We start from the raw sequence: 228,872 nt of genomic DNA, 5'->3' as shown, positions 1-228,872 counted from the left end.
ACCACCATGGCGCTGTCGAAGCTCTGTGGCACCGCCGGATTGCGGTGCGCGCAGTGCAGCACCAGTGCCCGGCCCAGCTCTCCACCGTCGAGCAGCGCCTTCAGTTGGGCGTACTCGCGGTCGAAGCGGCGCATGAAACCCACCTGGATCAGCCGACGGTGGTGCTCGGCTTCGCGCTTGACCACCTCCAGCGACGTCGCGACGTCGGTGGTGAGCGGCTTCTCGCACAGCACCGGCTTGTCGTTCTCGATGCATGCCAGGAGTTGCTTCTCGTGCGTGGGGCCGGGCGTGGCGAGCACGACGGCGTCCACGTCCGGATCGGCGATGGCGTCGAGCGGATCCGAGATCGACCGGCACCCGGGGATGGTGGCGGCGAGCGCATCGGCCTTCTCCGTCAGATAGTCGTTGACCACCGTGACCCTGGCGCCGGAGATGCGGGACGTCAGCCGGGCGACGTGGTCGGCGCCCATGATGCCGACGCCGAGGACGGCGATTCTCAAGTCGGACATGTCGTGGTGCTCCTAGCTGAATCGGACGGAGGGAATGCCGCAGGACCCCAGGTACTTTCGGGTGCGCTGCGCGATGGGCAGGGGAGCGTCGACGGCGCAGGGATACATGTCCTGCTCGACGATCGCGAACACGTCGATGCCGAGCCGCTCGATCGCGGCCAGCAGCGGCGGCATGTCCGGAATGCCCAGTGGGGGTTCGGTCATCGCGCCGAGTTTGACGGCCTCCCCGAACGGGAGGTCCTCGGCCTCGACCTTCGCGCGCACCGCTTCGTCGACCTGCTTGAGGTGCAGGTAGCCGATGCGGTCCGGCGCGCGCTCGATGATGGCGAGGTTGTCACCGCCGCAGTAGGAGATGTGGCCGGTGTCCAAACAGAGGTTGACGAACTCGCCGTCGGTGCCGTCGAGGAAGCGGTAGACGTTGTCCTGCGTGTCCACGTGGCTGTCGGCGTGCGGATGGTATTGCGCACGGACACCGTACTTCTCGAACATCGCCTTGCCGAGCTCGTTCATGCCCTCGGTCTTCTTGCGCCACTGCTCGGTGCTCAGATGGCGATCCTCGAGGACGGCGCCGGTGGACGGGTCGCGCCACATCTCGGGGATGACGACGACGTGCTTGCCACCCACGGCCGCGGTCAGCTTGGCGACGTCCTCGATCTGCTTCCAGACGGCGTCCCACGAATCATCTTGGTGCAGGTGTTCGAACACCGTGCCCGCCGACAGCTTCAGGTTGCGGGCCGCGAGCTCGTCGGCCAGCTGCTGTGGGTCGGTCGGCAGATACCCGTAGGGGCCCAGCTCGATCCACTCATAGCCGGAGGCGGACACCTCGTCGAGGAAGCGGGTGTAGGGGGTCTGGTTCGGGTCGTCGGGAAACCACACGCCCCAGGAGTCGGGGGCCGATCCGACCACGATGGTGCTCACGTACTGATTCCTAACTGTCGGAGGGTCGGATGAGGGGACGCTGGATCTTCTTCCAGTCCGCGTAGGTCTGGTACGCGGTCTGGGTGGACTCCAGGGTGGACGTCTCGGATACCGGGACGTCCCACCAGGATTCACTGTCGGGGGCGAAGATCAGCGGGTCGGTCTCGACGTGGATGACCGTCGTGCGGTCACTGGCCTTGGCGACCTTGACGGCATCGGTGAACTCCGCGGCCGTCACCACGCGGATGACGTCCGCGCCGAGGCTGGCGGCGTTGGCCGCCAGGTCGACGGGCAGCGTGTCACCGTCGAGGCGGCCGTCGTCGCTGCGATATCGGTAGGCCGTCCCGAACCGCTGGGAGCCCAACGCCTCCGACAGTCCACCGATCGACGCGAACCCGTGGTTCTGCACCAGGACGACGATGACCTTGACGTTCTCCTGCACCGCGGTGACCAGTTCGGTCGCCATCATCAGATAGGAGCCGTCACCGACCATGACGAACACGTCGCGGTCGGGTTCGGCCATCTTGGCGCCAATGCCGCCGGCGATCTCGTAACCCATGCAGGAGTAGCCGTATTCGACGTGGTAGCCCTTGCGGTCCCGGGTGCGCCACAGCTTGTGCAGGTCACCGGGCATCGAACCGGCCGCGCAGACCACGACGTCGCGCGGATCCGACAGCGTGTTGACCAGGCCGATCACCTGGTTCTGGTTGAGTGCGGCACCGTCGTCGGTCGCATAGGCTGCCGACACGACGTCGTCCCACTCCGCGGCGAGTGCCGCCGTGCGGGAACGGTATTCGTCGCTCACCGAGTAGTCGCCGAGCGCGGCGCCCAGGGCCTCGATCGCCTCGCGCGCATCGGAGACGACGCTGACGCCGCCCTGCTTGACCGAGTCGATCGACGCCACGTTCAGGTTGACGAATCGAACGTCCGGATCGTTGAACGCCGTCCGCGACGCACTGGTGAAATCGCTGTAGCGCGTGCCGATCCCGATGACGACGTCGGCCTCGGTCGCGAGTGCGTTGGCCGCGGTGGTGCCGGTCGAGCCGATGGCGCCGACGGACTGCGGGTGATCGTAGGGCAGGGCGCCCTTGCCGGCCTGGCTCTGTCCGACGGGGATGCCGGTCCGCTCGCAGAACGCGGCGAGCGCGTCGGTCGCGCCGGAGTAGATGACGCCACCGCCCGCGACGATGAGCGGCCTGCGCGCGGAGCGGATGACTTCGGCCGCACGGGCGATGACCGAACGCTCCGGCATGGGCCGCGCCACGTGCCACGTGCGTTCGGCGAACAGCGATTCCGGCCAGTCATGCGCCTCGGCCTGCACGTCCTGCGGGATCGCGACGGTGGCCGCGCCCGTCTCGACGGGGTCGGTCAGGACGCGCATCGCCCCGAGCAGTGCGGCGGGCAGCTGCTCGGGCCGCCAGACGCGGTCGAAGTAGCGCGACAGCGGTTTGAAGGCGTCGTTGACCGTCACGTCACCAGAGGACGGCAGCTCCAACTCCTGCAGCACCGGCGAGCTCACCCGCGTCGCGAACGTGTCGGCGGGTAACAGCAGTACGGGCAGCCGGTTGATGGTCGCGAGCGCGGCGCCGGTCAGCATGTTGGTCGAGCCCGGTCCGACGCTGGCGGTGACGGCCCACGTCTGCAGCCGATCCTTCTGCCGCGCATAGGCGACGGCGCTGTGCACCATGGCCTGCTCGTTGCGGCCGAGCACGTACCGCAACGACGGTTCGGTGCCTGCCTCGACGGCGGCGATCTCGTCCTGCAGCAGCGCCTGGCCGAGCCCCGCCACATTGCCGTGGCCGAAGATGCCGAAGGCGCCCGCGAAGAACTTCGTCCGCACGCCGTCGTGTTCGACGTACTGGCTGGCGAGGAATCGAATCGTGGCCTGCGCCACGGTGAGTCGCACGGTGGCCTCGGAGTCGGCGACCTTCTCGGCGCGCTTGGGTGCGGTGGACACCATGGGTCAGGCTCCTCGTGGGTCGTGTAGCGGCAGGCGGGGATCGACGGGTTGGTCGTCCCAGGTGCCGCGTAGCCAGGCGTGCTCGGGATCGTCGACGATCTTCCAGGCGCGCTCCACGCCCGGTCCGGCCATGACGTTCAGGTAGTACATGTGATAGCCCGGCGCGGCGACCGACGGGCCGTGATAGCCGTGCGGCACCAGCACCACGTCGCCCGTGCGCACCTCTTCGAGGACCTCGATCGGACGGTCGGGGGTGCCGTAGACCCGGTGGTAGCCGAAGCCCCTCGAGTGGTCTGGCCCAGGCGCGATCTCGAAGTAGTAGATCTCCTCGAGTTCGGACTCGGTCGGCGTGTTCTCGTCGTGCTTGTGGGCGGGGTAGCTCGACCAGTTGCCGCCCGGCGTGATGACCTCGCAGGCGATCAGCGAGTCGGCCTCGAAGACGCCCGCGGTGCCGAAGTTGTGCACCTGCCTGCTGCAGTTGCCCGCACCCCGCAGTTCGACCGGCACGTCGGCGGCCGCCACCCGGCGGTTCGGAAACGAATTCCGCGCACGCGCACCGCAGATCGCGAAGCGGCCCTCACCGGTGATCGCGTAGGTCTGGTCGATGCCGAGGTACACCATGTCCGACGGCCCGTCGAACACCGAATCACGTTGCGCCAGTTCGAAGGTCGTCCCGTCGCATTCGACGGTCCCGCCGCCGGCCAGCGGCAGGATCATCACCTCGGTGTCACCGGTACGAAGTTCGGCGGTTTGGGTGTCATCGAGTTCGAGTACCCGAAGCGAGGATTCGGACCACCCGGCCGACTCCGGCGTCACGTCCACCGTGAACGGGAGTTCGGCGCTGCGGGCCGGGATGTACAGCTTGCTATGCACGATTCACCTCACCATCGAGACCGCGGTGGCGACCGCGGAGCTGACGTCGTCGTCGGCGGGGTAGAGCAGCGTTCGCCCGACGATCAGACCGCGCACCGACGGCAGGCCCAACGCCTTCTCCCACGCGGCGAAGGCCTCGTCGGGATCGGCGGGATCACCCCCGAGCAGCAGGGTGGGCAGGGTGGTGGCCTCCATGACGCGGTCCATTTCGGGGACCACGGGCAGCTTCATCCAGGTGTAGGCCGACGTCGAGCCCAGGCCCTGGCCGATGTGCACCGACTTGATGACGGCGTCGGGACTCAGGTCGTTGCCCACCTTGCCGTCGACGCGGCGGGACATGAACGGCTCGACCATCGCGATGAGACCGCGGGCGGCCAGCTCGTCGACGGCCCTGGCGCACGCCGTCATCGTGGCCACCGTGCCCGGATCGTCGAGGGCGATGCGGCACAACATCTTTCCGCCGTTCATCTTCGCGGCCGCGGTCGACGCCGCGGTGGCGGCGGTCATCCGGTCGTCGAACTCGAAGGCCGCGCCGGCGAGGCCGCCACGGTTGAACGACGAGAAGACCACCTTGTCCTCGAGCGCGCCGAGCAGCACCAGGTCGTCGAGGATGTCGGAGGTGGCGAGCACGCCGTCGACGCCGGGATCGGCGAGCGCGGCGCGCAACCGGTCGAGGAGGTCGGTGCGGCTGTTCATGGCGGTCGGACGGTTGCCGACCGCGAGCGCACCCCGCGCGGAGTGGTCGGCGGCCACGATCATCAGGCGACCGTCGCCCCGCAGGGTGGGCCGCGTCGTGCGGGCCTCCCACGCGCGGGCGATCGCGCCGGGATCGGTGGCGCGCAGATCGGTGACGGCGGCGTAGTCCGCGCACACCGCGGGACGGGCCAGCAGGTCAGACATTGACGGCCTCCACGGCGGTACGTTCGGCGAGTTCGGCCACTTCCGCGGCGGTGGGCATGGCGGTCGAGCATTCGAGACGCGACGCCACGATGGCGCCCGCCGCGTTGGCGTAGCGCAGCGTCTTCTCCAGCGGCCAGCCGTGCAGGAGACCGTGAATCAGGCTGCCGCCGAAGCTGTCTCCGGCCCCCAGACCGTTGACGACGTCGACGTCGTTGGGCGGCACGGTGACCGAGCTGTGCCTGGTCTTGCCGAGCACGCCGCGCGGCCCCTGCTTGACGATGGCGAGTTCCACGCCGAGGTCCAGCAGGGCGTCGGCGGCCTTGCGCGGGTTGGTCTCGCCGACGGCGATCTCGCACTCCTCGCGGTTGCCGACGGCGACGGTGACGTGCCGAAGGGCGCGCTGCACCTGTTCGGTCGCCGCGGCGGGGGAGTCCCAGAACATCGGTCGGTAGTCGAGGTCGAGCACCGTCAGGGGCGCCCTGCCCGTCCCCGTCGGTCCGCTCGCCCCGCGCGACTCCCACGCGGCGAAGTGCGCGCTGCGGCTCGGCTCCTCGGACAGCCCGGTCACCGTCGCCCAGAACAGGCGGGCCGACGCGACGGCGTCGGTGTCGATCTCGTCGGGGGTGATCTGCAGATCCGGCGCCGACGGCTGGCGGTAGAAGTAGAGCGGGAAGTCGTCGGGCGGGAAGATCTCGCAGAACGTGACGGGCGTCGGGTATGCGTCATGGGTTGCGACGTAACGGTTGTCGACGCCGAGCCGGGCGAGTTCGGCGCGGACGAAGCGGCCGAACGGATCGTCGCCGGCGCCGGAGATGAGGGCCACGCGGTTGCCGAGTCGGGCGGCGGCCACGGCGACGTTCGCGGCGCTTCCGCCCAGGAACTTCCCGAAGGACGTCACGTCCTCGAGGCCGACACCGATCTGCAGGGGATAGACGTCGACGCCGCTGCGGCCGATGGCCAGCACGTCGAACGACTCAGTGGTGGACAAGTCAGCTCCCGGGGCGGTGGATGATGGGCTCGCTCATGACTGTGCCCCCCGTCACTCCGTCCTGTCAAGAGTTTGTCCTGACATTCTGACTTGCGATCATGCAGGGTGTTACCCTAGGGCCCAGTTTGTCTGGTCACCGGATACGGGAGGCGACGTGCCGCTGGAGGTAGAGCTCGACCGGTCGAGTCCCGTCCCGCTGTATTACCAACTCGCACAGGCCATCGAAGCGGCCATCCGCGACGGTCACCTCGTCCCCGGCGACCGGTTCGAGAACGAACTGGATCTGGCGAAGCGACTGACGCTCTCCCGTCCGACCACGCGCCGGGCGATCCAGGAGATCGTCGACAAGGGCCTGCTGGTGCGCAAGCGCGGCGTTGGGACCCAGGTCGTCCAGAATCCCGTGCACCGTCGCGTCGAGCTCACCAGCCTGTTCGACGACCTCGCCCGAGCCGGCCAGGACCCGACGACCGAGCTGCTCGAGTACGAGATCGGCAAGGCCGACGACGACGTGGCGGCCCAGCTCAACGTGAGCAGCGGCCACGAGATCGTGACGATCCGGCGGCTGCGCCGCGCCAACGGCGAGCCGCTGGCGGTGATGGTCAACTACCTGCCGGTCGAGCTGGCGCCGGAGGCGCGCGAACTCGAACGCAGTGGGCTGTACCAAGCACTTCGGGCCCGCGGCGTCCACATCAGGCTGGCGCGGCAGCGGATCGGCGCCAGGCCGGCCACCCGTACCGAAGCCAAGTTGCTGACCGAGAAGGTAGGGGCGCCGCTATTGTCGATGAGCCGCACGGCGTTCGACGATTCCGGCAAGGCCGTCGAATACGGCGACCATTGCTACCGGGCGTCGCGGTACTACTTCGAGACCACGCTGGTCGATCGCTAGCCGGCCCCGGATCGCATGTTTGCCATATGACATGCAGTCCTAATGTCCGAACAAAGTGTTGACTTTCCGCTGTGACCCGTATTACATCGTGGGCAGGCCGTGTCGTACGGCACACGCAGACGGGAGAGACCATGAAGTTCAGTCGGCTGGCAGCCACCGCTGGAGCCGGGGTGATCGCACTCGGGCTGGTGTCGTGCTCGAGCACCGGGGGAAAGCCTGCCGAGACCGGCGGCGCGGGCGGTACGGGTGGCGGCGTGAACACCCCCCGCGCGGTCGTCGCGATGATCACCCACGAGGTGCCCGGTGACTCCTTCTGGGACCTGATTCGCAAGGGCGCCCAAGCCGCCGCGGACAAGGACAACATCGAGTTGCGCTACTCGTCGGACCCCGAAGCGCCGAGCCAGGCCAACCTGGTGCAGAGCGCGCTCGACAGCAAGGTCAACGGCATCGCCGTGACGCTCGCCAAGCCCGACGCCATGGCCCCCGCGGTCAAGGCCGCGCTGGCGGCGGGCATCCCGGTCACGGCGTTCAACTCCGGGTTCGACGACTACAAGAAGATGGGCGTGCAGGAGTACTTCGGCCAGGACGAGAAGCTTGCGGGCATCGCCGCCGGAGAGAAGCTCAACGGCGACGGCGCCAAGAAGATCATCTGCGTCATCCAGGAGCAGGGCCAGGTCGCCCTCGAATCCCGTTGTGCCGGTGTGACACAGGGCTTCAAGGGGTCCACCGAGATCCTGAACGTCAACAGCAAGGACATGCCCTCGGTCGAGTCCACCATCACCGCCAAGCTGCAGCAGGACCCGACGGTCGACCACGTCGTGGCGCTCGGCGCCCCGATCGCCCTGACCGCCATCCAGTCGGTCACCAACGCAGGCAGCAAAGCGAAGATCGTCACGTTCGACACCAACGCCGCACTGGTGGACGCCATCAAGAACGGGCAGGTCGACTGGGCCGTCGACCAGCAGCCGTACCTGCAGGGGTACCTCGCCATCGACGCCCTGTGGCTCTACATCAACAACAAGAACCTGATCGGCGGCGGTGCGCCGACGCTGACCGGACCGTCGTTCATCGACAAGGGCAACATCGACGCCGTCGCCTCGCTCGCCAAAGCCGGCACGCGGTAAAGCCTCCAGCCGAAGAGAGAAATCATGACTACACAGGCAGATCTCGACCGCGAGACGCATCAGGTCGTGCACGACGAACGCGTCAAGGAACAGAACAAGCTGCAGCGCATCCTCATTCGTCCTGAGATGGGCGCGGGCGTGGGGGCCATCGGCATCTTCGTCTTCTTCCTCGTCCTGGCGCCGCCCTTCCGCTCACCGGAGTCGCTGGCGACGGTGTTGTATGCCAGTTCGACGATCGGCATCATGGCCGTCGGCGTCGGACTGCTGATGATCGGCGGTGAGTTCGACCTCTCCTCGGGTGTCGCGGTCACCACGGCTTCCCTTGCGGCCTCGATGATCTCGTACAACCTGCATCTGAACCTGTGGGTCGGTGCCGCGCTGTCGCTGGTGGTGGCACTGGCGGTCGGATTCTTCAACGGCTTCATGGTGATGAAGACGAAGATCCCCTCGTTCCTCATCACCCTCAGCACGTTCTTCATGCTCACCGGCGTCAACCTCGCCGTGACGAAGCTGGTCGCCGGTCAGGTCGCCACGCCGAGCGTCTCGGACATGGCCGGCTTCCCGTCGGGCAAGCTGATCTTCGCCTCGTCGATCCAGCTCGGTCCCGTAGCGGTGCGCATCACGGTGCTGTGGTGGATCCTCTTCACGGCGGTCGCCACCTACGTCCTGTTCAAGACCCGCATCGGCAACTGGATCTTCGCGGTCGGCGGCAATCAGGACAGCGCCCGTGCGGTCGGCGTGCCCGTCACCAAGGTCAAGATCGGCCTCTTCATGACGGTCGGCTTCTGCGCCTGGTTCGTGGGGATGCATCTGCTGTTCTCGTTCAACACGATTCAGTCCGGGCAGGGCATCGGCAACGAGTTCTTCTACATCATCGCCGCGGTGATCGGTGGCTGCCTGCTCACCGGTGGCTACGGCACGGCGATCGGCACGCTCATCGGTGCGTTCATCTTCGGCATGACGAATCAGGGCATCGTCTACGCGGGCTGGAACCCGGACTGGTTCAAGTTCTTCCTCGGCGCCATGCTGCTGTTCGCGGTGATCGCCAACAATGTCTTCCGCAACTACGCAGCGAAAAGGTAGGACCATGACCACGACTGCCGAAGTGCCGATCGCCGAGTCTCCGTCGGGTGGTGGCGTGCCACTCATCGAACTCAAGGGCGTCGGGAAGAGCTACGGAAACATCATCGCGCTCAAGGACATCAACCTGCGGGTGGGTGCCGGGCAGGTCACCGGCGTCCTCGGTGACAACGGCGCGGGCAAGTCGACGTTGATCAAGATCATCGCCGGCCTGCACAAGCAGACCGAGGGCGAGCTGCTCGTCGACGGCACCGCAATGGAGTTCGAGTCGCCGAAGGACGCTCTGGCCAACGGCATCTCGACCGTGTACCAGGATCTCGCGGTCGTCTCGCTGATGCCGGTGTGGCGCAACTTCTTCCTGGGTCAGGAGCTCCGCAAGAAGGGCTTCCTGAAGTCCCTCGACATCAACGCGATGCGCGCGACCACGATCTCCGAACTGCACAAGATGGGGATCGACCTGCCCGACGTCGACGCCCCGATAGGGTCGCTGTCGGGCGGTCAGCGCCAGTGCGTCGCGATCGCCAGGGCGGTGTTCTTCGGCGCGCGGGTGCTCATCCTCGACGAACCGACCGCGGCGCTCGGCGTCAAGCAGTCGGGCATGGTGCTGCGCTACATCACCGCGGCCAAGGAGCAGGGCTTCGGGGTCATCTTCATCACCCACAACCCGCATCACGCTCACATGGTGGGCGACCACTTCGTACTGCTCAACCGCGGACGGCAGAAGCTGGACTGCAGCTACGACGAGATCTCGCTGGAACATCTCACCCAGCAGATGGCCGGTGGTGACGAACTCGAGGCGCTCAGCCACGAACTCGCCCGCAAGTAACCCGCGAGACTACGGAAGTTGCGCGAAATCGGCTGATTCTGCGCAACTTCCGTAGTGTCGGCGGCGATCAGTAGTAGTGCCGGCGACCACCGACGGCACGGCCCGCCGATCCCAGGATCGCCAGGATGACGCCGACGACGAGCAGGATGACGCCGACCACGAGGATGAGGTGGGCGAAGGCGAACGTGGGAACCAGGGTGGGGAGCAGGAATCCAAGGATGACGAGGATGACTCCGAGAACGATCATGGCGGGGCCCTTCTGACGGTGCGCCCGTGGGGGGCGCTGAATGTCGGTCGAGCGGTCGCTCGGCACCTCTTCAGTTGACACCCCTAGGGAGGTCTTCGGTACACCCCTAGGGCTGTACGTCGTGGCGCTGTTCGTCAGCAGACCGGGTCACCGAGCGAGGTGGGGGAGTCCGGGGCGCCCTCGGTGCTGTACACCGTGGCGGGCATGCCGCGGAATCGGATGTTGGTGGGCCCACCCGCGGCATCGGGCACGCCCTGCGGGAACGCGATCACCAGATTGGCGTAGAGCTGCGTGTCCGCCGGGCACCCGGAGCCGGCCAGCGGCCCGTCGGCGTGCACCACGGCCGGGAACGACACCCGATGTCCCGCAGCGCAATTCGGCTCGCACACCTGGTAGCTGTACGTTCCGGTGCCCTCGGCGCCCGCGGGTCCCCAGGCCGTCCAGACGAGATCGGTCAACTCCTTCGACCCGTCGGCGCACGTCTGGAACTGCGCTTGGCGGGGCCGCTCGACGGGCGGGCTGCCCTGGCCGTAGCACGCGGGCAGGGCGTACGTGGCCGGCGCCGCGACGGCGGCACCTGCGCCCACACCGATTGCGGCACAGAGCAATCCCGCGACGGAGGTCGCGACGGCGGCACCGGCCGCGAGCCTGCGGTGGGCCGTCACGGGCTCGTCCGTCGACCGCCGGCGACCGGGTGGCCGCGCCGTCACCGCGTCGACCGCCTGCCGTGGGTTGATCGCTGCGTCATGCGGTTCTCCTTCGCGGTGGGCGTCTGCACGAAGATTAACGGAGCGGTCAAAAACGTGGACCCGGTTTGCTCGGAAGAGCCGTCATCGGCCCGACCCGCCCGCGGGGGACGACTGGCGCCCCAGCGGTGAGCCGTCGATGCCCTCCCCGACGAACTCCGAGGAGCGTTGCTGCAGTCGCACGAAGTCTCCGATGCCGAGATCGTCGGCCCGGCGCGCGGGGTTGATGCTGGCCGTCAGCAGCCGCTTGGCCGACTCGTGGCCGGAGCCCGCCCACGCGGCGAACGCGGAGCGTGCGGAGTTGCGACGGTGCGCGAAGGCGATGTCGACGAGTCCGAAGACCTGACCCCGTGACTCGGCATCGGCGGGCCGCGACTGCCGCGGGTCGCGGTGCACCCCGAACAGCCCGTAGTGGCACCGGGGGATGGGCCACAGCGCCGACGGCGTCACCGCACCGTGTCGGCGAACGGCCCCGAAGTAGCGCAGTTTCGCCCCGAACGGGTGGTACTTGGGTCCACCCGGTTCGGCGCACACCCGGTCGGCCAGGACGAACTCGGTGAGGACCAACACCGTACGCAGAGCACGGAATTCGTTCAGCAGGTGCAGCAGCGTCGACTCGACGAGCGGCGCGGGCAGGTTCGCCACCGCGATCGTCGGCTCGGCGGGGAGGTCCGCCGGCAGCACGGACGTGACGTCGCCATGTAGCACCGAGAGGCGCTCGATCTCACTGTGGGAGTGTTGGGCGACCGTGTGCGGCAGTTGGCGGGCCAGGGCGGCGTCGGGCTCGACCGCGGTCACCCGGGCCCCCTTGTCCAGGAGGGCCAGCGTCACCGACCCGAGGCCCGCGCCGAGTTCGAGCACCTCGTCGGCGCGGTGGGCTCCGCAGGCCGCCGTCACGCGGCGGACGGTGGCGGAATCATGTGGGTAGAACTGTCCGCGTTTGGCGCTGGGGCGGAAGTTGGCGGCCTTGGCGATGTGGCGTAACTCAGACCGATCGAGTTGTCGGATGGTCATGAATACTCCTCCTCTATCCCTACCGAGTACCCAGCATTTCCTCGACGCATGCGTCAATTCACGCGAGACTCGTGACATCGCTGGGAATGCGGCTGCCTCCGATGAAACACCGCAGGGGAGGGGCCGTGATACACCCCTAGGGCGGGGGTTCGCCCACCGGTGCTCACCCCGCCTTGGGCAGCCACCTGCGCACCGCGGCGGCGCCGACGGCACCGACGACGATCAGCACGGTGCCGACGGTGGTGGACAACGAATCGGTGGCCAGACCGATGACGCCCGTGACCAACACGAACGTGGGAACCCAATCGAGGACACCCCACATCGACGGGGCCGGATCGGTCGACTCACCCTGCTGGCCCCGCACGTGGGAGGGATAGCGGTCGGTGAAGGACACCGCGAACAGCAGTGCCGCCAACTGCAGGATCCAGCCGGTCCAAAACTCGTCGGGATCGTGCAGTACGGCGTCCCCGTAGCAACCGACCGCCGCCGAGCAGAAGAAGGCGCCCGCCCACACCGCGCTGATCACGTAGTTCACCCGCCTGAACGTCTGTGAGCCCCAAACCTCTTGCGGCGTCGAGTCCTTCGCGTACGCCAGAGTGAAGGGCCGTCCGATGAGCAGGGTGACGGTGGCGAAGAGCGCGAGGGCCACGTTCGTCAGTTCACCCGCCCACACCTCCAGCCAGTGGATGGTTCCGGGGGAGGCGAACGCCGCCAACGCCGTCAGGACGCCGAAGAACACCATGCCGAACACCTCGAGCAGGTGCACGGCGATGCCGCGGCGGTGCCCGATCCACGTCAGCAGCACCGACATGCCGAAGGCCGCGGCGGCGGCCTCTTCGAAGCGGCCGGGACCCGACAGCACGGCCAGCAGCACCCACGGCGCAATGCCGGACAGCGGTGAGCGGAGGAACCCGTCGACGACACTTGGCACACGCGGTGGCGGCGAGGGCTGGTGGGGGACGGCGGTCATGGGCGCAATGGTGTTCGCGCGGTGCGGTTATCGCTCGACGGAGGCGTCGTAGATCGCCTGAATCGAGGCGTCCAGTGTCGCGTCGAACTCCGCGTCGGACTGGTCGACCGTCAGTCCTTCCGTCAGCGCCCGGCTGAAACTGGCGATCAGACCGGTGTTCTGGGCCAATAGCTCGTCGGCCTCGTCGCGCGAGTAGCCGCCGGACAACGCGACCACCCGCAGCACCTTGGGATGCGTGATCAGTCGGCGATATTCGTTGGGCGTGCTCGGTAGCGACAGCTTGAGCATCACCCTGCGATCCTCGGGAACGTCGCCGAGACGTTCGAGAATGGCGTCCAGAAGCAGCGATTCGGCCTCGGCCTTGTCGGGGATCGAGATGGTGATCTCGGGCTCGAGGATGGGAACCAGTCCGTGCGCCAGCACCTGGTGCGCCAACTCGAACTGCTGGTCGACGACCGCGGCGATGCCGGTCGCGTCGGCGGCGCCGATCACCGAACGCTCCTTGGTGCCGAACACGCCCTTGGCGACGGCGTGTTCGAGCATGTCGTCCAGGCCGCTGATCGGCTTCATGAGCTGCACGCCGTTGGTGGCGTCCGCGAGACCCTGATCGATCTTGAGGAACGGCACGATGCCCTTGCGTTCCCAGAGGTAGGTTGCCGACGGCGTGCCCTCGATGTCGCGGTCGAGGGTCTGCTGGAACAGGATGGCCGCGAGGATGCGGTCACCGCCGAACGCCGACGAGGTGATGATGCGGGTGCGCATCTGGTGGATGAGATCGAACATCTCGGTGTCGCCCGAGTACTGGCTCTCGTCGATTCCATACAGCTTGAGCGCCTTGGGCGTCGATCCGCCGCTCTGGTCGAGCGCGGCGATGAAACCTCTGCCGGAGCGCATCCGTTCGGTTTCGTGCTGAGTGGGATCGGACACGGCATCACCTCTGCGGTCGACGTTGAACGCTTCCTGCATACCCTAACCGGTGGCCCGTGGCACCCGACGGCGTTGCCAGACGTGTCCGCGACGGTCACCGAACGGCAGGACCGCGCCGTCGTCCAGTGGCAGCATCGTCCTCGGTCACGAGTGGCGGTGGGACGTCGCTGCGGCGGCGTCACCGTCATCGAGGTCGTCGAGGACGGCACCGCCACGCGGCCGATCATGATCACCGCGTTCGGCGGTGAGCACCGACCGAATGCCCTCAGCTGAACGCCGCCCGAAACGCCTCGAGCGCGTCGACGTCGTCACCGGCGGCATAGCCCTCGAGGCCGACGGTGCCCTGATATCCGTTGTCGCGCAACGTCTTCGCCACCGCGGGATAGTAGATCTCACCCGTGCCCGGCTGGCATCTGCCCGGCACGTCGGCGACCTGGACCTCACCGATGGCGGCGCCACACCGCCGGACCAGCTCGATGAGGTTGCCCTCGCCGATTTGAGCGTGATACAGATCGAGCATCATCTTGACGTGGGGATGGCCGACCCCCTCGACGAGCGCGAGGACGTCCTTGGCGCGTGCCAGCGGCACCCCCGGATGGTCGACGATCGTGTTGAGGTTCTCGACGCAAAAGGTCACGCCCGCAGCCGAACCCAGCTCTCCGAGCTTCTCCAGGGTGCGCATCGCGGTCGTCCACATGGCGCCGGTGGCGCGCAGCCGCGGCCGGACCGGTAGCCCGTCCAGCAGCTCGGCGGTGTGCAGATTGAGCCGCGTGACACCGAGCGTCGCCGCGGCCTCGATGCTCTCGGCGGCCGTGCGCACCACGTCGTCGGCGGTCTGCGGGTCGATGAGATCGCCGTGCAGGTAACCGGTCATCGACGTGAACGTGGCCCCGGTCGCCGCGAGCGCGTCGAGATCCTTGTCGTGCCAGCTCCATATCTCGGCGGCGAAGCCCAGGTCGTGGATTCGTCGCACCCGCTCGACGATGGGCAGGTCGGTGAACACCATCTCGGCGCTCACCGCCAACTCGAAGTCGCTCGTGCGCACACCGCGTCCAGCGGTCATGTGGTCCTCCTCCGACTAGAACGATCTAGGCTCTCAAAAATTCTGACGCGCATCGCCGGTTCGGCGATCGTTCACCCACGCGACGCGCGCCGGTGACGCGCGCCACCACCCACGATCAGCCGGCAGACGGCACAATCGTGGGCGTGGACATCGATCACCAACGACCGGCGCGGTCGTCGGCCTGGCGTGACCCGTTGAGCCTGTCGTTCCGCGCGCACCGCCGGGTACTGCTGCTTCGGCTGCGGTGGCACGAGCGCGCCGCGACCCGCCCGCGCACCAGGCGCCACTGAGTCAGCGCGGCTGCAGGCCTGCCGCACGGTAGGCGGCGTCGACGAGCGCCATGTTCGCCACCGCGTCGGCAGTGCCGAACGGCAGGGCGGCGCCGTGCTCCACGTGGGCGGCGAAGGCCTCCAGCTGATACGTGTAGGACGCCCTGGTGCCGAGCCGTTCCACCGTGCTCCCGCCCGCCCCGGTGACCGTCACGCGGTCATCGCTGTTGGGCTTGATGAAGTCGTGGACGAGCACCTCACCCGCGGTTCCCCCGATCCGCAGCGTGAACGAGAAGTCGTCGGCCACCATCGAGTGCGTCGCGATACCCGTTGCCCCGTCCGGGAATTCGAGGTCGACGTCGCAGCGGGCATCCACCCCGGGGGTGCGCTCGTCGGCCCGGGCGCCCGTGATCGATGGCGGCCCGCCGATGCCGGGGACCCCGAGTCGGCCCAGTGAGCGCATCACGTGCAGGCCGTAACAGCCCAGGTCCATCAGGGCGCCGCCGGCCAGGTCGAGTGACCACCGCGGATCGTCGTCCCCGGGAGCGGGCATCGCCATCCGCACCTCCACATGGGTCACCGTGCCCAGCGTTCCGTCCCCGGCCAACGCGAACGCCCGCCGGGTGACGGGATGGAAGAAGTAGTGAAAGCCCTCCAGCACCGGCACGTTCGCCGCCTCTGCCGCCTCCGCGACCCGGATGGCCTCGGATTCGTCTCGCGCGAACGGCTTTTCGCTCAACACCGGCTTGCCCGCGGCGATCGCCGCCAGATTCCACGGCGCGTGTAGCGCGTTGGCCAGCGGGTTGTAGACGACGTCGACCTCGGCGTCGTCGATCACGGCCTGATAGTCGTCGACGACGCGCTCGACGCCGTACTTCTCGGCGAACGCCTCGGCCCGCGACCGGTCCCGCGCCGCCACCGCCACCAGTCGGTGGCCCAGTTCGGCGGCGGGGCCGACGATGGCCTGCTCGGCGATCCGGGACGCCCCGAGCACGCCGATGCGCAGACTCATGACGTGACCTGCTGCAGGTAGCGCACGCTCGCCAGCACGTCGCGCACCGGGCCCTCGTCGCTTGGCTCCGCATCGAGGATGGTGTCCTGCTCCAGTACGAACCACCCGTCGAAACCGTTGTCGCGCAACACCGAGACGATCCCGGCGATGTCGACGTCCCCGGTGCCCAGGGGCGTGTACATGCCGGCCCGCACCGCATCGGTGTAGGTCCATTCACCCGACTGGACCTTCGCCGCCAGAGCCGCGTCGACGTCCTTGAGGTGGGTGTGGGCGATGCGGTGTGGCACCGCCTTGGCCAACTCGAGCGGATCCGTGCCGCCGATCAGCAGGTGCCCGGTGTCCAGGCAGAGCGGGATCGACGATCCCGCCAACACCCGGTCGACGTCGTCCTTGGTCTCGACGATCGTGCCGACGTGGGGATGCAGGACTGCCAGCAGGCCCCGCTCGGCGACGATGCCCGCCAGCCGGTCCAGGTTGGCGAACAGCGTCGCCCACTGGTCGTCGTCGAGCACGGGACGGGAGTCGTACCCGTCGGCCCCGGTGGCCGCCGCCAGCACCACCACGCCCGCGCCCGCGGCGACGAGCGACTCCAGCGGACCCGCGAGATCGTCGGCGGGATCATGGCCGGCGTCGAAGAGGACGACCGGCACGAAGCCCCCCACGCACGCCAGATCATGGCCGCGTAGAACGTCTTTCAGCTGTCCGGTGTCTGCCGGCAGGAAGCCCTCGGGCCCCAGCTCGGTGGCCGACAGTCCCGCGCCGCGCATCTCGGTCAGCACCCGGTCGGGCGTCAACTGGAAACCCCAGCCGGGCACCTCGCAGACACCCCACGAAATCGGGGCTCCGGCGATCTTGATTTCCCGGTCGCTCACGCGTTCCTCATCTCCTCGATCGTGACCGGCGCGCCGCGGCGCAGGGATTCGGTGGCGGCCTCGGCCAGCCACGCCACCTCGACGGCGTCGTTCACCGAGGCGCCGAGGACCGGCCCGCCCTTGGCGACCTGAACGAAGGCGGCCAGTTCCGTGCGGAACGCCTCGGTGAAGCGGTCCATGAAGAACCCGTGCGCCGGTCCGGTGGGAAAGTCGTTGTGCGGGTCGGTGTTTCGTACGGGAACGCCCTGGTCCCACCCGGCGACGACGCTGTCGTCGAAACCGTGCACCTCGAGACGGCAGTCATACCCGCGGGCGTTGTACCGGGCGTTGGACACCACGCCGAGGGCGCCGCCGTCGAACGTGACGATCACGGCCGCGGTGTCGACGTCGCCGTACTCGGCGAACAACGGGTTGCCCTGGACGATGCCCGTGGCATACACCTGCACGGCGCGCTGCCCGGTGATCCAGTTGACGATGTCGAAGTCGTGCACGGCACAGTCGCGGAAGATGCCGCCCGAACCCTTGATGTAGTCCATCGGCGGGGAGCGGGATCCATGGTCGTGCTGCGCACGGTGTGGATGGTGCCCACCGAACCGTCGTCGACGGCCCGCTTGGCGGCGGCGAACGCCGCGTCGTAGCGGCGCTGGTAACCGACCTGGACCGGCACGCCCGAGGCGAGGATGGCCTGTGCGACCCGGGCACTCTCGACGGCGGTCGACGCGATCGGCTTCTCGCAGAACGTGGGGATGCCGCGCTCGACGGCGGCAAGGACCAGCTCGGCGTGGGCGGGCGTGGCGGCCGCGACGACGACGCCGTCGACACCCGAGGACAGCAGTTCGGCAACGGTGTCGACGGACGTGGCGCCGTACTTGGCGGCCACGGCGCGCGCGACGTCGGTGCGTTCGTCGGTGATCACCAGGCCGTCGAGACCGTCGAGATTGCTGAGGGTTTCGGTGTGGAACGCGCCGATGCGTCCCAGTCCGATGACGCCGAGGGTGGTCATGGAATTCTCCTTGTCGTGTGCTGTGCGAGGACGTCGTCGAGGGCCTCGGGGTCGAGTCCCTCGGTGAGGGCCGCCAGGACGGTGTCGACCTGGCTGGCCGGTGCCAGGCTGCCGATGGGCTGGTCCTGGTCGAGGTTGGTCGGGAAGGCGTAGCCCTCGGCGGTCGCGTTGACCGCATTCGCGAGCTCGCGGTCACTGCGGCCCGCCGCCTTCATCGCCAGCAGCGACGGAAAGACGGCGCGCACCATCGCGGTGCGGTCCATCGCCTCCATGGCCCGCCCGAACGGCGAGGACACCTGCAGCAGGTTGGCCATCCGACGGATGTCGGTCGACGTGTTCGCCCCCGCCCCGTGCATGAGGGCGGGGTTGAAGAACACCGCGTCGCCCTTGCGCAGCGGCACCTGCACCTGCACGGTGGCGAAGAAGTCGATGAAGTCTTGGCGGTAGAACGCGACGTAGCCGCCGAGGAACTTCTGGGAGTGCGGCAGCAGCATGGTCGGGCCGGACTCCAGCGGCATGTCGCAATGCGCGACCGCACCCTGCAGCGTCAGGGCCGGCGACATGCGGTGCAGGTGCGCGGGGTAGGCGGTCAGCTGGTCCTCGTCGACGAAGCCGAGGTGGTAGTCGCGATGCGGAACCTGCGGTGCGCCACCGGGATTGACGACGTTGACCTGTGAGGTGACCTGGTAGCGCGGGCCCAGCCAGGCCTGGCACACCAGGGCGATGGCGTCGTTGGCGTAGTAGTCGGCGAACACCGCGGGGGAGTGCAGTGCGAGCTTCTGCGCGGCGTTCCAGACGCGGTCGTTGACGCCGGCCTTGCCGAAGTGGTCGCCGACGGCCCCGCCCGCGGCGCGCTGGGCCTCGATCAGCGACGTGAACGCGGCGCTGGCCCGGTCGACGACGTCGTGGTCGACGGCGCCTTCGACGACGACGACGCCGGGCCCGTCGGCCAGGGCGTGGATCACCTCCGTCTGCAGCGCGCGGCGCTCGGCCCGTGCCATCGCGGCGGCGGAGTACACCAGGACGCCCTGTCGCACGTCGGTCGCCAACGGGTAGTCGCGTAGGTCGGTTTCGGTGGACACCAGAGTCCGGAAGTCGTCGAGGTCGCAGTCCGACGCCTCGATCCACGCCCGCGGTGCAGCGGTGGTTGATGCGGTCATGCCGTTAGTCTCGGGGTGACGCGCGTCGCAATCAACACCAAAAACCCATCAAAAAGACCTCAGCTCATCAGCGCGAACAGCCGCACATGCGTCGCACTTGCGGCGTGTCGCGACATGTTTGCGGCTGCTCGCGAGGGAGGAGGAGCCGTGCCCCACCGGTACAAGGTGCGCGAGATCGCGCAGCAGGCCGGGCTGAGCGAGGCGACGGTCGACCGCGTGCTCAACGACCGTCCGGGCGTGCGGGAGAACACCCGCGCCGAGGTGGCCCAGGCGATCGCGGACCTCGACAAGCAGCGCGCCCAGCTACGGCTCAACGGGCGGCGCTTCCTGCTCGACGTGGTGATGCAGACCCCGCAGCGCTTCTCGGACGCCTTTCGCGCGGCCGTCGAGGCGGAACTGCCCGCGTTCGCGCCCGCGATGCTGCGGGCCCGGTTCCACCTGTGGGAGTCCGGATCGACCGAACGCATGGCCGACGGGTTGGCGCGCATCCGCGGCAGCCACGGCGTGATCCTCAAGGCCCAGGACGCACCCGAGGTGGTCGAGGCCGTCGACCGCCTCGTCGGTGCGGGCGTTCCGGTGGTGACCTATGCGACGGACGTGCCGACGAGCGCCCGCTGCGGCTACGTCGGCATCGACAATCACGGCGCCGGGGTGACCGCCGCCTACCTGATGAGCCAGTGGCTCGGCACCGCACCCTCGGGTGTGCTGATCACGTTGAGCGGCACGGTCTTTCGCGGCGAGGGCGAGCGCGAGGTGGGCTTTCGCACCGCGTTGCGCGGTTCTGGTCGCGACATCGTGGAGGTCAGTGACAGCGACGGCATCGACGACGTCAACGAGCGACTGGTGCTCGACGCGCTGGAGCGTCATCCCGGTGTGGAGGCGGTCTACTCGGCCGGGGGCGGCAACACCGCGACCGTCGCCGCATTCGACAGGATCGGCAGGGCATGCCGCGTGTTCATCGCCCACGACCTGGACGCCGACAATCGCAGGCTGCTGCGCGACGGACGGATCTCGGTGGTGCTGCACAACGACCTGCGGGCCGACGCCCGGCTCGCGATGCGACTGATCCTGCAAAGCCACGGCGCGCTGCCGCCCGAGCCGGTGCGGCCGGCGCCGATTCAGGTCGTCACCCCCTACAACCTGCCTGGCTGAGGATCCCGGCCGAGGATGTCGATGATGAGGTCGTCGGTTGTCAGCGATCCCGGATACCATTTCGCCTCACGGCGTCTCCGGCGCGCCGACGACGGCAGGAGACTCGATCGGTGCGGCCACAGCTCGTCAACGGTGTGACCGTCCTCGGCAACCTCGCCATCGACGTCATCGACGGCGCGGCGCCCAGCCCGGGTGGCTGCGCGTCCTTCGCCGGGGTGGCGCTCGAACACGCCGGGGGTGCGAGCCAGATCGTGGCGATGGGCGCCCCCGAGGATCACCCGTTGTTCGCCGGCGTCCTCGACCGCTTCGGGTCGCTGGTGCGCATCATCGACTCCGACCGGACGGCGGGTTTCCGGCTCGACTACGTCGACGTCGATCACCGCGAGATGTCCGTTGCCGCGCTGGGGCCCACGTGGGGCCGTGCCGAAGTCGAGGCCGCCGACCCGACGACCACCTGGGTGCACCTCGCGCCGCTGCTGCGGGCGGACTTCCCGGCCAGCACGCTGGCGCTGCTGGTGGAACGCGGGCATCGGGTCGCCTATGACGGTCAGGGCCTGGTGCGCGCCGATCGGGTGGGACCGCTGTCGGTCGACAACGACTATCCGCCCGGTCTGCTGCGCGACATCAGCGTGCTCAAGCTCGCCGAGGACGAGGCCGTCATCGTGGCCGACGGAGAATTCGACGCGGCGACGGCGCAACGGCTGGGCGTGCCCGAGATCCTGGTGACCCTCGGCTCGGAGGGCTGCGACATCTACACCGAGGGTGACGTCGTCCGGGTGCCCGCCGCCTGGCGCGTCACCGGCGTGCAGGCCACGGGCGCCGGCGACATGTTCACCGCCTGCTACGTCGCCAACCGGGCGGCCGGTGCGAACCCCGTCGCCGCGGCCGAACGGGCCAGCGAACTCGTCGCGCGCGAGCTCGAGAAGCGGCTCGACGTCCCGTCGTCGGACCGGGTGTAGCGGCAGGTCCGCCGCGCCGTCAGTCGACACGTGTCAAGTGGAGGAATCCGCTGCTAGCCCTTCGGCTACTGACGGGTAGCCATGTTCTTAGGAATTGCGCCCCCTTGGACGTGACCAAGACCACAAAATTGCCGACCCGTGGTGTCGGGCGCGTCGGTGATCAGCGGCTTTGCGGGCCGACGAATTGCAGGACACGCGACGTGCCGGTAAAGGCCAGCCTAAGAGAAGTGCAATAATCGGTACTGCTGGTGACACATAAGGACGGGGTGGCCGTCTGCCGGCGATTCACGCGCGACGGCGGGTCTGATCGCGACGCGGAGACGACACCACCTCACGACGCGGAAAGGTAGTGGGTCGTGACTTTGAGCGGCAGCGACGCCGGCACGGACTCCACCCCTCGGCAGAAGCTCGAGAAGGTCGTCATTCGCTTCGCGGGTGACTCCGGTGACGGCATGCAGTTGACGGGTGACCGCTTCACCACCGAGGCCGCCCTGTTCGGCAACGACCTTGCCACGCAACCGAACTACCCCGCCGAGATCCGCGCGCCCCAGGGCACGCTGCCCGGCGTGTCGTCGTTCCAGATCCAGATCGCCGACTTCGACATCCTCACCGCAGGCGACCGCCCGGACGTGCTCGTCGCCATGAACCCGGCGGCCCTCAAGGCCAACGTCGGCGACCTGCCCCGCGGTGGTCTGGTGATCGCGAACTCCGATGAGTTCACCAAGCGCAACCTGGCCAAGGTCGGGTACGAGGCCAACCCGTTGGAGACCGACGAGCTGGCGGACTACGTCGTGCAGGCCGTCGCGATGACGACGCTGACGCTCGGAGCGGTCGAGGCCATCGGGGCCTCCAAGAAGGACGGGTCGCGGGCGAAGAACATGTTCGCGCTCGGCCTGCTGTCGTGGATGTACGGCCGCGAGTTGGCGCACAGCGAGGCCTTCATTCGCGAGAAGTTCGCCCGCAAGCCCGAGATCGCCGAGGCCAACGTCCTCGCGCTGAAGGCGGGCTGGAACTACGGCGAGACCACCGAGGCGTTCGGCACGACCTACGAGGTGTCCCCGGCGAAGCTCAAGTCCGGTGAGTACCGCCAGGTCTCGGGCAACACCGCGTTGGCGTACGGCATCGTCGTCGCGGGCCAGCTGGCCGACACCCAGGTGATGCTGGGCAGCTACCCCATCACCCCGGCGTCGGACATCCTGCACGAGCTGTCCAAGCACAAGAACTTCAACGTGCTGACGTTCCAGGCCGAGGACGAGATCGCCGGAATCGGCGCCGCCCTCGGGGCGTCCTACGGCGGCGCCCTGGGAGTGACCAGCACCTCGGGCCCCGGCGTCGCGCTGAAGTCCGAGGCAATCGGTCTCGGCGTGATGGCCGAGCTTCCGCTGCTGGTGGTCGACGTCCAGCGCGGTGGCCCGTCGACCGGGCTGCCCACCAAGACCGAGCAGGCCGACCTGCTGCAGGCGCTCTACGGCCGCAACGGCGAATCGCCGGTGCCCGTGCTGGCGCCACAGTCGCCGTCGGACTGCTTCGAGATCGCGGTCGACGCGGCGCGCATCGCCCTGACCTACCGCACGCCGGTCATCCTGCTGTCCGACGGCGCCATCGCGAACGGCTCGGAGCCCTGGCGGATCCCCGACGTCACGACGTTCGAGCGCATCGATCACACCTTCGCCAAGGCCGGTGAGCCGTTCCAGCCCTACGCCCGCGACCCCGAGACGCTCGCGCGCCAGTTCGCGGTCCCCGGCACGCCCGGGCTGGAGCACCGCATCGGTGGACTCGAGTCGGCCAACGGGTCGGGCAACATCTCCTACGAACCCAAGAACCACGATCTGATGGTCCGGCTCCGGCAGGCCAAGGTCGACGGCATCACCGTCCCGGACCTGGTGGTGGACGACCCGAGCGGCGAGGCCGAGCTGCTGATCGTCGGGTGGGGCAGCTCGTACGGTCCGATCGGCGAGGCGTGCCGACGGGCGCGGCGCCGGGGCGTCAAGGTCGCCCACGCGCAACTGCGCTACCTCAACCCGCTGCCCGCCAACGTGGGCGAGGTGCTGCGCGCCTACCCGAACGTGGTGCTGCCCGAGATGAACATGGGACAGCTCGCCCTGCTGCTGCGGGGCAAGTTCCTGGTCGACGTGCAGTCGGTGACCAAGGTCGAGGGCATGGCGTTCCTGGCCGAGGAAGTCGACGGCATCATCGACGCCGCGCTGGATGGCACGCTGCGCGACAAGGAGACCGACAAGGCAAAGTTCGCCCGGTTGGCTGCAGCCACCGTGGAGCCAGCCGTAGGAGCAGACGCATGACCGACTTGATTGGTACCGACCTGGGTCTGACGAAGATCAGCGGGGTGCCGAGGACCGACGAGCCGCAGAAGTCGAAGGACTTCGCGAGCGACCAGGAGGTCCGCTGGTGCCCCGGCTGTGGCGACTACGTCATCCTGAACACGATCCGCAGCTTCCTGCCGGAGCTCGGCCTCAAGCGCGAGAACATGGTGTTCGTCAGCGGCATCGGCTGCTCGAGCCGGTTCCCGTACTACCTGCAGACCTACGGTCTGCACTCGATCCACGGCCGCGCCCCGACCTTCGCCACCGGCCTCGCGCTCGCCCGTGACGACCTGTCGGTGTGGGTCGTCACCGGTGACGGCGACGCGCTGTCCATCGGCGGCAACCATCTGATCCACGCGCTGCGACGCAACGTCAACGTGACGATCCTGCTGTTCAACAACCGCATCTACGGGCTGACCAAGGGCCAGTACTCGCCCACCTCAGAGGTCGGCAAGGTCACCAAGTCCACGCCGATGGGTTCGCTGGACTACCCGTTCAATCCGGTGTCGCTCGCGCTCGGCGCGGAGGCGTCGTTCGTCGGGCGCGCGCTGGACTCCGACAAGAAGGGCCTGACCGAGGTGCTGCGGGCCGCCGCATCGCATCGCGGTGCGGCCCTGGTCGAGATCATGCAGGACTGCCCGATCTTCAACGACGGGTCCTTCGACGCGCTGCGCAAGGAGGGCGCCGAGGAGCGGCTGATCAACGTCACCCACGGCCAACCCATCACCTTCGGCGCCGACGGCGAGTACTGCGTGGTCAAGTCGGGGTACGGCCTCGAGGTGGCCAAGACGGCCGACGTCCCGGTGGCCGAGATCGTCGTGCACGACGCGACGCTCGACGATCCCGCGTACGCGTTCGCGCTGTCGCGGTTGTCCGAGCAGAACCTCGAGCACACCGTGATGGGGATCTTCCGACAGGTCAGTCGGCCCACGTACGACGAGATGGCACGCAATCAGGTGGCCTCTGCCATCGAAAGCAAGCCGCACGACACCGCCGCTCTGCAATCCTTGCTTCGTGGCAAGGACACCTGGAACGTCGAATAGCAGCGGGGTCCTCGAGACCCCGACCGCCCCACTGGCCGCCGTCGTGCTGGCCGGCGGAGCGTCCCGACGCATGGGCCGCGACAAGGCGACCATGGAGTTCGGTGGCAGCACGTTCGTCGAACGGACGGTGACGACCGTGGGCGCCCGGTGTGCGCCCGTCTTCGTGGTGGCCGCACCGGGTCAGCCCTTGCCCGCACTCGCCGCCGACGTGGTGCGCGACGACGTGCGCGGCGTCGGTCCCCTCCTGGCGACCGCCAGGGGCCTGCGGGCCGCGGCCGACGCCGGGATGGAGCGCGCGTTCGTCTGCGCCGTCGACATGCCCTACCTCACGGCCGACCTCATCGACGTGCTGCTCGGGCCGTCGCTGCGGTTGGGGGTCGACGTGGTGCTGCCGTGGGACGGCCGCGACCACTACCTCGCGGGCGTCTACCGAACCGACCTGGCGGGGCGCGCCGAGGCACTGGTGGCCACGGGCGAGCGCAGCATGCGCGCGCTGATGAACGTCGCCGACACCCAGCGCATCGTGCTGCCCGAGCAGCGCGGCCTCGCGAACGTGAACGCGCCAAGCGACGTCGTCTGACATCTGGAGCAAACACCGAGCGCGGCGGCGGGGCCGCTGCGACCGGGGGTCGCGGCCCGTCGGCGCGCCCGCGGGGTCGATCCTTGGCGTCGTATGCGTCGTCCCGATCCCGTCGAGGGCGACCGGTTCATCGCGGCCGGTAGTCGTCGAAGTGACTGTGCCACAGAGCGTTTCGCGCGACGCCCGGCGAAACGACCTGTGAATCGCGGATTCGCGACGACTGACCGGCGCGCCGGGTGTGATCGTCGCCGGCGGTGGCGAGACCCGACCCGAGCTGGCGGCGAAGGCGGGGGATGGGTGGGCAAGCGTCGAAAGTCATTGTCAGACAACGCCAAAGGCTGCAGCCTGCTGGTCCGATGGTTGATCCACCGAGCCCAAAGCGGCTTTCCAGCAATGACTTTCGAGACACGCGGTGAAATCCGCCAATGGCATTGCAGCAACTACAATTTTGGCGTCTATTGACGGCACTGTCGGTCAAAGTCGGTGCGAGCTGGCCGTTCTCGACGTTCCCGCGGTCCGGCGTCGCGAAAACCACAGTGCGAGAGGTCACACGAACACCGTGAGATGGCTCACCTCGAGCCGTTAGCACACGGTGGCGTGCGAACCGGCAAAACGCCGCCGCGACCTGCAACGACGCCCCGAGACCCGTCGTAACCGGTTCGTTATCAACCCGTGACACGGGCTGGAGCGGATATGACTTTCCCGCGGCGGCTTTGTACGTTCCAAGAGTTCCTCACCGGAGCAAATAATTTCAAACCACGAACCTGCGTGTGAGTGGAGCGGCCGACGGTCCCGGACGATCCGGTGCCATGGCCGCCGCCGGACGGTCCCGTCCGGTGCGGCCCGTCTGGCCGCCCACTGTCGTGCCCGACCGAGACGGCGCGACCCAAATCCTTGCTGCCTGCCCTGCAGGCAATTCACGCCCGCCTGCCGGCGGGTGTCCTTGGCGCGCGCTTGGCGAAAGGATCGATGTTGAAGAAAATCCGCACCACGTGTGGTCTGGCCACCATCACCGGGGCGCTTGCCGTTGCCCCGATCGCTTCCATGCTGATGGGCGCCGGCACCGCACATGCGGACGGTGGCGTGAACTGGGATGCCGTCGCGGCCTGCGAGTCGGGCGGCAACTGGGGAACCGCCACGGGTAACGGGTACTACGGCGGACTGCAGTTCACCATGAGCACGTGGCGGGCCAACGGGGGCACCGGTTCGCCCCACCAGGCCAGCCGTGACGAGCAGATCCGCGTGGCCAACAACGTGCTGAAGACCCAGGGCATCGGCGCCTGGCCGGTCTGCGGCCGACGGGGATAGCCGTACGACGCGATCGCGAGAGCGGCGCTGGGCGACACGCCCGGCGCCGCTTTCTCGTTTCATCCCTCCTACCTCACCGTTCTCCGGTTTCCATCACGTCTCGGTAAAGAACTTTCGTCTCTTGTGTAACAGCCGTGATCTAGCGCACGAAGAAACTGGAGACCGCGTCAATAACGCTCGCATCGGCGGTCCTCGGAGCACACGGTCGGGGAAGGACCGCAGGGATGAAGGTTCACGCAATCGCCAGCACGGTGGTCCTCAGCGCCCGGCGGGTCGTGCTCGCCTGCGCCTTCGCCGTCGCGGCCGCGGCCGCCGCCATGGCGCTGTCGGCAGGCACCGCCCACGCCGACTCCATGAACTGGGATGCCGTCGCGCAGTGCGAGTCGGGTGGCAACTGGGCGGCCGACACCGGTAACGGCGTGTACGGCGGACTGCAGTTCAAGCCGGCGACCTGGGCCGCCAACGGCGGTGTCGGGTCGCCCGCGAGCGCCTCGCGCGCCGAGCAGATCCGCGTCGCCGAGAACGTCCTGGCAAGCCAGGGCCCCGGCGCGTGGCCGAAGTGCGGGGCGCAGGGCGGCAGTCCGGCGATCTGGAACGTCTCCTCGGTCACGCCTGCGCCGGCCACCGGCTGCCGGGCCATGCCGACCCGGGGGCTGCTCGGCTTCATCAACCCCCGCCAGATGTGCACGGCGCTGCTGGGTCCGCTCGGCTGACGAATCGGTCCGGCGGCACTAGGGGAGGACGAACGCACGGCGGCCGGCGATCGATGCCAGGTGCCGCGTCACGACGGCCTCGGGCAGCAGTGCCGAGGCGCGCATCGCCGCGGCGCCGAGCAGCGCGGGCCTGACGTTGACGACCCGGCCCACCAGCCGGGACTGCGCCGCGAGCGCCCGTGTCCGCGGTCGGCGGAACGCGGCGTAGCGCGCGAACGCCGCGGGCAGGTCGGCGCCGTGGCCGACGCAGTGCGCCAGCGTGGCCGCGTCCTCCAGGCCCTGGCAGCCGCCCTGGCCGAGATGGGGTCGCATCGGATGGGCGGCGTCGCCGACCAGGACGACGGGACCGCGGGCCCACTGCCGCGCGGCGTCGCGGTCATGGAGGTCATTGCGCAGCACGTCGTGCGGTGCGGTGGCGGCGAGGATGTCGGGAATGGGAGCGGCCCAGGTGCGGTACTTCTCCCGCACGTGCGCCAGTTCGCCGCCGGGGGAGGCGGTGCCCTCGGGCCGCCGTTCGGCGCCGAACCAGTAGGTGTGGTCCGGTCCGAGGGGGACGTGGCCGAATTCGGTGCCGACGCCGAGGGTCTCGCCGGCCAGCTCGGGGTCCAGGGCGTACGCGGCGACGCCACGCCACGCGGTGTATCCGGTGTACCGGTGGCGCAGTGGCCCGTTGAGATGGCGGGCGACCAGGGATCCGACGCCGTCCGCGCCGACGATGGCCTCGGCCTCGCGCACCGAGCCGTCGGACAGTCCGACCCGGACGCCGGTCGCGGTGTAGGTGAGTTCGCTTACGGCCGAGCCGAATTCGACGGTTCCCGCGTCCAGCGCGTCGGTGAGGAGGCGGGCCAGCTCGGCGCGGCGGACGACGACCAACGGTTCGCCGAGGGCGATGACCATGCGGTCCGGCGTCGGGCGGCGCAGCCACGATCCGTCGGACCATCGCACCGCGCCGCCGGTGACCCGACCTCCCGCTGCGCGGACGGCGTCACCGAGGCCGATCACGTCGAGCGCGGCCAAGGCGTTGGGCCAGAGGCTGATTCCCGCCCCCGACGACGTGTCGGTGCGCGCTTCGAGGACGGTGACCCGATGGCCGCGGCGCTGCAGCGCGACCGCGGTGGCGAGTCCGGCGATGCCTGCGCCGACGACGAGGAAGCGTGGGGTCACGTCCCGACGCTATCGCCGACCGGTCAGAGGTCGAATACCAGTAGCGTGCTCGACGCGGTCGCGACCACCGCGCCCGCCTCGTTGGTGACGACGCCTTCGGTGAATCCGACGCGTGCGCCCGCCTTGATCACCGTGCCCGTGGCGGTGAGCACGCCGCCCGACGCGCGCACCCCCTTGAGGTAGGAGACCTTGATCTCGATGGAGGTGTAGCCCTTGCCCTGGGGCAGCGTGCTGTGCAGCGCGCACCCCGCGACCGAGTCGAGCAGCGTGCAGATGAGCCCGCCGTGCACCGCGCCGATGGGGTTGTAGGCCGAATCGTCGGGCTGGCACGTGAACACCACGCGGCCGGGCTCGACGCTCGCCATCGTGAAGTCCATCAGCCCCGCGATCGGCGGCGGCGGCAGCGTGCCGTGGAGCATGGCGCGCAGGTAGTCGATGCCCGGCATGGCCAGGCCGGCCGCGGTCGTCGGCGCGGGGTCGTGCCAGGTGACGACCTTGGAGCGCTGCTCGCCCCAGCCCTTCTGCGTTGCGGCGCTCTGGTCAGTCTCGGTGCTCACGGATTCTCCTCGGGTGTCTCGGTGCGGCGGTATCGGCGGGGACGCAGGGGGTCGTCGGGGGCGACGGCGTGGCGGCTGCCCCACTCGAGCAGGGCGTCGAGGACCGGGACGAGATCGCGGCCGGCGTCGGTCAACCGGTAGGCGTCGCGGCGCGGACGGTCCTGGTACGGGGCGCGCGTGACGATGCCGGCGGCCTCGAGGGACTTCAGGCGCGCGGCGATGCGATCGCGAGGCGCACCGGTGCCCGCCACGATCTGGCCGAATCTGTCTGAGCCGAGGGCGATCTCGCGCACGGTCAGCAGCGCCCACCGCTCGCCGACCACCTCCAGGGCGGCGGCGATGGGGCACGGCCGGCCCGGGAGGTCGGCGAGCGGCACGACGGACACGGTGTCAGCGTGCCAGCACAAAGTTTGAAAATCAAACCGACCGCCTCGTTCGCGTGGCGGTGCGCGACACCCGCGCCGCCCTTCGGTGCGCGCTCGCCGTCGCCGCTGTGCTACCCAGGGGGTATGACGGCCCATTCCCCGCTGCCCGAGAGCCCGTTCGCCGACCTCGACGCCTTCCTCGACCTGCCCAGGGTGTCGGGCCTGGCCGTCTCACCCGACGGGTCCCGCGCGGTCACGACGATCGGCGAGCTCGACGCCAAGCGCACGGGTTTCGTGACGGCGGTGTGGGAGCTCGACGTGACGGGGCAACGGCCGGCCCGGCGTCTCACCCGCGGCGTGAAGGGTGAGTCGTCACCGGTGTTCACCTCGCGCGGGGACCTCCTGTTCCTCGCCACCCGCGAGACCCCCGGCGCCGACGGCGACGACGAGCCGACCGCATCGCTGTGGCGGCTGCCCGCCGACGGCGGCGAGGCGCAGGCCGTCCTCGACCTGCCCGGCGGGATCGACGCCGTGCACACCGCCCGCGACGCCGACGTCACGCTGGTCACCGCGGCGCGGTTGCCGTCGGCCCGCGACGCCGACGACGACAGGAGGCTGCGCGCCGTCCGCCGGGACGCCAAGGTGACGGCCATCCTGCACACGGGTTATCCCGTGCGGCACTGGGATCACGACATCGGACCCGCGCAGCCGCACCTGTTCGACGTGGACGGGGTCCGCGACCTCGTGCCCCAGCCCGGCCAGGGTCTGCGCGAGGCGGCCGTCGACGTCAGCGCGGACGGCACCTTCGTCGTCGCGTCGTGGTCGGTACCGGCGCCCGGCGCCTCCCTGCGCCAGACTCTGGTGCGCATCGACGTGGCCACCGGCGAGCGGACCACGATCGCCGACGACCCGGGGGCCGACCTCGGCGCGCCGGCCATCTCACCCGACGGCACGGCCGTCGCCTTCGTCCGCGAAACCCACTCCACCCCAGAGCAGGCGCCACGAATCACGCTGTGCCACATGGTCTTCGGCGAGACCGTCACCGAGATCGCCGGCGACTGGGACCGCTGGCCCGCCGAGCTCGCGTGGGCTCGGGACGGCTCCGGGCTGCTCGTCACCGCCGACGACGCCGGGCGCCGTCCGATCTTCCACGTCGACCCGGCGACGTCGTCGGTGCGGCGACTCACTCACGACGACTTCGGCTACACCGACGTCCGGCCGGCGACCGACGGCGTGGTCTTCGCCGTGCGGAGCTCGTATCGCGCCGCGCCGCATCCCGTGCGCATCGACCGCGACGGCGCCGTCACGGTGCTGCCGTGCGCCGAACCGGTCGAACTGCCCGGCGACGTCACCGAGGTGACCGCCACCGCCGCCGACGGCGTCCCCGTCCGGTCCTGGCTGGTGCTGCCCGAGGGGGACGCTCCCGCACCCCTGGTGCTGTGGATCCACGGCGGTCCGCTGGGCAGTTGGAACACCTGGCACTGGCGCTGGAACCCGTGGCTGCTCGCCGCGCGGGGCTACGCCGTGCTGCTGCCCGACCCGGCGCTCTCGACGGGCTACGGCCAGGACTTCATCCAACGCGGCTGGGGCGCTTGGGGATTCGCGCCCTACACCGATCTGCTGGCGGCCACCGACGCCGCGTGCGAGCATCCGCGGGTGGACGAGACGCGGACCGCGGCGATGGGCGGGTCGTTCGGCGGATACATGGCCAACTGGATCGCCGGCCACACCGACCGCTTCGATGCGATCGTCACGCACGCCAGCCTGTGGGCGCTGGATCAGTTCGGTCCGACCACCGACGGTGCGTACTGGTGGGCGCGGGAGATGACGACGCAGATGGCGGAGGCGAACTCGCCGCATCGGCACGTCGCGAAGATCACCACGCCGACCCTGGTCATCCACGGCGACAAGGACTATCGCGTGCCGATCGGCGACGGCCTGCGGCTGTGGTTCGAGTTGCTCACCGCATCGGGCCTGCCCGCCGCCGACGACGGCAGCAGCCCGCACCAGTTCCTGTACTTCCCGACCGAGGGTCACTGGGTGCTCGCGCCTCAGCACGCCAAGATCTGGTATCAGGTGGTCCTGGCATTCCTGGGTCGCCACCTGCTCGGCGAGGAGGCCCCACTTCCCGAAACGCTGGGGTGACGCCCCGGTAACTTGGACCCATGACCGCACCTGATCGTGAATTCGACGTCGTGCTCTACGGAGCGACGGGTTTCGTCGGCAAGCTGACCGCCCAGTACCTCGCGACGGCGGGCGGGCAGGCGCGCATCGCGCTGGCGGGCCGCTCGTCGCAGAAGCTGCTGGCCGTGCGCGAGTCGCTGGGCGCCGCGGCGCAGTCCTGGCCGCTGATCGAGGCCGACTCCTCGAAGCCGTCGACGCTCAACGACCTGGCCGCGCGCACCCGCGTCGTCGTCACCACCGTCGGCCCCTACCTCAAGCACGGTCTGCCGCTGGTGTCGGCGTGTGCGGCGGCGGGCACCGACTACGCCGACCTCACCGGTGAGACACCCTTCATCCGCGAGAGCATCGACCTGTACCACAAGGAGGCCGCCGACAACGGCGCCCGCATCGTGCATTCGTGCGGATTCGATTCCGTGCCTTCGGATCTCACGGTGTACGCGCTCCATCGGCGAGTGTCCGCCGACGACGCGGGCGAGCTCACCGACACCGACTTCGTCGTCCGCAGCTTCGCGGGCGGGGTCTCGGGCGGCACCATCGCCTCGATGCTCGAACTCATGAACAGCGCCTCGACCGATCCCGAGGTGCGGCGTCAGCTCGAGGACCCCTACACGCTGAGCACCGACCGCGGCGCCGAACCCGAGCTCGGCCACCAGTCCGACACGCCGTGGCGGCGGGGACGCGACATCGCGCCCGAGCTGAACGGAGTGTGGACGGGCGCCTTCCCGATGGCCGCGCCCAATACCCGCACCGTGCGGCGCAGCAACGCGCTGCTGGACTGGAGCTACGGCCGGCGGTTCCGGTACTCGGAGCAGATGAGCATGGGCTCCTCGTTCGTCGCTCCGGTCGCCGCCGCGCTGGACACCGCGGTGAACGCCGCCATGCTGGGCCTGGGCACTCGGTACTTCGACAAGCTGCCACGCCCGCTGCTGGACCGGGTGCTGCCGAAGTCGGGCAGCGGTCCCAGCGAGAAGGCCCGCGAGAACGGCCATTACCGCGTGGAGACCTACACGACGACGTCGACCGGCGCCCGCTACCGCGCGACGATGTCCCAACAGGGCGACCCCGGCTACAAGGCGACGTCGGTCCTGCTCGGGGAGTGCGCGCTCGCGCTGGCCTTCGACCGCGACGAGCTCTCGGATCTGCGCGGGGTGCTGACGCCCGCGGCCGCCATGGGCGACGCGCTGCTGGCGCGCTTCCCGCACTCGGGCGTGACGTTGCAGACCGAGCGGCTCTAATCTGCACCCCCCGGCGACCAGACGCAAACGGCCCTGAAATGCCCCGATCGAGGGCCTTTCGTGACTGCTCGTTGGGTGGTTCCTAGACTGTTCAGGTGACCGCCAGCCCGAAATCCGCAGAAAGCCCAGGGGCGCAGTCGCTGCCCACGTCGTGGGATCCGGCTGCGGTAGAGACCGAGCTGTACCAGGGCTGGGTCGACGCGGGCTACTTCACCGCCGACGCCACCAGCGACAAGCCCCCGTACTCGATCGTGCTTCCGCCGCCCAACGTGACCGGCAGCCTGCACATGGGCCATGCGCTCGACCACACGCTGATGGACGCGCTGACCCGCCGCAAGCGCATGCAGGGATACGAGGTGCTGTGGCTGCCCGGCATGGACCACGCGGGCATCGCCACCCAGAGCGTCGTGGAGAAGCAGCTCGCCGCCGACGGCAAGACCAAGGAGGACTTCGGTCGCGAGCTGTTCGTCGACAAGGTGTGGGACTGGAAGCGCGAGTCCGGTGGCACCATCGGCGGGCAGATGCGCCGTCTCGGTGACGGTGTCGACTGGAGCCGCGACCGCTTCACCATGGACGACGGGCTGTCGCGCGCCGTGCGGACCATCTTCAAGCGGCTCTACGACGCCGGGCTGATCTATCAGGCCGAGCGGCTGGTCAACTGGTCCCCGGTGCTGCAGACGGCGATCTCGGACCTCGAGGTGAAGTACGAGGACGTCGAGGGCGAGCTGGTGTCCTTCCGCTACGGCTCGATGGACGACGCGCAACCGCACCTCGTGGTGGCCACGACCCGCGTCGAGACGATGCTCGGCGACACCGCGATCGCCGTGCATCCCGACGACGAACGCTACCGCCACCTCGTCGGGCAGAAGCTGCCCCACCCGTTCCTGGACACCGAGATCGTGGTGGTCGCCGACGCCCACGTCGACCCCGAATTCGGAACGGGCGCAGTCAAGGTCACGCCCGCGCACGATCCGAACGACTTCGAGATCGGCCTGCGGCACGACCTGCCGATGCCGTCGATCATGGACACCCGCGGCCGGATCGCGGGCACCGGCACCCGGTTCGACGGCATGGATCGCTTCGAGGCGCGGGTCGCGGTGCGGGAGGCGCTGGCCGCCGAGGGTCGCATCGTCGAGGAGAAGCGGCCCTACCTGCACAGCGTCGGGCACTCCGAGCGCAGTGGCGAGCCCATCGAACCCCGGCTGTCGCTGCAGTGGTGGGTGAAGGTCGACTCGCTGGCCAAGGCGGCCGGTGACGCAGTTCGCAACGGCGACACCGTGATTCACCCCAAGAGTCTGGAGCCGCGCTGGTTCGGCTGGGTGGACGACATGCACGACTGGTGCATCTCGCGCCAGCTGTGGTGGGGCCATCGGATTCCGATCTGGCACGGCCCGAACGGCGAGAAGGTCTGCGTCGGACCCGACGAGACCCCGCCGCAGGGTTGGGAACAGGACCCCGACGTGCTGGACACGTGGTTCTCCTCGGCGCTGTGGCCGTTCTCGACGATGGGGTGGCCCGACCGCACGCCCGACCTCGAGAAGTTCTATCCCACCAGCGTTCTCGTCACCGGATACGACATCATCTTCTTCTGGGTGGCCAGGATGATGATGTTCGGCACCTTCGTCGGCGACGACGACGCGATCACCGCCGGTGGCACCCGGGGCCCGCAGGTGCCGTTCGAGAACGTCTTCCTGCACGGCCTGATCCGTGACGAGTTCGGCCGAAAGATGAGCAAGTCCAAGGGCAACGGCATCGATCCGCTGGACTGGGTCGAGGCCTTCGGGGCGGACGCGCTGCGCTTCACCCTCGCCCGCGGCGCCAACCCCGGCGGCGACATGTCGATCGGCGAGGACCACGCCCGCGCGTCGCGCAACTTCGCCACCAAGCTGTTCAACGCCACCCGGTTCGCGCTCATGAACGGGGCGGCCCCGGCACCGCTGCCCGCGGCGCAGGAGCTGACCGACGCCGACCGGTGGATCCTCGGCAGGATGGAAGACGTTCGCGCCGAAGTCGATTCGGCGTTCGAGGCCTACGAGTTCAGCAAAGCGTGCGAGTCGCTCTACCACTTCGCGTGGGACGAGTTCTGCGACTGGTACCTGGAGTTAGCCAAGGTACAGCTCGCCGACCGGCCCGACGGGCCGACCAACGCGGTCCTGGCGGCCGTGCTCGACACCCTGCTCACCCTGTTGCACCCGGTCATGCCCTTCGTCACCGAGACGCTGTGGAAGGCACTGACCGGCCGCGAGTCCCTGGTGATCGCGGACTGGCCGCAGCCGTCGCAACTGACCTTCGACGGCCTCGCCGGCGAGCGCATCGCCGACATGCAGAAGCTCGTCACCGAGGTCCGCCGGTTCCGCAGTGACCAGGGCCTCAACGACAGGCAGCGGGTGCCCGCGCGGTTGGTCGGCGTCGCCGAGGCCGATCTGAGCAGCCAGGTCGCGGCCGTCACCTCGCTGGCCTGGCTGACCGCACCGGCCGACCGCTTCACCCCGTCGGCCGCGGTCGAGGTGCGGCTCTCGCGCGGCACGGTGCTGGTCGAGCTCGACACCTCGGGCACGGTCGACGTCGCGGCCGAGCGCAGGCGACTCGAGAAGGATCTGGCCGCCGCGCAGAAGGAACTGGCGCAGACCGCGGGCAAGCTCGGCAATGCCGAGTTCCTCGCCAAGGCGCCCGACGCCGTCGTCGCCAAGATTCGGGGCCGCCAGCAGGTCGCCGGGGAAGAGGTGGAGCGCATCACGGCGCGCCTCGCCAGCCTGTCATGAGCAACCCGGAGCCAACGCCCGACGAGATCGCCTCGCTGCTGCAGGTCGAGCATCTGCTGGACCAGCGGTGGCCGGAGACCAAGCTCGAGCCGAGCACCGCGCGCATCGTCGCTCTCATGGAGCTGCTCGGGTCGCCGCAGCGGGCCTACCCGAGCATCCACGTCGCGGGCACGAACGGAAAGACGTCGGTGACGCGCATCATCGACGCGCTGCTGACCGCCCTGCACCGGCGCACGGGCCGCGCGACCAGCCCGCACCTGCAGTCCGCGGTCGAGCGCATCGCCATCGACAACGAGCCGATCACACCGGCGCGCTACGTCGAGACCTACCGCGAGATCGAGCCGTTCGTCGAGCTGGTCGACGAGCAGTCCGAGGCGGCCGGCGGTCCGCGGATGAGCAAGTTCGAGGTCGTCACAGCGATGGCGTTCGCGGCCTTCGCCGACGCGCCGGTGGACGTGGCCGTGATCGAGGTCGGCATGGGCGGCCGGTGGGACGCCACGAACGTCGTCGACGCTCCCGTCGCGGTCATCACGCCGATCGGCATCGACCACACCGAGTACCTCGGCGACACGCTCGCCGAGATCGCGGGCGAGAAGGCGGGCATCATCGTCCAGCGCGACGCCGAGGGGCCGGGCACCGACACCGTCGTCATCATTGGTCAGCAGCAGCCCGAGGCGATGGAAGTCATTCTCGCGCAAGCGGTTCGCGCCGACGCCGCCGTGGCCCGCGAGGGCTCGGAATTCGCCGTGCTGCGCCGCCAGGTGGCCGTCGGCGGACAGCTCCTGGAACTGCAGGGGCTCGGCGGCGTCTACCCCGAGGTGTTCCTGCCCCTGCACGGCGAGCATCAGGCCCACAATGCGCTCATCGCGCTCGCCGCGGTCGAGGCCTTCTTCGGCGCCGGGGCCGACCGCCAGCTCGACGTCGACGCGGTGCGGGAGGGCTTCGCGGCGGCCACCAGCCCCGGTCGATTGGAGCGGATGCGCAGTGCCCCAACGGTATTCGTCGACGCGGCCCACAACCCGGCGGGAGCTGCCGCGCTCGCCGACGCGCTCGCCGCGGAGTTCGACTTCCGCCACCTCGTCGGCGTCGTGTCGGTGATGGGGGACAAGGACGTCGACGGCATCCTCGCGGCGCTGGAGCCCGCCTTCGACCAACTGGTGGTGACCCACAACGGATCCCCGCGCGCCCTCGACGTGGAGAGCCTGGCGATCCGGGCCGAGGAGCACTTCGGCCAGGACCGGGTGATCATCGCGCAGACGCTGCCCGACGCCATCGAGACGGCGATCGCCCTCGCCGAGGACGGCGGCAACGACGCGGACGCCCCGGGCGCGTTCTCGGGCACCGGCGTGGTCATCACCGGGTCGGTCGTGACCGCGGGCGCGGCCCGCACCCTGTTCGGACGTGATCCGGCATGACCGAGCCCGTCGAGCAGACACCCGCCCCGCCGGACCCGTGGAAGAGCTTCCGCGGCGTCATGGCGGGCACGCTCGTCCTGGAGGCCATCGTGGTGCTCCTCGCGCTGCCGGTGGTGTCGTTCGCGCGCGATGGCCTGACGTGGACCAGCGGCGGCTTCCTCGTCGGGATCGCCGGCGTCCTCGTCCTGCTGGCGGGCGTGCAGGGCAGGCCGTGGGCGCTCAAGGTGGACCTCGCCGTGCAGGTGGTGCTGATCGCGGGCGTCGTGATCCACCCGGCCGTCGGCTTCATCGGCGTGGTCTTCGCGGCGGTCTGGTTGCTGATCGCGTACCTGCGGGCCGAGGTCAAGCGGCGTCAGGACCGCGGCCTGCTGCCCGGTCAGCAGCCACCGCCTACCGACGGGTAGGCTCCGTCCCCGTGATTGAGCGGACGCTGGTTTTGGTCAAGCCCGACGGCGTGCAGCGCCTCCTCGTCGGCGAGATTCTCGGCAGGATCGAACGCAAGGGTCTGACGATCGCTGCCCTCGAGCTGAAGAACGTCACCGAGGAGCTGGCCCGCAAGCACTACGCCGAGCACGAGGGCAAGCCCTTCTTCCCGTCGCTGCTGGAGTTCATCACCTCGGGCCCCGTGGTCGCGGCCGTCGTCGAGGGTCCGCGGGCCGTTGCGGCGTTCCGGCAGATCGCCGGTGGGACCGATCCCGTGGAGAAGGCCGCACCCGGCACGATCCGCGGTGACCTGGCCCTCGTCACCCAGGACAACCTGGTGCACGGGTCCGATTCGCCCGATTCGGCGGCCCGCGAAATCGAGCTCTGGTTCCCCGGCAGTTAGCTGCCCGAGGTACGGCCGATGGCACCTCGTCGGATTCCTCGGCGCGATGTGGGATACTGGCCGAGGGTGACCTGCTTCATAACGTCGCAGGACGCCCGGATGAAGACTTGGACGAGCGCGACCCTCTAGGACGTTTCCGAGTGCGGCGCGGAGTTCCAGTCGTCATTCAGCCAGGCACCGAGGGTTCTGCACGAGCCGCTCGGAGCGAGACCATGACAAGCCCGGGAAGAGTTCCACGGGTCCATAGCGGAAGCCCTCGCGTGGCCGCGTCATCACGACGCGCCCGGGGGCTTGAGGAGAGTACGTGGCCGACGATGATTTTGCCGCCCCATTCGACCTTCCGGAAGCGCCTCGGCGCGACGAGGGCCTGCCAGCGCCGCTGAGCCAGGACTACGTCGCCGACGTGTTCGCGGTGCCCGTCGCCGAGTCGGCACAGGCACTGGAGGTCGAACCGGAGCCGCCGCCCGTGCCGGAACCGCTGCCGCCCACCACGGCGCCGGCGGCCTACATGCCGCTGTTCGTCGCGCCCCAGCCGGTCGCCTTCGTCGCGCCCCGCGTGGTGGAGGACGTCGAGGACGCCGACGACGACGAGGACGACGACGAGGACGATTCGGACGCCGACGACGACCAGGGCGATCGGCCGGCCAACCGCCGCCGCCGCCGGGGCCGCCGGGGTCGCGGACGTGGACGCGGCGAGCAGAGCTCCGACGACGAGGGCGACGGCGACGGCGACGACTCCGAGCAGGCCACGTCCGAGGACGGCTCGGACGACGACGGTGACGACGAGGACGGGCCCGACGACGAGAGTGCGGGCGGTGACGGCGCGACCCGTCGGCGCCGGCGGCGCAGGCGGCGCAAGACCGGTGGGGGCGACGGTGACGGCGACGACGCGGCGTCGCCCGACGACCCGCCCAACACGGTCGTCCACGAGCGTCAGCCGCGGGAGAAGAAGCCCGCCAAGGAGAACAACGAGATCCAGGGCATCGCCGGGTCCACGCGGCTGGAGGCCAAGCGCCAGCGTCGCCGCGACGGACGCGACGCGGGCCGACGCCGTCCGCCCATCCTGAGCGAGGCCGAGTTCCTGGCCAGGCGCGAGGCCGTCGAGCGCGTCATGGTCGTGCGCGACAGGATCCGCACCGAGCCGCCGCACGAGGGCTCCCGGTACACCCAGATCGCCGTCCTCGAAGACGGCGTCGTCGTCGAGCACTTCGTCACCAGCGCGTCGTCGGCGTCCCTCGTCGGCAACGTCTACCTCGGCATCGTGCAGAACGTGCTGCCGTCGATGGAGGCGGCCTTCGTCGACATCGGCCGCGGCCGCAACGGCGTGCTCTACGCCGGTGAGGTGAACTGGGAGGCGGCGGGCCTCGGCGGCGCGCAGCGCAAGATCGAGCAGGCGCTCAAGCCGGGCGACTACGTCATCGTCCAGGTCAGCAAGGATCCCGTCGGCCACAAGGGGGCCCGGCTCACCACGCAGGTGTCCCTCGCCGGGCGGTACCTGGTCTACGTGCCCGGCGCGTCCTCGACCGGTATCAGCCGCAAGCTGCCCGACACCGAGCGGCAGCGTCTGAAGGAGATCCTGCGCGAAGTCGTGCCGAACGATGCGGGCGTCATCATCCGCACCGCGTCGGAGGGCGTGAAGGAAGAGGACATCCGCAGTGACGTCACCCGGCTGCAGGAGCGGTGGAACCAGATCGAGGCCAAGGGCGCGGAGATCACGGCCAAGGCCGCCGGTGCCGCGGTGCCGCTCTACGAAGAGCCCGACGTGCTGGTCAAGGTCATCCGCGATCTGTTCAACGAGGACTTCAGCGGCCTGATCGTGTCCGGTGACGAGGCGTGGAACACCATCAACGACTACGTGACGTCGGTGGCTCCGGAGCTCCTCCCGCGGATGACGAAGTACGAGCCCGCTGCCAAGAACGGACCGGACGTGTTCGCGGTGCACCGCATCGACGAGCAGCTGACCAAGGCGATGGACCGCAAGGTGTGGCTGCCCTCGGGCGGCACGCTGGTCATCGACCGCACCGAGGCGATGACGGTCGTCGACGTCAACACCGGCAAGTTCACCGGCTCCGGCGGCAACCTCGAGCAGACCGTCACCCGCAACAACCTGGAGGCCGCCGAGGAGACCGTGCGCCAACTCCGGTTGCGCGACATCGGCGGCATAATCGTCATCGACTTCATCGACATGGTGCTGGAGTCCAACCGCGATCTGGTCCTGCGCCGCCTGACCGAGGCGCTCGCGCGGGACCGCACCCGTCACCAGGTCTCCGAGGTGACGTCGCTGGGACTGGTCCAGCTGACCCGGAAGAAGCTCGGCACGGGTCTCATCGAGGCCTTCTCGACCACGTGTCCGCATTGCGCGGGCCGCGGTCTGGTGCTGCACGGTGACCCGGTGGACTCCAACTCCACCGCGGGCCGCCGGAGCGAACCCGGCACGGGGCGTCGCAGCAAGCGCGGCAAGAAGGGTGGCCGCACCGAGGACGAGGTTCAGGTGGCCAAGGTGCCCGTGCACGCGGCGGGTGAGCACCCGATGTTCCGCGCGATGGCCGCGGCCACCGGGCGCGACGAGGACGCCGACGACACCGAGGACGCCGAAGGCACCGACGCGGCCGACGACGCCGTCGTCGGGGGTTCGGAGGACCTGGCGTCCGCCGAATCGGCCGAGGAGGTGCTGGCCGAGGACGACCTCGACGACGAGGACGATTCGGACGAGGACGACGACGACTCGGACGAGGACGACGACGACTCGGACGATGACGACGAGGACATCGAAGTCATCGACGACGACGACCTCGACGACGAGGACGACTCGGACGACGAAGATTCGGACGAGGACTCCGACGAGGAAGATTCGGACGAGGACTCCGACGACGAAGACGACTCGGACGAGGACGAGGACGACGAGCCGATGGTCGCCGCGGTGGGACGCCCGCGCCGGCGGCGCGCCGCCGCACGTCCGGCGGGTCCGCCAGTTTGATCTTCTACCCGCTGGTCACGTAACCTTGCACAGTTGTTTGCAGGCTTTCGTAACGACTGAGCCCGTGACACGCGGGGCGGCTGTCCCCGCACCCCAGACCCGCGCACGCCACCCTCGGGTGGTGCGCGCCCGCAAGCAAAGCAGAGGAAGACGCACACGATGGCGACTTACGCAATCGTCAAGACCGGCGGCAAGCAGTACAAGGTCGCGGTCGGAGACATAGTCAAGGTCGAGAAGCTGGAGCTCGAGGCCGGTGACTCGGTGTCGCTTCCGGTCGCGCTGGTCGTCGACGGTGCGAACGTCACCACCGCTGCGAACGATCTGGAGAAGGTCGCGGTGACCGCCGAGGTCCTCGAGCACACCAAGGGCCCGAAGATCCGCATCCACAAGTTCAAGAACAAGACCGGATACCACAAGCGCCAGGGCCACCGTCAGAAGCTGACGGTCGTCAAGGTCACGGGCATTTCCTAAGTAGAGGAGCGAACCATGGCACACAAGAAGGGCGCATCCAGCTCACGCAACGGTCGCGACTCCAACTCTCAGCGCCTCGGCGTGAAGCGGTTCGGCGGTCAGGTCGTCAAGGCGGGCGAGATCATCGTCCGTCAGCGCGGCACGCACTTCCACCCGGGCATCAACGTCGGCCGCGGCGGCGACGACACCCTCTTCGCCACCGCCCCCGGTGCCGTCGAGTTCGGCGAGAAGCGCGGTCGCAAGACGGTCAACATCGTCCGCACCGCACGCATCGAGTCCTAGTAGTTCGAGGACAGCTCCCGCGAGTGTGAAGCAGCCGCGAGTTCTCGACTCGTCCTGGCCAGCTTCACATTCGACGGAGAGGAAGTCCGATGGCTCGTTTCGTCGATCGCGTCGTCATCCACGCCCGCGCAGGCAGCGGGGGCCGGGGCTGTGCCTCGGTGCACCGTGAGAAGTTCAAGCCGCTGGGCGGTCCCGACGGCGGTAACGGTGGTCGCGGCGGCAGCATCGTGCTGGTCGTCGATCCGCAGGTGCACACGCTGCTCGACTTCCACTTCCACCCCCACGTCGACGCGCCGTCCGGCAAGCAGGGGATGGGCAACAACCGCGACGGCGCCTTCGGGGAAGACCTCGAACTCAAGGTGCCCGACGGCACCGTCGTCCTCGACGAGAACGGTCGTCTGCTCGCCGACTTGACCGGTGCGGGAACGCGTTTCGAGGCCGCGGCGGGTGGCCGGGGCGGTCTGGGCAACGCCTCGTTGGCCTCCCGGGCGCGCAAAGCTCCGGGGTTCGCGCTCCTCGGCGAGCCGGGCGAAGCTCGTGACCTCACCCTGGAACTGAAGACCGTCGCCGACGTCGGCCTCGTCGGATTCCCGTCGGCGGGCAAGTCCTCGCTGGTGTCGGTCATCTCGGCCGCCAAGCCGAAGATCGCCGACTATCCGTTCACGACCCTGGCGCCCAACCTCGGCGTGGTCGCGGCGGGGGAGCACACGTTCACCGTCGCCGACGTGCCCGGTCTGATTCCCGGTGCCTCCGCCGGCAGGGGTCTGGGTCTGGACTTCCTGCGTCACATCGAACGCTGCGCGGTGCTGGTGCACGTCGTCGACTGCGCGACGATGGAACCCGGGCGCGATCCGATCTCCGACATCGACGCGCTGGAGGCCGAGTTGGCGGCGTACGTGCCGACGCTGCAAGGTGATTCGTCGCTGGGGGATCTCGCCGACCGGCCGCGGGCGGTCGTGCTGAACAAGATCGACGTGCCCGACGCGCGCGAGCTCGCCGACTTCGTCCGCGAGGAAGTGGCCGCCAAGTACGGCTGGCCGGTGTTCGAAGTGTCCACCGTCAGTCGAGATGGCTTGCGTCCGTTGACCTTTGCGCTGTGGGACATGGTCGCGGCGTACCGTGCGGCGCAGCCCGTCGTCGCGCCGCGTCGCCCGGTGATCCGGCCCATCCCGGTCGACGAGAGCGGCTTCTCGGTGACCTCTGACGGCGAGGGCGGCTTCATCGTGCGCGGGCGACGCCCGGAACGGTGGATCGGTCAGACGGACTTCACCAACGACGAGGCGGTCGGCTACCTCGGTGACCGGCTCGCGCGCCTCGGCGTGGAGGACGAGTTGCTCAAGCTCGGCGCGAAGCCCGGATGCGCCGTGACGATCGGGGCGATGACGTTCGACTGGGAGCCGCAGACGCCCGCGGGTGTCGACGTGACGATGTCGGGGCGCGGCACCGATCTGCGGCTCGAACAGGATCAGCGGGTCCGGGCCGACGAGCGCAAGATCGCACGCAAGCAGCGGCGGGAGAGTCGCGACTACTCCGACTCCGATGAGTAGCGCGCCCAGTCCGCACCGGGAGGGCGTCCGGACGGCCCGCAGCGTGGTCGTCAAGATCGGCACCACCGCGCTGACCGACGCGAAGGGCATGTTCGATGCGACGCGCGTCGCGGCGCTGGCCGAGGCCATCGAGGCGCGGATGAGGGCGGGCTCGGACGTCGTCATCGTGTCCTCGGGCGCGATCGCCGCAGGCATCGAACCGCTCGGCCTGTCGCGGCGACCGACCGATCTGGCGACCAAGCAGGCCGCCGCGAGCGTGGGCCAGGTGGCGCTGGTGAACGCGTGGACCGCGGCATTCGACCGGTTCGACCGCACTGTCGGGCAGGTGCTGCTGACCGCGCACGACATCTCGATGCGGGTGCAGCACACCAACGCTCAGCGCACCCTGGACCGGTTGCGTGCGCTGCACGCGGTGGCGATCGTCAACGAGAACGACACCGTCGCCACCAACGAGATCCGGTTCGGCGACAACGATCGGCTCTCGGCGCTCGTCGCGCACCTCGTCGGTGCCGATGCCCTCGTGCTGCTCTCCGACATCGACGGGCTGTATGACTCCGATCCCCGAAAAGGCAACGCGCACTTCATCTCCGAGGTGGCCGGCACCGACGATCTGGACGGCGTGATCGCCGGGGGCGGCAGCAGGCTGGGCACCGGGGGCATGGCGTCCAAGCTGTCGTCGGCGCTGCTCGCCGCCGATGCGGGCGTGCCGGTGCTCCTGGCCGCCGCGGCCGACGCGGGTGCCGCGCTCGCCGACGCGTCGGTCGGCACGGTGTTCGCCCCACGGCCGGAACGGATGTCGTCGCGCCGGTTCTGGGTCCGCTACGCGGCCGAGTCGACGGGCGCGCTGATGCTCGACGACGGGGCCGTGCACGCGGTGGTGAAGCGGCGCCGATCGCTGCTGCCCGCCGGCATCACCGAGGTGTCGGGCCGGTTCCACGGCGGCGACGTCGTCGAGCTGCGCGGCCTCGACGGGACGGTGGTCGCCAGGGGCGTGGTGGCCTACGACGCGGCGGAGCTGGCCGCCGTGGTCGGTCGGTCGCGCGAGGACCTGCCGGCCGAGATGCGGCGTCCCGCCGTGCACGCCGACGACCTGGTCGCGGTCTAGGGCGCTTCCAGATACAGTGCGCCCCAGACGATCTGGGTCAGGGTGGCGGCCAATTCGGCGTCATAGGACTCGGGCCGCCCCGGCAGATTCTGCTGACAGGTCCGCTCGGCCATCCACGTGAGCGTGCTCGCCGCGGTCGCCGCCGACAGTTCGGGCCGGATGACGCCGTCGCTCTGGCCCTCCTCGATGACCGCGGCCAACCGGTCCGAGATCGCGGTGAGGATGTCGCGGTAGGTGGCGCCGACCGCCGCGTCGTAGGCCGACATCTCGTTGAGCGCGACGAGCAGCGGCTGATGGCGTCGGTAGCTGGCGACGAGTCCGGTCATGGCGGCGTTGACGTCGGCCGGGTCGCGGCGCCGGGACACGTTCCACCACTGCCCGGCGGCGTCGGCGAGGTCGGCGAACACCTGACCGGCGAGGCGCCGCAGCAGATCACCCTTGTCCTCGAAGTAGACGTAGAAGCTCGCCCGCGAGATGCCCGCCTCGGTCGCCAGGCGGTCGACGCTGAGCTCGGTGAACGATGCGCCGGTGGCCATCAGCCGCTCGGTCGCGTCCAGCAGGCGACGCTCGAACTGCTGGCGCCGCTCCTGCCGCTTGGCCTGCGGCTTCCTCGTCACCGACGGCATGGGGGCAGCCTAGCGGCATCGACGCGACCTTGACTAGACACACTGTCTAGTCATATCGTCAGGCCATGACTGTGTCGCCGCTCACACGTCCCTACGACGCGATCGACCTGTCGTCGCGGGCGTTCTGCTCCGCCACCGCCGCCGAACGCGAGGCGTCGTTCGCCGTCCTGCGCGCCGAGCGCCCGATCTCGTGGCAACCACCCGTCGAGGACTCCCTGATGCACGACCCCACCGACCCCGGTCACTGGGGCGTGACGCGCCACGCGGACATCGTCACCGTCAGCCGCGACAGCGACACGTTCCTCTCCGGCCGGGGCGTGCTGTTCGAGAACGTGCCCGAGGAGTTGCTGGAGGCGTCGCAATCCTTCCTGGCGATGGATGCCCCGCGGCACACCCTGATTCGCAAGGTCGTGCACGCGGCGTTCACGCCACGCCAGGTCCGCCGCATCGAGGACTCGATCAAGTCGAACGCCAGAACCATCGTCGCCGAACTGCGCGAGGCGGGCAGCGGCGCGGACTTCGTCGAGCACTGTTCCAAGGAGCTGCCGCTGCGCACGCTGTCGGACATGGTCGGCATCCCCGAGGCCGACCGCGTCCAGGTGGCCGAGGCCGCCGACGCCATGGTGTCACTGGGCGACCCGGTGTTCCTCGCGGGACGAAACCCGTTGGAGGTCTTGGTCGGAAGTCAGATGTACCTGCACCAGGTGGCCGGCGCGCTGGCCGCCGATCGCCGCCAGCACCCCGGCGACGACCTCATCAGCAGCCTCGTCCACGCCGAGGTGGACGGCGACCGGCTGACCGACTTCGAGGTGGCCGCCTTCTTCGTGCTCCTCGCCGTCGCGGGCAACGACACCACCCGGCAGACGACGAGCCATGCGGCCAAGGCGCTCACCGACTTCGGCGATCAGCGGGCCTGGCTGGCCGCCGACTTCGACGACCGGATCGGCAGTGCCGTGGAGGAATTCGTCCGCTGGGCGACACCGGTCATGACGTTTCGCCGCACGGCGGCGGTCGACACCCGGCTCGGCGACCAGGACATCGCCGCGGGGGACAAGGTCGTGATGTTCTATTCGTCGGGCAACTTCGACGACGCGGCCTTCGACGCACCGGAGCGCTTCGACCTGGCGCGCAAGCCCAACCCCCACCTCGGCTTCGGCGGCGGCGGACGGCACTTCTGTCTCGGCGCGCACGTGGCGCGCGCCCAGCTGCGGGCCGTCTTCGGCGAGCTGCTGACCCAGTTGCCGGGGTTCGAGACCGGTGACCCGGTGTACCTGGCGGGCAACTTCATTCACGGCATCAGGTCGATGCCGATCACGTTCTAGCGGCGCGCGTCGTTCAATGACGTTGCGGGCGTGAGGGTTCCAACGTCAGCTCGTCGGCGAGCAGGACCAGCAGTTCCGAACAGCCCGCGTGGACCTTCACCGTGGCCAGACCGTCGCCGCGCGTCGGGCCGCGGTTGACGATCGCCACCGGCAGGCCCGCGGCCGCCGCGTGCCTGACGAACCGCAGACCGGAGAACACCGTGAGGGACGACCCGGCGACGAGCAGGGCGTCGGCGTCGTCGACCATCGAATAGGCTTGCGCGACGCGCTCTTTGGGGACGCTCTCGCCGAAGTACACGATGTCGGGTTTGAGCATGCCGCCGCAGCGCGGGCAGTCCAGGTAGCGGAACGACGACGTCTCGGTGACCATCGCGTCGGCGTCCGGCGCGACGGCGATGCCACCGACCGCATCGGCCCGCTCGAGGAACCCGGGGTTCAGCGCCTCCAGCTCGTCGGCCAGCGTCTGCCTGCTGAGCGTGAAACCGCACTCCAGGCAGATCACCTGCGCGTAGGTGCCGTGCAGGTTCACCACGGCCTCGCTGCCCGCCTTGGTGTGCAGCAGGTCGACGTTCTGGGTGATGAGACCGGTCACCACGCCTGCCCGCTCCAACTGCGCGAGCGCGCGGTGCCCGGCATTGGGCAGCGTCGCGTGCATGTGCCGCCAGCCGACGTGGTTGCGGGCCCAGTACCGCTGCCGGAACGCCGGGTCGGACGTGAACTGGCGAATCGTCATGGGATTGCTGGGCGGTGAGTCCGGCCCGCGGTAGTCGGGGATGCCCGAATCGGTCGACAGGCCTGCGCCGGTCAGCACGGCCAGGCGTCGACCGTTCAGCAGGTTGACCAGTTCGGGGGCCTCGGGGACGTTCATCCCCATCCAGGATAGGCGGGCCCCCGGTCGGCGAACGGGTGTCGGCGACGGCCAACCGCGTTATGGTCCCCCCATGGACCTCACCACGAGGAAGTTGCGCTACTTCGTCGTGGTCGCCGAGGAGCGTCACTTCACCAGGGCGGCGGCCCGATTGTTCGTCGCGCAGCAGTCGCTGTCCCGTCAGATCCGCGACCTCGAGGACGAGGTCGGCGCGCAGCTGTTCTACCGAACCACCAGGTCGGTGGCACTGACCCCGGCGGGCGAGGCCTTCCTGGCCGGCGTCCGGTCGGCCTTGGCGAGCCTCGACGCGGGCATCGAGGAGGCCCGCAGGCACGACGCCGGCGAGGTTGGCCAGCTACGGATCGGCTTCGGCCTCGGCGCGGCGCTGGAGCTGACGCCCTTCATCGTCGAGGAGTTCTCCCGGCACTATCCGAACGTCGAGATCGAGATGCGCGAGTTCGGGCTGCCGGACCAGAGCGCGGGGCTGTCCGAGCACTGGGCCGACGTCGCCATCATCCGGCCACCGCTGGCCGATCCGGACATCGTCGCGCACGTGCTCTTCGAGGAGCCGCGCGTGCTGACCGTCTCGATTCGCCACCCGCTCGCCCGGCGCGACACCGTCTCGGTGGCCGACATCCTCGACGTGCCACTGGCGGTCGGGCGTTCCACCGACGAGGAGTACCGCCGCTTCTGGAGCCTGCAGGACTTCCGGTCGGGGATGACCGAACCGCTGCTGACGCCGTCGACGAGCAACACCGAGGAGATCGAGATGATCGCGGCGGGCCTCGCCTGCACGGTCAATCCCGCCGCGATCATGCGCTACATCCCGCACGCCGGGGTGCGCTACATCCCGATCGTCGACGTCCCCGGCTCGACCGTGGCGATCGCCTGGCGCCGGGACCGGGTGTCACCGCTGGCGGTCGCGTTCAACCGCCTCGCCCAGGAGGTGCGCGACCGCGAGGTCGCGACGGTCGAGGCGATCGAAAACCCGTTCAGCGGTGTGCGATTCACCGTCCAGTCGACGAGTCGGTGAACCGCGCGACCCCGGCCTCACCGCGCGCGATGCGGCCCCGCAGCACCAGCACGTGCCACAGCACCGCGAGCACCGCGGCGCCCGCCACGACCTTCACCGCTCCGTGGAAGTCGGGCGGAATGGTCAGGATCAGCAGGGCGGTCACGATCCAGACCAGCCCGACGACCATCAGCGGAACGCCCCACCAGCCGAGGTTGAACGCCCCCGGGGCGGCGGCCAGCGTCGGTCGCCTGCGCATGTAGGACCCGACGATCAGCAGGTACACCAGATACGGCGCGATGGACGTGGCGCCGACGAGCGTGGTGAACGAATCCGTCTGCAGGAAGCCGTAGATCATGAACGCCACACTGACGATGCCGCCGATCACCAGGGCGCGCAGCGGGGTCTGCGTACGGGGGTTGACGAGCCGGAAGTGGCGCGAGAACGGCAGCATGTCATCGCGGCCCATCGAGTACAGCAGTCGCGCTTGGGCGGCCTGGTTGGCGACGACGAGCGCGATCATCGAGAACGCCACGACGACGATGAAGACCTTGACCACGGCGGTCGGCAGATAGAACTCGGCGATGGTGACGATCGGCGCCGACGACGCCTGGGCCGCGCCAAGATCCGGCATGGCGACGGTGAAGCAGATCAGCGCCAGCATGCCGAGCACCGCCGAGCCGATCACCCCGACGAGAACCCCACGGGGAACGGCTGTTTGGGAGTCGACGGCCTCCTCGGTCAGATCGGCCGAGAGCTCGAACCCCACCATCGTGTAGATGCCGAGCAGGCCGGCCAGGACGAAGTGGCCGATTCCTGAGCCCGCCGTGCCGGTGCCGTTGGTCAGGTTGGCGACCGACCCGCCGCCCGTGCCGGTGTAGAGGCCGAAGGCGACGATGACGGTCACCGCCAGCAGGACGGTACCGATGATCTCGGCGACCACCGCGGTGTTGTTGACCCGCGCCGCCAATTGCACGCCAACGATGTTCACGACGATGGTGAACAGCAGGATGACGATGGCGACCGTCAGCACCACGCCGCTGGGCGGGGTCAGGCCCATCGCCTCGAACAGCAGCGGGGTCGCACCGAGCAGGATGATCGCGCCGCCGGTGATGCTCATGTACAGCAGGCCGAAGAAGCCGGTGTACCAACCGTATCCGGAGCCGACCAGGCGCGCGCCCCACTGGTAGGCGTAGCCCGCGAGCGGGATCTTGGTGCTCAACTCGGCGATGAGCAGCGCCATGACGATCTGTCCCACGGCCGCGATGGGCCACGTCCAGATCGACGCACCGCCGAACTGGTTGATGGCGAAGCCGTAGTTGAGGAAGATGCCGGTCGAGATCGAGACGATCGAGAACGAGATGGCGAACAGCGAGAAGAAGCGCAGGGTCCGCTTGAGTTCCTGCGGATAGCCGAACGACGCCACCGTCGCGTCGTTGGGGTTCGGTGCAGGCGGCGCTCCCGCACGCTCGCCGGCGGGTTGGTCGACCGTCATGGAGTTCTCCTCGGCGAGTGGGTGGACGGGCTCACGGGGTACCGAAGTGCCGTCGCACCGCGGCGAACGCGATCTCGGTGCCGCGCAGGGCCCGGTCGACGACGGAATCGTCCATCGCACAGGACATGAACCAGTTGTGCTTGGGGTGCAGGTAGACCCCGGCTGCGAGGGCGGCTTCGGCGAAGCACGTCATCCGACTGCGGTCGTCGTCGCCGGCGAACGTCAGATACGGCATCACGTCGGGCCCCGTGTACCGGATGGCGAGTCCGCAGTCGGCAGCCTGCGCCTCGATGCCGGCCCGCAGCCGGGCGCCCGCCCGCTGCATCAGGGCCACCCCGTCGATCTCGGCGAGGCGGCGCACTGTCGCCAGCGCCGCCACCATGGGCGTGGAGTTCATCCAGAACGAGCCGGTGAGGAACACCGTCGACGCGGTGTCGCGCAGCGCCTCGCGACCGGTGACGGCCGCCAGGGGGTAACCGTTCGCGATCGCCTTGCTCCAGGCGCTGAGGTCCACGGGCACCCCGAGCGCCTCCCAACTGCCGCCGTAGGCGAGCCGGAAGCCGCAGCGCACGTCGTCCAGGATCAGCAACGCGTCCGAATCGTCGCACCGCTGCCTGACGTGCCGGGCGAAGTCCTCGTCGACGAGTTGCTGATCCTCGCCCTCGACGTGGCGGAACGGCGTCAGCAGCACACCGGCGAGGTCGGGCCCGGCGGCCTGCACGGCGCGGTCGAAGTCGTCGACGTCGTTGTAGTCGAAGTAGCCCATCGCGGCCCGGTCGGAGGCCAGCGTTCCGGTGGGAACGGGCGTGCACCAGGGCGCCGCACCGTGATAGACGCCGCGCGCCGCCAGGATCACCGACCGCGACGTGTGGGCCCGCGCGATGGTGAGGCATGCGGTGGTGGCGTCGGTTCCGTTCTTGCCGAACAGGATCCAGTCGGCGTCGGCGATGGCGTCGACCATGGTCTCGGCGAGGTCCACCAGCACCGGGCCCGGCCCGTCGAGGCAGTCGCCGAGGTCCATCTGGGCGCGCGCCGCCGCAGTGACGACGGGGTCGCGGTGGCCGAGGACGATGGGACCCCAGCTGCACATCAGGTCGACGTACTCCCTGCCGTCGACGTCGGTGATCAGCGCGCCCTCACCGCCGGCGAAGAACTGCGGGTAGGCGGGCGACAGGTGGCGGACGGCTTGGTGTCCGTACATGCCGCCCGGAATGACCCGGGCGGCGCGGTGGCTCAAGGCGACGTCGGCACTGTGGACCGCGGCGGCTGTCGTCACGTCGACCTCCTTCGAAGGATCGTCCTGCCGTCATGATGAGGCGTGCGGGGCCCCCGGGGGAAACACCCGTTGCGTCCACATTCACATCGACGGCGTTGTGAATGCCGGCGCAGCGACGCCATTTGCGAGAATGACTGCGTGGACTTCTACTCCGCCTACCGGCACGACTACGTGCGGGTGGCTGCGTGCACGCACCACGCGACCCTGGCCGACCCCGCGGCGAACGCCGAGTCGGTGCTGCGGATGGCCCGCGACTGCCACGACGCGGGCGTCGCACTCGCGGTCTTCCCCGAGCTGACGCTCTGCGGCTACTCGCTCGAGGACATCCTGCTGCAGGAGACGCTGCTCGACGCCGTCGAGGCCGCCCTCGACGACCTGGTGCTCGCCTCCGCCGACCTGTTGCCGATGCTGGTGGTGGGGGCGCCGCTGCGCCACCGGCACCGCATCTACAACACCGCGGTCGTCATCCATCGCGGCACGGTGCTCGGCGTCGTGCCGAAGTCCTACCTGCCGACCTACCGCGAGTTCTACGAGCGCCGCCAGGTGGCGCCCGGCGACGACCAGGGCGGTTGCCTGCGCCTCGGGGGCGCCGAGGTGCCGTTCGGCCCGGACCTGCTGTTCACCGCGACCGACCTGCCCGGTTTCGTCCTGCACGTGGAGATCTGCGAGGACATGTGGGTGCCGGTGCCACCCAGTGCCGAGGCCGCGCTGGCGGGTGCGACGGTGCTGGCCAACCTGTCGGGCAGCCCCATCACGATCGGCCGCGCCGACGACCGCAAGCTGCTGGCGCGCTCGGCGTCCTCGCGGTGTCTGGCCGCCTACGTGTACGCGGCGGCGGGGGAGGGCGAATCGACCACCGACCTGGCCTGGGACGGCCAGACCATGATCTACGAGAACGGGGTGCTGCTCGCCGAATCCGAGCGCTTCCCCAAGGGCGAGCGGATGTCGATCGCCGACGTCGACACCGGACTGCTGCGCGCCGAGCGACTGCGCATGGGCACGTTCGACGACAACCGCCGCCACCACCGCGAGCTGACCGACCGCTTTCGTCGCGTCGAGTTCGTCGTCGATCCGCCCGCGGGCGACATCGGGCTGCGGCGCGCGGTCGAACGGTTTCCCTTCGTGCCGTCGGATCCGCAACGGCTGCAACAGGATTGCTATGAGGCCTACAGCATCCAGGTGGCAGGCCTCGAGCAGCGGCTGCGGGCGCTGAGCTATCCGACGGTCGTGATCGGCGTCTCGGGCGGACTCGACTCGACGCACGCGCTCATCGTCGCGGCCCGCGCGATGGACCGCGAGCAGCGCCCACGCAGCGACATCCTCGCCTTCACGCTGCCGGGCTTCGCGACCAGCGACCACACCAAGGGCAACGCCGTCGCACTCGGCAAGGCGCTCGGAGTCACGTTCGAGGAACTCGACATTCGCGACACCGCATCGCTGATGCTCGCGGAGATGGACCACCCGTTCGGCCGCGGTGAGAAGGTCTACGACGTCACGTTCGAGAACGTGCAGGCCGGGCTGCGCACCGACTACCTGTTCCGGCTCGCCAACCAGCGCGGCGGCATCGTGCTCGGCACCGGTGACCTCTCCGAGCTGGCACTGGGATGGTCGACCTACGGTGTCGGCGACCAGATGTCGCACTACAACGTCAACGGCGGCGTGCCGAAGACGTTGATCCAACACTTGATTCGCTGGGTGATCTCCTCGGGTCAGTTCACCGACGACGTCAACGCCATCCTGCAGTCGGTGCTCGACACCGAGATCACCCCCGAGTTGGTGCCCACCGGTGAGGACGAGGAGATCCAGAGCAGCGAGGCCAAGGTGGGTCCCTATGTGCTGCAAGACTTCTCGCTGTTCCAGGTGCTCCGCTACGGCTTCCGGCCGTCGAAGGTCGCGTTCCTGGCCTGGCACGCATGGAGTGACGCCTCACGCGGCGACTGGCCCGCCGGCTACCCCGTCGACGAGCGACCGGTCTACTCGCTGACGGAAATCCGGCACTGGTTGCAGGTGTTCGTGCAGCGGTTCTACTCGTTCAGCCAGTTCAAGCGCTCGGCGCTGCCGAACGGGCCCAAGGTGTCCGCGGGCGGCGCGCTGTCCCCGCGCGGCGACTGGCGGGCGCCGTCGGACATGTCGGCGCGGGTGTGGCTCGACGAGATCGAGCGCGAGGTCCCCGACGCGTGATTCGTGTCGGTTTGGGAGCGGTCGGCGCTCCTGAAACGACACGAATCGCTCAGCGTTCGTAGGTGCCCGTGAGGGTGCCGCGGGCCAGCACGTGACCGGCGGCGGCCGCGAGCACGGCCTTCACCGAGGTGGCCGCCGACGGGACCGGTCGGTCGAGGGCCAGCACGTGGAAGCGGTAGTGATGGGCGCCGTGTCCGGGGATCGGCCGGGGGCCGCTGTAGCCGTGCCGGCCGAGCATGGTCGGGACGATGCGGACGCCCGGCGTCCCCGTGGTGAATCCGCCCTCGGCGAGACCACTCAGACCGGGATCGAGCACGGCGGCGCTGTGCCACAGCGGGCGTGGCAGCGGCACGTCGACGTCGTCGAGGAGTACGACCAGCGCGGCGGCGCTCGGCGGCACGCCCTCCCATGACAATTCGGGGGACACGTCGTCTCCGACGCCCCTACCGGCATGCCTGCGCGGGATCGGTGCGCCGTCCTCGAACGCCGGGCTGGTGACGACGATGGTCCCGGGTGCCTCGAATTCCGTTCTGGCCAAGGGGCTTCGAGCCCCGGAGGAGCGAATGCCCTTCAGCAGACCGCCGATGCCGGTCACGCTCCGCTCCCGGCGCCGCGCATGGCCACCGCACTGGACCGCAGGGTGTCGGCGAGTTCGGCGGGCAGGTAGCCCTGGGCGGCGAGCCGCGGCATCACGCCACCGGAGGCGACGATGTCGAGGATGAGGTCGGGCAGGGTGGGCACCTCGCCCGACGCCCCGGTCGTCTCGTTGCGCCAGGTCCCGTCGGACAGGTCGAACGTCGCGGTGTCCCCGTCGGTGAAGATCGACGTGGCGCGGGGCAGCGTCAGGGCGGGCAGGCCGGCGTTGACCGCATTGCGGAAGAACAGGGAGTTGAACTCCTCGGCGATGAGGCCCGCGACGCCCAGTTCGACGAACAGCGCCGCGACGGGCCGTGACGAGCCGACGCCGAAGTTGCGGCCCGCCACCACGACGTCCCCGGGGGACACCTCGTCGGTCCAACCGGGGCGGACCTCGTAGAAGACGTGGCGCGCCGCCTCCGGCGGATCCATCTTCATCGCGAACGCGGGGTACATGTCGTCGGTGTTGAGGCCGTCGCCGAACACCCACGCCCTGCCGCTGACGCTGAGACTCACGCGGTCACGCTCCTCGCCTCGGTGATGTATCCGGCGACCGCGGACGCGGCCACCGTGGCGGGGGAGGCCATGAAGATCTCGGCCTCGGTGCTCCCCATCCGCCCGGTGAAGTTCCGCGTGCTCGACGTGATGCACACCTCGCCGGGGCCGAGCACGCCCATGTGGTAGCCGAAGCAGGCGCCGCACGTCGAATTGGTGACCACGCCCCCCGCGTCGGCGATGTCCTGCAGGTATCCGAGCCGCATGGCCTCGCGGTAGACGGCCTGCGACGCCGGGGTCACCAGCAGCCGCACCCCTGGTGCCACGACGTTGCCGCGCAACACCTTTGCCGCGATCTCGAGGTCTTCGAGCTGGCCGTTGGCACACGATCCGATGAAGGCCTGGTCGATCTTCTGCCTGCCGAGTCGGGAGACGGGGACCCGTTGTGGCTGACGGTGCCCGGCTTGGCGACGTAGGACTCCAGCGCGTCGAGATCGACCCGCCGGACGTCGCGGTACCGGGCGTCGGCGTCGGGGGCCGCGCTCGCGTATCCCGTGACACCGCGCGCGGCGAGATGGGCGTCGAGGACGTCGTCGGGCTCGAAGATGCTGAAGTCCGCCGAGACCTCGGCGCCCTGGGTGGCGATGGTGCGGCGGTCGTGCATGGGGATGCTGGCCAACCCGGGGCCGCCGTATTCGAGGTTGAGGTTGGCCGTGTCGCCGTAGGCGTCGGCGACGTGCAGGAAGACGTCCTTGCCGCTGATGCCGTCGGGCTTGATGCCCACCAGTTCGTAGCGGATCGTGGGGGATACCTGGAACCAGGTGCTGCCGGTGCACATGATGGAGTACACCTCGGCGGGGCCGAGTCCGCGGGCCGCGGTGTTGAACGCCCCGCCTGCGCAGGTGTGGGAGTCGGTGCACGCCAACACTTCTCCCGGCCGGGCGAGGCCGTTCTCGGCGATGACCTGGTGGCAGATCCCGTGGCGTCCCACGTCGTAGAAGCGTTCGATGCCGAACTCGGCGGCGAATTGGCGGGCGCGTGGTCCGCCCGCCGCGTCCCTGATCGTGGGGGCGGGCACGGCGTGGTCCATCACGATCGCCAGCTTGTCGGCGTCGTGAATTCTCAAGGGCTGCAGCCACATCGTCGCGAACTGCAGATCGATCAGCACCGTCATGTCGACGTCGACGACGACGGTGTCACCGGGTGCGACCGACTCCAGACCGGCCTTGCGCGCGAAGATCTTCTCGACGATGGTCATGCCCATGGCTGGTCCCTAGGTCGTGGCGAGTTTGGTGTCGAGTGCGGACCACTCGGCCATGCCGACGAGGTCGAAGAACTCGGCGGGCGAGGTGGGCAGGAAGTCGGCGACGTCGGTGCCGTTGAGCGCGCAGAGGCCCTCGAGCATCGCGAACGTCGCGCGTCCCAGCGGGTCGCTGGGGTGAATGGCGATGGCGTACCCCAATTCCTGCAGCCGCCGCGCCGACTCGATGGGGGTCAGACCGCCCTGCACCAGGTTGATCAGCAGCGGGGCCTCGACGTCGCGGGCGATGCGCTCGATCTCGTCGACACCCTGCGGCGCCTCGACGAAGATGACGTCGGCACCGGCGGCGGCGTAGCGGTGGGCCCGCTCGATGGCGGCGTCGAGTCCGTGCGACGCGCGGGCGTCGGTCCTGGCCACCACCAGCAGGCCGGCATCGGACCTGGCGTCCAGCGCGGCGGCCAGGGTCTGCTCGAAGACGTCGGCGTCGACGACCTGCTTGTCGGGCAGGTGTCCGCAGCGCTTCGGAAAGGCCTGATCCTCCAACTGAATTGCGGCCACCCCCGCCGCCTCGTACTGGCGGACGGTGCGCACCACGTTGATCGGCGCACCGTAGCCGGTGTCGGCGTCCGCGATCAGGGGGACCTCGCCGAGCGCGTCGGCCAGTACCCGGGCGCGCTCGGCCATCTCGCTGCCGGTCACCAGTCCGATGTCGGGCAGCCCGAAACCCGACGCCGCGACACCGGCTCCGGTCAGGTAGGCCGCGACGTGACCGGTGCGCTTGGTCAGGTGAGCGGAGATGCCGTCGTAGACGCCGGGGGCGACGATGAGTTCGCCCGAGTCGAGCAGGGTGCGCAGCGCACGTCGCTGCGGTGTGGTGGGCACGTCGATTCTCCCGTCAGTCCAAAGCGCCCGCGACGGCTGGCGCGAGCAGGTCGATCAGTGAGGCGACGTCGTCGAGGTCGGCCAGCCCGAGGACGGCCGACTCGATCGCCGCGGCGCGACTCCTGGTGGTGACGCGGTCGGCGAGGGCGTGGAACTTGGCGACGATGTCGTCGTTGGTGACGGGATCGCCTGGGGCGCCATGGGGTTGGTCGACGCGCTCGTGGTGCACGGTCCCGTCGGCCATGGTCACGACGAGGTCGGTGCGGAAGCGCTCGGTGACCGGCGCGGTGGCCAGGGCCCCGTCGAGGTGCACGTCGGTGGCGTCGACGAGGCGCCACACGTCGTCGGCGTCGAGCCGCTGCGGCGTGAACTGCTCGGGGAGGACGTTGCCGTCGAGGAGCGCGGCCGCGGTGACGTAGCCGATGTTCATCTGGGCGCCGATCGGGGTGAGCGGTCGCTGCGGCCGCCACCAGCCGTGCTTGTAGACGGTTTCGCCGACGGTGATGTCGACGTGCGAGATGGCTTGGGGGACAAGCATTCCGCGCAGCCGACGCGCGCCGTCGATGGCACCGTGCAGGCCGCCCATCGCAGCGTAGGACTTCACCATGATGGTCGAGGTCTCCCATCGCTCACCGAGCTGACCGGTGAGCAGCGCGGCGTCGGGGTCGTGGCCTTCGCCGAACACGCTGAGGTAGCCGCCGTAGTCGCGCTCGAAGACGCGCTTGATGCCGGTGTATCCGGCTGCGGCCAGCCCGGCGGCGTAGAAGCCGTTGCGCGAGGCCAGGCCGTGGTGCATCCGCTTGCTCATCGCCTCGAACTGCGCGGCCATCAGGCCCGCCGACTGCGTGCCCGCGAGACCGAGTGCATCCTCCAGCTGGGCCGGCGTCAGGCCGCGCAGCTTGCCGGCCGCCATGGCGGCGCTGTGCGTGCCGAACACCGACCCCGAATGCCAACCGCGATCCAGCATTTGGGACCCGTGCAGGGTGTAGCCGACGCGCGGGCCGACCTCGAATCCCGCGACGGCGGCCAGCAGGAGGTCCGCACCCGTGGTCGCCCCCGGGCGCACCGAGACGGTCGACAGCAGTGCGGGGATGAGGAGCGAGCAGCTGTGCAACGGCGCCAGCGGGTGGAAGTCGTCGAGTTCGAAACCCTGGATGAAGGTTCCGTTCAGGACGGCGGCCGCGGGGGCGGCGGTGGTGCGGCCGGTGCCGATCACGACCGTGTCCCCGTCGCCCTCCATGGCGAGCACCGCCTCTGTCGCCGTGCGCGACCACGGCAGGCCCGCGCCGATCAGCACGCATCCGATGCCGTCGAGCAGCAGGTGGGCGGCGCGGTCGAGGACCATTTGCGGGACGTCGGCGGTGACGAGGTCGGACACCCACTGCGCGAGAAGGCCCGTCGGGCCGTGCGGATCGGTCGGGGCTTCGGTCGACATCGTCACCTCCGTAGTTGTCATATGTATATAACAACACCATCCCGTCGAGCGCAAGGCTCCGCTGTGGGAGGCTCGTCGACGTGGAGGATCCTCGCGACGGCGCCGCGCTGGTGAGCGCGGACGCCGGCGTGCCCCTGCACCGCCAGCTCTACCTCGTCCTGCACGACGAGATCGGCCGCGGCGCGCTCGGCCCCGGCGACGCGCTGCCGACCGAGCAGTCCCTCTGCGAACAGTTCGGCGTCTCGCGCATCACGGTCCGGCGCGCGCTGGCCGATCTCGCCGAGGCCGGGCTGATCGAACGGCGCCACGGCGTCGGCTCGTTCGTCACCGAACGTCCGCCGGCCGGCCGGACGGTCGCGGGTGGCACGTATCTCGACGAGCTGCGGCAGGTCCAGTTCGAGACCGAGGTCGACGTCGTCGAGTTCGGCGTCCGACCGCTGCCGGTGACGGTCGGCGCGCGGTGGGACGGTCGCGACGTCGCGCTGTACGTGCTGCGGGTGCGACGCGAACGGCGCACCGGCGAGCCACTGATGATCACCGAGGCCTGGTTGCCCGCCGAACTCGCCGACGCGGTCACCGAGTCCGCGCTGGCGCACGCCCCGCTCTACCGGCTGCTGGCCGATGCCGGCGTGCACCTGGACCGCGTCGACCACGAGATGACCGCCGAGATCGCCGGTCCCCGAACGGCATCCCTACTCGCCACCACCATCGGCGCCCCGCTGATCCGCGTCAACCGCGTGGCCTTCGCCGGTGGCGCTGCGCACCACGTGCTGTCGACGGCCTTGTCGCCCAACCGAAGTCGCGTCGTGCTGCACCAGACGTCGATGGCCGCCGATGCGGGCGGCAGCATGACGATCGCCCACGACGTGCGCAGGCCGACGAGCTAGAGCCGTCCGTCGAGCCTCAGGTCGGGGTGGACCCAGTTCGGCGAACGCCGTTCCTTGAACGCCAGGAAGCCCTCGATCGCCTCCGGCCCGCCGAGGCTCGACGTCATCCCGATCCGGTCGAACAGACCCAGGTAGCCGTCGAGGCTGGACTTCACGACGGCCCGCGCGGCGGGCGCGGTGCGGCAGCACTGCGCGAGGATCTCGAGCGCACTGGCCATCAACACCTCGTGGGGGACGACCCGGGCGACGATGCCCCAGTCGGCGGCCTCCTGAGCGGTCAGCGTCCGCCCGGTGAACATCAGGTCGCGGGTTCGCACGGGTCCGATCGACCGCGCGAGCACGTGGCTGTAATAGGTGTCGGCGATGCCGCGGTACAGCTCGGGCACCCGGAACGTTGCGCGATCGCTGACGACCGCCATGTCGCTGCACATCGCGATCTGCAGGCCGCCGCCCTGGGCCAACCCGTTGACCGCCGCCACGACGGGCTTGCTCGACGTGCGCAGCGCGTCGAAGGGGAGCAGCGCCTCCATCGACAGCGACGAGAAGTCCATCCAGGCGTCACCGCCCGCGCCGCCGAGGTCGCCTCCCGGGGCGAACACGTCGCCGGTGCCGGTGATGAGCAGCCCGGCGAGGTCGTCGTCGGCGGCGACGTGCTTGACCGCGTAGCCGATGCCGAAGTACATCGCGGGCGACATCGCGTTGCGCGCCTGCGGGCGGTCCAGCGTCACCACGCCGAAGGGGCCCTGGCGCTCGAAACGCAGGAACGGCGTGCCCAGCCAGTCGCCGTCCGGGGGGCGCGGTGCGGGAGCGGTCACGTGGTCTCCTCGATCGTGGCGGCGTGCGGTGCATCTCCGCCGCGCGCGCTACCGTAACCCCGAGGGCGCCCGATCCGGGATAAGTCGATACGCTGGCCCGATGAGCGTTGAGGCTCGCCCCATCAGTGATGTGCGCGAACGGGTGCACGACGACGCCCGGCGGGCGCGCGTCGCGGCCCGCATCCTCGCCACGTGCAGCACCGAGACGAAGAACCGGGCCCTGCACGCCGCGGCCGACTCGGTCCTGGCGCGGGTCCACGACGTGCTGGCGGCCAACGCCGCCGACCTCGACGCGGCCAGGGCCGCAGGCACTCCCGACGCCATGCTCGACCGGTTGGCGCTCGACCCGCAGCGGGTCGACGGCATCGCCGCAGGTCTGCGGCAGGTGGCGAGCCTGCCCGATCCGGTGGGCGAGGTGCTGCGCGGACGCACCCTGCCCAATGGGCTGCGCCTTCGCCAGCAGCGGGTCCCGCTCGGCGTGGTCGGCATGGTGTACGAGGGTCGGCCCAACGTCACCGTCGACGCCTTCGGCCTGACGCTGAAGTCCGGCAACGCCGCGCTGCTGCGGGGGAGTTCGTCGGCGCGGCGGTCCAACGAGGCGCTGGTGCTCGCGCTGCGGGCCGCGTTGCTCGCCGAGGGCCTGCCCGAGGACGCCGTGCAGTTGCTGCCCAGCGCCGACCGCGCCAGCGTCACGCACCTGATCCAGGCGCGGGGCCTCGTCGACGTCGTCATCCCGCGCGGTGGGGCCGGGCTCATCGACGCGGTCGTGCGCGACGCCACCGTGCCCACCATCGAGACCGGTGTCGGCAACTGTCACGTCTTCGTGCATGCGGCCGCCGATCTCGACGTCGCCGAGCGAATCGTGCTGAACGCCAAGGTCCGTCGGCCCAGCGTCTGCAACGCCGCCGAGACCCTGCTGGTGGACGCCGCCATCGCCGATCACGCGCTGCCGCGGCTGGTGGCCGCGCTGCAGGACGCGGGGGTGACGGTGCACCTCGACCCCAGCGAGGACGACCTGCGCGCCGAATTCCTGTCGATGGACATCGCGGTCGCGGTGGTCGACGGGGTGGACGGCGCCATCGCCCACGTCGACGAGTACGGCACCGGTCACACCGAGGCCATCGTCACGACCGATCTTGCTGCGGCCCAACGCTTCACGGAACGCGTCGATGCGGCGGCCGTGATGGTCAACGCGTCGACGGCGTTCACCGACGGCGAGCAGTTCGGCTTCGGCGCCGAGATCGGCATCTCCACGCAGAAGCTCCATGCCAGAGGCCCGATGGGCCTGCCGGAATTGACCTCCACCAAGTGGATCGTGTGGGGAGACGGCCAGATTCGGCCGTCCTGACCTAGGAGAAGCACCCCGAGTGAGCGTTCCCGCCCGCCCAGCCCCACTCTTCACCGACATCGACGACGTCGCCCAGCGCCTCGCCGAGACCGGGTATCTGCCCGACACCGCGACGGCCACGGCGGTGTTCCTGGCCGACCGCCTCGGCAAGCCGCTGCTCGTCGAAGGGCCCGCCGGCGTCGGCAAGACCGAATTGGCCCGCGCCATCGCCCAATCCACCGGATCGGGTCTGGTGCGCCTGCAGTGCTACGAGGGCGTCGACGAGGCCCGTGCGCTCTACGAGTGGAACCATGCCAAGCAGATCCTGCGCATCCAGACCGGAAGCCAAGGCGGACAGGGTGATTGGGATCAGACCAAGACCGACGTCTTCAGCGAGGAGTTCCTGCTGCAGCGGCCGCTGCTGACCGCGATCCGGCGCACCGACCCCACCGTCCTGCTGATCGACGAGACCGACAAGGCCGACATCGAGATCGAGGGTCTGCTGCTGGAGGTGCTGTCCGACTTCGCGGTCACCGTGCCCGAACTGGGCACCATCACCGCGACCAGGACGCCCTTCGTCCTGCTGACGTCCAACGCCACCCGCGAGCTGTCCGAGGCGCTCAAGCGTCGCTGCCTGTTCCTGCACATCGACTTTCCCGACCCCGACCTCGAGCGGCGCATCCTGCTGTCCCGGGTGCCGGAACTGCCCGAGAAGCTGGCCGAGGAACTCGTCCGCATCGTCGGGGTGCTGCGCGGCATGGCGCTCAAGAAGGTCCCGTCGGTGGCCGAGACGATCGACTGGGGCCGCACCGTGCTGGCGCTCGGCATGGACACCATCGACGACGAGCTGATCGCCGCCACGCTGGGCGTGGTGCTCAAGCATCAGTCCGATCAGGTGAAGGCGAGCGGGGAGCTGAGGCTCAACTGATGCCCGCCCGCCGTACGTCAGCACCGCAACCCCTTGCGCCGCACGGGATTCCAGGACATCTGGTCGAATTCGTCGAGGCGCTGCGCGGGGTGGGGATTGCCGTCGGGCCATCGGAGACGGTCGACGCGGGCCGGGTGCTGACGGTGCTCGGCCTCGGTGACCGCGAGGTGCTCCGCGAGGGGTTGGCGTGCGCGGTGCTGCGGCGCGCGGACCACCGCGACACCTACGACGCGATGTTCGACCTGTGGTTCCCCGCGGCGCTCGGCGCGCGCACCGTGGTGTCCGACGACGACGATCCCGACGCGGCCCAGGACCGGTTGCCGAGCCAGGACGTCGAGGGCCTGCGCGACGCCCTCGTTCAGTTGCTGTCCAACAACGAGGACATGGCCAGACTCGATGACCGGCTGGCCGCGATGATCGCCCAGATCGTCGAGGCCTACGGCCGGTACGACTCCAGCCGCGGCCCGTCCTACTCGTCGTATCAGGCGCTCAAGGCCATGGCGCTCGACGAGCTGGAGGGCAGGCTGCTGGCCGGGCTGCTCGCCCCGTACGGCGAGGAGCCGACGCCGACGCAGGAGCAGATCGCCAAGGCCATCGCCGGCAAGCGCATCGCGCAGCTGCGCCAGCTGGTCGAGGCGGAGACCAAGCGCCGGACCGCCGAGCGGCTGGGCCGCCAGCACGTGCAGACCTACTCGATCCCGCAGCTCGCCGAGAACGTGGAGTTCCTGCGGGCCTCGGGGGAACAGCTCCGGCAGATGCGCCGCGTGGTCGCCCCGCTGGCCAGGACGCTGGCCACGCGACTGGCGGCGCGGCGACGGCGTTCGCGCGCCGGCGAGATCGACCTGCGCAAGACGCTGCGCAAGTCGATGTCCACCGGCGGGGTGCCGATCGACGTCGTGCTGAAGAAGCCCCATCCGGCCCGCCCCGAACTCGTCGTGCTGTGCGACGTGTCGGGGTCGGTCGCCGGGTTCAGCCACTTCACGCTGCTGCTGGTGCACGCGCTGCGCCAACAGTTCAGCCGCGTGCGCGTGTTCGCCTTCATCGACACCACCGACGAGGTCACCGAGATGTTCGGCGCCGACGCCGACCTCGCCGTGGCCGTGCAACGGATCACCAGGGAGGCGGCCGTCTACACCCGCGACGGTCACTCCGACTACGGCCACGCGTTCGTGTCGTTCCTCGACAAGTACCCGACCGCCCTGTCGCCGCGCAGCTCGCTGCTGGTGCTCGGCGACGCCCGCAACAACTACCGCAATCCCGAGGTCGGGCTGCTGACGCACATGGTCGACGCCAGCCGCCACGCGCACTGGCTCAACCCCGAGCCCAAGCACCTGTGGGGTAGCGGCGACTCGGCGGTGCCGCGCTACACCGACGTCATCCCCATGCACGAATGCCGGTCGGCCAAGCAGCTGGCCGCGGTCATCGACCAGTTGCTGCCCGTCTGAGCTCTTGCGTTCGCTCCCGTAAGCTGCCTATTCGTGACTCGACGCAGGCTGGGGGTGATGGGCGGGACGTTCGATCCCATCCACCACGGCCACCTGGTGGCCGCCAGCGAAGTCGCCGACCGATTCGACCTCGACGAAGTGGTATTCGTGCCGACGGGTCAGCCGTGGCAGAAGCGGGGGCGCGCCGTCACCGCCGCCGAGGACCGCTACCTCATGACGGTCATCGCCACGGCGGCCAACCCGCGCTTCTCGGTCAGTCGCGTCGACATCGACCGCGGCGGTGCGACCTACACCAAGGACACCCTGCGCGATCTCGGTGCCCTCAACCCCGACGCCGACCTGTACTTCATCACCGGCGCGGACGCCCTCGGCTCGATCCTGTCCTGGCAGAACTGGGAGGACCTGTTCTCCATGGCCCGCTTCATCGGCGTGAGCCGCCCGGGTTACGAGCTCGACGGCGAGCACATCGCCGCGGCGATGAAGGAGTTGCCCGACGAGGCGCTCCAGCTCGTCGAGGTGCCCGCCCTGGCGATCTCCTCGAGCGACTGCCGCTGGCGGGCCGCCCAGGGCAGACCCATCTGGTATCTGGTGCCCGACGGGGTCGTCCAGTACGTGACCAAGCGTGGACTGTATCCCGCATCCGTCCTCTCGACAGGGGAGCGCACACCGTGAGTGCCACAGCCGAGGCCATCGAGATGGCCACCATCGCCGCGCGGGCGGCCGCCGACAAGCTCGCCGACGACGTCGTCGTGATCGACGTGTCCGGCGAACTCGTCATCACCGACTGCTTCGTCATCGCCTCGGCGAACAACGACCGCCAGGTCAACGCGATCGTCGACGAGGTCGAGGAGCAGATGCGCCGGGCCGGCTACAAGCCCGCCCGCCGCGAGGGCACCCGTGAGGGTCGCTGGGTCCTGCTCGACTACGTCGACATCGTCGCCCACATCCAGCACCAGGACGAGCGCAACTTCTACGCCCTCGACCGGCTGTGGCGGGACTGCCCGCTGGTCCCCATCGACCTGGACGGTCCGTCGTGAGGGTCCGTCGCCTGGTGCTGCTGCGGCACGGCCAAACGGAGTACAACGCCGAGAGCCGGATGCAGGGCCAGCTCGACACCGATCTCAGCGAACTGGGCCGCCAGCAGGCCGAGGCCGCGGCCGAGGTGCTGGCCAAGCGGCAGCCGCTGGTGATCGTGTCCTCCGACCTGCGCCGCGCGCTCGACACGGCCACGGCGCTGGCCGAGCGGTGCGGCGAGCCGGTCGCCGTGGACACCCGGCTGCGCGAGACCCACCTCGGCGACTGGCAGGGCCTGACGCACCTCGACGTCGACGCCATCGCGCCGGGCGCCCGGCTGGCATGGCGCGACGATGCGCGCTGGGCACCGCACGGCGGGGAGAGCCGCGTCGACGTTGCCGAGCGCAGCGTTCCGCTGGTCCACGAGTTGCTCGCCCGGCTCGACGAGTGGGGCACCGACGGTGCGGGTGACGCCTCGGACCGCCCGGTGGTGCTGGTGGCGCACGGCGGGCTCATCGCCGCGCTGACCGCCGCCCTGCTCGACCTGCCCGTGGACAACTGGCCCGTGCTGGGCGGGATGGGCAATGCGAGTTGGGTGCAGCTGTCCGGGCACTCCGCCGACGACGCGGCGCCGGGGGACGTCCGGTGGCGCCTCGACGTGTGGAACGCCTCGGCACAGGTCGCCAACGATGTCCTCTGACGAGTCCCGCCGCATCGATTCCCCGGGTCGCTCCGCTCCTGCCCGCCGGACCCTGCTCGTCTTCTGCGACTCCCTGTCCTACTACGGTCCGACGGGCGGCCTGCCGGCCGACGATGCGCGCATCTGGCCCAATCTCGTTGCTGCGCAACTTGATTGGGATCTGGAACTGATCGGACGCATCGGCTGGACGTGTCGCGACGTCTGGTGGGCGGCCATCCAGGACCCGCGGTCGTGGGCGGCGCTGCCGCGGGCGGGCGCGGTCGTGTTCGCGACGTCGGGCATGGACTCCCTGCCCTCGCCGTTGCCGACGGCGCTGCGCGAGCTCATCCGCTACGTCCGGCCGCCGCTGCTGCGGCGGTGGGCGCGCGACGGTTACGGTTGGGTGCAGCCGCGACTGGCCTCGATCGCCCGCCCCGCCCTGCCCGCTCACCTCAGCGTCGAGTATCTCGAAATGACCCGTGCCGCCATCGATTACAACCGTCCGGGCATCCCCTTCGTCGCGTCGATCCCATCGGTGCACCGGGCCGAGACCTACGGGAACTCACACCGCTGGCGCGATGCCACGGCCGCGGCCATCACGGCGTGGGGCGCCGCGCACGACGTGCCGATCGTCGATCTCAAGGCCGCCGTCGGCGACGAGGTGCTCAGCGGGCGCGGCAACCCCGATGGCATCCACTGGAACTTCGAGGCGCACCGCGCGGTGGCCGAGCTGATGATGAAGGGGCTCGCCGAGGCGGGCGTCACGGTCGCGGGCCCGGGCGGCTGAGGGTGGCCGTCACGGTGGTGACCGACTCGTCGGCGCGGTTGGAACCGGAAGTGTTGGCGCGGTGGGGAATTCAGCAGGTGCCCCTGCACGTCCTGGTCGACGGTCTCGATCTGCTCGACGAGGTGGACCAGGTGCCCTCCGACGTGTACGCGCACGCCCACGTCACCACCGCGGGCGCCACGCCCGCCGACCTCGCGGAGTGCTACCGGCGGGCACTCGCCGTCAGCGGTGGTGACGGCGTCGTCGCCGTGCACCTGTCGGCGGCGCTGTCGAGCACGTTCAGCTCCGCCGTCGGCGCGGCGCGCGAGTTCGGCGCGGCGGTGCGGGTGGTCAACTCACGGTCCGCGGCGGCCGGGGTCGGGTTCGTCGCGCAGGCCGCGGCGCGGGCGGCAGCCGACGGCGCGGATCTCGACGCCGTCGAGGCCGCGGCGCGCGCCGCGGTGCCGCGCGGGCACGCCTTCATCGTCGTGCACCGCCTCGACAACCTGCGGCGCAGCGGCCGAATCGGCACTGCCGCTTCGTGGTTGGGGACGGCGCTGTCCCTCAAGCCGCTCCTGCGACTCGACGTCGACGGTCGCCTCGTCCTGTCCCAGCGCATCCGCACGGCGTCCAAGGCGCACGCCGCCCTGGTGGACGCGGTGGCCGAGGTCGTCGGCGATGCGCCCGCGACGCTGGCCGTGCACCACGTCGACAACCATGACGGCGCAGCGGAGATCGGCGCCGCGCTCGGCGAACGCCTGCCGCACGTGGACGCGATGTCGATCAGCGACATGGGGCCGGTGTTGTCCGTGCACGTCGGTGGTGGCGCCGTCGGCGTCTGCGTGACGGTGGACGCGCCGTGACGTACGTCGAACTGGCCCGCGCCGAACGGGAGGACTTCGCCGACGTGCTGGCCGGCCTGACTGCGGAGCAGTGGCAGCGGCCGTCGCTGTGTGCCGGGTGGTCCGTGCGCGACGTCGCCGCGCACTGCGTCAGCTTCGAGGGGTTGTCCGCGACCGAACTGGCCGCGCGGTTCCTGCGGGGACGGCTGCAGACCGACCGCACCAACGCGATCGCCGTCGCGGCCCTGGCCGACCGATCCACCGACGCGTTGATCGCCCTGCTGCGCGACAACGCCACCCCGCATGGTCTCGGTGCGGGGTTCGGTGGTCGAGTGGCATTGACCGACAACATGATCCACCAACAGGACATCCGCCGTCCGCTGGGACTGCAGCGCCGCATCCCCGCCGAGCGGTTGACGGTGGCACTGGACTTCGCGCGGTACGCCCCCACCCTGCGGGGCGCGTGGCTCGCACGCGGGGTCCGGCTCGCCGCGACCGACGTGGACTGGTCCTTCGGCACGGGCCCCGACGTTCGCGGCCCGGGGGAGGCGCTGTTGCTGGTGATGGCGGGCCGGCGCGCGGCCCTGGCCGATCTCGACGGGCCCGGCGTCGGGAAGCTCGCCGCCCGGCTCTGAACGCGGAAATGTTTTGGCGGCGCGTGGTGTTCAATGGGTTCGTGAGCGAAGAAGCCGAACTGAGTCCGACCGACTGGGTACGAGACCAGACCAAGCGCATCCTGGAGCAGGGCACCACCGACGGCGTCGAGGTCCTCGACCGGCCGATCGTGCTCTTCACGACGACGGGCGCGCAGTCCGGCAAGAAGCGGTACGTGCCGCTCATGCGCGTCGAGGAGAACGGCCACTATGCGATGGTGGCCTCCAAGGGCGGCGACCCCAAGCACCCCAGCTGGTACTTCAACGTGCTGGCCAACGACGAGGTGACGGTCCAGGACGGCGAGAAGGTCTTCACCGGCCACGCCCGCGAGGTCAGCGGTGACGAGCGCGAGCACTGGTGGAAGCTGGCCGTCGAGGCGTACCCGCCCTACGCCGAGTACCAGACCAAGACCACCCGCCAGATTCCGGTCTTCGTCGTCGAATAGCCCTCAGGCGCCGATGCCCCGCAGGTGGTCGACGGCGAGGCGGGCGGCCTGCCCGATCGCGGCGTCGATGCGGGGCTGAATCGGCGTCGCCCGTGCCGACTGGGTGAATACCGCGACCGCGTAGGGTCTCTCGCCGTCGAATCGCACGACCCCGACGTCGTGACGCAGCGCGCCCATCGTGCCGGTCTTGCCCGCCACCGACACCCCCGCGAACGCGAAGCCGCTGGCGATGCGGTTGCTTCGCACCTGCAGGCTCATCAGGCGCCGGATCGTCGCGCAACTCGCGGGACTGGCGGCGACGTCGGTCCAGATGGTGCGCAGCAGCGTCGTCATCTCCCGCGCGGTGGCCGAGCTGGACTGCAGCGGATCATAGGCGCGGGGGTCCGGCGGCCGGTCGGCGTCGGCGAGTGCGTCGAGCGCGGCCGCCAGATTCGTGGTGCCGGTGTCGACGTGCAGAAGGCGGTAGGCGTCCGCGGTGCCCCCGAGGATGCGACTGCGGGTCAGCCCGAGGGCACTCAACGCGTCGGCGACCTCGTCGACGCCGACGCGCTGCAGGATCGCGTCGGCGGCGGCGTTGTCCGACACGCTCATCATCATCGCGGCGAGATCACGCCACGACATCGTGACGTCGTCGAGCAGCGCCGAGATTCCGCTCGGGCCCGCGGTGCGGTCGGTGGGACGCAGCGTCACCCTCTCGGTGAGATCGAGACGCCCGCCGTCGACCATGCGCATCATCGCGACCAGTAGCGGCAGCTTGTAGACCGACGCCAGCGCCACCGGCCGATCGCCATCGACGTTCACCTCCCCGGTGCTCGAACCGTCGACGGCCACGGCGTGCAGCCAGCCCGTCGCACCGGCGTCGGCGAACACCGCCGCGATGCGGTCACCGACGTCGGTCACCGTCCGCCCGCCAACGCGCTCTGGACGGCGTCGACGACCGCCGGCTCGATCGGTCGGTCGGGGCTCGTCGCCCGAACGAGCCTCAGCCGCAACGGAAATGGGTCTGTGGTGATGGCCAGGTTGGCCACGCTCGCCGAGCGGAGGTCGGGATCGGCGGTCAGCGCCGCCACGGTCCCCGACGCCGCGGCGAGCATCGCGGCCCTGTCGTCCTCGGCGTGGCGGGTGCTGACGCGGAGCCCGAACCGTGCCGAGGCGTCGAGGAGGTCGTCGTGCGCGGCGGGATGGTGTCGACGCGGCGGCAGCGCCAACGGCAGCGACGTCACCAGCTCCCGCACCGAGACACTCGTCGAACGGCGTTGCGCCAGAGGGTGATCGGCGGCGATCAAGGCGTGCCGCGCCATCCGGGTGACGGGCCCGGCGTGCAGACCCGCCACCGGCGCGGGATGGACGACGACGGCGACGTCGAGGCCACCCCGGACGACCATCTGCAGCAGCGCCGTGGTCGGCGCGGTGGTCTGCTCGACGCGCTGGCCCGGCAGTACCCGCCGCGCGCTCGTGAGCAGGGCCGCCACCGCGCTCACCGGCAGCTGGGGCGGCACGCCGAGACGCAGGCCCACCGGTTCGCGCCGAGCGTCGTCGGCAGCCGCCAGCAGTAATGCCGCGTCACCGAGCAGGCGGCGGGCGCGCGGGAGCAGTGCGGCACCCGCCTCGGTGAGCGTGACGCCCTTGGCGCCGCGCTCGAACAGGGCCGAGCCGAGTTTGCGTTCCAGTCGGCGCAGTCCCTGCGACAGCGGCGGCTGGCGCACGCCAACCGCTTCGGCGGCGCGGCCGAAGTGCAGTTCGTCGGCCACGGCAACGAAGAACTCCAGGTGTCTGAGCAGGTCGATACGCTGCTGAGCACCGGTCATATCGCCATGGTATCGACCGTTCGGCGATTCAATCTTGGACACCCGTCGGCCCGGGATGGTCTAGTCGTCGCCATGACGAACTCGATCAACCGGCGCACGCTGTTGGGCGTCGCCATGGCCGGTGTCGGCGCCGTAGTTACGGGTTCACCCGCCGCCGCGCAGGGCCCCCGGGCGCAGGATGCGCTGGCCCAACTCGAGGCGCGCGCCCGGGTCCGACTCGGCGTGTTCGCCCTCGACACCGCCACGCAGGCGAGCACCGGTTACCGCGCCGACGAACGCTTCCTGCTCTGCTCGACGGGCAAGGTGCTCGACGTCGCTGCCATCCTCAAGCGCAGTGAGACCGATCCCGGTCTGCTCGACCGCGTGATCACCTACGGGCCGTCCGACGTCCTGGCCTACGCGCCGGTCACGTCGCAGCACGTGACCGATGGCATGACCGTGGCGGCGCTGTGCGACGCCGCGATCACCGTCAGCGACAACACGGCCGCCAACCTGCTCGTCGAACTCCTGGGTGGCCCGCCCGCGGTGACGGCGTTCGCCCGCGGGATCGGCGACGGCGTCACGCGCGTCGACCGGCTCGAGCCGGATCTCAACGTCACCACCCCCGGCGACCCCCGCGATACCTCCACCCCGCGGCAGATGGCGCTCGACCTGCAGACGCTGGTCCTCGGCGACGGGCTCGCGGACGACTCGCGGCAGCGGCTGACCGATCTGCTGAAGGCGAATACCACGGGGGCGCAGACGATTCGGGCCGGGCTGCCATCGGACTGGGTCGTCGGTGACAAGACCGGCAGCGGCGCGCAGGGCGAGGGCAACGACGTCGCCGTCGCCTGGCCGCCGAACCGGCCCCCGCTGCTCATCGCGATCTACGTCGCGCCCGTCGACCCGCACCTCGCGGCGGACGACGTGCACCGCGTCATCGCCGAGGCGGCCAGGATCGCCTCGGGGTCCTAACCCGCGAAGCGTCCCGCGACCGGCGGCAGGTCCTTGAGCGTGACGATCCCCGGCGCCGCGGCGACCACGGCGGGTACGGCGTTGGTGACCGGCATGGCGGTGTAGATCATGCCGAGGCCCATGAAACCCGGCTCCGCCCAACCCTTCGGCGGCAGGCAGTGCAGGACCGTGCGCATGTTCGGCGTGCCGAAGACCTGGATGACGTGCCCGTGTTCGAGGGGCTTGGGCGGTGTGACGTGGTCGCCCATCGTCCAGTTGAAGCCCACGCTGACGACGTTGCGGTCACCGACCCATCCACGGTGGTAGCCGTACACGCCGCCGACGCTGCCCGCGGGGATCCGCATGAAGCCCAGATCGCTGTCGCCCGTCGCGGCGGTGAATTCGACGTCGAAGGTCATCCGGTCCAGCGGCGCCCCGATCGCGTCGGCCATCATCGCCGCCGACTCGGCGAACACCTCGCTCTCGCGCCGCACGCTCTCGGCCAGGTCGGGGGTGGCCGGGTCCCGGCCGAAGCCCATCGCGGCCTGCGTGCCCGCCGACTCGTAGGTCGAACAGTCCACCGACTCGGTGATCCGGATCTCGGTGACGTCCTCGCACGCGCCGGAGAGCACCATGCCCACCATGTTCGTCATGCCGGGGTGGGCGCCGCTGCCGAAGATGGTGGAATTGCCTGTCGCACAGGCCTTCTGGATGCGGTCGCGATCTTCGGGGGTCTGCTTGCCGCCAGTGATCCAGGCGGCGCTGGAGCACACGTTGACACCGGCCTCGAGCAGCCTGACGAGGTCGTCGACGTCGGGCCACAGCGGGTTGTAGCAGCACGCGTCGGGCGCCACCGCGAGCAGCCTGTCGACGTCGTCGGTGGCGGTGACGCCCGTGGGTTCGGTCAGGCCGGCCAGTTCGGCCGCGTCGACGCCGACCTTGTCCGCACCGTGGGCGTAGACCCCGACGAGTTCCATGTCGTCGCGGCCGATGATCGCGTGCAGGGACCGTCGCCCGATGTTGCCGGTGGTCCACTGAATCACCCGAAGGGGTCTGGAGGAAGTCACGGGTGAACACTATTGGTGAAAGTGTCGACTGTGCGGCATCTCGTCGAGAATCCCGGCGATCGTCGACGGCAGGGCGCACAGTCGGCAACGCTGGCATGATCGCCGGATGCACCACTTCCTCCCCGCCACGTCGTCGACGGTGCACTGGGGCTTCTTCGACCCGCGGCTGTCGCCGGTGCTCACCGTCGCCTCGGGTGACCTGGTGCAGATCGAGACGCTCACCCACCACGCCGGCGATGCCCCCGATCTGCTGATGGACGCCGGCATCACCGAGGTGTTCGACAGCGTGACCGATCGTGGGCCGGGGCCGCATCTGCTCACCGGTCCCATCGCCGTCGAGGGCGCCCAGCCCGGAGACGTCCTGCAGGTGGACATCCTGACGGCCGTCCCGCGGCTGCCCTACGGGTCCAACCTCGCCGCGCACTGGGGGCACCTCTACGGCGAGATCCCCGGCGAGCGCGTCACCATCTACGAGTTCGACGCCGACGCCCAGCTGGGCCGCGCCGTGTTCGGCTACGACTGGACCGCCACCGCGCTGGCCGATCAGCCCGGCACCGTCGTGGCGCCCGACCCGGCGGCCCGCGAGCCCGCACTGCCCGGCGTGGTGGTCCCGCTGCGGCCGCACTTCGGCACGACGGGGGTCGCGCCCGCGGAGCCGGAGCGGGTCTCGTCGGTCCCGCCGGGTGACCACGGTGGCAACGTCGACAACTGGCGCATCGGCGCGGGCGGGCGGATGTACTACCCGGTGCAGGTGCCCGGCGCGCTGCTCTCGGTGGGCGACCCGCACGTGTCGCAGGGCGACGGCGAGATCAGCGGCACGGCCCTGGAGTCATCGTTGAACGGCATGCTGCGCTTGACCATTCGGCGCGATCTGCCGTTCACCGTTCCCGTCCTGGAGACCGCGACGGAGCTCCTGGTGCACGGGTTCGGCGACACCCTCGACGCGGCGATGAAGGCCGCCGCGCTGCGCACCCTGGACGTGCTGGTGCGCTGTTTCGGGCTGAGCAGCAAGGACGCGTACTCGTTCATGTCGGTCGCCGTGGACTTCACGGTCACGCAGGTCGTCGACCAGCGCCAGGGCGTCCACGGCCGCATCGACAAGCGTTGCTTCCCGCGCTGGCCGCTCGCCGCATGACGGGCATCACGGCGTACCGCTTCACCCCCGAGGACGGCGTGCCGCCCGCGGTGGCGCCGTTCGCGCACGCCACCGCCGCGGGCCAGACGCTCTACGTCACGGGCCAGATGCCCACCGACGTCGACGGCTCCGTGGTGGGCACCGACGTCGCCACCCAGACCGACCAGGTGATGCGAAACCTGTTGCGCGTCACCGAACTCTGCGGCGGCGCGCTGGCCGACGTGGTGGCGGTGCGCGCCTATCTCATCGACTGGGCCGACTATGAGGCCTTCAATGTCGCCTACGCCGCCTGGTTCCCCGACCGGCTGCCCTCGCGGACCTGCGTCGGCGTGACGGGTCTGGCCGTCGGTGCGCTGGTCGAGATCGATTGGGTGGCTTGGCGTTTCGATGGCTGGACATAGGTTCATCCACAGGGGGAGATTCATCCACAGGTCGTGATCGGAGGCCGGTGCGGGGGCGGGGTGGCGTCGAGGGCCGGGCCTACCGTCGCGGCATGAACACCGAACGACTGGCCGACCGGGTGGAGCGCCGCCTGGCCGGGCCGCGCAGTGCCGGGGACGACGTCGACGAGGGGGAGGAGTCCGACACCACGCTGTCGCGCTGGCTGCCCGAGGCCACCGCGGGCGGGCCGTCCGGCTGGCTGGCCTCGCTGCGGGCCGACCCGGGCCGGGCCGGAGTGCTCGGCCTGGGCATCGTCGGCGCGATCGCGGTCCTGGTGACGGTCTTCACCCTGATGTGCGACGACGGGCCCGCCGTGTCCTCGGCGAAACTGCCTCCCGTGCAGAGGGTTACGTCGTCTGCCCCGGCGGCCGGTCCCGGCGCGCCGCCGCCCGCCGGGCCGGTGATCGTCAGCGTCGTCGGGTTGGTGCATCAGCCCGGCCTGGTGACGCTGGATCCCGGGGCGCGCATCGCCGATGCGCTGCGCACGGCCGGGGGCGCCCTACCGGGGGCCGACGTGGTCGGGCTCAACATGGCGCGCCGCGTCGAGGACGGCGAGCAGATCGTCGTCGGAATCGCCTCTCCGCCGGGCGCGCCACCGGCCATGGGCAGCTCCGTCACCTCCGCGCCGGGCGCCTCGCCTGCGAAGCGGGCACCGGGTGTGACGCCGACGGCGTCGACGGGCGCGGTGAACCTCAACACCGCGACGCTCGAACAGCTCGACGCCCTGCCCGGCGTCGGGCCGGTCACCGCCGCGGCGATCGTCGCCTTCCGCGACGCCAACGGGCGGTTCGCCGGGGTCGACCAACTCGGCGACGTCGACGGCATCGGCCCCGCCCGGCTGGAGAAGCTGCGTGCCCTGGTCACGGTGTGACGACGGTGTCGGCACCGACGTCAGCACCAGCAGCGGCACCGACGGACGCCGTCGCCCCGGACGTCCGCCTGGTACCGGCGGCGGTGACCGGTTGGGCCGTCACCGCGGCGGGCATCGTGTGGGGCTCCTCGGGCGCGATCGTCGTGACCGTCGCGGCGGTGGTCGTGGCGGCCGTCGTGGCCTGGCGGCTACCGGCGGGGTCGACGAGCGCCGTGCTCGCCGTCGCGGTGATCGGCATCGGCTTCGCAGTCGCCGTGGCGCTGCGGGTGGACCGTGTCCACCACCATCCGATCGCGTCGCGCCACGGTGCGACGGTGACGGTGGCGCCGACCGAGTCCCCCCGCTACGTCAACGGCCGAATGATGTTCCGCGCCAACCTGATCGACGTCGACGGGGAGCGCAGCGACGGCCGCGTCGTGGTGTTCGCGCCCGCATTCGACTTCGCCGACGTGACCGCGGGACGCCCCGCGACGTTTCGCGCCCGAGTGTCGCGGCCCACCCGGCGGGACCTGTCGGTGGCGGTGCTGACCGCAACGGGCCGACCGAGACTCGGGACGGCCAGCACGGCGCAGCGGGCGGCGCAGGCCGTCCGTACGCGGTTCGCCGAGGCGGCGCGGGCGGTGCTGCCCGCCGACGAGGCGGCGATGCTGCCCGCGCTGGTGCTCGGTGACACGTCGGCCGTCGACCAGGACACGTCGGCGCAGTTTCGCAGCGCCGGGTTGACGCATCTGACGGCCGTCTCGGGGGCCAACGTCACGATCGTGTGCGGGGCGGTGCTGCTGACGGCAGGCCTGCTCGGTCCGCGGATCGCGGTGGCCCTGGCCGCGGTGGTGCTCGTCGCCTTCGTGGTGGTAGTGCAACCGTCGGCGAGCGTGCTCCGCGCCGCCGCCATGGGGGCCATCGCGCTCCTCGCGGTGATCGTGCGGCGCAGGCGGCGACCGATTCCCGCACTGTCGGCGTGCGTCCTGCTGCTCCTGGCCGCGGCCCCGGAGCTGGCGGTGGACGCCGGGTTCGCGCTGTCGGTGTCGGCGACGGCCGCGATCGTCGTCGTCGCACCGGCGTGGACGCACCGCCTACGGGACCGCGGCTGGCCGGCCCCGCTCGCGGCCGCCGTGAGCGTGACCGGTGCCGCGCAACTGGTCACCGCACCGCTGGTCGCGGGACTGTCGGGCTCCGTCAGCTTGGTGTCGGTGGTCACCAACGTCGCGGTGTCGGTCGTGGTCGCGCCGATCACGGTGATCGGCACCGCGGCGGCGACGCTGGCCGTGCCGTGGCCGTGGGCGGCGGAGCTGGCGATCAGGTTCACCGGGCCCGAGCTGTGGTGGCTGCTGCACGTCGCGCGCTGGGCGGCGGCGGTGCCGGGCGCCACGGTGTCGGTGCCGTCGGGGTGGCCCGGCGTCGCGATCGTGGCGGCCGTGGGCGTCGCCGGGGTGGGGCTGTGGCGCGTGCGGCGAGGACGGATCGTCGTGCTCGCGGCCGTCGCCTGCCTGGTCGCGTGGGCGCTGACGTCGTCCGGCCGGGACGAGGTGTGAATCGGTCGGTGGGTCGTGACACCATCGGGGCGTGAGTCAATTGCACCTCGTGCTCGGTGATGAGGAACTGCTCGTCGAGCGCGCGATCGCCGGTGTCCTGCGGGCCGCGCGCAAGCAGTCCGGTACCCACGACGTGCCCGTGGACCGCATGCGCGCCGGCGAGGTCAGCACCAACGAACTGGCCGAGCTGCTCAGCCCCTCGCTGTTCGCCGACGAACGCGTCCTTGTGCTGGAGGCCGCGGCCGAGGCGGGCAAGGACGCCGTGGCGCTGATCGCCGACGCGGCCGGTGACCTACAACCGGGAACGGTGCTCGTCGTCGTGCACTCCGGCGCGGGTCGCGCCAAGGCCCTGGCCGATCAGCTGAAGACCCTCGGTGCCGAGGTCCACCCCTGCGCCAAGATCGCGAAGGCCGGCGAGCGGGCCGACTTCGTCCGGCGCGAGTTCCGCGCGCTCAAGGTCAAGGTCGGCGACGACGTCGTGACCGCGGTGCTCGACGCCGTGGGGTCCGACATCCGTGAATTGGCCGCCGCCTGCTCGCAGCTCGTCGCCGACACCGGCGGCGAGGTCGACGCGGCCGCCGTGCGGCGCTACCACAGCGGCAAGGCGGAGGTGAAGGGCTTCGACATCGCCGACAAGGCGGTCACCGGGGACGTCGCCGGGGCGGCAGAGGCGTTGCGCTGGGCGATGATCGGCGGGGAACCGCACGTCGTACTCGCCGACGCACTGGCCGAGGCCGTGCACACGATCGCCAGGGTGGGGCCGATCTCCGGTGATCCGTACCGGTTGGCGGGAGAGCTGGGCATGCCGCCATGGCGGATCCAGAAGGCGCAGAAGCAGTCCAGGCGCTGGACGCGCGATTCAGTGGCCGAGGCGATGCGATTGGTGGCGGCGCTCAACGCCGACGTCAAGGGCGCCGCGGCGGACGCGGACTACGCCCTGGAGTCGGCGGTGCGCAGGGTGGCCGAGCTGGCCGGGGGCTAGCGGATCAGAGCTTGTTCAGCGCGCTGGCCAGAGCCGACTTCTTGTTGGCGGCCTGATTCTTGTGGATGACACCCTTGCTGGCGGCCTTGTCGAGCTTGCGGCTCGTGGTGGCCAGCAACTCAGCGGCCTTGTCCTTCTCGCCGGCGTCGATCGCCTCGCGGAAACCGCGGACGGCCGTGCGCAGGGCGGACTTCACCGACTGATTGCGCAGCCGGGCGCGCTCGTTGGTGAGGATTCGCTTCTGCTGCGACTTGATGTTGGCCACGCGTCAGTTCCTTCTACATGTCAGCTTGGGTGATAACCAAAGGTTTCGGGGGCGCCCGACACCGGGCAGCGAGAATTCAGGTTACCAGCGCGCCGGGTAAATACCCAAAGCAGCGGGTCGTGGCCTGCCGAAATTCGACACGTGCGGCAGCATGTCACGGGTGAGCCTTCGAACACTGCCCGCGGACGGCGCCCGATCGGGGCGCAAGGCCGCGTCCTCCTCAAAACGTCACGACGGCATCTTCGGCGGGTACAACGACGTCGGCAATTACGCCAAGGCGTTCGACGAGATGTTCGACGCCCAGGGCAACGTCCGGGGACCGTACAAGGGCATCTTCGCCGAGTTGGCCCCCTCGGACGCCTCCGAGCTCGCGGCGCGATCCGAGGCGCTGGGCCGCGCGTTCATCGACCAGGGCATCACCTTCTCGCTGTCCGGCCAGGAGCGGCCGTTCCCGCTGGACCTGGTGCCCAGGGTGATCTCGGCGGCGGAGTGGTCGCGGCTCGAGCGCGGCATCAAGCAGCGCGTCAAGGCCCTCGAGATGTTCCTCGACGACATCTACGGCGAGCAGGAGATCCTGCGCGACGGGGTCATCCCGCGCCGGCTGATCACCTCGTGTGAGCACTTCCACCGCGAGGCCGCGGGCATCATCCCTCCCAACGGCGTGCGGATTCACGTCGCGGGAATCGATCTGGTGCGCGACGGCCAGGGCACGTTCCGGGTGCTCGAGGACAACCTGCGCTCGCCGTCGGGGGTGTCCTACGTCATGGAGAACCGCCGCACGATGGCGAGGGTCTTCCCGAATCTGTTCGCGACGCACCGCGTCCGCTCGGTCGGTGACTACTCCTCGCATCTGCTGCGCGCGCTGCGCAACGCGGCGGCCTCGAACGAGGCCGATCCGACGGTCGTCGTGCTCACGCCCGGCGTCTACAACTCGGCCTACTTCGAGCATTCGCTGCTGGCCCGTCAGATGGGCGTCGAACTCGTCGAGGGGCGCGACCTGTTCTGCCGCGACAACACCGTCTACATGCGGACCACCGAGGGGGAGCGGCAGGTCGACGTCATCTACCGCCGCATCGACGACGAATTCCTCGACCCCATGCACTTCAAGCCCGACTCGGTGCTCGGCGTGGCGGGCATCCTCAACGCGGCCCGCGCGGGCAACGTCGTGATCTCCAGCGCCGTCGGCAACGGCGTCGGCGACGACAAGCTCGTCTACTGCTACGTCCCGACGATCGTCGAGTACTACCTGGGCGAGAAGCTGTCGCTCGCCAACGTCGACACGTTCCGGTGCTGGCTCGACGACGAGCGCGAAGAGGTGCTCGACCGGATCGACGAACTCGTCATCAAGCCCGTCGAGGGCTCCGGCGGGTACGGCATCGTGTTCGGGCCCGACGCGTCGGAGAAGGAACTGGCCGCCATCACCAAGAAGGTCCGCAGTGATCCGCGCGGCTGGATCGCGCAGCCGGTCGTCCAATTGTCCACCGTGCCAACGCAAATCGACGATGCGCTCGCACCGCGCCACGTCGATCTGCGACCCTTCGCGGTCAACGACGGCGACGACGTGTGGGTGCTGCCGGGCGGCCTGACCCGCGTCGCGCTGCCCGAGGGATCGCTGGTGGTGAACTCCAGCCAGGGCGGCGGGTCCAAGGACACCTGGGTGCTGGCGTCGCGCGCGTCGGTCGCCGATCGCGAGCTCGGCGCGGCCGAGGTCGTCCGCGCGCTGCCCAAGCTCGGCAAGAACGGCAAGTCTGCCGACCGCAACGGAGACTCCCAGCAGCAACAGTCCCAGGCGATGGGCCCGCAGGAACAGCAGCAACAGCAGCAGCAGTCCCAGTCGATGGGCCAGCAGCAACAGCAGCAGCAACAACGCTCGATGGGCCAGCAGCAACTACAGCAGCAGCGGCAGGTGGTGCGCTGATGCTCGCGCGCAACGCGGAATCGCTGTACTGGATCGGTCGCTACGTCGAACGCGCCGACGACACCGCCCGCATCCTCGACGTCACCGTGCACCAGCTGCTGGAGGACTCCAGCGTCGACCCCGACCATGCGTCGCGCACGCTGCTGCGGGTGCTCGGCATCGAACCGCCGGACACCGAACTCGACCTGTGGTCGCTGACCGACCTGGTCGCGTTCAGCCGCGACACCCAGGGCGGCTGCTCGATCGTCGACTCCATCTCCGCGGCGCGCGAAAACGCCCGCGGCGCACGCGAAGTCACCTCGACCGAGATCTGGGAGTGCCTCAACACCACCTACAACGCCCTGCCCGAGCGCGAACGGGCAGCCAAGCGCCTCGGCCCGCACGAGTTCCTGTCCTACATCGAGGGGCGCGCCGCGCAGTTCGCCGGCCTCGCGGACTCGACGCTGTCGCGCGACGACGGCTACCGCTTCATGGTGCTGGGCCGGGCCGTCGAACGCGTCGACATGATCGTACGGCTGCTGCTGTCGCGCGTCGGTGACAGCGCGTCGTCGCCGGCCTGGGTGACGGTGCTGCGCTCGGCGGGCGCCCATGACACCTACCTGCGCACCTACCGCGGCGTGCTCGACGCGGGCCGCGTCGTGGAGTTCATGATGCTCGACCGGCTGTTCCCGCGGTCGGTGATGTACTCGCTGCGGTTGGCCGAGCACAGCCTCGACGAATTGCACCACCGCAGGCTCAACCGGGTGGGTGCGACCGCCGAGGCGCAGCGTCTACTCGGCCGTGCCAGAAGCGAATTGGAGTTCCTGCGACCGGGTGTGCTGCTGGAGTCCCTCGAGGAGACCCTTGGCGCGCTGCAGACCACGTGCGCGGACGTCGGTGAGGCGCTGGCGGTGGAGTACTTCTACTCCGCGCCGTGGGTGGCCTGGACTGATGCCGGCCGGGCCGGGTCGCTGGTGATCGAGGAAGGCGAGGTCTGAGCCGATGAGCGCTCGCGCGAAGGGAAGCAACTGATGTGGCGCATGCGGGTCATCCATGCGACCGGGTACGCCTACAAGTCGCCGGTCACCGCGTCGTTCAACGAGGCGCGGTTGACGCCGCGGTCGGACTCGCGGCAAAACGTCGTGCTCAACCGGGTCGAGACGGTCCCCGCGACGCGGTCCTACCGCTACGTCGACTACTGGGGCACGGCCGTCACGGCGTTCGACCTGCACGCTCCGCACACCGAACTCGAGGTGACGGCGTCCTCGGTCGTCGAGACCGACCGGGACGAGGAGCCCACGGAGAAGCTGACGTGGGACGAGCTCGCCAGCGAGGCGGTCAAGGACCAGTTCGACGAGTACCTGGCGTCCTCGGACTACGCGCCGAGCAGCAGACGCATGCACCGGGTGGGCCAGCGCATCGCCAAGTACCACGATCCGCAGGCGGCGATCGTCGAGGCGGCCCAGTGGGTGCACACCGAACTGGCGTACGTGCCGGGGACCACGGGCGTGCACTCCTCGGGACTCGACGCGCTGCGCGAGGGCAAGGGCGTCTGCCAGGACTTCGCCCACCTCACGCTGATCCTGTTGCGCAGCATGGGAATTCCCGCCCGGTACGTGTCGGGCTACCTGCATCCGAACGCCAAGGCCAAGGTCGGCGACACCATCGACGGTCAGAGCCACGCGTGGATCCAGGCGTGGACGGGCGGCTGGTGGAACTACGACCCCACCAACGACAAGGCGATCAACGAGCAGTACATCAGCGTCGGCGTCGGCCGTGACTACCACGACGTGACGCCGCTGAAGGGCATCTACTCGGGGGAGGGGTCGACCGACCTCGACGTCGTCGTGGAGATCACCCGGCTGGCGTAGCCGTTCAACCGTTCAGCCGCCTGCGTCACTCGCGGCCGGCCGACACCCACGCCAGGTTCGCGATCCGGGTGCCCGACACCGTGGCGGCCGCAGCGTCCAGGCGGGCCAGCTGGGCATCGCTCAGCGCGACGTCCAGGGAATCGAAGTTCTCCTGTACGCGGGCGGCGCGTCGGGTGCCGGGGATGGGCGCCGACGCCACCCCGAAGTCGTCGGCCCGGTAGCGCAGCCAGGCCAGGGCGACCTGGGCCGCGGTGGCCTCCCGTTCCTCGGCGACGGAGCGGATCACCTCCACGACGGCGAGGTTCTTCGCCAGCGCCTCGTCGGAGAACCGCGGCATGTTGCGCCGGAAGTCCGACGACTCGGTGAAGTCCGAGACCGACGTGAGCGTGCCCGTCAGGAAGCCGCGGCCCAGCGGCGAGTAGGGCACGAAGCCGATGCCCAGTTCGGCCGCCGTCGGCACCACCTGGTTCTCGACGTCACGACTCCAGATCGACCATTCGCTCTGCACGGCGGCGATCGGGTGGACCGCGACGGCGGCGCGCAGCTCGTCGCCCGTCACCTCGGACAGGCCGAGATGGCGGACCTTGCCCGCGGCGACGAGTTCGGCCATCGCCCCGACGGTCTCCTCGATCGGCACGGTCAGGTCGCGCCGGTGCATGTAGTAGAGGTCGACGACGTCGGTCTGCAGCCGTTGCAGGCTCTCGTCGATGCACTGCCGGACGTAGGCGGCGTCGCCGCGCGCGGTCGGCGTGGCGTCGGGGGCGCGGTCGGCGGGGTTGCCGACGATGCCGAACTTGGTGGCCAGCGTTACCTCGTCGCGCCGGTCGGCGAGCACGTGCGCGATGAGTCGCTCGTTCGCGCCGCCACCGTAGACGTTCGCGGTGTCGATGAACGTGACGCCCAGGTCGAGCGCCCGGTGCAGCGTCTGCAGGGACTCTGCGTCGTCGACGCCGCCGTAGACCGGCGTCAGCGCCATGGCGCCGAACCCCACCGCGCTGACCGTCAGGTCGTCGCCGAGCGTGACGGTTTCGGTCATGGTGCTCCCCTCGTGTCGTTCGGATCTTCGGCTACCAACCGGCGCCCGCGCTTCAGTGTTCCCCTGCCGACGCCTCCGCCGTGAGAGCATCGTGGGCGTGCAGGTCAGACCCGCGACCCGGACCGACGTCCCCGCGCTGTCGACGACGCTGGGCCGGGCCTTCTTCGACGATCCCGTGATGTGCTGGATGCTGCCCGACGCCCGGGTGCGCCGTCGCAGGCTGCACCGGCTCTTCGAGTCGCTGACCCGCCATCACCATCTGTCGCGCGGCGGGGTGGAGGTGGCGACCGCAAGCGACGGGATCGGCGCCGCCGCGCTATGGGACCCGCCCGGCCAGTGGCGTCAGACCCGCGCCGAGGAGTGGCGCGCCCTGCCGTCGCTGCTGTGGTCGTTCGGAGCGTCCCTGCGCCGCGGCAGCATCGTCGAGGAGCTCATGAAGGCCGCCCACCCCGAGGAGCCGCACTGGTACCTGGCGGTCATCGGCAGCGATCCCGACGTCCGTGGCACGGGCTTCGGACAGGCGCTGATGCGGTCCCGGCTGGACCGCTGCGACGACGAGCACGCCCCGGCCTATCTGGAGTCGAGCAACCCCGTCAACGTGCCCTACTACCAGCGTTTCGGCTTCGAGATCACCGGGGAGATTCCGCTGCCCGGCGGTGGGCCCAGCCTGGTGCCGATGTGGCGTCGGCCGCGGTAGGGCCGGCGAGCAGACGCCAATGTGCGCTCGACGCGGCGTGTCGCGACGGATTTGCGGCTGCTCGCGGGGGTCAGCTCCAGGAGTACTGGGTGCGCAACCGTTGCGCGACGACCTCGAACGTCTCGCGGGCGAGGATGGCGCCCTCGCGGCGAATGCCCTCCTCCGGCACGTCGAGCACGCGGTCGAGCCGCACCCAGCTCGCTCGCCCCTCGTAATCCCAACTGCCGCTACCGATTCCGACCCAACTGCGGTCGGACACGTGGCGCTCCTGGCTGGACAGCATCAGACCCAGCAGCGTCGACCCGTCGCGGCCGACGACGAGCACGGGCCGGTCCTTGCCGCGCGAGGGGTCCTCCTCGTAGACGACCCACGTCCACACGATCTCGCCGGGGTCGGCCCGCCCGTCGAGGTTCGGCGCATAGGACACCCGGCGAGCCCGGTGGGCGGTGGGCACGCTGTCCTTGGTGATCGGCCGGCCGGCCGCGATGGCACGCTGCGGCTCGGCGGGTGCGCCGGCGAGCACGCTGCGGCCGACGTTGATCCCGACGTTCAGGCCCAGCTTGAGGCCCTCCTGCAGGGTGCGCGGCCGGGTCTCGGGTCTCTGCAGCTGACGGATGATCTTGGGCGCCTCTTGGAACACCAACTGCTCCGCCACGCGCTGAAAGGTCTTCCACTGCGCAGCCATGAGGACGAGCATAGGTGAGCTTTCGCGCTCGCGATTGTGTCGTGGCGACGGTCAGTCGATACGCTGGAGAGGCACGACCGAGCCCCCACCAGGAGATTCCCATCAGCAGCTTCGCCGACAAGACCTTCACTGCGCCGGCGCAGATTCGGAACTTCTGCATCATCGCCCACATCGACCACGGCAAGTCGACGTTGGCCGACCGGATGCTGGGCATCACCGGCGTCGTCGCCGACCGGGACATGCGGGCGCAGTACCTCGACCGCATGGACATCGAGCGCGAACGCGGCATCACCATCAAGGCGCAGAACGTGCGCCTGCCCTGGGAGGCCGACGGTCAGCAGTACGTGCTGCACCTGATCGACACGCCCGGCCACGTCGACTTCACCTACGAGGTGTCCCGCGCGCTGGAGGCCTGCGAGGGTGCGGTGCTGCTCGTCGACGCCGCGCAGGGCATCGAGGCCCAGACCCTGGCGAACCTGTACCTGGCGCTGGACCGCGATCTGACGATCATCCCGGTGCTCAACAAGATCGACCTGCCCGCCGCCGACCCCGACCGCTATGCCTCCGAGATCGCCCACATCATCGGCTGCGAGCCCGACGACGTGCTGCGGGTCTCCGGCAAGACCGGCGCCGGCGTGCGCGAGTTGCTCGACGAGGTGGTCCGCCAGATCCCCGCGCCCGTCGGGGACGCCGATGCGCCCGCCCGGGCGATGATCTTCGACTCGGTCTACGACATCTACCGCGGCGTCGTGACGTACGTCCGCGTAGTCGACGGCACGCTGCGGCCGCGCGAGAAGATCAAGATGATGTCCACCGGCACCACGCACGAGCTGCTGGAAGTGGGTATCGTCTCACCGGAGCCGAAGGCATCCGACGGCCTCGGCGTCGGTGAGGTGGGCTACCTCATCACCGGGGTGAAGGACGTCCGCCAGTCCAAGGTCGGTGACACCGTGACCTCGGCCCGCAACGGGGCCACCGAGGCGCTGACCGGCTACCGCGAGCCCAAGCCGATGGTCTACTCGGGGCTCTACCCGGTCGACGGCTCCGACTACCCGAATCTGCGCGACGCGCTGGAGCGGTTGCAGCTCAACGATGCGGCGCTGACGTGGGAGCCCGAGACCTCGGTGGCGCTGGGATTCGGTTTCCGCTGCGGGTTCCTCGGCCTGCTGCACATGGAGATCACCCGCGAGCGTCTCGAGCGCGAGTTCGACCTCGACCTGATCTCTACGTCGCCCAACGTGGTGTACCGGGTGGTCAAGGACGACGGTTCCGAACTCATCGTGACCAACCCGTCCGACTGGCCCGACGGCAAGGTCGGCGCCGTCTACGAACCCATCGTCAAGACGACGATCATCGCCCCGAGTGAGTTCATCGGCACCATCATGGAGCTGTGCCAGTCGCGGCGCGGCGAGCTCGGCGGCATGGACTACCTGTCGCCCGAGCGCGTCGAGCTGCGCTACACGATGCCGTTGGGCGAGATCATCTTCGACTTCTTCGACTCGTTGAAGTCGCGCACCCGCGGCTACGCCAGCCTGGACTACGAGGAGGCCGGCGAGCAGGAGGCCGATCTCGTCAAGGTCGACATCCTGCTGCAGGGTGAGGCGGTGGACGCGTTCTCGGCCATCGTGCACAAGGACGGTGCTGCCGCCTACGGCAACAAGATGACCACCAAGCTCAAGGAACTCATTCCGCGCCAGCAGTTCGAGGTCCCCGTTCAGGCCGCCATCGGCGCGAGAATCATTGCGCGCGAGAACATTCGGGCCATCCGCAAGGACGTGCTGAGCAAGTGCTACGGCGGTGACATCACCCGCAAGCGCAAGCTGCTCGAGAAGCAGAAGGAAGGCAAGAAGCGGATGAAGACCATCGGCCGGGTCGAGGTCCCGCAGGAGGCCTTCGTCGCGGCGCTGTCCTCGGACGCCGCCAGCGACAAGCCGAAGAAGTAGCCATGGCGCGATGGCTGGCGTGCTGCGCCGTGTCGGCCATCCTGTTGAGCGGCTGCGCCAGTACCGTGCACGGCGTCGCCGTGCCCGCCACGTCGGCGCTGGAGATCCTGCCCACCGACGACGAGATCAGCGCGGTGGCGGGTAATACCCTGAGCACGTTCGGTTTTCGACCGTTCGTCGGCGGTGCGGAGATCCTTCCCGACGGCTTCCGCACCGACGCCGACGCGTCGCCCATCGGCTGTGCCGCCGTCACCGACACCGCGCCGCGGATCGTCTACGAGCGCCTGCCGGTCCTCGAGGCCGCCAGGGAGAGCTACTTCAACTGGGATGAGGGCGTGGACACCTCGGGCGCGGACGCGGCGGTGATCCGACTGTCCACCGCGAGCGCCACCGGGGACGCGTTTGAATCCTTCGCGCGACAGTGGCAGCAGTGCGCGGGCACCACCGTGGTCAAGCACGTGCTGGGGACGGTCGTCGACGCCGCGATCTCCGACGTCGCCCGCAGGGACGGCGTGGTGGCCGCGACGGTGCGCACCCAACGGCAGCCGGGTACGGCCACCTCGCGCTACGAACGCGCCATCGGGATGCGGGGAAACACCATCGTCGAAGTGTCCCTTGCCATTACGCCCAAGGGTGAACGCCAACCGGATCCGCAGGCGGCGGCGGTGCGCATCGCCAAGGACATGCTGGACAGGAGCGCGGCGCCGGCTAGGCCCTGACGGGTGTGAAGGCTCCCCGGTAGGCCGCGGCCGGATGACGTTCGGGCAGTAGATCGCTCCCGAAGAGCTTCTTGCGCGTCGTGCCGGGGGAGTACTCGCGTTGCGCCAGACCGCGATCCTGTAGGACGGGGATCACGTGGTACACGAATTCCGCGTAACTGCCGGGGATGGTTGCGTTGACGACGTTGATGCCGTCGACACCCGCAGCGCGCCACTGCTCCAACCGGTCGGCGATGGTCTCCGGGGTGCCGACCACCCTCGAGTTGCGGCCCTGCAGGAGACCAAGATCGCGGATCGTGGCCGCCCGCCCCGAGACCGACTGCTGTACCCAGTCGACGATGCTGCGGACGCCGTCGGTGTGGCCGATGTCGCCCAGTGGGGTGTCCAGTGGGTAGCCACCGAAGTCGACCCCCACCGCGCCCGACAGATGGGCCACCATGGCGTCGAGGTCGATGGCGTCGTCGAGCTCGCCGGCCTTGCGCTGCGCTTCGGCCTCGGTGCTGCCGACGACGAAGTGCAGTCCTTGAAAGAACTTCAGGTCGCCGGGTTCGCGCCCGGCGGCCACGACCCGGCGGCGGGTGTCGTCGATGAGGACGCGCGCCTGCTCCGGTCCCGGGGTGATGATGAACTGTGCTTCGGCGTTGCGAGCCGCGAAATCCCGTCCAGCAGGCGATGATCCGGCCTGAAAAAGCACCGGGGTGCGTTGCGGTGACGGGGCCACCAGGTGCGGACCCTCGACGCGGTAGCGCGTGCCGACGTGGTTGATCTTGTGAATCTTCGCGTAGTCGCCGTGCAGTCCGCGCTCCCGGTCCTGCAGTAGTGCGCCGTCGTCCCACGAGCCCTCCCACAGCTTGTAGGCCACGTCGACGTACTCGTCGGCCCAGCGGTAGCGCTCGTCGTGTTCCTCCAGCTCGTCGTAGCCAAAGTTGCGGGCGCCGTTGGCAAGTGCGTTGGTGACGATGTTCCAGGCGATCCGCCCATGGGACGCGTGATCCAGTGTCGAGATCTTGCGGGCGAAGTTGAACGGATGCTCCTGAATCACCGAGCTGGTGATCGCGATGCCGAGATCGGTCGTGTTGTAGGCGATCGCCGAGGCGATGACACTGGGGTCGTTGCTGGGGATCTGCAGCCCGGAGTGCACGTACTTCTCGTAGGAGCCGCCGTAGTCGCCGTACAGACCGATGACGTCGGCGAAGAAGATGACGTCGAAACGCCCGCGCTCGAGGATCTTCGCCAACTCCACCCAGTGGTCCAGGGAGTTGAAGTTGGTCTGGCCCGCCTCGGGTCGACGCCACACGCCCTGCAGGATGTGCGAGGTCGTATTCATCACGAACGCCGAGAAGTGCAGCGGTCTGATCGACATTCGACCAGAGTTGGCTCGAACCATGGCTGCTGCCAAGGGTTTCGATCACGGTGCAGCCGAAGGGGCATTCGCTCAGCACGAGCGAGAGGGTCGGCCACTCGACCGGGTCGCACTACGGTCGAGCCGCAATGGACATGGAAGGGGGTGCAGGCGGTGACCTCGGATGGAAGCGGTGACGAACGCCGCGTGGTCGACTCGTTGCTCGAGCGCCTCGACACCTACGGGCTCGGGCGGCGGCAGTTCGTCAAGCTGTTGGCGGGGGCCGGCGTCGCGGTCGCCGCGGGCGGCACCCTGGCCGCGGTCGGCGGGCACAAGCGGGCCGCGAACGGTGCCGTCGCCTACACCGACGGCCAATTCGCCCTGCTGAATTGGTCCTCGACGGGGGACTACCAGGTGCAGTGGGCCAAGGCGTGGAAGGACGCCGCGAGCCAACTGGGTTACAAGAGCGTGGTTCTGGACGGCAAGAACGACGCGGCCGTGCAGTCCAACCAGTTCAATCAGCTGCTCACGCAGAAGACGACGGCGATCTTCGTCGGGCTCAACGACCCCGGTGCCCTACCGACGATGGCGCACGACTCCAACGACAACGGTGTCCTCTTCCAGGCGGCCTGGAATTCACCGGCCTGGTACACCCCATGGCACAGCGACGCCGAGGGGGACAAGTACAACACCTTCCTCATGCCCGACGAGTACGAGTCGGTCAGCAAGGCGACCGACGTGCTGGCCAAGCAGATCGGTGAAGAGGGCACCATCGTTCGCGTGGGCGGGTACTACCCGTCGATCGACGGGTGCGAGACCCAACGCCGGGTCGCGGTCTACGACACGCTGAAGAAATACCCGAAGATCACGTTCGCCGGCGAGCTGCACGCCAAGTACGACGCCGACCTCTCGGCCAAGGCCGCAGCCACACTGCTGGCGCGCTACCCGGATACCAGGGGCATCGTCGCGGTCAACGACGACGCCGCCACCGGTGTGATCGCGGGCATCGAGGCGGCGGGCAAGGTACCCGGCAAGGACGTCTTCGTCACCGGCTCCAACGGGTCGACCGCGGGCATCGAACGCGTGCTGTCCGGCAAGCAGTTGGCCACCACCGGAAACGTGCCCGCCTACCCGTCGTTCGTCACCCTAGCGCAGTTCCACGACCGCCTGCGCGGATGGAGACCCGAACCCGCCGAACGGTTCTACGGCTGGCACGCCGAGATCATCACCCGCGCCAACGTCGAGGCGTTCAAGGCCCGCTACGTGGACCGACCGATCGGCGAGTCGTTCGACGTCGCGCTGCTGTCGCGCACCGAACACCCCGACGACTTCGACCTACAGTTCGACGGGTATCCCGTCGAGAATCTGGATCTCATCTGGCCGGGTGTGCCCAAGCCCAAGGGATTTCAGTTTCCCGAGGCGTATCTCAAGGCTCGGCGCAATGGTGACTTCGATCGGATTCGCGCGCTCTACCGGGAGCACTACCGCACGCCTGTCCTCGGTCCGTCCCCCTACGGGCGGGTGTGATGAGCACTCCCACGACGGAACCGCGCCTGCAGGCGACGGGCATCGTCAAGACGTTCGGCAACAACCGCGCCCTGAAGGGTGTCGACCTCGTGGTCGGCGACGGCGAGGTCCTCGGCTTGATCGGGGAGAACGGCGCAGGCAAGAGCACGATCCTGAACATCGTGTCGGGAGTGCTGCCGTATGACTCCGGTTCGTTGCGACTGGACGGCAGGGAGATCGCGCCCAAGACCTACCAGGACGCCAACCGGCTCGGCATCTTCCGGGTGTTCCAGGACGCGGCGCTGATCGACTCGCTGGCCGTCTACGAGAACGCGTTCTTCGGCTGGGAGCACCTCTTCCGTTCGCGCACTGGCGGTCTGGACCGTCGGCGCCTCAAGCGGATCACGGAGGAGGCGTTGCACACCGCCGGCGTGGACGGCATCGACGTCACGCTGTCGACCGGTGCGCTCACCCCGGGGCAGAAGCAGAGCGTCGACATCGCCCGGGTGACCGCGCTGGCAGAACTGCTCGAGGTCGAACGTCCCGTAGTGCTGTTCGACGAGCCGACCACGGCCCTGGACCAGGAGCACGAGGACAACTTCCTGCGGCTGCTGCAGCGGTTGCGCGGAGTGGCCGCCGTGGTGTTCGTGTCACACCGGTTGCCGGAGATCCTGCAGACGACCGATCGGATCACCGTCTTCAAAGACGGTGAGTCAGTGGGACATCGACCGACTGCAGGCACTGACGAGGGAGAACTGCACCGCCTGATGGTGGGCCGCGTGCGGACGCAGAACTACTACCGCGAACAGGCCCAGCGCGACGTCGCGGCCGACACGCCGCCGCGCCTGGTGGTCGACCGGGTGGCGGGCGCGGGGGTGCTCGCGGACGCGTCGCTCGAGGTGGCACCCGGCGAGATCGTCGGGCTGGCGGGTACCGAGGGATCGGGCAAGCGCGTGCTTGGCGAGATCATCGCCGGGGTCGTGAGACCCACCGAGGGCAGGGTGCTCGTCAACGGCGAAGAGGTGTCCGGTTCCGTCGGCGACCACGTGCGGGCAGGCATCGCCTACGTGCCGCCGGACCGCTCCGAGAAGGGCCTCATCACGTCGGCGTCACTCGTCGAGAACGTCCAATTGGCCTCGCTGCACGACAGATTCGCCACCAAGCGGGTGGGTCTGTGGGCCGTCGGGCTGGCCAGGAAGGCGACCGAGCGCTACGTCACCGAACTCGGCATCGTCGCCGAGGGCATCGACGCCCCCGTGTCATCGCTCTCGGGTGGCAACGCGCAGAAGGTCCTCATCGCCAAGTGGTTGTTGCGTCAACCCCAGGTGCTGATCCTCGACGAACCCACCCAGGGCGTCGACACCGGTGCGCGCGAGGGCATCTACGACCTACTGCGGCAGGTCGCGGCGGCGGGCACCGCAGTGATCCTGGTCAGTGACGACCTGCCGGAGTTGATCGGGCTGTCCAACCGCATCGTGGTCATCACGAACGGACGGATCTCCGCCACCGTCGACGCCCCACCCGGCGCGAAACCGGACGAGCACGACCTCGTCGCCAGGATGATTCCCGGCGCCACTCGACCCACCGTTCCCACCACCGTCGGATGAGGCCATGACCACCGAACTCACCACTGCTGCCCCCACCCTCGACGCACCCGCGGACCAGGACGCCGGTCTGCGATCGCCGGTGGGAATCCGCAAGCGGATCAACGTCGTTCGCGACGTACTTCCGTTGATCGCGCTGCTCGCCCTCTTCGCCTACTTCTCCGTCCGCGCCGATGCGTTCCTCAGCGCGGCCAACCTGACACTGATCAGCGGTCAGGCGGGCATCCTGCTGCTCGCCTCGCTCGGCGCCACGCTCGTCATCGTCGCGGGCAGCGTCGACCTCTCGGTCGGATCCATCGCACTGCTCACCGGAGCCGTCCTCGCCTCGTCGATCAACGCCGGCGTCGGCAATCCAATCCTGGTGTTGCTCATCGCCATTGGGGTCGGCGCGGCCATCGGGTTACTGAACGGGGTGGTGTTCGCCTACGGTAGGGTGCCGTCGTTCATCGCGACCCTCGGCACTCTCTCGTTGTTCGCCGGCATCGGTCTGACCATCCTGCAGGGCAGCACGATCAACTTCACCGACGAGGGCATCCGCGACCTTGCGATCGGGCAGCTGATCCCCAACGTGCAGAACGCGGCACTGATCGCCATCGTGGCCTTCCTCGTCGTGTGGTTCTTCGCCCGCCGCACCAGGTTCGGCCTCTACGTGTATGCGGTCGGCGGTAACGAACGGGTCGTCGAACTCGCCGGCGTGAGCACCCGGAGGGTCAAGGTCGTGATCCTCGTCGTCTCCGGCATCACCGCGGGCCTGGCCGGCCTGCTGCTCACGGCGCAACTGGGTGCGGCGGGTCCGACGACGGGATCGACGATCCTGCTCGACTCCGTCGCCGCGATCGTCATCGGAGGCACGGCGCTCTCCGGTGGCGTCGGTGGCGTCGGACGGACCGTCCTCGGCGTGCTCATCCTCACCGTGTTGTCGAACGGGCTCAACCAGATTGGGGCCGCCGACTACACGCAGACCATCATCAAGGGTCTGGTGATCATCGTCGCCGCGGTGTTCACGATGGCCTCGCAACGGAAGCTGATCGTGAAATGACCGCAGTCGCGTCTCCGGTCACCGTAGGATCGGTTCGACTGGCCGACCTCATCACCGCCATCGGGTCGGGTGCCCTCGAGCGGGAGCGCTCCGGTGAACGTCCCCATGCGGCAATCGATCTGGTTCGACGAGCGCGACTGGGTGCGCTACGCGTTCCTGCCGAGGACGGGGGTGGGGGAGCCACCCTGCGTGAGCTGTTCGCGACGGTCGTCGCGTTGGCGAGGGTCGACGTGAACGTCGCGCACATCCTGCGCGGGCACTTCGCGCACGTGGAGGAGCGGCTGCGCCTCGATCCCGCCGAGCGCAGGCGCGCCATCGACCTCGCGCTCAGCGGCAAGATCGTCGGCAATGCCTCGACCGAGCTCGGCACGACCACGGTCGGTGAGTTCGCCTGGCAGACCAGGCTGCTGCCCTACGGCGACGGCTTTCGCTTGAACGGTAGGAAGTACTTCACCACGGGCACGCTGTACGCCGACTACGCCGAGGTGATGGCCAGCGACCCGGACGGAGTCACGGTGCTGGCGCTGGTGCCGACCGACCGCACGGGCGTGACGGTGCTCGACGACTGGGACGGCATGGGGCAGCGGGCCACGGGTACCGGCACCGCGATCTTCGAGGACGTCGCGGTGGCCGCCGACGAGGTGCTGCGCGTGGAGTCGACCGCCGGCGGCACCGAACCCGCCCCGATGTACCTGTCGGGAGCCTTCTTTCAGCTGTACGTGACGGCATTGGTGGCCGGTGTGCTACACGCCTTGCGTGACGATGCGGTGGCCCACGTCCACCAGCGGTCGCGGAGCTTCGCGTGGGCGCCGACGCCGTCGGCGCCGGACGACCCCCTGCTGCAGCGCGAGATCGGTGAGATCGCCGCCGCGGCGTTCGCCGCCGAGGCGACGGTGCTCGCGGCGGCCGACACGCTGGCCGTCGCGTTCGACGCCGCTGCCCGCGGTGCCGACCCGGAGCTCGAGTGGGCGCACGCGGCGTCCCTTCACGCGGCCAACGCCAAGGTCGTCGTCGACGCACTCGGGCAGAAGGCGGCCACGCAGATCTTCGACGTCGGCGGCGCCTCGGTCGTGCGCACCGCCCATCTGCTGGACCGACATTGGCGAAACATCCGCACGCTGGCGTCGCACAACCCCGCGTCGTACAAGGCGCAGGCCATCGGCGCCTACCACGTACGGGGTACGAAACTGCCGGGCAGCGGCTACTTCTGACCGTACGTCGCGACGTAGGGCGGCCAGCGATCACGACGATTCGATCTCTTGTGGCCAGCTGGGCTCGGGACCGAACATTCACTGACGATCAACCGTGAGAGGAGCGTCCGGTGAGCCAGCCCGCCCGCGAACCGACTTCCGAGCCCTGGTACGCGCGCGTCGGCGTCGACTGGTGGGCCACCATCATCGCCGGCGCCGTGGCCGCGCTCGCCGTCGTCGACCTCCTACCGAAGATTCCGTGGTGAACCGATGAGCACGACGTCCGTTGCGCCCGAGGAGGACTACTCCGAGGCGACCTTCACCACCACCAACCTGCTGGCCTACGTGCCGGGGGTGCTCCTGCTGATCGTCGTGGGACTGCTCGGCAAGTACGCCCAGATCGGCTGGAATGCGTTGGCCAAGCACGAGCACTGGACCGTGCCCGACATCGAATACGTGCTGTGGGCGATTCTGATTGGGCTGCTGATCACGAATACCGTTGGCCTGCATCGCATCTTCCGCCCCGGTGTGCAGACCTACGAGTTCTGGCTGAAGATCGGGATCGTGGCCCTCGGGTCGCGGTTCATCCTCGGCGACGTGCTCAAGCTGGGCGGTACCAGTCTGATTCAGATCCTCGTCGACATGACGGTGGCCGGTGCGATCATCCTCGGCGCGGCCCGGCTCTTCGGGCTGTCCGGCAAGCTGGGGTCGCTGCTCGCCATCGGCACGTCGATCTGCGGGGTGTCGGCCATCATCGCGTCCAAGGGCGCCATCCGGGCGCGCAACTCCGACGTCGGCTACGCCATCGCCGCGATCCTCGCGCTGGGGGCCGTGGCGCTGTTTACCCTCCCGCCGCTCGGGCACCTCATCGGGTTGAGCGACCACGAGTTCGGGCTGTGGGCGGGTCTCGCCGTCGACAACACCGCCGAGACCACCGCGACGGGGTTCCTGTTCTCCGACGAGGCGGGCAAGGTCGCCGTCCTGGTGAAGTCGGTCCGCAACGCCCTCATAGGGTTCGTGGTCCTCGGCTTCGCGCTCTACTGGGCGGCCCGCGGCGAGGCCGACCAGGTCGCCCCGGGAGTCGCTGCCAAGGCCCGGTTCGTGTGGACCAAATTCCCGAAGTTCGTGCTCGGCTTCCTCGCGGTGTCCGCGATCGCGACGGCGGGCTGGCTGTCGAAGGGGCAGGTGGCCAATTTGGCGAACGTGTCGAAGTGGGCCTTCCTGCTGACCTTCGCCGGCGTCGGCCTCAACACCAACATCCGCGAGCTGGCCCGGACGGGGTGGCGTCCGCTGGTGGTGGCCGTCATCGGTCTGGTCGTCGTCGCCGTCGTCTCGCTGGGGCTGGTCCTACTAACCTCGCGGGTGTTCGGCTGGGGAGTGCACGCGTGAGCGCGCCGACGTGGTGGCCCTGGCTCGCGCTGTCGTTCGCCGTGGTCGTCATCGTCGTGGGCGGCGCGCTGTTCTCGACCATCTGACCCCCACCCAGCAACACTCCCGTCGAAGGAGCTTCGTGCCCAAGCCCGCGCAGGACCGTCCGCTCTACTTCTCGGCGTTCGTGATGAACACGCCGTCGCACGTCATCCACGGACTGTGGCGCGATCCGCAGGCGGACAACCACGAGATCAACTCCTTGAAGCACTGGGTCGACCTCGCCAGGTTCCTGGACCAGGCGGGTTACGACCAGATGTTCTTCGCCGACGTCACCGGTCTGCGGTCGCCCTGGAACGGGTCCTACCGGTTGGTCGCCGAGCAGGGCATGCAGATCCCCACCAACGATCCGTCGGTGCTCATCTCGGCCCTGGCCACCGCGACCCAGCACCTGGGCCTGGTGTACACCAGCTCGATCGCCCAGAGCCTGCCGTTCGACTTCGCCCGCCGCATCTCGTCGCTGGACCACTACACCGACGGCCGGGTCGGCTGGAACATCGTGACCAGCTTCTCCGACAACACCTATCGCAACTTCGGCCACGACAGGCTCGTCGAACACGACCTGCGCTACGAGATCGCCCAGGAGTACGTCGACGTGGCGTACAAGCTGTGGGAGGGCTCCTGGGACGACGACGCCCTGCGGGCCGACAAGGAGGCAGGCGTCTACGCCGATCCCACCAAGATTCACAAGATCAACCACGTCGGCACCCACTACTCGGTGGAGGGTCCGCACTTCGTCACGCCGTCGCCGCAGCGGACGCCGGTGCTGTTCCAGGCGGGCGCTTCTCCTGTGGGACAACGGTTCTCGGCGCGCAACGCCGAGGGCGTCTTCATCTCGAGCCCGAACCCGGAGTCGGCCAGGGGCCTGATCGGCGAGACCCGTGCGCTCGCAGCCGAATACGGCCGCGACCCGTATGACGTGAAGTTCTTCCAGGGGCTGTCACTCATCGTGGGTCGCACCAGCGAGGAGGCCAGGGAGAAGGAAGCGCGGATGGAGGAACTGGTCTCGCTGGAGGGGGTGTTGTGCCACATCCTCGGTGATGCGGGCGTGGACGCCGGTGCCCTGCCGCTCGACACTCGACTGTCGGATCTCGGCGAGGTGCAGGGGGTGCAGGGGTGGGCCCGGTTCGCGGGAGAGGCAGCGGGAACCACCGATCCCACGATCGCCGATCTCGGCCGCGCGTTCGAACGCAGCAGCCGCATCGTGGGCTCGCCCGAGGAGGTCGCGGACAAGCTCGAGGAATGGCGCGACGCGGGCATCGACGGCGTCAACGTGTTCCACGCCGTCCGGCCGGGGACGTTCTCCGACATCGCCGAGAACCTGTTTCCCGAGCTGCGCAAGCGCGGGCTGCTGACCGTCGACAAGTCAGGAACGCTGCGGCACAAGCTCTCCGGTGGCGGAGCCGACCGACTGCCTGCCACCCATCCCGCCGCACAGTACCGCGGCGCGTTCACCGACACCTCGCTCGCCGACGAGATCTCCCAGCCCCTGTCGGTGCCCGCGCGCGTGTAGTGGCGCTCCTCTGTGTAGTGGCGCCTCTCTGAAAGGACCATGCCCCCTGCGGGCGTCAACGATTGATGACGATCGTCAACCAATGATGACGCCTGCGGACGGGATGATGCCTTCAGACCCGCCCCGGCGTCATTCCCTCGGGCTGAACGCACGTCTCTGCGCGTAGGCGCATGACGCCGGCGCCTCTCTGAAAGGGTCATGCCCCCTGCGGGCGTCAACGATTGATGACGATCGTCAACCAATGATGACGCCTGCGGACGGGATCATGCCTTCAGACCCGCCCCGGCGTCATTCCTTCGGGCTGATCGCAAGTCTCTACGCGCGGGCGCATGACGGCCTATGTTTCGTCAATCCACCCGAGAAGAGGCGCAATGACCGACCTTGCCATCGAGGCTCCCATCATCATCGAGCGAACCGTCGCTCCGCCGGCTACCCCGACGGAGGGCAAGCCCGGGCTACTGGCGCTGCCACTGGTGATCGCCGGCGGATTCGGCCTCGGCCTGACCAACACCGGCATCGTGGACGTGGCCGCCGCGGCGGTGCCGATACTGTTGTCTGCCACGGCCATTGGACTCCTGCTGGCCACCATCTGGGCGGCGGCGCTGAACCAGAACGTCAACGCCACGGTCTACGGGGTGTTCTTCGGCTTCTACGCAAGCTACGCGGCGCTGTCGCTGGGCCTCGTGCACGGCTGGTTCGGCATCGCCGCGGCCGACGTGGGCCAGACGACGGCACTGTGGCTCGGCAGTTGGTTGCTGACGATAGGCCTGCTGACGGTGCTGGTCCTCCGCCTACCGTGGACCTACCCGCTGCTGTTGGCCATCGTCGACGTGGCGTTGGTGCTGCTGCTAATCGGAAACCTCACGGGCACTACGGCATTGACGAAGGCCGGCGGGTGGTTCGTCTTCGCCTTCGTCGGTCTCGTCGCCTACTACTACGTCGCGGCGCTGTGGGAGGAGACCGGCGGTCGGGCACTTCCCCTGGGCAAGCCGCTCGTCGGGTAGGGCCGAGACCTACATTGGCGCGTTGGCGGGCTGGAAGACGCCGGTGCTGTCGGCTTCCTCCTCGGCCCGGATCACGTGCACGACGGCGTTGATCAGCGCCAGGTGGGTGAACGCCTGGGGGAAGTTGCCCAGATGCCGTCCGGTGCGCGGTTCGATCTCCTCGGCGTAGAGGTGCAGCGGGCTGGCGAAGGAGAGCAGTCGCTCGCACAGGTGCTTGGCACGGCTGATCTCGCCGATCTCCACCAGGGCCGACACCAGCCAGAACGAGCAGATGGTGAACGAGCCCTCCTCGCCGGTCAGTCCGTCGTCGGTCTCCTCGGTGCGGTAGCGCAGCACCAGGCCGTTCTCGGTCAGCTCGTCGGCGATGGCCAACACGGTCGCCCGCACCCGCGGATCGTCGGACGGTAGGAACCGCACCAGGGGGACGAGCAGCAGGGAGGCGTCCAGCGCGTCGTCGCCGTAGCGCTGCGTCAGCGCCCCGCGGTGATCGACGCCGTGGGCCAGGATGTCGTTCTTGATCTCTTCGGCGATCGCCCGCCACTGCTGGGCATAGCTCTTCTCGCCCTGCAGGTCGGCGAGTTTCGAGCCCCGGTCCAGCGCCACCCAGCACATGACCTTGCTCGACGTGAAGTGCTGCGGTTCGCCGCGCACCTCCCAGATCCCGCGATCGGGCTCGCGCCAGTGGGCGATGGCCTCCTCGACCTGAAGTTTCAGCACCGGCCACAGCATCTCGGGGATCTGCTCGCGCGACTTGGCATGCAGGTACACCGAATCCAGCATGGTGCCCCAAATGTCGTGCTGCATCTGATCGAACGCACCGTTGCCGATGCGCACCGGACGCGAATTGTCATAGCCGGAGAGGTGATTGAGCTCTTCTTCGACGAGATAGCGTTCGCCTCCGACGGCGTACATCACCTGAAGAGGATGGCGCTCGCCGTTGTTGGCGCCCGAGACGTCGGCGATGAACGAGAAGAAGTCGTCGGCCTCGCGGTCGAGGCCCAGTGTGTACAGGCCCCACAGCGCGAACGTCGAATCGCGCACCCACGCGTAGCGGTAATCCCAATTGCGTTCGCCCTGAGGAGTTTCCGGTAGCGACGTGGTGCTCGCCGCGAGTAGCGCACCGGTCGGGGAGTAGGTCAGGCCCTTCAGCGTCAACGCGCTGCGCTGGAGGTAGGAGCGCCACGGATGGTCGGGGAAGTCGCCGATGTTGATCCACTGCCGCCAGGACTCGCTGGTCTTCCACATCTTGTCGGCGGCCTCGTCGAAGGTCTGCGGTGCGGGGTGGCCCGACCAGCTGAGCGCGACGAAGACGTTGTCGCCCTCGGTGAGCCGGGTCCGCGCCCGCGCCTCGTGCCCCTCGAGTCCGATGCGCAGGTTGGTGGTGAGCCGCAGCGTCGGATGGGCCTCGGGGTTCTTGCTGGCGCGCGCGATCGCCTCGCCGTACGCGGCCGCCGAGTACTCCCACGTGGCGGGTTCGCGGTGGTAGTCGAACGACGGCTCGCAACTCATCACCAGCTCGACCACCCCGCTGACGCACCGCACGGTGCGCAGCAGGATGTGCTCGGCGTCCCAGTCCATCGGCGTGCGGCGGTGGGTCCGCGAACGGGTATCCAGGTCGTGCCACGGGCCCATCACCAGGGCGTCCCTGACGATGAGCCAGCCGGTGTGGGTCTGCCACGTGGTCTCCATGATGAGGCTGCCGGGCAGATAGCGGCGGGCCGACGGCACCGTCACCCCGTACGGCCCGAGCCGGAAGTGGCCGGCGCCGCGGTCGAGGATCGCGCCGAAGACGCTGGGGGAGTCGGGCCTCGGCACGCACAGCCACTCCACCGATCCGGCCGACGACACCAGGCACGTGTTCTCGCAATCGGAGAGGAAGCCGTAGTCGGCGATCGGCGGGAACGGGTTGCGCAGCGGTCCGCCGGGCGCATAGGGCACGGGCGCGGTGACGGTATAGGCCGCCTCCTGCACGTGTTCGGTCTCGCTGGCCGCGTCGTCGGGCTCGGTGTGCTGTAGCATCACGACATCATCGACCGCGCGGGCACCCGTCGTCTACTCGTGGCAACGGGGGGTCCACTGCGCGCAGAAGTCGCTGCGAGCAGGACGATGTGGCTGGCCGTGGGTGCCGTGCTCGTAGGGTGGAGCCATGAGCGGCATCCTCAATTGGTGGGACGGCGTCGAACTGTGGCTCTCGGGGCTCGGGTTCGTCGCCCAGACGGTGGTCGTCATGCCCGTCGTCCTGCTGCTGGCCTACGCGGTCGCCGTCGTGCTCGACGGAGCGCTCGGCAACGGCATCCGCGCGATCCAGCGGGCCCGCCACACCGACGAGGACCCGTCGTGACCGGAATGCCCCGCTCGCGGGTCACCCTGGTGCTGGTCGCGCTGCTGTTGCTCGTCGTCGTGATGTGGCTGCTCGCGCGCTGAGGTGCGGTCGTGGCGGTCTGTTAGGATTCGGCCCGTGTATGCAGCGTCCGGCACTACCGAGAGCCATGTCCTGGCCCTCATTGCCGTGGGTAATTGCGCTGTAGCCGATGTGCACTGTTGTCGCTGACTCCATCCCGTTGAGCGGTGTGGTGTCGGTGACAGCGGTCCTCGTACCCGGCGACTGATACGTCCCTTTCCGCGCGACGGATTTTCCACCCCATTCCGTCGTCGCTAGGAAAGGCCCCACCACATGTCCATCACGAAGCCGTCGAAGCGGTCGCTTACCGCCGTCGGTGCCCTCGCCGTCACCGCCACCCTCATCGCCGGGTGCAACGGCGGGTCCAGTGACGTCGCGGGGGGCAGTAGCCAGCCCGCCGCCGCCACCACGCTGACCCTGGTCGCCTACTCGGTACCCGAGCCCGGCTGGAGCAAGATCCTGCCGGCGTTCTCGGCGACCCCGGAGGGCAAGGGCATCGCGGTGACGGCGTCCTACGGCGCGTCGGGGGACCAGTCCCGCGGCGTGGTCGACGGCAAGCCCGCCGACATCGTCAACTTCTCCGTCGAGCCCGACGTGGCCCGTCTGGTCAAGGCCAACAAGGTGGCCAAGGACTGGAACACCGACGCCACTAAGGGAATCCCGTTCACCTCGGTCGTCTCCCTGGTCGTCCGCAAGGGCAACCCGAAGGGCATCAAGGATTGGGACGACCTGCTCAAGCCGGGCATCGAGGTGGTCACCCCGAGCCCGCTCAGTTCGGGGTCGGCCAAGTGGAACCTGTTGGCGCCGTACGCCGCGAAGAGCAACGGGGGCAAGGATCCGGCCGCCGGGCTGGACTTCGTCGACAAGCTGGTGACCCAGCACGTCAAGACCCGGCCGGGTTCCGGACGCGAGGCCACCGACCTGTTCGTCCAAGGCACCGGTGACGTCTTGATCAGCTATGAGAACGAGGCCATCAACACCGAGCGGCAGGGCAAGCCGGTCGAGCACGTCAACCCGCCGACGACGTTCAAGATCGAGAACCCCGTCGCGGTGGTGTCGACCACCACGCACCCCGATCAGGCCAACGCGCTGAAGAACTACCTCTACACCGCCGACGCTCAAAAGATCTGGGCCCAAGCCGGTTTCCGGCCCGTCGATCCCGCGGTGGCCGCCGACTTCACCAACGACTTCCCGATGCCCACGACGCTGTACACCATCCAGGATCTCGGCGGCTGGAGCACGGTCGACCCGTCGCTGTTCGACAAGGACAACGGCTCGATCACCAAGATCTACAAGCAGGCCACCGGATGACGACGGGGCTCGCGCCGATTCCGGACGCGGCGCGGCCCCCGTCGGGTGGGGGTCCGGCCGCGACCCTTCCGCGCCGCCGCTTCGGCACGACGTCGCTGCGGGTGGGGATGGCGACGCTGTGGCTCAGCGTCATCGTGCTGCTGCCACTCGCGGCCATCCTGTGGCAGTCGGTCAGTGGCGGGTGGAGCGCGTTCTGGAACGCGGTGACCTCCAACTCGGCGCTGGCGTCGTTCGAGGTCACGCTGTCGGTGTCGGCGGCCGTCACCGTGGTCAACCTGGTGTTCGGCCTGCTGGTGGCCTGGGTGCTGACCAGGGACGAGTTCCCGGGCAAGCGCCTCGTCGACGCGGTGATCGACCTGCCGTTCGCCCTGCCGACGATCGTCGCGAGCCTGGTCATGCTGGCGCTCTACGGTCCGTACAGCCCCGTCGGACTGCACCTGCAGCACACCAAGCTCGGCATCGGCGTCGCCCTGCTGTTCGTCACGTTGCCGTTCGTGGTGCGCTCGGTCCAACCCGTGCTGCTCGAACTCGACCGCGAGGTGGAGGAGGCAGCCGCGTCGCTCGGGGCCAACGGGCCGACGATCTTCCTGCGGGTCGTGCTGCCCGCGCTCCTGCCGTCGTTGCTGTCGGGCGCCGGGTTGGCCTTCTCCCGCGCGATCGGCGAGTTCGGTTCGGTCGTGCTGATCGGCGGCGCGGTGCCCGGCACCACCGAGGTGTCCTCGCAGTGGATCCGCACGCTGATCGAGAACGACGACCCGATCGGCGCCGCGGCCATCTCGATCGTCCTGCTCGTCGTGTCGTTCCTGGTGCTGTTCGTCCTGCGCCTCGTCGGCTCGCGGGCAGCCAAGCGCGAGGAGCAGGCGCGATGACACCGTCACGTCCGGTGAAGTACCTGCTGCGGTACCTGGCGCTGGCCTACGTGGTGGCGCTCGTCGTCGTGCCGGTGGGGCTGATCCTGTGGCGGACCTTCGCGCCGGGCCTCGGCGTCTTCTTCGCCTCCATCACCACACCCGCCGCGCAGTCGGCACTGCAGCTGTCGCTACTGGTGCTCGCGATCGTCGTCCCGCTCAACGTGCTGTTCGGCGTTCCCACCGCATTGGTGTTGGCGCGCAGTCGTTTTCGTGGCAAGAGCATTCTGCAGGCGGTCATCGACCTGCCGTTCGCCGTGTCCCCGGTCGTCGTGGGCGTCGCGCTGATTCTGCTGTGGGGTTCGGCGGGGCTGCTGGGGTTCGTCGAGCAGAACCTCGGCTTCAAGATCATCTTCGGGCTGCCGGGCATCGTGCTCGCCAGCATCTTCGTGACGGTGCCGTTCGTCATCCGCGAGGTCGAACCGCTGCTCTACGAGCTCGGCACCGACCAGGAGGAAGCGGCGTCGACGCTGGGCTCGCAGTGGTGGCAGACGTTCTGGCGCATCACGTTGCCCTCGATCCGGTGGGGTCTCACCTACGGGATCGTGCTGACCGTCGCCCGCACACTGGGCGAGTACGGCGCCGTCATCATGGTGTCGTCGAACCTGCCCGGCACGTCGCAGACCCTGACCCTGCTGGTGTCCGACCGCTACAGCCGGGCCGACGAATACGGCGCCTACGCGGTGTCGACCCTGCTGATGACGGTGGCGGTGTTCGTGCTGGTCGTCCAGGTGGTCCTCGACGCCCGACGTCAACGCGCGGCAAAATAGGCTTCAACGAGAAGGATTTGCTATGACCACCAACGCCATCACGGTGCGCGGCGCCAACAAGCGCTACGGCGACTTCGTCGCGCTCGACGACGTCGACTTCGACGTGCCGGAGGGCTCGCTGACGGCGCTACTGGGTCCCAGCGGCTCGGGTAAGTCGACGTTGCTGCGCGCCATCGCCGGGCTCGACCAGCCCGACACCGGCGCCATCACCATCAAGGGCCAGGACGTCACCGGGGTGCCCCCGCAGCGCCGCGGCATCGGGTTCGTGTTCCAGCACTACGCCGCCTTCAAGCACCTCACGGTGCGCGACAACGTCGCCTTCGGGCTCAAGATCCGCAAGCGCCCCAAGGCGGAGATCAAGGACAAGGTCGACAGCCTGCTGGAGACGGTCGGGCTGGCCGGCTTCCAGACCCGCTATCCGGCTCAGCTGTCGGGCGGTCAGCGTCAGCGCATGGCGCTGGCCCGGGCGCTCGCCGTGGACCCCCAGGTGTTGCTCCTCGACGAGCCGTTCGGCGCGCTCGACGCCAAGGTGCGCGAGGATCTGCGCGCCTGGCTGCGCCGCTTGCACGACGAGGTGCACGTCACGACCGTCCTGGTCACGCACGACCAGGCCGAGGCGTTGGACGTCGCCGACCGCATCGCCGTGTTGAACAAGGGACGCATCGAGCAGGTGGGGTCGCCGACCGACGTCTACGACAACCCCGCCAACGGTTTCGTCATGTCGTTCCTCGGCGCCGTGTCGTCGTTGAACGGATCGCTGGTGCGCCCGCACGACATTCGCGTCGGCCGCAACCCCGACATGGCGATCGCCCAGGCCGACGGCACCGTCTCCTCGACCGGCGTCATTCGCGCCACGATCGATCGAATCGCGGTGTTGGGCTTCGAAGTTCGCGTCGAGCTCACCGGGGCTGCGGACCACGCGCCGTTCACGGCGCAGATCACCCGCGGCGACGCCGAGGCGCTCGGATTGAAGGCCGGTGACACCGTCTACGTCCGCGCCACCCGGGTGCCGTCCATCCCCGGGGGCGCGTCGTTCCCGCCGGTGGACCAGGTCGGCGACGTCACGGCGCTGACCAAGGCCTGACGGCGTTCGTGCCGTCGGTCGTCAGGCCGCGATCCGCGCGGACAGCGCCTCGTCGTACCGGTCGAGCAGCGTGCCCGCGACCAGGTTGTGCGCGCCCAGGGGTGCGGACATCGGAATGCCAAGGCCGCCAGCCACTTTCGCCACGCGGTCGGTGATCCGGCCGGGGGCCAGGAACCACGGCGCGACCACGAGTCGATGGGCGCCGCGGCTGCGCAACCTCTCGGCGGCCTCGCCGACCGTCGGATGCGGCCCCGTGGCGAACGCGACCTCGACGGCCCAGCGGGTCCTGGCTTCGAGCAGGGGACCGAGTGTGGCCGTGCGCGCGTTGGCCGCCGCACTCGACGAGCCGACGGCGACCACGACGACGCCGACGTCGGATCGGTCCGCCGATACCCCCGCTTCGGCCAACCGGTGTCCCAGCAGGCTGATGAGCGCCGGATCTTCGCCGAGCACGGCCGCCTGGTCGACGACGGCACCTGAGCGTTCGATGACCGAGGGCAGGTCGACGCCGGCGTGGTGCGCGGAGGCCAGCAGCATGGGCACCGCCACGGCGGAGCCACCGGTCGCCGCCACCTCGGCGAGGACGTCACCGACGAACGGCGCCGACTTCTCGAGGAAGGCGGCCCGCACGTCGAGGCCGGGCCGCAGGCGGCGGATCCGCCCGGCCAGGGCCTCGGCGACGGCCGTTGAGCGCGGATCCACGCTGCCGTGCGCGGCGAGGATCAGGCTCGGTGCCGGCGTCACGACGCGTGCAGCCCGCACTCCGTCTTCGACTGACCCGCCCAGCGTCCGCTGCGGGGGTCTTCGCCGGCGAGCGGCTTGGCCGTGCACGGCGCACACCCGATGGAGGGGTAGCCCTCGAAGACCAGGGGATTGACGAGGATGTCGTTGGCGTCGATGTAGGCCTGCATGTCGTCGTCGGACCACGCGGCGATCGGGTTGATCTTCACCAGGCCGAAGGCCTTGTCGAAGCTGATCAGCGGTGCGTTCGCGCGGGTCGGCGCTTCGATGCGGCGAATGCCGGTCACCCACGCCGAGTAGCCCTGCAACGCCCGGCCGAGCGGTTCGACCTTGCGCATGCGGCAGCACGCCGATGGGTCACGGGCGAACAGGTCTTTTCCGAGCAGCCGATCCTGTTCGGCGACGCTGTGCTCGGGCGTGACGTTGACCACGTTGACCCCGTAGACGGCCTCGACGGCGTCGCGGGTGCCGATGGTCTCCGCGAAGTGGTAGCCCGTGTCGAGGAACAGCACGTCGACCCCGGGGCGCACCTTGGCGGCCATCGCGACCAGCACGGCGTCCTGCATGTTCGAGGCCACGACGTACTCGCCGCCGAAGTTCTCGTCGGTCCATCGCAGCAGGTCCTCGGCGCTGGCACCGTCGAGCTCGGCCGCCCCGCGCTCGGCCAGTTGGACCAGGTCGCGTTCGGTCATCGTCACGTCAGTCATTCACTCACTCCGCTCGTCGCGTACGGGCTCATCGCAAATCCGCCTCGTCTGCTCTCAATGCCCACTCTGCGAAACGCTCTCCGCCCTCGCGTTGTTTCACGAAGTTGCGCACGACCCTGTCGATGTAGTCACCCAGCTCCGCGCTCGTCACCTTGTGTTGACGCAGTTTCCGGCCGAACCCGCTGTCGAGACCGAGGCTGCCACCGAGGTGGACCTGGAAGCCCTCGACGGGTCCGTCCCCGTCGTCGACCATCTGGCCCTTGAAGCCGATGTCGGCGACCTGGATGCGCGCGCACGAGTTGGGGCAGCCGTTGATGTTGACCGTCACGGGCACGTCGAGTTGGGCGTTGACGTCCTCGAGGCGCTGCTCGAGCTCGGGGACCAGTGTCTGGCTGCGCTTGCGCGTCTCGGCGAACGACAGCTTGCAGAACTCGATTCCCGTGCAGGCCATCAGGTTTCGCCGCCAGTGCGACGGACGCGACGGCAGGCCGAGGGCGTCGAGGCCGACGGTCAGCTCGCTGATCTTGTCGTCGGGCACGTCGAGGATGACCAGCTTCTGATACGGCGTGAAGCGGATGCGGTCCGACCCGACCGACTCGGCGAGGTCGGCCACCTTCGTCAGGATCGTGCCCGACACGCGGCCGGCGATCGGCGCGACGCCGACGGCGTTGAGGCCGTTCTTCAGCTTCTGCACGCCGACGTGGTCGATGGGCCGGGTGACCGGCTCGGGCGCCGGTCCATCGATGAGCGGCCGCTTCAGGTACTCGGTCTCGAGAACCTGGCGGAACTTCTCCACGCCCCAGTCCTTGATGAGGAACTTCAGCCGGGCCTTGGAGCGCAGGCGGCGGTAGCCGTAGTCGCGGAACACCGAGACCACGCCCTCCCAGACGTCGGGCACCTCGTCGAGCGGGACCCACGCCCCGACGCGCTGGCCCAGCATCGGGTTGGTGGACAGGCCGCCGCCGACCCAGAGGTCGAAGCCGGGGCCGTGCTCGGGATGGTTGACGCCGATGAACGCGACGTCGTTGACCTCGTGCACGACGTCCTGCAGACCGGAGATCGCGCTCTTGAACTTGCGGGGCAGGTTCGAGTACTCGGGCTTGCCGATGTAGCGCTTGACGATCTCGTCGATCGCGGGCGTCCCGTCGATCACCTCGTCGAGCGATTCACCGGCGAGGGGCGACCCCAGCACCACGCGGGGGCAGTCCCCGCAGGCCTCGGTCGTGTACAGGCCCACCTCGTCGAGGCGGCGCCAGATCTCCGGCATGTCCTCCACGCGGATCCAGTGGTACTGCACGTTCTCGCGGTCGGAGATGTCGGCGGTGTCGCGGGCGAACTCGGTCGAGATGCCGCCGAGGGTGCGCAGTGCCGCGGCGGTCAGGGCGCCGCCGTCGCAACGCACCCGCAGCATGAAGTACTCGTCTTCGAGCATGTCTGTGTTGTCGTCACCGGTCCACGTGCCGTCGTAGCCGGGCTTGCGCTGGGTGTAGAGACCCCACCAGCGGAACCGGCCGCGCAGGTCGCCCTTGTCGATGCTCTCGAAACCGCCCTTGGCGTAGATGTCCTCGATGCGGGCACGCACGTTGAGCGGGTTGTCGTCCTTCTTCGCCTGCTCGTTGGCGTTCAGCGGCTCGCGGTAGCCGAGCGCCCACTGGCCCTCGCCCTTCGGGCGCTTGGCGGGCTTGGGGGTGGCCTGGGTCATGTGATGGCCCCTTCGTCAGGGAGCCGGCGTGTGGATCGCACTGTGGTCACCGGTGGCTGTCCGGCGGCGCAGATCCGGCGGCCAGCTGAAAGTACAGGTGGACAGGTCTACGGCGTTAGGGCAGACAGCGACAGCTACACACGCGCTTGAAGTCGACGTGCCGACGAACCACCAGCGCGACGCGGGTGGCGGGGGTGCGGGCGGCAGTCACGTCGGCCATTGTGCCACGACGGGCCCAATCGGCTCCAACCGGCCCGTTCTTCGGCTCGTGCTGAGCGAAAGTCGACTCTGCCAGACTGGAACGATGACTGGCGCGTTCGGAATCTACGTCCACGTGCCGTTCTGCGCGACCCGCTGCGGCTACTGCGACTTCAACACCTACACCCCGGCCGAGCTGGGCGGGGCCAACCCCGACGGCTGGTTGGCGGCGCTGCGGACCGAGCTGGAGTTGGCGGCCGGCCGCGTCGGGGCGCGACCGGTGGACACGGTGTTCGTCGGCGGCGGCACCCCGTCGATGCTGGGCGGGCAACGACTGGCCGCGGTGCTCGAGGCGATCCGAGCGAACTTCCCGTTGGCCGCGGGCGCTGAGGTGACCACCGAGGCCAACCCCGAGTCGACCTCGCCCGAACTATTGGCCGAATTGCGAACGGCAGGCTTCACCCGGCTGTCGCTGGGCATGCAGTCGACCGCCCCGCACGTGCTGGCCGCCCTGGACCGCGTGCACTCCCCGGGCCGGGCGCTCGCCGCGGCCGCCGACGCGCGCGCCGCCGGCTTCGAGCACGTCAACCTCGACCTCATCTACGGCACGCCGGGGGAGACCGACGACGACCTGCGCCGCTCCGTCGACGCCGCGATCGGCGCCGGCGTCGACCACGTATCGGCCTACGCGCTGGTAGTCGAGGACGGCACGGCGCTGGCCCGCCGCGTCCGTCGCGGTGAACTCCCCGCTCCCGACGACGACGTCCTCGCCGCGCGCTACGAACTGCTCGACGAGCGGCTCTCGGCGGCGGGGTTCGAGTGGTACGAGGTGTCCAACTGGAGCCGTCCCGGCGGGGAGTGCAGGCACAACCTCGGGTACTGGGATGGCGGGCAATGGTGGGGCGCGGGACCTGGCGCGCACGGTTACGTCGACGGCGTGCGGTGGTGGAACGTCAAGCACCCCAACGCCTATGCGCAGGCGCTCGCCGAGGGCCGGCTACCGGTCGCGGACTCCGAGGGCCTCGACGACGCGGCGCGCCACGTCGAGGACGTCATGCTGCGGCTGCGGCTGCGGCAGGGGCTGCCCGTCGCGGCGCTGTCCGCAGCCGAGGCCGCCCGCGCCGACGTCGCGGTCACCGACGGCCTGGTGGCGCGCCGCGCCGATCGGCTGGTGCTGACCGACCACGGTCGGCTGCTCGCCGACGCCGTCGTGCGCGATCTGCTGGATTAGCTTGCGGCGCAACGCCTTACGTCTGGTCGGACAGCGGAAGGTCCATGTCGTACACCCGCGCGTGCAGCACGGCACGGTTGCGCAGCGCCGCCCTGACCGCCTGGTGCACGCCGTCCTCGAGGTAGATCACGCCCTCCCATCGCACGGCGTGGGGGAACAGGTCGCCGTAGAACGTGGAGTCCTCGGACAGCAGCCGGTCGAGCGCCAGGACGGTGGTCGTGGTGACCAACTCGTCGAGGCGGATCTGGCGCGGAGGGATCTGCGCCCACTGCCGGTAGGTCAGTCCGTGCTCGGGATACGGCTTGCCGTCGCGGACGCCCTTGAAGATCATCGGCAGGCCCTCGTGAGCATGGCATGAGGTTATCCGGAGGCCCGGGCGGGCGTCGCGGCGCATCGGTGCAGTTCGGCAACGTAAAATGGGACGCACAGGGAGGTGAATCATGGGTACTGCCGACGATCGTCGTTTCGAGGTGCTGCGCGCCATCGTGGCGGACTTCGTCGCGACGAAGGAACCGATCGGATCGAAGAGTCTCGTGGAGCGCCACAATCTGGGCGTCTCCAGCGCCACGGTGCGCAACGACATGGCCGTGCTGGAGGCCGAGGGGTACATCGCCCGACCCCACACCAGCTCGGGTCGCATCCCAACGGAGAAGGGCTACCGCGAGTTCGTCGACCGACTCGACGACGTCAAGCCCATGTCGTCGGCCGAACGCCGGGCGATCCTGACGTTCCTCGAATCCGGCGTCGACCTCGACGACGTATTGCGCCGCGCGGTGAAGCTGCTGGCGCAGCTGACCCGTCAGGTCGCGATCGTGCAGTACCCGACGCTGTCGACGTCCAACGTGCGCCACCTCGAGGTGGTCGCCCTGACGCCGGCCCGGCTCCTGCTCGTGGTCATCACCGACTCCGGTCGGGTCGACCAGCGCATCGTGGAACTCGGCGACGCCATCGACGACGGCCAGCTGGGGCAGCTGCGCGAGAGGTTGGGACAGGCGCTGGTGGGCAAGCCGATCGGCGCCGCGTCGATCGCCGTCTCGGAACTGGCGTCGCAGCTGGTCGGGCACGGCGGGCTCGGCGACGCCGTCGGGCGCGCGGCCACCGTGCTGCTGGAGACGCTCGTCGAACACACCGAGGAACGTCTGCTCCTCGGCGGCACCGCGAACCTCACGCGCAACACCGCCGACTTCGGCGGCTCCCTGCGCTCGGTCCTCGAGGCGCTCGAGGAGCAGGTGGTGGTACTGCGATTGCTGGCCGCCCAGGAGGAGGCCGGTAAGGTAACCGTTCGGATCGGACACGAGACCGCGGCCGAGCAAATGGCCGGAACGTCGGTGGTGAGCACGACGTACGGCAGCTCGGGCAAGGTGTTCGGCGGCATGGGTGTGGTGGGCCCCACTCGGATGGACTATCCGGGAACCATTGCCAACGTCGCCGCGGTTGCTCTGTACATCGGCGAAGTCTTGGGCGCCCGCTAGGGGCGTCGCACGGCCGCTCGGGCGGCTCGAAGAGTTTTGAGAAGGGTTTGGCGTGGCACGCGATTATTACGGCCTGCTCGGCGTGAGCAAGGGTGCGAGTGATTCGGAGCTCAAGCGCGCCTACCGCAAGTTGGCGCGCGAACTGCACCCCGACGTCAACCCCGACGAGGCGGCGCAAGCCCAGTTCAAGGAGGTCACGGCCGCCTACGAGGTCCTCAGCGACCCGGAGAAGCGCCGCATCGTCGACCTCGGTGGCGACCCCTTGGAGGGCGCGGGCGCCGGCAACGGGTTCGGCGGGGGATTCGGGGGCGCCGGCTTCGGCGGCCTCGGCGACGTCTTCGAGGCGTTCTTCGGCGGTGGCGGCGGCGCCCGTGGGCCCGTCGGAAGGGTCCGGCCCGGTTCGGACTCCCTGCTGCGCATGCGCCTGGACCTCGCCGAGTGCGCGACGGGCGTGACCAAGCACGTCACCGTCGACACCGCGATCCTGTGTGACGTGTGCCAGGGCAAGGGCACGCACGGCAACTCGACCCCGGCGACCTGCGACACCTGCCATGGCCAGGGCGAGGTGCAGTCCGTGCAGCGGTCCCTGCTCGGCCAGGTGATGACGTCGCGGCCCTGCCCCGTGTGCGCGGGCGTCGGCGAGGTCATTCCCGACCCGTGTCACCGCTGCGGCGGCGACGGCCGGGTGCGCGCCCGCCGGGAGATCAGCGTGAAGATTCCGCCCGGCGTCGGCGACGGCATGCGCGTGCGGCTGGCGGCACAGGGCGAGGTCGGCCCCGGCGGCGGTCCGGCGGGTGACCTGCACGTCGAGGTGCACGAGCAGCCCCACGACATCTTCGTCCGCGACAACGACGACCTGCACTTCAGCATCTCGGTGCCGATGGTCGACGCCGCGCTCGGCACCAAGGTCAGCGTCGACGCGATCCTCGACGGGCCCACCGAGATCGTCGTGGCGCCGGGCACGCAACCCGGGTCGGTCACCACGCTGCGCGGACACGGCATGCCCAACGTGCGCTCGGGCGCGCGGGGCGACCTGCATGCCCACATCGACGTCGTCGTGCCGTCGCGGCTGGACTCCCACGACACCGAACTCCTGCAGAAGCTCAAGGAGCACCGCGCCCGCGACGTCGCGGAGGTCAAGTCGACGCACGCGGCGCCGTCGGGCGGCGGGCTGTTCAGCCGGCTGCGCGAGACGTTCACCGGCCGCTAGCGCCCCCTCGACCCGATGAGTCGAGCGCTCTTCTACGTCGACGCCGTGCCCGCGGCTGGCGAACTCGCCGTCGTCGACGGTGACGAGGGCTTTCACGCGGCCAGCGTGCGCCGCCTGCGGGTGGGCGAGGAACTCGATCTCGGCGACGGAGCGGGAACGGTCGCGCACGTCGTCGTCGAGGCCGTCGCCAAGGCGAGTCTGACGGCGCGGGTGGTGAGCCGTCGCACGGTCGACCGGCCGCGACCCGAGGTCACCGTCGTGCAGGCGCTGCCGAAGTCCGATCGGTCCGAGCTGGCGATCGAGCTGGCGACCGAGGCGGGGGCCGATGCGTTCGTGGCCTGGCAGTCCGATCGGTGCGTGGCCCGCTGGGACGGTGCGGCGAAGGTGCAGAAGGGGCTGCGGCGCTGGCAGGCGGTCGCCCGGTCGGCGGCGCGGCAGTCGCGTCGGCCCTACGTCCCGCCGGTGACGTCCCTGGTGCACACCGCCGAACTGGGCGCCCTCGTCGCCGACGCGCCGCTCGCGCTGGTGCTGCACGAGTCGGCGGATCGGCCACTGACCGCGGCGTCGCTCGCCGACGTCGCCGCCGTGACCCTGATCGTCGGCCCCGAGGGCGGGATCGGCGACGACGAGCTGGCGGTGCTGACCGGCGCCGGCGCGACGGCCGTGCGGTTGGGTCCAAGTGTGCTGCGAACCACATCTGCGGCCGCGGTAGGACTTGGCGCACTGGGTGTCCTGACCTCCCGATGGGATTTCTGAGGGCACCGGGCTGCCACCGGGCAACCAATTACTGCCACGGGAATCAAACCCCTGAGCACTGCGTTTGTGCTACCGGCCGGATGGCGGAGCTCTACCACCGGTCGTCGTCACACCACAGAGGGCACGAAAGAAGAAATGCACACCATGAAGAAGCTCGGACTTGCCACCATCGTTGCCAGCGGCCTCGCCGCCGGGATCGTTGGCGTCGCGTCTCCGATTCAGGCCATCGCGTCGGCAGAAGCCATGCCCGTCGCGGAGCTACCCGGCTACTCGACCGGGGTCGATCACAACCAGTGGATCCACACGATCCACCCGAACGTGACCGTCCCGCACGTCGACACCACCGTGCAGCAGAGCCGCTGATCCCACCAGACCCGAGGAGGGGCACCCGTCACGGGTGCCCCTCCTTCGTGTCGAGACCGTTGGGCCGCGACGATGACCAGCGGTAAGCTGACCGGAGGACTCTCCAACGACATGAGCACGGAAAGCAGGCTCTGAACACCACGTGACGCCCCGCGAGACGAACGCCGCCTCGGATGACTCCGTGCGAAGCAACATCAGCGTGCCGCCCGAACTCGTGGTGGGCCTCCTCGGTTCCGCCGACGAGAACCTGCGCGCGCTGGAACGCCTCCTCACCGCCGACATCCACGTCCGCGGGAACGCGCTGACCCTCTCGGGAGAGTCGGCCGACGTGGCGCTCGCCGAGCGCGTCGTGACCGAACTCATCGCCGTCGTGGCCGGGGGCCAGACGCTGACCCCGGAGTCCGTACGGCGCAGCGTCGGCATGCTGACCGGCACCGGCAACGAATCCCCGGCCGACGTCCTCACCCTGGACATCCTGTCCCGACGGGGCAAGACGATCCGGCCCAAGACGCTCAACCAGAAGCACTACGTCGACGCGATCGACGACCACACCATCGTCTTCGGCATCGGGCCCGCCGGCACTGGCAAGACCTACCTCGCCATGGCCAAGGCCGTCAATGCCCTTCAGACCAAACAGGTTTCGCGAATCATCCTGACCCGCCCCGCGGTGGAGGCCGGCGAGCGGCTCGGCTTCCTGCCCGGCACGCTGAGCGAGAAGATCGACCCGTACCTGCGTCCCCTCTACGACGCGCTGCACGACATGATGGACCCCGAGCTGATTCCCAAGCTGATGAGCTCGGGAGTCATCGAGGTAGCGCCACTGGCGTACATGCGGGGCAGAAGCCTCAATGATGCGTTCATCATCCTCGACGAGGCGCAGAACACCACGCCCGAGCAGATGAAGATGTTCCTGACGCGCCTGGGCTTCGGCTCCAAGATCGTGGTCACCGGGGATTCGACCCAGGTGGACCTGCACGGCGCCAAGTCGGGGTTGAACGCCGCGATGGAGATCCTCGACCACATCGACGACATTCACTTCTCGGAGCTCACCAGCGCCGACGTCGTACGCCACCGCCTGGTGTCCGAGATCGTCGACGCCTACGCGAGATCCGAAGCGTCCCTGGGCAATCGGGCCGAACGACGCTCGGGCACGGGTAGGTCGCGCCGGTGAGCATCGAGGTCTCCAACGAGTCGGGCATCGACGTGTCCGAGGAGGAGCTGATCAGCGTCGCCCGGTTCGTCATCGCCAAGATGGACGTCAACCCCGGCGCCGAACTGTCGATGGTGCTGCTCGACACCCCGGCGATGGCCGACCTGCACATGCGGTGGATGGACCTGCCCGGCCCGACGGACGTGATGAGCTTCCCGATGGACGAGCTCGAACCGGGCGGACGCCCCGATGCGCCGGAGCCGGGTCCCTCGATGCTCGGGGACATCGTGCTGTGCCCGGAGTTCGCGGCCACCCAGGCCGAGAAGGCCGGACACTCGCTCGGTCAGGAACTCGCGCTGCTGACCGTGCACGGCGTCCTGCACCTCCTCGGCTACGACCACGCCGAACCCGACGAGGAGAAGGAGATGTTCGCGCTGCAGCGCGAACTGCTCGAGGAGTGGGTGGCCGACCAGGTCGCCGCCTACCATCAGGACCGGCAGACCGAGAAGGACCGCAGGCTGCTGGACAAGTCCATGTACTTCGATCGACCGTGACCGGAATCGGCTCGCTCGTCGGTGCGATCGCCCTGATCGCCCTCGGCGGAGTCTTCGCCGCGGTCGACGCCGCCATCAGCACGGTGTCCATCGCCCGCCTCGAGGAACTGGTCCGCGACGAACGGCCGGGCGCCGTCCGGCTGGCCCGGCTGGTCGAGGATCGCCCGCGCTACGTCAACCTCATCGTGCTGCTGCGCATCACGTGCGAGACCGCCGCGACCGTGCTGCTGGTGGCCTTCCTCTACGAGGATCTCGGGCTGAAGTGGGGTCTGCTGGCCGCCGCCGCGATCATGGTGGTCGTCAGCTTCGTGGCCATCGGGGTCGGCCCCCGCACGCTCGGCAGGCAGCACGCCTACTCGATCGCGCTCGCCGCAGTCATTCCGCTGCAAGCCATTTCGGTGCTGTTGACCCCCATCAGCCGACTGCTGGTCCTCCTCGGCAACGCGCTCACACCCGGCCGTGGCTTCCGCAACGGGCCGTTCGCCTCGGAGATCGAACTGCGCGAGGTCGTCGACCTCGCGCAGCAGCGCGGCGTCGTCGCCGACGACGAACGCCGCATGATCCAGTCGGTGTTCGACCTCGGTGACACCGCCGCCCGCGAGGTGATGGTGCCGCGCACCGAGATGGTGTGGATCGAGCACGACAAGACCGCGGGGCAGGCCACGTCGCTCGCGGTGCGCAGCGGACACTCCCGGTTGCCGGTGGTGGGGGAGAACGTCGACGACATCGTCGGTGTGGTCTTCCTCAAGGACCTCGTCCAGCAGACCTACTACAGCAACGGCGGCATCGACACCAGGGTGGGCGAGGTGATGCGCCCGCCGGTGTTCGTCCCCGACTCCAAGCCGCTCGACGCCCTGCTGCGCGAGATGCAGCGCGACCGCAACCACATGGCGCTCCTCGTCGACGAATACGGGGCCATCGCCGGATTGGTGACCATCGAGGACGTGCTCGAGGAGATCGTCGGCGAGATCGCCGACGAATACGACGTCGACGAGGTCGCACCCGTGGAAGACCTGGGCGACAAGCACTTTCGGGTGTCGGCCCGGCTGCCCCTGGAGGACCTGGCCGAGCTCTACGAGATGGAACTCGACGACGATCTCGACGTCGACACCGTCGGCGGCCTGCTGGCCCACGAACTGGGTCGGGTGCCCCTCCCGGGTGCCGAGGTCACGTGGGACGCGCTGCAGCTGCGCGCCGAGGGCGGTCGCGACCACCGGGGTCGCGTGCGCATCGGCACCGTCCTCGTCACACCCACCGGGCCGACGGACGAGGAATCCGAATGACCACCGAATTCCGTTCGGGCTTCGTCTGTTTCGTGGGCAGGCCCAACACCGGGAAGTCGACGCTGACCAACGCCCTCGTCGGGGCCAAGGTGGCCATCACGTCGAACCGCCCGCAGACCACCCGCCACACGATCCGCGGCATCGTGCACCGCGAGGACGTCCAGATCATCCTCGTCGACACGCCGGGTCTGCACCGACCCCGCACGCTGCTCGGCGAGCGGCTCAACGAACTGGTGAAGGCCACCTACTCCGAGGTCGACGTCATCGGTCTGTGCATCCCCGCCGACGAGGCCATCGGCCCCGGCGACCGGTGGATCTACGAGCAGATCCGCGCGGTGGCGCCGAGGACGACGCTCGTCGTCGTCGTCACCAAGACCGACAAGGTGTCCAAGGAGAAGGTCGCCGCGCAGTTGATGGCGGTGGACCAACTGACGGGCGGCTCCGCCGAGATCGTCCCCGTGTCGGCCGCCACCGGCGAGCAGGTCGCGCTGCTGACCGACGTGCTCGCCGCCCAGCTGCCGCCGGGGCCGGCGTTCTACCCCGACGGCGAGCTGACCGACGAGCCGGAAGAGGTGCTGATGGCCGAGCTGATCCGCGAGGCCGCTCTCGAGGGAGTGCGCGACGAGCTGCCGCACTCGCTGGCCGTCGTCATCGACGAGGTGGAGCCGCGCGAGGGCCGAGAGGACCTCATCGACGTGCACGCCATCCTCTACGTCGAACGGGATTCGCAGAAGGGCATCGTCATCGGCAAGGGGGGTGCGCGGCTGCGGGAGGTCGGCACCGCGGCCCGGCAGCAGATCGAGACGCTGCTGGGCACCAAGGTGTACCTGGACCTGCGGGTGAAGATCGCCAAGAACTGGCAGCGCGACCCCAAACAGCTTGGTCGCCTGGGCTTCTGACGGGTCCTAGTTCTCCCACCACGCCGTCGGCTGCGCGTGGCTCCACGCGCCGATCGCCTCGAGCGCGGCGGCCAGCGACACCAGCAGCGGTTCACTGTCGGCGGGACCCATCAGCTGCACCCCGATCGGCAGGCCGTCGGAGGTGAAGCCCGCGGGAACGTTGATCGACGGCCAGCCCAGCAGATTCCACGGCCAGGTCACCGGGCAGGCGCGGATCATCGCGCGGTCCGTCGACAGCCCGCCGCGCCCGTCGAAGTAGTCCACCCGCGGTGGCGGCTGGGCCGTCGTCGGGGCCAGCACCACGTCGGCGAGGTTGAAGATCCACCCGATCCGGCGCTGGGACTCGACCTCCCCGGCGCGGGCGGCGCGCAGGACGTTCTCCGAGAGCAACCGGCCCATCCGCATGTTGCTGGTGGTGCGCCGGTCGAACGCCGCCAGGGGGCCGAGCCGGTGCGCCCAGTCCAGCAATCCCGACGTCGACCGCGACAGGAAGTTCCACGACGTCCGCAGGCCGTAGTCGGGGTCGGCGCGGCGCACCGTGTGGCCGAGCGCTTCGAGCTGACCGGCCATCTTCTCCATCGCGGCCAGGATCTCGGGGTGCAGGGTGGCCTTGAAACCGGTGAAGGGGAACGCCGTCGACAGGGCGATGGTCAGCGGACCGGGCGCCTGGCTGACGTAGTCGGCCGTCCGCACCGGGGCCGGCCGATGCCGGTCGCCGGGGGCGTTGCCCGATGCGGCGTCGAGGACGATCGCGGCGTCGACGACCGTGCGCGCCAGCACCCCGTTGACGGTGATGCCGTTGAACGCCTCCGGCAGCGGCCAGGTCGAGATGCGGCCCCGCTGGGGCTTGATGCCGACCAGGTGGGTCCACGCGGCAGGGATGCGGACGCTGCCCGCGCCGTCGCTGCCGATGGCGGCGGTGACCAGCCCGGCGGCCACCGCGGCGGCGCTGCCGCCCGAGGAGCCGCCGGGGGTGTGCTCGGCCGACCACGGATTGCGCGTGTAGCCGAAGGCGGGCCCGCTGGTGAACGGCCACTGCCCGAGCTCGCAGGTGTTGGTCTTGCCGACGATCACGGCGCCGGCCGCGCGCAGCCGGCGCACCACCTCGGCGTCGGCGGTCGCGGGGGGCACGTCGGCGGAGGTGCCGAATCGGGTCGGGACCCCGGCGACGTCCACGTCGTCCTTGACCGCGATCGGGATGCCGAGCAGCGGAAGGTGTTGTCCCGCAGCGCGTTTGCGATCGGCCTCGGCGGCGTCGGCGAGCGCCTGGCGGGCCATCACGACGCGGAAGGCATTGAGGGTGGGCTGGCTGGCGACGATCGCCCGCAGGGCGCGCGTGGTCAGCTCGGTGGACGTGGTTCGGCCGCTGGCCAACCGGTACTGCAGCTGGGTCAGGGTGGGGAGGGGGGCATCGGAGAGCGGCGGTCCCGCCCCCCGTGACGTCGTTTCAGCCATTTGGATCGAGAATATCGGCCGCGGTGGTCTCGGCGTGGGGGGTCCGGGTGTCGGACGGAAGTGGAACACTGGGCGGATGCGGTTGTACCGGGATCGAGCAGTCGTGCTGAGACAGCACAAGCTCGGCGAAGCCGACCGCATCGTGACGCTGCTGACCCTCGAGCACGGGCTGGTCCGCGCGGTGGCCAAGGGGGTGCGTCGGACCAGGAGCAAGTTCGGCGCCCGCCTCGAACCGTTCGCCCACATCGACGTCCAGCTGTACCCGGGCCGCAACCTCGACGTCGTCACCCAGGTGCAGGCCATTGATTCGTTCGCCAGCGACATCGTCAGCGAATACGGTCGCTACACGTGCGGGTGCGCGGTGCTGGAGACCGCCGAGCGGCTGGCCGGCGAGGAGCGCGCCCCGGCGCCCGCCCTGCACCGGCTCACCGTCGCGGCCCTGCGCGCGGTGGCCGACGGCGTCAGGCCGCGCGAGCTGGTGCTGGATGCCTATCTCCTGCGGGCCATGGGGATCGCCGGCTGGGCGCCCGCGCTCACCGACTGTGCCCGCTGCGCGACGCCCGGGCCGCACCGGGCGTTCCACGTCGCCGCGGGGGGCAGCGTGTGCATGCACTGCCGGCCGTCCGGTTCCGTGACGCCGCCCCAGGGCGTGCTCGACCTGATGTCGGCCCTGCACGACGGTGACTGGGCCGTCGCCGAGGCGTCCAGCTCGTCGCACCGCAGCCAGGCCAGCGGACTGGTGGCCGCGCACCTGCAGTGGCACCTCGAACGCCAGCTGCGTACATTGCCGCTGGTCGAACGCCACTACCGGATCGATCGCACGGTCGCCGATCGGCGTGTCGGCCTGTTCGGGCAGGATGATGCGCATGGCGACGACTCGGGGCAGGGGCACCAGAACGACCTACCCGCAGCTGCCCCAGGCGCCTGAGGACTACCCCACCTTTCCGGATACGTCGAGCTGGCCGGTGGTCTTTCCCGACCTGCCGCCCGAGACCAACGGACGGTTCTCACGGCCGCCGCAACACCCGTCGAAGGCGGCGGCCCCACAGATTCCCGAGGACCAGGTGCCCAAGCACGTCGCGGTCGTCATGGACGGCAACGGCCGCTGGGCCACCCGGCGCGGGCTCAACCGCACCGAGGGCCACAAGATGGGCGAGGCCGTGCTCATCGACATCACCTGCGGTGCGATCGAAATCGGCGTCAAGCACCTCACGGTCTACGCGTTCTCCACCGAGAACTGGAAGCGCAGCGCCGAGGAGGTCCGCTTCCTCATGGGCTTCAACCGCGAGGTGGTGCGCCGGCGGCGGGAGAACCTCAACGCGATGGGCGTGCGGATGCGCTGGGTCGGGTCGCGCCCGCGCATGTGGCGCAGCGTCATCAAGGAATTCGACATCGCCGAGCAGATGACCGTCGGCAACGACGTCATCACCATCAACTACTGCGTCAACTACGGCGGGCGCACCGAGATCGTCGAGGCGGCGCAGGAACTCGCCCAGCTCGCCGCCGAGGGCAGGATCAACCCCGGCCGGATCAACGAGGCCGCGTTCGCGAAACATCTGCACCGCGACGACATCCCGGACGTCGACCTGTTCATCCGGACGTCGGGGGAGCAGCGGGCGAGCAACTTCCTGCTGTGGCAGGCGGCGTACGCCGAGTTCGTCTTCCAGGACAAGCTGTGGCCGGACTACGACCGCCGGGACCTGTGGGAGGCGTGCGAGGAGTACGTCAGACGCAATCGGCGCTTTGGTAGGGCCGAATGACGAGCCTGAGCGGGAGGGCCGAATGACGAGCCTGAGCGAGCGCTTGACGTCGGCTCTGGGCGCGGTGACCACGCTCGTCGAGGAGGCCGACGGCGCGTTCACCGTCAGCGTGGACGGGATGGTGGCCTCGCTGCGGATCGTGACGATCGGCGAGGGTCTGGAGATGGTGTCGCTCACTCAGCCGTTGGCGTGGGATCTGGTGCTGAACAACAAGATTCGCGAACGCGTCGCCGAGCTGGCCGGCCGCACGATGCTCGGTACCGTCGCGCTGGTCGAGAAGGCGGCCGACGCGCCGACGGCGCCGGCCAACGGGTCGACGGCGAAGTCGACGCGCAAACCCGCCTCGAAGCGCATCGCCGACGTCATGCTGCGCTACAACTTTCCTGCGGCCGGACTGACCGAGGACGCGCTACGCACCCTGATCCTGCTGGTGCTCACGACGGGTGCTGACGTGCGGCGCAGCCTGACCGAGTGAGCGCTGCCGTGATTCGGATCGCCACGGTGCACTCGCTACGCTGTTGACCCGTGGCCTCCATCATCGACACCGTAGCCAACCTCGCAAAACGCCGTGGCCTCGTCTACCAGTCCGGCGAGATCTACGGCGGTACGAAGTCGGCGTGGGACTACGGCCCACTGGGCGTCGAGCTCAAGGAGAACATCAAGCGGCAGTGGTGGCGGTCCGTCGTCACGGGCCGTGACGACGTCGTGGGCCTGGACAGCGCGATCATCCTGCCGCGTGAGGTGTGGGTGGCGTCGGGGCACGTCGAGGTCTTCAACGACCCGCTCGTCGAATGCCTGAACTGCCACAAGCGCCATCGGCAGGACCACATGCAGGAGGCGTACGCGCTCAAGAAGGGGCTCGACGACCCTGATGCCGTGCCGATGACGGAGATCGTCTGTCCGGACTGCGGCACCAAGGGCCAGTGGACCGAGCCGCGCGACTTCAACATGATGCTCAAGACGTACCTCGGGCCCATCGAGACCGAGGAGGGCATGCACTATCTGCGGCCCGAGACCGCGCAGGGCATCTTCGTCAACTTCGCCAACGTGGTGACGACGTCTCGGCGCAAGCCGCCGTTCGGAATCGGCCAGATCGGCAAGAGCTTTCGCAACGAGATCACCCCCGGCAACTTCATCTTCCGCACGCGCGAGTTCGAGCAGATGGAGATGGAGTTCTTCGTCGAGCCGTCGACCGCGCCGGAATGGCACCAGTACTGGATCGACACGCGGTTGCAGTGGTACGTCGACCTCGGCATCGACCCGGAGAACCTGCGGCTGTACGAGCATCCCAAGGAGAAGCTGTCGCACTACTCCGACCGCACGGTCGACATCGAGTACAAGTTCGGCTTCGCGGGCAACCCGTGGGGTGAGCTCGAGGGCGTCGCCAACCGCACGGACTTCGACTTGTCTACGCACTCAAGGCATTCCGGCACCGACCTGTCGTTCTACGATCAGGCGACCGAAACCCGTTACGTCCCCTACGTCATCGAGCCCGCGGCCGGTTTGACGCGGTCGCTCATGGCGTTCCTCGTCGACTCCTATCACGAGGACGAGGCGCCCAACGCCAAGGGCGGCGTCGACAAGCGGACGGTGCTCAAGCTGGATCCGCGGCTCGCCCCGGTCAAGGCGGCGGTATTGCCGCTGTCGCGCAACGCCGATCTCTCGCCGAAGGCAAAGGACCTGGCCGCCGAACTGCGCAAGTCGTGGAACGTCGAGTTCGACGACGCCGGGGCGATCGGACGCCGGTATCGCCGCCAGGACGAGATCGGCACGCCGTTCTGCGTGACCCTGGACTTCGACTCACTCGAGGACCACGCGGTGACGATCCGCTCCCGCGACGAGATGACCCAGGAGCGGGTGGCCATCGACGCGGTCGGCGACTACCTCGCCGTCCGCCTCAAGGGCGCCTGACTTCTCCCCGCGAGCAGACGTGAAGGTGTCGCGACACGCCGCGACTGCGGCACTTTTGCGACTGCTCGGCGGGAGGACGGGCCTCTAGAAGCGGCCGCCGCCACCGCCCCAGTCGCCGCCCGACCCGCCGAACGAGCCGGGACTCCAGCCGCCGCCACCACCGAAGCCACCGCCGCCGAAGCCGCCGCCGCCGAAACCGCCGCCGCCGCGCATGGCCCCCGACAGCAGGTCGCCGATGAGGATGCCGCCGAGCACGGCGCCGGTGTGCCCACCGCCGAAACCCCCGGGCCCGCCGCGGCCGGTGAACTGCTGCTGGGCGTTGGCGACGTCGGCGTTGGCCATGGTCTGCGCCTGCGCGGCCAGCTGCGCAGCGCTGTTGGCGTGCTGGATCGCGGCGGTGGTGTCGGTCGCCTTGGCGGCCTGGGCCGCCGCCAGCTGACCCGTCGCCTCCGCGAGCCGCGTCCGCGCCTCAGGCCCCACGCTGCCGCGACGGGTGTCGATGAAGTCGGAGACCGAACGCACCTGCGACTGCGCGCTGAACAGGGCCTGGTCGTAGGCACGGTCGAGCCGCTCGGCCGTCTCGAGCTCGTCGCTGATCGTCGCGAGCCACCGATCCAGTTCGGCATCGGCCTTCGTCAGGGTCGTGAAGGCGCCCAGGGGATCGGCGGTGCCCGCGTCCCGGGCGTGCGCTACCGCCGCGACCGCGGCGTCGCGGGCGGCGGACAACTCGGCGGCGTGGGGGACGCCGCCGCGGGCGAGGTGGGCGGCCGCGGCGGTGATGCCGTTGGAGACGTCGGCGATGGTGGCCGGCAGCGCGGCCGTCGCGCGATTGATGTCGGCGGCCGCGCCGTCGACCGCGTCGAGCAGCGTACGGGCTTGTCCCAGAGCCGATTCCGCGGCTCTGATCGCATCGACGAGTCCGGTCTGACTGCCCACCGGCCTGGCGACCAGGGTGCGCGACTGCGTGATGTTCTCGTCGGCGAACGACAGTCGATGCCGGGCGGTCTCGACGTTGCCCGCGACGGGCGCCAGCGCGGTGTCGGAGAATTGGCCGTGCAGCGCCGTCAGCGTCTGTGCGGCGGGCTCGACGCGCGCGGTCAGTTCGACCAGCTGCCGGGTGAGCGCGTCCAGGCGATCGGGTGCGTTGATGATGAGATCGCGTAGCTTGCCGAACGCCTCGCGCTGCTGTTCGAGCCGGTCGTCGGCCTTCGCGGCCGCCACGATGACGCGGGTCAGCAGATCGCGACGCTGGGCGGGCGTCTCGGGAATCGTGTCGTCGAGGATCTGGCGCACGTTGAAGGCTTGTGTCAGTGCGGTTTTCGCGGCCGCGACGGCCTGGGTGAAGGGTGCGGTGTCCGCCTCGCCGAACTCCTCGATCGCCAGGCTCAGCTCGTTGTCACTGGTCCTGACGGCGTTGTCGACCTCGACGACGATGGACTTCGACAGGTCGTCGAGCGCATCGATGGACAGCGACGCCAGCGCATCGGGGTCGGCCGGATTCACCCGTCGCGCCGCGGCGAGTTCGGCCTCGCGACGTTGACGACGCCGGTGGCGCCGCCACAGCAGCAGGGCTAGCACGGCCACGGCGACCACCGCGAGGACGATCGCGAGACCGGTCGCCGACATGCCGCCCGACGCACCGGCCGTCGGGTTCAGCCCCGTCGCCGCGGCGGTGGCGGCGCCCGCCCAGTCGCCGTTGCGCAACGCGGGTTCGATCTGGTTGCGGCGCAGGTCGGCCTGAGCGGAGTCGCTCAGGATCTTCGTCCCCGCGACCAGGTCGTAGGCGCGGTCCTGGGTCGCTACCGCCAGCAGCGCGTCCTGGTCGGGGTGGAAGTCGTTGATGCGCACGGTCTCTCGGGCCCACTGTGCGCTGCTCTGCCCGGAGAAGGTGTCGACGTAGACGACCCACAGCCGCACCCGTCGGGCGCCGTAGAGACCGTCGACGGCGCTCTTCACCGCGGTGAGGCCTGCGGCGTCGAGCACGCCCGCCTCGTCGGTGACGTAGGTGGTCAGCCGCTGCGGCGGTTCGGCCGTCGCGATCGCGGGCGCCAGCAGCGCGCCGAGGATCGACACCGCCAGGAGCAGGCTCACCAACCGGCCGGCCGAACGTTTCCCACGCATGCCGCCAATGTAGTGCGCTGGCGGGTGGGGGCGGCCCGTCCTGGCAGACTGTGCGTCGGTGGCGCACTCAACGGATCTCTACTCGGACTTCGACCGACGACGCATGGTGGTCGAAGCGCCCAAGCGTGCCGCGCTGCCGGGAACGGGCACCGAGCACCGCACCGACTTCGCGCGCGACCGCGCCCGCGTCCTGCACAGCGCGGCCCTGCGCCGGTTGGCCGACAAGACCCAGGTGGTGGGGCCCCATCAGAGCGAGACGCCGCGCACCCGGTTGACGCACTCGCTGGAGGTCGCGCAGATCGGTCGCGGGATGGCGATCGGATTGGGTTGTGACGCCGACCTCGTCGACCTGGCCGGACTCGCGCACGACATCGGCCATCCGCCGTACGGCCACAACGGGGAACGTGCGCTCGACGAGTTGGCCGCCGACTGCGGCGGCTTCGAGGGCAATGCCCAGAACTTCCGCATCCTGACCAGGATGGAGCCCAAAGTCCTTGACGCCCAAGGGCTTAGCGCTGGTTTGAACCTGACGCGCGCGGCGCTCGACGCGGTGACCAAGTATCCGTGGTTTCGCGGGAGCGGCGAGGGCGGCAAGTTCGGCTTCTACGCCGACGACGCGGCCGCGGCGGCCTGGGTGCGCGAGGGCGCTCCGGACGCCACGCCGTGCCTGGAGGCCCAGGTGATGGACTGGGCCGACGACGTGGCCTACTCGGTGCACGACGTCGAGGACGGCGTCGTGTCCGGACGCATCGACCTGCGGGTGCTCGCCGACGACGATGCGGTCGACGAACTCGGCAGGCTCGGCGCGGCCAGCGGGATGGGCGGCGGGCTCGCCGCCGACGACCTGGTCGCCGCGGCGCAGCGACTGTCGGCGCTGCCGGTGGTGGCGGCCGTCGGCAAGTACGACGGGACCCTGGCGGCGTCGGTGGCGTTGAAGACGTTGACCAGTGAGTTCGTCGGACGGTTCGCGTCCGCGGCGATCGCGGCCACCAGGGAGGCCGCGGGCCCGGGCCCGCTGGTCCGCTACCGGGCCGACCTGTCGGTGCCGGCGACGGTCCGCGCCGAGGTGGTGCTGCTGAAGATCCTGGCGCTGCAATTCATCATGTCCGACCCGCCACACCTGGAACTGCAGGCCCAGCAGCGCATCCGCATCCACCGGGTGGCGGAATTCCTGCTCGCCGGGGCGCCCGCGACGCTGGATCCCATCTTCGTGCCCGAATTCAACACCGCGGCCGACGACGGGGCGCGCCTGCGGGTCGTCCTCGACCAGATCGCGTCCTTCACCGAGGGTCGGCTGGAGCGTCTGCTGCGTGCATAGACTGTCCCGGTGGCGGCAGTGGCGGGCAGGAGCGATGGGACCCGGGGTGGTCGCATTCCCGACCGCGACATCGCCGCCATCCGGGAGAGCACCCGCATCGAGGACGTCGTCGGCGACTACGTGCAGCTGCGCCGGGCCGGGGCCGACTCGCTGAAGGGCCTCTGCCCGTTCCACGACGAGAAGTCCCCGTCGTTCCACGTCCGGCCCAACCACGGTCACTTCCACTGCTTCGGCTGCGGCGAGGGGGGCGACGTCTACGCCTTCCTGCAGAAGATCGAGCACGTCAGCTTCGTCGAGTCGGTGGAGATGCTCGCCGACCGCATCGGCTACACCGTCACCTACACCGGCGCCTCGGCCACCAACGTGCAGCGCGACCGCGGCAGCCGCAGCAGGCTGATCGCCGCCAACGCCGCGGCGCAGGAGTTCTACGCCGAGGCGTTGCAGTCGGCGGAGGCCGCGCCCGCCCGGCAGTACCTGATGGAGCGCAACTTCGATGCCGAGGCGGCCGCGCGCTTCGGCTGCGGCTTCGCCCCGTCGGGCTGGGACACCTTGACGAAACACCTGCTGCGCAAGGGCTTCGAGTTCAAGGAGCTGGAGGCCGCGGGACTGTCGATGGAGGGCCGCCGCGGGCCGCGCGACCGGTTCCATCGCCGTCTGCTGTGGCCGATCCGGGCCAGCAGCAACGAGGTCATCGGATTCGGGGCACGTCGGATCTTCGACGACGACACGATGACCGCGAAGTACCTGAACACCCCGGAGACGGTGCTCTACAAGAAGTCCAACGTGCTATTCGGGCTCGACCTGGCCAAGCGCGACATCGCCAGGGGCCATCAGGCCGTCGTCGTCGAGGGCTACACCGACGTGATGGCCATGCACCTGGCGGGGGTGACGACGGCGGTCGCCTCCTGCGGGACGGCGTTCGGCGAGGAACACCTCGGCATGCTGCGCCGACTCATGATGGACGACAACTTCTTTCGCGGCGAGCTCATCTACGTCTTCGACGGCGACGCGGCAGGCCGAGCCGCGGCGGTCAAGGCCTTCGAGGGTGAGCAGAACCTGTCGGGACAGTCCTTCGTGGCGGTCGCCGAGGACGGGATGGATCCGTGCGATCTGCGGCTCAAGGCCGGCGACGCCGCCCTGCGGGACCTCGTCGCGCGACGAACCCCGTTGTTCGAGTTCGTGATTCGCACCGCCCTGGCCGAGCACGACCTCGACAGCGCCGAGGGTCGGGTCTCCGCGCTGCGCCGCTGCGTTCCGATGGCGGCGCGGATCAAGGATCCGACGCTGCGCGACGAGTACGCCCGCCAGCTCGCCGGCTGGGTCGGGTGGGACGACGTCGCGCAGGTCATCGGTCGGGTCCGCGAGACGGCGAAGGCGGGCGGCGGCACCGCGCGGCGCGACGGCCCACGCGGCGGGCGGCAGACTCCGGCCGCGCCGTCGGTGACCCGGCCCGACCCGCGCGACCCGACACTGTGGCCGCAGCGCGAGGCGCTCAAGGCCGCACTGCAATACCCGGCGCTCGCCGGCCCGGTCTTCGACACGCTGACGGTCGAGAGCTTCACCCATCCCGCCTACGCCGCGGTGCGCACCGCGATCACGGCCGCCGGCGGGATGTCGGCCGGCGGCACCGGCGGGCAGTGGATCGACGCGGTGCGCGAGCACACGGCGTCACCGGAGGCGGCCAACCTCGTCAACGAACTCGGCGTGGAGGCGTTCCGCGTCGAGGACGACGAGCGGCTGGCCCGCTACATCGGTGGCGTGCTGGCCAGACTGCAGGAAGTGTGGGTCGGCAGGCAGATCGCCGAGATGAAGTCGAAACTGCAGCGCATGTCCCCGGTCGACAACGACGAGGAGTACAACGCCCTGTTCGGCGATCTCGTCGCGATGGAGACCTACCGTCGCAGCCTGTTGGAGCGGGCCAGCGGCGACGACGTTACTGCGTGAGTCACCGCATCGCGCTATGGTGAGTGCGCTGTCACCCCATGGGAAGGCCCAGTTCATGACCATCAACGCCCGCCGCATCGCCACCGCCGGAGCCCTGGCGCTCGCCGCCGTGGCGGCCCCGCTGACCATGGCCCTCACCCAGCCGGCGCCTGCTGCGAACACCGCGCAGGGACAGTGCCTGGCCTGGTACGGCAACAAGGACGACGGCCAGTGCCTCGGGTACTCGAACGGCAATCCCCAGTCCGTGGGCACACCGTGGGGCGTCTTCGGTCCCAACCCCGGTACCGGCGTGGGCACCTACAACGGCGGCGGCCTGGTCTCCGGCCCGCTGCTTCCCGGCCACACCTACACCGACGGCGTCGGCACCAGCTAGCGGCGGCCCGCCTCGGGGTGCAGCACCGAGGTCTGCGCATCGATCGGCGTCAACGTGACCATCGCCGGGTCGGGTGACACCCGGTCGGCGATGCGTCGTCGTCCCGCGTCCAGGACCGCCTTCGTGGCCGGACTCCCCGTGACGGCCCGGTACGTGCTGGCGATCTGCTCGTAGCGACGCCTGCCCGCCTTTGCGCCCAATACGTAACCCACGGCCATCACGGCGGCGACTCGAATCACGGGACCCCTTCCAACTCTCGGTGCGGTCGTGTCCATCCTGCCTCGTGGACTCCCGACGTGACGGCCGAGGCGGGCGCGGCTGGCGCCCAGCCCAATTCCCGGCCTCGGCCCGGCATGCGCTAGAGTCAACGCTCGGTCCGCGGGGATGCCCGGAGGCCGACGAGCATTCCCCTGTAGCTCAATTGGCAGAGCAGCCGACTGTTAATCGGCAGGTTCGTGGTTCGAGTCCACGCGGGGGAGCCACGCACCCACTGTCCGCTACTCGGCGTTCTGCTCCTGATGCGCGTCGGCGTCGGGAATGTGCTCGGGGTGCAGCATCTCCGCGTAGCGCAGCTGCTCCGGGATCCCGAAACCGGCCACCAGCAGTTCGGCGTGCGGCCGCAGCTTGCGGCAGCGGTCGTTGATACCCCGGGTGACGGCCTTGGAGCGTTCGACCGACAGGAAGCGATGCTCGACGAACCACGCCTTGTCGGCCTCGATGACCGACAGCGCGTAGAGGTCGCACACCATCGCGAGGATGTCGCGGGCCTCCTGGTCCTCACAGTTCTCGATGCCGGCGACGAACGCCTCGAGGATGATGCGGTCGATGTGGGCCGTGGCGGCGTGCAGGACGTGGTCCTGTACGGCGTTGAAGGCGTCGAACGGTGACATCTCCTTGGACTTGCCCTGCAGCCGGCGCGCGACGGAGGCGATCATGTACTCCTCGCGGTCCTCGAACATCTTGACCTGGGTGCCGCGGTTGAAGAGCGAGCCCTCCTCCTCGTTGTCCTCCCGCGCGTCGACGATGGTCTGCATGATGGTCTGCGCCGCGGTCCGCTTCAGCACCCGCTCACCGGCGAAGTTGGCCGCGAAGCGCACCCACTGGGCGGGGCTCATGCTCTTCACGTCGTCGGCGTAGGCGGTCAGCAGTTCCTTGGCCACCAATTGCGTCAGCACGTGGTTGTCGCCCTCGAAGGTGGTGAAGACGTCGGTGTCGGCCTTCAGCGCGATGAGCCGGTTCTCCGCGAGATAGCCTGCGCCGCCGCAGGCTTCGCGCGCCTCCTGGATGGCGCGGGTGGCGTGCCAGGTGTTGGCGGCCTTGAGGCCCGCGGCGCGGGATTCGAGCTCGCGCTGCTCCTCGGCGTCCGGATCGTCGGAGGTCTGCAGCTCGTGGCACTTGGCGACGAGCTCGTTCTGGGCGAACTGCAGCGCGTAGGACTTGGCGATCAAGGGGAACAGCCGGCGCTGATGCACAAGGTAGTCCATGATCAGCACCTCCTCGTCGGCGCCCGGTGCCTCGAATTGCCTGCGCTCCAAGGCATATCGCGTGGCGATGTCGAGTGCGACACGCGCTGCGGCGCCGGCGCTGCCGCCGACGGTGACCCGCCCGCGGATCAGGGTGCCGAGCATCGTGAAGAACCGGCGGCCCGGGTTCTCGATCGGTGAGGAGTACGTGCCGTCCTCGGCGACGTCGGCGTACTTGTTCAGCAGGTTCTCGCGGGGTATGCGCACCTGGTCGAACTGGATGCGGCCGTTGTCGACGCCGGGCAGCCCACCCTTGTACTGACAGTCCGACGTCGTGACGCCGGGCAGGTCGTTGCCCTCGTCGTCACGGATCGGCACGACGAAGCAGTGCACGCCGTGGCCCTCACCGCCGGTGATCAGCTGTGCGAACACCGCCGCAACGCGGGCCGTGTTCGCCGCGCCGCCGATGTAGTCCTTGCGCGCGGACGGCGTCGGGGAGTCGATGACGAACTCCTGGGTCTGCGGGTCGTACGTCGCGGTGGTCTCCAGGGCCTGCACGTCGCTGCCGTGGCCGGTCTCGGTCATCGCGAAGCAGCCGAGCAGCTCGAGGTCGATCAGCTTCTTGACGTAGGCCTGGTGGTGACGCTCGGTGCCGAGGTTCTCGATGGCGCCGCCGAACAGGCCCCACTGCACGCCTGCCTTCACCATCAGCGAGAGATCCGACATCGCGAGCATCTCGATCTGCGTAACCGCCGCACCGACGTCGCCGTTGCCGCCGTGCTCCTTCTTGAAGCCGTCCTCGGCCGCTCCGTTGGCCGCCATGATCCGCATCTGCTCGTTGACCTTGGTGCGGGCGATCACGGTGTTGGGGGTGTAATGCGGTTTGAAGATCTCCGAGGAGAGCTCTTCTCGCATCCGGTTCTTCATGTCGCGCCAACGGCCGTCCAGGGCGTTGCGAAGGTGATCCGCGGTGGTGGTCATAGGCCCACGGTATCCCCAGAAAGTCGTCCGGAAACCGTGATGTGGCAAACCAGGCAATCCCGGGTCGACCGGCGCGGCGGGGCGGGGGTTAGATCGTCGCCATGAGCGATCCCGACAGTGCCCGCAACCCTGGGGGACTGCCCCACGAGATCGACCACCGGCACGCCGACGTGACGGGCGGGTGGCTGCGCGCCGCGACGTTCGGCGCGATGGACGGGTTGGTGAGCAACACCGCCCTCATTGCCGGTGTCGCGGCGAGCGGCAGCGCGCACACCGTCGTCGTCTCCGGTGTCGCCGGGGTGCTCGCCGGCGCGTTCTCGATGGCGTTGGGGGAGTACACCTCGGTGACGACGGCCAACGAGCAGATCGAGTCCGAGGTGCGGGTGGAGCGGCGGGCGTTCGCCAAGCATCCGCAGGCCGAGCGGGCCGAGCTCATCGGCATGTTGCAGGCGATGGGCATGACGAAGGACACGGCGACCGTGGCCACCGACGAGATCCACCGCGACGAGACCAGGGCGCTGAACTTCCACCTGGTACAGGAGCTGGGGGTCGATCCCAGCGACAAGCCCTCGCCCTGGATCGCGGCGGCCTCGTCGTTCGTGATGTTCGCGGTCGGGGCCGTCGTCCCGCTGCTGCCCTACCTGCTCGGCTTCGCCAGCCTGTGGCTCGGGCTGGCGTGCGGCGGCGTCGGGCTGTTGGTCGCCGGCGGGGTGGCGGCGTACTTCACGCGCAAGGCGGTCTGGCGTGGTTCGTTGCGGCAGTTGATCTTTGGTGCCGTCGCGATCGGCGCGACCTATGTCGTGGGCATGCTCATCGGCACGTCGGTCGGGTAGTCCGGCCTCAGCGGTCCGCGGTCGCCGCGTCGTCGAGGATCTTGCGCATGACCCGCACGGCGTCGACGAGGGCGTCGCGGTCGTCGCCCTGCAACCGCTCCAGGTAGGGGTCGATGATGGCGCCGCGGTCGGCGCGGACGCGGGTCAGGACTTCCCGGCCGCGGTCGGTGATGCTGATGAGCACCGCCCTGGCGTCGGCCGGGTCGGTGATCCTCGACACCAGGCCGCTGTCCTCGAGCCGACGGACCTGGGTCGTCATGGTCGGCTGGGAGCAATGGTCCATGGCGGCCAGATCGGAGATCCGCGCCGCGTCCTGGTCCTCGATCGTGGACAGCAGCCGCGCTTGCGCGTAGGGCAGCTCGAGCTTCACGCGCTGCGTGGCGAGCCGGTTCAGTCGGGCGACCGCGGACAGCAGATCGGCGGCGAGTCCCGTGTCGGTGGTGGATGCGGGAGACATCTCACCATGTTTACATAGAAGTCCTATATAGGCGACCTCAGCCTCGCCGCGGTGCGCCGCCACGGTGTGCTGGTAAACCCGTCGAACGCTTGCTGGCAGAATCGTGAAATGGCGCAGACCGGCAGCGAGTACGGCGGCGTACCCCGGCGGGCCGGCTCCATGAAGCCCGACGAGTTGGCGCACGCCGCCGTCATGGCGGCCCTCGGTGCGGCCACCGCGATCATCGCCGTGGTCGTGCCGTTCGCGGCGGGATTGTCGGCATTGGGCACGGTGCCCATGGGCCTGCTCGCCTACCGGCACCGGCTGCGGGTCCTTGTCGCCGCCACGGTGGCCGGCGGCACCATCGCCTTCCTGATCGCAGGGTTCGGTGGCCTCATGACCGTGGTCAACGGCGCGTACATCGGCGGCCTGATGGGCATCGTCAAGCGCCGGGGGCGCGGCACCGCGACGATCCTGATCACCTCGGTGCTCGCCGGCGCGGTCTTCGGCGTGCTGGGCATCGGCTTCCTGCTGCTGTTCCACCGGATCCGCGAGCTGATCTTCGCGTCGACGACCGCGAACGTGAACGGACTCGCGGCCGTCGCCGACTACCTCTCCCGCATGGAGGCGTTCTCCTCCCTGGCGTCGGTGGCCAGACACCTGCGGACCGACTTCCCGCACGTGCTGTCCTACTGGCCGGTGCTGATCTTCGGGGCAAGCATCCTCAGCATCACCTCCGTCGCACTCGTCGGCTGGTGGGCGCTCTCGCGCGTGCTGACCCGGCTCGCCGGCGTCCCCGACGTCCACAAACTCGACTACGTCGACCCCACCGAGCCCGTGGCGCCGGTACCGGTTCGATTCGCCGACGTCCGCTTCCGCTACGACGGCGCGCAGCGCGACGCCCTCGGTCCGGTGTCGCTGGCGATCGGTGCGGGCGAGCACGTCGCCATCACCGGACCCAACGGATCGGGCAAGACGACGCTGATGCTCCTGCTGTCGGGCCGCCCGCCCACCGCGGGCACCGTCGAGCGGCCCGGCGCGGTCGGCCTCGGCGCCACCGGCGGCACCGCCGTGGTCATGCAGCACCCGGAAAGTCAGGTGCTCGGGACGCGCGTGGCCGACGACGTCGTGTTCGGGCTGCCACCGGGGGCCGGGGTCGACGTCGACCGCTTGCTCGCCGAGGTCGGCCTCGACGGACTGGCCGAGCGTGACACCGGTGGCCTCTCGGGTGGGGAACTCCAGCGGCTCGCCGTCGCGGCGGCGCTGGCGCGCGAGCCGTCGCTGCTGATCGCCGACGAGGTCACCAGCATGGTCGACCAGCAGGGCCGCGAGGCGCTCATCTCCGTGCTGTCGGAACTGTCGGCCAATCGTCGAATGTCGTTGGTGCACATCACGCACTTCACCGACGAGGCGTCGTCGGCCGACCGCGTCATCGACCTGGTGGGTGGCGGCTCCGCGGACAACGTCGAGATGGTCAGCACCGCGCCCGCGCCGGCCGCCACCACCCCGCTGGCCCCGCGTGCTGGCTCGCCGCTGCTCGAACTCAAGGGCGTCGGACACGAATACGGTGTGGGGAGCCCGTGGGCGTCGACCGCGCTGCGCGACGTCGACCTCGTCGTCAACGAGGGCGACGGCGTCCTGATCCACGGGACCAACGGGTCCGGCAAGTCCACGCTGGCGTGGATCATGGCCGGACTGCTGACGCCGACCACGGGAGAGTGCCTGCTCGACGGCGCACCCGTGACGGATCAGGTTGGCGCCGTTGCCATTTCGTTCCAGGCGGCACGGCTGCAGCTGATGCGCAGCCGCGTGGACATGGAGATCGCCGCGGCGGCGGGCCTCGACTACTTCGACCACGGGCAGATCGTCGCGGCGCTGGCGATGGTGGGCCTGGACCCCGCGATCGGGCTACGGCGCATCGACCAGCTCAGCGGCGGGCAGATGCGCCGGGTGGTGCTGGCCGGACTGCTCGCGCGCAAGCCGCGGGTGTTGATCCTCGACGAGCCGCTGGCGGGTCTGGACGCCGCCAGCCAGCGCGGCCTGCTCGGCCTGCTCGCGGCCCTGCGTCGAGACGCCGGGCTGACGGTCGTCGTCATCTCGCACGACTTCTCGGGCCTGGAGGAATTGTGCCCGCGCACACTGCATCTGCGCGACGGCGCCGTCATGCCGGCCCCCACGGCCGCGGAGGGCGTGGGATGAGCCCGTCGAACCGCCCGACCCGGTCGGTCGTGCTGCTGCGACCGGTGCCCGGGCGCAGCGCAATTCACGATCTGTGGGCCGGTACGAAGCTCATCGTCGTCGCGGCCATCGGCGTCCTGCTCACCCTGTACCCGGGCTGGATGCCGATCATCATGGTGGGCGTGCTGGTCCTGGTGACCGCGCGCATCGCCGGCATCTCGTGGGGCGTGCTGCCCTCGGTGCCGCGCTGGCTGTGGGTGCTGCTGTTCTTCGGTGGACTGACGGCCTCCTTCGCCGGGGGCAGTCCCCACCTCGTGATCGCGTCGGTGGACTTCGGTCTCGGCGGACTGCTGAAGTTCGTCCAGATCACCATCCTGTCGATCGTGTTGCTCGGACTCGGCGGGCTGGTGTCGTGGACGACCAACGTGGCCGAGATCGCGCCCGCCATCGCCAAATTGGGCACGCCACTGCGCTGGCTGCGACTGCCGGTCGACGACTGGGCCGTGACGCTGGCGCTGGCGCTGCGCGCATTTCCGATGCTGATCGACGAATTCCGCGTGCTCGTCGCCGCCCGCAAGCTGCGTCCGCGCGAAGCCGCCACGACCGCGCGCGAACGCAGGCACCGGATGTCCAGGGAGCTCATCGACCTGTTGACCGCGGCGCTGACGGTCACCTTGCGCCGGGCCGACGAGATGGGCGACGCGATCACCGCGCGCGGCGGTCCCGGTCAGATCTCGGCACTGCCGTCCGGGCCGAAATGGGCTGACGCCGTGGCCTTTGCGGTGCTGGTCGCGTTCTGCGCGGCGGCGGTGTGCATCGAACTCTTCACGCCGCTGGCCACCAGCACCTAGCGGTCGGCGGCGGCGTTGGCGGCGGCCTGCGCGGCGGCGAGACTGCTCGGGACGTCGCGGCGACCGAGGAACATCTCGTCGAAGTACGGCTTCAGCGCGAGCGCACCCGCGGCGTAGCCCGGCCCGCCCGGTGCCTCGATGCGGGGCCCGTCGAGCACCGTGAAGAACGGCCTGACGTCGACGCCGCGTGCGGCCCAGTGCGCGAAGTACGTGGGCTGAGCGGGGAGCACCGCGGGCACGGCTGCCCCGTCGGCGCCGAGGAACGCGTTGCCGCGGGCGCTGCCCATCCACCCCAGCACCCTGCGCACGGCGTCGGGATGCGCCGACGCGGCATTGCCCGCGGCCGCGATCCCGTTGGTCACGCTGACCCGACCGGCCGGTCCGCTGGGCATCATCGTCACGCCCCAGCGGAACGGGGCCTGGTTCGCGATGGCGGCGAGGTTGTAGGTGCCCGACTGAAACAGCGCCATGCGGCCCTGCAGGAACTGGTTGCGGGAGAAGTCACCGTCGTCGTTGGTCGCCGAAGCCGGCGGCGCGACGTGGTCACGGTCGATGAGCCCGACGAGGTACTCGAACGCCGTGATCGCGCCGGGGTCGTCGAAGACGAATCGGTCGCCGTCGGTGAACCGGCCACCCGCCGACCCGATGTAGTCCAGGTAGATGCCCTGCAGATCCTGGGCCGCGTTGTACCCCCACTGACGAATTCGGGATGGATCGAATGTCGCTGTGCCAGCGTGGTTTCCGTTCGCGTCGACGGTCAACCTGGCCAGCAGCGGGCGTAGGGTGTCGTCGTCACCGGGGGACCAGCGCAGGCCGGCGAGGTCCGCCGGGTCCACGCCGGCGCGCGCCAGGAGGTCGGCGTCGTAGTACAGCGCGATTCCGGCGTCGGTGAGTTGCGGGACGCCCCACAGCACCCCGTGGCGCGTGAACTGCCCGACGACCGACGGTTCCCAGGCGGTGGCGGCGTCGGTCCCGAGCGTGCGCGTGACGTCGAGCAGCCTGCCGTTGTCGGCGTAGTCGGCGAGGTAGGCGTTGGAGAGCCAGAAGACGTCGTCCGCGCCGCCGCCCGCCACGTCGGTGCGCAGGGCGTCGAAGTAGGCCGAGTACGCGACGACGTCGACGCGCACCTCGAGGTCCGGATTCTCGCGGGTGAACGCCGCGAAGGACGCCCGGTAGGCCGCTGCGGCCTGCTCGTCCCACACCCGCACGGTGACCACGGTGCGCCCGGGGTGCTCGCCGGTGCCGCCGAGCCAGGTGGCGATGCCGAGCAGTGCGGCGAGAGCGAGGGCGAGCGACGCGAGGGATAGCGTCGAGGACTTGGGTCGCGCGCGTGTCCAGATAGCGGTCACAGTCGAATCGCCCGCCTCATTCGACTGAGAGCGCTCACTCGACGCGCGGCGCAGTCTCACTTGAGGCCCGTCACCACGATGGACCCGACGATGTGGCGACCGAACGCCACGAACACAGTGATCAGCGGCACGATGGCCACCGTCGTCGCCGCCATCACCAACGTCCACTGCGCGTCGTAGCGCGACTGCAGCGACGACGTCGCCACGGTGAGCACCTGCCAGGTGCGGCCGCTGGTGATGACCAACGGCCACATGAAGGCGTTCCACTGCGTGACCACGGTGATGAGCGCCAGCGTGACCAGGATCGGACGACTGGCGGGCACCACCACGTGCACGATGACGTCGAGCGTGCCGGCGCCGTCCATGCGCGCGGCCCTGACGAGGTCGGCCGGGATGGCGCGAAAGTACTCCCGCAGCAGGAAGATCGCATACGGCGAGCCGAACATGAACGGCAACACCAAGGCCCAGAACGTGTTTCGCAGACCGACGTCGGCCAGCATCAGGTACAGCGGCACGACGGTGACCGTGGGGGGCACCATGAGTGTCGCGAGGTACACCCAGAACAGGGCGTCACGGCCGGGAAAGTCCATGCGCGCGAACGCAAAGGCCGCGAACACCGAGAACGTCAGCTGAGCGAGCAGGATCACCGCCGCCGCCAGTGCCGTCACCACGGCGGCCCGGCCGAAGCCCACGCCCGCCAGCGCGAGATAGTTGGCCAGCGTCGGCGGTGACGGTATCGATAGCGGTGCGTCGGTGTTGAACTGACGGGCCGAGGTGAACGACGTCAGCAGGCCGAGGCCGAACGGCAGCAGCGTGAGCGCCGCCAGGACGACGAGCGCGAGGTAGGTCATCGCGTGCCTAGACCAGGTCATGGGTGATCCTGCGACGGAAGTAGCCGTGCTGCAGCAGCGTCACGCCGAGCAGCAGCACGAACAGGACGATCGCCATCACCGCGGCCCGTCCGACGGCCGCCGCACCGAAGGCCTCGGCATAGATGCGGTGCGCGAGCAGGTCGGTACGTCCCTGCGGACCACCGCCGGTCAGGGCGTAGACGGTGTCGAACACCTGTGCGGCACTGACGATTCCGGTGACGAGGACGAAGAACAGCGTGGGCCGCAGCAGCGGTAGCGTGACGTAGCGGAACCGCTGCCAGGACGTGGCACCGTCGATGCGTGCGGCGTTCTGGACGTCGCGGGGTATCGCGAGGATTCCGGCCAGGAAGAACAGCGTGACGTAACCGACGTTGCTCCACACCGTGACCGCCGCGACGACCGGCAGCGCCAACACCGGATCGGTGAGCCACTCGACGGGACGGCCCAGCACGGTGCCGATCGCGCCGTCGGTCGGCGCCAGGATCCACTTCCACAGCACGGCGATCGCCAGCGGTGAGCAGATCCACGGCAGGACGTAGAGCGTCCGGAAGAACCCGGTGCCGGGCAGGTTGCGGGCCAGCAGCGCGCCCGCGAGCAGGCCGAGCACCGTCTGGACCGGCACGACGAGCAGGAGGAAGAATGCGGTCGCGAGCAGCGAGGTGCCGAAGGTGGGATCGCTGAGCACCGACACCCAATTGTGCAGGCCCACATAGCGGATGGGGCCGAGCAGATCCCAGCTGTGCAGGCTCAGCCAGAACACCACCAGGATGGGCAGCAGCAGGAACGTGACCACGCCGAACAGGCTGGGGGCCAACAGCGCGTAGCCGATGGCGGCGTTGCGTGTGCGCAGGCGTCCCACCCGCTCATTAAAGGTCATCTCCGTGCCGTGGGGCCGTTGCCACTACGGTGGAGGCGTGACAGCGCGCCGACGTGTCGACTCCGACTACCTCGCGCTGCCGCGGCACCAGCTCGCCGATGCAGCACTGTCGGCAGCCACGTCCGCCGGCGCGAGCTATGCAGACCTGCGGATCCACCGCATCACCACCGAGATCGTGCAGCTGCGCGACGGCGAGCTGGAGACCTCGGTCATCAGTCGCGAGGTCGGGCTCGCGGTCCGGGTCATCGTGGACGGCACCTGGGGTTTCGCGTCGCACGCCGAGCTGGACCCGACGGTCGCCGCCGAGACCGCCCGCCGCGCGGTCAGGGTGGCCGCCACCCTGTCACCGCTGAACGCCGAGCGCATCGAGCTGGCCCCCGAGCCGGTCTACCACGACGTCACCTGGGTGTCGGACTACGCCGTCGACCCGTTCGACGTGTCGGCCGCCGACAAGATCGCGGTGCTCGACGAGTACTCGGGCCGGTTGCTCGCCGCCGATGGCGTCGACCACGTCTCCGCGGGTCTGCAGGCGGTCAAGGAGCAGACGTTCTACGCCGACACGTTCGGCTCGGCCATCACCCAGCAGCGGGTCCGCATGCAACCGTCGCTCGATGCGGTCGCCGTCGACTCGGCCGCCGGCACGTTCGAGACGATGCGCACGTTGGCGCCGCCGGCGGCGAGGGGCTGGGAGTACCTCGCGGGCGACGACGTATGGGACTGGACGGGCGAACTGGCCGAACTGCCGTCGCTGCTGGCCGAGAAGACCAAGGCGCCCAGCGTCGTCGCCGGGCCGACCGACCTCGTCATCGACCCGACCAACCTGTGGTTGACGATTCACGAATCCATCGGCCACGCCACGGAGTACGACAGGGCGATCGGCTACGAGGCCGCCTATGCGGGAACGTCGTTCGCGACGCCGGACAAGCTCGGCGTCCTGCGCTACGGGTCGCCGGTGATGAACGTGACCGCGGACCGGACCGTCGAATTCGGTTTGGCCAGTACCGGATTCGACGACGAGGGCGTGCGGGCGCAGAAGTGGGACCTGGTGCGCGACGGCATCTTCGTCGGCTACCAGCTCGACAGGGTGTTCGCACCGCGCCTCGGGGAGGCCAGATCCAACGGATGCTCCTACGCCGACTCGCCGCACCACGTGCCGATCCAGCGGATGGCGAACGTGTCGTTGCAGCCGGGCGCCGACGACCTCAGCACCGACGATCTCATCGGGCGCGTGCAGGACGGCATCTACGTCGTCGGCGACAAGTCGTGGTCGATCGACATGCAGCGCTACAACTTTCAGTTCACCGGCCAACGCTTCTTCCGGATCAGGGACGGCAGGCTCGACGGCCAGCTGCGCGACGTCGCCTACCAGGCCACGACGACGGACTTCTGGGGCGCGATGGAGGCGGTGGGCGGCCCGTCGACGTGGCGACTCGGTGGTGCGTTCAATTGCGGCAAGGCCCAACCCGGTCAGGTCGCCGCGGTCAGCCACGGCTGCCCGTCGGCGCTGTTCCGCGGCATCAACGTGCTCAACACCCGTGACGAGGCGGGACGGTCGTGATCAGCGCACCGGAGGTGGTCGGCATCGCGCTGGCCGAAGCCGCGCGCCGCGGCAAGGCCGACGAGACCATCGTCGTCGTGACCGAGCGGGCGACGGCGTCGCTGCGGTGGGCGGGCAACTCGATGACCACCAACGGCGAGTCCGTCAGCCGCGACGTGGCGGTGATCTCGATCGTGCGCCAGGGCACGGGCGCTCACGTGGGTTCGGTGTCCTCCAGCGAGGTCGATCCCGCGGCCATCCCGGCACTGGTGGCGGCGTCGCAGGACGCGGCCCGCTCCGCCCCCGAGGCCCGCGACGCCGCGCCGATGCTCGCCGGCGACGAGACGCCCGACGACTGGGACGCACCCGTGCCGGGGACCGCCGCCGACGTCTTCGCCGGGGTCGCCAAGGGCCTGGCCGCCGGCTTCCGCGGCACCGATCAGCTGTACGGCTTTGCGCGCCACGAGGTGGACACGACGTTCGTCGGGACCTCCAGCGGACTGCGCAGGCGCTACACCCAGCCGACGGGGTCGGTGGAGATCAACGCCAAGCGCGCCGGCGCCAGCGCGTGGGTCGGCATCGGCACGCCCGACTTCGTCGACGTGCCCACCGATTCCATGGTGGAGGAGGCGGCGCGCCGACTGGACTGGGCTGCCCGGACGGTCGAGCTGCCCGCTGGTCGCTACGAGACGCTGATGCCGCCGTCGACGGTGGCCGACATGATGATCTACCTCGGCTGGACGATGGACGGCCGCGGCGCGCAGGAGGGCCGCACCGCGCTGTCGGCGCCCGGGGGCACGCGGGTGGGGGAGAAGCTCACCGACCTCGGGCTGACGCTGTACTCGGATCCGGCCGCGGCGGGCCTGGAGTGTGCGCCGTTCGTGGCGACCACCAGCTCGTCGCAGCGAATGTCGGTGTTCGACAACGGAATGCCGATCGAACGGGTGGACTGGATCCGCGACGGGACGGTCAACGCTTTGGCCTACCCGCGGGCCGCGGCAGCGGAGTACGACGCCCCCGTCGCGGTGCCCGCCGACAACATGCTGATGACCGGCGGCTGGGCGAGCCTGCAGGACATGATCCGTCGCACCGAGCGCGGTCTGCTGCTGACGACGCTGTGGTACATCCGGGAGGTCGATCCCACGGTGCTGCTGCTCACCGGGTTGACCCGCGACGGCGTCTACCTCATCGAGGACGGCGCAGTCACCGCCGCCGTCAACAACTTTCGGTTCAACGAGAGCCCGTTGGACCTGCTGCGCCGGGCCACCGAGGCGGGCGTCGCGCAGACCACGCTGCCGCGGGAGTGGGGCGACTGGGCCACCCGCGCGAAGATGCCCTCGCTGCGCATCCCCGACTTCCACATGTCGTCGGTCAGCCAGGCCCAGTAGGTTTCGCCGAGTCCGGCCCGACGCCGCGGCGCGCACGCGATAATCGGCGTCATGGACGACGATCGGCTCTACGGTCTGCTCACCCGGATGATGGCGCTCTCGCCCGAGGGACTGGCGGGCTGCAACGCGCTGGTGCGGTCGGTGTGCGCGCGGGCGACGTCGCTGCCGCCGCTGGTGGCGCAGGGCGAGCCGGAGGACGACCCGCTGCTCGCCGAGTTCGCCGAGCAGTTCGCCGTCGACGTGTCGGTCATCGGCGCCGACCAGCGGGCAGCCTTCCTGAAGGCGTTCGGCGACAAGGCATTTCACGTCGCGACGCTGATCTTCGTGGCCGACTTCGTGCCCCGGGTGCGGGCCGGTCTGACGGCGCTGGGCTTCGCGCCCGTCGTCGAGCCGGTGGTGTGGGACCGTGACACCGACCCGATCGACCTGGTGCTGAACCAGTTCGTGTCGACGGTCGGCGCCCTGCGTGCGCTCGATCCCGTGACCACCGAGGTGATCCGCTTGCGCGGCGCCGGGCAGCACGACTGCCGGCTGTGCAGGTCGCTGCGGGAGGGTGCGGCCCTCGACAGCGGCAGAAGCGAGTCGCTCTACGCCGACATCGAGGACTACGAGTCCTCGGTCCTACTCGACGACCGGCACAAGGCGGCCCTGCGCTACGTCGATGCGCTGATCTGGACGCCGTCGAAGATCGACGCCGACGTCGTCGCGGGCGTCGGTGCGCACTTCACCGACGCCGAGGCGCTGGAGATCACCCTCGACGTGATGCGCAACGCGGCCAACAAGATCGCCGTCGCGCTCGGTGCCGACGCACCCCGCGTCGAGGAGGGCACCGAACGCTACGTCCTCGGCCTGGACGGCCAGCCGGTCTACGGCTGAGTCCTACATCGCCAGCGGGTGGCTGCTGGTTCCGCGCCAGGCGTCGACGACGTCGGCCAGGGGGAGTCCGAGCGCGTCGCACAGGCCGACCACCGTGCCGAAGCTGGGGCTGGGCATCCTGCCGACCTCGAGTTTGCGCAGCGTCTCCGGGGAGATGCCGGCGTCGCGGGCGACGGTCACCGGATCGCGGCCGGCCCGGGCGGTCCTGATCAGCGCGCCGAGACGTTGCCCGGCCTTCACCTGCTCGGGACTGAGCCGCACGCGCACCATGGCGGCATCGTAACCGGTCGCCTCTGCTACGGTCGGTCCGGTATAAGAATACCGATCAGAGGAGTCCGGATGATCGAGCTGAAGACCGCCGCGGAGATCGAGAAGATGGCGGTGACGGGTCGCTTCGTCGCGGACACCTTGGCCACGCTGTCGCGCGAGGCGCACCCCGGGGTGAACCTGATGGACCTCGAATACCGTGCCCGTGCGCTGGTCGCCGACCGCGGCGCGACGTCCTGCTACTGGGACTACTCGCCGTCGTTCGGACGCGGGCCCTTCCGCAACGTCATCTGCCTGTCGGTGAATGATGCGGTGCTGCATGGCAAGCCGCGCGACTACGTGCTCGACGACGGCGACGTGTTGAGTCTGGACTTCGCCGTGTCCATCGACGGCTGGGTGGCCGACTCCGCGGTGACGGTCATCGTCGGGGAGGCCGACGCCGCCGACGTCGCGCTGATCGACTCGACGCGACGCGCGCTGGACGCCGGCATCGCCGCGGCGGTGCCCGGCGGTCGGCTCGGCGACGTCTCGGCCGCCATCGGCGAGGTCGCCGCCGACGCCGGCTACCGGGTCAACGTGGAATTCGGCGGGCACGGGCTGGGCCGGACCATGCACGAAGACCCCCACGTCCCCAACCGCGGCCGAGCGGGCCGCGGACTGCTGCTGCGCCCGGGCATGACGCTTGCGCTGGAACCGTGGTGGGCGCGCGGCAGCGATCGACTCACCCTGGATTCCGACGGCTGGACCCTGCGTTCGGCGGACGGGTCGAACACCGCGCACTCCGAACACACGATCGCCATCACCGAGAACGGCCCCCGCGTCCTCAGCCTCGCGACGTGCGAGGTGGCGTGATTCGGGACCGGCGGGCGGCTGTGGGACCATGGGCTCCGCGCACGCGCGCGAGGGGGCGATAGCTCAGTTGGTTAGAGCCGCGGACTCATAATCCGTTGGTCCTGGGTTCAAGTCCCAGTCGCCCTACGAAGATCCTGCGCAGCTCAGGGAGATTTTGAACGACAGCGCCAGTAGAATCTCGGCGCCAAAGGCTGCTTTATTTACGCGACTCTCAAGCAGCACCGTAGTACAAAGTAGGGTACAAACTGCTAATAGCAAACCTCAGCTTGGCGTGGCAGCTCGGGGTAGCCTCGCCTGCGGAGGTGCAAGGGCTACACGTTGTTGAGACCGGGGGAGGGGGACCATCGATGCGTCTTGCAGGAGTGCTGTTAAGCGCAATAACGCTCCTTGGCTTATTTGGAACGGGTCAAGCTGGCGCTGAGCCAAACGTCGATGGTAAGGCTGTCGTATGCGGCACCTTCGACCGATATGGGCTCAATCTGAAATCTGCGAGGTGGGTTTTTGACTACCTCACAGATCGGGTGGGGGAAACGCCGATGGGCGCGCAAGACATAATTCAAATATCAATAAATGTCTACTGCCCTCAATACAGTAACGCGTACGACGACCTCAATAATCAATTCGACCAACAGCAACACCCGGGTAATCCGCTTTTCAACTGATCGAAAGGAAGAATTTGCCTGCAAAAGCTTTGAGGTTAGGAGCGGCGACGAACCCCACATCACTTCTGCAAATCGCTGTAGGGAATTCGAACCTCCGGGCAGTAGGCGGAGTTGGCGGCGGTCATGACGGCTGTCGCTACCTCATTCGTCGATAGCCTGGGCGCAGGCCGACTACTAAAATAATCAATTAATTGATCCTGCATGACGAATGCAGACTTGCCGCCTCTTAGCTCGTCGCAAACTGCACGGCCCATAGGGGTAAAACCAGCAATTGTGTCAGGGTCGGTGAAGTTTAACCCGACGAACGTTCCGAATAAACTCATGTATTGGTCGTCAGAGGCATCAGCGGATGCTTGGGGGCACGTCGCTAGAAATGCTGAAGCAGAGAGCAGAACCGCCAAAAATTTTCGACCCACATATCCCCCTGTGCGACAGTCCACGCGATGTAGCTAGCGTACCGGTTCGCGTGACAACGTCGCTACGCATCCAGCTATTGTTCCTGAGCTAATGCCACCAGTGGCATGTTTCTGGCCTGACCCGCCGAGGCAGTTTGGCCGCGCTACGTCGGAAAGCGGGTTGATCGACGCTTAAGCTGGCGAATGCGCGACTCACGGTTCAACCTTACTTTTTCGAAATGCTCACGGTGCAGCGCGTTTGCCACTCTAATGATGTAGGGCCAATGCTGCTCGAGTTGGTTCGACCAATGCCCCTCTGCCGCAGGATCGCGCTGAGCTGCCAGATACCCCGCGTAGTCGGTTGCGTTGTCCTCTAGCGTCGCAGCAACCAGCTCGGGGAAACGAGCATCCGAAAGAGGCACCTCAGCGCGAACCTGCGCCCACGATCCTGCGAGCCAGATGAACCCGTCTTCGTGAGCGGCCGGGGCAGGTTCGGGGTTCTCGATGCGTTGGCCATTACGGAACAGCTTTTGAGGCACCTGTGGAAGCTGGTAGGTCACAAAACCGGGATCGATCGAGACTCTAAGGACCTGCGCCCCGCGCAGACGGGCCGCTATGGCGTGTCCGGCTTCATGGAAGGCCGTTACTCTCGCCTCGTTCATTGCCGGGCTACGGCGATGTTGAGGTGATGGCCAGGTGTTTTAGCCCAGTACTCGGTTGGGTCCGCATAACCCTCCGGCAAGCCGAACTCGCTCTCGGTGGGGGTCAAGTCCAGGGGCGTGGTGTACGACGTCGTCGTGTGATTCTTCGAGGTGATGGTTCAGGCGGTCAGGGCCGCGGGCACGTCCTCCTGTTCGGTCGGGGTGTCGTTGATGGCGTGTGATTTGCTCAGGACGTCGAGGCCGAGGTAGCGCCGCGATTCGGCCCATTCGTCGTGTTGTTCGGCCAGCACTGCGCCGACCAGGCGGATCAAGGCGCCCCGGTCGGGGAAGATGCCGACGACGTCGGTGCGCCGGCGGATCTCCTTGTTGAGTCGTTCCTGGGGGTTGTTCGACCAGATCTGGCGCCAGATCTGCTTGGGGAACGCGGTGAACGCCAACAGGTCCGGGCGGGCGGCCTCCAGGTGGTCGGCCACCTTCGGAAGCTTGTCGACCAACGCGTCGATGACCCGATCATATTGACTGGCAACCGATTCGGTGTCGGGCTGATCGAACACCGAATGCAGCAGGGTGCGCACCCACGGCCACGACGACTTCGGAGTGACCGCCATCAGGTTGGTCGTGTAGTGCGTACGGCACCGCTGCCAGGCCGCCCCGGGCAGGGTGGCCCCGATCGCGGCCACCAGCCCGGCATGGGCATCGGAGGTCACCAGCTTGACCCCGGACAGGCCGCGGGCGGTCAACGATCGCCAGAACGCCAACCAGCCCGCGCCGTCCTCGGCGGTGGACACGTCGATGCCCAGGATCTCCCGGTACCCCTCGGCATTGACTCCGACGGCGATCAACGCGTGCACGTTGACCACCCGGCCGCCCTCGCGGACCTTCAAGACCAGGGCGTCGGCGGCGACGAAGGTGTACGGGCCGGCGTCCAACGGCCGACTGCGGAAAGCCTCGACCGCGACGTCGAGCTCCTTGGCCATCACCGACACCTGCGACTTCGACAGGCTGGTGATGCCCAAGGCCTCGACGAGCTTGTCCATCCGCCGGGTGGACACCCCCAGCAGGTAACAGGTCGCGACCACCGTCGTCAGGGCCCGCTCGGCGCGTTTGCGCCGTTCCAGCAGCCAGTCCGGGAAGTAGGAGCCGTGCCGCAGCTTGGGGATCGCGAGGTCCATTGTGCCTGTGCGGGTGTCGAATTGGCGGTGTCGGTATCCGTTTCTGGAGTTCGTCCGGTCGGTACTGCGTTCGCCGTATCCGGCGCCGCACAGTGCGTCGGCTTCGGCACCCATCAGGGTGTGGATGAACGTGGTGAGCAGCTCGCGGAGTACGTCGGGGTGGGCAGTGGTGAGTCGTTCGGCCAGCACGGCGGGCAGGTCGATATTGTGGGCATCGGTCATCGCGTGTGTTCCTTCTTTGCTCGAGTGACTTTGGTCGGTCTCTCGAAGAATCACGCGATGACCTTCAATCACTCGGCTACGACACGCCGGCCATCCTGATCAGGTCCGACTCGTACACCACTCTGATGGACGCAACCTCGGTGGGTTGATCGTAAGCCCGCCCAATGAACGCATGCCCGACGTGACCGATACCTATATGTGCGTCACCCGTTCGTCGTTGATTCATCCGACAGGAGACACATAGCCGGGGATGTTTGGTGACGTGTAGTCGGCGTTCGTGGTGACCTGGACAACGGCAGCTTGGCCGCGCCTACGCGTCCCAACGCAAAGGCCCTGGTGTAGAACGAATCGATGATGGGATATTCACTGTTGCCAGGAATGGTCCTGAATCCTTGGTAGGCGGCGTTCGGGTGCTGGCGCACGCCGATGGCGTTGGCAGGCGAGTTCGAACCGTAGCTTGCAACGCAAGACGCATAACCGGCTGGCACATAGTCGGACTCCACGATCCAGAGTGCTCCGTATGAGCCCGTGGTCTTCAGCTGCTCGTAGGTTGCCGGGGCGGTTTGACCCACGATTTCGTCGGGGGGACTGCCCCCAGTTCAGTTGACTCGTGGGGGTGAGCGGGTCAGGCCGCGTGGGCGACGCTGTTGATTGTCTCAAACTCGATCGGAGTGAGCCGTCCGAGTCGGCGTTGTCGCCGCTTGCGGTGGTAAGTCTTTTCGATCCAGGTGACGATCGCCAGCCGCAGTTGCGCCCGGGTGGACCACCGTTGCCGGTCGAGGACGTTGCGCTGCAGCAGCGCGAAGAAGGACTCCATCGCCGCGTTGTCACCGCACGCACCGACTCGTCCCATTGATCCGCGCAATCCGTTGTGCGACAGCGCATGAACGAACTTGCGCGACCGGAATTGGCTGCCACGATCGGAGTGCACGATCGTTGACACCGGCGAACGAATCGCAATGGCGTTGTGCAATGCCGACACCGCCAGCGACGCCTTCATCCGCGCGTCCAGGGAGTAGCCGACGATCCTGTTGGAGTACACGTCCTTGATAGCGCAGAGGTAGAGCTTGCCGTCACGGTGCGGTGTTCGGTGATGTCGGTCAGCCACACCTGGTTGGCCCCGTGCGCGGTGAACTGGCGATCGACGAGGTCGTCGTGGACCGGCGGGCCGGCCTTTCTGGTCAGGCCTGGTTTCTTGGCGAACACCGACCAGATGCGCTCTTGGGAGCACAATCGGGCCACCCTGTTCTCCCCGGCGGGGGCCCCACGTCCTGGGAGCTCATCGGCGATGAAGCGGTATCCGAACGCCGGGTCGTCGCCGTGAATGTCGTGGGCGGCGTTGATCAGATGGGCATCGTCCCAGTCACGTGGTGACACTGGCTCTTTGCGCCACTTATAGAAGGCCTGCGTGGAGAAGCCGAGCACCCGGCAGGTCACCGTGACGGGCACTGCGTCAACGGCAAGGTCAAGGACCAGCGGGTACATCATTTTGGGTTGACGCTTCGGGACAGATAGCCCACGGCACGGCGCATGACCTCCGCTTCCTGCTCCAGGAGCTTGATCCGTTTGTGGGCTTCGCGCAGCTCCGCGGACTGGTCACCAGCCCCGCGAGGGCCACCGGAACCGACGCGCCGTCTTCGCGGTCGGCGATCTTGAGCCAGCGATGCAAGCACGCTTCGGAGATTCCGAAGTCCTTGGCGACCTGGCGGATGGACGCCTCACCCTTGCGGGCTACGGCGATCACGTCGCGGCGGAACTCTTCGGGAAATGCTTTCGGCACGGGAAACATCCTTTCACCGTGAGGAGCGATCCTCACAGATCAGATGTCAACCAAACCCGGGGCAGTCCCCGGTTCATGCAACCCGCTGAGACTGCCCTCGACTTGCCAGCGGCGCGGTTTCACGACTTACGTCATAGCTTTGCGGTGAACCTGCTTAGTTCTACTCCAGCCGTGGATTTCAAGCGAGTGTCAAAGTGGCTGGGCCACAGTACCTTTACTCTGACCTTGGACGTCTACGGCGACTACATCAATGAGGACGTGTCGCAACCCGCGGGGCTCAGCCGTCCAGTTGTCATTCAATCGACTGTCACTAAAGTATCGTCACTTGAGCGGCGGAGGTGCAATACTGCCATTTAGCGGACAGGCACGCGATCCGATCCCAGGAAGCAGGAAGTCACCGGGCTTGTAAAAGAGGAGGTGTGGGGGCACATCATTGATTCGCAGATAAAATGGTCGTTTGTCGCGCGGCGGGCTTTACAGTGCACTGAAGTCCGACGGAAGCACAACTCTCGACAAGGGCACTTGACGTCGCGTCGTCTCGACATAATGTCTAGGGCATCTGATGAGATTTGTGATCTTTACATTCGTCACGCGGCTGGCGTTTATGCTGATCGTCTCAATCTGCCGACGCATTTTGTGCATCTGCTGCTACTCATCGAAGATAAACGGTTTGGTCTGCACATCGGTATTGATCCCGTTTCAATGATCCGCGCCGCCGCTAATAACATATCAGGGGGGCCACTACAGGGCGCCAGCACAATAACCCAACAGCTCTACGACATCATGGAGGCGCGGAGTCAGAACCAGTACAGCAGAGATAGAACGATAACGCGCAAGATCAGTCAGTTACGTTGGGCCTTACTAATTGAGCGGCATAAGCGCAAAAGCCAAATCTTGTCCGACTATTTGGCTTACGTCTACTGGGGCCGCAACTATTTTGGTGTCGAGGCTGCGTCAAACGGTTATTTCGGTTCGTCATCACGGTCGCTATCAGTCGCTGAGTCTTTCTTTTTGGCTGAAAGACTGGCTAGTCCAAACAGACTTCTTCCCGCTAGAGTTGAGGAGCTTCTCAGCCGGCCATGCGTTAAGCATGTTATGAGCATGGATGCCAACTCGGAAATTCAGGTACGGAGAATGTATTCGTCATGGTCGTGAGCAAGAATTCGAAGCCAGGAGAAGTGAACCCAGAAAAAGGTCGCAAACGAGCCAAACTGTTTGCGGCTTGTCTACAAAAAATAATTGCGGGGTTTACTGCCGAATACTTCGTAGAAAAACACCCAGAGAAGCTTCGATTTGACATTGCCAGTGATGATGAGCGTGCTTTGACTTTTGACATTCAGGGTCGTCTCGTTCAGCCAGGATATGATGGTGATATTTGGATTGAATCCAAGGGGTACGATAAGTCGCTCGATTTGCTGGAACACTATCGCGAGTTCTTGAAAACCGTTGCACTGGCCCGCCTGCGTGTCGACAGGATATCGAAGGATCAATTCTGGTTTGTATCTAGTGCCCCGTTCGCCTGCAACGTTGGATCTCAGCTTACTAGCGCACAGTGGATTCGAGAGTCTTTGCTTAAATCATCGCAGGAGGAAAAGACAAACTTTTTTCCTGGCGAGTTCGATGCTCTTGAGAAGCAAACTGGTTTTGTAGGGATGGCGAACTCCATAAAGGTTATGTTCTTAACGGCTCCTTTAATGCGAGCAACAGGCTTGGCGTATTTTGTTAAACAGAACGACAACCTATGGGACTTGACAGTCGACCTCTATGGTGGCGAGTTCCTTCTACCCGACTATGCTCCGTATGTTCAACGCGTGGCGGCCGAGAACAGGTTGTCAGATCCGGATTTCCTGCAGGTGAACCAAATGCTGAATTTACCTTTCGTAGACTGGCCAGATCAAGATGAGGGCCAAGACGGCGTCTTGAATTCAACGGCGGCGAGCTGAAAGAAGGGCAATTTTCGCGACCCTGGCAATCAATCGCACCTTGGTTCAGCAAACCCCGCGGATAGCACGGTGTTACGCAAGTCTTACGCAAGGGCCCTGCGTGCCGTCTGAGCTGCGGGTATGATCCGATTGCTAAGAAAGATTGCTCCGATTCATTGAGAACTATTGAGGCGCAGTGGTATTCAACTGATCTGAATGGATCTTCGAAACCCGTTTGACAGCACCAGGCCCGGTGCAAAAACGTCCGGACTCATAATCCGTTGGTCCTGGGTTCAAGTCCCAGTCGCGCTACGGGTATTGCCAGATCAGAGCCCGTGTTTGGAGCATGCCGTCCACTGCGAGGTTGCTTCCAGCCGGCAATCAGCCCGCTCGGCCACCGTTGAGAACGTGACGGCTCCTCGTATCGACCGTTGGCACCGTTTCGCGAAACGGGTTGAGGAGCCAGGACACCCACGCCTGCACGGGGTCGGGGCCACCAGCAAGGCGATGGAAATCGAAGTGAGAGGGAGAAGCGACACTTCTTCCTTCACCAAAGTCACTTGATGCGAGTTTGCGCTCGTCAGCGAGGCCTGGTGGCCCCATATCGTGACGACGTCAACCTACCGTGGGGCCGCGCGAGTGACGTCGGTCCCCGGGTTGGAGCAGACAGAACAACTGCTTGCCGCTCGGCAGCTCCTACCGAACTCGGGTCATGACCGCGACATCGCGCGGGTCCGAGGTTCCTTACCGGTGACGGCCGTAAGTGTCGAAACGATTATCGTCGCGTCGAGTGGTAGATCAGCCGTCTGACTTGCAGTGTCGTGCGTAGGTCGCCCGCTGCCGATGCCGCGTGTGTCGTTCGAGTCAGACGACCGTCGGTGGTGTCGTGGTGATGGGAATGTCGCGGTAGATGGTGACGCCGTCGGGGAGGGGGACGGGTATCCCGACGCCCACACTGGTCACGTACGTGTACGTGTCGCCGTAGTAGCCGTGGTCGTCTCGGTAGATGCTGAACACTGCCGTGTCGGTGAGGGGGCCGCCTGCGACGGCCTGTTCGCCGATATAGCCGATGTCCTCCGTTTCATCGATTCTGTAATCGTAGATGACACCGGGCACGGTAAAGCCGGTGCCCGAATCAAGGTATGCACCTAACGCGGTGGCGAAGAATAACTGGTTCCCGTCGAGGGGGCCGGGTCTAAATCCCCTATACGTGCCGTCGTAGAACCCCAGATTGAGCTGGAGGGGTCTTCCGGGGTTGTCGGTGACGTTCGTCTGGATCTCTGCGACAGGGGATGGCAGTGAGGCTGGGACGATGGGGAATGCGACCTCGGTGAAGCCGGTGGGGTTGCCCGCTGCATCGACGATGACGGATTGGTAGACGTCCACCTGGGGGCCGCCGTTGTCGGCGTTGGCGCGGGCCTGCGCGCTGGGGGTGTACACCAAATCGCCGTTCTCGTCGACGGTGACTGTCCCGCCCAGGGTGGTCGTCCCGCCGGTCGCGCCAACGGGGGTGGAGTACACGATGCTGGTGCCGTCGGCTTGCAGGAAGATGTCGGTGTTGCCGGGCTGGACGTAGGGCAGGCGGACGGTGGCGGGGTTGATGGTGGCCGCGACGTTCACCGTGGTGGTTCCGCCGTGTCCGTCGGTGACGGTGACCGCGAAGGTGTCCGTCGTCGGTCCGCCCGTACCCGCTGCAGCCCGCGCCGCGGCGGTCGGGGTGTAGGTGAACGCGCCGGTCGAGGTCACCACGACGGTGCCACCGTTGGTGGTGGTCCCGGTGGGCCCGGTGTAGGTCAGGGTGTCCCCGTCGGCGTCGGTGGCGGTGATCGTGCCCGACACCACCCCGCTCGAAGACGGGGCTCCGACGGTGGCGGTCGCGGTGGGGGCGGTGTTGGTCGGGGTGATGGGAACGCTGACCGACACCGGTGTGGTGCCGCCGTGGCCATCGGTCAGGCTGACGGTGAACGTGTCGGTGGTGGGGCCGCCACCAGCGGCGGCGTGCTGCGCGGTCGGGCTGGGGGTGTAGGTGAAACCGCCTGTGGCCGTGGTGGTCACGGTCCCACCGTTGGTGGTCGTGCCGGTGGGTCCGGTGTAGGTGACGGTGTCGCCTTCGGCGTCGGTGCCGGTGATCGTGCCGGTCACCACGCCCCCGGTACTTGGGGCATTGACGGTGACGCTGCCCGTGGGGGCGGTGTTGGTGGGGGTGATCGGGACACTCACCGACACCGGGGTGACACCGCCGTGGCCATCGGTCACGGTCACGGTGAAGGTGTCGCTCGTGGGTCCGGTCCCTGCGGCAGCGTGCTGCGCGGTGGTGCTGGGGGTGTAGGTGAAACCGCCGGTGGCCGTGGTGGTCACGGTGCCGCCGTTGGTGGTCGTGGTCGTGGGTCCGGTGTAGGTGAGCTTGTCGGCGTCGGCGTCGGTGGCCGACACCGTGCCGGTGACCACGCCGTTGGCCCCGGCCGGGTTGACGGTGGTGGTGCCAGCCGCCGGCGCACTGTTGGCGGGGGAGACCGGGACCGTCACGACGATGGGGGTGACCCCGCCGCGGCCGTCGGAGGCGGTGATGGTGAACGAATCCGATAGCGCCGACACCGGGGCGTCGGCGGCGGCGGCGTCGTGGCGGGCCTGGGCGGTCGGGGTGTAGATGAACCCACCGGTGCTGTTGAGGGGTACCACGGTGCCGCCGAGGGTCGAGGTCGCCTGCGTGGTGTAGGTGATCGGGTCCCCGTTGGGGTCGGTCGCGCTGACCTGACCCAGCACCACCCCGTTCTCCCCGGGGTTGCTGATCGGGGTGGGACCGGCGACGGGGGCCTGGTTGGTCCGCGAGATGGGCACCGACACCGTCGTCGAGGCGGCGGAGAAGAAGTTCGCCGCGGTGACGGTGAAGGCGTCGGTGGTGACCGCGCCCGTGCGGGCCGCCGCACTCGGGGTGTAGGTGTAGGTCCCGTTGCCATTGATGGTGACCGTGCCCAAGGTGGGCGCGGTGGTGACGGTGTAGGTCTGGGGCAAGAACAGCGGGCTGGTCAGCGGGACCGTCCCGGTCACGACCCCGGTCACCGAATCCACGCTCTGCTGCCCGGAGGTGCTCGCATACGGGGTGAACACCGATTGGATGCGGCGGAACACCGCGATCACCAAGTCGCCCAACGGGTTTGGCGGAGCGATCGGAGCCGATGGGGAGCTGGCCAGGTTTCCGGCGTTGAGCCCGAAGATCGACAACACCACCGTCACGATCGCGGTGAACGGGGTCACCACCGCCTGGGACACCGGGGCCACCGACAAGGCTGCCGGGGTCACGGCGGACTTGGCGGTCGACGTCAACGGTGAGACTGCCGATGAGGCCATTGAGGCCACGATGTTCGTGGCGGTCGACGAGGCGCGGTCGGACACCACGGCGGAGGACACCGAGGACTCCGCGGCCTTCAACAGCGGGTTACTCGACTGCGTCGCGGCCGACGACGGGGTTCCCGCGGTCTTCACCGGGATCGACGTGGATCTGGTGTCAGCCGAGGGGCCCGCGGTGGCGGCGGGAGTTATCGAGGCCGGCGGCGTTGCCGATGCGGTTCCCTCGGCTGCCGCGGTCCCGTTGCCCGCGGCGCTCACGGTCCCGGTGGCTGGTGGCGTCGGCGCCGTGGTGGTGGGCCCGACCGGATCCGACGTGACGGGTGTTGCGGCGGGCGGCGCTGCCGACGCCTGCTTGTCGGAGCCGGCCGCCGCTGACGCCGACGACGAGGTCGAGTCCGTAGTAGAAATGCCCGCCGAGGTCGCGGAGGACGTGGAGGTCGTTTTGGTCGACCCCGAGGTGCCCGACGTCGTGGTCGACGAAGACGGCGAGGTCGACGGGGTCTTGGTCGTAGAACTACCCGAGGTGGTCGACGACGGTGAGGTCGACTTGATCGCCGAGCTACCCGAGGTGGTCGATGAGGTCGTCGACGACGACGTCCCGCTTGCTGCACCGACCCCAGCGGACGTCTCGTGCTTGTGGTTGTCGACGTTGGAGCTACTTGACGACGAGGAGGACCCCGACGTGGCATCGGTGTCGGCGTGAGCTAGACCCGAACCGCTAATCAGCGCCGCACCCAGACCTACGGTCATCGCCGAGGTGGTGACCCAGTTCGGCACCTCGTGGGTAGCTGCTGCGCGATGCCGGCCGCCATCGGCCTTGGCGGCCTTGACTGCCCGGGCCTTGGCCTTGGCGCGATTTTTCACCCGATGAGCACTCATGACAGCGATCTCGATTCCCCTACGCGCACGCGCGCGTACCCGGACACATGTCGCTCGGGGGTATTGGTCAGCGGGTTGCTTCGCTGCCACAACCGGGGTCGAGGATCACCTACCGGGGCTTGCGGCAAACCTTAAACATGGAATGCAAATTTTTTGTAAATTCGTTTGCGACGTTCGCTGGAGCTGAGGCGGGTGCACCTAATACCTAAAGAGAGCGGTTCCGTCCGGCGCGCTTAGTGCGGCGTGCTTCCCGAGCGATCACTGTTCCTGGGAAGTTGACGTTTATTCGGCGGATGCGTCCGAGAAGCGCTGAGAATCGCCCGGTGGCGCCAGTAACGTTTGTGTGACCGAATTGCCTGTGCTGCAATGCTTTTCCGGGAAATATCGGACCTTCTGGGAAACGCAGATCGCAAATCCGTTGGTCCTGGGTTCAAGTCCCAGTCGCCCTACGTCAGAGGCTGGACATGCACAGCGTGCTGATCATGGCACGGTTCGGGTCCAGCCTGTCCGAGCTGTTCGGCGCCGCCCAACGTTCCATCTCTTCGCTGACGGTGACTGTTCGATTGATCGACTCGGGGCGGGTTGCTCAATCGAGGTGGCTTGCGACGTAGCGGAAAAGGTAGGGGCCGACGCTCGCGCGTGAGCTGTAGCGTCTGGGGGCTATAGCCCGTTCCGGGTAGGCAGACGAATCCCACGGGTGGTGGTGCGCTCGAAGGCCGGCTGTCGGAGACCTTGGCGCGTGTCAGATCCCGCCGGACACCGTGATGACTTGGCCGGTGACCCAACGGGCTGCGCGGGACGCCAGAAACGTTGCCACGTCGGCGATGTCGTCGGGCTGCCCAGCGCGACGTAGCGGTGTCTGTTCGATGATCGCGGCCGCCATGTCGGAGCCGAGCAGGCCGTTGGACCGGGTTGCCGAGCTGGCGACGAGCCCGGGGCTGATGGCGTTGACGCGGATGCCGCGCGGCCCCAACTCCTTGGCGTGGACGCGGGTGAAGGCGTCCACGGCAGCCTTGGTTGCGGTGTAGATGCCCAGATTCTCTGGGGTGAGGCGCGGGGCATTGGAACTGATGTTGATGATGCTCGCGCCGGTGTCGGCCTGCCGGGCGAACGCCCGGGATGACACGAGGAGTCCCAGGACGTTCACACCGAACTGTTGGTGAAAGGACTGCGTCGTCGCGTCCAGCAGCGAACCTGGTTGAAGGATTCCGGCGTTGTTGACGAGGATGTCGATGGTCCCGAACGCCTCCTTGGCCTGTGCGTAGAGGGCCTCCACGTCGGCTTCCTTGGCCACGTCGGCGCCGATCGCGACGGCATGGGATCCCGCGGCTTCGATGCGTGCGACGACGGCAAGTGCTGCGTGTTGGTCCTTGGAATAGTTGACCACGACGTTGGCTCCGGAGCGTCCTAGCGTCTCGGCAATGCCTTCGCCGATCCCCTTGGAACCGCCGGTGACCAGCGCGGTCGAGCCGGTGAGCGTGGTGGTGCCGGTCGATGCCGACATGCTGGGCTCCCTTCGATGCGCGTCGCGACGGGGTGGCCCGCGCGGGGCGGGTAAAGCGCCCGGGTATGGGCCAACGCCGTCAGCGATGTGGAAACTATCCTCCGTTTCAACCGTACTCAAAACGGAGATATCTTTCAACTTCGGGTGACCGGGGGGTGTTAGGGCCTCGCTGGCCGCAATCCGCGACCGCGTGGCCAGCACCATCGAGGGACGTGGCGCGTGCGGTGTCCTCCGCGTCCAGTGGCGTGGGGCCGGGTGGTGGTCGGCCTCCGGCGTGCGCGCCCGAGACCCAGCCGGCAGCAGCGCCTGGGGAGTCGGAAGGGGCGCTCGTCAGTGCCCGTGCAGGAGGTCGGCCATCAAGGTGTCCGCGGGTGGTGGTGCCGGCAGCGGCGTGAAGCTCGCGCGTGTTGGGGCCAGACCGTCGAGGACCAACACCAGATAGCGCTGCCACAGCTCGGGTTGGTCGGCGGTGGTGAGGAGGCTAAGGGACATCGTCAATGCGGCGATGTCGGCGCCGGTGACGTCGGGACGCACGGCGTGTTCGCGTTTGGCCCGCTCGAGTAACGCGGTGACTGCCGGTGCGAGGCGGCTTCGTGCCTGCAGCATCCGCTCATCGCGCGGCGCTCGGCCTGCCAGGACGTCTCGGAGGCCGCGGTCTCGCGTCTGCAGGCGCAGGATTTCCTCGAGGAACCACTGCAGCCCCGCCGCTCCGGTGGGTTGATCAGCTGCGGCAGCGGCGAGGTCGACCAAGGTGTCGATCCTCTTTTCGAAGACCGCCACGACGAGATCGGACCGTTGTGGAAAGCGCCGATATACGGTGCCCACACCGACGGCTGCGCGCTGAGCGATTTCGTCGTAGCCCACGTCGAGGCCTCGCTCGGCGAAGGCCTCGGATGCGGCGTCGACGACGCGCTGGCGGTTGCGGAGGACGTCGCGACGGATCGGCTTGGCCGAACCGTCCTTTCGAGGGTCGTTGGCCGCGGGCGCCCGGTTGCTCGCGGGGTTCACCGACGCGAGTCGTGGTGTACGGGCCTTCACGACATCACCCCTTGCGCGCCGGCGCTCACCATCGTCTCCATTGAACGGGAAACGGAGAAGGGGTTCAACTTCGTGTGTCGTGTCGATCCCCGAGCAGGGTCACCGACAGACCGGAGGAAGCGCCCAGGGGCAACACAACGGTGCCCACGATCACTAGCGCGACGAGGAAACAGCGGGTACCGCCACGTAGACCTTGGCGTTGGTCAGTGGGGTGGCCTTCAGTGCGACGAAGGCGGCGTTCTTGATCGGGCCGATGCGTGAGATTCCCTCCGGCGTGGCCGGATTGCCTCTTTGGGTGATGATCTCATCCTGGCCGCCTTGCCGTCGGGGGACAGGAACAGCTTCAGTCCCCGCTGAAAGTCCGGCTTGGCGGCCGCCTCTGGTGGCAGGTAGAAGGAGTCGTCGTTCTTGGCGGCGTCGAGTGCCTGGCCAAGGGCGGTGGGATTGGTGTCCGAGGCTTGCGCTTGCGCGTTAAGGCCGCTCGTTGTGGCGTAGTTGGCGAGCGTGCGGTCCAGGTCGCGCTGCTAATTGGCGATTTGGCGTGGAATCAGCGCCGCGAGTCGGGGTTGGATCGCGTTCGGTTTGTCCAAGCTGGCGATGATTTGGCCGAAGTGGTCACTGAGCTGGCCGATGCCGTCGATGGCATCGAAGATCGATCGCAATGCCACGCGCACGGGGATGTCGAAACATGTCACCGACGCTTTCGCAGTCTCGTGAAGCGATACCGCCGAAGGCTCCGAGGGAACTCTGCCAACCCGGGCACACCGTCGCGCAGCCAGTCGGCGATGGCCGATCCCGCCTCCTCGGTGAAGACATAGCCGAGCCAGGTCGACCGACCACCTTGGCGGTGTCCGCCCTGCGACGGAGTGACCACGAGGACGTTCGACCGCTCGCAGGGGCCGAGGCAGTCGGTGACCCGCAGATCGGCGACGTCGCGCACCTGCTCGTGCAGCATGGCGAGCTGAGCTTGGTGGTCGGTGTCCGGGTGCTTCGTGGCAGTACCGCAGCAGCATCCCCGGCACACGGTGACCGTCGGTCGGGTTCTGTCCAAAGCCATGGTGTCGATCCTCCACGATGCCGATGGTCTGGCCACGCGCAGCACTGCGATGACGCGTGCTCCCGCCGACCATGCCGACGTGGTGACCGCGAGGGAGCATGCGAGCGGTCACCGACGTCCCCCAGTCAGCGCGGGCAGGCCTGCCCCGGTAGATTGACTTTCGACGTCGAAACCGACTCGGGCTCAACGCAGTTCAGTGCAGTGAGTGTCGAGCGCGAAGCATCCCCCACACGGCGGCGAGCAGGCGCGGGACGGGGGCGTGCAAGGTGACCGGCGGGACGAGTTGGAACTCATCCCTCATCTGCTGATAGACCTCGGCCACCAGGCCCTGCGCGGCGCGCGGCGGGACGGCCTCGACGTGTTTGATGATCAACGGGGCGAACCTGGTGAACAGCGTCTGTTCGACCCTGCCTGCGATCCCGGTCATCTGCGGACCTCCGGTGTGGGTCGTGCCCCACAGGCCCGTCGCCGCGGCCGCGGAGCGACTCGATCCGCGCGATCCGTGTATCCGGTGTGGCCCTGCGGGCCTCGTGCGTGGAGTCGTGGCAGCACCGGTGTCGCGCGGTGACGATGAGCGCGCGGGTCCGCGGCCGGGCGCGGTGTGTCGTGGAGGTGGTTCACGCCGGGGTCCCAACGGGTTGGAATGCGCTGCGGTGGTCGTGGATGAAGTCGCGCAACGTCTGCGGAGGTTGCCCGCTGGCGGCGTGCAGATAGTCGGGGTCGACGTCGGGTCGCAGCAGCGTGGTGCCGTCCTCACACATGCGGGCCATCTCGCTGAGGTGCTCGGCGACCGCGGGAGGCAGGAATGCCTCGAGTTCGCGGCGCCACTGTGCGGCGGGGACGTACTCATAACGGATGTCGCGGCCCACCTCGTCGCCGATGAGCTGGGCGATGTCCTGCTGGGAGTGCCGTTCGGTGCCGGGGGGATGGAGGATCGGTGTCGTCGCGTAGCGCTGTGGTTTTAGGAGGACCTGGGCGCAGACGTGGGCGATGTCGACGCCGCTGACCCAGGCGGGGCGGCTGTCGCCGAAGGGGTTGCTGAGCACACCGGTGGTGGCGATCTGGTGGGCGTGCAACGCGGTGAGGTTCTCGTAGAAGAACGCGCTGCCACGCACGGCGGTGACGTTCACTCCGAGATGGAGCAGTGTCTCCTCGGCCAGTGCGTGCCCGCGGGCTATGCCGCTGGGGCTGGCGTGGTCGGCTGCCCCCATGGACATGATGACCACGTGCGCAGACGAAGCCCGCTCGGTGAGCAGCGAGGCGATGTTGAGCAGCGCGTCGAGGACCCCGTGTGCGGCCGGGTAGGCGAGGTAGACCGCGTCGACGCCGTCGATCACCGGCACGATCGTTCGACGGTCCAGGACGTCCCCGACCACGGTGTGCACGCCCGCCGTCCTCAGCTTCGCGGCGCGGTCGTCATCGGAGCGCACCAGCGCTCGCACGGTCTGGCCTGCCTGGAGCAGCCGGTGGACTACCTGCCCTCCGGTGCCGCCGTGCCGGCCGGTGGCTCCGATGACGAGGGTGGTCGTGGGCTGGTGGTGTGCGGTGGTCATGTGTTCGTTCCTCTTCGGTCAACGGGTGCTGGTGGTCGGCAGTTGGTGCCCCGAGCGGCGCGGTGTGGTGTCAGGCGGGGTGGTGTCGGTGCGGGCGGCGAGGGTCTGGTGGTAGGTGCGGCCGCGGCTGAACCCCATCAGGCGTGCGAGCGGTCGTCGGGTCAGGGCCGAGGCGATGAGGTCGCCGAGGCGCGGGGAGACGGCCTCGCCCAGGAGAAGCAGTCCAGCCCGTCGGGGCAGGATCACCCTGGGGGTGCCCCGACGCACTGCCTTCACCACTGCTTCGCCGACCTCTTCGGCGGACAGGGGCGTCATGTGGCGAAATGGGGGCGGCATCTGCGTCTCGTCGACCTCGCGCAGCAGGTCGGTCGCGGTGAGGGCGGGATGGATGACCGACACCGCGATGTTGGTCCCGGCCAGTTCTTGGCGCAGCGCGTCGGTGAACGCCGAGACGCCGTGCATGACGATGGCGTATCCGCCGAATCGGGCAAAGGCCTTGCGCCCCATGACCGAGGACATGTTGACGATCGACCCGGACTGCTGTCGCCGAAGGATCGGCAGCACCTGCTGGGTCAACCGGATCGCTCCGAAGAGGCTGGCTTGCAGCGTGTCGTGCAGGTCGGTCCCGAACCGGGGGTCGTCGGCGGCGCCGACGTGGCCGATGCCGGCGTTGTTGACCAGGACGTCGATGCGGCCGTAGCGCGTCATTGCAGCGTCGACCAGGGCGGCCACCTCCTCGGTCGAGGTGATGTCGGTGGGCACCGAGATGGCCTCCCCCCCACGGTCGTGAATGTCGTTGCGCACCTGGTCGAGTCGTCGTGCCGAGCGCGCCGCCAGCACCAGGCTGGCGCCCTGGCTGGCAAATGCCAGCGCGGTCGCCTTGCCGATCCCGCGGGAGGCGCCGGTCACCAGGACGACCTTGTCGTCGAAGGCCTTCGTCATGTCGTGCTCCGTGTTCTGTGTGATGGGTTGTCGTGTGTGGGGGGCGGCTGGGCACGACTGTCCCGCGCCGCCAGCGTGCGAGGTGAGCGTCGGCGTTCAGGCCTTCGGTACGGCGGTGCGGCTGGCCGCCGGGTTGGCCGTTGGGGCGTCGGGGACGAGTTCGCCTGTGGCCAAGCGTGATTCGGGTGTCGTCGGGGGGTTCCCGCTGGCCTCGCGGGCTGGTAGCAGCCACGCGACGATGATCGCGGCGCCCAGGGCGATACCGGCGCAGACGAGGGTCCCGATGTGCAGTCCGTCGTGGAAGGCATCGTTGACCGCGTCGCGGACTGCGGCGGCTTGTCCGGCGGGCACCTGGGTGATGACGCCGTGGGCTACGGCCATGGAGCGGCCCATCGCAGCGCGCAGGTCGCCGGGCAGGCCCGACAAGGCGTCGGCCGAGGAGATGGCGTGGCTGTAGAGGGAGGCGAAGATGCTGCCGACGATCGCTACGCCCAGGGTTCCGCCGAACTCGCGGGTGGTGTCGTTGACCGCGGATCCGACGCCGGCCTTGTCTGGAGACAGGGAGCCCATGATGGCCTCGGTGGCGGGTGCGGTGGTCAGGCCGAGACCGCCGCCTAGCAGCAGCATCTGTAGGGCGATGTCGGTGTAGCTGGTGGCGGCGGTGACCGTGGAGGACCATGCGAGTCCGGCGGCGAAGATCACCAGGCCGCCGGCCACGATCACCGTCGACCCGACCCGCTCGACCAGTCGAGGTCCCAGGATGCTCATGATGGCGATCGAGGCGGCCACGGGAAGCAGTCGCACGCCGGTCTCGAAGGCGGTGTACTCCTTGACGAATTGGAAGTACTGCGTGATCACGAAGATGAAGCCGAACAACGTCAAGAAGCCCGAGGTGATCGCCAGGCTGCCGCCGGAGAACCGGCGGTTGGCGAACACCGTGACGTCGAGCATGGGGTGGGGGGTACGTCGCTCCCAGAATGCGAACACGGTGAGGATGACGGCGGCCACGACGAAACCGACGGTGGTTCGGATGTTGGTCCACCCCCACGTCGGCGCCTCGATGACGGTGTAGACCAACGCGGTGATTCCGGCGGCCGACAGGATCAGACCCGGAACATCGATGCGTGGCGCCGACGGGTCACGCGAGGTGGGCACGAACGACAGGGCGCCGATGATCGCCAACGCGGCGATCGGAATGTTGACCATGAACACCGAGCCCCACCAGAAGTGCGCGAGCAACCACCCGCCACTGATGGGTCCGACGGCAACGCCCACGCCGACCATGGCCGCCCACAGCCCGATCGCCTTCGCCCGCGGCACGGGGTCGGTGAAGATGTTGGTGATCAGGCCCAGCGTGGTCGGAAAGATCACCGCCGCGCCGACGCCCATGGCGCCGCTCGCCACGATCAGCGAGTCGGCCGAACCCATCTGCGAGGCCACCCCGGAGGTGAGGGCGAACAAGGCCAGGCCGGCGACGAGGAAGCCGCGCCGGCCGTAGCGGTCGCCGAGGCTGCCCGCCGACAGCAGCAGACCCGACATCACCAGCGTGTAGGCGTCGACGATCCACTGCAACTGCGCGGTGTCGGCGTGCAGTTCGCGCGCCAACGTGGGCAGTGCGACGTTGACGATCGTGGTGTCCACGCTGGTCACGAACACGCTGAAGCAGATCACCGCCAACGCGGCGATCGGATGGTCACGAAACACGGGGAGCCGGAGGCGAGAGGTCATGGACACGACACTAAAGCGGCTAGACAAGAAAATCAACCACTGCTGTTTGAAAATTGTCCTCCGCGGTAGAATGGCGGGCGTGCAGACCCGCAACTACCACCAGAACTGTCCAATCGCGCGCGCCCTCGACGTCCTGGGTGAGCGGTGGACGCTGCTGATCCTGCGCGAACTGGTCGGCGGGGCTCGCCGCTACAGTGACCTGCGCGCCGAGCTGCCGGGTATTGCCACCAATTTGCTCGCCGAGCGGCTGAAGGCGCTCGAGGACGTTGGGTTGGTCGACCGGACTGATTTGCCGGCCCCCATCGGGCGAACTGTCTACACCCTCAGCGACGCGGGGTGGGCGCGCGTATTGCCCATCCTGCAATCCGTGGCGTGGTTTGGCCTGGATCGGCTGGACCCGTTGGGCGACGGCCCCGTCTCGGCGCTCAACGGCTTCCTCGCCGGGATCGTGCTCGCCTTCGATTCCGCACGCGCCGGTGGGGTGGAGAAGAGCTACCGCGTCGACATCGACGGTCGCCGTTTCGAATTCGCGATCACCGGCGGGCGGTTGGCTGCTGGGCGCGGTGAGCCCGCGGTGACGGTCACCGCCAGCGCGGCCGATCTGTGCGCCGTGCGGCTCGGTGACACCGACGCCGCCCGGGCCGCCGCCCTGCACCGCGTCACCTTCAGCGGTGAGGAAGGCGACGTCGCCGACCTGCGCCGGGTGTTCGCGTTGACCGACGCGATCCACGTCCTCGACGCCATCGGCGCAAACGCCCCGTAGTGCAGATGCTCCTAGCGTGGCGAGTACCGGCTCCTGCGACGACGTGTGAGGACGACGTCAAGGCCGAGATGGCTTCTGCCCGTTGTCATAAGTCACGTCGACCAACGCCGACGGCGGTTCACCATCGTTCGGCGGCAACACTGGATCACGGTCACCCACCGCCAGGGGACATGGCCGCACTGTTCTGACACGAGGAAGACGTAATGGCCCCGGATACTCCAGGTGTATCTGGACGGGAGTCTGACCTGGACGTCACCGACGCTTTCGCAGTCTCGTGAAGCGATACCGCCGAAGGCTCCGGGGAAAGTCGGCCAACCCGGGCCCACCGTCGCGCAGCCAGTCGGCGATGGCCGATCCCGCCTCCTCGGTGAAGACATAGCCGAGCCAGGTCGACCGACCACCTTGGCGGTGTCCGCCCTGCGACGGAGTGACCACGAGGACGTTCGACCGCTCGCAAGGCCCGAGGCAGTCGGTGACCCGCAGATCGGCGACGTCGCGCACCTGCTCGTGCAGCATGGCGAGCTGAGCTTGGTGGTCGGTGTCGGGGTGCTTCGTGGCAGTACCGCAGCAGCATCCCCGGCACACGGTGACCGTCGGTCGGGTTCTGTCCAAAGCCATGGTGTCGATCCTCCACGATGGCAATGGTCAGGCCACGCGCAGCACTGCGATGACGCGTGCTCCCGCGACCACGCCGGCGCGGCGACCGCCAGGGAGCATGCGAGCGGTCACCGACGTCCCCCAGTCAGCGCACCGGTCTGCTTCGGTGGATTGACTCCCGACACCCAATTCTCCTCTGACACAATCGGATTCGAGGGGGTCTCCAATCTGCGCCCAGGTCCGCAAAACCGTTGGTGCAGAACAGAGTTTAGATCGGTCAACGAAACGCAGGAGAATGCGACCGCAGGCCGCCCCCGGGTGGCCAGGGTCCGGACTGACGCCCATACGGGACATCACTGCCCACACGTGCGCCTCGGATGTAGCGACCGAAGGAATGGTTCTCGCCGGTGCCCTCGCCCAACGCCTGCCACCACCGCCCTCCCGGACCGGCGGCCGGGTATGACCGATGAAGCCCGCCGGTGGCAGTCTGGAGGCACCCCGCCCATCTGGTCGGCATCGCCCGGCGGGTCATCGACGGACGAAAGGCGTGACGTGACGGTCAACGATTACTCATTTGCTGGAAAGACGGTCCTGGTCACCGGTGGTGGTTCGGGCATCGGCCGTGCCATCGCCGAGGCCTTCCTGGACAACGGGGCCAACGTGGCGATCAGCGGACGGCGCCGCGAGAAGCTCGATGCCGTTCTGGAAGGGCATCCCGCGGAGCGCGCGCTGGCGGTCGAGGCGGACGTCGCCGACGACGGGTCGGCGAAGGCCATGGTCGACGCGGTGGTCGAGCGGTTCGGGTCCCTCGACGTCGTGGTCAACAATGCCGCCGCCTACTTCAACGGGTCCTTCGACACGATGAGCCTCGACGATTGGGAGGCCATCCGCAGCACCAACATCGACGGCTTCGTGCACGTCATCCGCCACTCGGTGGGGGAGTTGGAGAAGTCCGGGGGCAACGTCGTCGTGGTCGGTTCGGTGTCCGGGATGCGAGGGGACTGGGGTCAGGCTGCCTACAACGCCACCAAGGCCGCGATCATGAACTTCGTGCAGTCACTCGCGCTGGACTACGGACCCCGCGGAGTCCGCTTCAATGCGGTGGCGCCGGCGTTGACGATCACCGACCTCACCAAGGAGGTCGAGGACGACGAGGCGGCGCTGGCCGCCGCGGTCAATCGCATTGCGCTGGGGCGACCGGGCCAGCCGGAGGACATCGCACCCGCGGTCCTGTTCCTCGCCAGCGCCGATGCGGGGTACATCACCGGGGCATGGCTGGCAGTGGACGGTGGCACGTCGGCCAGCACCGGACAGGCGCACTAGACGTGGCTGTGGCGCTTGATCTTTGGCTGCGGTAGGCGCACTCTATCACGACGCCCGAGCGGTCAGTGCCCCCGCCCGGACACGAGGTCGGCGGCCGTCGCAATCGGTGACGTCGTGGGCCTGCCGCGCAGCTCGGCCCGGTCGGCGGCGTAGTAGGCCTTGTACAGGGCCTGAACGGCGATGTAGCGCAACGGCTCTGGCTCCCACTTGCGTACCCGGTGGTTGACCCACGGCAGCTCGGTCAGTTCCGACGGCGTCTGGAGCACCAGGTCGCGCAGCGTGCGCCCGGCGAGGTTGGTCGAGGTGACGCCGGTGCCGACGTAACCACCTGCCCAGCCGAGCCCGGTGGAGGGGTCGAGCCCCACCGTCGCCGACCAGTCCCGAGGCACGCCCAGCACGCCCGACCACACGTGCTCCACCGCGGCCGTGGCCGTCGCCGGGAAGAACCGCGTCAGGATGTCACGAAGCAGCCCAACGGTTCTCGGATCGGTGGCGCCGTCCACGTCGGTGCCCGACCCGAACCGGTACGGTGCGCCACGACCACCGATTGCGATGCGGTCGTCGGCGGTGCGCTGGGCGTACATGTAGGCGTGGGCCTGATCGCCGAGCGTGTCGTATCCGTTCCAGCCGATGTCGGCCCACACCTCGGCGGACAACGGCTCGGTCACGATCAACGAGGAGTTCATCGGCAACCACGTCCGCCGCAGCCCGTCGATCTGGGCCGTGAATCCCTCGGTCGCTCGAATGACGGTGTCGGCCGAGACGGTGCCGGCGGCCGTCACCGCCGCATGCGGTCGAATCTCGGTGACCCGGGTCTGTTCGAAGATCTGGACGCCCATCGACTCGACGACCCCCGCCAGGCCGGCGGCGAGCTTCGCCGGATGCAGTCTCGCGCAATGCGGATGCCACATGGCCCCCGTCGTCCCGTGCACGTTGATCCGCGCCGTCGCCTCGGACGCGCTGAGGAGTTCGACGTCGGTCATCGGCCAGGATCGAGCTTCCTCCACCGCGTGCAGCAGGCGCGTCTGCTGCGCGGCGTTGGTGGCGACCGTGAACTCGCCGCCCTTCACGAGGTCGCAGTCGATGCCCTCGTCGCGGGTGACGCGGATGACCTCGTCGACCGTCTCGTTCATCGCCGTCTGTTGACGCGCGACGGCGTCACGGCCATGTGACTTGAGGAAGGACCCACGGCCACCGGTGATTTCGTTCGTCAGCCAGCCGCCGTTGCGCCCCGACGCCCCGAAGCCCGCGAAGCGCTGCTCGAGGACGACGATGCGCAACCCGGGCGCGGCCTTCTTGAGGTAGTAGGCCGTCCACAGCCCGGTGTACCCCGCACCGATGATGCAGACGTCGGCGTGCAGGGACCCGGGGAGGGCCGGCCGCGGCGGTGGGAGCCCAATGCTGTTCCACCAGAACGACACCTTGCCGTTGGTCAACGTGACGCTCATCGACCCACCATCGCACCCGTGAGGCCTGCGGCGCCACTGCCCGAGCCCGTCGGATCCCGCCGCAGGATCAGGGCGGCAATGCCGAGGACGATGAGCGTGAGCACCAGCATCATCGTGGACATCGCCGCGACGTCCGGACGCAACGACGCCTTGAGCGAGGCGAAGACGTACACCGGCCAGGGCGTGGAACCGGCGACCGAGACGAACGACGACACCACGGTGTTGTCGAGGCTGAGGGTGAAGGCCAGCAGGGCGCCGGAGAGGACGGCCGGGCGGATCAGCGGCAGCGTGATGTCGATGAACCGTCGAACCGGGGTGGCGTAGAGGTCGCCTGCGGCCTCCTCGAGGACCTCGTTCATCCCGGTCATCCGCGCCCGCACGATGAACGTGACCACGGCACTGGCGAACAGGGAGTTCGCGATGACGAGGCGCACCTGACCGATGTTGAAGGCGGGCAGGCCCCCATCGACGCCGAGGGTCACGAACCAGGGGAGCAGTGAGATGGCGGTGACGATCTCGGGGGTCACCAGCACCAGCCCCAGAAGCACGAGCAGTGCCGGAGCCCACCGGCCGGGACGGCGGGTGAGGGCGACGCCGGCGAAGGTGCCGAGCAGGGTCGCGACCACGGCCGTGCCCGCGGCGGTGACCAGGGAGACGGTGATGGCGTTGGTGATGGCTGGATTCGACAGTGCCGAGAGGTAGGCGTCCATGCCGAACCCGTCGAACGTCTGCAGGGTGCGCCCGTCGTTGAAGGAGAAGACGACGATGACGACGATGGGGAAGAAGAGGAATAGCAACCCCAGGATGCCCCACCCGTGCAGCGCCGCGTCTGCGGGCCGAATCCGATGTCGGCGAACGGTTTTCGAATCGTTCACGGTGGTGATCACGTGGTCTCCCTCGACGGCAGTACGAGTGATGTCGCAGCGGCCGTGACGAGCCCGACGACCTTGAGCGCAGCGCCGACGACCGCGGTGGTACCGAAGATCGCCAGCATGAGCAGGACGGCCATCGCCGACCCCAGCGCCCAGTTCTGGGCGCTTTGGAATTGGGCGGCCACCATCTGGCCGACCATGCTGCCACTGGCCCCGCCGAGCACCGTCGGCGTGATGTAGTCGCCCATCAGCGGGACGAACACGAGCATCATCCCGGCCGTGATTCCGGGCCGCGCCAAGGGAATCGTGACGTGGCACAGCGTGCTCCACGCGGTGCCACCGAGGTCGCGACTGGCCTCGAGCAGCCGCGGGTCGAGGCGCTCCAGCGCGACGTAGAGCGGAAGGATCATCAGCGGCAGATAGTTGTACACCACGCCGAGCTGGACCGCGGCCGAGGTGTAGAGCACGCGCAGCGGACCGTCGGTCAGATGGACCCACTGCAAGGTCTTGGACACGAAACCCTCTGGGCTGAGCGAGATCTGCCAGCCGATGGTGCGCACCAGGAAGTTGGTCCAGTAGGGGATCAGCACCAGCGCCAGCAAGACGCCCCGCCACGTCGAGCTGAGCTTGACCGCCATCCAGTACGCCATCGGAAAGGCGATCACCAGGCAGAGCACCGTTCCCGTGACGGCGATCTTGAGTGTCCGGACGAAGATCGCGAGGAAGGCCGGGGACGCTGCCTGGCCGTAGCGGTCCAGGGACAGGACGTCGTTGGCGTGGGTGCCGTAGAGACCCGGCTTGTAGCCGAAGCTGTACCACACCACGAGACCGAACGGCAGGACGAAGAACAGCAGCAGCCACGCGCTGATCGGCAGTGCACCAAGCCCTTTGGGCAGTCGGAGCCGTCGACCCGGCACGGGTCCGTCGATTGCCGCGGGCGCCGCGGTGCGATCGTGCAGCGTGGTCACTTGCCCGCCGCGGCCTTGAGTTCGTCGTAGATCCCGATGATGGTGCCCTCGGCCGACGTCATCTCGCTGTAGGTCAGCTTGGACATGATGGCGTCGTTGATGAAGACCAGATCGGGACGCTTGATGCCGGCCTTGGTGGCCGCCTCCTCGATGCCCACGATGCCGGTGTTGTACCCGATGTAGGTCAGCTCCTTGAGCGACACAGTGGGATCCAGGACGTAGTTGATGAAGTCGTAGGCGGCGTCCTCGTGGGGCGCGCCCTTGAGGATGGCCCAGTTGTCCTGCCAGAGGTTCGCACCCTCGGAGGGCCACACCCACTTGTAGCGGTTCGGATCGCTGTTGGCGAGGATGCCGAGGCGGGCGTCACCGTTCCAGCAGTGGATCAGGGTGCGGGCCGAGGAGGAGATCGAGGCGTTGGTCGACGACTCGAAGGCCTGCACGTGCGGCGCGATCTTGTCGATGATGAACGAGCGGTAGGCCGCGATGTGCGCGGGATCGGTGGTGTTCTCCGGGATTCCGTTGGCGTAGAAGTAGGTGAACGACACCTCGCCCTGGTCCTCCAGCAGTGACATGCTCCCGGACGCCTCTTTCTGGGCGGCGTCGAGGAAGTCGGCCCAGGACGTCAACTCCCGCTTGATGACCGTGGTGTCGTACACATAACCGGTGGAGCCCCAGTCCTTGCAGACGCTGTACTTGTTGCCGGGGTCGAACGTCGTATCGACGACCTTGGGGCTCAGGTTCTTCATGTTGGGCAGCTTGGTGTGATCGAGTTCGGCGAGCAGCCCGCTCGACGCCATCTGCTTCACGTAGGAGTGGGTGGGGACGCAGATGTCGTAGCCCGTCGTGCCCTTGGCCGCACTGAGTTTGGCGATCATCTCGGGGTTGGAGCCGTAGGAGTCCACGGTGAGCTTCGGGCCCTTCGCGGCGGTGAAGTCGGTCAGCACCGCGGGGTCGTCGTACTCGCCCCACGTGTAGATGTTGAGACCCGCGGACCCCTTGCCGCCACCTCCGGACGAACTGGAGCACGCGGCGAGCAGCGCGCCGGCCCCGAGTGCTGCGGTGCCGCCGAGGAACGCGCGACGGGACAGTGACGTCTTCAGCGCCGCGGGTACGAGGGCGCGGACGTGATCTGGCTGATCCATGGGGGACCTCCGGTTGGGTTGGCGTGCAACGGGTTCGAGCGTCTAGGACGTGAAGATCCGGACGGCGTCGGCCGTCCAGGAGCAGAGCACGGGAGATCCGAGCTCGGTGGGCGGGTTGGCGGCACGGGGGAGCCGCGCAAGGACCTGCGCGTCGTCGGGGGTGTGGACGACCAGTTGCAGACTGTGGCCGAGTTCGGAGACCCCCAGCAGCGTTCCGGTGACGCAGTTGACCGCGTCCGACGCCGCGGACGGCACGTCGGGTCCGGCGGCGGTGACCACGACCGACTCGGGTCTGATTGCGGCACTGACCTTTCCGCCGCTGCTGGCGGGCACCCCGCCCTTCGTCGGCCGCGACGAGTACAGCGACAGACCGCCGGTGCGCACCGTCACGCCGTCACTGCCGAAGGACGAGATCGTGCCCGCGAAGGAGTTCTGCCGGCCGATGAAGCCCGCGACGAAGGCCGACTCCGGAGAGTCGTAGACACTAGAGGCCGTGCCGATCTGCTCGATGCGGCCGTCCTTCATGACCGCGACCCGGTCGCTCATCGACAGCGCCTCCTCCTGGTCGTGGGTGACGAAGATGAACGTCGTGCCGAGTTCGTGTTGCAGGAGTTTGAGTTCGACCTGCATCTCCTCCCGCAGCTTGCGGTCCAGTGCGCTCATCGGTTCGTCCAGCAGCAGCACCGCCGGCCGGTTCACCAAAGCCCGTGCCAGAGCGACGCGTTGCTGCTGCCCGCCGGAGAGTTGGGCCGGCTTCCTGGAGGCGAACGCGGTCATCCGCACCATGTCCAGCGCCCGGCTCACCCGGTCGGCCATGTCCGACTTCGGCACCCCCGAACGGCGCAGACCGTAGGCGACGTTGTCGGCGACCTTCATGTGCGGGAACAGTGCATAGGCCTGAAAGACGGTGTTGACCGGTCGTTTGTGCGGCGGCAGGTTCTCGACGTTGTGGCCGGAGATCTGAATGGAGCCATCGTCGGGGAATTCGAACCCGCCGATCATCCGCAGCGTCGTGGTCTTGCCGCACCCGCTGGGCCCCAGCAGGCTCAGGAACTCACCGGGTTGCACGTCGAGGCTGAGGTCGTCCACGGCGACGGCCGACCCGTAGGCCTTCGTCAGGGAGCGCAGTCGAACCGATCCGGCCACGGCGCTCGGCGCGGCGGTAGTTCGGGTGGCCACGTCGACGGTGCTCACGCCGATACCAGCGCGGTGGTTGCGTCGTAGACGACCTCGCCGCCGATGATCGTGTAAATGACCGTGGCCGAACCGATCTCGGCGACGGGGGCGGCGAAGATGTCCCGGTCGAGGATGACGATGTCGCCCGCCTTGCCGACGTCGATCGTGCCGGAACGCTGCTCGTCGTGGTTGAGGTAGGCGGTACCCAGGCTGTGGGCGATCAACGCGTCGGCCAGTGACAGCGCCTGCTCGCCGAGGAACGGCAGCGTCGCCGACCCCGTCGCGCCCACCGGCGACCGGTTGACCGCGGTGTGGATGATGTGCAACGGATTGGCGGTGCTGACCGGCCAGTCGCTGCCCGAGGCCAGCGGTGCTCCGGCCCGCTGCAGTGACCCGAAGGGGTACTGCCAGGCGGCCCTGCGGGCGCCGAGGAACGGGATCGTGAGGACGTCCATCTGGGGTTCGTGCCGCGCCCACAGCGGCTGCATGTTGGCGACCACGCCGAGTTCGGCGAACCGGGGCACGTCGTCGGGGTGCACCACCTGGATGTGCGCCAGCGTGTGCCGAAGATCCTTGTCTCCGTTCGCCTTGCGGGCGGCTTCGATGGCATCCAACGACTCCCGCACCGCGCGGTCGCCGAGGGCGTGGAAGTGCAACTGGAAGCCCAGTGCGTCGAGCTGGGTGGCGATCTCGATCAGGGTGGTCGGGTCGACGAAGCTCTTGCCGGTGTTCTCACCGGGGCAACCGCACGAGTCGAGGTAGGGCTCGAGCATTCCGGCCGTGAAGTTCTCGGCGACACCGTCCTGCATGATCTTCACGGTGGTGGCCGCGAAGCCGGCCGCCACGGCGCGCTCGCGCTTGGCGACGAGCTCGGGAATCTGTTCCAGGCCCCGGTTGCGGTCCCACCAGAGCGCACCCACCACCCGCGCCTTCAACACCCCCGACGCCGTGGCCCGCAGATAGGAGTCCAAGGTGTCGGGAGTGTCGTTGGTGGCGCCGACGATCGCGTCCTGCCAGGCGGTGACGCCCCACTGGAACAGTTGGCGCTGAGCGATCTCGAGTGCTTCGTCCAAGTCGTCCTGGGTCGGCAGGGGAATGTGCCGGGCGACCAGGCCCATGGCGCCCTCCTGCAGCGTGCCGATCGCGTGGCCGTCGGCGTCGCGTTCGATCCGGCCGTCGAACGGGTCCGGCGTGGAATCGTCGATGCCGCCGATCTCCAGGGCCATGGAGTTCACCCAGGCGCCGTGACCGTCGCGGTTCGGGAAGAACGCCGGACGGTCGGGGACCACGGCGTCGAGCGCTGCGGCACTGGGCAATCCGCCGGGAAAGGCGTCCATCGACCAGCCGCCACCACTGATCCACGGCAGCTCGGGATTGTCGGCCGCGTACTCGGCGATGCGGGCGAGGTAGGCGTCGGCGGTGTCGTATGGGGTCAGGTCGCAGGCGATCATGTCGAGGCCGGCGTGGTACGGGTGGATGTGACAGTCCTGGAAGCCGGGGGAGACAAGTCCGCCGGCCGCGTCGATCTCGACGGCGCCGGAGACGTCCAGCGCGGCTGCGCCGATCGCGGTGATGACGCCGTCCTCGACGAGCAGCGGCTCCTCGACGATGCCCGCGGGGGTGAAGACGTGACCGTTGGTGATCAGCAGTCGGGAAGGGATCATGGTGTCATTCCTCGATCGGTGGCATGGGCATGTGTTGCGCCGACGACGTCAGCGGGTTGACGTCGACCGGTGGGGTGAAGTGGGAGGTGATCCAAATGGCTTGAGCCACGGTGGCACCGACGTTGACCGCCCGGTGCGGCACCGTCGAGAGGTACTCGACGCTGTCTCGGGGACCCAGCACGTGGGTCTCCGACGCGATCGAGATCTCCATGTGGCCGGTCAATACGTAGAAGAGTTCCTGCGCGTCGTCGTGGGCGTACGGTTCGGGACCCGTCGAGCCGCCCACCTCGAAAGTGCCTTCGTAGACTTCGAGTTGGCGGATCGGGGGGCGCGAGAGCAGCAGTTTGCGAAGTCCGCCGTCGCTGGAGAAGACGGGCCGCTCGTGCGCCCGCAGCACCGGTCGCGCGACCGGAGCCTCGTCGGAGAGCAGGTCGGCGACCGAGACGCCCACCGCGGCCGCGATGCGCTTCAACACGCTGACGGAGACCCCGCACTTGCCGTTCTCCAGCTGGCTGATGAACCCCGCACTCACCCCGGCCCGGGTCGCCAGTTCCCGGGTGGACATGCGGGCTCGCTCACGGGCGTGCCGCAGCCGGTTGCCGAGCGTCGTGCGGGCGGCACTGTCGGCCGCGGGGAGTGTCGTCACCGGATCAGTAAACACTCGGCTCCTTTCCGTTAAGACGTACTTAGCGGATCGCTTACCGACGACCGTAAGGCCATCCGCGGGCGCTCGCACCAGGAAGCGCGAAAAAAGGGCAGGGCTTTACACGAACGCAACGCCGCGCCCCGCACGACGGCGCGCAGAATGGGCACGTGACCACCACTCACCGCATCGCCGTCATCCCCGGCGACGGCATCGGCACCGAGGTCGTCCCGGAGGGGCTGCGCGTCCTGGAGGCCGCTGGAGCCGCCTTCGACGTGCGGTTCGACGTCGAGCACTTCGATCACTCCAGCGCCGACTACTATTCCAGGCACGGAAAGATGTTGCCCGACAACTGGTTCGACGAGCTTCGCCGTTTCGACGCGATCTTCTTCGGCGCCGTGGGGTGGCCCGAGGTGGTGCCCGATCACGTCTCGCTATGGGGCAGTCTGCTGCAGTTCCGGCGCGCGTTCGACCAATACGTGAACCTCCGGCCGGTCCGGTTGATGCCGGGGGTGCGCAGTCCCCTCGCCGGCCGCGAACCCGGCGACGTCGACTTCTACGTCGTGCGGGAGAATACCGAAGGGGAGTACTCCAGCGTCGGCGGCACGATGTTCGAGGGCACCGATCGAGAGATCGTCATGCAGCAGACGGTCATGACGCGCGTCGGCGTCGACCGAATCCTGAAGTACGCGTTCGACCTTGCGCAGAGCCGACCCCGACGGCACCTCACCTCGGCCACGAAGAGCAATGGCATCTCCATCTCCATGCCCTACTGGGACGAGCGCGTGCAGGCGATGGCCGCCAACTACCCCGAGGTCGACGTCGACAAGTTCCACATCGACATCCTCACGGCGAACTTCGTCATGCACCCCGACTGGTTCGACGTCGTCGTCGCCTCCAATCTGTTCGGCGACATCCTCTCCGACCTCGGACCCGCCTGTACCGGCACGATCGGCATCGCGCCCAGCGGCAACATCAATCCCAAGCGCAGCTTTCCCAGCCTCTTCGAACCCGTGCACGGTTCGGCGCCCGACATCGCCGGCCGCGGCGTCGCCAACCCGATCGGCCAAATCTGGTGCGCGTCGATGATGCTCGAGCACCTCGGGGAGGCGCAGGCCGCCGCGGCCGTACTGGGCGCCATCGAGTCCGTGCTGGCGCGCGGGGAGACCCTGACCCCGGACATCGGGGGAACCGCGACGACGGCCGAACTCGGCCAGGCGGTGGCCGAGGCGCTGACCGCGCCGTGACGGACGTTCAGGGCGCGTCCACCACCTCCGAGGGCACAATGGCCGTCATGCGAGTGACGGTTCTGGGTACGGGCGCCATGGGCGCGGGCATGGCGCAGTCCCTACTGCGCGAGGGGTTCGACGTGACGGTCTGGAACCGCACGGCGAAACGGTCGGAGCCGCTGGCCGACGACGGGGCCACGGTCGCGCTGGACCCGGTCGCGGCGGTCGCCGACGCGGACGTCGTCGTGGCGATGCTGTTCGACGCCGCGGCCACCGTCGACGTGATGACCAAGGTGCTGCCCGCCATGGGCGACGGCGCGGTCTTCGTCCAGTGCGCCACCGTCGGTCTCGACGGCGCCGCGCAGACGGCGTCGATCGCCGCCGAGCACGGCGTCGCCTTCCTGGACTGCCCGGTGCTCGGCACCAAGGCTCCCGCGGAGCAGGGCAAGCTCGTGATGTTGGCCTCCGGTGACCCCGCGCTGCGCGAACGGGTGCAGCCGGCCTTCGACGCCATGGGGTCCAAGACGATCTGGGTGGGGGCCGAGCTCGGTCTCGGGTCCAAGCTGAAACTGGTCTGCAACGCGTGGATCGGTGCCCTCGCCGCAGCGATCGGCCAGTCCTTCGCCCTCGCGAAGGGCCTCGACGTGGACCAGCAGCTCATCCTCGACGCGTTCGATGGTGCCGCCGCGGGCTCGCCCTACCTGCAGGCCAAGGGCAAGGCGATCATCGAGTCGTCGTTCGAGCCGCAGTTCAGCGTCGACGGGGTGCGCAAGGACACGGGTCTGATCAGGGATGCGATCGCGGCCTCGGGGCTGTCGACCGTACTGGTCGACGGCGTCCGCGCCGCCTTCGACGCGGCGAGCGCGGCCGGTCACGGCGACGAGGACATGGCCGCGGTGTACTTCGGGTACTAGCTCCGGCGACGGTCGGCCGTCGATTGCTTAGTTCGGGTAACATCTTTACCCGACGGTTCGGCGGCAAGCGGAGGAGTCAGGCATGGTTCTCGGACTCTGGGGTGGGTTGACCATTCTCGCGGGGGTCATGGAGGCGTTCTTCGCCACCTGCGTCTTCGCCTACATCCGCCGGATGGAGAGGCGGCAGTCCCATCCCCTCGGCGACGTGGTCGGCGCGCACAAGGCGGTCCTGGCCAAGATCCGCAAGCGCGAACCACTCACGCGGGACGAATTCGACTATGCGACCGAATTGGTCAACGATGCCCGCTCGCCACTCGCCCTGGCCATTCCCGGGGCGCTGTTCAGCATCGGGTTCTTCTACGTCGTCGGCTGCCTCTTCATGCTCTCCCTCGACGGTGGGCATCCGTCGTTTCGCACGTTCATCGGCGGCATTCCCATGCTGACGTCGATGAACATCGCCGCTCAGCTGCGCCGGGTGGCCAGGATGCGCAAGCCGCTCAAGACGATTCCCGTCATCGACTCCGACACGACCGAGTCCGACACGACCGACTCCGAGACCACCGACGAGATCGCCGTCGCCGGTCGCGTCTGACCGATCGCGTTACGCGCGGTGGCGCGGTCCGTCGTCCCAGAGTGCCAATTGGCCTGCGGCGGCGGGTGATTCGACCGGCCGGCGATGCAGTGGGCTGACGGGATGGGTGCGCACCCGCAGCGGCCACCAGAACCAGCGACCGAGCAGGGCCGCGATCGACGGCGTCATGAACGACCGCACGATCAAGGTGTCGAACAGCAATCCCAGCGCGATCGTCGTGCCGATCTGACCCAGGATCCGCAGGTCGGCGAAGATGAACGAGGCCATGGTGGCGGCGAACACCAGGCCCGCGGCGGTGACCACCTTGCCCGAACCGGCCATCGCCCGGATGATGCCCGTCTTCAGGCCGGCGTCGATCTCCTCCTGGAAGCGCGATATCAGCAGCAGGTTGTAGTCCGAACCCACCGCCAACAACAGAATCACGGCCAGCGCCAATACGATCCAGTACAGCTGGATGCCGAAGATGTCCTGCCAGATGAGCACCGATAGCCCGAATGACGCGCCCAGCGACAGCGCCACGGTGCCGACGATCACGATCGCGGCGACGATGCTCCTGGTGATGAACATCATGACCAGCAGGATGAGGCTCAGCGCGGCGATGCCCGCGATCAGCAGGTCATAGGTCGCGCCGTCCTGAATGTCCTTGTAGGTCGCGGCCGTTCCGGCGAGATAGATCTTGGACCCGGCCAGCGGCGTGCCCTTGACGGCCTCCTGCGCCGCGTGCCGGATGGCGTCGATGTGCGAAATGCCCTCGGGCGTCGCGGGATCGCCGTCGTGGGTGATGATCATCTGGGCCGCGGTGCCGTCGGGGGACAGGAACAGCTTGAGCCCACGCAGGAACTCGGGGTTGGTGAAGGCCTCCGGCGGCAGGTAGAAGGAGTCGTCGGTCTTGGACGCGTCGTAGGCCTGGCCGAGGGCGGTGGAGTTGTTCAGCGCCGCCTGGCTCTGCTGGTCGATGCCGTTGGTGGTGGCGTAGTTGGTCAGCGTCAGGTCGCGGTTGGTCTGCTGGCTCGCCAGCTGTGGGGGGAGCAGTGCGAGCAGCTTCGGTTGCAGCGCATCGAGTTTCGCGATGCTGCCCGCGACGTCACCCAGTTGGTCGGTGAGCGCGTCGATGCCGTCGAGGGAGTCGAAGACCGACCGCAGCGCCGCGCAGACCGGGATGTCGAAACAGTGCGGCTCCCAATAGAAGTAGGCCCGCAGCGGCCGGAAGAAGTCGTCGAAGTTGGCGATCTTGTCGCGCAGATCCTGGGCGGTCGCGACGGTCTGCTGGAACGCCTTGGCCTGCTCGTCGGTGATGGCGCCCGACTGCTGCTGCAGTGAATACTGTTGCCGCAGCACGTCGATGCCGTTGTCGATCACGGCGACCTGCTTGAGCAGATCCGCGGCGCGGGCCTGCTGGAACGGCAGGTTCTGGATCTGCGCCGCATTGCCCGCACTGATCTGGAACGGGATCGACGTGTGGTCCAGCGGGGTACCCAGCGGCCGCGTGATCGACTGCACCTGGGCGATGCCGTCGGTGTGGAACACGGCCTTGGCGACGCGTTCCAGCAGGATCATGTCCGTCGGATTGCGCAGATCGTGGTCGGCCTCGACCATCATGATCTCGGGGTTGAGCCGGGCCTCGGAGAAGTGGCGCTCGGCCGCCGCGTAGCCGACGTTGGCGGGCGCCGTCGCGGGCATGTAGGGCCGCGCGTCGTAGCTCGTCGTGTAGCCGGGCAGGGCCAGTAGACCGACGAGGGCGATCCCGACCGTGGTGATGAGGATCGGCGCGGGCCACCGCACGATGGCCGTGCCGATGCGCCGCCAGCCCCTGGTCTTCATGGGCCTGGCGGGTTCGAACAGACCGAAGTGGCGGCCGATGCTCAGCAGCGCCGGGGCGAGGCTCAACGCCGCGACGACGGCGACGAGGACGCCGATGCCGGCCGGGACGCCCAGGCTGTTGAAGTAGGGCAGCCGGGTGAACGTCAGGCACATCACCGCGCCGGCGATCGTCAGACCCGAGCCGAGGATGATGTGCGCGGTGCCGCGGTACATCGTCTCGAAGGCGCTGACCCGGTCCTGCCCGGTCTGGCGCGCCTCGTGGAAGCGGCCGAGGATGAAGATCGCATAGTCGGTGCCCGCGGCGATGACCAGCAGCGTCAGCAGGTTCGTCGAATACGTCGACAACTGGATGACCCCGGCGTTCGCCAGGACGGCGACCACGCCTCGGGACGCAGTCAGCTCGATCATCACGGTGAAGATCACCAGGAACACCGTGGTGAGCCGTCGGTACAGCGAGAACAGCATGATGGCGATGACGCCGAGGGTGATCAGGGTGGTCTTGAGGGTGCCCTGCCTGCCGACCTCGAACTGGTCGGTGACCAGTGGTGCGGCGCCGGTGACGTAGACCTTCACCCCCGGTGGCGGCGTGGTGTGGTTGACGATGTTGCGGATCGAGTCGACCGACTCGTTGGACAGCGACTCGCCCTGGTTGCCGGCGAGGTTCACCTGCAGCAGCGCCGCCTTGCCGTCGGCGCTCTGGGACCCCGCCGCCGTCAGCGGGTCACCCCAGAAGTTCTGGATGTGCTCGACGTGCTTGGTGTCCTTGGCGAGCCGGTTCACCAGGTCGTCGTAGTAGTGGTGGGCGTCGGCGCCGAGCGGCTGCTGGCCCTCCAGGACGATCATCGCCGCGCTGTCGGAGTCGTACTCCTGGAAGACCTTTCCGATCCGCTTGCTGGCCTGCAGCGACGGCGCGTCCTGGGGACTGAGGGACACGTTGTGCTGCTCGGCCACCGTCTCGAGCTGCGGCACGAAGACGTTGGTGAGGACCGCCAGACTCAACCAGAACAGTGCGATGAGCACCGAGTAGCGACGCAGCCGCGGTGACACGCGGTCGGCGATGGTGGGCCGTTCGGACTGTGCGGTGCTCATCCGGACTTGTCCAGGCACGAGGTGTAGGCGTTGAGCGTGTTGACCGTCTTCTCGTCCTTCACGACGCCGTCGATCTCGATGCGGCAGCCGATCGAATCGCTGTCACCCTGCGCGGCGACGTTGACGAACACCGCGGGCTGGGTGGTGGTCGTGTCGTAGGCCCACGGCAGGGTGGCCGCGTCGACGCGCTGCGGTTGGGCGTTGACGTCGAGATAGGTGATGGTCGCGACGGTGCCCGGGGGACCGAACACCTGCAGCACCACGTGCTTCGGATTGAACGGCACGATCTCGTTCGCGCCGCCGCTGGGCGTGGACGTCACGTCCTTCGACCCGAAGATGCCGTTGAGGCGGTACACGGCGAAGCCCGCGACGGCGACGACCACGATCGCCACCACGATCATCCAGCGCCGGGCCAGCCCTCCCCATATCGAACGCGGCAACCGAGACCCTTCCGACGAGCGCCGACAATGGCCGCCACGCAGCAGGGCGGACAGTCTTAGATCAACTAAATTGACAGTACGATACGGGACCGGACTCTACAACAGTCGACTGGCGGTGTCTGGTCGGTGTCGTGCGCGCGTCGTGCGGATCAGAGGTGCAGGTGGTGTGCCAGCACGCGGAGGTAGTTCACGGCGGGCTGCATGCCGTAGGCGTGCCACGGTTCTGCCGCACCCGGAGAATGGGCGGCCGAGTGCGCGTGCGCGGTGGTGGCCGGTCGAACGGCCTCCTGGTGCTCACCGAGGGTGGACAGTCCCACGACGGCGCCGACGAGCAGCGCCAGGGGCAGCAGCAACAGACTGGGGCCGGAGCGATCGGGGGACTTCGGCGTCGGCCCGTCGCCGGGTGGTGCGGTGTCCATGCCTCCACTGTGACACGAACATCTTTGATCCGGCTATGAATCCGCCGGGTGTTGCCTTCCTCTTCGCCTGCGGTTCGGCGGGCGCGCCGCCGCGCGACACGCCGGGAGCGCCGGTGGCCCGCACTCTCGTGCGGGTGGGCGATGATGTGCCACCGGGGGGTCGAGGACGGTGGATCGATCGACGTGACGGTGGAACTGGACACGGTGCCCAGTCGACGCGTGGCGCGCGGCATCGCCGAGTTGGTCGACGGGTTCCTCGACCTCGACGACCTCGACGACCCGGATGCCGGGGTCACCGACGGCCGCCGCCACGGGCGACCTCGACTGCTCGTGGGCATCCTCCTCTACGGCTACGCACACGGCGTGTCGTCGTCGCGCGAGCTCGCGCGCCGGTGCGTGGACGACCCGTCGCTGCGCTGGCTGGCCGCAGGCACGACGCCGGATCACCGCGCCATCACCGCGTTTCGTCGGCGCCACCGCGCCGCACTGCACGCTCAGCTCGTCCGCGCCCTCGCACTCTGCCAGGAGGCGGGGCTGGTGCGGCTCGGCGTCCTGGCGCTCGCCACTGCGGGCGTTCCCCACTCCAAAGACGTTCTCGGCGCGACGGTCTCGCGTCTGCTCGCCGATGCCGACCGTGCCGACGGCGTCTCTCCGTCGAGAACGCCTGCGACGACGGCGTCCTCGGCGACGACGCGCCGTCGACGGGCAGTGGCCCGGGCGATCCTGGGCGCGGTCGTGGCGGCGACGATGGTGGGCGGTGCCTACACCGTCGCCAGGCACGCGACGGTCACCCTGGTCGTCGACGGTTCGGCCGTGACGGTGTCGACCCTGGACTCGACGGTGGCAGACGTGTTGCGCGACAACGGCATTCGGGCCGGGGACCGCGACGAGCTCCGGCCCGCGGCCGACCGGCCGGTGCGCGACGCGGAGACGATCGTGCTACGACGAGCCCGTCCACTGCAGCTCTCGATCGACGGCGGTCCTGCCACCCGGGTGTGGACCACCGCGACCACCGTCGGGGAGGCGCTTGCGCAACTTTCGCTGGGCGACGCACGGCCCGTCGGGACGTCCGCCGACCGTCCGGTGCCGCTGACGGGCATGGCGCTGCCCGTGATCAGCGCGAAGACGGTGCACCTCGACGACGCCGGCGTAGTCGGCGATCGGCACGTGGCCGCGCGCACCGTCGGAGAGCTCCTCGCGGCCAGCGGATCCCCGTTGACCGGTGCCGACCGCGTGGTGCCCGCGGCGACGTCTGCGGTCACCGAGGGAATGCGGATCCAGGTCACCCGCATTCGCGCCAAGACGGTCACCGAGCGCACGCAGGTGCCACCGCGGGTGTACCGCATCGCCGACCCGCGGATGAACATGAGCCGCAGCGTGGTCGAGGACCCCGGATCGCCTGGCACTCAGGACATCACGTTCACCATCACGCTGGTCGACGGCGTCGCCACCGGTCAGCAGGCCGTCCGCAACATCACCATGACGCCGGCCCGCCCCACCGTGCTGCGGATCGGCGCGAAGCCCGGCACCGAGGTGCCGCCGGTGCGTGACGGCGCGGCCTGGGATGCGCTGGCGGCGTGTGAATCCGGCGGCAACTGGGCCATCAACACCGGCAACGGGTTCTACGGTGGCGCCCAATTCGACCAGAGCACATGGCAACGCAACGGCGGGCTGCGGTACGCACCGCGCGCCGACCTCGCCACCCGCGAGGAACAGATCGCGATCGCCGAGGTCACGCGCATGCGTCAGGGCAGGGGCGCCTGGCCGGTGTGCGGGTCCCGGCTGGCCTGAGCGCCGGGGAAACGGGCGGAAGACGGGTCAGACGCGGTTGCGGGCAGGAGAGAACCGTTCGAGCTGCACGGGTGGTCCGTCGGGCGACGGCGGCGGCAACGTGACGGGAATGCCGTCCATCACCCGGGTCACCAGACCGCTTCCACGGTCGACGTTGAGGGTGCCGTGTTGGAAGTTCTGCCCGATCCACTGCGGTTCCTGGATCTCGCCGCTGGTGGGCAGTCCGAGTGCGCCGCGTTCGAAACCCAGTGTCGCCCAGGCATCGTAGATGGCTCCCGTCACCGGCGCCGCCCCCGTCGACGGAGACCAGTACATCGCCCCCTTGTCAAAGGTGACGTAACGGGCGGACCCCGCACCCGGGGTCTCCGGAGACGTCGGGGCTCCCAGCGCCCCCGCCATGCCGCCCATCGCCTGCCACCGCGTGTAGATCGCAGTGCCACGCATCGAATCGGCGAGATCGGCCGAGCTGGCGGGCTTGTCGAAGTGCGCGGCGGTGTCCCGGATGCGGTCGAGGCAGCCGTATCCGAGGCCACCGGGGCACGCCGTCGGGCCGACGTCGCGGTGGGCGAAGATCGTCGCCAGCGTCGGGGTCTCGCCCTGGGCGAAGCGCGTGTAGGGCCCACCCTCGGAGGTCAGCTGTACCGACCCCTTCGGGTCGATGTCGTCCATGGCCAGACGCCAACCGAACAGCAGGCCCACCGCACGCAGCTGCGCCGGGGTGGGAGCCATCTCGTCGAAGTTGCCGATCATGGCCACGGCCCAGGTGTTTTGGTTGAACCCGCCGGTGTGGGTGCCCTGCACGGCCCGGGTCATCCCGCCGTACCTGCCCTCGAACACCTGGCCGTACTTGTCGACGAGTGCGTTGTAGGCGATGTCGCCCCACCCCAGCGTGCGGGTGTGGTAGTCGTAGATCGATCGCACGGTGCCGGCCGAATCCGTCGGTGCGTAGTCATTGGTAGTGGCCGTGTGGTGGACGATCCCGGCCCTGATTCCCTTGTCGTAGAAGGGCGCTCCGCGGCGCATCGACTCGTCGGCACCCCATTCGGCGCGGTTGATGATCGTCGGGTTCTGGCCCGTCACGCTGAACGCGCTCGACAGCGCGGTGTCGGCCGTCGCGCGCGGTGCTGCGAGGGCGCCGGCGCCGAGCAGTAGGGGGGCGGCCACGAGGCCCTTCAGAAGGTTACGACGCGACGTCGGCGCAGCCTGACTGCACACGCACCGACGGTCCACTGCGCCAAGGTAACCCGTGATGAGCGGTCGACCAACGCGACTCGCCGCCGCTCTCGCAACGGCATGATCCGGCTGGTGAGTGAGTGGCAAATCCCCTGGTGGGAGACCCCTCTCGCACGTCCTCGTCGGCTGGGACGGAGCTGCCCGAGTGGTTGGTGGCACCCGACGGTCGCGACGGGGTCTGCCGTTTCCAAACGTCTGCGACGTCACCTTTTGGAAACGTCTTCAACACGGCCATGGCGCAAGATCATTCGAGGTGCTGATAATTGACGCGGTCGTCGAGCGGCGGCCTTTCGAGCACTCAGTCCGGTGACTGGGTGGGGCGAAATGTCTTACGCGAATGAAGGAGCCAACGTCAATGACGATCGTAGAGCGAGTCATCACCGGAGGGGTCGTCGCCGGGGCTGGGTTGTACGTCTTCGCCGTGGCGCTGTCCCCGATCGCGGGGGCCGCTCCGCTGATCACCGGTGGCGCTCACGCCTGTCTGGAGACGTCGGCGGGCGAGGTGGGTGCTGCGCCCGCTGCGGCCGGTGGCGGAGCGGGCGCAGCCGCCGCAGCCGCTGGCGGGGCCGCGGCACCGGTCGCCGGCGGGTGCGCGGCGCCGATCGCCGACATGGCGGGTGTGCCCATGGCACTGCCGGGGCCGCTTCCCGTCGCGCCTCCCGTGCCCGTCGTGCCACCCGTTCCGCTCGCCCCTCCCGTACCGCTGGGAGCACCGCTTCCCCTCGCGCCTCCCGTTCCGCTGGGTGCGCCGATCCCCGCGGCAGCGCCTCTGCCCGTGGCAGCTCCGCTCCCCGTGGGCGCTCCGCTGGTGGACATGGCGGGGGGCTTCAGCGGCAAGGGGGATCCGATCCGCCCGCCGGCCGAGGGCGCCCCGGTCTCCGGCCAGCCGATCATGCCCGGCCCCGACGCCTAGCTCGCCCGTCCTCCTCGCGTACCCGGGGACGCGGGGAACCCCTCATCGAGAAGCCATGCCGCAGTGGGGCATCGGAATGGCGTGCTGGCCTCACCGACATCCGGCGGTGACCGAGACGAGAGATGGAAGTCATGCGCCAGGTCGGCAGGTGTGTACTCGCGGCGATCGTGCTCGTCGCAGGGATGGTGGCGAGCCCGCCCGCCGTCGGCACGGCCGCGGCGAGCCAGGCGCCGCACCTCGCGATCGCCTCGGTGGCGCCCACGCGGGGTGAGGTGGTGGGGGTCGCGCATCCCGTCGTGGTGACGTTCAGAACGGCGGTCGTCGATCGCCGCGCGGCCGAACGCGCACTCGACGTGCGCACGGTGCCCCCGATGACGGGCAGCTTCCAATGGCTCGACGACACTGTGGCGCAATGGGTTCCGGATCGGTTCTGGCCCGCCCACACCACCGTCGCGCTGTCGATGGGCGGGCTGGCGACCAACTTCGAGACCGGTCCGGCCGTCATCGGCGTCGCCAGCCTGTCGCAGCACACCTTCACGGTGAGCATCGACGGCGTCGACGCGGGGCCACCGTCGTCGCTGCCCGCTCCCCACCATCGGCCGCACTGGGGTGAACCGGGAGTGTTCCCCGCGTCGATGGGCCGACCGGACTATCCGACGCCGACGGGGACCTACACCGTGTTGTCGAAGGACCGCTCGGTGACGATGGATTCGAGCAGCGTCGGCATCCCCACCGACGCGCCCGATGGATACCTGCTCACCGTCGACTGGGCGGTGCGCATCACCGGCCGCGGCCTCTACGTCCATTCGGCACCCTGGGCGCTCAATTCCCTTGGCTACGAGAATGTCAGCCACGGGTGCATCAGCCTCAGCCCCGAGGACGCGGAGTGGTACTTCAACACCGTCGACGTCGGCGACCCGGTGATCGTGCAGGACTGAGGGTTTCGGCGTCACACCGCGGAGATCTCGGCGGCCATCCCCAGCGCCACCGACGGCGAGGGATCCCAGCCGATGGCCCGCGCGGCAAGCAGCGCGGCCCCGGTCGCGGTGACCTGCGGCTCGGGGATGACGGTGACCTCGCGACGAGTCACGGTGGCCTTGATGGCAATCCACCCGGGGGAGCGCGACCAGCCGCCCGCGCTGTAGACGCGGGCCGCCGACGGCAGCTGCGCGCCGATCCGCCGTAGGGCGAGCTCACCGCTCGCGGCGAGGGCGCCCAGCACGGAGGAGGCCCGCGAGAGCGCCGCGGCGGGCGCATCACCGGTGTACGTCGGAAGCCCGCCGCCGCGGGTGCCGGGGACGAACACCGGGTGGTGCAGGAACTCGTCGGGTTCCCGATCGCCGGCGACGAGGGCGTTCATCGCGGCCCCGACCTCGGCGTCGCGGGCGGCCCAGGCGACGTTGCGGGCGAGCTCCTCCACGCTCAGCACGGTCGTGCCCGTCGACAGGATGCCCGGCGCCACGTCGACGTCGGCACTGCGTTCGAGGAACGGCGCGGGCGACTGTGCGACGACGATCTCCGCGGTGCCCATCGAGTCGAGGACCGATCCGTCGTCCATCTGGTGGACCCCCCAGCCGCCGATGGGATGGTCGTGCCCACCCGCGACGACGACGGCGTCGTCGCCGATGACCCCCGCGCGGGACAGCCGATCGGAGACCACGCCACCGACGACGTCACCGGCCCGGCGGACCGGCGGCAGCAGCGCCGCCGTGCCGATGCCGAGCGCGACGCGTTCCTCGACCCAGCGACGGGTGCGCCCGTCCCACGCCGCGGTGCGGGCGGCCAGGCCGTCGCTCATGAACGTGGTGCCGGCCCACGCGCTGGCGGCGTAGTCGGTCAGCGCGAGCCAGGACCGCGCCCGGGCCGCCCCGGGTTGGTCGACGGCCCACCGCCAGCCGACGATCGTGCGGGCGGCGTCGTCGGCCACGCAGGAATTCGGATGCGGCGTCAACCGCCCGGCGAGGTCGGCGAACACGGCGGCGCGGCGCGGGTCGAACCACGCGAGCGCCGACGTGATGGGGGTCAGGTCGTCGTCGACCAGGATGCCGTCCTCGCCGACCCCCGCGGCGCAGACCGCGTCGACGACGTAGCGGTCGGCACAGACGTCGACGACCATGTCCTCGATCGCGACGAGCAGTGCGCGGGCATCGACGGCGGCGTCGACTGCCGACCGGGGCGTCGCCTGCGAGCGACGCCCGACGACGACGCCGCGGGCATCCAGCGCGAGGACCTTGACGTTGGTGCTGCCGACGTCGACGCCACACACCACCGGCCGCCGGTCGTCGCGACTTCGCATGGTCCCCGTCGTTCCCTCGTCGGTGTCGCCGACTCTGGGCAGGAGCAGCGGACGTCGCGTCCCACGATGACGCCCTTCGCGCCGACGCGCAAGGTCCCGCCGCGCCGCTGCCTACTCGGGCGGGGGGTCGACCCGGAGCAGGTCGTTCAAGGCATAGGCGGGGCAGCCGAGGATCCCGGAGAGCTCCGCCGCGTAGCGTCGCGCCAGGGGTGGGCCGGCCGCGGGCTCGAAGTCACCCACGAGGTAGACCACGACCCGGCAGTCGAACGTCTCGGTGAAGAGGGTGTCGTCGACCGTGGCGCACTCGATGCCCGACGGTAGCGGCACGCACGCGGCCGCTGCGCGCACGACGTCGGGAGTCGCACTGCGGTCGACGTAGACGGCCACGAACGATTCCCGCGGTGGTTCGTAGTCGGACTGTCGGCCAAGGGGTTTCATGCAGTGTGCCGATCTAGGGAGAGGTCGTGCATGGTGTCGTCATGGATTCCTCAAGGGCTTCATGGGCGCGAGGCCGTCGTCGGGACAGCTGAGGCAGTGGCCGTGCCGGTACACGTCGCCTGCGGGTGGGGCGGGGGGCACGCGGGTCGGGTGCGGCCCGTCCAAGCCGCCGATCCAGGAGGCGGCCGCAACGGCGCCGACGCTGCCGAGGCAGAGGCCGACCGCGGCGATCGCCGAACGCAGTGCGGTGAGCACGTGATCCTCCTCCCTCGTCAGTCCTCCATCTGGTGCGCGCGGGCCCTCGTGTGCGGAGACATCTTGTGTGCGATGACCGACCAGTTGACCGAGCAGCGCGCCGCGATCTCGGCGAGCTGAGCCTGGCGGTGGCGCGGCGTCGCGGCCATCAGAGCGGCTACGTCGACGTCCTCGACGGCGTGAAGGTGCAACCAGCGCAACAGCTCTCGGCCGGAATCCGACATGCGCAGTGCGGGATCCCGGGACAGCGATGCCAGCAGCGGGCGCACCGACATCGACGGCTCCGCGCCCACGTGTGACGCCCCGGCGGGTGACCGGCTCTGGGTGGCGGGGGGCCGCCCGGTGGCCCGCCTCGCCCGGTTCGCACACCCGACGGGGTCCTCACCGCGGCTGAGCCGGTTGCGGACGTCCCGCACGGTGTTCGGCGAGATCCCGGCGTGCTTGGCGACCGTGCGCAACGAGCTCTTGGGATGCGCGGCAAGGTATTCGGCGGCAGCCCTGCGGCCGGCCGCCGAGTCGATGGGCCGGACCCGCCCGTCCCGGCCCGTTCGACTGTCGACGACGGGAACCTGGTCGGAGTGGCCGCGGATGGTCCGGATCGTCTTCGCCGACAGGCCCACCAACCGCGAGATCGAACGATCCGACCAGTGCGGATGACTGTGCACGATGCGGGCTGCGGCCTGCCGACGGTCCGCCAGGGACAGGGGGAGACCGTCACCGAGGTTGACCGCGACGGCCACCACGAAGGCCGACTCGCGCGAGCCGTCCAGCAGTACGGCCTCGATCATGGTCTGGCCCTTGGCCCGTGCGGCCTGCACCCGATGCAGCCCGTCGACGATCTCCATGGTGGCGCGGTGCACGAGGATCGGCGGCAGCGGTGTCTGGCAATCGATCAGCAGGGCGGTGTGCTCGGGGTCCTCACCGCTGGTGCGCGGCGAGTCGCCGACGCGCAGGGACGCGATCTCGACGAGCTCGGGGGCGCCCGACGTGACACCGAGGTCGGCGAGGCCGGCGACGTGCAGCGGGGGAATGGATCCGAGTGCGGTCATCGGAGGGGTCGGCTGGGGTCTGTCGATCGTCGTCATCGGTGAACCTCACTGCCGCCTGTCACGCTGGCGGCACATGCGTTGGCGCCGAGACGCACGAGCTCTGGCAAACCCCGGCGACCACCCGGACGACGGTCGGTGACGGCGGCTGGGGTGCCGGTCACGGCCACGACGCGAGGAGCTCCCGCGGGGACGCCACGGGACCCGCTCTGGGCACGGGCGCGTCGGACCGATGGCGCATCGCGTCCAAAGCCGTGCCGTCCAAGGGTTTCCGAGATGTCCGCAGCGATGGTCACGATAGGCGGCATGTCAGCAGGCTAGGCCCGCTCTGCGCCGACAACCATCGTGCAGATGCCCAGAAATACCGACGGACTCCTGGTGCATCGGCCTAGTAAGTGCGCGGCCGGGCGATTGTGGCAAAGGAAAACGGCAAACGCTCGGGGCCGTTCATCGCACGATTGCGACCTCGCCGGCGCCCTCGCTGGCGTCCGCTCAGAGGCGACGGAGCGTGACGATGGTGACGTCGTCGTCGGTGTCGCCAGAGGCCATGGCCGTCGAGATCCACGACGCGGACGCGTCACTCGCGCCGCCCAGTGTCTCGGCCAACCGGTCGAGGCCGTCGTCGATCGTCGCGTGGCGGCGTTCCACCAGGCCGTCGGAGTACATCACCAACCCGTGGCCCGGCTCGATGGTGAAGGTGCTCAGATGGTGCGTGCGTCCGCGCGCCCCGATCGGCGACGACAACCGGATCGGTGCGGAGACGGCCGAGGACGCGTTGGTGATGAACGGCATCAGGTGGCCCGCCGACGCGGCCTCCACGTGACCGGACTCGAGGTCGATCCGCGCGGCGATGACGGTGGCGAAGGTGCGCGACATCATGTGTTCGCTGAACTCGTTGAGCTTCGTCAGCGCGGTGGCGGGATCGTCACCGCTGAACAGGCGCGCCCGCAGGACGTTGCGCAGCTGCGCCATGGTGCCCGCCGCGATGAGGCCGTGGCCTGCGACGTCGCCGATGAGCACGGCCAACCGGCCGTCCCGCAGCACGAACGCGTCATACCAGTCGCCGCCGACGCGGCCCCCCGCCGCCGACTCGTAGTGCGCGGACAGCTGCCAGCCCGCGAGGGTCGGGATGGACTGGGGCAGCAGGCTGCGCTGCATCGTCTCGGCCATCCGCAGCGCGCCCCGCGTCCGGCGGTACAGCGACTCGACGAGGTGCCCGCGCAGCGTCTCGGCGGACTCGGTCTCGGTCCGCGACCACGGCTCGCTGCGCAGGTGCACGATCTCGCGCCACCGCTCGAAGGACTTGCGCGGGCTCAGGCGCACGTCGTCGCCTTCGCTGACGGCGATGGCCTTGTTGTGCGGATCGCCGCCCCAGTCGACCGAGCGCAACACCTCGCTGCGGAACCAGACGACGAACTGCCCGTCGGGCAGGTTCAGCGCGAGTGCACCAGCGGCAAAGCGGGGGTCGAGGTCCAGCCCGGGTAGGTCGCCGGCCAGGTATTCCGTGCTGGCGACGTCCCCACCCTTATTCCGCGCCCAGCCCGCGACCGCCGCCACGACGTCGGGCGGTGGGACCGAACCCGACTCCCGGTACTCCCCGGCGAGCGCCACGACGACGCCGTCGGCGCGGACGAGGTCCAGCAGGTGGGGTGCGCCGAGCAGGGACGTGGTGAGGGGCGTGCCGTCGTCCGTCGTGGCCGCCGTCAGCGTGGACAGCACCGCCTGGGCGGCCAGCCGCTCGCGCAGCCGGTCGTCCTCGAACTGGTCGACCAGGCGCAGGGAGAGCGTCGACCCCAGGAACTCGGCGGCGGCCCGGCTCCCGTAGGGCGGTAGGTGCGGACCCGCGTAGTGGTGGCACGCGATCAGCCCCCACAGCCGTCCGCGCCGCAGCAGCGAGATCGACATGGAGGCGTGCACGCCCATGTTGTGCAGGTATTCCAGGTGGATCGGCGACACGCTGCGCAGCGTCGCGTGCGTCAGGTCGAGGGGCGCTCCGGTGTCGGGGTCCATGTCGGGCACCAGCGGCACCGGGGTGTAGGCGACGTCGGAGATCAGCCGCAGCCAGTTCTTCTCGTAGAGCGCACGCGCCTGGGCCGGGATGTCGGAGGCGGGGTAGTGCAGGCCGAGGAAGGAGTTGAGGTCCTCGCGCTTGGCCTCGGCGACGACCTCGCCGTTGTAGTCCTGGTCGTAGCGGTAGACCATCACGCGGTCGAAGCCGGTCAGGTCGCGCACGGCGCGGGCGGTGGTGTCGTACAACTCGGTGAGCGTGTCGGCCCGGTTCAGGTCGTCGACCGACGTCCGGACCGCTTGGTAGGTGTTGGGGAAGGAGAAGGGGCGCTCGCCGTAGGCGATCTCCAGTTCGACGACGAGCGAACCGCCCGGTTCGCGGTGCAGGATCGCGTCGAACGCCCTCGGTACGCCCGCGACGTCGATGACGAAGTCCAGGGGGTTGCGCTGGCGCAGGTCGCTGAAGTTCGACGCCGCATGTCGGATCCGAGCGGCCTGGTCGGGGCCGACGAGCACCGATAGCTCCCGCCCGAGCACGTCGTCGAGGGCCTTGCCCAGCACGTCGCCCACGTTCGCGCTGATCTGGCGAATGCGCAGGTCGGGCTCGTCCACGACGGCGAGCACACCCCGCGGCTGGATGCTGCCGGGGACGTGGATGGGCTCGCGCGCGCAGTTGTCGAGGTCGATGGGCGTGCCGACGGGAACGGGCTCGTCCGTCATGCGCTCGACGGGGTGGGTGCGAAGGTGGCCAACAGTTCACGTCTCCAGGTCGTCAAAGTAGGCTCGCCCTTTGCTGGACCAGTTCAACCGCGGTGCGTACCTCCCCGTCGGCGCATGCGTACCCCGTGCGCGACCGTGGGGGTCGTCGAATGAACTGTAATGCCCCCGGTCGCTGGCTGGATACGGGTGGCACGGGCGGAACCGTACGCTGCTGGCATGGCCGACACAGACGTTTGGGACGTCGTCATCGAGGAACCCGTCGACGGCACCGTCGCCGACGGCGACACCGACCGGATCGCGATCGTCAAGAAGACCGAGGTGGAGGCTCGCCAGGCGTTCGCCGAGGCGGTGTCGATCGCCGATCGCTACGGCTACCGCAGCGTGGAGCTGCGACGCAACGGCGGCACTGCCGAACGCTGGCCGTCGACCGGGTAGCGCCGCCCTCGGCCGGTCCGCTCGTGCAATTCGCAGCAAGTCGACGGCGGAGTTCCAGCATCACGTCAAGGGGCCCGGGCACCATCGCGGGATGGCGCTGCCGGGAACCCTGCCTCAGGATTCCCGTGGTCGCGTCCTCATCGTGCACCGCAACGACGACGTGGTGGACCTGCTGTCGACCAGCCTCTCCTTCCGCGGCTTCGAGATCGACACGGCCAGTGACGCGGCCGAGGCGTTCGACCGGGTCTACCTCGCCAGGCCGGCGGCGGTGATCCTCGACGTCGAGCTCCGGGACATGCACGGCATCGAGGTGTTGCGGCGACTGCGCGCCGACGGCGTCGACTCCGCGGTACTGCTCGTGACGGGCCGGGAAGCGCTGCAGGACAGGATCACCGGGCTCAACGCCGGCGCCGACGACTGCCTCAGCAGGCCGTTCGGCGTCGACGAATTGATCGCCCGGCTCGACATCGTGTTGCGCAGGACCGCGCCCCGTCGCGTCACGCGCCGGCTGGTGGTCGCCGATCTGGAGGTCGACGAGCAGAGCCGCACGGTGACGAGAGCCGGTGTGCCCGTACCACTCTCGCCCACCGAGTTCACGCTGCTGCAGTACCTCGTGATCAAGGCGGGCACGGTCGTCAGCAGGCAGGACATCGTGGACTACCTGTCGCGCCACCTGCACGTCGACAAGGACGTCCACCTCGACTCCCACATGTCGCACCTGCGCCACAAGGTCGACGTGAACGAGGAGGACAGTCTCATCCACACCGTGCGTGGCCTGGGATACGTTCTGCGCCAACCACATGCGCACAAGCCGGAGGATCATCCGGACGTCTCCGTCGACGGGCTGTCCGAGGCGTGGTGACGCGGCCCGTCCGGAGCGTGTCGTGGTTGATCGTGCTGGCGGTGGCGTTCGTCGGTCTCGCGGTGCTGGCCCACCTCGACGCAAGCGGAACCGGCCTGGATCACCGGGTCCTGGGTTGGGTGGCGGGTCGCCGGTGCCAGGGGCTGACGACGGCTGCCGGGGTGACGACGACCCTGGCCAGTCCGACCGCGACGGGTCTGCTCGCCGCGGTCGCGGCCCTGGCGTGCTGGCGACGGCGGCGCGCGGTGCGCCCGGCGGTGGTCGTGCTGGGAACGGTCCTGATCGCGAACGGGCTCGCGGTGGTGTCGAAGCGCCTCGTCGCCGAGCAGCGGCCGCCGGGGTCGCGCGCGTTCCAGCTCGGCATCGCCCACTCCTTCCCGTCGGGGCACGTCACCGGCACGCTCGCACTGTTCGGGATCGTGGCGGTCGTCGTCGGCCGTGCCGGGACCGCGGCCGTCCGGACGGCGCTGGCCGCAGTGGCCGTCGCGGCGACGTCGGTGGTCGCGCTGAGTCGGCTGTACCTCGGCGTGCACTGGGTGACCGACGTCGCGGGCGGGTTGCTGCTTGGAGGCGCGGCCGTCCTCGCCGGATCGATGGCGTGCGACCGCCGCGAGGCCCGCCGCCCGGTGGTTCAGGCCATGCGATGACCGGCGGTCTGCCACGGCGCGAGCGCCCGGTGCGGGCCCCGCAGGTGTGCCAGCGCGCGTGACGCCGCGGCGGCGTCCATGCGGGCACTCGCCCGGACGGCGTTCCTGCGCAATGTGATTGAGCGGGGGAGACCATGGCGAGCGTGGCGCTGCCGAACATCGCCAGGCCGTCGGCGGTGCGGGCGAGCAGGTCCGAGACGGCGGCGTGTCGGGCGCAGGCCGGCGCGGGTCAGCGCTTCAGGAGGGCGCGCCGCGCGTGGCGCCAGAAGGGACGGCCCACGATGGCGGTGGCGCCGGAGGCGATGAGGATGACGGCGGCGTCCACGCTCTTGCGTCCGTCGGAGCTCCAGTAGACGTTCTTGAGGTCGAGCAGCAGCGCGAACTCGTCGACGATCAGCGCCAGCGCCGACCCGTACGCCGTGGCGGTGGCGGGGTGGCGACGCCGACGATCGGAGCCGCGCAGCCCGACGGCGCCGACACCGCTGAGGAGCGCGATGCCGAGGTTGTAGTGGTGAAAGTGGTGGCCTCCCACGCTCATTCCGCCACCCCGCGGGCCGTGGCCGTCGCGGATCCAGTGGGTGAGGAGGCGCACGCCCACGAACGTGGCGGTGAACGAGGCCCAGGAGATGACGAGCGCCTGATCTTGCGGATCGAGCTGGCGGTGCCACGCCTGCTCGACGCGTGCCAGCCGTCCTTCGGGCTCCGGGCCGTCGTGGCGCGGGCCGGCCGCGGTGGCGGGAACGGTCGAGGCCGTGGTGGACCCGTTGGTCGAGGTTGCCATGCGATCACTCCCAGGCGATGCGTCGTCGCATCTCATCGGACACCGTAGCGTGCGCCGGCCGCGGTGGTGGGAGCGTTTGCTGTCGGTGTGCTGTCAGCTCGGCTCCGGCGAGCTGACCCCGCGTCGGTCGTCGACGGCGAACGCCTCGGTGATCTCCTTCGGGCCGAAGGGCCAGGTGTGTTCGGCCTTCGCGTAGATGGCGAAGGCGATGCAGCCGATGGCGATCCAGCCCAGCGACAGGCCGATCGACAGCCACGTCGACGAGACGTAGACGTACACCCAGCCGGCCAGGGCGATCACCGTCGGCACGGGGTAGAGCCACTGGCGGTACGGGCGTGGGAGATTCGGCTGCCTGCGCCGCAGGACGACGATCGCGGCGACCTGGGCGAGGGACTGGATGACGACCAGCGTTGCGACCGCGGCGTTGATGATCGTCGTCAGCGTGAACAGCGAACCGATGATGGTGATGACGCCCATGGTGAGCACGCCCGCGGTGGGCAGGTGCAGCCTGGGGTGCAGACGGGCGAACGCCGGCAGGAAGACCTTGTCGCGGGCGGCTTCGTAGGGCACGCGCGACCCGCCGAGCAGGCCCGCGAACACCGATCCGATCGCGGCGATGACGATGAGGACGGTGATCACCCGCGCGGCGGTCGACCCCCACGCCTGCTCCAGCACCGCCGAGGCGACCGACGTCGCGTTCTTGACCTGGTCGATGGGGAGCGACCCCAGCACGCCGATCTGCAGCAGGAAGTACAGGCCCATGATGCCGAGGATCGAGAACACGATCGAGCGGGGGATAGTGCGGCCCGGGTCGCGCATCTCGGCGCCGAGGTACGCGGTGGTGTTGTAGCCGAGGTAGTCGTAGATGGCGATGATGAGCCCGGCCCCGAGGCCCGCCCAGAAGGTGCCGCCCGAGCCGAACGCGCCCGGGGTGTAGTCGAACGCCTGCGCGCCGCTGAAGTGGCTGAACGCCGCGACGATCGTGCTGAGCACCGCAACCAGCATCACGACGAACAGGACGGTGGTGAGCTTGCCGATCTGCCCGATCCTGCGGAACAGCGCGGCCATGATGACCAACGTGATGCCGACGCCGATGATCTTGCCCAGCGCGGTGTTTCCGCTGCTGCTCGTCACCCCCGGGATGAGGTAGCCCAGGTATTGCACCAGCCCGATGATGCCGGTGGACATGATGAGCGGGATGAAGAGGACCGCGCTCCAGACGAACAGGAACGGCATGAGTCGACCGGTGCGGTACTGGAACGCCTCGCGCAGATAGACGTACGTGCCACCGGCACCGGGCAGGGCGGCGCCGAGTTCGGCCCAGATCAGGCCGTCGGCTAGGGCGAGGATCGCGCCGACGATCCAGCCGAACATGGCCTCGGGACCACCGATGGTGGCGACCATCGCGGGGATGGTGACGAAGGGGCCGATGCCGCACATCTGGGTCATGTTGATCGCGGTGGCCTGCAGCGGGCCGATCCGGCGTTCGAGCGCTGGTGCGCCGGCGGGTTCGGGGCGAGCGGGTGTGCTCATGCTGACCTCCACTGATCGTTAGGAAAGTTTCTTAACATAGATCGGCCGACTGTGGAAGAGTGCCAGCGGAAAGTTCTCGTGGATGAAACGGAGGGGCGGTGGTCGACCCGATTGCGCCGCGCGCCGGGACGCCGGCGAGCCTGCGCGCGCTCAACCTGCGGCTGGTGCTCGACCGCCTCCGCGACCACGGCGAGGCGACGCGCCCCCAGATCGCCGCCGACACTGGATTGTCGAAACCGACTGTCGGACAAGCACTTCTGGATCTGGAACGCTACGGGCTGGTGCGGGCGAGCGGACGGAGTGCGCCTCGTCCGGGCCGCTCGGCAGTCGTCTACCAGACGGCGCCCGACGCCGGCTACATCGTCGGGGTCGACGTCGGCAGGCGCGTCGTGCACGTCGCCGTGGCCGACCTCGACGGCACCGTCGTGGCGCGTTCGGAGGAACCCAACCGGAGCCGTTCGGGAGCCATGCTGTTGCACGCCGTCGCCGGGGCGGTCCACCGCGCCGTCGCGGCGGCCGGTCTGACGGGCGGCGACATCGTCGTGACGGTCGTCGGGACGCCCGGCATCCCCGACGCGGCCGCCGGGTCGATCCTGCGGTCGCCGAACCTGCCGGGCTGGGAGCGCCGCGGTCTGCTGCGGGAGTTGACGTCCGCGCTCGGCGCGCACGGCTCGGAGGTGGTGGTCGAGAACGACGCCAACCTGTGCGCGATCGGCGAGCACGCGCGCGGGGTGGCGCGCGGGGTGGACGTCGTGGCGTGCCTGATGGTCGGTACCGGCATCGGGTTGGGAATCGTCATCGGCGGCAAGCTCTTTCGCGGCGCGCACGGTGCGGCGGGGGAGATCGCCGACCTGCCGTTCGGGCAAGTTCCCGCCGGGGCCACGGCGCATCGGCCGGGTCCGATGGAGGTGGCGGCGGCGGGCCAGGCCGTGGTGTCGGCCGCCCAGGAGGCCGGCCTGAGCTCACCGACCGCCAAGGCGGTGTTCGACCTCGCCCGCGACGGTGACGCGCGGGCGCTGCGGGTCGTGGAGGCCGAGGCGGCGACGCTCGCGCACGTCGTGTCCGTGGTGACGACCGTGCTCGATCCCGGCCTCATCGTGCTGGCCGGCGGGGTCGGCCGCAACGCCGACCTGCTGGCGGGCCCGATGCGGCACGAGCTGGCGACGGTCGTGCCGCTGGTCCCCGAGATCGTCGGCGGGCATCTGGGCGACGACGCGGTCCTCGTCGGCGCCATCGCCACTGCCATGGAGACCGCCTGGGAACTGGTCTTCGAGCGGCGTGTCCTCGGTCGGCCGGCCGGGTCGTGATCGGTCGCGTCAGTCGATCGCGGTGATGCGGTCGACGACCGCGAGCAGCGCGTCGTCGGGAGGGGTGTGCTGCTGGCCCTCCAGGGCGCCGAACAGCGCGTTGTAGTAGAGGCCGTCACCCACCAACTTGACTGCGCGGGCGGCACTTTCGTCGCCGATGGCGTCGACCAGCGCGCTCAGCCAGTCCGCCGAGATCTTCCTGGCCGCCTGCTGGGCCGCGGTGAAGCCGGCCTGCTGCAACCGGGCGACGCCGACGATCGCGCGATCCAGCGGAGTGCCCGCGTAGTAGGACGTGCGGATGTAGTACCGGGCCGCTCCCTCCGGGGCGGCCCGCATGAGCCGAACGTCGGCGGCGGCCAGTTCGGTGAGGCGCTCGCAGAGACCGTCGGCAAGCCGGTCCTTCGACGGAAAGTGGTACAGCAGGCCGCCTTTGGATACGCCGGCGACGCGCGCCACCGCCTCGAGCGTGGCGTGGCGTTCACCCTCGAGGGACAGCAGTTCGGCGAACGCATCGAGGATCCGGTCGCGTACCTGATTCATCGTCGGAAGCTTAGCCAGCGATGGGCGCGCGGACGGTGCCGTCGAGGCCGATGCGCTGTTCACGCCCGGCTACTGTACCGTCTGGACGGTATACGGGCGGGTCGACGTTCGGAGGTGGCGGGTGCGGGGCTACGTCGCGCTGCTGCGCCTACCCGGCGTGCTGGGGGTCACGGCGTCCCAGCTGTTCGCCCGGTTGCCACTCGGTGTCCTGTCGCTCGCGGTGCTGCTGCACGTGCAGACGCGGTCGGGGTCCTACGCCCTGGCCGGCGCCGTCGTCGCCTGCGTCAGCATCGGGGAGGCCATCGCCATGCCCGTCACCGGACGCCTCGCCGGCCGGTTCGGGATGGCCAGAACCCTCCTGACGACGGCCGCGGTCAACGCGGCCGCCACGGTCGCGCTGGCGCTCGCCGGCCCGAAGACGCTGCTGATCCCGCTGGGGTTGGTCGTCGGTGCGTCGATTCCGCCGATCATGCCCGTCCTGCGGGCGCTCTACCCGCAGCTGGTGCCACCCGACGCGCTGCGCGCGCTGTTCGCCCTGGACACCACCGCCCAGGAGTTGATCTGGATCATCGGTCCCGTCATCGCGACGCTGCTGGCGTCGGCGGTCTCCACCGCGCTGCCCCTGCTGCTGTGCGCGGTGATCACCGTCGGGGGCACGGGATGGCTGCTGGCCAACCGGCCCATGCGCACGCTGCACGTCGAGCCGAGCGCGTCGTCGTTCGGTCGGGCCCTGAATGCGCGTGCCGTGATCCTGGCGATGGTGGCCAGTGCCACGCTGGTCGCCTCGTTCATGGCACTGGAGGTCGGCGTCGTCGCGGACTACGGACCCGACCAGGCACTGGCGGGCGTGGCGCTGGCCGTCTCGGGCGTCGGATCGCTCGTCGGCGGCCTCGTGCTCGGGCATCGCCGGCTCTCGGTGCGCGGACTCGTCCTCGTCCTGACGGTGGTCGTCGTCGGGACCGCGTGCTCGGGACTGGCGCCCGACCGCATCCTGCAGGTCATCGCGCTGTTCTTCGCCGGCTTCGGTTTCGCCCCGTCGATGTCGACGCTGTACGTGGCGGCGTCGCGTGCGGTCGAGGCGCACGCCGCGCCCGAGGTCTTCGGGTGGCTCACCACCGCGAGCCTGGCGGGCGGGGCGTCGGGCACGGCCCTCGCCGGCGTCACCAACGACGCCTTCGGTACGGCCGGTTCGTTCGCCGCGGCGACGCTGCTGGCGCTCGTCGCCGCCGTCAGCCCGGTGCTGGCGACCCTGCGCGGGCCGATGCCGGAGCTGTCCGCGTAGCGCCCGCTACGACGGCTCGTCGGCGGCGGCCGCCTGCGCGACCGGTGTGCGGGGCATGGCGAACACCGCGGCGGCCGTCGCGGCGGCGACCACCACCACGCCGAGGAACACCGCGGCCGAGCCCGCCTGAATCGCGACCGGGCCGACGGCGCGGATGTCGCCGGGACCGAAGATGGAGTTCGCGATCGCACCGAAGACGGCCACCCCGACGGCGCTGCCGAGGGAGCGGGCGAACATGTTGTTGCCCGTCACCACACCCCGCTCGTGCCACCCGACGCTGGACTGGGCCGCGATCAGCGTCGGCACCGCGAGCAACCCCATGCCACCGCCGATCACCAGACACGCCGTGGCCACCACCGCGACGACGGGATGGTGCGCCATGGCCGCCAGGACCATCGAGCCGATGATCACCAGCGTGACGCCGATCGCGGCCGTGGTCTTGAAGCCCCACCGCAGGTAGAACCGTCCGGCGATGGCCGCGGTGGCGGGCCAGCCCAGCGTGAGGGCGGCCAGCGCGAGACCGGCGATCAGGGGCGCGATGCGCAGCGAGCCCTCCAGATAGGTCGGCACGTAGGACGTCAACCCCATGAGGATGGCGCCGACGCCGAACGCCACGATGGTGGTCACGCACAGCAGTCGCCGCGAGAACACCCACAGCGGCAGGACCGGCTCGGGGGCGCGTCGCTCGACGAGGACGAAGGCGACCAGCAGCACCGCGCCCGCGACGAACGCGCCGATGCTGGGTGCCGACGCCCAGGCCCAGCTCTGCCCGCCGCCGAGGACGCCGAGCACCAGCGACGTCATGGCCAGGGCCAGGAGCAGGGCGCCGAGGGAGTCGACCGATCGGTGGCGCCGGACGATCGCCTCGTGGAAGTGACGATTGAACATCCACGCCGCCACCAGGCACAGCGGGATGTTGATGAGGAACACCCCGCGCCAGATGCCCAGCTGGGAGAAGACGCCGCCCAGCATTGGACCGACGACCGACGAGATGGCCCACACGCTGGCGAGGTAACCCTGCACCCTGGCGCGCTCGGCCACCGTGTAGACGTCACCGACGATCGTCATCGCCGTGGGTTGGACCGCGCCCGCGCCGAGACCCTGCACGGCCCGAAAGATGATCAGCGCCAACATGTTCCACGCCACCGCGCACAGGATCGACCCCAGCAGGAACAGCGCGATGCCCAGCAGCATGATCGGTCGGCGGCCGTAGACGTCGGACAGCTTCGCGTAGATGGGCGTGGTGACCGCCTGGCCCAGCAGATACGCCGAGAAGAGCCAGGGGAACTGGTGGAAGCCGCCCAGCTCGCCGACGATCGAGGGCACCGCGGTGGCCAACACCGTCGAATCGATGGCGACCAACCCGGTGCTGAGCATCACTGAGATGAGGACCGGTCCGCGTTCGGAGCGGAACCCGACCGCAGCCGTCGCTGTCGAACTCACGAGGTCATCCCTCGAACACGCCTACCTCGTCTGGCCACTGACACGACGCTACCGTTCCCCTCCACCCGCCCGGCAAACCACGGGTGGGGCTCAGCGCAGATCGGTCAGCGCCGCGTCCAGACTGGCGTAGAGCGGAACCACCTGATCGACGCCCATCATCGTGATCGGGCGGCTGGTGCCCGGCCCGTCGGCCACCACACCGAGTTCCTTGCCGACGTCCCCGGCGGCGCCGTGCCCCTCGAGCAGCACCGTCATGCCGGCCGACGCCAGGAACTCGAGCTCGGAGAGGTCGACGACGATGGCGGTGTAGGGGTCGTGCAGGCTGTCGGCGATGGCGGCGGACAGCACCGGCGCGGTGCTCAGGTCGAGGGCGCCGCGCACGGTCAGGATGCGGATCCCGGCCTTCGTCGACGGCTGCACGTCGAGGTTCGGCCCCGGCGCCGCGGCGGAATCGTCCACGGGCTCAACCTAGCCGCGACGCGCGCGGCCCGCCGCCGAGTGTCAGTCCCGCACCGACCACGACGTCGCGAACCGACGGTCGAGCCCCGCGATGAGCTCGTCGAGGTAGAGCAGCTCGGCCTCCATCGAGGCCACCTGCGCACGCAGGTGCGTGACCGCCGACGCCGAACCGGACGTCAGGCAGCGGGCCATCTCGTCGCGGTGCTCGGCGACGTGCGCGGCGACCTGCTGACGCTCGTCGACGAGGGTCCCGCGGAAGTAGGCCGCCTGCATCGCGTCCGCCGCCAGGCCGTCGTCACCGGGCAGGCGTGCCGCAGCAGTCGTCATCGACGAACCGTAACGCGGCTCCTCTCGACGCGCTCGCGATGGTGGCCTTCGGCGTCGGTCGTGTCGACTCCGGGGCCCGGGGCGCGACGCTTTTCGCAAACTCGATGGCAACGGTCCGTTGCTGCCTTAGTCTGACGGCCGACGAGAGGAACGCGATGACGGCAGTGGTCTCGAAGGCAGCGGTCTTGGTGGTGCTGGCGCTCGGCATGGCCCTCGGTGTCGCACCGTCCGCGTCGGCCAGCGAGGCCTCCTACGTCGACCGGTTGGAGTCGCAGTTCCCCTTCCTGACCCCGGCGCAGCTGCTGCCCGAGGGACACAAGGTGTGCCGGTTCGTGAGCGCCGGGCGTCCCGTCGGCGACGCGATCCCGATGATCGTCAAGGACCTCGCCGTCACCGTCGCCGTGGCGTTCGAGATCTCGGCGGCCGCCGCCGAGGAGCTCGGCTGCTGACACCGGCGCGGCGCCGGTAACGATTCACCGCCCGAACGATTGCGAATCGATTCTGGGTCGGGGTCTGGTCCCACGGGCAAATTAGGGTGGCGTGGTGCACCGCCGAACGGCCCTCAAACTTCCACTGGTGTTGGCAGCCGGGGCCGCGCTGGCGCAGTTGCCGCTGGCCTCAGCCGATACGGGCAGGTGGTCGGCCGAGCGGGCCAACAGCTGGTATCAGCAACAGGGTTGGCTGGTCGGTGCCAACTACATTCCGGCAAACGCGATCAACCAGATCGAGATGTTCCAGCAGGGCACCTATGACCCGTCGCGCATCGACGCGGAGCTGGCGTCGGCGAGGGTCGTCGGCTTCAACAGCGTGCGGGTCTTCCTGCACGACCTGCTGTGGGCGCAGGACAGCGGCGCCTTCCAGCGACGGCTCAACCAGTTCGTCGGCATCGCCGCGAGCCACGGCATCAAGCCCCTCTTCGTGCTGTTCGACTCGTGCTGGGACCCGCATCCGAAGTTGGGACCCCAGCACGCACCGGTCGTCGGCGTGCACAACTCCGGATGGGTCCAGAGCCCGGGCGCGGATCGCATCGACGATCCGCGCTACGCGGCCACCCTGCAGCAGTACGTCACCGGGGTGATCGGTCAATTTCGCAGTGATCCACGGGTCCTGGGATGGGACCTGTGGAACGAGCCCGACAACCCCGCGAAGGTGTACCGCAAGACCGAGCGGGCCGACAAGGTCGACGTGGTAACCGCCCTGTTGCCCAGGGTGTTTCAGTGGGCCCGCGCTGTCGACCCGGTGCAGCCGTTGACCAGCGGCGTGTGGCAGGGCGCGTGGGATGCGGGCAGCCGCAGTGCGATCGCCGGCATCCAGCTCGACAACTCCGACGTCATCACGTTCCACTCCTATGCCAAGCCGGCCGAATTCGAGTCGCGCATCGCCGAACTCGCGCCGTTGGGTCGGCCCATCATGTGCACCGAGTACCTCGCCCGACCCCTGGGGAGCACCGTCGAGGGCATCCTGCCCGTCGCCAAGCAGCACAACGTCGGTGCCTTCAACTGGGGGCTGGTCGCCGGCCGGACCCAGACCTACCTGCCGTGGGATTCGTGGGACCACCCCTACGCCAGTGCCCCGAAGCTCTGGTTCAGCGACCTCCTGCAGCCCGACGGACGCCCCTACCGCGACAGCGAGATCCAGACGATCAGGAACCTGACGAGCGCACCCGTCGTGAACGGCTAGCGCGGGCGGTTGCGCCAGGCCCGATACCCCCGGTGCGCGGCGAAGGCGCCCACCACGGCGGTCACGCACCACACCGCGATCGCGGCGTAGACCAGCGGAGCGGAGAGGTCGGCGATGGACGCGCCGAGCGCGGTGTAGACGAACGCGCGCGGCGCCGAGCCGACGAAGGCGCCAACGGCCATCTGCCACAGGGGAATTCCGAAGGCACCGAACGCGTAGGACGCGAGCGCGTCGGAGACGCCCGGCACGAAGCGTTGGCCGACGACGGCCCACAGTCCGCGCTTCTGGACGAGTGCGTCGAGGCGCTCGGCGCGGCGGGCGCCGAGCAGTTCCCGCGCACTGTCGCGGCCCGCGCGCCTGCCGACCTGGCTGGTGACGACCGCCGTGCCGACCGCGGAGAACAGCGTCACGAACGTCCCCAGCACCGGACCGAACAGCACGCCGCTGCCTGCGGCGAGGATCGACCCCGGCACGAAGATCGCGCCGAGGCAGGCCGACAGCACGACGTAGGTCAGCGCGGCGGCGGGCCCGGTCGCGGCGACGACGCGCCGCACGTCGTCCACGTCGACGATCCGGCTGACCGCCACCAGGTAGAACAGCCCGAGCAGGAACAGGGCGAACACCGCGAGCCGGATGACGTGCCGCCGTCGCGAGGGCGCGGGGGCGCCGTCGCCGCGATCGGGATCGTCGTCGGTCACTACCAGTTGCTCGGGGAGTAGTCCTTCAGGAAGCAGCCGTGCACGTCCTCACCGGATTCGCCGCGCACGATCGGGTCGTACACGCGCGCCGCGCCGTCGACGAGGTCCAGCGGGGCGTGAAAACCCTCGTCCGCCAGGCGCATCTTGGTGGGGTGCGGACGCTCGTCGGTGATCCAGCCCGTGTCGACGGCCGTCATGAGGATGCCGTCGCGCTCGAGCATCTCGGCGGCGCTGGTGCGGGTGAGCATGTTCAGCGCGGCCTTGGCCATGTTGGTGTGCGGATGCCCCGGGCCCTTGTAGGCCCGGCTGAACTGACCCTCCATCGCCGAGACGTTCACGACGTACTTGCGGCGGGCGGTCGAGGCGGCCAGCGCCGGGCGCAACCGGCTGACCAGGATGAAGGGCGCGGTCTGGTTGCACAGCTGCACCTCGAGCAGCTCCATCACGTCGACCTCGTGGACGCGCTGGGTCCAACTGTTGACCGCCGCCGTGTCGGGCAGCAGGCCCCCGGCGTCGATGGCGGTGCCTGCCGCGACGCGGGCGGGCGACGCGCTGCAGGCGGTGAGCGCCAGCTCGGTGAGTGCGTGCGGCGCCCGATGCTGGGCGAGGCTGCCGGCCAGCGCCGCGGGGTGGGCGTCGCTGACGTGGTCGAACGTGACGACGTCGACCAGCTCGGCCGGTGACCTGCGCTCCGCCTCGACGAGTGCCGCATAGGACCCGGGGGAGCGGCGCACCGTCTGGGCGGCGTTGTTGATCAGGATGTCCAGCGGCCCCTGCTCGGCCACGGCGTCGGCGAGCGCCACGACCTGGGCCGGGTCGCGCAGGTCGATGCCCACCACCCGCAGGCGGTGCAGCCAGTCGGCGCTGTCGGGCATCGCGGTGAAGCGTCGCACCGCGTCGTGGGGAAAGCGCGTCGTGATCGTCGTGTGCGCCCCGTCGCGCAGCAGCCGCAGCGCGATGTACATGCCGATCTTCGCGCGGCCGCCCGTGAGCAGCGCGCGGCGTCCGGTCAGATCGGTGCGGGCCTCGCGCTTGGCGCGGTTGACGGTCGCGCAGCCGGGACAGAGCTGGTGGTAGAACGCGTCGACCTGGGTGTAGTGGTTCTTGCACGCGTAGCAGGCGCGCGATCGCAGCAGGGTCCCGGCGGTGGCGCCCGCGGTGGTGGAGACCAGTGGCAGGCCGCGGGTCTCGTCGTCGATCCGACCGGGGGCGCCGGTGGCGGTGGCGGCGATGACGGCGCGGTCGGCGGCGGTCACCGCGGACCGTTTGGCGTGCCGCCTGGCCTGCTTGACGGCCTTGAAGAGGCCTGCGGTGGCGCGACGCACGGCGACGGCGTCGGGGTGCTCCGGTGGCAGCGATTCGACCTGCGACAACACCGCGAGGCACGTGCTCAGTTCGTCGGGATCGATCGCGCTCACGCAGGAAGAGTACTGGCCGTCGGCCGGTGTCGAGCTGCACCGCTGCCCGGGTGAGCGCGGTGAACCCCGTGCGGCGTGGAACGGACGCAGGCCCGTTGCCGTGCCATCATGGGGCATGTACGTGCCCGCGCACTTCGCCGCCACCGATGACGACGTTCGGGAGCTGCTGTCGCAGGGCAGCGCCGCCGACCTCGTCACCGCGGGCCCGGGCGGGCTCGAGGCGACCATGCTGCCGTTCGTCTACGACCACGAAAAGTGCTTGCTGCAAGGACATTTCGCGCGCAACAACGACCACTGGCGCACGATCGACGGTGCCGAGGCGATGGTCATCGTCCGCGGTCCGGACGCCTACGTCACGCCCGCCTGGTACGCGAGCAAGGCCGAGCACGGCCGTGTCGTGCCGACGTGGAACTACGTGACGGCCCACGTCCACGGCGTCGTGACCATCCACGACGACGTGGCCTGGCTGGACGACCTGGTCCGTCGGCTCACCGACGTCCACGAGCGCGACCGGCCCACCCCGTGGTCGGTCGACGACGCACCGGAGCGGTTCGTGGCCGGACAACTGCGGGCGATCGTCGGCGTCGAGGTGGCCATCACGCGCATCGACGCGAAGGTCAAGCTCAGCCAAAACCGACCGGCGGCCGACGTCGACGGTGTCGTCGCCGGCTTCTCCGCCGACGGGGACGCGCCCATGGCGGCGGCGGTGCGGGCGCACCGGCCGGTCTAGTCCGCCCGCAGTTTCGTCACATCCCGGAAACAAAAACGGTATACCGTTCGGACATCAGAGGGTGACCGCCGCCCTCGCGACCGACCGAGAGACGGGGGATCCCGACCGGATGACGACACTCGCCAGCCCGCTACTGGACCCCGCGAACGGCCTGCTCGACGATCGTCAGCGCGCCGTCGTGCAACGCGTCTCCGACGCCGAACGGGCCCACATCCTGGCATTGCCGAGCAACGATCCGCTCGACGAAAAACTGCGACACCGCGTCCGGGCCACCGGGCCCGAGCTGTTCGGTCAGCCGGCGGCCATCCGGGCGACGCTGCAGCTCAACGCCACGACGCTCGACGCGATCGCCGACCGGCTCGCCGGCGGAGTGCGCCGCGTGGTGCTGGTCGGCTGCGGTGACTCCCTGGCCGTGATGGTCGCCGCGCGCGACGCGCTGGAGGGCATGCTCGGCGTGCCGTGCGAACCCGTGCAGAGCCTCGAGTTCGCCTATTACCAGTCCCGTCTCGCCGATCCGGACACGGCGGTCGTGGCGTTGTCCAGCTCGGGGGAGACGACGCGGACTGTCGAAGCGCTCCTCGCCGCCCAGCACCGCGGATCGTATACCGTTGCCATCACCAATACCGCCGGCTCGACGCTGCAGACCGAGGCCAGCGTCGCCCTGAAGATCGAGGCGACGCGCGTCGGGTGGCCCACCCAGTCGTCCACCGCCGCGCTGGCCCTGCTGCTCGAACTCGCGATCCGCGTCGGCGAGCGTCGCGTCCCGGCCGCGGCCGCCGAACTCCGCGCGGCGTTCGACGCGCTGCCGGACCTGATGACCGACGAACTGAATCGGCTCGACCCGGTGGTGGCCGCCATCGCCGAGCACGAGGTCGCCGCGGGCGTTCGGCACGTGCTGTTCTCCGGCGGCGGGCCCAACCTGGCGACCGCGATCGTCGGCGCCGCGAAGGTCAAGGAGTGCACGACCCTGCACGCGACCGAGATCCAGGTCGAGGAGTACCACCACTACAACTCTCAGAAGGCGGACGAACCGCTCGTCCTGTTCGCCCCGGCCGGTCCCTGCGTGCCGCGCGCGGTCGACACCGCACGCGACGCGCTGCGGTGGGGCGGCCGGCTCTACGTCGTGACCTCCGAGGCCGAACGCGCCTTCGGCGACTGCGGCGGGCAAGTCATCGCGCTGCCGAACGTGCCGGAATCCCTTTCGCCCCTGCTATACCTGCTGCCCGCTCAACTGGTCGGCTACCACCTCGGACTGTGCAGCTACGACGCGGCGGCCGCCGGTGGCTGAGTCGGCGCTCCTGACGTGCATCGGCAACCTCACGATCGACGAGGCCGTATCCGCCACCGGCGAACGCGTCGAGTCGATCGGTGGTGACGCCCTCTACGCGGCACTCGGCGCTCGATTCGTCGGCGGCCGGGCCGCGCTCCTGGCGCCGCTCGGCGTCGACGCACCCGAGGAGCTGCTGACCGCCATCCGGTCGACGGGCAGTGACCCCGCAGCACTGCCGCGACGAGATCTTCCCCTGGTGCGCAACGTCGTTCGGTACGACGCCGACGGTGGTCGCACGTGGGAGCTCGTCCACGGCGAGGAGCACTTCGAGGCGCTGTCGGTGCATCCCGGCGACGTCGGCGCCGACGTGCTGGCGTCGGCCGGCGTGCTGCTGTCGGCGATGGCGCTGCACGCGCAGCTCGCGCTGTCGGCCTGGCTGCGCCCGCGCACGTCCGCCACCCTCTTCTTCGACCCGCAGGAGGACTACGTCGCGGGCCACGAGCGCGAGCTGCGCGAGGCTGTCGCCGCGTGTGACGTGTTCCTGCCCAGCGAGGTCGAGGCGGTCGCGCTGGCCGGAACCTCGGATCTACGGGGGGCCATCGCGGGCTTCCTCGCACTCGGTCCCCGGGTCGTCGTCGTGAAGCGCGCCGCGGCGGGCTGCCTGGTGGCGACGAGCGCGCACCCGGAGCCGGTACCGGTGCCCGCCGACGTCGTCACGCCGGTCGACAGCACCGGGGCGGGCGACGCCTTCTGCGGTGGCTTCGCCGCCGAGCACCTGCGCAGCGGCGACCCGATCGCCGCGGCACGCGCCGGGGCAGCCGCGGCGCGACTGGCCGTCAGCGGCCCCGGCGCGAGCGCGCTGCTCGCCGCCACGACGACCGGAGCCGGCCGATGACGCGGATCACCGTGCTCAACCCCAACACCTCGGCTGAGCTCACCGACACCATCGTCGCTGCGGCGCAACGGGTCTCGGGCCCGGGCGTGACCGTGACGGGTGCACACCCCGCGGTCGGCGTGCCCAGCGTCGAGAGCCACGCCGAGGAGACCGTCGCCGCACTCGGCGTGCTCGAACAGGTCGTGGAACACCAGGCGCGCACCGACGCCTTCGTCGTCGCCTGCTTCGGTGACACCGGGGTGCAGGCCGCCAGGGAGGTCGCCACCTGTCCCGTCGTCGGGATGACCGAGGCCGCGCTGCAGACCGCGTGCCTGGTGGCCCACCGGTTCACCGTCGTGACGCTGCCCGCCCGCACGATCGCCCACAGCGACCGCGTCGTGCAGGCGCTCGGGCTCGGGCACCGGTGCACCGTGGTGGCCGTCGACGTGCCGGTGGCCGACCTCGTCGGCGGTTCGACCCACCTGCTCGATGCGTTCGCCGCGGCGGCGCGCGAGCAGATGACGACTGCGGGCGCCGAGGCCGTCGTCCTGGGGTGTGCGGGCCTCGCCGACCTGGTGACGCCGCTGTCGCGGGACCTCGGGGTGCCGGTCGTCGACGGCGTCGCCGCCGCGGTCGGCATCGCCGCCGGCTTGGTGGCGATGGGCCTGAACACGTCGCGCGCCAACACCTTTGGCGCCATGCCCGGTCCCGACTACGTGGTGAGGCCGCGATGACCGTCCTGTTCCACGACGTCCTCGTCTACGACGAGACATCCCCCACCGCGATGACCGGGCCGGTCGACGTGCTGGTCGAGACCGATCGCATCACGGCGATCGGATCGGACCTGACGCCCCCGCCCGACGCCAGGATCGTCGATGGCGCGGGCCGTCACCTCCTGGTGCCGGGTCTGATCAACGCCCACTTCCATTCTCCGGCCAACCATCTCAAGGGTTCGGTCAGGAGTCTGCCGCTCGAATTGTTCATGCTGTACGAGTCACCCGCGGACCCGGCACTGACGCCGACGCCCCGGGAGGCCTATCTGCGGACCATGCTCGGTGCGATCGAGATGCTGCAGCGCGGCATCACCACGGTGCAGGACGACGCCTTCCTCATGCCGTTCCCCGATCCGGCGATCATCGACGCCGTGGCATCGGCCTACCGCGACAGCGGAATTCGGGCGTTCCTCGCCCTCGATCAGCCCGAGCTGCCGGAGACGGAGAAGCTGCCCTTCCTCGACGGTCTCGACGAGGGCGTGCGCGAGACGTTCGCCGCGCCGGCGCCCGCGCCCGCCGCGCAGCTGCTCGAGGCCTACGACCACCTCATCGGCACGTGGCACGGCGCCGCCGACGATCGGATCCGCGCGGCCGTCTCCATCTCCGCGCCGCAGCGCGTCAGCCTGGACTACTTCGCCGCGCTCGACGACCTGGCCGAGCGTCACGGTCTCCCGCTCTACGCGCACATGCTAGAGACCAAGGTCCAGCGCACCCTGATGACCGAACAGCCCCGCTTCGCCGGTCAATCCCTCGTCCAATACACCGCTGCGGCAGGCCTTCTCAAGCCGCACACCAACGTCATCCACGCGGTGTGGGTGGACGACGCCGACCTCGACGTCATCGCCGAGGCCGGCTCGACGGTCGTGCACAACCCGGTGAGCAACCTGCGCCTCGGCAGCGGCGTGCTGCCATGGCGGGCCATGCTGAACCACGGCATCCCGGTGGCACTGGGGACCGACGAGGCGATCTGCGACGACGCCATCAACGTGTGGACCGTCGCGAAGACCGCGGGCCTGATCCACAACGTCTCCGGTCTGGACAGCGACGACTGGCCCACGGCCCCAGAGGTTCTCACCGCACTGTGGCAGGGCGGCGCCAGGGCGACCCGGCGATCCGACGACCTCGGCGCGGTCGCCGAGGGCAGGCTCGCCGACCTCGCGCTGGTCGACCTGCACGCCATCGCCTTCACCCCACTCAACGACCTACGGGAGCAACTGGTGCACTGCGAGGACGGCCGCGACGTCGTGCTGACCATGGTGGCGGGGCGCGTGGTCGCCGAGCACGGGCACGTCACCAGCGTGGACGAGACCGCCCTGCTCGACGAGGCGCGAGAGCTGTTCGCCGCCAAGCTATCCAGGGTGCACGCCGCCCGTCGCGACGCCGAGCGCCTGTACCCGGCGTACCAGCAGATCGTCCGGCGGGCCGCGGCCGCGGACGTGGGCTTCAGCCGGTGGTTGACGTCGTGAACGCGCCCGTGCCGAACCCGGCGCACTACCGGTACTCGCCGCTGCCCTCGCGCCCCCAGGGGCGCTGGCCGGGCGGGGCCAGGCTCGCCGTCGTGGTCTGCGTCGGCGTCGAGTCCTACCGGTTCGGCGAGGGTCACGCCGAGGACGTCCTCGCCGACGTCGCCGCACCCGACGTGGTGAACACCGCCTGGCGCGACTACGGCAACCGCGTCGGCGCCTTCCGGCTGTTCGAGCGGCTCGAGCGCCTCGGCATCCCGCCGACCGTGCTGCTGAACACCGACGTGTACGACGAGGCGCCGGACGTGCTGGTCGCCGCCCGCGCCGCCGCCGCGGAGATCGTCGGGCACGGCCGCTCCAACTCCGACACGCTGGCCGAGATGAGCGCCACCGCGCAGCGCGCGTACCTGGCCGACGTCGCCGACCGCATCCGCGTCGAGGAGGGCCTCGCGCCCGGCGGGTGGTCGAGCCCATGGCTGACGCAGACATCGGATACTCTGAACCTGTTGGCCGACAACGGGTATCGCTACCTGCTCGACCTCCGGCTCGACGATCAGCCGGTCTGGTTGACCACCGCGGCGGGGCCGCTGCTGGCCATCCCGTACGCCGCCGAGCTCAACGACTCGTCGACGATGATCGGCCGCAGCGTGTCGCCCCGCGCCTTCGCCGAGATGATCGACGACGAGTTCACCGAACTCCACGCCGGCGCCGAGCACCACCCCCTGGTGATGAGCGTGGTGCTGCACTCGTTCATCTCTGGTGCGCCGTTCCGCCTCGGCCCCATCGCGAGGGCGCTGGAGCGCATCGCCGCCACCGACGGGGTCTGGCTGACGACGCCGCGCGAGATCCACCGCGCCGTCGTGGCGTCGCCACAGCTGTTCCCGATGCCCGTGGAGGCGACGCGATGAGCACGCCGGTCGCCACGGTCGAGGACTACTCGCTGTCGCTGGTGCGCAACGGCGTGCGCAGCCAGGTCCTCTCCCACGTCGACCTGCGGATCCAACCCGGTGAGATCCTCGGGCTGGTCGGCGAATCCGGTTCGGGCAAGAGCGTTCTCGCGCTCAGCCTGCTCGGGCTGCTGCCCCAGGAATCGCACCCGGTCACCGAGGGGCGCGTCACCGTCGGCGGGGTCGACCTGCTGAGCGCGGGCCGCGACGAACTGCGCGCGGTGCGTCGCGACGTCCTCGGCGCGATCTTCCAGGACCCGATGACGTCGCTGAACCCGACCATGCGCATCGGCAGGCAGATCGGCGAGGCCACGGGCGACGACGCCGAGTCGGTGCGCCTGCTGCAGACCGTCGGGGTGAGGGACGCCGCACTGCGGTTGCGCGTCTACCCGCACGAGCTCTCCGGTGGTCTGCGCCAGCGCGTGATGGCCGCCATCGCGGTCGCGAACCGGCCTACGCTGCTGGTGGCCGACGAGCCGACCACCGCACTCGACGTCACCGTGCAGGCGCAGCTGCTCGACCTGCTGCGCGAACTGCGCGACGACTTCGGCTGCTCGGTACTGCTCATCACCCACGACCTCGGCGTCGCCGATCAGATCGCCGACCGGCTCGCCGTCATGCACCGCGGTGAACTCGTCGAGATCGGTGCGGCCGCCGACGTCGTGCGCGCGCCCCGGCACGACTACACCCGCTCGCTGCTGGCTTCGCGGCTGACGTTGACGATGTCGCGCGACGAGCGATTCGATGATGCTGGCGCACAACCAGATTCGTCACCCGCGGTCGCGATCCGAGACCTGCGCCGGACGTTCCACGTACGCCACGGCCGTCGCCGGCACGAGGTGGCGGCCGTCGACGGCGTCGATCTCGACGTCGCCCCGGGCGAGGCCGTCGCCATCGTCGGGGAGAGCGGCTCGGGCAAGTCGACGCTGCTGCGCATCGTGGCGGGATTGGAACGGCCGACGTCGGGCCGCGTCGAGCTCGCCGGCGACGGCGGACCGCAGATGGTGTTCCAGGACGCGGGTTCCTCGTTGACGCCGTGGCTGTCGATCGGCGAGATCCTCGGCGAACGACTGCGCCCACTCAAGCTGTCCCGCAGCGTCGTTCGCGACCGCGTCGTCGCCGCGCTCGCGGCCGTCGACCTGCCCGCCGAGGTCGCCACGGCCAGGCCGGGGGAGCTGTCCGGCGGCCAGCGGCAGCGCGTCGGGCTGGCCCGCGCGACCATGATTCCGCCGTCGGTGCTGCTGTGCGACGAGCCGACCAGCGCGCTGGACGCCTCACTCGCCAAGAGCGTCCTGGCCCTCATCAGGGACCTGCGCGCCCGGATCGGCATGACGGTCCTCTTCGTCACCCACGACCTGGCCGTGGCCCGGCTGATGGGCGACCGCATCGCGGTCATGCAGGCGGGCCGCATCGTCGAACTGGGACCCGCCGAGCAGGTGGTGTCACAGCCCCGCGAGGCCTACACGCGTGCGTTGCTGGCCGCGGTCCCCGAGATCGTCGGAGGTGTCACGCCATGACCACGACCCTCGTACCCCGGTGGCGTTCCAAGCCCGTCACGGTGGGCGGTGCCCACCTCGGCCGACCGGCGGCGTTCGCGATCCTCGGGCTGCTGGTCGCGCTGACCCTGGTCGCGGTGTTCGCGCGAACGTTGGCCCCCTACGACCCCATTCAGCCCGTCGGCGCACTCGATCTGCCGCCGCTGAGCCCCGGTCATCTGCTGGGCACCGACGGCATCGGTCGAGACCTTTTGTCGCGCACGCTGATCGGCGTGCAGGTCAGCTGGCTCAGCGCGCTGGTGATCGTGGCCAGCGGGCTGCTCATCGGCGGCACCATCGGGTTGATCGCGGGCGCGACCGGCGGGTGGGTGGACTCGCTGTTCCTCATGCGCATCACCGACCTCTTCCTCGCGCTACCGGGCGCGCTGGTGGCCATCGCCATCGTCGCGGCACTGGGTTCGGGACTGATGAACACCCTCATCGGCGTCGCGCTGGTGTGGTGGCCGTACTACGCCCGCATCGTCCGCGGCGAGGTGAAGGCCTTGGCCGCGCGGCCGCACGTCGAGGCGGCCAAGCTGGCCAAGGCGGGCCGTGTCCGCATCCTGACCCGGCACCTGCTGCCCGGTGTGGTGCCGACGGCGATCGTCACCGCCAGCCTCGACGTCGGCAACGTCGTGCTCCTGCTCGCCGCGCTGTCCTTCCTCGGCCTCGGTCAGCAGGCGCCCGCGCCCGAACTGGGCGCCGACACCGCGCGCACGTTGAGTCAGCTGCTGAGCCACTGGTGGGTGCCCGGCATCCCCGGTCTGGCCGTGCTGCTGCTGACGCTGATCGCGAACGTCGGTGGCGACGCCATTCGCAACCTGCTGCCGGTGCGGAGGTAGGCGATGACATCCTTTCTGCTGCGCCGACTCTCGACGGCCGTGCTCATCCTGCTGATCCTGTCGTTCGTCATCTTCCTGCTGCAGTCGGTCTCACCGGGTGACCCCGCCCGCGCCTACGTCGGGGCGAACGCGTCGAACGCGATGGTCGCCGCGGAACGGCAGCGACTCGGCCTGAACGATCCGATGCTCGTGCAGTTCGTCCGCTTCGTCGGCGGCCTGCTCACCGGGGATCTGGGCCGGTCGCTGCGCACCCGGCAACCCGTGACGGCCGACATCGCCACCTACCTGCCCGCGACGGTCGAACTCGTGGTCGTGGCGTTCCTGCTCGCGCTGCTCCTCGGCACGCTGTATGCCCTGTCGGGTGCGCTGCGCTGGCCGGGCGCCGCACTCGGGCGCGGCGTGCTGCTGCTGTTGGCCACCGCGCCGCCGTTCCTGCTGGCACTGATCGGCATCATCGTGTTCTTCGGTCAGCTGGGCTGGCTGCCGGCCAGGGGAGTCGGCGACTTCCAGGACCCCGGACCGTTCGGCATGCAGCTCGTCGACACGCTGCTGCACGGACAGGCCGACGCGTTCGGCGATGCGCTGCAGCATCTTCTGCTGCCCGCGGTCGTGCTGTCCATCGCGCCCGCCGTCGCGATCGGCCGGGTGTTCCGGTCGTCCCTGCAGAGCGTCCTCGGCGTCGACTACGTCAGGACGGCGCGATCCAAGGGGCTGACCGAGGCGCAGGTGGTGCTGCACCACGTCGTCCGCAACGCGATCGGTCCGGCGCTGTCCATGGCCGGGCTGCAACTGGGCTTCATGTTCGCCGGGGTCGTCGTCGTCGAGCAGGTCTTCTCCTGGCCCGGCATCGGCAACTACCTCGCCGCGTCCATCCCGGTCGCCGACTTCCCCGCTATCGCCGGGGTCACGTTGGTGCTCGGTGCGATCTACGTCATCTCCAACGTCGCGGTCGACCTGCTGCAGGCCGTCGCCGACCCCCGCATCGCCGTCGAATAGGAAGCCGAATGAGAAGGAGCCCCTCCATGCCCGTCCGCAGATCCCTCATCGTCTGTGCCGCAATGACTCTCGTCATCACCGGCTGTGGTTCCGGCACGCCGACCGGCGGTAGTGGCGGGGGTGGCGTGGCCGCCCCGACGAACGGCACGCTCACCGTCGGACTGCTCGGCGACATCGGCCAGCCGCCGGACCCCGACATCTACTACGCCAACAACGGCACGGCCATCATGATCAACGCCTACGAGGGGCTGGTGCAGTACCAGAACGACACCGACGCCGTGAAGATCGCGCCGCGACTGGCGCAGACGTGGGACGTCAACCCCACCCACGACGTCTACACCTTCCACCTCCGCAAGGGCGTCACATTCCATGACGGCACGCCGTTCACCTCGGCGGCGGTCGACGTGGCGTTCAAGCGCCGCATCGCGGTCAAGGGTGGCGCGGCATACATGGTGCAGGCGGTGAAAGACGTTGCCACACCGGACGATTACACCGCCGTCATCACCCTCACCAAGCCCAACACCGCCTTCCTGAGCTATCTGGCGTCCCCGTTCGGACCCAAGATGGAGTCACCGACCGGGCTCAAGGCCAACGCGGGATCCGACGACGCCCAGACCTACCTGTCCTCCCACGATCTCGGCACCGGGCCCTACGAACTGACCACCGCACAGACCGGGGTCAAGTACGAGATGACCCGCTACGACGGCTACTGGGGTCAGAAGTCGCCGTTCACGAAGATCGAAATGCCGGTCTACACCGACGAATCTGCGCTGGAGCTGGCGTTCGACAACGGCACCGTCGACACCATCGTCGCCGCGCTGCCCTCGTCGAGCCTGGACAAGTACGCCAAGGCCGCCGGGGTGTCCAACTACTTCCTGCCGACCCTGCAGGGCGCCCTGGTCACCGTCAATCCCAGCCACGACTTCTTCAAGACCGCCGACGCCAGGGTGGCCTTCCTGAAGTCGATCGACCAGGCCAAGCTGGTCGATCAGGTCCTCGGCAAGCGGTCCGAGGTGGGGACGACGATGTACGCCAAGGGCATGATCCCGGGAGGGGCCGACAAGCAGGCCATCTCCTACGACGCCGGTGCGCTGAAGGCCTACGTGGCGGCGCTGCCCCCCAACGCGCCCAAGAACCTGGTGATCGGCTACGCGAACGGCAACGTCAACGCGCAGTCGATGGCCAACATCGTGGTGGCCAACCTGCAGACCGACGGGCTCACCGCGTCCGCCCAGGGTTATGACACCTCGACGGTCTTCGGGTGGATCAACAACCCGCCCAGCGGACCCGATGCGTTCATCGACGGCAACAACGGCCCCGACGGCGGCGACCCCTACATGTGGGGACACGTCTTCTGGGACGCCTCGGGCGGCATCAACTACTTCGGATGCGAGTCCAAGGAGGTCAACGGCCTACTCGACCAAGCCCTCGGCACCGGGGACACCGCGACCTACGTCAAGGCCGGCCAGCTGTACGGCCAGACCGGCTGCTTCCTGAACCTGTCCTACAACAAGGACTGGGTCGTCGCGCAGAAGTGGCTCACCGGAGTCGCCGAGAGTCAGAACATCGGCGCCAACGAGCTGAACTTCTCGCTGCTCGGCATCGCCGGGACGTGACCGACCCGGAGTCCCAGCGACCGTCGCTGTCGCGCTACATCTACTCCACGGTCAGGGAACGGATCATCCTGGGGCAGTACCCGCAGGGCAGCCGGCTCCCGGAGCAGCGCATCGGGGAGGAGCTCGACGTCTCGCGCGTCCCGCTGCGGGAGGCGGTGCCGTGGCTGGAGCGCGACGGCTTCGTGCACTCGCGCCCACGGCGAGGGGCGGTCGTGGCCCGCTGGGACGCCAAGTCCATCGACGACCTGTTCGACGTGCGCCTGTCGATGGAGGTGGGGGCGGCGCGCTACGCCGCCCGGCAGGTCGGCCTCGGCGGCCCGATGGACGCACTGGACCACGCGCTGGCCGAGGCCCAGCGGACCGTCGCCGGGGGTGATGCCTACGCCATCGCCAAGACCAGCACCGCCTTCCACGAGGCCGTCATCGCGACGTCGGCCAACGAGCTGCTGATCAGGTTGATGCAGTCGATCTCCGGACGCATCACGTGGCTGTTCTTCCTGACCAGTGGACTGCCCGCCGACGAGGCGTTCCACGACCACGTCCTGCTGCGTGACGCGATTGCCTCCGGCAACGAGCGGGTCGCCGAGTCCGTGGCCTACGCCCACATCGAGCGCGACCGGCAGCCGACGTTCGACGCCATGCGCGACCGGATGGGCGGGTAGGCCGCTCGTTCGGCGCCTAGTTCGGCGAGGGTGGTGGTGGGGTTTCGAAGGGGTCGTACCACCACCAGTCGGCGCGTTCGCCGGTCGGGCCGCGGCAGGGGGCGACCCGCGGCGGTGGTGTGGTCGGCGAGCGGGCCAGCGACGCCGAGGTCAGGGGTTCGCCCGCGGCGTTGGTCACCAGCAGGTGGTGGGCGGGGCCGCGCAGGGTGATCAGCCCGCGGTGGTGCAACCGGTGGTGATACGGGCACACCAGGACGAGGTTGGCCAGTTCGGTGGGCCCGCCGTCCTCCCAGTGGACGAGGTGGTGGGCGTGCAGGCCGCGGGTCGCCGCGCAGCCGGGGACCACGCAGCAGTGGTCGCGGTGCTCCAGCGCGCGGCGCAGTCGGCGGCTGATCACCCGGGTCTCGCGCCCGGACCCGATCGGTCGGCCGTGGCGTTCGAACCACACCTCGCAGGTCGCATCGCAGGTCAGGTACTGGCGGTCGCCGTCGGGCAGCAGCGGCCCGAGATGTAGTGCGGCGACCCGTGATTCGACGTCGAGGTGCACGACGACGGTGGTGCGTTGCCCGTGGGGGCGGCGAGCGACGTCGGCGTCCCAGCCGGCTTCGACGAGACTCATGAAGCCGTCCACCCGGGTGGGCAGCGGCGACAGCTGGACGTCGCGGTCGTCGACCGGGCCGGTGGGGTCCGGCCCGTCCTCGCCCGAGTCGTCGGCGTGGTCGCGCTTCCACTGCGCGACGAGGCCGTCGTGGTGGGACTGCAGAGCGGCGTCGAAGGTGGCGGCTTCGGGGTGCGGCAGGGTGATGCGCCAGGTCGTGGATTGCTCGCCGTCGGTCTTCGTGATCGCGCGCGGGGGCGGGGAGGTGGGCTTCGGTTCGGGGTCGGGGCGGGGTTCGAGCTTGATCGCGGTGCGCAGCTGGGCGACGGTCGCGCTGGCGGCGAGCTGGGCGTAGTGCGCGTCGGATCCCTCACCCGCGCGTTCGGCGATGACGCCGACCTGATCCAGCGACAGCTGACCCGCGCGCAGGGCGGCGGTGCACTGGGGGAGTTCGGGGCTGCGGTGGGCGATGGCGGCGACGGTCTCGGCGTTGCGCAGGGAGGTGCCGGTCTTCCAGGCGATCAGGGCGGGCAGGGAGCGGCAGCCGGTGTTGCCCCAGATGCCGTCGTGGTCGATCTCGGCGACGATGTCCACGATGCGTCCGTCGATGGCGTTGCGCTGGCCGGTCAACTCCGCCAACTCCTCGAACAGCACCCCGATCCGCTCAGCGGGAGAGCACGTGGTCGCGGTGGACGCCATGTGATCATGATGGCAGCGGGGTCTGACATCGGTCCGGCCTCGACGTGTGCGTCGGCAGCTCAGGGGGTAGACGGGCCCAATGCGACACCCCCTGGCCGTCGTCGCCATCGTGGTCGCCCTGCTCGGGGCCGTGTCGTGTGCACCCGCTCGACGCGTCGACCTCGGACAATCGTCGGGCAACCTGATCGCCGCGATCGCCGGTGAACCCGACCAGCTCGACCCCCAGAAGACGTCGGCCTACTTCTCCTTCGAGGTGCTGGAGAACGTGTTCGACACCCTGGTCGAACCCGACGCCAATCTCGAGATGCGGCCCGCGCTCGCCCAGTCGTGGACGGTGTCACCCGACCAGCTCACGTGGACCTTCCAGCTGCGCCCCGGCGTCACGTTCCACGACGGCACGCCGTTCACGGCCGATGACGTCGTCTACTCCTATCACCGGATCATCGACGGCAAGCTGGCCAACGTCGACAAGCTCAGTGCGGTCACCGACGTTCGCGCCCAGGGGCCGGACACCGTCGTCATCCGCGTCGCGCACCCGACCCCCAACCTGCTCACCAACCTCGGCGGGTTCAAGGGCATGGCGATCGTGTCGCGCAGGAACGTCGAGAGCGGCCAGATCGCGACGCATCCGATCGGGACCGGACCGTTCTCGTTCGTGTCGCAGAAGAGCGGCGACTCGATCGTGCTGGCGGCCAACCCCAAGTACTGGGGCGGCGCGCCCAAGGTGCCCGGCGTGACCTTCGAGTTCATCACCGAACCGTCGACCGCGCTCTCGGCGCTGCAGGCCGGTGAGGTCGACTGGACCGACTCGGTGCCCGCCCAGCGCATCACCCAACTGCGCGGTGACGACTCCCTCACGCTCGCGGTCACGCCGAGCAACGACTACTGGTACCTGGCCCTCAACGAGGCCCGCGCCCCGTGGAACGATCCGCGGGTCCGCCAGGCCATCGCCTACGGCATCGACCGGCAATCGATCGTCCAGGCCACCAGCTACGGCAGCGCGACCGCCAATCAGCTGGCCATCCCGAAGGGCAATCCGTGGTACACCCCCTACGACAGGTACCGCCATGACATCGATCAGGCCAAGCGCCTGCTGCAGGAGGCGGGTGCGCACCCCACCTCCATGGACATGCTGGTCACCAGCCAGTACCCCGAGACGGTCACCGCCGCCCAGGTCATCGCGGACAACCTCGCCCCGCTCGGGATCGCGGTGCACATCCGGACCGTGGACTTCGCGACGTGGCTCGACGAGCAGAACTCCGGCCACTTCGACATGTTGATGATGGGCTGGCTCGGCAACATCGACCCCGACGACTTCTACTACGCGCAGCACCACACGAACGGGACGAGCAACGCGCAGAAGTTCTCCAACCCCGAGGTCGACCGGCTGCTCGACGCGGGTCGGGTCGAGACCAACCGGCAAGTGCGACAACGTGATTACGCCACCGCCGCGACGATCATCGCCGACCAGGTCAGCTACATCTACCTCTACAACCCGTCGGTGGTGCAGGCCTGGACCACCCGGCTCTCGGGCTACGAGGCGCGCCGCGACGGTGCGATCCGGTTCAGGACGGCCAGCCTCGACGGCGGGGGACGGCAGTGAGCCACCCCGTCGTGCGGTTCCTCGCCCGCCGCCTCGCCTATTCGCTGGTCGTGTTGATCGGCGTCCTGATCGTCGTGTTCGCCCTCGTTCAGCTGGTGCCCGGCGATCCGGTTCGCATCGCGCTGGGAACGCGCTACACCCCGGAGGCCTACGACGCGCTCAGGGCCGCAAGCGGTTTGGACCGACCGCTGCTCGCGCAGTTCGCGAGCTACGTGGGTTCGGCATTCACCGGCAACCTGGGAGTCAGCTTCCGCAACGGCGACCCCGTCGTGCAGATCCTGCTGGACCGATTGCCGGCGACGGTGTCCCTCGCCGGGTTCGGCATCGTCGTCGCGCTGCTGATCGCGCTGCCCGCAGGCATCTGGTCGGCGCTGCACGAGGGCAGGACCAGTGATGCGATCGTCCGGGTCACCAGTCAGTTCGGTGTCTCGATACCCGACTTCTGGATGGGCATCCTGCTGATCGCGCTGTTCGCCAGCACCCTGCACTGGTTGCCCACGTCGGGCTACCGCCCGCTGACGACCGACCCCGGCGGGTGGTTGAGCCACCTCGTCCTACCGGGACTGACGGTCGGCCTCGTCGCCGCCGCGATCCTCACCCGGTACGTCCGCTCGGCCGTACTCGAAGTCGCCGCAATGGGTTACGTGCGCACCGCCCGCTCGAAGGGTCTGTCGCCGCGGGTGGTGACGCTGCGCCACACCGTCCGCAACGCGCTGGTGCCGATCCTCACCATCACCGGCATCCAACTCGCGACCATCCTCGGCGGCGTGATCGTCGTGGAGGTGGTGTTCGCCTGGCCGGGCCTCGGTCGCCTGGTCTACAACTCGGTGGCCGCCAGGGACTATCCGGTCATCCAGGGTGCGGTGCTGCTGATGGCGGTGCTGTTCCTGGTGATCAACCTGCTGGTGGACCTGCTGTACGCCGTCGTCGACCCGAGGATCAGGCTGGCATGACCCCACCGCTCACCGAGAACCCGCCGGCCGGGCGGGTCAGCTCGTGGCGCCTGCTGGCGGGCAACCCCGTCACGGTCGCGAGCACCGTGATCCTGGCGGTGGTGCTCGTCGTCGCCGTGGGTGCGAAATGGCTTGCGCCGCAGGGCATCAACGACGTCGACGTGCCGAGCGCCCTGCGCGGTCCCAGCGGTGCGCACTGGTTCGGCACCGACGAGCTCGGCCGCGACGTGCTGTCCAGGGTGCTGGTCGCCGTGCAGGCCTCGATGGAGGTGGCGGTGGTGAGCGTCCTGTTCGCCGTCGTCGTCGGGGTCACCATCGGCGTGGTCGCCGGATATCGCGGCGGGTGGGTCGACACGGTGTTCATGCGCGTCGTCGACGTCATGTTCGCGTTCCCGGTGCTGCTGCTGGCCCTGGCGATCGTGGCCATCCTCGGCCCGGGCATCACCACCACGATGCTCGCCATCGGCGTCGTCTACACCCCGATCTTCGCCCGCGTCGCCCGCGCCAGCACCCTCGGCGTCAGGGTCGAACCCTTCGTCCAGGTGTCGCGCACCATGGGCACGGGGCACGGCTACATCCTGATCCGCCACGTGCTCCCGAACATCGCCGGGCCACTGATCGTGCAGACGTCGCTGTCGCTGGCGTTCGCGATCCTGTCCGAGGCGGCCCTGTCCTTCCTCGGTCTCGGCATCCAGCCGCCGGAGCCGTCGCTGGGCCGGATGATCTTCGACTCCCAGGGTTTCGTCACGCTGGCCTGGTGGATGGCGGTCTTTCCCGGGGCGGCGATCTTCGTGATCGTGCTCGCGTTCAACCTGTTCGGTGACGGCATGCGCGACGTGCTGGACCCCAAGCAGCGCACGCTGGCCGAGGCGCGGAGGAAGCAGTGAGCGCGCCCGTCCTGACCGTCGAGGACCTCCACGTCCGGATCGGCGACACGCACATCGTCCGCGGCGTCTCCCTTCGGGTGCGCAGGGAGGCGACGCTCGGCATCGTCGGGGAGTCCGGTTCCGGGAAGTCCATGACGGTGCTCGCCGCGACGGGACTGCTGGACGCTCCCGGCGCCGTCGTCACCGGATCGAGTGTGCTTGCGGGCGAACGGGACTCGACGGAGCTGATCGGTGCGTCCCCGCGGACGTTGCGCGGCGTGCACGGCGGTCGGGTCGGCTTCGTCTTCCAGGACCCGGGGACGTCGCTCAACCCGCTGTTGACCCTTGAACGCCAGATCACCGAATCCCTTGAGGCGCATCGTCATCCGACCAGGAGGGCAGCCAAGGCGCGGGCGCTCGAACTGCTCGAGGCCGTCGGTCTGCCCCACCCCGAGGACCGGCTGCGTTCCTATCCGCATCAACTGTCGGGTGGGCAGCGTCAGCGCGTGATGATCGCGATCGCACTCGCGTGTGACCCGGAACTGCTCATCGCCGACGAGCCGACCACGTCCCTGGACGTCACCACCCAGGCGCAGATCATCGACCTGGTCGCAGATCTGCAGCGCGACTTCGGCACCGCGGTGGTGTGGATCAGTCACGACCTGGGTGTCATCGGTCAGGTCGCCGACGACGTCACCGTGCTGGCGGCGGGCCAGGTCGTCGAGCAGGCGCCGGTGCTCGACGTGTTCGACCATCCGCAGCAGCCCTACACCCGCCAGCTGCTCGACGCCCGGCCGCTGGTGGGCTCGGCAGGCCCGCCGCCGGTGGCCGACGACGCCGAGACGCTGCTGGAGGTGGTCGGCCTCGACGTCCGGTTCCCCGTGACGACCCCCACCGGGAGGTCGACCGTGCACGCGGTGCAGAACCTGTCGTTCCGGATCCGGCGCGGCGCGACCCTCGGACTGGTCGGGGAGTCGGGGTCGGGCAAGTCGACCGTGGCCGCCGCGCTGACCGGGTTGGTGCGGCCCGACGCCGGGACGGTGACGCTCGGCGGTGACGACGTGCTGGCCGTCGGACGCCGCGGCGGTCGCCGGGCCGAGAAAGCGCTGCGGCGGCGCATGGGTCTGGTGCTGCAGGACCCGTTCGCGTCACTGAATCCGCGCCTGCCGGTGGGGGCGTCGGTCGGCGAGCCGATCGCCGTGCACGAGCTGCGCGAGGGCAAGGCCGACCGGCAGGCCCGGGTCGAGGAGTTGCTCGAGCTCGTCGGACTGCCGGCGTCGTTCGCCGACCGCTACCCGCACGAGCTGTCGGGGGGCCAGCGCCAGCGGGTCAGCATCGCCCGGGCCCTCGGGCTGGAGCCCGAGTTGCTGATCCTCGACGAGTCCACGGCGTCCCTCGACGTGTCGGTGCAGGCGCAGGTCTTGGAGTTGTTGGCCGATCTGCAGCAGCGACTGGGCCTGACCTACCTGTTCATCGGGCACGACCTCGCCGTCATTCAGCAGGTCAGCCACGACGTGCTGGTGCTGCGCGCGGGCCGCGCGGTGGAGTATCGCCCGGCCGCCGACTTGTTCGCCGAACCCCGCGACGACTACACCCGCTCCCTGCTGGCGGCGATCCCGCCGGCGCGCCCGCCTGTGGAAAGCCTGTAACGAATCTGGCCTCCAGCCGATGTCCTAGGTGAAGCTGGCCGGTGGCCAGTGTCGGGGGACATTCGCTAAGGAGGCGCTGCACTGTGGGTGCGTCATTGAAGGTGTGCCGGCGACGGACGGCGTGTGCCGTGCTCGCGTCGGGAATGGTCGTCTCGTTGACGGCGCTGACCGGGGGCGTCGCGCCGGCGTTCGCCAAGCCGGGCGACGATCCGTCCGCTCCGTCGACCACGGTCGTGCCGGAGCCCGCCGCGCCGCGGGAGGCCCCTGCCGCCACCCGTGAAGCACCCACCGCCGCAGACGTGCCGACCGTCGCACCGGCTCCCGTCTCGGTGCCCAGCGCCGAGCCGAGCGAACCGGCGTCGGCCCCGGCTCCGTCGGCCGCCCAGCCGAGCGCGGTGGCGCCGCCCCCGACCCGATCCGCCGCCCCCGTCGCGCCGACCCAGGATTCGCCGGCGCCGGTGACCAGGGAGGCCCCGCCGACGACGGCGAGCACGCCTCCGCCGGTGACGTCGGTGACCAAGAGCCCGACGACCGCAAGCTCGCCGAGCCCGAGCCAGAGCAGTCCGAGCCAGAGCCAAAGCAGTCCGAGCCCGAGCAGCCCGAGCCCCAGCAGCCCGAGCCCCGCGACGTCCGACGCCGCCACGCCGAGCAGTGCGGCGCCGCGGTCACCGCAGGCGGTCACGCCCAGCTCGAGCGACAGCCAGCAACCCCCGACCAGCAGCGGTTCCGCCGACCCGTCCGCACCCGAGTCGACGCCGTCCTCGCCGAATTCGGCGTCGACCCCGTCGTCCTCGGAGGCGGCGCGTAGCAGCGGCGAGACGAGCACCACCTCGGCGGACTCGGCCACGTCCTCCTCGGGGGCCGGACCGACGCCGCGGGCGCTTCAGAAGATCGCGCCGCAGACGTTGCAGGCGCCCGACGAGGACGTCCAGATCGCCAAGACCGCCGCGGTGGTCGAGGCGAAGCCGGACGTGGCGCCCAAGCAGGACATCGACGACGTGTCCCGGATGATCGACGTGTCCGACCGGGACCGCGACCCGTTCGGCAGGGACGGCCGCAACGGCAACGACCGGAACAACGACAACCGGAACAACGACAACCGGAACAACGACAACCGGAACAACGACAACGTCCAGCTCGCCGGCGGCTGGGATCGCAACGTCCGGCAGTGGCGCCCGGACTGGGTCGACTACGACGAGTACTACCGGCCGGTGCTGAGCAACCCGTACCGCGATCCCGTGCGCATCGTCTACGTGTATCAGAACGCCCCCCGCGTCGTGTTGATCCCGCCGCTCGGCAGGGTCGTGCTCGAGGTCGCGCAGTATGCGGCGTACAGCTTCACCGCGGTCGTGTCCAACGCCGTGAACCAGGCCGTCAACGTGGCGGTGGGCAGCTTCTTCGGCGGCGGCTACTTCCCGGGGGTCGGCCTGCCGCTCCCGCCCCCTCCGCCGCCGCTGGTGAACTACGCCAACGTGCCCGTCCAGGTGCGCTACCCCAACGCCACCTATCAGCCGTTCCGCGTCAACAAGATCGTCGACGTGGGCCCCGATCCCCAGTACGGCGAACAGAAGGTGCTGCTCGACGGCGTCACGCCCGCCTGGGGCGAATGGCGCCAAACCCCTTCTGGCGAGCGCAGTTTCGAGGTCCACAAGACCCAGCAGTTCCCCGGCCTGGACGATCCGCAGCCCGGACCGCTGCCCGGTGATTACCAGCTGACGCTGGCGTCGGACGAGAAGCCGTCGGGCATGAACAGCCGCGACGTGTACATGATCGCGGTCGCGGTGGCATGCGGCGCGTTGAGCATCGCCGCCGTCATCCTCGCCGTCGTGATGGGCCGGCGGCGGCGGTCCAGCTAGGGCGTGGCTTCCCAGTTCCAGATGGACATGTCGCCCTTGGGGTAGTTCATGCAGACGTCGGTGGCCTTGGCCACGACGCCCTTGTTGTTGAAGAACAGCTTGGCCCAGTTGCCCCAGTGGGTGGCCACGTTCTCGTAGTAGACGTTGGTGGCGGTGTCCTCGGAGTACTGCCGGCGCGCGACGGGGTCCAGGGAGAAGAACCAGTGGATGCGGTCGAAGGCCTGCTGCTGCACGTCGGCGGGGCGGTTGCTGCGGTCGATCATGTAGCGCTCGAAGTACACCGGGCTGGTGTCGCGGGCGGCGGCCATGTACTGCTCGGTGTCGCAGGTGGTGATGATCATCCGGTGCGGGATCGGGAAGTCGTCGGTGGCATCGGCCGACGCCGGAGACGCCAAAGCCGTTGCGGCAATCCCACATACGGCTGCCATCAGGCCTCCTCGGGCAAGACTGCGCACGCTCTTGGTCATGATGTGCCTCCTCAGGCGATGTGGGCGGTTTCGGGTTGCTTCGGCGGACTCGGCCAGGGGGCGGGGAATGGTCGCTGCCGCACGCGCGTCGGCCACCAGAACCACTTGCCGAGCAGCGCGGCGATCGCGGGCGTCATGAACGAGCGGATCACCAGGGTGTCGAACAGCAGGCCCAGGCCGATCGTCGTGCCGACCTGGCCGATGACCGTCATGCTGCTGACCGACATCGACATCATGGTGAAGGCGAACACCAGGCCGGCCGAGGTCACCACGGAACCGGTACCGCCCATGGACCTGATGATGCCCGTGTGGATGCCGGCGTGGATCTCTTCCTTGAACCGCGACACCAGCAGCAGGTTGTAGTCGGCGCCGACGGCCAGCAGGATGATGACCGACATCGCCATCACCATCCAGTGCAGCGGGGTGTCGAGGATGTGCTGCCAGATGAGGACCGACAGGCCGAACGAGGCGCCGAGTGACAACACCACGGTGCCGACGATCACCGCGGCCGCGACCAGCGCCCTGGTGATGATGAGCATGATGACGAAGATCAGCGCGAGCGACGCGATCGCCGCGACGATCAGGTCGTAGACGTTGGCGTCGGACAGATCCTTGAACGTCGCCGCGGTGCCGGCCAGGTAGATCTTCGACCCCTCCAGCGGCGTGCCCTTGATGGCTTCCTTGGCGGCGTTCTTGATGGCGTCGATGTGCGAGATGCCCTCGGAACTCATCGGATCGCCCTCGTGGCTGATGATGAACCGCACCGAATGCCCGTCGGGCGAGATGAAGTTCTTCATGCCCTTCTTGAACTCGTCGTTCTGGAAGATCTCCGGCGGGAGATAGAACGAGTCGTCGTTCTTGGAGGCGTCGAACGCCTCGCCCATGGCGGACTGGTTGTCCTGCATCGCCGCCATCTGATCCGACATGCCCTTTTGGGTCTGGTACATCGTCAGCATCATGAGCTTCATCGACTTCATCGTCGCGAGCATCGGCGGCAGCGACGCGAGCAGCTGCGGCATGAGCCGGTCCAACTGATCGAGGTTGGTGACCAGGCCGCCCAGCTGATCGCTGAGGGCGTCGATGCCGTCGAGGGTGTCGAAGATCGAGCGCGTCGCCCAGCACAGGGGGATGTCGTAGCAGTGCGGTTCCCAGTACAGGTAGGCGCGGATCGGGCGGAAGAAGTCGTCGAAGTCGGAGATGTGGTCGCGCAGCTCGTTGGTGGTGGCGACCATGTCCTTGGTCTTGAGGGTCAGGTCGTGGGTGATGTCGTCGAGCTGCTTCATCAGGACCAGCATGTGTTCGAGGTTGTCGATCATGCCCTGCATCTCGTCGGCCTGCTTGAGCATGCTGGCGAACGAATCCTGTTGGTACTTCAGGTTCATCTGCTGCGTCGTGCCGTTCATGCTGATCTGGAACGGGATCGAGGTGTGCTCGATGGGCGTTCCCAGCGGACGGGTGATGGCCTGGACGCGACCGATGCCCGGAGTCCGGAAGACGGCCTTGGCGATCTTGTCGATGACGAGGAAGTCCGCGGAGTTCCGCAGATCGTGGTCACTCTCGACCATCAGCAGCTCGGGGTTCATCCGGGCTTGCGAGAAGTGCCGGTCGGCGGCCGCGTAGCCCTGCTGCGACGGCAGGTCGGTGGGCAAATAGTGGCGGTCGTTGTAGTCGGTCCGGTAGCCGGGCAGGGTCAGCAGGCCGACCAGGGACAGCGCGATCGTCGCGACGAGGATGGGGCCGGGCCAGCGCACGACGAGCGCGCCGATCTTGCGCCAGCCCCTGGTCCGCAGCGCACGCTTGGGTTCGAGCAGCCCGAACCGGCTGGCGACGGTGACCACCGCGGGCCCGAGGGTCAGCGCGCAGAACACGACGATGACCATGCCGATGGCCAGCGGGACGCCGAGGGTCTGGAAGTAGGGCAGCCGCGTGAAGTGCAGGCAGAAGGTCGCGCCGGCGATCGTCAGCCCCGAGCCCATCACGACGTGGGCGGTGCCGTTGAACATCGTGTAGTAGGAGTCTTCCCGGTCCTCGCCGAGACTTCGGGCCTCCTGGTAGCGGCCGAGCAGGAAGATCGCGTAGTCCGTGGCCGCGGCGATGGCCAGGGTGACGAGCAGATTGGTCGCGAACGTGGACAGGCCGATGATGTCGTAGTAGCCGAGGAAGGCGACGATGCCACGCGCGGCGGATAATTCGAGCACCACCATGACGAGCACGATCAGCACGGTGACGATCGACCGGTAGACCAGCAGCAGCATGACGATGATGACCGTGAAGGTCACGGCCTCGATGAGCTTGAGGCTCCGGTCGCTGGCGATGTTCTGGTCGGCCGACAGCGCCGCGGGTCCGGTGACGTAGGCCGTGATGCCGTCGGGTGGCTTGAGGTCCCCGACGAGCTTCTGCACGGCCTCGACCGATTCGTTGGCCAGCGCCTCGCCCTGGTTGCCGGCGAGGTACACCTGGACGTACATCGCCTTGCCGTCGTTGCTTTGGGAGCCGGCTGCCGACAGCGGGTCGCTCCACATGTCGTTGACGTGTTCGACGTGCTTGGTGTCCGCCTCGAGCTTCTTGACCATGCCGTCGTAGAACTCGTGGGCGGACTGGCCGAGCTTGTCCCGTCCCTCCAGCACGATCATGACCGAGCTGTTGGACTTGAACTCCTTGAACGTCGCGCCGACGTGCTCCATGGCGATCACCGACGGTGCGTCGCTGGGGCTCATCGAGACCGACCGCATCTTGCCGACGGCTTCGAGCTGCGGCACGACGGTGTTGCCCAGCGCGATGATGACGATCCAGCCGAGGATGATCGGCAGCGCCAGGGTCCTGATCAGCTTGGGGATGCGGTGCCGGGTCGGGTCGACCGAGGGGCCCGACGTCGCGATGGCGTCGGTGGTCGGTTCCTCGTCGGGAGGATGCTGCCCAGGACCGCGGTCGTGGGGCGAGGTCATGCGTTCTTCACGAGGCAGAAGGTCTGAGCGTGCACGCCGTTGGTGGTCTTCTCGTCCTTGACGTCCTTGTCGACGGTGATGCGGCAGGACAGGGAGTCGCCGTCACCCTGGGCCACGATGTTCGGCAGGACCGAGGGGGCGGTCGTGCTGAGCGTCAGCGACCAGGGCAGGGAGGCGCCGTCGACGCGCACCGGCTTGGAGTCGAGGTCGAGGTAGTTGATGTCGGCGTAGGTCCCGTTGCCGAAGATTTCGTACTTCACGACCTTGGGGTTGAAGGGCGCGGCGTCGTCGGCGAAGTTCTTGGGGGTGACGAGGATGGGGTTCATGCCGAAGAAGGTGCGCACCCGGCTCACCGTCAAGCCGGCGATCAGGACGACGATCACGATCACGATCGGCAACCATGCTCTTCGCAAAACCTTGGTCATAACCCCTGCCCGGCCGACTATCTGAGATTGAAATGAGAGATTAGCCCATATAACTGTATTGTGGATAACCGCAAGGGATGGCTCGAGGAGCCGTGGCACGTGACGTCGCGCACAACGACACCGCCGCTGCGCTCGATCGATCCGGGTCACCTACGCAGACAACATCATTCAGATGACGATAGGATCCGCTCGTGAAGGCCTTGACGCAGACAGTACTTGCCACGGCAATCGCCGCCTTCGCGGTGGCCACGGTAGCGGCGGGCCCGGCGCACGCCGATCCGGACACCGACTTCGCCAACGAGCTGCACACCTACGGCATCTACGGTCCCAAGGACTACAACGCCTGGATCGGCAAGATCGAGTGCAAGCGCCTGCACAACGGCACCGACGCGAACGCCACCGCGGCGGCGGTCTTCCTCAAGACCAACCTGCCGCGGGGCACGTCCGAGCAATCGATCTACCAGTTCCTCTCCGCGGGCATCAACTACTACTGCCCCGATGAGCGACCCGTCGTCGACAGCCTCGCCGGCGTGCCGCAGGCGCCGCCGCCCGGCGCTCCGCTGCCCGCCGAGCAGGGCTAGCGCCTAGATCTCGACCTTCACCGGTCCGACGTTCCAGATGTCGTCGCAGTACTCGGTGATGGCCCGGTCGGAGCTGAACTTGCCGCTGCGCGCGGTGTTCAGGATGGACATGTGCGACCAGGCGTCGCTGTCCTGCCACGCCGCGGCCACCTCGTCCTGACACGCCACGTACGACGCGTAGTCGGCCAGCACCAGGAACGGGTCGTCGTGCAGCAGGTTGTCCACCAGCGGACGGAACACCTCGGTGTCGCCGTGGGAGAACTGCCCGGAGGAGATCAACCCGAGGACGGCCTTGAGTTCGTCGTTGCGGTCGACGTACTCCGAGGGCCGGTACCCCTCGCGCTTGACCCGCTCGACCTCGTCCTCGGTCAGCCCGAACAGGAAGAAGTTCTCCGGCCCCGCCTCCTGCCGGATCTCGACGTTGGCGCCGTCCAACGTGCCGATCGTCAGGGCGCCGTTGAGCATGAACTTCATGTTGCCGGTGCCCGACGCCTCCTTGCCCGCCGTCGAGATCTGCTCGGACAGGTTGGCCGCGGGGTAGATCAGATGCGCGTTCTGTACGTTGAAGTTCGGCACGAACACGATCTTCATGAACCGGTTGACGTCGGGATCGTGGTTCACGGTCTCACCGACGGCGTTGATCAACTTGATGATGCGCTTGGCCATGTAGTACCCCGGCGCCGCCTTGCCGCCGAAGACATAGGCGCGGGGTGCGATCTGCAGCGTGGGGTCCATCTTCAGCCGGAAGTACTGCCTGATGATGTGCAGCACGGACAGGTGCTGACGCTTGTACTCGTGGATGCGCTTGACCTGGATGTCGAACATCCAGGTGGGATCGAGCTCGACGCCCGTCGAGGCGAGCAGGAACTCCGAGAGCCGAGACTTGTTGGATCGCTTGACCTCTCGCCACCGCTGGCGGAACTGGGGATCGTCGACGAAGGCCTCCAGCCCACGCAGCCGGTCCAGGTCGGTCAGCCAGCCGTCCCCGATGGTGTCGTCGAGCAGGGAGCGCAGGCCGGGGTTGGACAGCGCCAGGAAGCGGCGCGGCGTCACGCCATTGGTCTTGTTGGAGAAGCGTTCTGGCCACAGCTCGTAGAAGTCCTTGAGCACGCTGGCCTTCAGCAGGTCCGAGTGCAGGGCCGCGACGCCGTTGACGGCGTGGCTGCCGACCGTGGCGAGGTAGGCCATCTTGACCGTCTGGCCGCCCTCCTCGCCGATGAGCGACATCCGGCGCACCCGGTCGACGTCGCCGGGGAACTTGGCCCGCACCTCGTCGAGGAAGCGCCGGTTGATCTCGTAGATGATCTCGAGGTGCCGCGGCAGGGACTCGCCGAACAGACCGAGCGGCCACTTCTCCAGGGCCTCGGGCAGCAGGGTGTGGTTGGTGTACCCGAAGGTGGCGACCGTGATCGACCACGCCAGGTCCCAGTCGAGGCGCCGCTCGTCGACGAGGATGCGCATGAGCTCGGCGACACCGATCGAGGGGTGAGTGTCGTTGAGCTGCAAGGCGAATCGCTGGGGGAGTTCCTGCAGTGACACGTCGGCCAGGTCGTCCATGATGTGCACGACGTGCTGCAGCGAGCACGACACGAAGAAGTACTGCTGCAGCAGCCGCAGCCGCTTGCCCGCCTCCGGCTCGTCGTTGGGGTAGAGCACCTTGGTGACGGTCTCGGACGTGACCTCGGATTCGACGGCCTTGTAGTAGTCGCCGGTGTTGAACGCGTCCAGCGCGAACGATTCGACGGCACGCGCGCTCCACAGCGTCAGCACGTTGCAGGTGTGCACGCCGTAGCCCTGGATGGGGGTGTCGTAGGCGACGCCCTTGATCACCTGGCGCGGCACCCAGCGGATGCGGTCGGCGCCGGAGTCGTCGATGTAGTGCTCGGTGTGGCCGCCCCAGTTGACCAGGTAGTTCACGTCGGGTTTGGCGATCTCCCAAGGGTTTCCGTTGGCCAGCCAGTTGTCGGTCAGCTCGACCTGCCAGCCGTCGTTGAACTCCTGCTTGAAGATGCCGAACTCATACCGGATGCCGTACCCGATTGCGGGCCGTTCGAGGGTCGCCAGCGAGTCGAGGTAGCACGCGGCGAGGCGACCGAGACCGCCGTTGCCCAGGCCCGGCTCGGGCTCGCAGGCGAGGACCTCGTCGTAGTCCTGGCCGAGGGATTCCAGCGCGGCGCGCGCGGCGTCCTCGATCTGCAGGTTGAGTAGGTTGTTGCCGAGCTGGGGACCCATCAGGAATTCCGCGGACAGGTAGCAGGTGACCTTGGCGCCCTGGTCGAGGGACTGCTGCGTGGACGCGACGCGGTTGTCCTGCATGCGGTCCCGCACGGCCAGCGCCAGCGCCCGGTAGTAGTGGTCGGGCCGCAGGGCGGCGGCGGGGCGCCCGATCGAGTACCGCAGGTGGTCGGTGATGGCCTCGCGGAGGTCCGCGGCGTCCAATCCGGAGCGGAGGTGGGAGGCTTCGGCTGCGGCTGAGTTCACGACGTCGGTCACCGCGCGATTGTGGCAGCTAGGCGTGCACGGCGCACTCGCAGCGGATGTCCGTTGGGTGAACGGAGTCAGCCGGCCCCCTTGCCGTTGTCCACGCGGTACACCGCGCCGTGGATCGCGGCGGCGTCGTCGCTGGCCAGGAAGGCGATCACCCGGGCGACGTCGGCGGTCTCCATGAATCCGCGCGGTGCCGCGATCCGCATGATCAGGTCCCAGTCGGCGTTCTCGGGAGCCTGGAAGTCGGTGGCCTGCGCGGTCGGCATGCCCCCCGGGCACACCACGTTGACCCGCAGCGTTTCCTTCGTGAACTCCACGGCCAGCGCCCGGGTCAGCCCGACCAGCCCGTGCTTGGCGGCGCAGTACCCCGCGGAGTACACCTCACCCTCGACGCCCGCGATCGAGGCGACGTTGACGATGTTCCCGCCTGCCTCCAGCAGATGCGGCAGCGCCGCGCGGCAGAGATAGAACGGCCCGTTGAGGTTGACCGCCAGGTCGTGGTCCCAGTCCTCGTCGGTCGTCGTCACCGTGTGGCGCATCCGGTGAAAGCCCGCGACGTTGACCAGGACGTCGAGCCTGCCGAACGCGGCGACGCAGTCGGCGACGGCCTGGCGGCAGGCCGCGGGCGCGGTGACGTCGACCGACGCGTAGCGGCCACCGGGGACGTCGGCGAACACCTCGGCCATGCGCTCGGCGTCGCGGGCGATGCCGAACACCGAGGCGCCCCGGTCGGCGAACAGCCGCGCGGTGGCGGCCCCCAGCCCCGCCGACGTTCCGGTAATGAGGGCGACCTTGCCGTCCAACGCAGACATTCCTGCACCTTCTCACGGGTCGGTCGCCACGTACGGCAAACCCGGGACTGCGGGCCGACGGCACTGCGATACTCGAGGCCATGTGGATCGCCCGGATGCTCGCCGTCGCCGTCTTGACCGGCTCGGCCGTCGGTGTCGCCAGTCCGGCGAACGCTGACCCGGTCATGCAGGGCGTGTACGACTACACGCAGGGCGACGTCCACGCCGTCTGGACCATTTACCCGAGCTGCGTCCCCACGGTCGGAGATCTGCGTAACAATGTCGACCTGCCCGTCGGCTGTCGCCTTCACGTGGCACCGACACCTGCGACCGCGGTCAGGGGAGGTGACGCCCGACAGACCGGGGGCATGTGGGAGTTCACGACGAACGTCCAGGAAGGCCTGTCGTGCCCCGACGGCACCTCGGCGCCGACCCAGGAGACCTACAAATGGGACGACGTCACGCTGACCGGCACGCGAATGATTAGCAACGGCGCCGTGTGCAACGGCACGGTCCCGGCCAATCTCGTCCGCTATCCCTTCACGCTGGCCTTCAACGCGCCGCTGCCCATTCCGGTTCAACAGGACCCGCTCTACTGCGAGCCGGGCGGATTGAAGCGCTGCTTCTGAGCGTGGCCTACCGAAGTGGCGGCCGATGAGGAGGACAGCGCATGAG

The 228,872-nt window shown here is 69.2% G+C and carries 214 protein-coding genes, 3 tRNA genes and 6 pseudogenes (2 of these 223 cut by a window edge); 128 read left to right on the top strand and 95 right to left on the bottom strand.

The window, feature by feature from the left end; genetic code table 11:
* The 6 genes in view from G6N60_RS18590 to iolC are tightly spaced (at most 12 nt apart) and all read right to left on the bottom strand, a layout consistent with a single transcriptional unit that may run on beyond the window.
* Positions 1–509, bottom strand: partial view of a Gfo/Idh/MocA family protein gene (locus G6N60_RS18590; RefSeq protein WP_163740006.1) — the beginning only. The gene continues 511 nt to the left of window position 1, outside the view; only the first 509 of its 1,020 coding nucleotides appear in the window; its start codon is at positions 507–509; its stop codon lies off the left edge, out of view.
* A gap of 12 nt (positions 510–521) precedes the next feature.
* Positions 522–1,427 carry a sugar phosphate isomerase/epimerase family protein gene (locus G6N60_RS18585; RefSeq protein WP_163740004.1) on the bottom strand — a complete coding sequence of 302 codons (906 nt, stop codon included), beginning with the start codon at positions 1,425–1,427 and terminating at the stop codon, positions 522–524.
* Between the two features lie 10 nt (positions 1,428–1,437).
* Complete coding sequence (iolD, locus tag G6N60_RS18580; protein ID WP_163740002.1) at positions 1,438–3,387, bottom strand: 3D-(3,5/4)-trihydroxycyclohexane-1,2-dione acylhydrolase (decyclizing); 1,950 nt, start codon at positions 3,385–3,387, stop codon at positions 1,438–1,440.
* A 3-nt stretch (positions 3,388–3,390) separates the two neighbouring features.
* Positions 3,391–4,260 (bottom strand): 5-deoxy-glucuronate isomerase, encoded by an 870-nt coding sequence (gene iolB / locus G6N60_RS18575; protein ID WP_163740000.1) that lies wholly within the window; start codon positions 4,258–4,260, stop codon positions 3,391–3,393.
* 3 nt (positions 4,261–4,263) lie between these two features.
* The gene (locus G6N60_RS18570; RefSeq protein WP_179969710.1) at positions 4,264–5,160 is read right to left on the bottom strand and encodes a Cgl0159 family (beta/alpha)8-fold protein; all 897 of its coding nucleotides are present in this window, start codon (positions 5,158–5,160) and stop codon (positions 4,264–4,266) included.
* Positions 5,153–6,148 (bottom strand): 5-dehydro-2-deoxygluconokinase, encoded by a 996-nt coding sequence (gene iolC / locus G6N60_RS18565; RefSeq protein ID WP_163739998.1) that lies wholly within the window; start codon positions 6,146–6,148, stop codon positions 5,153–5,155. Before iolC ends, G6N60_RS18570 begins: the two co-directional genes overlap by 8 nt.
* A 154-nt stretch (positions 6,149–6,302) precedes the next feature.
* Between iolC and G6N60_RS18560 the strand changes: the two genes are divergently transcribed.
* The 4 genes from G6N60_RS18560 to G6N60_RS18545 all read left to right on the top strand — a co-directional run bounded on the left by G6N60_RS18560 (position 6,303) and on the right by G6N60_RS18545 (position 10,064).
* Positions 6,303–7,034, top strand: a complete 732-nt coding sequence (locus tag G6N60_RS18560) for a GntR family transcriptional regulator (RefSeq protein WP_163739996.1) — start codon at positions 6,303–6,305, stop codon at positions 7,032–7,034.
* A 131-nt stretch (positions 7,035–7,165) separates the two neighbouring features.
* Positions 7,166–8,158: a substrate-binding domain-containing protein gene (locus G6N60_RS18555; protein WP_163739994.1), complete on the top strand. Its 993-nt coding sequence runs from the start codon at positions 7,166–7,168 to the stop codon at positions 8,156–8,158.
* A 24-nt stretch (positions 8,159–8,182) separates the two neighbouring features.
* Entirely contained in the window at positions 8,183–9,241 is a 1,059-nt protein-coding gene (locus tag G6N60_RS18550) for an ABC transporter permease (protein ID WP_163739992.1), read from the top strand.
* Positions 9,242–9,245: 4 nt separating this feature from the next.
* Positions 9,246–10,064 carry an ATP-binding cassette domain-containing protein gene (locus G6N60_RS18545; RefSeq protein ID WP_163739990.1) on the top strand — a complete coding sequence of 273 codons (819 nt, stop codon included), beginning with the start codon at positions 9,246–9,248 and terminating at the stop codon, positions 10,062–10,064.
* Positions 10,065–10,131: 67 nt separating this feature from the next.
* On the opposite strand, the gene G6N60_RS18540 is transcribed toward G6N60_RS18545, so the two are convergent.
* From G6N60_RS18540 to G6N60_RS18520, 5 genes are all read right to left on the bottom strand, one after another.
* Positions 10,132–10,311 carry a DUF6131 family protein gene (locus tag G6N60_RS18540; RefSeq protein ID WP_163739988.1) on the bottom strand — a complete coding sequence of 60 codons (180 nt, stop codon included), beginning with the start codon at positions 10,309–10,311 and terminating at the stop codon, positions 10,132–10,134.
* Positions 10,312–10,445: 134 nt separating this feature from the next.
* On the bottom strand, positions 10,446–10,976 hold the full coding sequence (locus G6N60_RS18535; protein ID WP_163739986.1) for a hypothetical protein: 531 nt from the start codon (positions 10,974–10,976) through the stop codon (positions 10,446–10,448).
* A 165-nt stretch (positions 10,977–11,141) separates the two neighbouring features.
* Positions 11,142–12,071: an rRNA adenine N-6-methyltransferase family protein gene (locus G6N60_RS18530; RefSeq protein ID WP_163739984.1), complete on the bottom strand. Its 930-nt coding sequence runs from the start codon at positions 12,069–12,071 to the stop codon at positions 11,142–11,144.
* A 163-nt stretch (positions 12,072–12,234) separates the two neighbouring features.
* Positions 12,235–13,041: a DUF3159 domain-containing protein gene (locus G6N60_RS18525; RefSeq protein WP_246240834.1), complete on the bottom strand. Its 807-nt coding sequence runs from the start codon at positions 13,039–13,041 to the stop codon at positions 12,235–12,237.
* Positions 13,042–13,068: 27 nt separating this feature from the next.
* Positions 13,069–13,968 (bottom strand): fructose bisphosphate aldolase, encoded by a 900-nt coding sequence (locus G6N60_RS18520; RefSeq protein WP_263992318.1) that lies wholly within the window; start codon positions 13,966–13,968, stop codon positions 13,069–13,071.
* Between the two features lie 81 nt (positions 13,969–14,049).
* On the opposite strand from G6N60_RS18520, the gene G6N60_RS18515 reads away from it, so the two are divergent.
* Positions 14,050–14,241 carry a hypothetical protein gene (locus G6N60_RS18515; RefSeq protein ID WP_163739979.1) on the top strand — a complete coding sequence of 64 codons (192 nt, stop codon included), beginning with the start codon at positions 14,050–14,052 and terminating at the stop codon, positions 14,239–14,241.
* Here G6N60_RS18515 and G6N60_RS18510 read toward each other — a convergent pair.
* Positions 14,234–15,031: a TIM barrel protein gene (locus G6N60_RS18510; protein ID WP_163739977.1), complete on the bottom strand. Its 798-nt coding sequence runs from the start codon at positions 15,029–15,031 to the stop codon at positions 14,234–14,236. The two genes, G6N60_RS18515 and G6N60_RS18510, sit on opposite strands and share 8 nt — an antisense overlap.
* Before the next feature lie 143 nt (positions 15,032–15,174).
* On the opposite strand from G6N60_RS18510, the gene G6N60_RS18505 reads away from it, so the two are divergent.
* On the top strand, positions 15,175–15,321 hold the full coding sequence (locus G6N60_RS18505) for a hypothetical protein (RefSeq protein WP_163739975.1): 147 nt from the start codon (positions 15,175–15,177) through the stop codon (positions 15,319–15,321).
* A gap of 1 nt (position 15,322) precedes the next feature.
* On the opposite strand, the gene G6N60_RS18500 is transcribed toward G6N60_RS18505, so the two are convergent.
* The 5 genes and pseudogenes from G6N60_RS18500 to G6N60_RS18485 all read right to left on the bottom strand — a co-directional run bounded on the left by G6N60_RS18500 (position 15,323) and on the right by G6N60_RS18485 (position 19,347).
* The gene (locus G6N60_RS18500) at positions 15,323–16,312 is read right to left on the bottom strand and encodes a Gfo/Idh/MocA family protein (RefSeq protein WP_163739974.1); all 990 of its coding nucleotides are present in this window, start codon (positions 16,310–16,312) and stop codon (positions 15,323–15,325) included.
* Positions 16,309–17,169 carry a sugar phosphate isomerase/epimerase family protein gene (locus tag G6N60_RS18495; RefSeq protein ID WP_163744187.1) on the bottom strand — a complete coding sequence of 287 codons (861 nt, stop codon included), beginning with the start codon at positions 17,167–17,169 and terminating at the stop codon, positions 16,309–16,311. The genes G6N60_RS18500 and G6N60_RS18495 overlap by 4 nt, the downstream gene beginning before the upstream one ends.
* A gap of 11 nt (positions 17,170–17,180) precedes the next feature.
* Positions 17,181–17,921 carry a Gfo/Idh/MocA family protein gene (locus G6N60_RS18490; protein ID WP_407665266.1) on the bottom strand — a complete coding sequence of 247 codons (741 nt, stop codon included), beginning with the start codon at positions 17,919–17,921 and terminating at the stop codon, positions 17,181–17,183.
* Positions 17,891–18,187 (bottom strand): annotated as a pseudogene (locus G6N60_RS29045) (Gfo/Idh/MocA family protein); the annotation flags it as partial. The gene G6N60_RS18490 and the pseudogene G6N60_RS29045, both read right to left, overlap by 31 nt.
* Positions 18,184–19,347 (bottom strand): phytanoyl-CoA dioxygenase family protein, encoded by a 1,164-nt coding sequence (locus tag G6N60_RS18485; RefSeq protein ID WP_163739971.1) that lies wholly within the window; start codon positions 19,345–19,347, stop codon positions 18,184–18,186. The gene G6N60_RS18485 and the pseudogene G6N60_RS29045, both read right to left, overlap by 4 nt.
* Positions 19,348–19,494: 147 nt before the next feature.
* Between G6N60_RS18485 and G6N60_RS18480 the strand changes: the two genes are divergently transcribed.
* The 7 genes from G6N60_RS18480 to G6N60_RS18450 all read left to right on the top strand — a co-directional run bounded on the left by G6N60_RS18480 (position 19,495) and on the right by G6N60_RS18450 (position 27,423).
* Positions 19,495–20,499 (top strand): LacI family DNA-binding transcriptional regulator, encoded by a 1,005-nt coding sequence (locus tag G6N60_RS18480; RefSeq protein ID WP_163739969.1) that lies wholly within the window; start codon positions 19,495–19,497, stop codon positions 20,497–20,499.
* Between the two features lie 134 nt (positions 20,500–20,633).
* The gene (locus G6N60_RS18475; protein WP_163744185.1) at positions 20,634–21,458 is read left to right on the top strand and encodes a PfkB family carbohydrate kinase; all 825 of its coding nucleotides are present in this window, start codon (positions 20,634–20,636) and stop codon (positions 21,456–21,458) included.
* Between the two features lie 362 nt (positions 21,459–21,820).
* Positions 21,821–23,758 (top strand): 2-oxoacid:acceptor oxidoreductase subunit alpha, encoded by a 1,938-nt coding sequence (locus tag G6N60_RS18470; protein WP_246241271.1) that lies wholly within the window; start codon positions 21,821–21,823, stop codon positions 23,756–23,758.
* On the top strand, positions 23,755–24,822 hold the full coding sequence (locus G6N60_RS18465) for a 2-oxoacid:ferredoxin oxidoreductase subunit beta (protein WP_163739965.1): 1,068 nt from the start codon (positions 23,755–23,757) through the stop codon (positions 24,820–24,822). The genes G6N60_RS18470 and G6N60_RS18465 overlap by 4 nt, the downstream gene beginning before the upstream one ends.
* Positions 24,794–25,402 (top strand): molybdenum cofactor guanylyltransferase, encoded by a 609-nt coding sequence (gene mobA, locus G6N60_RS18460; RefSeq protein WP_163739963.1) that lies wholly within the window; start codon positions 24,794–24,796, stop codon positions 25,400–25,402. Before G6N60_RS18465 ends, mobA begins: the two co-directional genes overlap by 29 nt.
* Positions 25,403–26,374: 972 nt before the next feature.
* Positions 26,375–26,710 carry a transglycosylase family protein gene (locus tag G6N60_RS18455; RefSeq protein ID WP_246241268.1) on the top strand — a complete coding sequence of 112 codons (336 nt, stop codon included), beginning with the start codon at positions 26,375–26,377 and terminating at the stop codon, positions 26,708–26,710.
* Between the two features lie 224 nt (positions 26,711–26,934).
* Positions 26,935–27,423: a transglycosylase family protein gene (locus G6N60_RS18450; protein ID WP_170312569.1), complete on the top strand. Its 489-nt coding sequence runs from the start codon at positions 26,935–26,937 to the stop codon at positions 27,421–27,423.
* 18 nt (positions 27,424–27,441) lie between these two features.
* Here G6N60_RS18450 and G6N60_RS18445 read toward each other — a convergent pair whose 3' ends face one another.
* From G6N60_RS18445 to G6N60_RS18435, 3 genes are read right to left on the bottom strand one after another with little or no spacing between them, the layout of a single operon-like run.
* Entirely contained in the window at positions 27,442–28,587 is a 1,146-nt protein-coding gene (locus G6N60_RS18445; protein ID WP_163739959.1) for an FAD-dependent oxidoreductase, read from the bottom strand.
* A gap of 23 nt (positions 28,588–28,610) precedes the next feature.
* Complete coding sequence (locus G6N60_RS18440; RefSeq protein ID WP_246240832.1) at positions 28,611–29,144, bottom strand: PaaI family thioesterase; 534 nt, start codon at positions 29,142–29,144, stop codon at positions 28,611–28,613.
* Positions 29,141–29,530, bottom strand: a complete 390-nt coding sequence (locus G6N60_RS18435) for a winged helix-turn-helix transcriptional regulator (RefSeq protein WP_246240830.1) — start codon at positions 29,528–29,530, stop codon at positions 29,141–29,143. The genes G6N60_RS18440 and G6N60_RS18435 overlap by 4 nt, the downstream gene beginning before the upstream one ends.
* A gap of 123 nt (positions 29,531–29,653) precedes the next feature.
* On the opposite strand from G6N60_RS18435, the gene G6N60_RS18430 reads away from it, so the two are divergent.
* The 11 genes from G6N60_RS18430 (at position 29,654) to proB (ending at position 44,313) form a co-directional block, all read left to right on the top strand.
* Complete coding sequence (locus tag G6N60_RS18430; RefSeq protein ID WP_163739955.1) at positions 29,654–31,654, top strand: S9 family peptidase; 2,001 nt, start codon at positions 29,654–29,656, stop codon at positions 31,652–31,654.
* Between the two features lie 20 nt (positions 31,655–31,674).
* The gene (locus G6N60_RS18425) at positions 31,675–32,928 is read left to right on the top strand and encodes a saccharopine dehydrogenase family protein (protein ID WP_163739953.1); all 1,254 of its coding nucleotides are present in this window, start codon (positions 31,675–31,677) and stop codon (positions 32,926–32,928) included.
* A 95-nt stretch (positions 32,929–33,023) separates the two neighbouring features.
* Positions 33,024–35,690, top strand: a complete 2,667-nt coding sequence (locus tag G6N60_RS18420; protein WP_163739951.1) for a valine--tRNA ligase — start codon at positions 33,024–33,026, stop codon at positions 35,688–35,690.
* Positions 35,687–37,105 carry a bifunctional tetrahydrofolate synthase/dihydrofolate synthase gene (folC, locus tag G6N60_RS18415; protein ID WP_163739948.1) on the top strand — a complete coding sequence of 473 codons (1,419 nt, stop codon included), beginning with the start codon at positions 35,687–35,689 and terminating at the stop codon, positions 37,103–37,105. The genes G6N60_RS18420 and folC overlap by 4 nt, the downstream gene beginning before the upstream one ends.
* Positions 37,102–37,509 (top strand): DUF4233 domain-containing protein, encoded by a 408-nt coding sequence (locus G6N60_RS18410; RefSeq protein WP_163739946.1) that lies wholly within the window; start codon positions 37,102–37,104, stop codon positions 37,507–37,509. Before folC ends, G6N60_RS18410 begins: the two co-directional genes overlap by 4 nt.
* Before the next feature lie 11 nt (positions 37,510–37,520).
* Positions 37,521–37,931, top strand: a complete 411-nt coding sequence (gene ndk, locus G6N60_RS18405) for a nucleoside-diphosphate kinase (RefSeq protein ID WP_163739945.1) — start codon at positions 37,521–37,523, stop codon at positions 37,929–37,931.
* Positions 37,932–38,235: 304 nt separating this feature from the next.
* Entirely contained in the window at positions 38,236–40,908 is a 2,673-nt protein-coding gene (locus tag G6N60_RS18400) for a ribonuclease E (RefSeq protein ID WP_163739943.1), read from the top strand.
* A 159-nt stretch (positions 40,909–41,067) separates the two neighbouring features.
* Positions 41,068–41,379, top strand: a complete 312-nt coding sequence (gene rplU / locus G6N60_RS18395) for a 50S ribosomal protein L21 (protein ID WP_163739942.1) — start codon at positions 41,068–41,070, stop codon at positions 41,377–41,379.
* Between the two features lie 15 nt (positions 41,380–41,394).
* Positions 41,395–41,661, top strand: coding sequence for a 50S ribosomal protein L27 (rpmA, locus tag G6N60_RS18390; protein WP_163739939.1), 267 nt, complete (start codon positions 41,395–41,397; stop codon positions 41,659–41,661).
* Between the two features lie 89 nt (positions 41,662–41,750).
* Positions 41,751–43,208, top strand: a complete 1,458-nt coding sequence (gene obgE / locus G6N60_RS18385) for a GTPase ObgE (protein ID WP_163739937.1) — start codon at positions 41,751–41,753, stop codon at positions 43,206–43,208.
* Positions 43,201–44,313 (top strand): glutamate 5-kinase, encoded by a 1,113-nt coding sequence (gene proB / locus G6N60_RS18380; RefSeq protein WP_163739935.1) that lies wholly within the window; start codon positions 43,201–43,203, stop codon positions 44,311–44,313. Before obgE ends, proB begins: the two co-directional genes overlap by 8 nt.
* Here proB and G6N60_RS18375 read toward each other — a convergent pair.
* Complete coding sequence (locus G6N60_RS18375; protein ID WP_163739933.1) at positions 44,310–44,939, bottom strand: TetR/AcrR family transcriptional regulator; 630 nt, start codon at positions 44,937–44,939, stop codon at positions 44,310–44,312. The two genes, proB and G6N60_RS18375, sit on opposite strands and share 4 nt — an antisense overlap.
* 65 nt (positions 44,940–45,004) lie before the next feature.
* Between G6N60_RS18375 and G6N60_RS18370 the strand changes: the two genes are divergently transcribed.
* The gene (locus G6N60_RS18370; protein WP_163739931.1) at positions 45,005–46,261 is read left to right on the top strand and encodes a cytochrome P450; all 1,257 of its coding nucleotides are present in this window, start codon (positions 45,005–45,007) and stop codon (positions 46,259–46,261) included.
* 13 nt (positions 46,262–46,274) lie between these two features.
* On the opposite strand, the gene G6N60_RS18365 is transcribed toward G6N60_RS18370, so the two are convergent.
* Entirely contained in the window at positions 46,275–47,129 is an 855-nt protein-coding gene (locus G6N60_RS18365; protein WP_246240828.1) for an NAD-dependent protein deacetylase, read from the bottom strand.
* Between the two features lie 73 nt (positions 47,130–47,202).
* On the opposite strand from G6N60_RS18365, the gene G6N60_RS18360 reads away from it, so the two are divergent.
* A complete protein-coding gene (locus G6N60_RS18360; protein ID WP_197746953.1) occupies positions 47,203–48,162 on the top strand; it encodes a LysR family transcriptional regulator in 960 nt (319 codons plus the stop codon).
* Here G6N60_RS18360 and G6N60_RS18355 read toward each other — a convergent pair.
* Positions 48,137–49,636 (bottom strand): amino acid permease, encoded by a 1,500-nt coding sequence (locus G6N60_RS18355; protein WP_163739927.1) that lies wholly within the window; start codon positions 49,634–49,636, stop codon positions 48,137–48,139. The two genes, G6N60_RS18360 and G6N60_RS18355, sit on opposite strands and share 26 nt — an antisense overlap.
* A 31-nt stretch (positions 49,637–49,667) precedes the next feature.
* Positions 49,668–50,912, bottom strand: a complete 1,245-nt coding sequence (locus tag G6N60_RS18350) for an aminotransferase class III-fold pyridoxal phosphate-dependent enzyme (RefSeq protein WP_246240826.1) — start codon at positions 50,910–50,912, stop codon at positions 49,668–49,670.
* A 138-nt stretch (positions 50,913–51,050) separates the two neighbouring features.
* Between G6N60_RS18350 and G6N60_RS18345 the strand changes: the two genes are divergently transcribed.
* Positions 51,051–53,093, top strand: coding sequence for an NAD(+) synthase (locus G6N60_RS18345; protein ID WP_163739925.1), 2,043 nt, complete (start codon positions 51,051–51,053; stop codon positions 53,091–53,093).
* Between the two features lie 49 nt (positions 53,094–53,142).
* On the opposite strand, the gene G6N60_RS18340 is transcribed toward G6N60_RS18345, so the two are convergent.
* The 5 genes and pseudogenes from G6N60_RS18340 to G6N60_RS18320 form a co-directional block, all read right to left on the bottom strand.
* Positions 53,143–53,688, bottom strand: coding sequence for a YbhB/YbcL family Raf kinase inhibitor-like protein (locus tag G6N60_RS18340; protein ID WP_163739923.1), 546 nt, complete (start codon positions 53,686–53,688; stop codon positions 53,143–53,145).
* The gene (locus tag G6N60_RS18335; protein ID WP_163739921.1) at positions 53,685–54,245 is read right to left on the bottom strand and encodes a LeuD/DmdB family oxidoreductase small subunit; all 561 of its coding nucleotides are present in this window, start codon (positions 54,243–54,245) and stop codon (positions 53,685–53,687) included. Before G6N60_RS18335 ends, G6N60_RS18340 begins: the two co-directional genes overlap by 4 nt.
* Positions 54,242–55,488: pseudogene (locus G6N60_RS18330) on the bottom strand (3-isopropylmalate dehydratase large subunit). Before G6N60_RS18330 ends, G6N60_RS18335 begins: the two are co-directional and overlap by 4 nt.
* A 9-nt stretch (positions 55,489–55,497) precedes the next feature.
* Positions 55,498–56,367, bottom strand: a complete 870-nt coding sequence (locus G6N60_RS18325) for an isocitrate lyase/PEP mutase family protein (protein ID WP_163739919.1) — start codon at positions 56,365–56,367, stop codon at positions 55,498–55,500.
* Between the two features lie 13 nt (positions 56,368–56,380).
* Positions 56,381–57,802 carry an MmgE/PrpD family protein gene (locus G6N60_RS18320; protein ID WP_163739918.1) on the bottom strand — a complete coding sequence of 474 codons (1,422 nt, stop codon included), beginning with the start codon at positions 57,800–57,802 and terminating at the stop codon, positions 56,381–56,383.
* 80 nt (positions 57,803–57,882) lie between these two features.
* Between G6N60_RS18320 and G6N60_RS18315 the strand changes: the two genes are divergently transcribed.
* A complete protein-coding gene (locus tag G6N60_RS18315; protein ID WP_246240824.1) occupies positions 57,883–58,689 on the top strand; it encodes a GntR family transcriptional regulator in 807 nt (268 codons plus the stop codon).
* Here the strand turns inward: G6N60_RS18315 and G6N60_RS18310 are convergent.
* Positions 58,686–59,504 carry an enoyl-CoA hydratase/isomerase family protein gene (locus G6N60_RS18310; RefSeq protein WP_163739916.1) on the bottom strand — a complete coding sequence of 273 codons (819 nt, stop codon included), beginning with the start codon at positions 59,502–59,504 and terminating at the stop codon, positions 58,686–58,688. The genes G6N60_RS18315 and G6N60_RS18310 overlap by 4 nt on opposite strands.
* 100 nt (positions 59,505–59,604) lie before the next feature.
* On the opposite strand from G6N60_RS18310, the gene G6N60_RS18305 reads away from it, so the two are divergent.
* From G6N60_RS18305 to G6N60_RS18260, 10 genes are read left to right on the top strand one after another with little or no spacing between them, the layout of a single operon-like run.
* Entirely contained in the window at positions 59,605–60,852 is a 1,248-nt protein-coding gene (locus tag G6N60_RS18305) for a glutamate-5-semialdehyde dehydrogenase (RefSeq protein ID WP_163739914.1), read from the top strand.
* A gap of 19 nt (positions 60,853–60,871) precedes the next feature.
* Positions 60,872–61,759 carry an AAA family ATPase gene (locus tag G6N60_RS18300; protein WP_163739912.1) on the top strand — a complete coding sequence of 296 codons (888 nt, stop codon included), beginning with the start codon at positions 60,872–60,874 and terminating at the stop codon, positions 61,757–61,759.
* Complete coding sequence (locus G6N60_RS18295) at positions 61,759–63,204, top strand: vWA domain-containing protein (RefSeq protein ID WP_163739910.1); 1,446 nt, start codon at positions 61,759–61,761, stop codon at positions 63,202–63,204. Before G6N60_RS18300 ends, G6N60_RS18295 begins: the two co-directional genes overlap by 1 nt.
* A gap of 33 nt (positions 63,205–63,237) precedes the next feature.
* Positions 63,238–63,876, top strand: a complete 639-nt coding sequence (gene nadD / locus G6N60_RS18290; RefSeq protein WP_263992320.1) for a nicotinate-nucleotide adenylyltransferase — start codon at positions 63,238–63,240, stop codon at positions 63,874–63,876.
* The gene (gene rsfS / locus G6N60_RS18285) at positions 63,873–64,241 is read left to right on the top strand and encodes a ribosome silencing factor (protein WP_163739907.1); all 369 of its coding nucleotides are present in this window, start codon (positions 63,873–63,875) and stop codon (positions 64,239–64,241) included. The genes nadD and rsfS overlap by 4 nt, the downstream gene beginning before the upstream one ends.
* Positions 64,238–64,918: a glucosyl-3-phosphoglycerate phosphatase gene (gpgP, locus tag G6N60_RS18280; RefSeq protein ID WP_163739904.1), complete on the top strand. Its 681-nt coding sequence runs from the start codon at positions 64,238–64,240 to the stop codon at positions 64,916–64,918. Before rsfS ends, gpgP begins: the two co-directional genes overlap by 4 nt.
* Positions 64,908–65,684 (top strand): diglucosylglycerate octanoyltransferase, encoded by a 777-nt coding sequence (gene octT, locus G6N60_RS18275; protein ID WP_163739902.1) that lies wholly within the window; start codon positions 64,908–64,910, stop codon positions 65,682–65,684. The genes gpgP and octT overlap by 11 nt, the downstream gene beginning before the upstream one ends.
* A gap of 2 nt (positions 65,685–65,686) precedes the next feature.
* Positions 65,687–66,526 carry a DegV family protein gene (locus G6N60_RS18270; protein WP_163739900.1) on the top strand — a complete coding sequence of 280 codons (840 nt, stop codon included), beginning with the start codon at positions 65,687–65,689 and terminating at the stop codon, positions 66,524–66,526.
* On the top strand, positions 66,523–67,140 hold the full coding sequence (locus tag G6N60_RS18265; protein WP_163739898.1) for a maleylpyruvate isomerase family mycothiol-dependent enzyme: 618 nt from the start codon (positions 66,523–66,525) through the stop codon (positions 67,138–67,140). The genes G6N60_RS18270 and G6N60_RS18265 overlap by 4 nt, the downstream gene beginning before the upstream one ends.
* Positions 67,141–67,181: 41 nt before the next feature.
* Positions 67,182–67,604 carry a nitroreductase family deazaflavin-dependent oxidoreductase gene (locus tag G6N60_RS18260; RefSeq protein ID WP_281355740.1) on the top strand — a complete coding sequence of 141 codons (423 nt, stop codon included), beginning with the start codon at positions 67,182–67,184 and terminating at the stop codon, positions 67,602–67,604.
* A gap of 3 nt (positions 67,605–67,607) precedes the next feature.
* Here the strand turns inward: G6N60_RS18260 and G6N60_RS18255 are convergent, their stop codons facing one another.
* Entirely contained in the window at positions 67,608–68,504 is an 897-nt protein-coding gene (locus G6N60_RS18255) for a serine hydrolase (RefSeq protein WP_163739894.1), read from the bottom strand.
* Positions 68,501–69,412, bottom strand: a complete 912-nt coding sequence (locus G6N60_RS18250; RefSeq protein ID WP_163739893.1) for a LysR family transcriptional regulator — start codon at positions 69,410–69,412, stop codon at positions 68,501–68,503. The genes G6N60_RS18255 and G6N60_RS18250 overlap by 4 nt, the downstream gene beginning before the upstream one ends.
* A 72-nt stretch (positions 69,413–69,484) precedes the next feature.
* Between G6N60_RS18250 and bla the strand changes: the two genes are divergently transcribed.
* The gene (gene bla, locus G6N60_RS18245; RefSeq protein ID WP_163739889.1) at positions 69,485–70,366 is read left to right on the top strand and encodes a class A beta-lactamase; all 882 of its coding nucleotides are present in this window, start codon (positions 69,485–69,487) and stop codon (positions 70,364–70,366) included.
* On the opposite strand, the gene G6N60_RS18240 is transcribed toward bla, so the two are convergent.
* Complete coding sequence (locus tag G6N60_RS18240) at positions 70,363–71,412, bottom strand: NAD(P)H-dependent amine dehydrogenase family protein (RefSeq protein WP_163739887.1); 1,050 nt, start codon at positions 71,410–71,412, stop codon at positions 70,363–70,365. The genes bla and G6N60_RS18240 overlap by 4 nt on opposite strands.
* 106 nt (positions 71,413–71,518) lie before the next feature.
* Between G6N60_RS18240 and G6N60_RS18235 the strand changes: the two genes are divergently transcribed.
* The 5 genes from G6N60_RS18235 (at position 71,519) to holA (ending at position 76,373) form a co-directional block, all read left to right on the top strand.
* Positions 71,519–72,547 carry an acetamidase/formamidase family protein gene (locus G6N60_RS18235; RefSeq protein ID WP_163739885.1) on the top strand — a complete coding sequence of 343 codons (1,029 nt, stop codon included), beginning with the start codon at positions 71,519–71,521 and terminating at the stop codon, positions 72,545–72,547.
* The gene (locus tag G6N60_RS18230) at positions 72,544–72,948 is read left to right on the top strand and encodes a RidA family protein (RefSeq protein ID WP_163739883.1); all 405 of its coding nucleotides are present in this window, start codon (positions 72,544–72,546) and stop codon (positions 72,946–72,948) included. The genes G6N60_RS18235 and G6N60_RS18230 overlap by 4 nt, the downstream gene beginning before the upstream one ends.
* Positions 72,949–73,040: 92 nt before the next feature.
* Positions 73,041–73,859, top strand: a complete 819-nt coding sequence (locus tag G6N60_RS18225; RefSeq protein WP_163739881.1) for a ComEA family DNA-binding protein — start codon at positions 73,041–73,043, stop codon at positions 73,857–73,859.
* 5 nt (positions 73,860–73,864) lie between these two features.
* Positions 73,865–75,391: a ComEC/Rec2 family competence protein gene (locus tag G6N60_RS18220; RefSeq protein WP_163739878.1), complete on the top strand. Its 1,527-nt coding sequence runs from the start codon at positions 73,865–73,867 to the stop codon at positions 75,389–75,391.
* A gap of 31 nt (positions 75,392–75,422) precedes the next feature.
* Positions 75,423–76,373, top strand: a complete 951-nt coding sequence (holA, locus tag G6N60_RS18215; protein ID WP_163739876.1) for a DNA polymerase III subunit delta — start codon at positions 75,423–75,425, stop codon at positions 76,371–76,373.
* 4 nt (positions 76,374–76,377) lie between these two features.
* On the opposite strand, the gene rpsT is transcribed toward holA, so the two are convergent.
* A complete protein-coding gene (rpsT, locus tag G6N60_RS18210; RefSeq protein ID WP_163739874.1) occupies positions 76,378–76,638 on the bottom strand; it encodes a 30S ribosomal protein S20 in 261 nt (86 codons plus the stop codon).
* Positions 76,639–76,789: 151 nt separating this feature from the next.
* Here rpsT and G6N60_RS18205 point away from each other — a divergent pair, with 151 nt between their 5' ends.
* Genes G6N60_RS18205 through G6N60_RS18195 form a run of 3 tightly spaced genes read left to right on the top strand, consistent with a single transcriptional unit; the run spans position 76,790 to position 80,406 of the window.
* Positions 76,790–78,556, top strand: coding sequence for a circularly permuted type 2 ATP-grasp protein (locus tag G6N60_RS18205; protein ID WP_163739872.1), 1,767 nt, complete (start codon positions 76,790–76,792; stop codon positions 78,554–78,556).
* Positions 78,556–79,533: an alpha-E domain-containing protein gene (locus tag G6N60_RS18200; RefSeq protein ID WP_163739870.1), complete on the top strand. Its 978-nt coding sequence runs from the start codon at positions 78,556–78,558 to the stop codon at positions 79,531–79,533. Before G6N60_RS18205 ends, G6N60_RS18200 begins: the two co-directional genes overlap by 1 nt.
* Positions 79,534–79,566: 33 nt before the next feature.
* Complete coding sequence (locus G6N60_RS18195; RefSeq protein ID WP_163739868.1) at positions 79,567–80,406, top strand: transglutaminase family protein; 840 nt, start codon at positions 79,567–79,569, stop codon at positions 80,404–80,406.
* A 25-nt stretch (positions 80,407–80,431) separates the two neighbouring features.
* Here G6N60_RS18195 and G6N60_RS18190 read toward each other — a convergent pair whose 3' ends face one another.
* A complete protein-coding gene (locus G6N60_RS18190) occupies positions 80,432–81,442 on the bottom strand; it encodes an aldo/keto reductase (protein ID WP_163739865.1) in 1,011 nt (336 codons plus the stop codon).
* Between the two features lie 91 nt (positions 81,443–81,533).
* Between G6N60_RS18190 and G6N60_RS18185 the strand changes: the two genes are divergently transcribed.
* Positions 81,534–82,139, top strand: a complete 606-nt coding sequence (locus tag G6N60_RS18185; protein ID WP_163739863.1) for a GNAT family N-acetyltransferase — start codon at positions 81,534–81,536, stop codon at positions 82,137–82,139.
* A gap of 70 nt (positions 82,140–82,209) precedes the next feature.
* Here the strand turns inward: G6N60_RS18185 and G6N60_RS18180 are convergent, their stop codons facing one another.
* Complete coding sequence (locus G6N60_RS18180) at positions 82,210–82,824, bottom strand: type II toxin-antitoxin system PemK/MazF family toxin (RefSeq protein ID WP_179969709.1); 615 nt, start codon at positions 82,822–82,824, stop codon at positions 82,210–82,212.
* Positions 82,825–82,865: 41 nt separating this feature from the next.
* Between G6N60_RS18180 and lepA the strand changes: the two genes are divergently transcribed.
* Both lepA and G6N60_RS18170 read left to right on the top strand, forming a co-directional pair.
* The gene (gene lepA / locus G6N60_RS18175; protein ID WP_163739859.1) at positions 82,866–84,767 is read left to right on the top strand and encodes a translation elongation factor 4; all 1,902 of its coding nucleotides are present in this window, start codon (positions 82,866–82,868) and stop codon (positions 84,765–84,767) included.
* 2 nt (positions 84,768–84,769) lie between these two features.
* On the top strand, positions 84,770–85,486 hold the full coding sequence (locus G6N60_RS18170; RefSeq protein WP_163739857.1) for a sensor domain-containing protein: 717 nt from the start codon (positions 84,770–84,772) through the stop codon (positions 85,484–85,486).
* On the opposite strand, the gene G6N60_RS18165 is transcribed toward G6N60_RS18170, so the two are convergent.
* On the bottom strand, positions 85,476–86,849 hold the full coding sequence (locus G6N60_RS18165) for an LLM class flavin-dependent oxidoreductase (protein ID WP_163739855.1): 1,374 nt from the start codon (positions 86,847–86,849) through the stop codon (positions 85,476–85,478). The genes G6N60_RS18170 and G6N60_RS18165 overlap by 11 nt on opposite strands.
* Positions 86,850–87,002: 153 nt before the next feature.
* Here G6N60_RS18165 and G6N60_RS18160 point away from each other — a divergent pair, with 153 nt between their 5' ends.
* The 8 genes from G6N60_RS18160 to G6N60_RS18130 all read left to right on the top strand — a co-directional run bounded on the left by G6N60_RS18160 (position 87,003) and on the right by G6N60_RS18130 (position 96,112).
* Entirely contained in the window at positions 87,003–88,355 is a 1,353-nt protein-coding gene (locus G6N60_RS18160; RefSeq protein WP_163739853.1) for a sugar ABC transporter substrate-binding protein, read from the top strand.
* Positions 88,355–89,941, top strand: coding sequence for a sugar ABC transporter ATP-binding protein (locus tag G6N60_RS18155; RefSeq protein WP_163739851.1), 1,587 nt, complete (start codon positions 88,355–88,357; stop codon positions 89,939–89,941). Before G6N60_RS18160 ends, G6N60_RS18155 begins: the two co-directional genes overlap by 1 nt.
* Before the next feature lie 4 nt (positions 89,942–89,945).
* On the top strand, positions 89,946–90,977 hold the full coding sequence (locus tag G6N60_RS18150; RefSeq protein WP_163739849.1) for an ABC transporter permease: 1,032 nt from the start codon (positions 89,946–89,948) through the stop codon (positions 90,975–90,977).
* A complete protein-coding gene (locus tag G6N60_RS18145; protein ID WP_163739847.1) occupies positions 90,974–92,188 on the top strand; it encodes an acyl-CoA dehydrogenase family protein in 1,215 nt (404 codons plus the stop codon). Before G6N60_RS18150 ends, G6N60_RS18145 begins: the two co-directional genes overlap by 4 nt.
* Positions 92,189–92,298: 110 nt before the next feature.
* The gene (locus G6N60_RS28930) at positions 92,299–92,433 is read left to right on the top strand and encodes a hypothetical protein (RefSeq protein ID WP_263992843.1); all 135 of its coding nucleotides are present in this window, start codon (positions 92,299–92,301) and stop codon (positions 92,431–92,433) included.
* A 4-nt stretch (positions 92,434–92,437) separates the two neighbouring features.
* Positions 92,438–93,556 (top strand): YeiH family protein, encoded by a 1,119-nt coding sequence (locus G6N60_RS18140; RefSeq protein WP_163739845.1) that lies wholly within the window; start codon positions 92,438–92,440, stop codon positions 93,554–93,556.
* Between the two features lie 169 nt (positions 93,557–93,725).
* A complete protein-coding gene (locus G6N60_RS18135) occupies positions 93,726–95,108 on the top strand; it encodes an NtaA/DmoA family FMN-dependent monooxygenase (RefSeq protein ID WP_163744170.1) in 1,383 nt (460 codons plus the stop codon).
* Positions 95,109–95,479: 371 nt separating this feature from the next.
* Positions 95,480–96,112, top strand: coding sequence for a GPR1/FUN34/YaaH family transporter (locus G6N60_RS18130; protein ID WP_163739842.1), 633 nt, complete (start codon positions 95,480–95,482; stop codon positions 96,110–96,112).
* Positions 96,113–96,121: 9 nt separating this feature from the next.
* On the opposite strand, the gene G6N60_RS18125 is transcribed toward G6N60_RS18130, so the two are convergent.
* Positions 96,122–98,134 (bottom strand): glycoside hydrolase family 15 protein, encoded by a 2,013-nt coding sequence (locus G6N60_RS18125; protein WP_372511087.1) that lies wholly within the window; start codon positions 98,132–98,134, stop codon positions 96,122–96,124.
* 124 nt (positions 98,135–98,258) lie between these two features.
* Here G6N60_RS18125 and G6N60_RS18120 point away from each other — a divergent pair, with 124 nt between their 5' ends.
* The 6 genes from G6N60_RS18120 to G6N60_RS18100 all read left to right on the top strand — a co-directional run bounded on the left by G6N60_RS18120 (position 98,259) and on the right by G6N60_RS18100 (position 102,586).
* Positions 98,259–98,453 carry a hypothetical protein gene (locus G6N60_RS18120; protein ID WP_163739838.1) on the top strand — a complete coding sequence of 65 codons (195 nt, stop codon included), beginning with the start codon at positions 98,259–98,261 and terminating at the stop codon, positions 98,451–98,453.
* Between the two features lie 84 nt (positions 98,454–98,537).
* The gene (locus G6N60_RS29040) at positions 98,538–98,663 is read left to right on the top strand and encodes an Ms4533A family Cys-rich leader peptide (protein WP_372511086.1); all 126 of its coding nucleotides are present in this window, start codon (positions 98,538–98,540) and stop codon (positions 98,661–98,663) included.
* Positions 98,664–98,786: 123 nt separating this feature from the next.
* A complete protein-coding gene (locus G6N60_RS18115; protein WP_163739836.1) occupies positions 98,787–99,824 on the top strand; it encodes a sulfate ABC transporter substrate-binding protein in 1,038 nt (345 codons plus the stop codon).
* On the top strand, positions 99,821–100,693 hold the full coding sequence (cysT, locus tag G6N60_RS18110; RefSeq protein WP_163739834.1) for a sulfate ABC transporter permease subunit CysT: 873 nt from the start codon (positions 99,821–99,823) through the stop codon (positions 100,691–100,693). Before G6N60_RS18115 ends, cysT begins: the two co-directional genes overlap by 4 nt.
* Positions 100,690–101,502: a sulfate ABC transporter permease subunit CysW gene (gene cysW, locus G6N60_RS18105; RefSeq protein ID WP_163739832.1), complete on the top strand. Its 813-nt coding sequence runs from the start codon at positions 100,690–100,692 to the stop codon at positions 101,500–101,502. Before cysT ends, cysW begins: the two co-directional genes overlap by 4 nt.
* Before the next feature lie 22 nt (positions 101,503–101,524).
* Complete coding sequence (locus G6N60_RS18100; protein WP_163739830.1) at positions 101,525–102,586, top strand: sulfate/molybdate ABC transporter ATP-binding protein; 1,062 nt, start codon at positions 101,525–101,527, stop codon at positions 102,584–102,586.
* 21 nt (positions 102,587–102,607) lie between these two features.
* On the opposite strand, the gene G6N60_RS18095 is transcribed toward G6N60_RS18100, so the two are convergent.
* Genes G6N60_RS18095 through G6N60_RS18085 form a run of 3 tightly spaced genes read right to left on the bottom strand, consistent with a single transcriptional unit; the run spans position 102,608 to position 105,736 of the window.
* Positions 102,608–103,330, bottom strand: coding sequence for a sirohydrochlorin chelatase (locus G6N60_RS18095; protein ID WP_246240822.1), 723 nt, complete (start codon positions 103,328–103,330; stop codon positions 102,608–102,610).
* Complete coding sequence (locus G6N60_RS18090) at positions 103,327–104,034, bottom strand: phosphoadenylyl-sulfate reductase (protein WP_163739826.1); 708 nt, start codon at positions 104,032–104,034, stop codon at positions 103,327–103,329. The genes G6N60_RS18095 and G6N60_RS18090 overlap by 4 nt, the downstream gene beginning before the upstream one ends.
* Before the next feature lie 28 nt (positions 104,035–104,062).
* On the bottom strand, positions 104,063–105,736 hold the full coding sequence (locus G6N60_RS18085) for a nitrite/sulfite reductase (protein ID WP_163739824.1): 1,674 nt from the start codon (positions 105,734–105,736) through the stop codon (positions 104,063–104,065).
* A gap of 304 nt (positions 105,737–106,040) precedes the next feature.
* On the opposite strand from G6N60_RS18085, the gene hemW reads away from it, so the two are divergent.
* Complete coding sequence (hemW, locus tag G6N60_RS18080; protein WP_163739822.1) at positions 106,041–107,165, top strand: radical SAM family heme chaperone HemW; 1,125 nt, start codon at positions 106,041–106,043, stop codon at positions 107,163–107,165.
* A gap of 16 nt (positions 107,166–107,181) precedes the next feature.
* On the opposite strand, the gene G6N60_RS18075 is transcribed toward hemW, so the two are convergent.
* Positions 107,182–107,496 (bottom strand): type II toxin-antitoxin system VapB family antitoxin, encoded by a 315-nt coding sequence (locus G6N60_RS18075; protein WP_163739820.1) that lies wholly within the window; start codon positions 107,494–107,496, stop codon positions 107,182–107,184.
* A 109-nt stretch (positions 107,497–107,605) separates the two neighbouring features.
* On the opposite strand from G6N60_RS18075, the gene hrcA reads away from it, so the two are divergent.
* From hrcA to era, 8 genes are all read left to right on the top strand, one after another.
* Entirely contained in the window at positions 107,606–108,637 is a 1,032-nt protein-coding gene (gene hrcA / locus G6N60_RS18070; RefSeq protein WP_163739818.1) for a heat-inducible transcriptional repressor HrcA, read from the top strand.
* 52 nt (positions 108,638–108,689) lie between these two features.
* Positions 108,690–109,847, top strand: coding sequence for a molecular chaperone DnaJ (dnaJ, locus tag G6N60_RS18065; RefSeq protein ID WP_163739816.1), 1,158 nt, complete (start codon positions 108,690–108,692; stop codon positions 109,845–109,847).
* Positions 109,848–109,862: 15 nt separating this feature from the next.
* Positions 109,863–110,603, top strand: coding sequence for a 16S rRNA (uracil(1498)-N(3))-methyltransferase (locus G6N60_RS18060; protein ID WP_163739814.1), 741 nt, complete (start codon positions 109,863–109,865; stop codon positions 110,601–110,603).
* A gap of 144 nt (positions 110,604–110,747) precedes the next feature.
* Positions 110,748–110,966, top strand: coding sequence for a hypothetical protein (locus G6N60_RS18055; RefSeq protein WP_163739812.1), 219 nt, complete (start codon positions 110,748–110,750; stop codon positions 110,964–110,966).
* Between the two features lie 142 nt (positions 110,967–111,108).
* Entirely contained in the window at positions 111,109–112,137 is a 1,029-nt protein-coding gene (locus G6N60_RS18050; protein WP_163739810.1) for a PhoH family protein, read from the top strand.
* Positions 112,134–112,670: an rRNA maturation RNase YbeY gene (gene ybeY, locus G6N60_RS18045; protein WP_163739808.1), complete on the top strand. Its 537-nt coding sequence runs from the start codon at positions 112,134–112,136 to the stop codon at positions 112,668–112,670. Before G6N60_RS18050 ends, ybeY begins: the two co-directional genes overlap by 4 nt.
* The gene (locus G6N60_RS18040) at positions 112,667–113,953 is read left to right on the top strand and encodes a hemolysin family protein (protein WP_163739806.1); all 1,287 of its coding nucleotides are present in this window, start codon (positions 112,667–112,669) and stop codon (positions 113,951–113,953) included. The genes ybeY and G6N60_RS18040 overlap by 4 nt, the downstream gene beginning before the upstream one ends.
* On the top strand, positions 113,950–114,852 hold the full coding sequence (era, locus tag G6N60_RS18035; RefSeq protein WP_163739803.1) for a GTPase Era: 903 nt from the start codon (positions 113,950–113,952) through the stop codon (positions 114,850–114,852). The genes G6N60_RS18040 and era overlap by 4 nt, the downstream gene beginning before the upstream one ends.
* 6 nt (positions 114,853–114,858) lie before the next feature.
* On the opposite strand, the gene G6N60_RS18030 is transcribed toward era, so the two are convergent.
* The gene (locus G6N60_RS18030; protein WP_163739801.1) at positions 114,859–116,307 is read right to left on the bottom strand and encodes an amidase; all 1,449 of its coding nucleotides are present in this window, start codon (positions 116,305–116,307) and stop codon (positions 114,859–114,861) included.
* Positions 116,308–116,383: 76 nt separating this feature from the next.
* On the opposite strand from G6N60_RS18030, the gene recO reads away from it, so the two are divergent.
* From recO to G6N60_RS18010, 4 genes are read left to right on the top strand one after another with little or no spacing between them, the layout of a single operon-like run.
* The gene (gene recO, locus G6N60_RS18025; protein ID WP_163739799.1) at positions 116,384–117,235 is read left to right on the top strand and encodes a DNA repair protein RecO; all 852 of its coding nucleotides are present in this window, start codon (positions 116,384–116,386) and stop codon (positions 117,233–117,235) included.
* A complete protein-coding gene (locus G6N60_RS18020; RefSeq protein ID WP_163739798.1) occupies positions 117,174–118,067 on the top strand; it encodes a decaprenyl diphosphate synthase in 894 nt (297 codons plus the stop codon). The genes recO and G6N60_RS18020 overlap by 62 nt, the downstream gene beginning before the upstream one ends.
* A gap of 22 nt (positions 118,068–118,089) precedes the next feature.
* A complete protein-coding gene (locus G6N60_RS18015; protein ID WP_163739796.1) occupies positions 118,090–118,542 on the top strand; it encodes a hypothetical protein in 453 nt (150 codons plus the stop codon).
* A gap of 50 nt (positions 118,543–118,592) precedes the next feature.
* Entirely contained in the window at positions 118,593–119,978 is a 1,386-nt protein-coding gene (locus G6N60_RS18010) for a glycine--tRNA ligase (RefSeq protein ID WP_163739794.1), read from the top strand.
* An 84-nt stretch (positions 119,979–120,062) separates the two neighbouring features.
* Here G6N60_RS18010 and G6N60_RS18005 read toward each other — a convergent pair whose 3' ends face one another.
* The gene (locus G6N60_RS18005) at positions 120,063–122,099 is read right to left on the bottom strand and encodes a TPM domain-containing protein (RefSeq protein ID WP_163739792.1); all 2,037 of its coding nucleotides are present in this window, start codon (positions 122,097–122,099) and stop codon (positions 120,063–120,065) included.
* A gap of 58 nt (positions 122,100–122,157) precedes the next feature.
* Here G6N60_RS18005 and G6N60_RS18000 point away from each other — a divergent pair, with 58 nt between their 5' ends.
* The 3 genes from G6N60_RS18000 to G6N60_RS17990 are packed head-to-tail and all read left to right on the top strand — an operon-like array spanning position 122,158 to position 125,734.
* Positions 122,158–123,417: a deoxyguanosinetriphosphate triphosphohydrolase gene (locus G6N60_RS18000; protein ID WP_263992828.1), complete on the top strand. Its 1,260-nt coding sequence runs from the start codon at positions 122,158–122,160 to the stop codon at positions 123,415–123,417.
* Between the two features lie 18 nt (positions 123,418–123,435).
* A complete protein-coding gene (gene dnaG / locus G6N60_RS17995; protein ID WP_372511088.1) occupies positions 123,436–125,361 on the top strand; it encodes a DNA primase in 1,926 nt (641 codons plus the stop codon).
* 55 nt (positions 125,362–125,416) lie between these two features.
* Positions 125,417–125,734, top strand: coding sequence for a DUF7155 family protein (locus G6N60_RS17990; protein WP_163739787.1), 318 nt, complete (start codon positions 125,417–125,419; stop codon positions 125,732–125,734).
* Here G6N60_RS17990 and G6N60_RS17985 read toward each other — a convergent pair.
* Positions 125,731–125,973 (bottom strand): hypothetical protein, encoded by a 243-nt coding sequence (locus G6N60_RS17985; RefSeq protein ID WP_163739785.1) that lies wholly within the window; start codon positions 125,971–125,973, stop codon positions 125,731–125,733. The two genes, G6N60_RS17990 and G6N60_RS17985, sit on opposite strands and share 4 nt — an antisense overlap.
* Before the next feature lie 167 nt (positions 125,974–126,140).
* Here G6N60_RS17985 and G6N60_RS17980 point away from each other — a divergent pair.
* Positions 126,141–126,216, top strand: a tRNA-Asn gene (locus tag G6N60_RS17980).
* A 15-nt stretch (positions 126,217–126,231) separates the two neighbouring features.
* On the opposite strand, the gene G6N60_RS17975 is transcribed toward G6N60_RS17980, so the two are convergent.
* Positions 126,232–128,178 carry an acyl-CoA dehydrogenase family protein gene (locus G6N60_RS17975; RefSeq protein ID WP_163739783.1) on the bottom strand — a complete coding sequence of 649 codons (1,947 nt, stop codon included), beginning with the start codon at positions 128,176–128,178 and terminating at the stop codon, positions 126,232–126,234.
* A gap of 101 nt (positions 128,179–128,279) precedes the next feature.
* Here G6N60_RS17975 and G6N60_RS17970 point away from each other — a divergent pair, with 101 nt between their 5' ends.
* Positions 128,280–129,011: a VIT1/CCC1 transporter family protein gene (locus G6N60_RS17970; RefSeq protein ID WP_163739781.1), complete on the top strand. Its 732-nt coding sequence runs from the start codon at positions 128,280–128,282 to the stop codon at positions 129,009–129,011.
* A 7-nt stretch (positions 129,012–129,018) separates the two neighbouring features.
* On the opposite strand, the gene G6N60_RS17965 is transcribed toward G6N60_RS17970, so the two are convergent.
* Complete coding sequence (locus tag G6N60_RS17965) at positions 129,019–129,468, bottom strand: MarR family winged helix-turn-helix transcriptional regulator (protein WP_163739779.1); 450 nt, start codon at positions 129,466–129,468, stop codon at positions 129,019–129,021.
* Positions 129,469–129,576: 108 nt separating this feature from the next.
* On the opposite strand from G6N60_RS17965, the gene G6N60_RS17960 reads away from it, so the two are divergent.
* Positions 129,577–131,646 (top strand): ABC transporter ATP-binding protein, encoded by a 2,070-nt coding sequence (locus tag G6N60_RS17960; RefSeq protein WP_163739778.1) that lies wholly within the window; start codon positions 129,577–129,579, stop codon positions 131,644–131,646.
* Positions 131,643–132,476, top strand: a complete 834-nt coding sequence (locus G6N60_RS17955; protein ID WP_163739776.1) for a CbiQ family ECF transporter T component — start codon at positions 131,643–131,645, stop codon at positions 132,474–132,476. Before G6N60_RS17960 ends, G6N60_RS17955 begins: the two co-directional genes overlap by 4 nt.
* Here the strand turns inward: G6N60_RS17955 and G6N60_RS17950 are convergent.
* The 3 genes from G6N60_RS17950 to G6N60_RS17940 form a co-directional block, all read right to left on the bottom strand.
* Entirely contained in the window at positions 132,473–133,816 is a 1,344-nt protein-coding gene (locus G6N60_RS17950) for an extracellular solute-binding protein (RefSeq protein ID WP_163744165.1), read from the bottom strand. The two genes, G6N60_RS17955 and G6N60_RS17950, sit on opposite strands and share 4 nt — an antisense overlap.
* Before the next feature lie 65 nt (positions 133,817–133,881).
* Positions 133,882–134,697 carry a carbohydrate ABC transporter permease gene (locus tag G6N60_RS17945; RefSeq protein WP_163739774.1) on the bottom strand — a complete coding sequence of 272 codons (816 nt, stop codon included), beginning with the start codon at positions 134,695–134,697 and terminating at the stop codon, positions 133,882–133,884.
* On the bottom strand, positions 134,684–135,574 hold the full coding sequence (locus tag G6N60_RS17940; RefSeq protein WP_163739772.1) for a carbohydrate ABC transporter permease: 891 nt from the start codon (positions 135,572–135,574) through the stop codon (positions 134,684–134,686). The genes G6N60_RS17945 and G6N60_RS17940 overlap by 14 nt, the downstream gene beginning before the upstream one ends.
* A 37-nt stretch (positions 135,575–135,611) precedes the next feature.
* On the opposite strand from G6N60_RS17940, the gene G6N60_RS17935 reads away from it, so the two are divergent.
* Genes G6N60_RS17935 through G6N60_RS17925 form a run of 3 tightly spaced genes read left to right on the top strand, consistent with a single transcriptional unit; the run spans position 135,612 to position 139,375 of the window.
* Positions 135,612–137,132, top strand: a complete 1,521-nt coding sequence (locus tag G6N60_RS17935) for a TldD/PmbA family protein (protein WP_163739770.1) — start codon at positions 135,612–135,614, stop codon at positions 137,130–137,132.
* A complete protein-coding gene (locus G6N60_RS17930; RefSeq protein ID WP_163739768.1) occupies positions 137,129–138,499 on the top strand; it encodes a TldD/PmbA family protein in 1,371 nt (456 codons plus the stop codon). The genes G6N60_RS17935 and G6N60_RS17930 overlap by 4 nt, the downstream gene beginning before the upstream one ends.
* Positions 138,500–138,550: 51 nt before the next feature.
* On the top strand, positions 138,551–139,375 hold the full coding sequence (locus G6N60_RS17925) for a carboxymuconolactone decarboxylase family protein (protein ID WP_163739766.1): 825 nt from the start codon (positions 138,551–138,553) through the stop codon (positions 139,373–139,375).
* 3 nt (positions 139,376–139,378) lie between these two features.
* Here G6N60_RS17925 and G6N60_RS17920 read toward each other — a convergent pair whose 3' ends face one another.
* A complete protein-coding gene (locus tag G6N60_RS17920; RefSeq protein ID WP_163739764.1) occupies positions 139,379–139,645 on the bottom strand; it encodes a helix-turn-helix domain-containing protein in 267 nt (88 codons plus the stop codon).
* A 69-nt stretch (positions 139,646–139,714) separates the two neighbouring features.
* Between G6N60_RS17920 and map the strand changes: the two genes are divergently transcribed.
* Both map and G6N60_RS17910 read left to right on the top strand, forming a co-directional pair.
* Positions 139,715–140,494, top strand: coding sequence for a type I methionyl aminopeptidase (gene map, locus G6N60_RS17915; RefSeq protein ID WP_163739762.1), 780 nt, complete (start codon positions 139,715–139,717; stop codon positions 140,492–140,494).
* Between the two features lie 52 nt (positions 140,495–140,546).
* Positions 140,547–140,620: transfer RNA gene (locus G6N60_RS17910), tRNA-Ile, on the top strand.
* Positions 140,621–141,215: 595 nt separating this feature from the next.
* Here the strand turns inward: G6N60_RS17910 and G6N60_RS17905 are convergent.
* The 4 genes and pseudogenes from G6N60_RS17905 to G6N60_RS17890 all read right to left on the bottom strand — a co-directional run bounded on the left by G6N60_RS17905 (position 141,216) and on the right by G6N60_RS17890 (position 145,387).
* On the bottom strand, positions 141,216–141,479 hold the full coding sequence (locus G6N60_RS17905) for a DUF732 domain-containing protein (RefSeq protein WP_220100368.1): 264 nt from the start codon (positions 141,477–141,479) through the stop codon (positions 141,216–141,218).
* 236 nt (positions 141,480–141,715) lie between these two features.
* Positions 141,716–142,213, bottom strand: a complete 498-nt coding sequence (locus G6N60_RS17900; RefSeq protein ID WP_163739759.1) for a hypothetical protein — start codon at positions 142,211–142,213, stop codon at positions 141,716–141,718.
* Positions 142,214–142,371: 158 nt separating this feature from the next.
* Entirely contained in the window at positions 142,372–143,607 is a 1,236-nt protein-coding gene (locus G6N60_RS17895; protein WP_163730950.1) for an IS256 family transposase, read from the bottom strand.
* A 625-nt stretch (positions 143,608–144,232) separates the two neighbouring features.
* Positions 144,233–145,387 (bottom strand): annotated as a pseudogene (locus G6N60_RS17890) (IS3 family transposase).
* A gap of 546 nt (positions 145,388–145,933) precedes the next feature.
* Here G6N60_RS17890 and G6N60_RS17885 point away from each other — a divergent pair.
* The 3 genes from G6N60_RS17885 to G6N60_RS17875 all read left to right on the top strand — a co-directional run bounded on the left by G6N60_RS17885 (position 145,934) and on the right by G6N60_RS17875 (position 147,621).
* Complete coding sequence (locus tag G6N60_RS17885; RefSeq protein WP_163739757.1) at positions 145,934–146,542, top strand: biosynthetic peptidoglycan transglycosylase; 609 nt, start codon at positions 145,934–145,936, stop codon at positions 146,540–146,542.
* Complete coding sequence (locus tag G6N60_RS17880; RefSeq protein WP_163739755.1) at positions 146,539–147,330, top strand: LysM peptidoglycan-binding domain-containing protein; 792 nt, start codon at positions 146,539–146,541, stop codon at positions 147,328–147,330. The genes G6N60_RS17885 and G6N60_RS17880 overlap by 4 nt, the downstream gene beginning before the upstream one ends.
* A gap of 169 nt (positions 147,331–147,499) precedes the next feature.
* Positions 147,500–147,621 (top strand) — tRNA-Ile (locus G6N60_RS17875).
* Between the two features lie 552 nt (positions 147,622–148,173).
* Here the strand turns inward: G6N60_RS17875 and G6N60_RS17870 are convergent.
* Positions 148,174–150,579: a cadherin-like domain-containing protein gene (locus G6N60_RS17870; RefSeq protein ID WP_220100367.1), complete on the bottom strand. Its 2,406-nt coding sequence runs from the start codon at positions 150,577–150,579 to the stop codon at positions 148,174–148,176.
* Between G6N60_RS17870 and G6N60_RS17865 the strand changes: the two genes are divergently transcribed.
* Complete coding sequence (locus G6N60_RS17865; protein ID WP_163739751.1) at positions 150,512–151,360, top strand: hypothetical protein; 849 nt, start codon at positions 150,512–150,514, stop codon at positions 151,358–151,360. The genes G6N60_RS17870 and G6N60_RS17865 overlap by 68 nt on opposite strands.
* Positions 151,361–152,278: 918 nt before the next feature.
* On the opposite strand, the gene G6N60_RS17860 is transcribed toward G6N60_RS17865, so the two are convergent.
* The 8 genes and pseudogenes from G6N60_RS17860 to G6N60_RS17825 all read right to left on the bottom strand — a co-directional run bounded on the left by G6N60_RS17860 (position 152,279) and on the right by G6N60_RS17825 (position 159,358).
* Complete coding sequence (locus tag G6N60_RS17860; RefSeq protein ID WP_163739749.1) at positions 152,279–153,040, bottom strand: SDR family NAD(P)-dependent oxidoreductase; 762 nt, start codon at positions 153,038–153,040, stop codon at positions 152,279–152,281.
* 330 nt (positions 153,041–153,370) lie between these two features.
* The gene (locus tag G6N60_RS17855; protein WP_163739747.1) at positions 153,371–154,078 is read right to left on the bottom strand and encodes a TetR/AcrR family transcriptional regulator; all 708 of its coding nucleotides are present in this window, start codon (positions 154,076–154,078) and stop codon (positions 153,371–153,373) included.
* A gap of 100 nt (positions 154,079–154,178) precedes the next feature.
* Positions 154,179–154,767, bottom strand: a pseudogene (locus tag G6N60_RS28640) (MMPL family transporter); the annotation flags it as partial.
* Between the two features lie 2 nt (positions 154,768–154,769).
* Positions 154,770–155,135, bottom strand: coding sequence for a (2Fe-2S) ferredoxin domain-containing protein (locus G6N60_RS17845; RefSeq protein ID WP_246240818.1), 366 nt, complete (start codon positions 155,133–155,135; stop codon positions 154,770–154,772).
* Between the two features lie 193 nt (positions 155,136–155,328).
* Positions 155,329–155,562, bottom strand: coding sequence for a hypothetical protein (locus G6N60_RS17840; protein ID WP_163739743.1), 234 nt, complete (start codon positions 155,560–155,562; stop codon positions 155,329–155,331).
* A 190-nt stretch (positions 155,563–155,752) separates the two neighbouring features.
* Positions 155,753–156,688, bottom strand: a complete 936-nt coding sequence (locus G6N60_RS17835) for an NmrA family NAD(P)-binding protein (RefSeq protein ID WP_163739740.1) — start codon at positions 156,686–156,688, stop codon at positions 155,753–155,755.
* Positions 156,689–156,706: 18 nt separating this feature from the next.
* On the bottom strand, positions 156,707–157,630 hold the full coding sequence (locus tag G6N60_RS17830; protein ID WP_163739738.1) for an SDR family NAD(P)-dependent oxidoreductase: 924 nt from the start codon (positions 157,628–157,630) through the stop codon (positions 156,707–156,709).
* A 96-nt stretch (positions 157,631–157,726) separates the two neighbouring features.
* Complete coding sequence (locus tag G6N60_RS17825) at positions 157,727–159,358, bottom strand: MFS transporter (protein WP_163739736.1); 1,632 nt, start codon at positions 159,356–159,358, stop codon at positions 157,727–157,729.
* Positions 159,359–159,437: 79 nt separating this feature from the next.
* On the opposite strand from G6N60_RS17825, the gene G6N60_RS17820 reads away from it, so the two are divergent.
* Positions 159,438–160,121 carry an HxlR-like winged helix-turn-helix transcriptional regulator gene (locus tag G6N60_RS17820; protein ID WP_163739734.1) on the top strand — a complete coding sequence of 228 codons (684 nt, stop codon included), beginning with the start codon at positions 159,438–159,440 and terminating at the stop codon, positions 160,119–160,121.
* A 252-nt stretch (positions 160,122–160,373) separates the two neighbouring features.
* On the opposite strand, the gene G6N60_RS17815 is transcribed toward G6N60_RS17820, so the two are convergent.
* Complete coding sequence (locus G6N60_RS17815) at positions 160,374–160,739, bottom strand: (2Fe-2S) ferredoxin domain-containing protein (protein WP_163739732.1); 366 nt, start codon at positions 160,737–160,739, stop codon at positions 160,374–160,376.
* Positions 160,740–161,270: 531 nt separating this feature from the next.
* Between G6N60_RS17815 and G6N60_RS17810 the strand changes: the two genes are divergently transcribed.
* Positions 161,271–162,041, top strand: a complete 771-nt coding sequence (locus tag G6N60_RS17810; protein WP_197746951.1) for a meso-2,3-butanediol dehydrogenase — start codon at positions 161,271–161,273, stop codon at positions 162,039–162,041.
* A gap of 62 nt (positions 162,042–162,103) precedes the next feature.
* Here G6N60_RS17810 and G6N60_RS17805 read toward each other — a convergent pair whose 3' ends face one another.
* From G6N60_RS17805 to G6N60_RS17775, 7 genes are read right to left on the bottom strand one after another with little or no spacing between them, the layout of a single operon-like run.
* Positions 162,104–163,489 carry an NAD(P)/FAD-dependent oxidoreductase gene (locus tag G6N60_RS17805; protein ID WP_197746950.1) on the bottom strand — a complete coding sequence of 462 codons (1,386 nt, stop codon included), beginning with the start codon at positions 163,487–163,489 and terminating at the stop codon, positions 162,104–162,106.
* Positions 163,486–164,376, bottom strand: coding sequence for an ABC transporter permease (locus G6N60_RS17800; protein WP_246240817.1), 891 nt, complete (start codon positions 164,374–164,376; stop codon positions 163,486–163,488). The genes G6N60_RS17805 and G6N60_RS17800 overlap by 4 nt, the downstream gene beginning before the upstream one ends.
* Entirely contained in the window at positions 164,373–165,329 is a 957-nt protein-coding gene (locus G6N60_RS17795) for an ABC transporter permease (protein WP_163739729.1), read from the bottom strand. Before G6N60_RS17795 ends, G6N60_RS17800 begins: the two co-directional genes overlap by 4 nt.
* Positions 165,326–166,471: a polyamine ABC transporter substrate-binding protein gene (locus tag G6N60_RS17790; protein WP_163739727.1), complete on the bottom strand. Its 1,146-nt coding sequence runs from the start codon at positions 166,469–166,471 to the stop codon at positions 165,326–165,328. The genes G6N60_RS17795 and G6N60_RS17790 overlap by 4 nt, the downstream gene beginning before the upstream one ends.
* A gap of 42 nt (positions 166,472–166,513) precedes the next feature.
* Entirely contained in the window at positions 166,514–167,665 is a 1,152-nt protein-coding gene (locus G6N60_RS17785) for an ABC transporter ATP-binding protein (RefSeq protein ID WP_163739724.1), read from the bottom strand.
* A complete protein-coding gene (locus tag G6N60_RS17780; protein WP_163739722.1) occupies positions 167,662–169,311 on the bottom strand; it encodes an amidohydrolase in 1,650 nt (549 codons plus the stop codon). The genes G6N60_RS17785 and G6N60_RS17780 overlap by 4 nt, the downstream gene beginning before the upstream one ends.
* A gap of 4 nt (positions 169,312–169,315) precedes the next feature.
* On the bottom strand, positions 169,316–169,957 hold the full coding sequence (locus G6N60_RS17775; RefSeq protein WP_163739720.1) for a type II toxin-antitoxin system RelB family anti-toxin: 642 nt from the start codon (positions 169,955–169,957) through the stop codon (positions 169,316–169,318).
* 167 nt (positions 169,958–170,124) lie between these two features.
* Here G6N60_RS17775 and G6N60_RS17770 point away from each other — a divergent pair, with 167 nt between their 5' ends.
* The 3 genes from G6N60_RS17770 to G6N60_RS17760 all read left to right on the top strand — a co-directional run bounded on the left by G6N60_RS17770 (position 170,125) and on the right by G6N60_RS17760 (position 172,689).
* On the top strand, positions 170,125–171,201 hold the full coding sequence (locus G6N60_RS17770; protein ID WP_163739718.1) for a tartrate dehydrogenase: 1,077 nt from the start codon (positions 170,125–170,127) through the stop codon (positions 171,199–171,201).
* Between the two features lie 47 nt (positions 171,202–171,248).
* On the top strand, positions 171,249–172,097 hold the full coding sequence (locus tag G6N60_RS17765) for an NAD(P)-dependent oxidoreductase (protein ID WP_170312568.1): 849 nt from the start codon (positions 171,249–171,251) through the stop codon (positions 172,095–172,097).
* 82 nt (positions 172,098–172,179) lie between these two features.
* Complete coding sequence (locus tag G6N60_RS17760) at positions 172,180–172,689, top strand: hypothetical protein (RefSeq protein ID WP_246240815.1); 510 nt, start codon at positions 172,180–172,182, stop codon at positions 172,687–172,689.
* A gap of 9 nt (positions 172,690–172,698) precedes the next feature.
* Here the strand turns inward: G6N60_RS17760 and G6N60_RS17755 are convergent, their stop codons facing one another.
* The 3 genes from G6N60_RS17755 to G6N60_RS17745 form a co-directional block, all read right to left on the bottom strand.
* Positions 172,699–175,599, bottom strand: a complete 2,901-nt coding sequence (locus G6N60_RS17755; protein ID WP_163739716.1) for an MMPL/RND family transporter — start codon at positions 175,597–175,599, stop codon at positions 172,699–172,701.
* Positions 175,596–176,000 (bottom strand): MmpS family transport accessory protein, encoded by a 405-nt coding sequence (locus G6N60_RS17750; protein WP_163744154.1) that lies wholly within the window; start codon positions 175,998–176,000, stop codon positions 175,596–175,598. Before G6N60_RS17750 ends, G6N60_RS17755 begins: the two co-directional genes overlap by 4 nt.
* A gap of 188 nt (positions 176,001–176,188) precedes the next feature.
* Positions 176,189–176,458, bottom strand: a complete 270-nt coding sequence (locus tag G6N60_RS17745) for a hypothetical protein (RefSeq protein WP_163739714.1) — start codon at positions 176,456–176,458, stop codon at positions 176,189–176,191.
* A gap of 141 nt (positions 176,459–176,599) precedes the next feature.
* Here G6N60_RS17745 and G6N60_RS28635 point away from each other — a divergent pair.
* Together G6N60_RS28635 and G6N60_RS17740 are read left to right on the top strand one after the other, a co-directional pair.
* Positions 176,600–176,944 (top strand): annotated as a pseudogene (locus G6N60_RS28635) (transposase); the annotation flags it as partial.
* Between the two features lie 222 nt (positions 176,945–177,166).
* Entirely contained in the window at positions 177,167–178,249 is a 1,083-nt protein-coding gene (locus G6N60_RS17740; RefSeq protein ID WP_372511055.1) for a resuscitation-promoting factor, read from the top strand.
* 27 nt (positions 178,250–178,276) lie between these two features.
* Here the strand turns inward: G6N60_RS17740 and G6N60_RS17735 are convergent.
* A pseudogene (locus G6N60_RS17735) lies at positions 178,277–179,371 on the bottom strand (N-acetylmuramoyl-L-alanine amidase); the annotation flags it as partial.
* A gap of 466 nt (positions 179,372–179,837) precedes the next feature.
* On the opposite strand from G6N60_RS17735, the gene G6N60_RS17730 reads away from it, so the two are divergent.
* The gene (locus G6N60_RS17730) at positions 179,838–180,395 is read left to right on the top strand and encodes a hypothetical protein (protein ID WP_163739708.1); all 558 of its coding nucleotides are present in this window, start codon (positions 179,838–179,840) and stop codon (positions 180,393–180,395) included.
* Between the two features lie 131 nt (positions 180,396–180,526).
* Entirely contained in the window at positions 180,527–181,333 is an 807-nt protein-coding gene (locus tag G6N60_RS17725; protein ID WP_163739706.1) for a L,D-transpeptidase, read from the top strand.
* An 11-nt stretch (positions 181,334–181,344) separates the two neighbouring features.
* Here G6N60_RS17725 and G6N60_RS17720 read toward each other — a convergent pair whose 3' ends face one another.
* From G6N60_RS17720 to G6N60_RS17700, 5 genes are all read right to left on the bottom strand, one after another.
* Entirely contained in the window at positions 181,345–182,691 is a 1,347-nt protein-coding gene (locus G6N60_RS17720; protein ID WP_163739704.1) for an FGGY family carbohydrate kinase, read from the bottom strand.
* 111 nt (positions 182,692–182,802) lie between these two features.
* A complete protein-coding gene (locus G6N60_RS17715; RefSeq protein WP_163739702.1) occupies positions 182,803–183,078 on the bottom strand; it encodes a hypothetical protein in 276 nt (91 codons plus the stop codon).
* A gap of 90 nt (positions 183,079–183,168) precedes the next feature.
* Positions 183,169–183,384 carry a hypothetical protein gene (locus G6N60_RS17710; protein ID WP_163739700.1) on the bottom strand — a complete coding sequence of 72 codons (216 nt, stop codon included), beginning with the start codon at positions 183,382–183,384 and terminating at the stop codon, positions 183,169–183,171.
* A 17-nt stretch (positions 183,385–183,401) separates the two neighbouring features.
* Positions 183,402–184,469, bottom strand: a complete 1,068-nt coding sequence (locus G6N60_RS17705; protein ID WP_163739697.1) for a ParB/RepB/Spo0J family partition protein — start codon at positions 184,467–184,469, stop codon at positions 183,402–183,404.
* A gap of 453 nt (positions 184,470–184,922) precedes the next feature.
* Positions 184,923–187,157 (bottom strand): SpoIIE family protein phosphatase, encoded by a 2,235-nt coding sequence (locus G6N60_RS17700; RefSeq protein ID WP_163739695.1) that lies wholly within the window; start codon positions 187,155–187,157, stop codon positions 184,923–184,925.
* 216 nt (positions 187,158–187,373) lie between these two features.
* On the opposite strand from G6N60_RS17700, the gene G6N60_RS17695 reads away from it, so the two are divergent.
* The 3 genes from G6N60_RS17695 to G6N60_RS17685 all read left to right on the top strand — a co-directional run bounded on the left by G6N60_RS17695 (position 187,374) and on the right by G6N60_RS17685 (position 189,101).
* Positions 187,374–187,592 (top strand): hypothetical protein, encoded by a 219-nt coding sequence (locus G6N60_RS17695; protein WP_163739693.1) that lies wholly within the window; start codon positions 187,374–187,376, stop codon positions 187,590–187,592.
* Between the two features lie 91 nt (positions 187,593–187,683).
* A complete protein-coding gene (locus tag G6N60_RS17690) occupies positions 187,684–188,454 on the top strand; it encodes a response regulator transcription factor (RefSeq protein WP_163739691.1) in 771 nt (256 codons plus the stop codon).
* The gene (locus G6N60_RS17685; RefSeq protein ID WP_163739688.1) at positions 188,451–189,101 is read left to right on the top strand and encodes a phosphatase PAP2 family protein; all 651 of its coding nucleotides are present in this window, start codon (positions 188,451–188,453) and stop codon (positions 189,099–189,101) included. The genes G6N60_RS17690 and G6N60_RS17685 overlap by 4 nt, the downstream gene beginning before the upstream one ends.
* 229 nt (positions 189,102–189,330) lie before the next feature.
* On the opposite strand, the gene G6N60_RS17680 is transcribed toward G6N60_RS17685, so the two are convergent.
* Positions 189,331–189,882: a hypothetical protein gene (locus tag G6N60_RS17680; protein WP_246240812.1), complete on the bottom strand. Its 552-nt coding sequence runs from the start codon at positions 189,880–189,882 to the stop codon at positions 189,331–189,333.
* 93 nt (positions 189,883–189,975) lie between these two features.
* Entirely contained in the window at positions 189,976–191,415 is a 1,440-nt protein-coding gene (locus G6N60_RS17675; protein ID WP_163739686.1) for an APC family permease, read from the bottom strand.
* 98 nt (positions 191,416–191,513) lie between these two features.
* Here G6N60_RS17675 and G6N60_RS17670 point away from each other — a divergent pair, with 98 nt between their 5' ends.
* Positions 191,514–192,722, top strand: a complete 1,209-nt coding sequence (locus tag G6N60_RS17670; protein ID WP_163739685.1) for an ROK family transcriptional regulator — start codon at positions 191,514–191,516, stop codon at positions 192,720–192,722.
* Between the two features lie 9 nt (positions 192,723–192,731).
* Here the strand turns inward: G6N60_RS17670 and G6N60_RS17665 are convergent, their stop codons facing one another.
* Positions 192,732–193,262, bottom strand: a complete 531-nt coding sequence (locus G6N60_RS17665) for a TetR/AcrR family transcriptional regulator (protein ID WP_163739683.1) — start codon at positions 193,260–193,262, stop codon at positions 192,732–192,734.
* A 121-nt stretch (positions 193,263–193,383) separates the two neighbouring features.
* Here G6N60_RS17665 and G6N60_RS17660 point away from each other — a divergent pair, with 121 nt between their 5' ends.
* Positions 193,384–194,544 (top strand): MFS transporter, encoded by a 1,161-nt coding sequence (locus tag G6N60_RS17660; RefSeq protein ID WP_163739681.1) that lies wholly within the window; start codon positions 193,384–193,386, stop codon positions 194,542–194,544.
* A gap of 6 nt (positions 194,545–194,550) precedes the next feature.
* On the opposite strand, the gene G6N60_RS17655 is transcribed toward G6N60_RS17660, so the two are convergent.
* From G6N60_RS17655 to G6N60_RS17645, 3 genes are all read right to left on the bottom strand, one after another.
* Positions 194,551–195,987: an MFS transporter gene (locus G6N60_RS17655; protein ID WP_246240811.1), complete on the bottom strand. Its 1,437-nt coding sequence runs from the start codon at positions 195,985–195,987 to the stop codon at positions 194,551–194,553.
* Positions 195,988–196,077: 90 nt separating this feature from the next.
* Positions 196,078–196,446, bottom strand: a complete 369-nt coding sequence (locus tag G6N60_RS17650; protein ID WP_246240809.1) for an STAS domain-containing protein — start codon at positions 196,444–196,446, stop codon at positions 196,078–196,080.
* Between the two features lie 42 nt (positions 196,447–196,488).
* Positions 196,489–196,773: a hypothetical protein gene (locus tag G6N60_RS17645; protein WP_163739678.1), complete on the bottom strand. Its 285-nt coding sequence runs from the start codon at positions 196,771–196,773 to the stop codon at positions 196,489–196,491.
* Between the two features lie 155 nt (positions 196,774–196,928).
* Between G6N60_RS17645 and G6N60_RS17640 the strand changes: the two genes are divergently transcribed.
* Both G6N60_RS17640 and G6N60_RS17635 read left to right on the top strand, forming a co-directional pair.
* Entirely contained in the window at positions 196,929–197,222 is a 294-nt protein-coding gene (locus G6N60_RS17640; protein WP_163739676.1) for a DUF732 domain-containing protein, read from the top strand.
* 94 nt (positions 197,223–197,316) lie between these two features.
* Positions 197,317–198,453, top strand: coding sequence for a glycoside hydrolase 5 family protein (locus G6N60_RS17635; RefSeq protein WP_163739674.1), 1,137 nt, complete (start codon positions 197,317–197,319; stop codon positions 198,451–198,453).
* Here the strand turns inward: G6N60_RS17635 and G6N60_RS17630 are convergent.
* Together G6N60_RS17630 and G6N60_RS17625 are read right to left on the bottom strand one after the other, a co-directional pair.
* Complete coding sequence (locus tag G6N60_RS17630; RefSeq protein WP_163739672.1) at positions 198,450–199,151, bottom strand: TVP38/TMEM64 family protein; 702 nt, start codon at positions 199,149–199,151, stop codon at positions 198,450–198,452. The two genes, G6N60_RS17635 and G6N60_RS17630, sit on opposite strands and share 4 nt — an antisense overlap.
* A complete protein-coding gene (locus tag G6N60_RS17625) occupies positions 199,151–200,569 on the bottom strand; it encodes an SDR family NAD(P)-dependent oxidoreductase (RefSeq protein ID WP_163739671.1) in 1,419 nt (472 codons plus the stop codon). Before G6N60_RS17625 ends, G6N60_RS17630 begins: the two co-directional genes overlap by 1 nt.
* Between G6N60_RS17625 and G6N60_RS17620 the strand changes: the two genes are divergently transcribed.
* The 11 genes from G6N60_RS17620 (at position 200,538) to G6N60_RS17570 (ending at position 212,277) form a co-directional block, all read left to right on the top strand.
* Positions 200,538–201,299 carry an FMN-binding negative transcriptional regulator gene (locus tag G6N60_RS17620; RefSeq protein ID WP_246240808.1) on the top strand — a complete coding sequence of 254 codons (762 nt, stop codon included), beginning with the start codon at positions 200,538–200,540 and terminating at the stop codon, positions 201,297–201,299. The two genes, G6N60_RS17625 and G6N60_RS17620, sit on opposite strands and share 32 nt — an antisense overlap.
* A gap of 61 nt (positions 201,300–201,360) precedes the next feature.
* Positions 201,361–202,587 (top strand): SIS domain-containing protein, encoded by a 1,227-nt coding sequence (locus tag G6N60_RS17615; RefSeq protein WP_163739669.1) that lies wholly within the window; start codon positions 201,361–201,363, stop codon positions 202,585–202,587.
* Positions 202,580–203,464, top strand: coding sequence for a carbohydrate kinase family protein (locus G6N60_RS17610; protein ID WP_163739667.1), 885 nt, complete (start codon positions 202,580–202,582; stop codon positions 203,462–203,464). Before G6N60_RS17615 ends, G6N60_RS17610 begins: the two co-directional genes overlap by 8 nt.
* Positions 203,461–204,177 (top strand): aspartate/glutamate racemase family protein, encoded by a 717-nt coding sequence (locus tag G6N60_RS17605; protein ID WP_163739665.1) that lies wholly within the window; start codon positions 203,461–203,463, stop codon positions 204,175–204,177. Before G6N60_RS17610 ends, G6N60_RS17605 begins: the two co-directional genes overlap by 4 nt.
* Positions 204,174–205,682: an amidohydrolase family protein gene (locus tag G6N60_RS17600; protein WP_163739663.1), complete on the top strand. Its 1,509-nt coding sequence runs from the start codon at positions 204,174–204,176 to the stop codon at positions 205,680–205,682. Before G6N60_RS17605 ends, G6N60_RS17600 begins: the two co-directional genes overlap by 4 nt.
* Positions 205,679–206,587, top strand: a complete 909-nt coding sequence (locus tag G6N60_RS17595) for a polysaccharide deacetylase family protein (protein ID WP_197746949.1) — start codon at positions 205,679–205,681, stop codon at positions 206,585–206,587. The genes G6N60_RS17600 and G6N60_RS17595 overlap by 4 nt, the downstream gene beginning before the upstream one ends.
* Positions 206,584–208,143 carry an ATP-binding cassette domain-containing protein gene (locus tag G6N60_RS17590; protein WP_163739660.1) on the top strand — a complete coding sequence of 520 codons (1,560 nt, stop codon included), beginning with the start codon at positions 206,584–206,586 and terminating at the stop codon, positions 208,141–208,143. Before G6N60_RS17595 ends, G6N60_RS17590 begins: the two co-directional genes overlap by 4 nt.
* Positions 208,140–209,003, top strand: coding sequence for an ABC transporter permease (locus G6N60_RS17585; protein ID WP_163739658.1), 864 nt, complete (start codon positions 208,140–208,142; stop codon positions 209,001–209,003). Before G6N60_RS17590 ends, G6N60_RS17585 begins: the two co-directional genes overlap by 4 nt.
* A 3-nt stretch (positions 209,004–209,006) precedes the next feature.
* Positions 209,007–209,999 (top strand): ABC transporter permease, encoded by a 993-nt coding sequence (locus G6N60_RS17580; RefSeq protein WP_163739656.1) that lies wholly within the window; start codon positions 209,007–209,009, stop codon positions 209,997–209,999.
* A 26-nt stretch (positions 210,000–210,025) separates the two neighbouring features.
* Positions 210,026–211,615 (top strand): ABC transporter substrate-binding protein, encoded by a 1,590-nt coding sequence (locus G6N60_RS17575; RefSeq protein WP_163739654.1) that lies wholly within the window; start codon positions 210,026–210,028, stop codon positions 211,613–211,615.
* Positions 211,612–212,277 (top strand): GntR family transcriptional regulator, encoded by a 666-nt coding sequence (locus G6N60_RS17570; protein WP_163739652.1) that lies wholly within the window; start codon positions 211,612–211,614, stop codon positions 212,275–212,277. Before G6N60_RS17575 ends, G6N60_RS17570 begins: the two co-directional genes overlap by 4 nt.
* Before the next feature lie 16 nt (positions 212,278–212,293).
* Here the strand turns inward: G6N60_RS17570 and G6N60_RS17565 are convergent, their stop codons facing one another.
* Positions 212,294–213,574 carry an HNH endonuclease signature motif containing protein gene (locus G6N60_RS17565; protein ID WP_163739650.1) on the bottom strand — a complete coding sequence of 427 codons (1,281 nt, stop codon included), beginning with the start codon at positions 213,572–213,574 and terminating at the stop codon, positions 212,294–212,296.
* A 79-nt stretch (positions 213,575–213,653) separates the two neighbouring features.
* Between G6N60_RS17565 and G6N60_RS17560 the strand changes: the two genes are divergently transcribed.
* The 5 genes from G6N60_RS17560 (at position 213,654) to G6N60_RS17540 (ending at position 220,501) form a co-directional block, all read left to right on the top strand.
* Positions 213,654–215,177 carry an ABC transporter substrate-binding protein gene (locus G6N60_RS17560; protein WP_163739648.1) on the top strand — a complete coding sequence of 508 codons (1,524 nt, stop codon included), beginning with the start codon at positions 213,654–213,656 and terminating at the stop codon, positions 215,175–215,177.
* Positions 215,174–216,130, top strand: coding sequence for an ABC transporter permease (locus G6N60_RS17555; protein ID WP_163739646.1), 957 nt, complete (start codon positions 215,174–215,176; stop codon positions 216,128–216,130). The genes G6N60_RS17560 and G6N60_RS17555 overlap by 4 nt, the downstream gene beginning before the upstream one ends.
* Complete coding sequence (locus G6N60_RS17550; RefSeq protein ID WP_163739644.1) at positions 216,127–217,017, top strand: ABC transporter permease; 891 nt, start codon at positions 216,127–216,129, stop codon at positions 217,015–217,017. The genes G6N60_RS17555 and G6N60_RS17550 overlap by 4 nt, the downstream gene beginning before the upstream one ends.
* Entirely contained in the window at positions 217,014–218,645 is a 1,632-nt protein-coding gene (locus G6N60_RS17545) for an ABC transporter ATP-binding protein (RefSeq protein WP_163739642.1), read from the top strand. Before G6N60_RS17550 ends, G6N60_RS17545 begins: the two co-directional genes overlap by 4 nt.
* An 83-nt stretch (positions 218,646–218,728) precedes the next feature.
* Entirely contained in the window at positions 218,729–220,501 is a 1,773-nt protein-coding gene (locus tag G6N60_RS17540; protein WP_163739640.1) for a hypothetical protein, read from the top strand.
* Here G6N60_RS17540 and G6N60_RS17535 read toward each other — a convergent pair.
* The 3 genes from G6N60_RS17535 to G6N60_RS17525 are packed head-to-tail and all read right to left on the bottom strand — an operon-like array spanning position 220,498 to position 224,338.
* Positions 220,498–220,929, bottom strand: coding sequence for a DUF5078 domain-containing protein (locus G6N60_RS17535; RefSeq protein ID WP_163739639.1), 432 nt, complete (start codon positions 220,927–220,929; stop codon positions 220,498–220,500). The two genes, G6N60_RS17540 and G6N60_RS17535, sit on opposite strands and share 4 nt — an antisense overlap.
* 50 nt (positions 220,930–220,979) lie before the next feature.
* A complete protein-coding gene (locus tag G6N60_RS17530; protein ID WP_163739637.1) occupies positions 220,980–223,913 on the bottom strand; it encodes an MMPL/RND family transporter in 2,934 nt (977 codons plus the stop codon).
* The gene (locus G6N60_RS17525) at positions 223,910–224,338 is read right to left on the bottom strand and encodes an MmpS family transport accessory protein (protein ID WP_163739635.1); all 429 of its coding nucleotides are present in this window, start codon (positions 224,336–224,338) and stop codon (positions 223,910–223,912) included. Before G6N60_RS17525 ends, G6N60_RS17530 begins: the two co-directional genes overlap by 4 nt.
* A gap of 200 nt (positions 224,339–224,538) precedes the next feature.
* Between G6N60_RS17525 and G6N60_RS17520 the strand changes: the two genes are divergently transcribed.
* A complete protein-coding gene (locus G6N60_RS17520) occupies positions 224,539–224,919 on the top strand; it encodes a DUF732 domain-containing protein (protein ID WP_163744141.1) in 381 nt (126 codons plus the stop codon).
* Between the two features lie 3 nt (positions 224,920–224,922).
* Here the strand turns inward: G6N60_RS17520 and G6N60_RS17515 are convergent, their stop codons facing one another.
* Both G6N60_RS17515 and G6N60_RS17510 read right to left on the bottom strand, forming a co-directional pair.
* Positions 224,923–227,412, bottom strand: coding sequence for a glycogen/starch/alpha-glucan phosphorylase (locus G6N60_RS17515; protein WP_163739632.1), 2,490 nt, complete (start codon positions 227,410–227,412; stop codon positions 224,923–224,925).
* Between the two features lie 65 nt (positions 227,413–227,477).
* Entirely contained in the window at positions 227,478–228,218 is a 741-nt protein-coding gene (locus tag G6N60_RS17510; protein WP_163739630.1) for an SDR family NAD(P)-dependent oxidoreductase, read from the bottom strand.
* 80 nt (positions 228,219–228,298) lie between these two features.
* Here G6N60_RS17510 and G6N60_RS17505 point away from each other — a divergent pair, with 80 nt between their 5' ends.
* A complete protein-coding gene (locus G6N60_RS17505) occupies positions 228,299–228,826 on the top strand; it encodes a hypothetical protein (RefSeq protein WP_163739627.1) in 528 nt (175 codons plus the stop codon).
* Between the two features lie 41 nt (positions 228,827–228,867).
* A protein-coding gene (locus G6N60_RS17500; protein ID WP_163739625.1) for an NAD(P)H-dependent amine dehydrogenase family protein crosses the window boundary here: on the top strand, positions 228,868–228,872 show its start. The gene runs 1,069 nt beyond the window's last position; only the first 5 of its 1,074 coding nucleotides appear in the window; the start codon lies at positions 228,868–228,870; its stop codon lies beyond the right edge, outside the window.

This window comes from Mycolicibacterium madagascariense, from assembly GCF_010729665.1.
GTDB classification, from domain to species: domain Bacteria; phylum Actinomycetota; class Actinomycetes; order Mycobacteriales; family Mycobacteriaceae; genus Mycobacterium; species Mycobacterium madagascariense.
This window is presented reverse-complemented; position numbering and strand designations above follow the sequence as displayed.

Coding starts and splice junctions, on each gene's coding strand:
- hemW (WP_163739822.1), top strand. CDS start 106,041: ATGACTGGCGCGTTCGGAATCTACGTCCACGTGCCGTTCTGCGCGACC.
- G6N60_RS18005 (WP_163739792.1), bottom strand. CDS start 122,099: ATGCGTGGGAAACGTTCGGCCGGCCGGTTGGTGAGCCTGCTCCTGGCG.
- G6N60_RS17705 (WP_163739697.1), bottom strand. CDS start 184,469: ATGACGACGATCGACAGACCCCAGCCGACCCCTCCGATGACCGCACTC.
- G6N60_RS18200 (WP_163739870.1), top strand. CDS start 78,556: ATGCTCGCGCGCAACGCGGAATCGCTGTACTGGATCGGTCGCTACGTC.
- G6N60_RS17835 (WP_163739740.1), bottom strand. CDS start 156,688: ATGACCACCGCACACCACCAGCCCACGACCACCCTCGTCATCGGAGCC.
- octT (WP_163739902.1), top strand. CDS start 64,908: ATGTCCTCTGACGAGTCCCGCCGCATCGATTCCCCGGGTCGCTCCGCT.
- G6N60_RS18425 (WP_163739953.1), top strand. CDS start 31,675: ATGACCGCACCTGATCGTGAATTCGACGTCGTGCTCTACGGAGCGACG.
- G6N60_RS17960 (WP_163739778.1), top strand. CDS start 129,577: ATGGCGCAGACCGGCAGCGAGTACGGCGGCGTACCCCGGCGGGCCGGC.
- G6N60_RS18230 (WP_163739883.1), top strand. CDS start 72,544: ATGACGGGCATCACGGCGTACCGCTTCACCCCCGAGGACGGCGTGCCG.
- G6N60_RS17825 (WP_163739736.1), bottom strand. CDS start 159,358: ATGACCTCTCGCCTCCGGCTCCCCGTGTTTCGTGACCATCCGATCGCC.
- G6N60_RS18465 (WP_163739965.1), top strand. CDS start 23,755: ATGACCGACTTGATTGGTACCGACCTGGGTCTGACGAAGATCAGCGGG.
- G6N60_RS18410 (WP_163739946.1), top strand. CDS start 37,102: ATGACCGAGCCCGTCGAGCAGACACCCGCCCCGCCGGACCCGTGGAAG.
- G6N60_RS17900 (WP_163739759.1), bottom strand. CDS start 142,213: ATGAACGAGGCGAGAGTAACGGCCTTCCATGAAGCCGGACACGCCATA.
- G6N60_RS17640 (WP_163739676.1), top strand. CDS start 196,929: ATGACGGCAGTGGTCTCGAAGGCAGCGGTCTTGGTGGTGCTGGCGCTC.
- G6N60_RS17725 (WP_163739706.1), top strand. CDS start 180,527: ATGCGCCAGGTCGGCAGGTGTGTACTCGCGGCGATCGTGCTCGTCGCA.
- G6N60_RS17905 (WP_220100368.1), bottom strand. CDS start 141,479: ATGAGTTTATTCGGAACGTTCGTCGGGTTAAACTTCACCGACCCTGAC.
- recO (WP_163739799.1), top strand. CDS start 116,384: ATGCGGTTGTACCGGGATCGAGCAGTCGTGCTGAGACAGCACAAGCTC.
- G6N60_RS17510 (WP_163739630.1), bottom strand. CDS start 228,218: ATGTCTGCGTTGGACGGCAAGGTCGCCCTCATTACCGGAACGTCGGCG.
- cysT (WP_163739834.1), top strand. CDS start 99,821: ATGACGACGGGGCTCGCGCCGATTCCGGACGCGGCGCGGCCCCCGTCG.
- G6N60_RS17885 (WP_163739757.1), top strand. CDS start 145,934: ATGTCTAGGGCATCTGATGAGATTTGTGATCTTTACATTCGTCACGCG.
- G6N60_RS18550 (WP_163739992.1), top strand. CDS start 8,183: ATGACTACACAGGCAGATCTCGACCGCGAGACGCATCAGGTCGTGCAC.
- G6N60_RS17860 (WP_163739749.1), bottom strand. CDS start 153,040: ATGTCGGCATCGACCGGCACCACCACGCTCACCGGCTCGACCGCGCTG.
- G6N60_RS18375 (WP_163739933.1), bottom strand. CDS start 44,939: ATGCCGTCGGTGACGAGGAAGCCGCAGGCCAAGCGGCAGGAGCGGCGC.
- G6N60_RS17585 (WP_163739658.1), top strand. CDS start 208,140: ATGACCACGACCCTCGTACCCCGGTGGCGTTCCAAGCCCGTCACGGTG.
- G6N60_RS17755 (WP_163739716.1), bottom strand. CDS start 175,599: ATGAGCACCGCACAGTCCGAACGGCCCACCATCGCCGACCGCGTGTCA.
- cysW (WP_163739832.1), top strand. CDS start 100,690: ATGACACCGTCACGTCCGGTGAAGTACCTGCTGCGGTACCTGGCGCTG.
- G6N60_RS18120 (WP_163739838.1), top strand. CDS start 98,259: ATGAGCGGCATCCTCAATTGGTGGGACGGCGTCGAACTGTGGCTCTCG.
- G6N60_RS17600 (WP_163739663.1), top strand. CDS start 204,174: ATGACCGTCCTGTTCCACGACGTCCTCGTCTACGACGAGACATCCCCC.
- G6N60_RS17895 (WP_163730950.1), bottom strand. CDS start 143,607: ATGACCGATGCCCACAATATCGACCTGCCCGCCGTGCTGGCCGAACGA.
- folC (WP_163739948.1), top strand. CDS start 35,687: ATGAGCAACCCGGAGCCAACGCCCGACGAGATCGCCTCGCTGCTGCAG.
- G6N60_RS17990 (WP_163739787.1), top strand. CDS start 125,417: ATGACCATCAACGCCCGCCGCATCGCCACCGCCGGAGCCCTGGCGCTC.
- G6N60_RS18085 (WP_163739824.1), bottom strand. CDS start 105,736: ATGACCCAGGCCACCCCCAAGCCCGCCAAGCGCCCGAAGGGCGAGGGC.
- G6N60_RS18485 (WP_163739971.1), bottom strand. CDS start 19,347: ATGACCGCATCAACCACCGCTGCACCGCGGGCGTGGATCGAGGCGTCG.
- G6N60_RS18170 (WP_163739857.1), top strand. CDS start 84,770: ATGGCGCGATGGCTGGCGTGCTGCGCCGTGTCGGCCATCCTGTTGAGC.
- G6N60_RS17760 (WP_246240815.1), top strand. CDS start 172,180: ATGGTTCTCGGACTCTGGGGTGGGTTGACCATTCTCGCGGGGGTCATG.
- G6N60_RS17605 (WP_163739665.1), top strand. CDS start 203,461: ATGACGCGGATCACCGTGCTCAACCCCAACACCTCGGCTGAGCTCACC.
- G6N60_RS18555 (WP_163739994.1), top strand. CDS start 7,166: ATGAAGTTCAGTCGGCTGGCAGCCACCGCTGGAGCCGGGGTGATCGCA.
- G6N60_RS18305 (WP_163739914.1), top strand. CDS start 59,605: ATGAGCGTTGAGGCTCGCCCCATCAGTGATGTGCGCGAACGGGTGCAC.
- G6N60_RS17535 (WP_163739639.1), bottom strand. CDS start 220,929: ATGGCAGCCGTATGTGGGATTGCCGCAACGGCTTTGGCGTCTCCGGCG.
- G6N60_RS17745 (WP_163739714.1), bottom strand. CDS start 176,458: ATGGACACCGCACCACCCGGCGACGGGCCGACGCCGAAGTCCCCCGAT.
- G6N60_RS18370 (WP_163739931.1), top strand. CDS start 45,005: ATGACTGTGTCGCCGCTCACACGTCCCTACGACGCGATCGACCTGTCG.
- G6N60_RS17645 (WP_163739678.1), bottom strand. CDS start 196,773: ATGACGACTGCTGCGGCACGCCTGCCCGGTGACGACGGCCTGGCGGCG.
- bla (WP_163739889.1), top strand. CDS start 69,485: ATGACGAACTCGATCAACCGGCGCACGCTGTTGGGCGTCGCCATGGCC.
- rpmA (WP_163739939.1), top strand. CDS start 41,395: ATGGCACACAAGAAGGGCGCATCCAGCTCACGCAACGGTCGCGACTCC.
- G6N60_RS18530 (WP_163739984.1), bottom strand. CDS start 12,071: ATGACCATCCGACAACTCGATCGGTCTGAGTTACGCCACATCGCCAAG.
- G6N60_RS17730 (WP_163739708.1), top strand. CDS start 179,838: ATGACGATCGTAGAGCGAGTCATCACCGGAGGGGTCGTCGCCGGGGCT.
- G6N60_RS18090 (WP_163739826.1), bottom strand. CDS start 104,034: ATGACTGACGTGACGATGACCGAACGCGACCTGGTCCAACTGGCCGAG.
- G6N60_RS18145 (WP_163739847.1), top strand. CDS start 90,974: ATGACCGCAGTCGCGTCTCCGGTCACCGTAGGATCGGTTCGACTGGCC.
- G6N60_RS18030 (WP_163739801.1), bottom strand. CDS start 116,307: ATGGCTGAAACGACGTCACGGGGGGCGGGACCGCCGCTCTCCGATGCC.
- G6N60_RS17680 (WP_246240812.1), bottom strand. CDS start 189,882: ATGGCAACCTCGACCAACGGGTCCACCACGGCCTCGACCGTTCCCGCC.
- G6N60_RS17575 (WP_163739654.1), top strand. CDS start 210,026: ATGCCCGTCCGCAGATCCCTCATCGTCTGTGCCGCAATGACTCTCGTC.
- G6N60_RS17505 (WP_163739627.1), top strand. CDS start 228,299: ATGTGGATCGCCCGGATGCTCGCCGTCGCCGTCTTGACCGGCTCGGCC.
- G6N60_RS17665 (WP_163739683.1), bottom strand. CDS start 193,262: ATGAATCAGGTACGCGACCGGATCCTCGATGCGTTCGCCGAACTGCTG.
- G6N60_RS18525 (WP_246240834.1), bottom strand. CDS start 13,041: ATGACCGCCGTCCCCCACCAGCCCTCGCCGCCACCGCGTGTGCCAAGT.
- G6N60_RS17845 (WP_246240818.1), bottom strand. CDS start 155,135: ATGGCTTTGGACAGAACCCGACCGACGGTCACCGTGTGCCGGGGATGC.
- G6N60_RS17940 (WP_163739772.1), bottom strand. CDS start 135,574: ATGACCTTTAATGAGCGGGTGGGACGCCTGCGCACACGCAACGCCGCC.
- G6N60_RS18130 (WP_163739842.1), top strand. CDS start 95,480: ATGACCGACCTTGCCATCGAGGCTCCCATCATCATCGAGCGAACCGTC.
- G6N60_RS17805 (WP_197746950.1), bottom strand. CDS start 163,489: ATGAGCGTCACGTTGACCAACGGCAAGGTGTCGTTCTGGTGGAACAGC.
- G6N60_RS18140 (WP_163739845.1), top strand. CDS start 92,438: ATGAGCACGACGTCCGTTGCGCCCGAGGAGGACTACTCCGAGGCGACC.
- G6N60_RS18135 (WP_163744170.1), top strand. CDS start 93,726: ATGAACACGCCGTCGCACGTCATCCACGGACTGTGGCGCGATCCGCAG.
- G6N60_RS18570 (WP_179969710.1), bottom strand. CDS start 5,160: ATGTCTGACCTGCTGGCCCGTCCCGCGGTGTGCGCGGACTACGCCGCC.
- G6N60_RS17780 (WP_163739722.1), bottom strand. CDS start 169,311: ATGATCCCTTCCCGACTGCTGATCACCAACGGTCACGTCTTCACCCCC.
- G6N60_RS17815 (WP_163739732.1), bottom strand. CDS start 160,739: ATGGCTTTGGACAGAACCCGACCGACGGTCACCGTGTGCCGGGGATGC.
- G6N60_RS18225 (WP_163739881.1), top strand. CDS start 73,041: ATGAACACCGAACGACTGGCCGACCGGGTGGAGCGCCGCCTGGCCGGG.
- G6N60_RS18165 (WP_163739855.1), bottom strand. CDS start 86,849: ATGTCGATCAGACCGCTGCACTTCTCGGCGTTCGTGATGAATACGACC.
- G6N60_RS18060 (WP_163739814.1), top strand. CDS start 109,863: ATGAGTCGAGCGCTCTTCTACGTCGACGCCGTGCCCGCGGCTGGCGAA.
- G6N60_RS18320 (WP_163739918.1), bottom strand. CDS start 57,802: ATGTCGACCGAAGCCCCGACCGATCCGCACGGCCCGACGGGCCTTCTC.
- G6N60_RS18020 (WP_163739798.1), top strand. CDS start 117,174: ATGGCGACGACTCGGGGCAGGGGCACCAGAACGACCTACCCGCAGCTG.
- G6N60_RS18115 (WP_163739836.1), top strand. CDS start 98,787: ATGTCCATCACGAAGCCGTCGAAGCGGTCGCTTACCGCCGTCGGTGCC.
- era (WP_163739803.1), top strand. CDS start 113,950: ATGACCACCGAATTCCGTTCGGGCTTCGTCTGTTTCGTGGGCAGGCCC.
- G6N60_RS17920 (WP_163739764.1), bottom strand. CDS start 139,645: ATGGTGCGCGTGCGGCTCAGTCCCGAGCAGGTGAAGGCCGGGCAACGT.
- G6N60_RS17840 (WP_163739743.1), bottom strand. CDS start 155,562: ATGACCGGGATCGCAGGCAGGGTCGAACAGACGCTGTTCACCAGGTTC.
- G6N60_RS18015 (WP_163739796.1), top strand. CDS start 118,090: ATGACGAGCCTGAGCGAGCGCTTGACGTCGGCTCTGGGCGCGGTGACC.
- G6N60_RS17550 (WP_163739644.1), top strand. CDS start 216,127: ATGACCCCACCGCTCACCGAGAACCCGCCGGCCGGGCGGGTCAGCTCG.
- G6N60_RS18360 (WP_197746953.1), top strand. CDS start 47,203: ATGGACCTCACCACGAGGAAGTTGCGCTACTTCGTCGTGGTCGCCGAG.
- G6N60_RS17525 (WP_163739635.1), bottom strand. CDS start 224,338: ATGACCAAGGTTTTGCGAAGAGCATGGTTGCCGATCGTGATCGTGATC.
- obgE (WP_163739937.1), top strand. CDS start 41,751: ATGGCTCGTTTCGTCGATCGCGTCGTCATCCACGCCCGCGCAGGCAGC.
- rplU (WP_163739942.1), top strand. CDS start 41,068: ATGGCGACTTACGCAATCGTCAAGACCGGCGGCAAGCAGTACAAGGTC.
- G6N60_RS18235 (WP_163739885.1), top strand. CDS start 71,519: ATGCACCACTTCCTCCCCGCCACGTCGTCGACGGTGCACTGGGGCTTC.
- G6N60_RS17565 (WP_163739650.1), bottom strand. CDS start 213,574: ATGGCGTCCACCGCGACCACGTGCTCTCCCGCTGAGCGGATCGGGGTG.
- G6N60_RS18450 (WP_170312569.1), top strand. CDS start 26,935: ATGAAGGTTCACGCAATCGCCAGCACGGTGGTCCTCAGCGCCCGGCGG.
- G6N60_RS17750 (WP_163744154.1), bottom strand. CDS start 176,000: ATGATCGTGGTGGCGATCGTGGTCGTCGCCGTCGCGGGCTTCGCCGTG.
- G6N60_RS18190 (WP_163739865.1), bottom strand. CDS start 81,442: ATGACCGAAACCGTCACGCTCGGCGACGACCTGACGGTCAGCGCGGTG.
- G6N60_RS18195 (WP_163739868.1), top strand. CDS start 79,567: ATGTGGCGCATGCGGGTCATCCATGCGACCGGGTACGCCTACAAGTCG.
- proB (WP_163739935.1), top strand. CDS start 43,201: ATGAGTAGCGCGCCCAGTCCGCACCGGGAGGGCGTCCGGACGGCCCGC.
- G6N60_RS18055 (WP_163739812.1), top strand. CDS start 110,748: ATGAAGAAGCTCGGACTTGCCACCATCGTTGCCAGCGGCCTCGCCGCC.
- G6N60_RS17560 (WP_163739648.1), top strand. CDS start 213,654: ATGCGACACCCCCTGGCCGTCGTCGCCATCGTGGTCGCCCTGCTCGGG.
- G6N60_RS17695 (WP_163739693.1), top strand. CDS start 187,374: ATGGCCGACACAGACGTTTGGGACGTCGTCATCGAGGAACCCGTCGAC.
- G6N60_RS17965 (WP_163739779.1), bottom strand. CDS start 129,468: ATGTCTCCCGCATCCACCACCGACACGGGACTCGCCGCCGATCTGCTG.
- G6N60_RS18355 (WP_163739927.1), bottom strand. CDS start 49,636: ATGACGGTCGACCAACCCGCCGGCGAGCGTGCGGGAGCGCCGCCTGCA.
- G6N60_RS17830 (WP_163739738.1), bottom strand. CDS start 157,630: ATGACGAAGGCCTTCGACGACAAGGTCGTCCTGGTGACCGGCGCCTCC.
- G6N60_RS17765 (WP_170312568.1), top strand. CDS start 171,249: ATGCGAGTGACGGTTCTGGGTACGGGCGCCATGGGCGCGGGCATGGCG.
- G6N60_RS18250 (WP_163739893.1), bottom strand. CDS start 69,412: ATGACCGGTGCTCAGCAGCGTATCGACCTGCTCAGACACCTGGAGTTC.
- G6N60_RS17720 (WP_163739704.1), bottom strand. CDS start 182,691: ATGCGAAGTCGCGACGACCGGCGGCCGGTGGTGTGTGGCGTCGACGTC.
- hrcA (WP_163739818.1), top strand. CDS start 107,606: ATGGGTACTGCCGACGATCGTCGTTTCGAGGTGCTGCGCGCCATCGTG.
- G6N60_RS17530 (WP_163739637.1), bottom strand. CDS start 223,913: ATGACCTCGCCCCACGACCGCGGTCCTGGGCAGCATCCTCCCGACGAG.
- G6N60_RS17955 (WP_163739776.1), top strand. CDS start 131,643: ATGAGCCCGTCGAACCGCCCGACCCGGTCGGTCGTGCTGCTGCGACCG.
- G6N60_RS18510 (WP_163739977.1), bottom strand. CDS start 15,031: ATGACCGCTGGACGCGGTGTGCGCACGAGCGACTTCGAGTTGGCGGTG.
- G6N60_RS18430 (WP_163739955.1), top strand. CDS start 29,654: ATGACGGCCCATTCCCCGCTGCCCGAGAGCCCGTTCGCCGACCTCGAC.
- G6N60_RS17790 (WP_163739727.1), bottom strand. CDS start 166,471: ATGGATCAGCCAGATCACGTCCGCGCCCTCGTACCCGCGGCGCTGAAG.
- G6N60_RS18100 (WP_163739830.1), top strand. CDS start 101,525: ATGACCACCAACGCCATCACGGTGCGCGGCGCCAACAAGCGCTACGGC.
- G6N60_RS17675 (WP_163739686.1), bottom strand. CDS start 191,415: ATGAGCACACCCGCTCGCCCCGAACCCGCCGGCGCACCAGCGCTCGAA.
- G6N60_RS18365 (WP_246240828.1), bottom strand. CDS start 47,129: ATGAACGTCCCCGAGGCCCCCGAACTGGTCAACCTGCTGAACGGTCGA.
- G6N60_RS18155 (WP_163739851.1), top strand. CDS start 88,355: ATGAGCACTCCCACGACGGAACCGCGCCTGCAGGCGACGGGCATCGTC.
- map (WP_163739762.1), top strand. CDS start 139,715: ATGATCGAGCTGAAGACCGCCGCGGAGATCGAGAAGATGGCGGTGACG.
- G6N60_RS18500 (WP_163739974.1), bottom strand. CDS start 16,312: ATGAGTCTGCGCATCGGCGTGCTCGGGGCGTCCCGGATCGCCGAGCAG.
- G6N60_RS18180 (WP_179969709.1), bottom strand. CDS start 82,824: ATGGCTGCGCAGTGGAAGACCTTTCAGCGCGTGGCGGAGCAGTTGGTG.
- G6N60_RS17975 (WP_163739783.1), bottom strand. CDS start 128,178: ATGACCACCACCGCGGATCACCTTCGCAACGCCCTGGACGGCCGTTGG.
- G6N60_RS18540 (WP_163739988.1), bottom strand. CDS start 10,311: ATGATCGTTCTCGGAGTCATCCTCGTCATCCTTGGATTCCTGCTCCCC.
- G6N60_RS17580 (WP_163739656.1), top strand. CDS start 209,007: ATGACATCCTTTCTGCTGCGCCGACTCTCGACGGCCGTGCTCATCCTG.
- G6N60_RS17970 (WP_163739781.1), top strand. CDS start 128,280: ATGAGCGATCCCGACAGTGCCCGCAACCCTGGGGGACTGCCCCACGAG.
- G6N60_RS17945 (WP_163739774.1), bottom strand. CDS start 134,697: ATGACCTGGTCTAGGCACGCGATGACCTACCTCGCGCTCGTCGTCCTG.
- G6N60_RS17690 (WP_163739691.1), top strand. CDS start 187,684: ATGGCGCTGCCGGGAACCCTGCCTCAGGATTCCCGTGGTCGCGTCCTC.
- G6N60_RS17925 (WP_163739766.1), top strand. CDS start 138,551: ATGGACGACGATCGGCTCTACGGTCTGCTCACCCGGATGATGGCGCTC.
- G6N60_RS18205 (WP_163739872.1), top strand. CDS start 76,790: ATGTCACGGGTGAGCCTTCGAACACTGCCCGCGGACGGCGCCCGATCG.
- G6N60_RS18150 (WP_163739849.1), top strand. CDS start 89,946: ATGACCACCGAACTCACCACTGCTGCCCCCACCCTCGACGCACCCGCG.
- G6N60_RS17700 (WP_163739695.1), bottom strand. CDS start 187,157: ATGACGGACGAGCCCGTTCCCGTCGGCACGCCCATCGACCTCGACAAC.
- G6N60_RS17590 (WP_163739660.1), top strand. CDS start 206,584: ATGAGCACGCCGGTCGCCACGGTCGAGGACTACTCGCTGTCGCTGGTG.
- G6N60_RS18545 (WP_163739990.1), top strand. CDS start 9,246: ATGACCACGACTGCCGAAGTGCCGATCGCCGAGTCTCCGTCGGGTGGT.
- G6N60_RS18295 (WP_163739910.1), top strand. CDS start 61,759: ATGCCCGCCCGCCGTACGTCAGCACCGCAACCCCTTGCGCCGCACGGG.
- G6N60_RS18075 (WP_163739820.1), bottom strand. CDS start 107,496: ATGATCTTCAAGGGCGTCCGCGACGGCAAGCCGTATCCCGAGCACGGA.
- iolD (WP_163740002.1), bottom strand. CDS start 3,387: ATGGTGTCCACCGCACCCAAGCGCGCCGAGAAGGTCGCCGACTCCGAG.